Source organism: Kitasatospora sp. NPDC001664, from assembly GCF_053596675.1.
Map to the genome: position 1 here is coordinate 1 of NZ_JBSFGS010000004.1, position 225,217 is coordinate 225,217.

Consider the following 225,217-nt stretch of genomic DNA (forward strand, 5'->3'; position numbering starts at 1 on the left):
CCAACTGGAACAACTCCCACAGCTCGTCCGGCACCAGCCGCTCAACGATCAGCATGCCCGGAGTCTACTCAACCCACCCAAATGAGATGTCTTCTCAGGCGCACCTGTCGGTGCCGGATGAGACTGTGCGGGTACGTCGGGCCGTCGGGGCCCGGCGTCCGGTACGAGGGGGACGAACATGAAGCACGCGGGAACGGTCCTGGCGGCGGCACTCACGACGGTGGCGGCGGTCGCGGCGGTGGCCGTCCCGGCCGTGGCCGTGGCCTCGGCGGGCGACGGGGCCGGGCAGGCGCCGTCGGGGACGTACGAGCAGGGCACCCCGGGCACCGGCGAGATCCTGCCGTATCCGGGCGCGGAGGGGCTGATCTGGATCCCGGACTGGATCGGCGACGGGGGCGCCGTCACCGGCGGGGCGTACGCGGCGGGCCCGCCGGTGACCGTCACGGTCGGCTGCCGGGGCACCTCGGCCGGGAGCACGGTGGCGGTGACCTTCACGCCGTACTACGGCGATCTCACCCCGACCACCTTCACCGTGGACTGCCCGGTGGGCGGCACGGGCACCGGCTCCGCGCAGGTGACGGCCGAGCAGGGCCGGTCCTTCCACGTCGGGGTGGACGCCTCCGCGCCGGACGTGCACTGGGGTCTGACGGTCACTCAGCCGGACGCGTGAGCCGGCCGGACGCCTGAGCGGGTGGGGCGGGGCCGAGGCCCCGCCCCGGCTCAGCGCAGGTGCGAGGTGTCGTTCAGCAGGCGAAGCGAGGCGTTGCCGTCCGCGTAGTACTGGACGGCGCAGAGCGAGGCGGCCGAGAGCTCCATCCGGTAGAGCGCGTCCGGCGGGGCGCCCAGGGCCAGCCGGACCAGGGTCTTGATCGGGCTGACGTGGGAGACGACCAGGACGGTCTTGCCGGAGTAGCGGGCCAGGATCTTGTCCCGGGCCGTGCCCACCCGGTGGGTGAGGGTGGTGAAGCTCTCGGTGGAGCCGGTCGGCTTGGCCTTGGCGGAGCCGAGCCAGGCGGTCAGGTCGTCCGGGTACTGCTCCTGGGCCTCGGCGAAGGTGAGGCCCTCCCAGGCGCCGAAGTCCAGTTCGCGCAGGCCGTCCTCGATCCGCACGTCCAGCCCGAGCCGGGAGGCGACGGCCTCGGCGGTCTGCCGGGTGCGCAGCATCGGGGAGCTGACGACGGCCTGGACGGTGCCGCGCGCGGCCAGCGCCTCGGCGGCCCGCTCGGCCTGCCAGCGGCCCTTCTCGGAGAGCGCCGGGTCGCTGCCGCCGCTGCCGGAGAAGCGCTTCTCCGGGGTGAGCGGGGTCTCGCCGTGCCGGAGCAGGACGAAGGTGGTCGGCGTGCCGAGGTCGGCGGGGGCGGCCCAGCCGGCCCGGGGCGCGGCGGGCTCGGGCAGCGGCTCGTCCGCCGGGGCGGTGCCGGTGACCGGGGCGGCGGCGGACGGGCGGGCCTTGGGCTCCCACTGGCGGCCGGCCTTGCCCGCGTCCATCGCCTCGTTGGCCAGCCGGTCCGCGTCCTTGTTGCGCTCGCGCGGGATCCAGCTGTAGTTGACCTGGGCCCGGGGCAGCACGGTGGCGGCCTCGGCGGCCAGCGGCCGCATGTCGGGGTGCTTGATCTTCCAGCGGCCGGACATCTGCTCGACCACCAGCTTGGAGTCCATCCGGACGTCCACCCTGGCCTCCGGGTCGAGCTCGGCGGCGGCCCGCAGGCCGGCGATCAGGCCCTTGTACTCGGCCACGTTGTTGGTGGCGTGCCCGATGTACTCGGCGGCCTCGGCGATGATCTGGCCGGTGTCGCCGTCCCGGACCACCGCGCCGTACCCGGCGGGGCCCGGGTTGCCCCGGGAGCCGCCGTCCGCCTCGACGATGAACCTGCGCCCCGTCCCCGTCACCGGATCAGATGCCCGACTCGCTGGTGCGGACCAGGATCCGGCCGCAGTTCTCGCAGCGGACCACGGCGTCGGCGGCCTCGGCCTTGATGGCGTTCAGGTCGGCCGCGGCGAACTCGACCCGGCAGCCCTCGCAGCGGCGCTGGAACAGGCGGGCCGCACCGACGCCGCCCTGCTGCTCGCGCAGGCGGGTGTAGAGCTTGATCAGGTCGGCCGGGATGACCTGGGCGACGGCCTCGCGGTCCCGCTTGACCTTCTCGGCCTCGCCGTCGATCTCGGCGAAGGAGGCGTCCCGGCGGCCCTCGGCCTCGGTGAGCACCACGGTGGAGTGGTCCAGACGGGCCGTCAGCTCGGTGACCCGGGTCTGCGCCGAGTCGAGGCGCTCCATCACCTCGAGGACGACGTCCTCCAGGTCGGCCTGACGCTTCGCCAGCGACTCGTTCTCGTGCTGGAGGTTCTCCAGGTCGCGCGGGGAGCCGGTGCCGGAGTCCAGGCGCTGCTGGTTGCGGGCGGAGCGGGCGCGGACCTGCTCGACGTCCTGCTCGGCCTTGGTCTGCTCGCGCTCGGTGTCGCCGAGCTGGGCCTGGGCGGCGATCACCAGGTCCTTGAGGGCGGTGTGGTCGGCGGCGGCCCGGTCGATCTCGGCGTGCTCGGGCAGGCTGCGGCGGCGGTGGGCCAGCTGGTCGAGCTTGGAGTCGATGGCCTGGAGGTCGAGCAGGCGGATCTGGTCGGCGGGCGCGGCGTTCACTGCGGGGGCTCCTGTGGGTCTGTCAGCTGGCGGCCGTCGGTGCGGCCAAGGTCTTCGGTGCGGCGCCGGGTCCGGCGGGTGCCGTTACGGGGTCGGCGAGGTCAACGAGGTCGGCGGGTTCATCGGGGCGTGCGCGGTCCACGGGTCGGTGACCAGGTGCGAGACCTTGGTCTCCACGGTCCAGCCGCGGCCGGCCGCCGCCTCGGCGAGGCCGCGCTCGGCCAGCCGCAGCCAGGGCCACTCGGTGGCCCAGTGCGCGGCGTCCACCAGCGCGACCGGGGCGGCCTCGACCGCCTCGGAGGCGGGGTGGTGCCGCAGGTCGGCGGTGACGTAGGCGTCCACCCCGGCGGCCCGGACCTCGGCGAAGAAGCTGTCACCCGACCCGCCGCAGACCGCGACCCGGGTGATCACCCGGTCGCCGTCCCCGGCGACCCGGACCCCGGCGGCGGTGGCCGGCAGCCCGGCCGCCACCCGTGCGCCGAACTCGGTGAGGGTGAGCGGGGGCTCCAGCACGCCGATCCGTCCGGTGCCGCGGCGGCCCTTCGGATCGGTCGGGTCCGGGATCAGCGGGCCGAGCACCCGCAGGCCGACGGCCTCGGCGAGTGCGTCGGAGACGCCCGGGTCGGCGTGGTCGGCGTTGGTGTGCGCGACGTGCAGGGCGATCCCGGCGCGGATCAGCGAGTGCACCACCCGGCCCTTGAAGCCGGTGGCGGCGACGCTGGTGGTGCCGCGCAGATAGAGGGGATGGTGGGTGACCACCAGGTCCGCGCCCCACTCCGCGGCCTCGTCCACCACGGCCTGGACCGGGTCGACGGCGAACAGCACCCGGCGGACCTCGGCCTCCGGGTCCCCGCAGACCAGCCCGACGGCGTCCCAGGACTCCGCCCAGCTCGGCGGGTACAGCTCTTCGAGCGCGTTGATGACCTCGGACAGTTTCGGCACCTGTCGAGACTACCGTGCGCGGGCGCATCCCCCGGCCCGGGGACCGGCGGGCCCGGGTCCGCGCCGGGCCCGCCGGATGCGGACCGGTGTGCGTCAACCGGCGTGCGGGGGCAGTCGGTGGTGAACGAAGGGGTGCGCGACCCCCCGGTGGCGCGACACCGCTGCTCACACCGCCCCGGTCGCGCGTATTCGAAAACGATTCGGGATCACCCTTACGAGTGAAGTGACCCGGTCGGCGTTGAGTCCGCCCGTTTCCGAAAGTAACTTCTGTGGTGCGAACGGGAGTTACCCCGACCGGGGGGTCTTCGGGGCGCACCGCCGAATTCACGGCGGCGCGGCCGGGGGTGATTTCCGAGGCACCCGGAATTACCGGCCGTGGCGATCAGAAGGGGTGTGGAGCAGATGGGGGCGGGCACACCGCTGCGCACGGCCGGGGGGCCGGAGCCGATCGAGGGCGGGCCGGTGGCACTCGGCCCGCTGACGGACGTGGCGCGGTCGGCCTTGGCCGGCACCGGGGCCCGGGGAGGCGGCGGTGACTGGCAGTTCACCGTCGAGGGCCTCTGGTGCACGGCCCGGCCGGCCGCGTCCACCACCCCCGAGCAGGGGTGGAAGCTGCACGTCAGTGCCGCCACCCCGGCCGCCTCCGAGGTGCTCGCCGCAGTGGCGGCAGTGCTGGCCGGGGACCCGTGCACGTTCAAGTTCACCGCCGACGTGGAGAAGCTCCACCAGGTGAATTCGCGGAACAGTGAGCGGGGTTCCGCCGGGAAATTCCTGACGGTCTATCCGGAGGACGAGGAGCAGTTCCTGCGGCTGGCCGGGGAATTGCACCGCGCCACCGCCGGATTCCCCGGTCCCGGGATCCTCTCGGACCGGGCGTACGCCCCCGGCAGCCGCGTGCACTACCGCTACGGGGTCTTCGCCCGCCGGGCCGAGTTGGGCAACGACGGCGCCTACCGCTCGCTGCTGCACGGGCCGGACGGCGGCGTCACCGAGGACGTCCGCGGCCCGAGCTACCGATGTCCGCCGTGGGCGGTCGACCCCGTCGAGGGGAAGGGGTCGACCGTACCCGCCGGTGGGGCGAAGAAGGGCGGAGGCGTCCTGCTGGGCGGCAGGTACGCACTGACGGCCGCCGTCCGGCACGGCACCAAGGGCGGCATCTTCCTGGGCCGGGACGTCACCACCGGGGCCGAGGTGATCGTCAAGCAGGCCCGCGCCTTCATCGAGGTGGACCGGGCCGGCACCGATGCCAGGGCCGCGCTGCGGCACGAGGCCGCGGTGCTGGAGCGGCTGGCCGGTACGGGGCTGACGCCGCGTCCGCTGGAGCTGGTGGAGCAGGGGGACGCGCTCTACCTGGCCGAGGAGCGGATCGACGGTGTGCCACTGGGTGCCTGGGTGGCCGGGAGGCTGACGGACGACGGGGCGCCGGACGTGCCCTGGGCCGAGGCGCGCGGGGTCGCGCTCGGGCTGGTCGAGCTGGTCGGGCGGGTGCACCACGAGGGGTTGGTGCTGCGCGACCTCTCACCGGGGAACGTCCTGGTGCTGCCGGACGGCACGCTGCGCCTGGTCGACCTCGAACTCGCCGCCGAGGCGGGCGCGGTGGTCGGCACGGCCGGCACGCCCGGGTACCGCGCACCCGAGCACGGGCCCGCGCTGACCGAGGCCGTGGCCGCGTTCGCGGTGGACGCGTACGCCCTGGGCGGCCTGCTCTTCCTGCTCGCCACCGGGCACGACCCGCTGCTGCCGCCCGGCGAGGGCGGCCTGGACGCCTGGCTCGCGGCCGCCGCCGGAGCCGGGGTGACGGCCCGTCGGCTGGCACCCGCCGTGCTCGGCCTGCGCGCCGAGGACCCGGCGGAGCGCTGGCCGCTCGACCGGGTGACGCGCTCACTGGACGAGGAGGCAGCACCACCGCTCCCCCGCCCGGCGGCCCTCGCGCTCGACCGGCCCGTGGCCCACCCGCTCGACCGCGTGCTGGCCGACGGCCTGCGCCGGATCGTCGACACCGCCGAGCACGGCCGCCCGGACCGGCTCTGGGAGACCGTCCCCGGCGGCCAGTTGACCGACCCGTGCAACGTGCAGCACGGCGCCGCCGGGGTGCTCGCCCTGCTGGCCCGCGCCACCACCCCGGAGGGCGACCTGACGGCCGTCCGCCGGGCCGCCGACTGGATCGAACGCCGGGCGGCCGCCGAGCCCACCGTGCTGCCCGGCCTGCACTTCGGCCGCTCCGGCACCGCCTGGGCCCTGCTCGACGCGGCCGAGGCCCTGGGCGATCCCGCCCTGGGCGCCCGCGCCGCCGGGCTGGCCCGCCGGGTCCCGCTGAGCTGGCCCAACCCCGACGTCTGCCACGGCGCGGCCGGTGCCGGGATGCTCCAGCTCCGGCTGTACCGGGCGACCGGCGACACCGGCTTCCTGGACCGGGCCGCCGCCTGCGCCACCGGCCTGCTCGCGGCCGCCGCGCGCGAGCCGTACGGGACGGTCTGGCCGGTGCCCAAGACCTTCGACTCCAGCCTGGCCGGGATCGTCCACCTCGGCTACGCCCACGGCGTGGCCGGAGTCGGCGCCTTCCTGCTCGCCACGGCCGAGGCCACCGGTGACCGGGCCGCGCTGGCCGGGGCCACCGAGGCCTTCGAGACGCTGACCGTGACGGCCCGTCAGGGCGGGGACGGCTCGGTCTGGTGGCCGCAGAGCGCGGGCGACCCACCACACGTGAGGCTCGCCCACTGGTGCCACGGCTCCTCCGGGGTCGGCAGCTTCCTGGTCCGCTACTGGCGCACCACCGGGGACGAGACCGCGCGCCGGCTGGCCCTCGCCGCCGGGCAGGCGGTGCTGGACGCCCGCTGGCACAGCGGGACGAGCGCCTGCCACGGCCTGGCCGGGAACGGCGAGTACCTGCTCGACCTGGCCGACGCCACCGGCGAGGAGCGGTTCCGTACCGGCGCCGAGGAGTTGGCCGCGCTGATCGCCGCCCGCGCGGTGCGGCGCGAGGGCCTGCTCGTCCTGCCGGACGAGACCGGCCTCGGCTCGGCACCCGCCTACGGCACCGGCACCTCGGGGCCGCTCGCCTTCCTGCACCGCCTGCTGCACGGCGGCCCCCGCCTCTGGCTGGACCCGCTCGCGGACACCCCCGCCACCCTGACCGCCCGCACCTGACCCTCTGTCACCAACCGCCCCCGAAGGAGGTGAGCCCGGATGAACACCGCCACCCGCACCACCGCCCAGGCGCTGCGTCGCCTGAGCTTCACCTTCGCCCTCGACGGCTCGCACGCGGCCTGTCTGGCCGCCGGAGCCGACGGCGGCTGGTACACCGAGGGCTGGCGCCTGCCCGGCACCGGGCCGGCCGTGCCGACCGCGCTGCCGCTGCCCGGCGGCCGCTCGGAGAGCCTGCACTCGCAGCTGATCGCGCTGCCCGACGGCCGGGTGCTGGTCTGCCGCCACGACGCCGACCGGCACGCCCTGCTGCTGCTCACCCCCGGCCCGGCCGGACAGCCCGTCACCGAGACCGAGCTGGCCACCCTGCGCCGCCCCGGCCTGCGCCTGCTGCCGATGCCCGGCGGCACGGCCGACGGACGGCTCCCGGGAGCACCGGTCGCGGTGGCGCTCGGCACCGACACCCGGCCGGCCACCACGGTCTGGCTGGTCCCCGCCGACGGCACGCCGCCGATCGAGGTGGCCGAGCTGCCGGGGCTGCACGGCGGCGGCGTCTGGCTGGACCGCACCGGACGGCTGCTGGCGCTCGACCGGGTACAGGGCGGCCTGGTCCGCACCGTGGTGCTGGACCTCGAACTCGGCCAGGTCACCCCGCTGTTGGAGATCGGCGAGCGGAGCAACGACCGGCTGGCGCTGTACGACCCGGACACCCGCTTCGCCATGGTGCGCAGCGACGCCCCCGGCACCGACCGGCTCGGCTGGGGCGAGCTCGGCGGCCGGCAGCCGCTGCGCTTCCCGGAGAGCCTGCACCTGCCCGGACTGTTCCTGCGCCCGATCGCCCTGGACACCGAGGCCGGCCCGGACGGGCGGCGGGTGGTGCTCCAGATCGACCACGGCACCACCTCGGCGCTGACCCTCTGGCAGCCCGAGCTCAACCGCCTCACCCCGCTCCCCGTGCCGCCCGGCCGCCTCGGCGCCGTCGGCCACTGGTCGGCGGCGGGGCTGCGGATGCCGTACTCGGCCCCCGACCACCCGGCCGCGCTCACCACCATGGACGTGGACGCGCTGCTCGCCCTCGGGCGTCCCGGTGCCCCGGCCGCCGCCCCGCTCCCGCTGCGGCTCGCCCCGCTCGGCACCGAGCGCCCGGCCGCCACCCCCTGGCAGCACAACCACGGCTCCACGCCCGCCGGTTGGCGCCTCGACGGCTCCACCGGCCCGGGCGACGGCGGGCGCTGGCACCCGGCCCAGAGCCTCGAACTGGCCGGTCCCGCCGGCCCGGTGGAGGCCGTGGTCTACGGCGGCGACGCCTGGCTGAGCGCCCCGCACCTGGTGCTCGCCCTGCACGGCGGCCCGGCTGACGCCTGGCGGCTGGAGTTCGACCCGGCCCTGCAGCGGATGGCCGCCGAGGGCCTGGCCGTGCTCGCGCCCAACCAGCGCGGCTCCACCGGCTACGGCACCGAGCACGCGATGGCCATCCGCAGTGCCTGGGGCGGCCCCGACCTGGCCGACGTCCTGCACCTGCTGGACGGCATCGCCGGGCAGCGCGCCGCACTCGGCCTGGAGCCGCCCGCCCTCTTCGGGGTCAGCTACGGCGCCTTCCTGGCGCTGCTGGCCGCCGCCCACGCGCCGGACGGGCAGGTGGCCCGCTGCGCGGTGGTCGCCCCGTTCCTGTCCGGCGCCCGCCTGCTGGCCGAGGCCTCCGCCCCGGTCCGGGCACTCACCACCCGCCTCGGCGGTGGCGATCCGGTCGACGACCGGCTCGGCCCCCGGGACGTGCTCCAGCTGGCGCACCGCCTGACGGCACCGCTGCTGATCGTGCACGGCGACCGGGACGAGGTGGTGCCGGTCGGTCAGTCCCGCACCCTGCGGCACGAGTTGCTGCGGATCGGACGGACCGAGGGGGCCGACTTCCGCTACGTGGAGGCGGCGGGGGCCGGGCACGAGGTGCTGGTGGAGGAGGGCGCGGCCGTGCTGCACGAACTGCTGGCCGGCTTCCTGCGCACCGGCCGGCCCACCTAGGACTTCCCGGGCCCGACGGGTCCGGGGGAGCGTCGTCCGCACGGTGCGGACGGCGATCGTGACAAGGGGAGGAACCCATCATGGAGAACTTCGAGACCGACCTGGCCGCCCTGCAGGAGCTGCCGGAGACCGAGGCCGTCGAGCTCGGCGGGCACGGCGGCGGCTGCCAGTTCACCTGTCTGATCCTGACCTGCCTGATCTTCACCGTCAGCTAGTAGGTCACCGACCGGGGCCGTGCCGCACCCACCCGGGGGGAGCGGCACGGCCCCGATGCATTGGTTACACCGGGGGCGCGGGGAACTGCGCGAATCGGAAGGCGGACCAGCGCTGGATCGGGGCATGCGAGCCAGTTGCAGCACGTGCCGTTCCCCCTGCGCGCAGTTCCTCGCGCCCCCGGAGGCATCACCACATTCGTAGGAGGTTGTTCCGTGCGTGGTTGGGCCGTAGCCCTGGTGGTGGCGGTGCCGGTGGAGGCTGCGGCCGTGCTGGCGCTGCCCGGGGTGGTGGGGCGGGCGATCGACGGGGGGCCGGCCTGGGTGCCCGGGGTGGTGCTGGGGGTCGGAGCGGTGGCCGGGGTGGTGGCGACGGCGGCCGGGCCGGCGGTGGCCGCCGGGGCCACGGTGGAGCTGCGCAAGCGGCTGCTGCACCGCGTCCTGGCCAGGGGCCCCGTCCCCGACGGCCACCCCGCCGGTGACCTGACGGCCCGTCTGGTCGGCGCCGCCGCCGATGCGGGCGGCGCCCTGCCGTCCCGCGTCACGGCCGTCACGGCCCTGCTCACCTCCCTCGGCGCGATCCTCGGTCTCGGCCTGCTCTCGCCCTGGCTCGCGGCGGCGTTCTTCGCCGGCGTCGTCCCCGGCGTCGTGGTGATCCGCCTGTTCCTGCGCGATGCCACCGAGGCGTTCACCCGCTACCAGCAGGTGCAGTCCGAGCTGGCCGCCCGGATGACGGGCGCCCTCGCCGGGCTGCGCTCGATCCACGCCGCCGGAGCCCGCCGCACCGAGACCGAACGCGTCCTCGGGCCGCTCCCCCGTCTCGCCGACGCCGGCCACGCGCTCTGGGAGGCACAGCGCCGGACGGTCTGGCAGGCCACCCTGCTGGTCGCCCTGGTGGAGCTCTCGGTGCTCGGCGCGGCCGGTCTGCTGCTCTCCCGCGGCGGCCTCGCCCCGGGCGATCTGGCCGCGGCGGCCGGCTGGGCGGCCCTCGGCCTCGGCCTGTTCGAGCAGGTGGAGGCACTGGCCGGGATCGCCCACGCCAAGTCCGGCCGGGACCGGCTCTCGGAGCTCCTCGACCTGCCCGCCCCACCCTCCGGCACCCGTGAACTCCCGCCCGGCCCCGGCGAGTTGACCTTGATCGGCGTCACCGTCAACGACGCCGACGGCTTTCCCCTGCTCGGACCGCTCGACCTCACCGTGCCGGGCGGCCGGACGGTGGCGCTGGTCGGCCGCTCCGGCTCCGGCAAGACGCTGCTGGCCGCCCTGGCCGGCGGGCTGCGCTCCCCGGACTCCGGACTGGTACTGGTGGACGGCGTGCCGCTGGCCGAGCTCACCACCGAGCAGCGCCGCCTCGCCGTCGGCTACGCCTTCGAGCGCCCCGTCCTGGTCGGCGCCACCGTCGGCGAGGCCCTGGAGGGCGCGGGGGCCCGGGAGACCGGAGCGGCCCGGGCGGACGGCTTCCTCGCCCGCCTCCCGCAGGGCGCCGCCACCCCGCTCGCCGAACTCCGGCTCTCCGGCGGAGAGTTGCAGCGCCTGGGGCTGGCCCGACTGCTCGCCCAGCGGCCCCGGGCGGTGATCCTGGACGACGCCACCTCCAGCCTGGACCTGGCCACCGAGCACCAGGTGACCACCGCCCTGGCCGAGGCCACCCGCGGCCACACCCGGCTGGTGGTGGCCCACCGCCCGCAGGCCGCCGCCCGGGCCGACCTGGTCGCCTGGCTGGACAACGGCCGGCTGCGCGCCCTGGCCCCGCACAGCACCCTGATCACCGACCCCGACTACCGCTCCACCCTGGCCGGCTCCTCCACCACGGCCACCCCCGCCACCACCCCTGCCACCACCCCCGCCCCCGCCCCGATACCGGGAGATCCCCGATGACCCCGCGCCCCGGCGTCGCCCTGCTCCGGGCCCACCTGGCCACCTGCCGCCCCGCCCTGGTCCGGGTGCTGGCCTGGTCGGCCGGCGAGGCACTGCCCGCGCTGCTCTCCGGGCTGCTGCTGGCCGCCGCCCTCGACCGGGGCTTCCTCGCCGGACGGCCCGGGGTGGGCTGCGCCTGGCTGGCCGGCTTCGGCGCGGCCGTCGCCGTCCGGGCGTACGCGGCCCGGGCAGCGCTGCCGTACGTGGCCGCCGTGGTGGAGCCGCTGCGGGACGTGCTGGTGCGCCGGGTGGTGGGCGGCGCCCTGAGCCGCACCGAGCCCTCCGGGGGCGGGCCCGCCGAGGTGGCCCGGCTGACCGAACAGGTGGAGTCCGCACGGCAGTTGACCGCCACCCTGCTGCGCACCCTGCGGGGGGTCGGGATCACCGTGCCGGCCGCGCTGGTCGGCCTGGCGGTGCTGGCCCCGGCCACGCTGCCGCTGGTGCTGCCGCCGCTGCTGGTCGGCGGACTGCTCTTCACCCGGCTGCTGGGGCCGCTGGTGGCCCGTCAGCGGGCGGTGGTACTGGCCGACGAGCGGGTGGCGGCCGAGGCCGGTGCGGCGTTCGCCGCCGTGCGGGACATCACCGCGAGCGGGGCCCGGCCCCGGGTGGAGCGTTCGGTCGGCGAGGCGGTGGACGCCCAGGGCGCGGCGGTCCGCGCGCTCGGCCGGGCGGCCGCGCTGCGCACGCTGAGCGTGGCGCTGGCCGGGCGGGCCCCCGTCCTGCTGGTGGTGCTGGCCGCCCCCTGGCTGCTGCGCAGTGGACATCTGACGCTCGGTCAGCTCATCGGCGCGGCCGCCTACCTGCTCCAGCAGTTGGAGCCGGCGGTGCGCAGCCTGGCCGGGATGGTGGGCAGTTGGCTGCTCGAACTCGCCGTCGTCCTCGACCGCCTGGCCGGCCTGCCCGCCGCCCTGCCCGCCGCCCTCCCCGCCGCACCGCCCGCCGCTCCCGGCCGGTCCGCCGGCGCCGCGCACGCCGACCCCGGCCCCGTCCCGCTGGCCGTCCGCTCCCTCCACCACACCCAGGGAGCCGCCGCCGAGCCCCTGTTCACCGCCCTGGACCTGGACCTCGGCCCGGAGGAGCACCTGGCGGTGGTCGGCCCCAGCGGCGCGGGCAAGTCCACCCTGGCCGCCCTGCTCGCCGGACTGCTTCCGCCGCAGCACGGCACCGTCACCCTCGGCCCCGTCACCGCCCCGCACGCCCTCCCCGGCCCCGAACGGGCCCGCCTGGTGGCCCTGTTGCCCCAGGAGGCCTACCTCTTCACCGGGACCGTCGGGGAGAACCTGCGCTGGCTGCGCCCGGACGCCACCGATGAGCAGCTCACCCGCGCCGCGGCCGAGGTGGGCGCCGCCGAGCTGCTGCACCGGCTCGGCGGGCCGACCGCGGCGCTGCCCGATCCGGCCGCGCTGTCCGCCGGAGAGCGCCAACTGCTGGCCCTGGTAAGGACGTACCTCTCCCCGGCACCCCTGGTGGTGCTGGACGAGGCGACCTGTCACCTGGACGCGACGGCCGAGGCGGTGGCCGAGGCGGCCTTCGTCCGGCGGCCGGGCGCCCTGGTGGTGATCGCGCACCGGATCGGGTCCGCGCTGCGGGCCGACCGGGTGCTCCTGCTGGACTCCGGGCGGGCCCTGACGGCCCGCCACGGTGACCTGCAGGTGTTGTCCCCGCTCTACCGGGAGTTGGTCGGGCACTGGCTCGGGTCCACCGCGGAGCCCTCCCTGAGTGGGGCAATCGTGCCCGGCCCGTGATCGTCCCGGCGGGTCCCCGTCGGATCCGCTGGATAGGGTGGCCCTCGTAGTCCGGCTCGGGCAGAGCCGGGACCCTCGCACGGAAGAACGAACGCATGTCCGAGAACCGCACCGACACCAGCGACCACGAGAGCACCGGGCCCGGCGCCGACAAGGCCCCGGCCGAGGCCGCGCACGGCCGTCACCGGGGCGGCACCGCCGCCGACGACCACGCCGACGCCAGCCCGCACGGCCGCCACCGCCGCTGACCTGCGGTCAGGCCCGCACCACCGGACGGCCCGTCCTCCGCACCCCGGAGGGCGGGCCGTCCGCGTGCTCACTGCAGCGGCGCGCCGCCGGTCTTGACCTTGGTGCAGCCGGTCTCGTCCGCCTGATGGACCTTCACCTCGGTGGGCACCGCCGTCGGCACCGGTGCGGCGGACGGCGCGGCCCCGCCCGCCCGGAAGTCGGCCCCGAGCAGGACCACCACCCCGCTGCCGGTGCCGCCCGCCGCCACCGCCGACTCGGGCAGGCCGAGTGCCGCCGCCACCGCCCGGGCCGCGTCCCGCTGGTCGGCGCGCGCGTACGTGACGCTGCTGGTGGCCACGTTCTTCGGCGCTCCGGTGCCGGGCACCGCCTTGTACTTGAGCTTGGCCAGGGTCTCGGCCGTGGCGGTGGCGAGGCCGGCCGCCCCGGTGCCGTTGAGCACGGTGACGTTGACGGTCGCCGGGTTCACCGAAGGCGCGGGCGGCGCGGTGCTCGCGGCCGCCGCTGGCGAGGCCGCGGCGGAGGCCTGCGGGGAGGCCCCGTGGTCCTCGCCGCCGCTGAGCGGCTTGTCGGCCCGGATCAGCGCGAAGAGCTGGTTGGAACCGGGCTGGTCCAGCCGGTTCTTCGACCGGAAGTCCGGGTTGGGGTGGTCCCGGGTGAAGGAGGTCGGGGGCTGGACGAAGTCCACCTCGGCGGGCTTGACCTCCTTGAGCTCGGTGGCGAGCGCGACCAGCTTGGTGGTGCCCGCGATGTTGTCCGAGACGGTCAGTGCCTTGGTCGCGGCCTCGACCACCCCGAAGGCGGTGGCGGGGTTGAGCAGGGTGCCCTTGTCGGTGAGCTTGCGCAGCAGCGAGGAGAGGTAGGCGCGCTGCATCGAGAACCGGCCGATCGCGGTGCCGTCCCCGACGGCGTAGCGGGTGCGGACGAACTGCAGGCCCTGCTCGCCGGAGAGCTTGTAGGGCCCGGCCGGAATGTTCAGGTGCGATTCCTCGTCCTTCACCGGACTGCACAGGTTGACCTCGACGCCGTCCACCGCGTCGGTGAGGTCCTTGACGCCCTGGAAGTTGACGATCAGCCAGGAGTCCACCCGCAGACCGGTGATCGCCTCGACGGTGTCCTTCACGCACCCCGGCCCACCCCGGCCCATCGCGGCGTTGAGCGGCCAACCGGTCTTCGCCGAGGCCACCTTCCCGTCCTTGCCGGTGCACGCGGGCTGGTCGACCAGCGAGTCCCGGGGCAGGTCCAGCGCGACGGCCGCCTTCCGGTCCGGGTAGACGTGCAGCAGGATGTTGACGTCGTTGTTGCCCAGGCCGGTGTTCTCCCGGTCACCGTAGGCACCGCCCAGGCCCTTGCGGCTGTCGGTGCCGATCACCAGGACGTTCATCGCCACCCGGCCCTGCGCGTCGGCCTGGCCGGCCGGCGGCGGGGCGTTGCCCGCGCCGAGCCGGTCGGACTGGATGTTGGAGTCCAGGTGCCGCAGGTAGAGGAAGGCTCCTCCGCCCGCGGCCACCACCAGCGCACCGGTGGTGACCAGCACGGGCACCAGGACCCGGCGGCGGCCCTTCTTCTTCCTGCGGCGCCCGCTGCTCGCGGCCGCCCGTCGTGCGGCGGCCCGGCCCTCCGGCTTCGGCTCGGCAATGGTCATGGGAACAGACACGCACCGGCGGCCGGATCGGTAACGCCACTGGCCGAAAAAACTTGCCGGAGTGACGAAGGCCACGTGCGGACGCCGCCGGTGCGGGCGGCTCCGCCGGTGCGGGCGGGGTGGGTTCAGTCGAGGGTGATGACCGTCCGCAGGGCCTCGCCGCTGCGCATCTGGCGGATCGCCTCGTTCACCCCGTCCAGGCCGACCCGGTGGGTGATCATCCCGGCCAGGTCCAGGCGGCCGGCCCGCCAGAGGTCGACGGCTCGGGCGGCGGTGCGCCGCACGTCGCCGCCGCCGTACATCGAGGGGAGCAGACGCTTCTCGTTGAAGAACAGTTCACCCATGCTGAACTGCACCAGGTCGTCCCGGGCCCCCGCCCCGATCACCACGACCGCGCCGCCCCGCCGGGTGGCGTCGTACGCCGCCCGCACCGTGGCCCCGCGGCCGACCGCCTCGAAGACGTAGTCGAAACCGCCCGCCTCCTGCCCCTTGGCCGCCGCCTTCAGCCCCTCGGGGGCGATCGCCTCGGTGGCGCCGAAGGCGAGCGCCCGCTCGCGCCGGGACTCCACCGGGTCGACCACGGTGATCCGGGCCGCTCCGCAGATCCGGGCGCCCTGGACGGCGGCCACGCCGACCCCGCCCGCACCGATCACCGCGACCGAACTGCCGGGCTCCACCCGGGCGGTGTTCACCGCCGCGCCGAGGCCGGTGGTCACCCCGCAGCCGATCAGCGCGGCCTGCTCGTACGGCATGTCGGCGGGCACCGGGATCACCGAGTCGGCGGTGACCACCAGCTCCTGGGCGAAGGTGCCGGTGCCGTAGAAGCCGGAGACCTCGGTGCCGTCGGCCAGCGCGAAACCGGGGGTGCCGAGCCGCCGCAGGCTGGTGACGCACAGGTGGCCCTGGCCCCGACGGCAGTGCGGGCAGCTGCCGCAGGGCGGCATCCAGCAGAGCACCACCCGGTCGCCGACCGCGACGCCCGTCACGCCCTCCCCGACCTCGACCACGTCGCCCGCACCCTCGTGCCCGGGCACGAACGGGGCCGGCTGCGGCAGCACGCCGCTCATCGCGGAGAGGTCCGAGTGGCACAGGCTGGTGGCCCGCAGCCGGACCCGGACCTTGCCGGGGCCGAAGCCGACCACCTCGACGTCCTCGCGGACCTCCAGCTTGTCCTGGCCGGTCTCGTGCAGGATCGCTGCGCGCATGGGGCTCGCTCCCGGGGTCGCCTGTGGGTGATGGACAGCAGCGTACGACTGCCGTGATCTAGAACAAGTTCCAGAAATCGGCTCCCAGATATACCCCATCCCCCGGCACCCCGGTAGCCCCCGACTACCGTCGAGTAGGGTTCGCACCGGCAGACCCGCACCGCACCACAGGGAGCAGCACCATGACGGACCTCCGCCCGGCCCCCGAGGTGCTCGCCTCCTTCGAGGCCGCGACCGGTTTCATGCCGGTGGACGAGGGCCTCGCGCTGTACGCCGCCGCCGTCGGGGCGGCCCGGGCCACCGGGCGGCCGGTGCTGGAGATCGGCACCTACTGCGGCCGCTCCGCGATCCTGCTGGCCGACGCCGCCCGGGCCACCGGCACGGTCGCGCTCACCGTGGACCACCACCGGGGCTCGGAGGAGCAGCAGCCCGGTTGGGAGTACCACGACACCTCGCTGGTCGACCCCGAGGTCGGCCGGATGGACACCCTGCCGAACTTCCGCCGCACCCTCTTCCACGCGGGCCTGGAGGAGCACGTGGTCGCCCTGGTCGGCCGCTCGCCGCAGATCGCCGCGCTCTGGTCCACCCCGCTGGCCCTGGTCTTCATCGACGGCGGCCACACCGACGAGCACGCGACCGCCGACTACCTGGGCTGGGCCCCGCACCTGGCCGACGGCGGCCTGCTCGCCGTCCACGACGTCTTCCCGGACCCCGCGGACGGCGGACAGGCCCCCTACCGGGTCTATCTGCGCGCCTTGGAGGACGGTTTCGAGGAGCTCTCCGTCACCGGCTCGCTCCGCATCCTCCGCCGCCGCACCGCCTGACGGACCGTCGGTCTCGCCGGCTGACGGACCGTCGGCCGGCCCGCCGTCAGGCCGCGGTTCCGGCGGCGGCCGCCCGCAGCACCTCCGCCGCCCCGCCGACCAGTGGGTCGCCGTGGCCGAACAGCACGGCCTCGCTCCCCAGTGCGGCCAGCCGGTGGAAGGACTCCACCGCGCGGGCCCGGTCGGTGTTGAAGACCCCCAGCATGGTGAGCCCGTTGACGTTGGCCACCGCGTCCCCGGTGAACAGCACCTTGGGCTCCGGCAGCCAGAGCGCCAACGAACCGTCGGTGTGCCCGGGCGCGGCCACCACCACGGCACCGCCCGCGAAGTCGAGCGCGTCCCCGTCCGCCACCTCGCGGTCCACCCGGCAGGGCGGGGCCGGCGGCAGCTTCGGCAGCGACTCCCAGATCGGCACCTCGAACTCCTCCAGCACCGGCGGCGGCCCCGGCACCTCGCCCCGGATCACGGGCGCCTCCAGCCGGTGCGCCACCACCTCCGCCCCGTGCCGCGCGGCCAGCTCGGCGGCCGAACCGCTGTGGTCCTCGTGGAAGTGCGTCAGCACGATCCTGCGCAGCCGCCCCCCGTCCAGCGCCTCCTCTATCTCCCCGGCCCGGTCCGCCGACCCGGTGTCCACCAGCGTCAACTCCCCACCGTCGTCCCACAGATACGCGGCCCCGACCTCGAACCTCAGCATCCGCAGCCGCGGCACCACCTCGATGATCTCCATGCCAGGCCCGACGCCCGGCCGCCGCACCGCGTTCCCGCGTTCGCCCTGGGCTCAGCGCGCGTGCACTCCCCCGTGCGTCCTCGTGGGCCAGTCGGGGACGGTCGCACGGGTGAACGAGCCCCGAAGATCGTTGTCATCCTGCGGGCACGATCGGCGATGCTCTAACGTCATCCCGAATGCCGGGTGGACCGGGTGCCCGCGTTGGTGCGCCCGAGAACTGCCGGTACCGTGTCGCCGAACGAACGGACGATGCGAACCCAGGACGCACCACTTCCACAGCGGGGGCGAGGCCAGGAATGACCGAGCAGGACAGCACCGCGCCGGCGGTCTGGGACCCGACCGCCCGGAACGGCGCCGGCGGGTGGATCCGTCCCTCGCCCGCCCAGGCTGCCCCACCGGCCGCACAGCCCCCGCAGGCGCAGCAGCCCGCACCCCCGCAGGTGCCCTTCGGCAAGCCCGGCGCTCCCGCCTCCCCGCTCCCGCCCGGGCAGCAGCCGCTGGACGACGGGCCCAGCACGGCGATCTTCCAGCTGGCCGCCCCGGCCCCGGCACCGCCGGGCGGTCAGCCCGGACCGGGGCAGCAGCCGCTGACACCTCCTCAGCCGGGCCACCCCCAGCCGCCCGCCGCGCCGGGCAGCTACGGCTACCCGGCGCAGACCCCGCCCGGCGCGGTCGGCGACCAGGGCCCCCCGATCGGCGGCCGCCCCTACCTCCCGCAGTCCGGGGCGGTGCCCGGCGCACCCGGCGGCTACGGCTTCCCGCAGGCCGCGGCCCAGCCGCAGCCCGGCGCCGTCCCTCCGGCCGCCCAGCCCCAGCAGCCCGGTTTCCCGCAGGCCGCACAGCAACCCCAACCCGCACCCACCGCACCGCAGTTCGGCCCCCCGCAACCCCCGGCCCAGTCGCAGCCCGGCGGCTACGGCTTCCCGCAGGCCGCAGCCCCCGGCGCCTTCCCCCCGGCCGCCCAGCCCCACCCGCAGCAGGCGCACGCCCAGCAGCAGCCCGGCGCCTTCCCCGGCCCGGCCCCGGCCGGAGGTTTCCCGGCCGCCGCCGGTGCCGCCCAGGGCGCCGCCCCGGGCCAGTTCCCGGCGTTCCCCCAGCAGCCGCACCAGCAGCCGCAGTTCCCGCCCCGCTACCCGGAGTACGACTACGAGGACCTCCCCGAGGAGAGCCCGCGCCGCCGCGTGCCGCTGCTCGCGGCGATCGGCGTGGTGCTGGTCGTCGTGATCGGCGTCGGCGTGGCCTGGGCGGTCCGCAACTCCGGCGACGAGGGCGGCGGCACCGCCAAGTCCCCCTCGAAGAGCGCCACCGCGCCGCAGCCCGCCCCGGCGCAGAGCGCGGACGGCTCCGCGGCGAGCCCGACCGCCCCCGCCGCCACCGACCCGGGCCCCTCTCCGAGCCCCTCGGCCGGCGGCGGCCCGCAGGCCGCCGCCCAGGCCAAGGCGCTGAACGACCTGCTGGGCCGGGGCGAGGGGGCCAAGGCGCCGATCGGCAACGCGGTGGCCAAGGTCAACAGCTGCCCGGGCAAGCCGGAGATCGACGCGGCGGTGCAGGTCTTCGAGACCGGCGCCGCCCAGCGCGACCAGTTGGTGGCCGATCTGGCCAAGCTCCAGTTCACCGACCTGCCCGGTGGGCCCGAGGCGGCCGCGCAGCTGAAGACCGCCTGGCAGACCTCCGGCGACATCGACCGGGCCTACGCGGCCTGGGCCAAGACCGTCGGCGCCCAGGGCTGCGTCAACAACGCCGCTCCCAACACCGCCGACCGCAAGCGGGCCAACGAGCTCAATCCTCAGGCGACCCAGGCGAAGAAGGACTTCGTGGCGAAGTGGAACGGCTTCGCCAACACCTTCGGCCTGACGCCGCGCACCTGGGACAGGATCTGAACCACCCGTGACCCGCACCACCATCCCCCACGCCTCCCCCACCACCGGCCGGGGCCGGGCCGCCGCGCTGGCCGTCCTCGCCTGCGCCACCGCCCTCGCCCTGACCGCCTGTCAGGGCGCCGAGGCGGAGAGCTCCCGGAAGGCCGCCCAGGCCGCCCCGCCCGTCTCGGACCCGGAGGCGCCGATGCCGAGCAGCTGGCCGACCGAGCTCCCGCCCTCCGCGACCCCGGCCCCCGGCACCGGCACGCCCACCCCGGCCCCGCCCGCCGGGGCGGCCGGGATCCCCACCGGCGCGGGCGTCCTGACGGGCCGTACGGTGCTGCTGGACGCCGGACACAACCCCGGCAACGTCAAGCACACCTCCCAGATCAACCGCCAGGTGGACATCGGCAACGCCCGCAAGGAGTGCGACACCACCGGCACCAGCACCGACGCCGGCTACTCCGAGGCCGCGTACAGCCTGGACGTCTCGCGCCGGGCCCGGGAGATCCTCACCGCCCGGGGCGCCAAGGTGGTCTTCACCCAGGACGACGACCGCGACTGGGGCCCGTGCATCGACGAGCGCGCCCGGATCGGCAACGAGGCCAAGGCGGACGCAGCGGTCTCGGTGCACGGCGACGGGGCCCAGGCCTCCCGCAGCGGCTTCCACGTGATCATGCCCGCCAAGGTGAAGGCCGGAAAGGCCGACACCTCCGCGATCGTCGAATCCTCCCGCCGCCTCGGCACCCTGCTGCGCGACCGGTTCAAGGCCGCCACCGACGAGCCCTACGCCGACTACATCGGCGAGCAGGGCCTGGACACCCGCAACGACCTCGGCGGGCTCAACCTCTCCAAGGTCCCCAAGGTCTTCATCGAGTGCGGCAACATGCGCAACGAGGGCGACGCCCGGCGGATGACGGACCCCCAGTGGCGCCAGCGCGCCGCCCAGGGCATCGCCGACGCGGTCACCGCCTTCCTCACCACGCCCGCCTCCGCCGCTACCAAGAGCTGACCCGGCAGGCAGGCGTCTTGGGCGTTTTGCCACGACACCGGCCGTTTTCCGGCACCCGCCGTGCAGCGCGGAACGGCTTGGCCCTAGGCTTTTGCACCGTCCAGAACCACACAGCCGTCCACGACACACACCGACGAGGGGAACGTTAGTGAATCTGCGCGCTCTCACCAGGGGAGACGCCGCCGTCGCAGGTGCGGCCGTCCTGCTCTTCATCTCCTCCTTCCTGCCCTACGTGACCGTCGAGTACTGCCTCGGCAACAGGGCCTGCAGCTCCTCCTCCCAGAGCGCCTGGTCGACCGCGCTCTTCCCGGTGCTGCCCTCGGTCTTCCTGCTCGGCCTCATCGGCGCGGCCCTGATCCTGGTGCAGCGCTTCCAGGGCGAGGCCGCCAACGGCCGCCAGATCCTCGGCCTGCGCCTGGACCAGTGGGGCACCGCGCTCTCCTTCGCCGCCCTCTGGTCCGGCCTGTGGGCCCTGGCCGGCGGCGGCGACAGCAGCGCGGTCGGCCACGGCTTCGGCGCCTGGCTCAGCGTGCTCGCCCTGCTGGTGCTCGCCGGGGCCGCCGCGGCCGCCCCGCTGGTGCCCGCCCTCCAGGCCCCGCTGCTGACGGACAAGCCGGCCACCCCCGCCACCCCCGGATCCCCGTTCGCCCCCGGCGGTGCCTTCCAGCCGGGCCAGCCCGGTCAGGTCGGCCAGCCCGCTCCGGGCGCCCCCTTCGGCTACGACCAGGCCCAGGGCCAGGGGGGCCAGCCGGTCCCGGGCGGTGGCCTCCCCGGCTACACCGCCCAGCCGCAGCCCGGCGGTTACGGCTACCCGACCCCGAGCGGCGCCGGCACCACCGCCCCGCTGCCCAACCCGGCCTCCCACCAGGAGCCGACCCAGGTCCAGCCCGCCGTCCCGGCCGCCGCGACCGCCCCGCTGCCGAACCCGGCCGCCCCGGTCGCCGACTTCGCGCCGTTCTGGTTCGCCGTCCCGGCCCCCCGCCAGCTCTCGCCCAAGGAGAACCCCGCCGGCCCGCCGGTCGGCGAGCTCCTCCCGGGCACCTGGTACCTGGCCGTCGAACAGCGCGGAACCGCCCTGGTCGCCCAGCTCCAGGACGGCTCACACGGCCTCCTGAACGACGTCACCGGCATCCAGCGCGGCTGACCTCCGCAGGGGTCCCCTCGCACGCGGCGCCCGGAAGGGCAGCGGCCAGGGGCGCGAGGAACTGCGCGAAGGGGAACGGCAGCACCTGCAACTGACTGATGGTGGCTCAGTTGCACGTGCTGCCGTTCCCCTTCGCGCCCCGCGGCGGAGCCGCAGATCAGCAGAGCCTCGCGCCCCTGCGGGGCGCAACCGTCCTCGCCCCGGGTGATCAGCCCCCGCCTCAGCAGCAGTCCTCGACGACCAGCCCCGCGGGGAGCTGGTCCCCGCCGAAGACGGCGACCGTCGCGTGGTCCCCGCCCAGCGCCGCCACCGCGAGCAGCAGTGCGCCCGCCGTCCAGGTGGTCCGCTCCTCGGGCCAGATCGCGTCGTCCTCGAAGACGTACCCGGTCCAGTAGGACCCGTCCTCGTGCCGCAGGTGCTGGATCCACCGCAGGATCTCCACCGCGCGGTCGGACTCGCCCACCGCCCAGAGCGCGAGCGCCAGTTCGGCGCTCTCGCCGCCCGTCACCCAGGGCCGGTCGCTGACGCACCGCACCCCCAGCCCGGGCACCACGAACTTCTCCCAGTCCTTCTCGATCCTGGCCACCGCCTCGGCACCGCGCAGCGCGGTCCCGAGCACCGGGTAGTACCAGTCCATCGAGTAGCGGTCCTTGTCGAGGAACCGCTCCGGGTGGTGGGCGACGGCGTGCCGCAGCCGCCCCGCCGCCAACTCCCAGTCCGGCTGCGGCTCCTCGAGGTAGTCCGCGATGGCGAGCCCGCACCGCAGCGCGTGCAGGATGCTGGAGGACCCGGTCAGCAGCGCCTCCTCCGGCGCGGTGCCGTCCTCGTCCTGCCGCCAGGCGATCGGCCCGCCGGGCAGCCGCAGCCCGACCGTGAAGTCCAGCGCCCGCCGGACGACCGGCCAGATCCACTCCAGGAAACCGTCGTCTCCCGTCGAGAGGTGGTGGTGCCAGACCCCGACCGCCACGTAGGCGCAGAAGTTGGTCTCCTTCGCCCGGCTGGTCACCTCGCCGTCCACGTAGGCGGCGTACCAGGAGCCGTCCGGGTTCTGACGCCCCGCCAGCCAGCGGTACGCGGCCTCGGCGGCGGCGTGCTCGCCGGCCGTGTCGAGGGCCATCGCGGCCTCGGTGTGGTCCCAGGGGTCCAGGTGCCCGCCGCCGAACCACGGGATGGCGCCGTCGGGCAGCTGGTCGGCCAGGATGGAGCGGACGGTGTCGGCGGCCTGCCGGGCGTCCAGCACCCCGTCGAGCAGCAGCGCCTCGGGGATCGCGGCCGTCATGCGCCGGCCTTCCGCGGCTTGCTCGCGTACACCACGAAGCTCTTGCCGATCACCGGGTTGAGCGCCTTCTCGGCGGCCTTGGTGATCTTCGAGATCACCGGCGTCCCGACGATGTCCCAGACCAGCAGCTGGTGGTAGGCCTTGACCGGCAGGGCCTTGTCGTTGTTGACGCCGACCGCGCACTTGATCCACCAGTACGGCGAGTGCAGCGCGTGTGCGTGGTGCTGGCCGTACGGCTCCAGGCCGGCCTCCCGCACCCGCTCCACCAGCTCGTCGCCCTTGTAGATCCGGATGTGCCCGCCCTCGACCTCGTGGTACTCGTCGGAGAGCGCCCAGCAGATCTTCTCGGGCAGGTAGCGCGGCACGGTGACGGCCAGCAGGCCGCCGGGCTTGAGCACCCGGACCATCTCGGCGAGCACGCCCTTGTCGTCCGGGATGTGCTCCATCACCTCGGAGATGATGATCTTGTCGAAGGTGTCGTCGTCGAACGGCAGGTTGAGCGCGTCGCCCTCCATGGCCACCGCCGAGGCGCCGGCCGGCGCCTCGCCGGCCTGCTCCATGGCGGCGAACCACTTGCGCACCTCGGCGATCTCCTCGGCGTTCTGGTCCAGGGCGACCACGTTCGCGCCGCGCCGGTAACACTCGAAGGCGTGCCGGCCCCCACCACAGCCCAGGTCGAGCACCCGGTCGCCGGGGGCGAGCGGGAAGCGGGAGAAATCGACGGTCAGCACTGCGGGGCTCCCATTCGTTGGTGCGGTGGTACGACGAGAAAGTGATCGGCCGTCAGCTCACGGCCGCGCCGGGGCTGCTCAGGCGACGTAGCGCCACCCGGCGCCGGCCCGGGCCCGCTGCCCGACCCCGGTGGCGATCGCCGCGCGGTACTGCTCGGCGGTGAGCTCGGCGGCCCGCTGCCAGGTGAAACGGGCCAGCACCCGCTCCCGCCCGGCCGCGCCGAGGCGGGCCCGCAGCGCGGGGTCGTCCAGCAGGCGCCCCAGCGCGGCGGCCAGCGCCCCCGCGTCGCCGGGCGGCACCGCGAGGCAGGTCTCGCCGTCCGGCCCGGCCACCTCGGGGATGGCACCGCCGGTGGTGGCGACCAGCGGGGTGCCGGTGGCCATCGCCTCGGCGGCGGGCAGCGAGAAGCCCTCGTACAGGGACGGCACGCAGGCCACCTCGGCCGAGCGGTAGAGGTCGACCAGCTCACGGTCCGTCAGCCCGGTGCGGAACTCGACGTGCGCCTCCAGGCCGAAGCGGCGGACGGCCTCGGTGACCGGCCCCTCGCCCTTCTGCGGCTTGCCGACCACCACCAGGTGCGCCGGGCGCTCGGTCCGCACCTTGGCCAGGGCCTCCACCAGGTGGACCAGGCCCTTCAACGGGACGTCCGCACTGGAGGTGGTGACGATCCGTCCGGGCACCACGGCGACCTCCTCGGAGGGCGACCAGAGCCGGGTGTCGGCGCCGATCGGCACCACCGCGATCCGGCCGGGCGGGGTGCCCAGGTGCTCGGCGATCTCGGTCTTGGAGCTGCCGGAGACGGTGATCACGTGGTCCAGCCGGGCGGCCACCCGGCGCTGCATCCGGACGAAGCCGTACCAGCGGCGCTTGCCGAGCCGCTCCAGCCGGGTGGCGGCCGCGTCGATCTCCAGCTGCCGGTCCACGGTGATCGGGTGGTGCACGGTGGTGACCAGCGGGAAGCCGTGCCGGGCCAGGCCGAGCAGGCCGTAGCCGAGGGTCTGGTTGTCGTGCACCACGTCGTAGCGGCCCTTGTGGGCGGCCAGGTACTGCCGGGCCCGGAGCGAGAAGGTGAGCGGCTCGGGGAAGCCGCCGGTGCGCATGCCGGCCACCTCCAGCACGTCCACCAGGCTCCGGTACTCGCGCAGCGCGGGGGTGCGGAAGGGGTCGTCGGCCCGGTACAGGTCCAGACTGGGCAGCTCCACGAGCCGCACGCTGCCCGGGCCCTCGACCTCGTCCAGCACGGGGTAGGGCTGGGCGCCGATCACGTCCACGTGGTGGCCGAGGCGGGCCAGCTCGCGGGAGAGGTGGCGCACGTACACGCCCTGGCCGCCGCAGTACGGGTCGCCCCGGTAGGAGAGCAGGGCGATGCGCAGCGGTCGCGGCGGCAGCGCGGTCATCCGGGGCTCCTGTCCCCTACTCTCCGTCCGCGCGGGCGGCGGGAAGTAGATCACGTTTCATGCTTGTTCGGGCCTCGAAGATACCCGGCCCCGGACCCGGGAGCGGCCGGGCGGCCCCCGCCCGGGGAGACGCCGGCTACTGACGGGTACGTCAGCACCGGAGAGCTCCATTCTGACTGCTCCACGGGGCGCGCCGACCCGGCGTTCACTGTGACATAGCTCTCCCGACGCCTCCCCGCCGACGTGTCCTCACCTGCCGCCCCATGGTTCAATCACCCCCGTCCGGAACTACCGCGCACCCGTCCGGGGAGGCCCGCCTTGACCACCACCGCCGCCCCCGGCGCCGGGCTCACGCCCCGTCAGGCCGAGCGCCGCCGCCGCATCCTGCGGGCCTCCACCGCGCTGGCCGCCCGGGGCGGGTACGAGGCGGTGCAGATGCGCGAGGTGGCGGAGACGGCGGAGGTCGCACTCGGCACCCTCTACCGCTACTTCCCCTCCAAGGTGCACCTGTTGGTCGCGGTGATGCAGGAGCAGCTCCAGCACCTCCACGAACAGGTCCGCCGCCACCCACCGACCGGGGACGACCCGGCGGCCAGGGTCGCCGAGACCCTGACCCAGGCCTTCCACGCGCTCCAGCGCGAGCCCCGGCTCGCGGAGGCCATGGTGCGCGCCCTCTCCTTCGCCGACCGCTCGGTGAGCGCCGAGGTGGACGCCGTCTCCGCCGTCACCTCCGCCATCGTCCTGGACGCCGCCCAGCTCGGCCCCACCCCCACCCCGGCCCAGCAGGCCGCCCTCCGCGTGGTCGCCCACACCTGGCACGCCACCCTGCTCGCCTGGCTCTCCGGCCGCACCTCGCTGGCGGAGGTCCGCGCCGACCTCCACACCGCGGCCCGCCTGCTGACCCTCTGAGACCCTGACCGCCCGTCAGGGCGCGGTGTACCCCTTGGGCAGGACGATGCTCTTGGTCTCCAGGTACTCGGCGAAGCCCTCGGGGCCGAACTCGCGGCCGACGCCGGACTGCTTGTAGCCGCCGAAGGGGACGCCGCAGTCGAGGGTGAAGGTGTTGACCGCGTAGGTGCCGGTGCGGATCCGGCGGGCCACGTCCAGGCCGCGTTCGACGTCGGCGGTCCAGACGCTGCCGGAGAGGCCGAACTCGGAGTCGTTCGCCAGCCGGACGGCCTGCTCCTCGTCCTGGTAGGGCGTCAGGCAGACCACCGGGCCGAAGACCTCCTCCTGGGCGATCCGGCTGGAGTTGTCGACGTCGCCGAAGAGCGTCGGCTCGACGTACCAGCCGCGCTCCAGTCCGGCCGGCACCCCGCCACCGGTGAGCAGCTTGGCGCCCTCCTCCTGGGCCAGCGCGATGCAGTCCAGGCTGCGCTGCCGCTGACGCGCCGTCACCAGCGGGCCGACGGCCGTGCCCGGGTCGAGCGGGTCCCCGACCGGGAGGGCGGCGACGGCGGCCGTGAGGCGCTCGGCCAGCTCCTCGTAGTGGGAGGCGGGGGCGAGGATCCGGGTCTGGGCGATGCAGGCCTGGCCGTTGTTGAGGTAGGCGGCGGTGGTCAGGGAGCGGACGGTGCGGTCCAGGTCGGCGTCGGGGAGCACGATCGCGGCGGACTTGCCGCCGAGCTCCAGGGTGACCTTCTTGAGGGTGCGGGCGGCACTGGCCATCACCAGCCGCCCGGCGGCGACCGAGCCGGTGAAGGAGACCTTGTCCACGCCGGGGTGGCCGACCAGGTACGCCCCGGTCCCCCGGTCGGCGGGCAGGATGCTCAGCACGCCCTCGGGCAGCCCGGCCTCGCGGACCACCTCGGCCAGCACGTAGGCGTCCAGCGGGGTCTCCGGCGACGGCTTGAGCACCACGGTGCAGCCCGCCAGCAGGGCGGGCGCCAGCTTGGAGGCGGCGGCGAACTGCGGGACGTTCCACGGCACCACCGCCGCCACCACCCCGGCCGGCTCGCTGCGCACCAGGGCCCGGCCGAAGGCCCCGTCCCGCAGCTCCTCGAAGGGGTGCGCCTCGGCCACCCGGATGTACGCGTCCCAGATCGCCACCGGTCCGTACGCCTGGGCGGGCACGCTCCAGGAGATCGGCGAGCCGTTCTGAGAGGTGATCAGCTCGGCCAGCTCCCGGGCCCGGGCGGCCAGGCCGTCCTTGATCCGGCGCACCACCGCGATCCGCTCGGCCGGCGAGGTCCGGGGCCAGGGGCCCTCGTCGAAGGCCCGGCGGGCGGCGGCCACCGCGCGGTCCACGTCCGCCTCGGCGGCGTGCGGCACCCGGCCGATCACCTGCTCGGTGTGCGGGGAGACCACCTCGATCACCGCGTCCCCGGCCGGGGCGCTCCACGCGCCTCCGATGAACAGCTCGCCGTGCTCCACTACCCCGGTCATCCCCGACTCCTCCGCCCGACGGACCGAAAAACTGGTACCAGTTCTAGTCCGTGGGGAGGGGTGGCGTCCAGACCGTGTCGGTACGGAGCGCGACGGCCGGAAGGTTAGAGTCTTGAACCGCTGGTACAACTTCATCCGCTCCTCGTCGGGGGAAGCCGGTGGTACTCCGGCACTGACCCGCAGCCGTGAAAGTCGGAATGCCCGTCCGGGAGCGAGCGGCCACGTCGAGGTCTACGGGCGGTTCCCCCACCGCCGCACCACCGCTCAGCGAAAGGTCCACCCACCGCCATGCTCACCACTGCCCGCGCGGGCGCCGCCCTGGCCACCACCGCCTTGGCCACCGCCGCCCTGCTGGCCGGCACCGCCGCCCCCGCCCTCGCGGACACCCCGTCAGCCTCCCCCTCCCCGGTCGCCGCCCCCGCCGAGGTCTACGGCAAGGGCGACCCGACGTACGACGGCGTGTGGCGCCAGTCGCTGGCCCTCACCGCGCTCGCCGCCACCGGCGTGGTGCCCGCCGACGCCGCGGTGAACTGGCTGACCGGCCAGCAGTGCGCGGACGGCGGCTGGCCCTCGTTCCGCGCCGACACCTCCTCCGCCGCCGCGACCACCGGCGCCTGCGACCCCAAGGCCGAGGACACCAACGCCACCGCCATGGCCGTCCAGGCGCTGAGCAAGCTGGACGGACACCAGAACTCCGTCAGCCGGGGCGTCGAGTGGCTGAAGAAGGTCCAGAACGCGGACGGCAGTTGGGCCTACAACCCCGGCAACCCCGGCGACGCCAACTCCACCGGACTGGCCGTCAGCGCCCTGCTCACCGTCGGCACCGACCCGGCCACCGTGGCCAAGGACGGCAAGACCGCCTACGACGGCCTGGCCCTCTTCCAGCTCGGCTGCGCCGCCCCGGTCGGCGAGCGCGGCGCCTTCGGCTACCAGCCGCTCCCGGACGGCTCGCTCGCCCCGAACGGGCTGGCCAGCGCCCAGGCCGCGCTCGCCGCGGCCGGCGGCAAGCTGCCGGTCACCAACACCAACCGGGCGGACGCCGCGCCCAAGCCGCTCGACTGCTCCACCACCACCTCGGGCCCGGTGCCGCGCGCGGCCTCCGCCGAGGCCGTCTCCGCCCACCTGGTCGCGCAGCTGGCGGCCAACGGCCAGCACTTGATGCTCAACACCCCCGGCGCCGCGCCCACCCCCGACTACAACGCCACCGCCTGGGCCGCGCTCAGCCTGATCCAGGCCGGCCACCCCACCGAGGCCGCCGGTGCCGCCGACTGGCTGGCCGGCAACGGCTACGCCTGGGCCGCCAAGGGCGCCTCCGGCACCGACGCCTCGGCCGCCGCCATCCTGGTGCTGACCGCCCAGGCGTCCGGGCGCGACCCGCTCAACTACGGCGGCAGCAACATCCTCCAGCTGCTCATCGACGCCGGCCCGGCGCCCAAGTCCGTCCCGCCCGCCGCGAGCGCCGCCGCCTCGGAGTACCCCAAGGGCACCAAGGCCCCCGGCTCCTCCATCACCGAGGCCGACGACAACGGCGGCTTCTCCCCGTTCTGGCTGATCGGCGTCGGCCTGCTGATCGGCATCGGCGGCGGCCTGCTGCTCAGCCTCCAGCGCAAGCGCGGCGCCCACGCCCCGGGCGGCGGCAAGCCGGCCGCCGAGCCCGCGGAGAAGCCCGCCTCCGAGCCCTCCTCCGAGCCCTCCGCGAAGGACCGGCCGGACACCGACGAGGGCGACGGGCAGAAGTGACGCCCCGTCGACCCGGCGCGGCGGTGACGGCCCCGGCCCTCACCGCCGCGCTCGCCCTCCTGCTGGCCAGCCTGCTCACCGTCCTGCTCCCCTCCCCCGCGCACGCCACCGGCTACCGCTACTGGTCGTTCTGGAAGGCGACCGGCTCCGGCTGGACCTACCAGCAGCAGGGCCCCGCCGTGTACGTGCCGCCGGACGGTGCCGTGGACGGCTGGCGCTTCGCGGTCAGCCCCGACGGCGGCCAGGACGCCGCGCGGCCCACCGGCTCCGGCGACTTCGCCGCGCTCTGCGCCGCCACCCCCGCCCAGCCCGGCAAGAAGCGGGTCGCCGTGGTGCTCGACTTCGGCACCGCCGCCGACGCCCCGTCCGGCGAGACCCCGCCCACCCCCTCGCCGCGCACCGGCTGCGCCGCCGTACCGGCCGCCGCCACCTCGGCCGAGGTGCTGGCCACCCTGGCCCCACCGCTGCGGTACGACTCGGCCGGCATCCTGTGCGCCATCTCCGGCTACCCGAAGGCCGGTTGCGGCGACGTGGTGAACGCCGCCGGGTCCGCGACCGCCTCCGGCGACACGGACTCCGGCGACAGGGGATCCGGCGGCTCCGGCCCGGCGCTGGGCGTGGTCGCGGGCGCCGCACTGGTGGCGGCCCTGGCCGGGGCGGCCGTCTGGCAGGCCCGCCGCCGCCGTTCCTGACCCACCGTCACTCCCTCCCCCTCCCCTCCTCGCGTCCCGAAGGTCCTCCCCGTGTCCCGAGCCACCACCCGCTCCGCGATCGGCCCGCGCCGTCTGCACCCCGGCGCGTGGTGGCTCTGGGCGCTCGGCCTCGGGGCGGCCGCCTCCCGGACCACGAACCCGCTGCTGCTCCTGCTGATCGTCGCCGTCGCCGGGTACGTGGTCGCCGCCCGCCGCTCCACCGAGCCGTGGGCCCGCTCCTACGGAACCTTCCTGCGGCTCGCCCTGGTGGTGCTGGGGATCCGGCTGGTCTTCACCGTGCTGCTCGGCTCGGCCGTCGGCGGCACCCACGTCGTCCTCACCCTGCCCCAACTCCCGCTCCCCGACTGGGCGCAGGGGGTGCGCATCGGCGGCCGGGTGACGCTCGAGGCGCTGCTCTTCTCGCTCTACCAGAGCCTGCGACTGGCCACCCTGCTGATCTGCGTGGGCGCGGCCAACTCCCTCGCCAGCCCCTCCCGCCTGCTGCGCACCCTGCCCGGCGCGCTCTACGAGGCGGGGGTGGCCGCCGTGGTGGCGATGACCTTCGCGCCGAACCTGGTCGCCGACGTCCAACGGGTGCGCACCGCGCGGCGGTTGCGCGGCCGCTCGGACAAGGGGGTCAACGCGCTGCTCAGCGTCGGGCTGCCGGTGCTGGAGAGTGCGCTCGAACGGTCCGTCGCCCTGGCCGCCGCGATGGACAGCCGGGGCTTCGGCCGGACCGCCGACGTACCGCCGAGGATCGCCCGGACCACCGCGGCGCTGACCCTGCTCGGCCTGATCGGCGTCTGCGCCGCCTGCTACGGGCTGCTCAGCGCGGACGGCGGCGGCTGGGCGCTCCCGGTCCTGGTGCTCGGCCTGCTGGCCGCCGGGGCCGGGCTGGCGCTCGGCGGCCGCCGTTCGGTGCGCACCCGCTACCGGCCGGACCCGTGGGCCTGGCGCGAGTGGGCGGTGGCCGGCTCGGGCGCCGCCGTGGCCGGGCTGCTGGTGCTGCTCTCGCTCCACGATCCCACCGGCTTCAACCCGACCGTGGTGCCGCCGAGTTGGCCCACCCTGCCGCTGCTCCCCGCGCTGGCCGTCCTGCTCGGCCTGCTCCCCGCCTTCGTCGCCCCCACTCCCACCCCGAGGCAGCCGTGATCACCTTCGACCAGGTCTCCGTCCGGTACCAGGACGCCGCCGCCCCGGTGCTGCGCGAGGTGAGCCTGAGCGTCCCGGAGGGCGAACTCTGCCTGGTGGTCGGCCCGTCCGGGGTCGGCAAGTCCACCCTGCTGGGCACCGTGAGCGGCCTGGTCCCGCACTTCACCGGCGGCGTGCTGACCGGCCGGGTCACCGTGGCCGGCCGGGACACCCGGGAGCACCGCCCGCGCGAACTCGCCGACGTGGTCGGCACGGTGGGCCAGGACCCGCTGGCACACTTCGTCACCGACACCGTCGAGGACGAACTCGCCTACGGCATGGAGTCCCTGGGCCTGGCCCCCGAGGTGATGCGCCGCCGGGTGGAGGAGACCCTCGACCTGCTGGGCCTGGCCGAGCTGCGCGACCGCCCGCTCACCGCCCTCTCCGGCGGCCAGCAGCAGCGCGTCGCCATCGGCTCCGTGCTCACGGCCCACCCCCGGGTCCTGGTGCTGGACGAGCCGACCTCCGCCCTCGACCCCGGCGCGGCCGAGGAGGTGCTCGCGGTGCTGCAGCGCCTGGTGCACGACCTCGGCACCACCGTGCTGCTCACCGAACACCGCCTGGAGCGGGTGGTCCAGTACGCCGACCAGGTGCTGCTGCTCTCCCCCGACTCCCCTCCCCTGCTGGACGATCCGGCCGCCGTGATGGCCGTCTCGCCGGTCCACCCGCCGGTGGTCGGCCTCGGCCGGGCGGCCGGCTGGAGCCCGCTGCCGCTGACCGTCCGGGACGCCCGCCGCAAGGCCGCCCCGCTGCGCGCCGCCCTGGACGGCCGGACGCCGCCCGCCGCCTCGGCCACTCCCGGCCCCACCCTGGCCGAGGTCGGCCGCCTGGTGGTCAGGCGCGGCCCGAACCCGGTCCTACGAGGCGTCCAACTCTCGCTCTCCGCAGGGGAGATCACCGCCCTGATGGGCCGCAACGGCGCGGGCAAGTCCACCCTGCTCGCCACCCTCACCGGCCTGCACCGCCCCGACTCCGGAACCGTCCGGCTCGGCGAGCTGGCCACCGCCCCGCACAAGGCCAAGCCCCGCGAGCTGATCCGCCACGTCGGCCTCGTCCCGCAGGACCCGCGCGACCTGCTCTACGCCGAGACGGTGGCCGCCGAGTGCGCCGGGGCCGACGCCGACTCCGGCGCGGAGCCCGGCAGTTGCCGCGCCCTGGTGGCCCGGCTGCTCCCCGGCATCGACGACGCCCTGCACCCCCGCGACCTCTCCGAGGGCCAACGGCTCACCCTCGCCCTCGCCGTCGTCCTCACCGCCCGCCCGCCGCTGCTCCTGCTGGACGAGCCCACCCGCGGCCTGGACTACGCCGCCAAGGCCCGCCTGGTCACCGTCCTGCGCGAACTCGCCGCCGACGGCCACGCCGTCCTGCTCGCCACCCACGACGTGGAGCTGGCCGCCGAACTCGCCCACCGCACCGTCATCCTGGCCGACGGCGAGATCGTCGCGGACGGCCCGAGCGCCGAGATCGTGGTCTCCTCCCCGGCCTTCGCCCCCCAGGTCGCCAAGGTCCTCGCCCCGCTCCCCTGGCTGACGGTCCCCCAGGTCACCGCCGCCCTCGCGGAGTCCGCCTCGTGACCGCCCCCGCGACCTCCCTCGACCGCCCCGTCCCCCTCGGCCGCCGCTCCGTCGCCCTGCTCCTGCTCATCACCGTCATCGGCGTGATCGCCTTCGGCTGGCCACTGCTCGCCGACCCCTCCTCCACCCTGGCCTACCACTCCGCCGACGCCCCGTGGCTGTTCGCGCTGCTGATGCCCCTGCTCATCGGCGTCGTCATCGCCCAGATCTCCGAAGGCGGCGACGGACAGGCCGGGTTGGACGCCAAGTCGGTCGCCCTGCTCGGCGTGCTGGCCGCGGTCGGCGCGGCGCTGCGCCCGCTCGGCGCGGGCACCGCCGGGCTGGAGCCGATGTTCTTCCTGATCGTGCTCTCCGGCCGGGTGCTCGGCCCGGGCTTCGGCTTCGTCCTCGGCGCGCTCACCATGTTCGCCTCCGCCCTGCTCACCGCCGGCGTCGGCCCCTGGCTCCCGTTCCAGATGCTCAGCATGGGCTGGGTCTGCCTCGGCGCCGGCCTCCTCCCCGGCCCCGCCACCCTCCGCGGCCGCCGCGAACTCGCCCTGCTCGCCACCTACGGCGCCCTCTCCGCCCTCGCCTACGGCACCGTCATGAACCTCCAGGGCTGGCCCTACCTCGGCGCCGGCCTCCCCCCGGCCCTCTCCTACTCCCCCGACGCCCCCCTCACCACCAACCTCGCCCACTTCCTCGCCTACTGCCTCACCACCTCCCTCGGCTGGGACCTCCCCCGCGCCGCCCTCACCGCCACCCTCTGCCTCACCATCGGCGCCCCCGTCCTCCGCACCCTCCGCCGAGCCACCCGCCGCGCCGCCTTCTCCACCCCGGCCACCTTCGAGCCCACCGACACGCACCTTGGGCGCCCGTAATACGCGTCATACAATGGCGTGCATGGCCAAGACCAGGATCAGCATCAGCCTCGACGAGGAGCACGCCGAGCGGATAAGGCAGCACGCCGAACGCGCCGGCATGGACGTCTCCGCCTACCTCGTCAACGCGGCCACCCGCCAGATGGCCGAAGTGGAGGCCGCCGAGGCCCAGTTCGCACACATCGACTCCGCGATCGCGGCCGCCAGTGCGGCCGCCGCCGACTCGCTTCCCCCTCTGCCCGAGGTCACGGCCGAGGACCTCACGGAAGAGGAGCGGCGCGAGGTCGAGGCAGCCATGGCACTGGTCTACGGCACCGACCCGCAAGCCGCCCGTCCGGGCCACGCAGCGTGACCGCACGGGTCCCGGTCTACGACACCGGGATGCTGATCGCCCTCGCGGACCGCAAGCCGAAGGCGGTCGCGCTGCACGCGCGACTCAAGGACACGCCCCACCGTGCGGTGGTGCTCGGGCCGGTCCTGGCCCAGGTCTGGAGGCCGACCCCCGGGCTCGTGCACGGCCTCGCCGTCATGCTCCGGGACTGCACCGTGCCCCAGGCGCGCAGTTCGTCACCTGCCATGCGTCCCACTTCAGCCGGCCAGACCTCCTGCATCACCTGCGCCACCGGGCCCGATCTGACGGACTGGCAGCGCATCGGCACCGTCCTCGGCTCGGCCGACCTCCCGGCCAAGAAGCGCCCCGACGCGGTCGAGGGTCTGGTGGCCCTGACCGCCGCCCGCCACGGCAGCGCCGCCGTCTTCACCAGCGACCCCGCGGACATCACCGCCTACCTCACCGCGCTCAACGCCCATGACGTTCACGTCATCCCCGTGTGACCCGGCGCCGTCCCGACGCACGGAGGCCCCGGCGCGCCGTAGGGGCGGGCCGGGGCCGGTGGGGGCAACTCGCCTGGCGTCAGGCCTGCTTCGGGCCCGCCGACTGGACGACCTCGAAGGACCAGAGCTCGGCGCCGGTGGCGGCCGGGCGGGGCTGCTCGCCGTCCTTCGGGGCACCGCCGCCGTGGGCGGCGCGGGCCGGGCCGTCGGCCCAGGCCTGGTAGTGCTCCTCGCTGGCCCAGCGGGTGTAGACGAGGTAGCGGTCGCTGCCCTCGACCGGGCGGAGCAGCTCGAACCACTCGAAGCCGTCCGAGCCCTCGACCGAGCCGGCCCGGGAGGCGAACCGCTGCTCCAGCGTCTCCCGCATCTCGGCGGGCACCGTCAACACGTTGATCTTCACGACAGACATGCCACCCACCTTACGGGGCCGAGCCCGCCGCCTCCGCGTACCCTCCCGCGCACCAGTCGACGAGCAGCAGGTCGAACTCCGCCATCAGCCCGGCCAGCCACGGGACGTCCTGCGGTGCCACCGCCGCGCCGAGCCCGACCGCCAGGACCTGCTCGCCGTCGCAGCGCCCGTAGACCACCACCGGCCCGGCCTCGACCGCGAAGGAGCTGGTCACCCGGCCCTGGCCGTCCCGCAGGGAGACGCCGGTGTACGTACGCGTCACGGGGAGCAGCTCGTACAGCCGGCCCAGCGTCAGGGAGCCGGCCAGCGGCTCCGCCGGGCCCCGCCGCAGGTGCAGCTCGGTGAAGCCCCAGAAGGCCGACTCCCCCTCGCCGACCCGGGAGGAGCACTCGTCCCAGATCCGCCGGACCGCCCGCAGCTCCGCCTCCACCCCGGCCAGGAGGCGGCGTTCGACCAGTTCGGTCTGCCGCCAGTCGTCCTCGTGGATCACCAGATCGTCGTCGCCGCCCGGCGCCGGGGAGAGCGGCGGCAGCTCCGCGCAGAGGGTCGGGAGGGTGTAGCCGACCTGCTGCGGGTCGGCCGTCTCGATCCGACGGACCGTCAGCACCGCCCGCCCCTCGGCCAGGACCTCCGCCCGCGCGGCCGGCTGCGCCCGGACGACCTCCCAGTGGGCCCCGCCGATGCCGAGCCGGACGCCCGGCTCGAAGGATTCCGGGAGCTCCTGCACCGCGTACTCGGCGGATCCCAGCGGCAGGCCGTCGGCCTCGTCGACCGCCACGACCTCGATCAGCTCACTACGTGCCATGGCCGGATGCTAACAAGCGCCGGCCGGACGGCCGTTCGGCTTTCCGGTCAGGAGGCGAGCGCGAGCGCCAGGGCCGCCGCGGAGAGCAGGGTGAAGAGCACCGAGCCGGGCGCGCCCTTGGTGTCGCCGACCCGCAGGTGGGCGACCACCGCGCCGAGGAAGTAGAGCACCAGGCCGACGGCGGCGGCGATGCCGAGCGGGCGGAAGGCGATGCCCGCGAGCAGGCCGAGCGCGCCCGCCGCCTTGGCGGCGGCCAGCAGCGGGAGACGGCTCTCGGGGACGCCGAGGGCGGGGAGGCCGCCGACGATCTTGGGGTCCTTCGTCAGGAAGGCGCGGGCCGAGAAGCTCAGGCCGACCGCGAGCAGGACGGCCAGCACGACGTACGCGATGAACACGGGGACTCCAGGGGGATCATTCATAGATGGACGGCAATCATTGAACACCATCAACGATATAAGTCAACCAATGATTCTCGCCCGGCTACGATGGGCCCATGGAGAACGCCGAGGGACCGGCCGACGGGCCGATGGACCGACTCGGGTTCGTGCTGGCCTGGCACGGCGCGGCCACCGACACCCGCATCCGCCGCGCCCTCAGCACCAGCGGCCTCGGCCCGCGGCACACCATGACCCTGATGCACCTCGGCTCCGCCCCGGTCGGCCAGCGGCAGCTCGCCGAGCGGCTCGGCGTCGACCCGAGCGTGCTGGTCGCCCTGCTCAACGACCTGGAGGGCGCCGGTCTGGTCGAGCGCCGCCGCGACCCGGCCGACCGCCGCCGCCACATCGTCGAGATCACCCCGGCCGGGACCACCACCCTCGACCACCTCGACCGCACCCTCACCGAGGTCGAGTCCACCCTCTTCGGCGACCTCTCCGAACGCGAACGGGCCACCCTGCGGAAGCTCTTGGGCCGGATCAACACCTCCCCGGGCGACCACGCCTGCGAGGCCTGACGCCCACCCGGTAATTCACTGCCCATCGGCGGGCCCCGCTCCTAGGGTGGCCCGATGACCGACTATCAGGCAGCAAGCGACCGAACCGTCTGGCAGGCCGACTTCGAGCGGCGGACGCTGGCCGCCTACCAGGAGGCCGGGTGCTCACCCGCCCTCGCCCGGGCCCTCTTCGACCGCGGCACCAAGCGCCTCCCCGACTGGACCGTCCTCACCGACGGCACCCACTGGCTCGCCCTCTCCGTCGTCGACGGCTTCGGCGGCGTCCACGACCTCACCGACCCGGCCGCGCTCCCCTTCGCCGAACGCTGGTGCGCCGAACGGGGCGCCACCCGGATCGAGACCCGCCGCACCGGCGGCCCCGGCCCGTTCGCCGACTACCCGGTCATCGGCCAGAACCGGATGCGCACCTTCTCCACCACCGAACCCCCGCAGCCACCGCCCGGCCTGACGGTCCGTCCGCTCACCGAGGCCGAGTTCCCCGCCTGGCGCGCCTCGGAGGAGGCCGCGTACATCTTCGACATCCTCCGGGCCGGCGCTCTCACCCCCGAGGAGGCCAAGGCCAAGTCCGACCGCGACTTCGCCGAGGAGCTCCCCCAGGGCCGGCACACCCCCGGCCACGGCTTCTACGCCTTCGAAGCCGCCGGCGAGGTGGTCGGCACCGGCTGGGTCCAGCACTCCTTCCTCCCCGGCACCACCTTCGGCTTCTCCCTGGAGATCCACGAGCAGCACCGCGGCAAGGGCCACGGCCGCGCCGCCATGGCCGCCGGCGAGTGGATCACCCGCCAGGGCGGCGACGACTCCCTGATGTTCAACGTCTTCGGCGGCAACGAGGTCGCCATGAACCTCTACGACGCCACCGGCTTCACCGTCATCGACGAGACCCGCTCCCGCCCGGTCAACTGACTCAGGGATTCCGGGAGTTCATGCTGCCGCGTCCCGCAGCAGGTCGTGCAGGGTCTGGGCGTGGGCCAGGTACTCGTCCCCGTCCCGGGCCGCGAAGTGCAGGTCGATCAGCGGCTCGGCGCCCAACTGCCGTACGGCGGAGGAGAGGTAGGCCGCGAGCTGGTGCGGGGTGCCGCGGCCGGGGGTGCGGTCGTCCTCGGTCGGGGTGAGGACGGGGTTGACGCGCAGGACGAGGCGGAGGGCGTCGGGGTCGCGGCCGGCCGCCTCGGCGTGGCCGCGGACGGTGGTCCAGAGGGAGGTGAGGGCCGGGAGGGGGAGGCCGACGCCGAGCCAGCCGTCGGCGCGGCGGCCGGCCCGCTCCAGGGCGCCGGGGCTGGTGCCGCCCAACAGCAGGGGAGGGCGCGGGCGTTGGACGGGCTTGGCCTGGATGGCGGAGGGCGGGACGGTCCACAGGTCGCCGGTGTGGGAGACCTCCTCGCCGTCGGCCCAGATCCGTTCCAGGACGTCCAGCGTCTCCTCCAGCCGGGCCGCCTGGCCGCGCCAGGGGACACCCACCGCCTGGTACTCGTCCTTGGACCAGCCCAGCCCGAGCCCCACGTCCAGGCGGCCGTCGCTGACCACGTCGAGGGTGGTGAGGGTACGGGCCAGCAGGACCGGCGGGTACCAGAGCGCGTTGAGGGTGCTGGTGCCCAGGCGGGCGCGGCGGGTGGCGCCGGCCGCGACGGTGAGCAGGGTCAGCGGGTCCAGGAAGGTGCGGTGCTCGTCGGGTGCCACGCCCGTCCCGCCGGGGTAGCGGTTCTGCGGCTCGCGCGGGACCAGGATGCGGTCGCCGACCCAGAGGCTGTCGTAGCCGATCTGCTCCGCGTCGGCCGCGAGGCGGGCCGACAGCCCGGGGCCGGCGAACCGGCCGTACTGGGGAATGGACAGTCCGATGCGCATGACGGGTGAGGCCCTCCGGATCAGTGGCGGCGGGAACAGACCCTATCGACGGAGTGCGTACCCACCTCCGCCAGTTGACGTACTCCCGGGCAGTGTCCGTCGGTCACCGGGGGCAGTCCGGCCGTCCCCCGCGGGCACCTGCGGCGGCCGCCTCAGTACGTCCGGCCCTCGCCGCGCTGCGGCGGCTGCGGGGCCCGGTCGGGCCGGTCGCCGCCGAGCTGGGAGCTGAGCTTGGTGAGCAGGTCGGCGAGTTCGGTGAACTGCTGCTCGTCGTAGTCGCCGAGGAGCTTGGCGAGTTGGGAGCGGCGGGCGGCGACCAGCCGGTCCGCGACCTCGGCCCCGGCCTCGGTGAGGCGCAGCGGCAGCCCGTTGCGGACCGCCAGGCCGCGGCCCTCCACCTCGCGGGCGGCCTCCTCGATGACGGCCACCGGCACGGTCTTGTGCTCGGCCAGTTCGGCCGGTTCGGCGTAGCCGTGGCGGTGCATCTGGAGGATGAGCCAGCTGGAGGCGGGCTTGAGGTCGAGCCCGGCCTCGGCGGTGATCCGGCGGAACAGGTCGCGGCGGGCGTCCCGGGTGCCGAGCACCGACAGGGCCCGGGCGATCTCGTCCAGCGAGGAGCGCTCCACCGGGTTGACCCCGATCGACTCGCTGAGGTCGGGGGCGGTGACGGTGGTGCGCAGCGGCTGCTCCCGCAGGAAGAGCGCGAGCACGAAGGCGAGCACCGCGACCGGCACCGCGTAGAGGAAGACCTGGGTGATCGACTCGGCGTAGGCGTGGTAGATCCCGGCCTGGGCGGGCGCGGGCAGGGTGGCGATCGAGCGCGGGTCGGAGGAGATCGCCTCCGGGCTGAAGCCGGGCGGCAGCTGAACGCCGGTCAGGTCCTCGACCAGGCGCCGGTTGAGCCCGCTGGCGAAGATCGTGCCGAAGATCGAGACGCCGAAGGAGGCACCGATCGAGCGGAAGAAGGTGGCGCCGGCGGTGGCCACGCCGAGGTCCTCGTAGCCGACCGAGTTCTGCACGATCAGCACCAGCACCTGCATCACCAGGCCGAGCCCGAGGCCGAAGACCAGGAAGTAGAGGCTCATCTCGGTGGTGGAGCTGTGCTCGGTGAGCCGGGAGAGCAGCCAGAGGCCGACCGCCGTCACGGCGGTGCCGGCGATCGGGAAGACCCGGTAGCGGCCGGTGCGGGAGACGATCTGGCCGGAGCCGATCGAGGTGAGCAGCATGCCGAGCACCATCGGCAGCATGTGGATGCCGGACATGGTCGGCGAGACCTGCATGACCACCTGGAGGAAGGTCGGCAGGTAGGTCAGCGCCCCGAACATCGCGAAGCCGACCACGAAGGAGATCACCGCGACCAGGCTGAAGGTCGACGAGCGGAACAGCCGCAGCGGCAGCACCGGCTCCACCGCCCGGCGCTCCACCTGGACGAAGACCGCGAGCAGCAGCAGTCCGAGCACCCCGAGGCCGATGATCTGCCAGGAGCCCCACTCCCAGGTGGTGCCGCCGAGCGAGGTCATCAGCACCAGGCAGGTGGCGACCGCGGCGATCAGGACGGTGCCGAGGTAGTCGATGGTGTGCTGCCGCTTCACCTCGCTGCCGTGCAGCACGGCGGCGATCACCAGCAGCGCCACGATGCCGATCGGCAGGTTGACGTAGAACACCCAGCGCCAGCTGAGGTTGTCGACGAAGACGCCGCCGAGCAGCGGCCCGAGCACGCTGGTGACGCCGAAGACCGCCCCGAACAGGCCCTGGTACTTGCCGCGGTCGCGCGGCGGGACCAGGTCGCCGACGATCGCCTGCGAGAGCACCATCAGACCGCCGCCGCCCAGGCCCTGGAGCGCGCGGAAGGCGATCAGCTCGCCCATGTTCTGGGCCAGTCCGCAGAGGCCGGAGCCGATCAGGAAGAGCACGATCGACGCCTGGAAGAAGCGCTTGCGGCCGTACATGTCGCCGAGCTTGCCCCAGAGCGGGGTGGCGGCCGTGGAGGCCAGCATGTACGCGGTGACCACCCAGGAGAGGTGCTCCAGGCCTCCCAGGTCGCTGACGATGGTGGGCAGCGCGGTGGAGACGATGGTCTGGTCGAGCGCCGCCAGCAGCATCGCCAGCAGCAGGGCGCCGATCGGCACCCACAGCTTGTGGACCGTCTCCCCCGGGGGCTCCGGCTCCCCGGACCGCACCGGCGTGGCCGCCTCCGCCATGCCCGCTCCTCGCTGCTCGGGGCCCGCACGGTACCCGCACCGCACCCGGGATGATGATCAGACAGATTCCCCCATGATGTCAGAAATGTCTGATTCGGCATCAGGTCGCTGCGCCATCCGTACCGCTGACGGCCACCGATCCTTCACCTGTCCGGATTCGGCACCAACCCGGACAAGCTCCCCTGCGTCCCTGTCCACCCACCGGAACCTCCTGCATAATCAGCCCCGTTCGAGCGCCACCACCACCGAGGAGGCCGGCCCATGCCGGGAGAGCACCACGAGGGGCCGCTGGTCCGGCCGTACGTGCCCGCCCCGGCCGCCCCGGCGGACGACCCGTTCGCCACCCAGGTCATGCCGCCCGTCCCGCCGGACGGCTTCGCCACCCAGCTGATGCCGCCCGCGCCGCCGATGGCCGCGCCGCCGCAGGACGCCGCCGCCACCCAGCTGCTCCCCCCGGTTCCGCCCGCACCGCCCGGGTACCCGGTGCCGCCCGCGCCCACCCAGCAACCGATCCCGGTCCAGCAGATCGCGGACCTCCAGCTGGTGCCCGGCCCGCCCCCGCCGCCGCCCACCGCCGAGGCCGACCTCGGCGTCTTCGGCTTCCGCAACGTGCCCCAGGGCGCTCCCGGCGGCCGGGCCGAGCGGCGCCAGCAGGAGCAGGAGTCGGCCGGGCGCAGACGCACCGTCATCATCGGCGCGGGCGTGGGCATCGCGGCGGTCGGCGCCGGCCTGGCCTTCCTGCTCGCCCCCACCGAAGCGAAGGACTCGAACGACAACGCCCTGCCCGTCCCGGTCGGCTCCTACCAGCCCAGCCCCACCCCCACCCCCGAGTCGGCCGCCGAGACCCCCTCGGCCACCGGCTCCCCGAGCGCCACCCGCACCACCGCCAAGCCCAAGCCGACCCCGGCCCGCACCACCGCCGCTCCCACCACCACGGCCCCGGTCGCCCCGGCCCCCGTCACCTCGGCAGCGCCGACCAGCGCGGCGCCGAGCACCACCACTCCCGCACCGCCGCCGACCCCCCGGGTGCTGGAGCTCCACATGGAGGGCCCCGACGTGGCCGAGCTCCAGCAGCGCCTGCTCACCGCCCTCCCCTGGATCGCCTGGGACGTCGACTTCACCGAGGGCGTGTACGACGAGGAGACCGTGCGGGCGGTCAAGTACTTCCAGGACAACGTCCCGCGCGAGGTCAAGGGCGACCCCAGGGGTGTCTACGGTCCCAAGACCCGCGCGGCGCTGGAGAAGCGGAGCTGACCGTCAGCCGGTGGCCGCCTTGAAGAGGCTGAAGGCGGACATCGCCAGCATGATGCAGGCCGCCACCCGGATGATCACCTTCATCGGGACGTACTGGAGCAGCTTCTGCCCGCCCAGGATGGCGATGGCGCTGACCGAGCACAGCGCCAGCCAGGCGCCGATGCCGACGGAGAGCGGATCGGCGTACTTGGCGGCCAGGTTGGCGGTCATGATCTGGGTGAGGTCGCCGAACTCGGCCACCGCGACCAGCAGGAAGCTCGCGCCGGCCACCTTCCAGAAGGAGCCGGAGGAGGGCTGCTTGGCCTCGTGGCCCTCGTCCTCCTCCTCGCCCTTGGGCCAGAGCAGCATCACCGCGCCGGCCAGGAAGAGCAGACCGGTGACGCCCTCCACCCAGCGCTGCGGCAGCAGCGAGAGCAGGTGGCCGGCCACCAGGGCGATGCCCACCTGGAGGGCGAAGGCGGCGGCGATGCCCGCGAAGACGTAGCTCGCGCGGTACTTGGTGCCGAGCACCAGGGAGGCCAGCGCGGTCTTGTCGGGGAGTTCGGCGAGGAAGACGATGCCGAAGGTGATCGCGGCGACGGTGATACTCATCGGAGCGTGTGGCCCTTCATCGGGTCGGGGCTGCCCGCCGCGATGACCCGTGGAAGGGGACGCCTCGGCACGGCAGCACTGGTCAATGTTCACAGCACTGCGGCCGAAGGTCTCGCCGACACCCGCGAACGGGTGTCCCGGGCACCGGGCTCCCGTACGGGCGAGCCAGTATGTCGACGCTCCGGTGGAGGGCTACTCCCCTTCAACAACCCGGCAAGCCTACCTGCTGACCGCGGCCCGGCCAACCAGCTCCAGCACCACCACGACCGCCACCGCCTCCACCACCAGCAGAGCGACCAGCACGAAGAGCTGGACCGCCCCGGCCTCCAGCGCGCTGGCCCCGCCCAGCAGCATCCCGACGAAGGCCCCGGGCAGCGTGACGAGCCCCACCGTCCTGGTCTGGTCGAGCGCCGGGACCAGCGAGGTGGCCGCGGCCGTGCGGCAGATCTCCAGCCGGGCGTCGCGCTCCTCGAAACCGAGCGCCAGGGCGGCCTCCACCTCTCCCCGACGCTGCGTCAGCTCGTCCAGCGCACGGCGCCCGGCCAAGGAGGTGGCGGTCAGCGCGCCGCCGGTCAGGATGCCCGCGACCGGGATCACCGAGAGGCCCTGGAAGGGCAGCAGCCCGGAGCCGAGCAGGAGCAGCAGCACCGGGAACACCCCCGCCCCGATCGGCACCGCGGCCCACCCCCACCCACGGCCGGCCGGGACCATCCGCCGCCCGGCGGTGCGCACCGCCACCGAGAACATCAGCAGCACGAAGGCGGCCGAGGTCCACATCGACCCGGCCACCCAGGTGATCACCAACGCCACCGCGGCCAGCTGGAGCACCGCCCGCAGCCCGGCCCGCAGCACCGCCGCCCCGTGCCCGAGCCGGCCCAGCCCGGCCACCGCGACGCTGGCCGCGAGCAGCAGCGCCGTCGCCACCCCCAGCGCGGGTCCGACGGGCAGCAGTTGAGCGGCCATCAGATCCAGGTGGTGAACCACATCCGGTCCTGCCAGTCCGACATCGGGATCACCTCCGCCGTGTAGAGCGGCAGGAAGAACGCGAAGCACCCCATCACCGCCAGCACGATCGCGCCCGCACCCACCGCGCCCCAGCGCCGCCGCTCCGCCGAGCACCCCTCGGGCCCCAGCAGGGCGCCGAGCATCTGGGCCACCGCCAGGCAGAGGAAGGGCACCAACACCACCATGTAGAAGGAGAAGGTGGTGCGCTCCTGGTAGCCGAACCAGGGCAGGAGGATCCCGGCCACCGCGCAGAGCACCGCACCGGAGCGCCAGTCCCGCCGGAAGAACCAGCGCCAGAACACGTACAGCAGGGCGAAGCAGCCCGCCCACCAGAGCAGCGGGGTGCCGAGGGCGAGGATCTGCGAGGCGCAGCCGCCGGAGCTGGTGCAGCCCTGCTGGCCGTCGGGCACCTGCTGCCAGTACATGGAGACCGGACGGCCCTGGACCAGCCAGCTCCAGGCGTTGGACTGGTAGGTGTGCGGGGTGGAGAGTCCGGTGTTGAAGTCGTACATCTGCTGCTGGTAGTGCCACCAGCTCCGCAGCGCCGCGGGCACCCAGGACGACCCCTGGGCCCACTGCCGGTCGTAGCCGCCGTCGGTGACGAACCATCCGGTCCAGGAGAGCGGGTAGACCAGAGCCGCGACGCCGACCGTGGAGAGGAAGGCGGGCACCGCGTCGCGGCGCAGCATCGAGGGCCAGGGCCGGCGGGCCCCGGCCCGGCGGCGGGCGGCCTGGTCCCAGAGCACGGTCAGCAGGCCGAGGGCGGCCAGCACGGGAAGGCCGCTCCACTTCACCGAGCAGGCGCAGCCGAGCAGCACCCCGGCGGCCAGCCGCCAGGGCCGCAACCCGAGCCGGGCCCGGTCCCCGTCCGCCGCGCCCGACGGGCCGCCGGTCCGGTACGCGGGCAGCCGCTCGCGCGTCCGGTCGCGGTCGACCAGCAGGCAGCCGAAGGCGGCCAGCACGAAGAACATCAGCACGCCGTCCAGCAGGCCGACCCGGCTCATCACGAACTGGAGGCCGTCCACCGACATCAGCAGCGCCGCGGTGCAGCCCAGCAGGGTGGAGCCGAACAGCCGGCGCCCGATCCGGGCCAGCATCAGCACCGTGACGGTGCCGAGCAGGGCGACCGCGAACCGCCAGCCGAACGGGTGAAGGCCGTAGGCCCACTCGCCGAGCGAGATGACCCACTTGCCCAGCGGCGGGTGGGCGATGAACTCGGGGGCGCCGGTCAGCGGGATCTGCTGCGGGACGCCGAGGATCAGCGCGTTGGCGTCGTCCGGCCAGACGCCCTCGTAGCCCTGCCGGAGCAGGGACCAGGCGTCCTTGGGGTAGTACGTCTCGTCGAAGACGAAGGCGTTGGGGTACCCGAGGTTCCAGAACCGCAGCAGCCCGGCGAAGAGCGCCACCGCGACCGGCCCGAGCCAGCCCGAGTGCCGGGCCGGCCAGGACTGCTGCACCCTCTCGACGACGGTCCTGCCCACGTCCGCTTGCGTCGTCGCCGTCATGCCCTCGCCGATTCGTCGCCTGGCCCTGCGCCCTGACCGTCCGACAGTTTTGTCGGCTTTGCCGGGAATCCTAGCCGTGACGGCGGGTCAGGCGAGGACGATCACCTCAGGCCGGGACGATGTTGTGGTTCAGGTGGAAGACGTTCTCCGGGTCGTAGGCCGACTTCACGGCCGCCAGCCGACGGGCGTTGCCGGTGCCGAGCCCGGCGGCGACCCGGTCCGGGCCCTCGTCGCCGATGAAGTTGAGGTAGACGGCGCCGATCGACCAGGGCTTCATGTCGTCCCGCACCGCGTGCACCCAGGCCGCGCCCCGCGCGTCGTCGGCCGGGTCCTCCCAGACCCCGAACGGGTGGACCGCCCAGGGGGCCACCCGCCAGGGCACCGGGTGGTCGCCCGCGCCGCGGGCCACCGCGCCGCCCATCGGGAACACCACGTGGATCGAGGCGGAGGGGCAGATCATCTCCGGCGCCCGGGCGCAGAACAGGTCGGCGGCCTGCCCGGGGAACTCGCTCAGGTACTCGGCCGACCAGTAGTTCCGCTCCCCGGGCGGGTCGTCCAGCATGCACTGGACGTCCGCGTACGGGAGCTCGGCGATCATCTCCCCGGCGTGGCCGTCGGCCAGCATCGGGGCGAACACCTCGCGGGCCGCCGCCTCGCCGCCGGTGTAGGTGAGCAGCACGGCGACGGTCAGCTTGCCGACCAGCTGCTCGGGGACGAAGGGCTCGGGCGGGCCGGTGAGGTAGACGAAGCCGCCGCCGACCTCGTCGGGCGCGGCCGCCATGTACTCGGTGTAGCGGCGCAGGACGGTGGGGCCGGCCTCCGGCGGCCAGAGCAGCATGGCCATCGTGAAGTTGGGCAACTCGTGGAGCTTGAAGGTCAGTTGGGTGGCAACGCCGAAGTTCCCGCCGCCACCGTGCAGGGCCCAGAACAGCTCGGGGTGACGGTCCTCGTCGGCGGTGACCAGTTCGCCCTCGGCCGTCACCAGGGTGACCGCGAGCAGGTTGTCGCAGGCCAGGCCGTACTTGCGCTCCAGCCAGCCGGAGCCGCCGCCGAGGGTGAGCCCGGCCACGCCGGTGGAGGAGTCCCGGCCGCCGGTGGTGGCCAGGCCGTAGGGCTGGGTGGCCCGGTCCAGGTCGGCCATCACCGCTCCGCCGCCGACCCGTACGGTGCCCTCCTCCGGGTCGACCACCACGGAGTTCATCCGGCGCAGGTCGACCACCAGGCCGTCGTTGACGGAGGCTCCGGTGACGGCGTGGCCGCCGGCCCGGACGGCGATCTCCAGGCCGTTCTCCCGGCCGAAGGCGATCGCGGCGGCCACGTCGGCCGGTCCTTCGCACTGGGCGATCACCCGGGGGTGACGGTCGATCATCGAGTTGAAGACCGTGCGGGCCTCGTCGTACCCGGCTCCGTCGGGGGTGATCACCTCACCGGCGAAGCCGGCGCGCAGATCGGCCAGCAGTTTGGGGTGGAGTTCGGCGGCCATGGCACTCGCCCTCTCAGGAGGGGCGCCCCTGCTGCTGGTCCGGCGTGCCGCCCTCCCCCGGCGCCGGGACGGCGGGACACCCCGCACGGCCGCACCGACGCGCTCCACGTCCCTCAAACGTAGACCCGGCCGTCACCCGACGCATTCTCGGGTGACGGCCGGGCCGTGGGGCTCGCGAGGGGCCGGATCAGGCCGCGGTGCCGAGCTTCTCGACGGTGATCCGGGCGTTGTCCTGAGCCGGCGTCAGCTCGACCCGCAGGCGCAGTGCCAGCACCACGATCAGCACGGTGCAGAGCGTCATCGCGGCCAGGTAGACCGGCCAGGTGCCGGAGCCGACCAGCAGCACGCCGACGGCGGGGCCGACCGCGATGGCGATCTGCTTCACCAGCGCGTAGCCCGAGTTGTAGGTGCCGAGCAGCCGGGCCGGGGCCAGGTCGGCGACGATCGGGCCCAGGGTCGGGGCCAGCAGCGACTCGCCGACGCCGAACAGCGCGTAGACCGCGATGATCGCGACGGTGGCGGCCACCGCCTCGCCCCGGACCAGTCCGGCCACCAGGGCCATCAGCCAGGCGCCCAGCCAGACCACACCGGCGGCGGCCATCGCCGTGGTGCGGCGGCGGCGCTCGGTGATCTTCACGACGAACATCTGCAGCACCACGATGGTCAGCGCGTTGGCGCCGATCGCCAGGCCCAGGGTGGACGGGGCGGTGCCGACGGTGTCGGTGGCGAAGGCCGCGACGCCGGACTCGAACTGGCCGTAGCAGGTGAAGAAGATCAGACCGGCCAGCAGGCAGAGCCGCAGCATCGCCTTGTCCCTGACCAGCGCGGTGAGCCCCTGCGGGCCCTTGGAGCCACCGGCGGGGGTGAGCACCGGCTCGGCGGCCGGGATCCGGGCGGTACCGGTCACCAGGGCCAGGCCCAGGAAGGTGAGCGCCTCGATGGTGAACAGGCGGGTCAGGCTGGCCGGCTCGGCCACGTCCACGATCTGGCCGCCGACCAGGGCGCCGATGCCCATGCCGAGGTTGATCAGGGTGAACTGGAGCGCGAAGGCCCGCGAGCGGCTCGCCTTGGTCGAGCAGCGCACGATCATCGTGGCCAGCGCGGGCTGACAGGTCGTCACACCGGCGCCGAACAGGAAGGAGGAGACCATCAGCGCGGCCGTGCCGGTGGCGTGCCCGAAGGCGAACGCGCCGGTGGCGGCCATCGCGGCACCGGCCAGCAGCACCGGCCGCGGCCCGTACCGGTCGATGCCCCGGCCGGTGAACGGCAGCACGGCGAGCGCGGCCAGCGCGAAGACGGTGAACACCATCCCGGCGGCCAGCGAGCCCAGCCCGCGCACCTGGTCCACGTAGACGAACATGTACGGCATCGTGAACCCGCTGCCGAACGCGCTGAGCGCGTTTCCGATCTGGACGCGGCGCAGCGGACCGCCCGCCCCGAGACGCCTGCCCTGCTGCTTCACCGTGCCGGCCACCGTGCACACCCTTTCAAGAGATACTCTTAAGCCCAGAAGATTTCAGACCTAAACTCTAAGGACTGGAAGCCTTGCTTGTCAAAGTCTTAACAGGTGCACCGAGCCGTGGGAGGATGGAGCCATGAGCGCACCCAGACCCGCTACGCCGAACCCCGGCGAGCTGGCCATCGCCGAGCAGGTGGCCGTCTACCAGCGGGAGTTCCCCACTGTGGACCCTCAGGTGGAGACCATCGTGTCCACCCTCTCCCGGGTCGCCCGGCGGATGAGCGTCGCCTACGGCCGCCAGCTCACCGTGCTCGGGATCACACCCGCCGAGTGGGAGGTGCTCAAGGCACTGGTGGTGGCCGGCAGCCCCTACCAGCTGGGGCCCGGCGACCTGGCCAAGCGGCTGGGGCTGACCCCGGCCGCGATGACCCACCGGATCGACCGGATGGTGGCCGAGGACCTGGTCACCCGGGAGCGGGACGAGGCCAACCGGGTCCGGGTGATCATCGAGCTGACCGCGAACGGGCGGGCCAAGTGGCTGGAGTCCATGCGGATGGCGGCGGTCTTCGAGGAGGAGCTGCTCCAGGACATCACCGCCGACGAGCGCCCGGCGCTCTCCGAGATGCTCGGCCGGATGCTGCGCCGGATCGAGGAGAGCCAACCGGACGCCCTCGGCCGCACCGAGGACCTCTGACCCCGTCCCCTGATCCCGTCCCCGCCCCGAACGCCGGAAGGCCCCGGACTCCAGTGGAGTCCGGGGCCTTCCTGACGAGTGCTCAGATCACGGGGTCGCGACCACGACGCAGGCGCCGTTGTCGGTCCAGACGCCCCACTGACCGCTCAGCGAGGGGTCCTCGTTGGTGGTCCACCACTTGTTGGTGTAGTTGTGACCCTTCCAGGAGACCTTGGTCGGGGTGGCGTACACCGCACCGGCGCTCCACGACTGGGCGCAGGCGTTGGCCGGCGGAGTCGGGTAAGTCACCGTGGAGGACGGGGAGCTGGTCACGCTCGGGCTGGCCGACGGCGAGGCCGAGGTGCTCGGGGAAGCGCTGGCCGACGGGCTGGCCGACTGGCTCGGGGACGGCGAGGCGGTCGGCGCGGCCGGGCAGTCGGCGGCGGAGCCGTTGGTGGCCGACACCATCTTGTCGAACAGGGCGGTCTTGGTGCCCAGGTCGTAGAGGGAGAAGGCGAAGGAGCCGCCCAGGCCGTTGCAGTGCGCGTAGTCGACCTTGGCCTGGATCGAGCGGGCGTCCTCACCGGACCAGAAGGTGGAGCCGTCGTAGAAGTACGTGGTCTTCGCCTGGTCGTCCCAGAAGGTCTTCGCCGGGTTGTCGACGAAGCCCGCGAGCTCCTTGTACATCTGGATGCCGGGCACGTTGCCGCTCATCGCGGCACCGGCGGCCGGGCCGGTCGCGGTCTGGAACAGGCCGTTCTTGCCGTTGTTCGGCACGCCGGTCCAACCGCGGTAGTAGAACGGGATGCCCATGTTGATCTTCTTGGCCGGGAAGCCGCCGGGGATGCCGTACTCGGCGTCACCCACGGTCCACGCCTTGATGGCCGCGTCGATCGAGTACTTGCCGGTGCCCGGCTTGACCGGGGTCATCGGGTCGTTCGGGCCCGAGTACAGCGGCGCCTGGTGGTTCGTCGGGCCCTTGGCGTCCCAACCACCGTGCATGTCGTAGGTCATGACGTCCAGGAAGGTCAGGTACTGGCCGACCTTGTCCGTCTCGATGTTCTTGATCTTGTCCTGGCCGGCGCCGACCGCGGCGGCGAGGCCGTAGGTCTTCTTGTCCGCCGTGCCCTGGGCGTCCAGCTGCTCGCGGAACTCCTTGAGCAGCAGGGTGAAGTTCTGCTTGTCGGCCGCCGACTCGTGGTTGCCGGTGTGGCCGCCGCCGCCCGGGTACTCCCAGTCGATGTCGATGCCGTCGAAGATCCCGGCCGCCGTGCCCGCGCCGCCGTAGCCGGCGTCGACGGGCAGGTTGCCCTTGATGAACATGTCGATGCAGGAGGAGACCAGCTTCTTCCGGGAGGCGTCCGTGGCGGCCGCGTCCGAGAAGTACTTCGAGTAGGTCCAACCACCGATGGAGATCAGGATCTTGAGGTTCGGGTTCTTCGCCTTCAGCTTCTTCAGCTGGTTGAAGTTGCCCGCGATCGGCTGGCCCCAGGCGTCGGCGACGCCGTCCACCGCGGTGTTGGCGTCGAAGGTCTTCTGGTAGTCGGCGAACGCGTCGCCCGCACCGTCACCCGCGCTGCCGTTGTTCTCGTCCTGGGACGCGGCCTTGGTGGCCTCGAAACAGGTGAGGTTGGTGGGGTGGATGTTGGCGAACGAGTAGATCATGTAGTCCAGGTTCTTGGCGACGCCGGTGTCCTGGATGGTCTTCGGGTAGTACGCGTTCGCGTAGATCGACCACTGGTCGAAGTAGGCGACCTTGATGCCGCCGCTGGTCGCCGGGGCACCGGTGCTGTTGCCGGCCGCCGCCTGGGCGGTGGTGCCCGCGGTCAGCGCGAGGCCCGCGCCCAGCAGCAGCGAGGCCGCCGTGCCGACCGCCAGCGCGGCCAGGCCCTTCGGGCGCCGACGGGTCGCCGGCTCCTGGATAACTCGGTTCATGTGCTCGTGAACCTCCGGGTCGTGGGGGAACTGCCGCGCCGCCCGTGGGTTCCTCCCGCGCGGGGTGGGGCCGCGAGGGCTGGCGGGCACGCCAGTGGAGGTGGAACGGGAACAGGGGCGCCGAACCGGCACCGGAGGTCTGGACCACCGGCGCCGGATCAGGGGCTCCCTGCACCTGGGCACCAAAAATGGACTAGACCAACTCCCCCGTCAAGACCCGAAGTTCCCCGTTGAGCTCCCCTTAAGGTTCTTCCTGCCCGTGAACAGCCAAAAGCCGGTCCCACCTGGGTGGGACCGGCTTCAAACGCCTCACATCCGCTCGATCTCCGTCAAATCGATCTCCACCCCGAACGGCACCTCCACCTTGAACCGCCCCCGGTGGATCCCCGTCCCCACGTACCGCCGCGTGGCCGGCTCCAGCCAGGCGGTTCCGGTGCGGGTTCGCCCGTTCGGGTCAGTAGCGGAGGGCGCTGCCCAGCTTCGCGGTGACGGTGCCGGAGAGGGCGCGGTTGGACTTGGCGGTGGCCTGGGTGGTGGCGCCGGCGGCGGTTTCGGGGACGGTGAGGACGGCCGCGTCGAGGAGGTTTCCGGACGAGTCCTGGAAGTTGACGGTGAGGGTGTACTTGTAGGGCTGGGAGCCGGAGTTGGTGACGGTGACCGGGACGCTGGACTTGCCGTCGGGGTCGGTGGTGACGTCGCCGAGCTTGACGTCGTCCTTGGCGTCCAGTCCGCCCTTGACGCTGGCCAGCGCCGAGGAGGCGGCCGCCTGGGCCGAGGCCACCGCGGAGGAGGCCGAGGAGGCGAAGCCGCTCGCGGCACTGTTCGCCGCCGAGGCCAGCGCCGAGGCCCCCGACTGCACCGCCGCCGAGGGCGACTTGTCACCGTCCGACGAACACCCCGTCAGCAGCAGCCCACCCGCGAGCACCACACCCAGCACGACACGACGACCCACGACGGCCTCCAGAGCAGTCAACGGAACCTGCCCTCACCCTTGGCCGCCCCGCCACCGGCGGCCAGCAGGACGGTCCGGACGGGTGACTACGATGGGCGCCATGGTGGTGCGCAGCCTCGGGGACCTGGAAGCCGAGATCATGGACCGGCTCTGGCGGTGGGGCCGGCCGGCGACCGTGCGCGAGGTGGTGGACGACCTCAACGCGACGCGGCCGGTGGCGTACACGACCGTGATGACGGTGGCCGGGATCCTGCACACCAAGGGGCTGCTGCACCGTCACAAGCAGGGCCGCACCTGGGTCTACGAACCGGCCCGCAGCCGGGAGGCGTACACCGCCTCGCTGATGCAGGAGGCGCTCGGCTCCACCCCGGACACCCCGGCCGCGCTGGCGCGCTTCGTGGAGCGGATCAGCCCGGACGAGGTGGCCGCGCTGCGGGCGGCGCTGGCCGCCCTGGACGGGCCGGGGGGCCGGGAGTGACGGCCGCCGCGCTGCTGGCGCTCTGGGCGGTACTGGTGACCGCGGTGCTGCCGCCGCTGCTGGCCGGTGCGCGGTGGACCAGGCGCAGCCCGGTGCTGGGGGTGGTGACCTGGCAGACCCTCGGGCTGTCGGCGGTGCTCTCGGTCGCGATGGCGATCCGTCAGCTGGTGGACCCTTCGCCGCACCACCACGGTGGTCTGCTGCACCTGTGCGGGTTCTCCCCCGAGGCGGTCTCGGGCACAGCCCTGGCGGTGGCCGCGCTGACCGCCGCCCGCCCGCTGGCACTGCTGCTGGCCGCCCTGCACACCTCCCACCGGGAGCGCCGCCGCCACCGCGAGCTGCTGGACCTGGCGGCCCACCGCGGCCGGGTGCCGGGCGGGGCGCTGCTGCTGGACCACCCGACGCCCGCCGTCTACTGCCTGCCCGGCCGCCGCTCGCGGATCGTGGTCAGCCGGGGCGCCCTGGCGGCGCTCAGCCCCGAACAGCTGGCCGCCGCGCTGGCCCACGAGCGCGCCCACCTGACCGGCCGTCACCACCTGGCGGTCTGCGCGGCGCAGGCACTGGCCGGCACCTTCGGCCGGCTGCCGCTGGGCCGGCTGGTCCACGCCGAGGTGCGCACCCTGCTGGAGATGGCCGCCGACGACCGGGCGCTGCGCCGCCACTCGACGAGGGCGCTGGCCACCGCGATGGGCGTGGTGGCCGGGGCGGGCGCTCCCGCCACGGCCCTCACCGCCGGGCACCAGGCGCTGGCCCGGATCGAGCGGCTGGCGACCCGCCGCCACGCCTCCGGCCCCGCGCTGGCCCTGACCGCCGCCGCCCCGGCCGCGCTGCTGCTGCTCCCCCTGCTGCTGGTCTGCCTGCCCCACCTGGCCTGACCGCCACCCGGGTGACGCTCCGTCCCCGCCTCCCGGCCCGGCACCCGGGCGGTCGATAGCCTCCGCCCGACGTCCGTACACGGAAGGGCAGTTCATGAGCGTTCGACCCACCATCGTGCTGGTCCACGGCTTCTGGGGCGGGGCCGCCCACTGGGCCAAGACCATCGTCGAGCTGGACCGCCTCGGCCACACCGGCATCCGGGCGGTGGAGAACCCGCTGACCTCGCTGGCCGACGACGCGGAGCGCACCCGGAAGATGGTCCGTCAGGTGGGCGGTCCCGTCCTGCTGGTGGGCCACTCGTACGGCGGCGCGGTGATCACCGAGGCGGGCGACCTGCCGAACGTGGTCGGCCTGGTCTACATCGCCGCCTTCGCGCCGGACGCCGGGGAGAGCCCGGGCGGCCTCACCCAGGAGCACCCCCCGGCCGCGGCCGCCAACCTGGAGCCGGACGGCGACGGCTACCTCTGGGTGAAGGCCGACAAGTTCCACGAGTCCTTCGCCCAGGACCTCACCGAGGCCGAGGGCCTGGTGATGGCGGTGACCCAGAAGGCCCCGCTGGCCTCCACCTTCGGCGACGCGATCACCGCCCCCGCCTGGCGCACCAAGCCGAGCTGGTACCAGGTGTCCGCCCAGGACCACATGATCCACCCGGACAACCAGCGCCGGATGGCCGCCCGGATCGACCCCCGCAAGACCATCGAACTCCCCACCAGCCACGCCTCCCTGGCCTCCGACCCGGTGTCGGTCGCGGCCCTGATCGACGAGGCCGCGTCCTCCTTCTGACCGGCCCTCCGGAACGACCGCCCGCCGCTACCGGCTCCCGGCCGGTGCCCGGACCGCCTCCGCCTCGACCTCGAACAGGACGTCGGGCGCGGCCAGGGCCGCGACGCCGACCAGCGTCTGCACCGGCGGGCGGTCGCCCCACCCCTCCTTCACCGCACCGGAGACCGCCCCGAGCCGGGCGAAGTCGTGGTCGACCACGTAGGTCCGGATCCGGACCACGTCACCGAGGCCGAGCCCGTGGGCGGCGAGGGCGGTGGCCAGGTTGCGGAAGGCCTGCCGCACCTGCTCCTCGAAGCCGCCGGGGACCACGGCACCGTCCGGTCCGGAGCCGTACTGCCCCGCGACCAGGACCAGTTCCGCACCGGCCGGGACGGCGGCGGTGTGGCTGTAGCCGAACGGGACCGGGTCGTGCAGGCCGGCCGGGTTGACGAAGGTGAGCTGTGCCATGCGGGTTCGCCTCTTCCTGGGAGTGGTGGCTCCGCGCGGTGCCGGGAACGAGCCTCGCAAGCAATCACGACACCCTCTGTCGGGTATCCCCGACGGGATTCCGGACTGACCTTCCGGCGGGTCCCCGGTAGGTTCGGCGGATGCGCGCCGATCGGCTGGTCTCCCTGGTACTGCTGCTGCGGCAGCACGGCCGCCTCTCCGCGACCGCCCTGGCACGGGAGTTGGAGGTCTCCACCCGCACGGTGCTGCGCGACGTCGAGGCGCTCTCCGCCTCGGGCGTCCCGGTCTACGCCGAGCGCGGCCGGCACGGCGGCTTCGCGCTGCTGCCCGGCTTCCGGACCGAACTCACCGGGTTGAACCACGACGAGGCCCTCGCCCTGCTGGTGGCCGGATCGCGGCGCGGGGCGCAGGCGTTCGGCCTCGGCGCGGCGCTCGCCTCGGCGATGCTCAAGGTGGTCGACGCCCTCCCCGCGGGCCAGCGGGACACGGCGGCCGGCGTCGCGCAGCGCCTGCTGGTCGACCCGGAGACCGACCTGTTGGAGCGCCGGCTGGTCACCGAGGAGGCGCCCGACGCGGTGGTCGCCGAGGTGCTGCGCGCGGTCTTCGCCGGGCGGCGGCTGCGCATCCGGTACGCGGCCCCGGACCAGGAGGCCCGGTGGCGGACGGTGGACCCGATCGGCCTGGTGTCGGTCCGCGGCCAGGGCTACCTGCTGGCCACCCGGGCCGGCTCCGGCGAGGAACGCACCTACCGGCTCGCCCGGACGCTGGCCGCCGAGGGTCTGGCGGAGGCCGCCGAACGCGACAGGCAGGTCGACCTGGAACGGGCCTGGCGGGAGCGCGGCAGCCGGTTCCGGACGGGCGGCGAACAGGTCACCGCGGAGCTGCGGCTGGCCCCGGCGCGGCGGGCCGAACTGGTGGGCACCGCACTGGCCGTGCTCGCGGAGACGGCCGAGCCGGACGGACGGCTGCGGCTGGAACTGACCTTCCAGGACGCCCGCCACGCCGAGTGGGCCCTCTGGCAGGCCGGCCCGGACGCGGAGGCGCTGGCCCCGCAGTGGCTGCGCGAGTCACTGCGGGGCCGCGCCGCGGCACTCCTCGCCCGCTACGGCGGGACGACCTGACGGAGCCCCGCACGGCGTCGGCCGGAACCGGACGGTCCGACCAGGGCTCGGGGTTCGGGGCTCGGGGTTCGGGGCCCGGGGCCCGGGGCCCGGGGCCCGGGGCCCGGGCACGGCAGCCGAACGGGGCGGAGGCCCCGGCCGTCTGACGCCCCGTCCGGTGGGCCCGCCCCGGAGGGTGCCGGGCGGGCCCGGTGGACTGTGGTCCCGAGCGGTGCCGTCGGCCGGGGGATCCGGCCCGGACCGGCGGAGGCGTCAGGCCAGGCCGACGCCGGCCTCGTCGTCGGCGGCGCGGGCCTCGCGGCGGCGGACCACGTCCTGGCGGCGGGAGACCACCGCGGCCGCGCCGACGGCGGAGGCGGCGAAGGCGAGCAGGCCCAGGCCCGCGCCGTCGAACCGGTGCCGGGTGAGGTGGTCGAGGGAGTAGCAGCCGGCTCCGGACAGGCCCAGGGCCAGACCGCAGGCGCCGAGCAGGGCCGGGTACTCGTAGCCGCCGCCCATCGCGAAGAAGCCGCTGGGGGCGTGCACGGAGATGGCGCCGGCCATGGTGCCGGCCACGATGGAGCCGGCCGCCGGGGTGGCGAGGCCGGCCACCAGCAGGGCGCCGCCGCCCGCCTCGCCGAGGCCGGAGGCCAGGGCGCTCTGGTGACCCGGTTCGAAGCCCATGTGCTCCATGGCCTTGGCGGTGCCCTCCAGGCCACCGCCGCCGAACCAGCCGAACAGCTTCTGGGTGCCGTGCGCGATGAGCACACCGCCGACCGCCGCGCGCAGCGCCAGCAGTCCTAGGTCCTTACGGTTCAGACACGCCATGATGGGGCCTCAGTTCTCGCTCAACAGCAAAGCGGGACAGCAAGGCCATCCCACACCGGGCCCGGCGCCCCCTCACCCGGGGGACGCCATCCGAGCGAAGGACAGTCATGCCGACGAACCCGACCTTTCACCTCAGCAGCGCCGCCATCACCGACGAACCGTCCTTCTGGACCGCCCTCGCCGACGCCCTGGACGCCCCCGACGGCTACTACGGCCGCAACCTCGACGCCCTCACCGACTGCCTGCGCGGCGGCTACGGCCCCGAGGCCCCCTTCACCCTCGTCTGGCACGACGCCCCCCGCGCCCGCAAGGCCCTCACCCGCCCCCTCCCGCACTCCGGCGAGCCCTACTTCGACGCCGTCCTCGACGTCCTGCGCGCCGGCGGCGTCACCGTCACGCTGGCGTAGCCCCGGCCGCGGTCCCGGCCGCGGTCTCGGCCGCGGTCTCGGCCGGCCAGCTCCCCTGGATCCACGACCGCAGCAGCGCGGCGTGCGAGAGCGGGGTGCGCGGGTCGGCCACGTCGCCGTTGACGGTGTAGTCGAGCAGCACCACCTCTCCCGCCCCGTCCGCCCGGCGCAGCCGCTCGACCAGGTCGGCCACCCGGTGCTCCAGCACCCAGCGGTACGAGGGCAGGTAGACCAGCCGCCGGGCGGCCTCGTACGGCAGCAGCTCCGTACCGGTGAGGCCGGTGCGGTGGCCGAGCACCGGGCCGTGCCGGCGGACGGTGCGCTTGATGCCGCGCATGCCGGTGACGGCCAGCTTGGCCGGGTCGACGTCGGCGGTCCCGAAGACCTTGAGGGCCTGCCAGATGCCCTCCACCGACTGGCCGGTGACGCCCTCGGAGTACGGCACGGGGATCCCGCCGTGCGGGTAGAAGGGGCTCAGCCGCACCCACGGCTCGGCCGCCCGCGAGGTCACGTCCACCACCTCCGCCCCGGGGAAGGCCGCCGCGAGGGAGGCGGCGGTACGGCGACGGCTGGCGACGTGGATCGGCATCGGGCTGCTCCGGCCTGTGCGGTGACGGGCCGTCGAGTCTGCTTCACGCCACTGACAGCCCGAGGGCCTTCCGGTGGGCGGCGAGCGCGGCGGGCTCGTCCGCGAGGGGGAAGCGGGCGGCGAGGTGGCCGTCGGGGCGGATCAGGACGTGGCCGGGGCGTCCGCGCAGGACGTCGAGCAGGCGCAGCGGGTAGGCGGCGAGCGGCGTGGTGAGCCCCATCCGGTCCCAGAGCTCCAGGGTGCGGGGCTGGATGCCGACCGCCTTGGCGTACGGCAGGCGCCCGACCAGGCGCTCGACCGGCCGGCACTCCACGCCGTGCCGCCTCGGCTCGGCCGCCGCGTGACCCCGGGGTCAATCCTGGCCCCGGGGTCAGGCGGCGGCCATCGCGGGGAGCGGGTGCCAGTCGGCGGGGACCTGACGCATCAGCAGGGCGCAGTCCAGCTCGGCGGTGCCGGGCGGGAAGCGGTCGGCGGCGTCGAAGTAGCTGGAGGCGGCGGAGCGGACGGTGCAGGCCTCGATCCGCCAGCGGTCGGTGCGCAGCTCCATGCCGTCGAGGCGGTCGCCGGCTCCGGCGGGCGACCAGCCCTCGGCGCCCTGGCGGAAGAAGCGGGAGGCCTCGGCGAGGTCGGCGAAGAGGGCGCTGCCGTGCAGGTCCTCGGCCGGTTCGACGGTGACGTCCACCCGGAGCTCGCCGTCCCGGGTGGCGAGGGCGACCCGGATCTCGTCCTCGGTCTCGCGCACCCGGAAGTCGGCCCGGCCGTGCTCGCCGGGGAAGATCCGGCCGCCGGCCCAGGCGTTGAGCGCCGAGCCGGTGTCGCGGCGCGGGATGTAGACGCCGGTCCGTACGCCGTCCGGGCCGTCCCACTCGACCGCGATGCGGTGGGCGGCGTTCTCGCTGCGCAGCCCGATCGCCCGGGGCAGGCCGAGCGGTCGCACCTCACCCAGGCGGAGCAGGCAGATCCCGGCGACGGCGTGGCCGTTCACCAGCTGCGGGCGGAGTGCGGCGGGCAGCAGCGCGGCGGCGGCCTCCGGGTCGACCCGGTAGTTGACCAGCAGGCGGCGCTCGATGGTGCTGGCGAGGCGGGGTGCCCTCATGACGTCTCCTCAGGAGCGTTGGCGGGCCGCCACTTGGTGTGGCGGAGCACGATCTGCTCGGGGCAGACGGCGCTGAGGAAGCGGCCCACGCAGGTGGCCAGCCGCTCCTCGGCCAGGGAGTAGAGGATCCGGTTGCCGTCCCGGCGTTCGGTGACCAGCCCGGCGCCCTTGAGGATGCCGAGGTGGCGCGAGATGGACGGCCCGCTGATGGCGAACCGGCCGGCGATCTCGCCGGCCGCCAGCTCTCCGCCGCGCAGGTCCTCCAGGATCTGACGCCTGGTCGGGTCGGCGAGGGCGCGGAAGGCTCCGGCCTCGTCCTGGGCTTCTGTCATGGTTAGATATTTAGCACCATAGCTAAATATCTGGCAAGGCGCGGGCGACCGCACTGGCCGATGCTGGGGTGGTGATCGCGTTCAACCTGAGCAGTGCGTTCGTCGCCCTCTTCGCCGTGGTCGGGCCGCCCAAGGTGCTGCTCACCTTCGCGCAGCTGGCACGCAGCCGGACGCACCGGGAGCTGGTGCGGCTGACCTTGGTGGCCACCGCGCTGGCGGCGGTGGTCGGGGCGGCGATGGCCTACTCCGCCGACTTCCTGACCGACTTCTTCCACGTGGACGACTGGTCGATCCAGCTGGCCGGCGGGCTGATCTTCTCGATCTACGCGGTGGCCCTGGTGCTCGGGGTGCACCTCGGCGGCGGGGACGACGGGGAGCACCTGGAGAACCAACTCGCCGAGGGCATCCGGGAGTTGCTGGTGCCGTACATCGCCAGTCCGCTGGGCATGACGGCGGTGCTGGTCAGCTCGCTGGAGGAGGACAGCTGGGGCTGGCACTCCACCATCGCCGGGGCCTACCTGGCGGTGGTGGCGATCAACTGCTTCTGCGTGCTGGTGCTCTCCAAACCGCTGCGCCGGGCGCACCGGACCTCGCTGGAGGTGCTCTCCCGGCTACTCGGGCTGCTGCTGGCGGCGGTCGGGGTCGAGCTGTTCGTCACCGGGCTGGAGAGCCTGCGGAAGCTGTACTGACGGCCGGTCAGGGGCGGGGCCGGGGCCGCGGTCACCACCGCGGTCAGGGCAGCTGGACGGGGCGCCAGGGCACCGGGCTGGAGAGCACCATCGAGCTGGACGGCTGGCCGTACCCGGCGAGCCGGTCGATCAGCCGCTCGAACTCGGCCATCCCGGCGACCGCCACCAGCAGCGCACAGCAGGCCCCGCCGGTGACGCGGTGCAGCTGGAGCACCTCGGGCCACTCGGCCACCGCCGGATCGCGGAGCACGCAGCGCGGGCCGTAGCACTGGATCTGCACCAGCGCGGTGACCTTGAGCCCGGCCCGGTCGAGGTCGACGTGGGCGTGGTAGCCGCTGATCACCCCGTCGGCCTCCAGCCGGCGGACCCGTTCGGCGACGGCCGGTGAGGAGAGGTTCACCCTGCGGGAGAGCTCGTTGTAGGAGAGCCTGGCATCGGCCTGGAGTTCGGCGAGCAGCAGGCGGTCCACGGCGTCCAAGGGGTGCTCCTTTGCGTTCGGCAGGCCGGGGCCGCCCAAGACCTTCCGTCCGGAAGGCGGCGGGGCCGATCCGGCATCCGTCGCCCATTCAATCCGGTGCCGCGCCGACCGCACAATGGGGGCCGTCCGCAGGCGGGCAGGAGCAGCAGTACGGAGCAGCAGGAGGAGCCATGGCGGCAGATCCCCAGGTCAGTACCCCGAAACTCGCCTTCGGCGACGCCGAGGAGCCCGAGGCCACCACCCCGTACGCGCAGTACGCCAAGCTGGACGTGCTGCACAGCCTCCAGCAGCCGCGCAGCAAGGTGGACGCCGAGCTGTCGTTCATCATCACCACCCAGGTGATGGAGCTGCTCTTCGACCTGCTGCGGCACGAGTGGACCACCGCGCGGCACGCGCTGCGCGAGGACGACCTGACGGCGGCTCACGCGGCGCTCAAGCGCGGCCACCACGTGCAGGACGTGCTGGCCAACTCCTGGGACCTGCTGGCCACCATGACGCCGATGGAGTTCGCCGCCTTCCGCCCGGTGTTCGGCGAGGCCAGCGGCTTCCAGTCCTCGGCCTTCCTCCGCCTGGAGTTCATGATCGGCAACAAGAGCTCCCGGCTGCTGACGATGTACCAGGGCATGCCCTCGGTGCACGCCGAGCTGACCGCCGCTCTGCACGCGCCCGGCCTGTACGACGAGGCGCTGGCCCTGCTGGCCCGGCGCGGGCTGGACGTCGACGTGGCGCCCGGCCCGGAGCGGCACCGGGAGAGCGAGCAGGTCACCGCCGCCTGGCACCGCGTCTACACCGACCCGGCGCTGGCCGACCTGGCCCTGCTGGGCGAGGCGCTGCTGGACACCGCCGAGCGGGTCACCCGCTGGCGGCAGCGGCACTACTCGGCGGTCAAGCGCTCGATGGGGGCCAAGCCAGGCAGCGGCGGCTCCAGCGGGCTGAGCTGGCTCAAGCAGTCGGCCGACCAGGACGTCTTCCCCGAGCTGTGGAACGTGAGGAACGAGCTGTGACCACCACCGGCCTGACCACCCGTGAGCAGTGCGCCGCGCTGGACGCCGCCGACCCGCTGGCCGCCTTCCGCTCCGAGTTCGTCCTCCCCGAGGGCGTGGTCTACCTGGACGGCAACTCGCTCGGCGTGCTGCCCGCCCGCACCTCGGGCCGGGTCCGCGAGCTGGTCGAGGTCGAGTGGGGCGAGCGGCTGATCCGCAGCTGGAACGAGGCCGGCTGGTTCGAGCAGCCGCACCGCCTGGGCGCCCGGGTCGCGCCGCTGGTCGGAGCCGCCCCGGGCCAGGTCGTGGTCTGCGACACCACCTCGGTCAACCTCTTCAAGGTACTGGCCGCCGCCCTGCGGCTGCGCCCGGGCCGCTCCACCGTGCTGGCCGAGCGGGCCGCCTTCCCGACCGACCTCTACATCGCCGAGGGCGTCACCTCGCTGGCCGGCGGCGGAGCGCACACCGTGCTGCTGGACTCCGCCGAGCAGCTGGAGACCGCGCTCGGCGAGGACACCGCCGTGGTGGTGCTCTCCCTGGTGGACTACCGCACCGGCGAGCTGCTGGACATCGCCTCGATCACCCGCCGGGTCCAGGCGGCCGGTGCCCTGATGGTCTGGGACGTCTGCCACGCGGTCGGCGCCCTGCCGGTCGAACTCGACGCCTGCGGCGTGGACTTCGCGGTCGGCTGCACCTACAAGTACCTCAACGGCGGCCCCGGCTCGCCCGCCTTCCTGTACGTGGCCGAGCGTCACCTGGGCGTCGCGGAGCAGCCGCTGAGCGGCTGGTTCGGCCACGCCAAGCCCTTCGACTTCACCCCGGGGTACGAGCCGGTGGCGGGCATCGGCCGCTTCCTGACCAGCTCCCCCTCGCTGCTCGGGCAGGCCGCGCTGGGCGCCTCGCTGGACGTCTGGGAGAAGGCCGACCTGGCGGCGGTGCGGGCGAAGAGCCTGGCGCTGACGGACCTGTTCATCGAACTGGTGGAGCCGCTGGCGGCGTACGGCGTCGAGGTGGTGACGCCGCGGGAGCACGCCCGGCGCGGCAGCCAGGTCGCGCTGCGGCACCCGGACGGGTACCCGGTGGTGCAGGCGCTGATCGAGCGCGGGGTGATCGGTGACTTCCGGGCGCCGGACCTGATGCGGTTCGGCTTCACGCCGCTGTACCTGTCGTACACCGAGGTGTGGGACGCGGCGCGGCACCTGACCGAGGTCCTGGAGGGCGGCGAGTGGCGCGAGGAGCGCTTCTCCCGCCGCGGCGCGGTCACCTGACACGACCACAGGTGGGCCCCGTAGGGGCGCGAGGAACTGCGCGAATCGGAAGGCGGCCCACCTGCAACTGAACCGCCGTCAGCCAGTTGCAGGTGCTGCCGTTCCCCCGCGCGCAGTTCCTCACACCCCCAGCGGCGTGACCACTAGCCGCGGGACGGCCGGTCGGCGAGGTAGACGATCCTCTCGGCGATGCGGTGGACGGCCAGTTCGTAGGAGGTGCGGTCGAGCGCGCGGAGGCCCTGGTCCGCGTAGCGGGCTCCGAAAGCGCGGTCGCGGTAGTCGAACTGGCCGGCCAGGGGCGGGAGTTCGCGGTGGTCCAGCGGGTCCCAGAAGACCGGGACGGTGGCGCGGCGGTGGCCGCCGAAGGCGGACCATTCGCGGGTGGCCCGGAGCCCGCGGAAGCAGCCGTGCCCGTAGAGCGGGACGAACACCTCACAGTGCCGCACGGCGTCCGGCTGGCCGGCCACACCGGCCAGGTCGGAGAGCTGCCAGACCTCCTCGCAGAGGTCCTCGAAGAAGCGGTCGGCCCGCGGGTCGGGGTCGGTGTCGCGGGCCAGGTAGAAGTGGCGGCGCCCGGCCGCCGGGTTCCGCATGAAGACCAACTCCTGCTGACTCCCGAGGAGTTCGGTGCCCTCGTCGGCCCGGGCCGCCGCCTCGGCGAGCAGCTCGCCGAGGGTCAGCTCGGGCGGGCCGCCGGGCCAGCCGAAGCGGAACACCTCGTTGCAGAGCGAGGCCAGCGAGCGGGCCCCCCGGGGCCGGTCGAACCAGACCTGGGCCGAGACCCCGGCGTCCCGCTCGGCCAGGACCAAGGTCCGGGCCGGGCTCTTCACCAGGGCCCGAGCGGCCAGTTCGGCGCCGGGGTCGAACCCGGGTGCGGCGGCCAGCAGCACCAGCAGGGTGTCCTCCGCGCTGCGGGCGGCCGTCCGCAGCGCGGCCCGGAGGCCTTCCGGGTCGCTGCCCGCCCAGACCTGGCCGCGCGGCAGGCCGACCAGCTCGCGGTCGGTCAGGTGGGCCGCCAACTGGTCGATCTCCTCCGCCTCTTCGGAGTACAGCACCGCCCAGGACCGGGCCGGGTCGATCCGGGCCGCCTCGCGCGGCACCTCGACCCCGACGATGCCCAGCGCCGCCGGGCTGACCAGGGCGAACGGGCGCCGCTCGGCGGTCAGCGGGGCCCCCTCGGTGTCGGTGGCCGCGATGGCCGCGATCTCGTCCGGCACCCGCCCGGCCCGGGCCGCCACCTCCTCCCCCACGCGCACCAGCAGGCCGACCGCCTGGTGGGTGACCGAGCGCGGCAGCGTGTGCACCAGCAACTCCCGCACCCCCGGCCGGAAGTCGAAGCGCTCCGGGTGGCCGGGCCGCGCCACCAGCAGGCCGCTCACCACCAGTTCGGCCAGCTGCTGCGGCCGGGGGCGCGGGATCGCGGCGTGCTGCAGCAGCCGCAGCACCGGCAGCGCCGGGGTGGTCAGCGCGGCCAGCCCCGCCAGGGTGTACGCCTCGCGGGAGGCGGTGGCCCGGAAGCGGCGCACCGCCTCGGTGGGCGTCAACTCCCCCGGGGCCGGGCCGCCGTGACGGACGGGGGCCGGGGCGGCGCCCAGGCGGACCGCCGCGCCGACCACCTCCGAACCGCCCGGGCTTCCCACCAGCTGCGCCCAGTTGGCCAGCCAGGCCGGGTCCGCCTCCAGCACCGGGAGGACCAGACCCGGCTCCCCCTGCCGCTGCGGCCGGCAGTCGGGGAGGTCCGGGGGCTCCAGCGGGGTGAAGCCGTACGCCGGGTTGGCCGCGCCGGCCTCCGGGGCGGTGAGCAGGCCGGCGGCGGCCGGGAGCGCGGTGAGCGGCCAGAGGCGCTCCGGGAGCGGCTGGACCAGGGCGACCGGGCCGAGGCGGGCCAGGCCGGCGAGCGTCCGGTGCCACCGCTCCCCCGGCCGGCCGGGGCGCCACTGCGGGCCCATCGCGTCGCTGAGGACCAGGGTGGCGGTCCGCGGGCCCGGCTGCCCCCCGGTCAGGGTGCCGTCGGGGGCCAGCCAGGCACGGGTGACCTGGCGGAAGGCGCCGGTCTGCCGCAGCAGGGCCCGCAGTTCGCGGGCCAGCGGGCGCCAGAGCGCCATGGTCGGACCGGTGTCCAGCACCAGACGGAGCGTCAGCCAGCGTTCGCTGCCCGGGCGCAGCACCGGGAGCCAGTGCACCGGCCCGGGGCCGCGGAGCGCCTCGGCCAGGCGGTTGGCCGTGGCGGTCTCGTCCAGCACCGTCCGGTGCGGGTCCGGGACGTGCCGCTTCAGCGGGCGCAGCGCGCGCTGGAGGTCCAGCGGGCGGGCCAGCATCGGGGCGCTCGGCGCCGCGACGGTGCTGCCGCCGGGCAGCCCGCCGGACGGCTCGGCGGCCGGCAGGTGGAGCGCCAACAGCGAACCTGCGGGGCCGGCCTCCTGACGGACCGTCTCCGGCCGCTCGGGCACCTCCTCGACCACGGGATCGGCGGCCTTCCCCGGCAGGACGGTCCGCCCGCTGACAGGTGCCGAGCGGGCGGCCAGCCAGAGGAGCTCGGCCAGCTCCACCGCGTCCGCCCCGGGCCGCCCGAGCCCGCCGAGCACCTCCGCCAGGCGGTCCACCTGCGCACCTCCGAGCAACGAGGCTTGCCCTGCGGGCGGCTGGGCAGGGAACGGAGCCGACCGCCCTGCGGGCGGCCGACTCGACGACGGACCGTCAGCCCCCACGGGCAGCGCCGACCCCGGCTCCGGCTCAGGTGGCACCAGGGGGCCCGAGGGGTCCGGGGCCGGGGGTTCAGAGGTCATCGTCGTCCCGGCCTCTGCTGAGGTAGGCCATGACGCGGGCGGCGAGGGCGGCACGGTCGGCCCGGTCGGTGAGTTCGGGGCGGGTGGTGAGGTAGATGGCGTTGAGGAGCTGGTCGGTGGCCAGTTCGCCTTCGCCGCGGCGGTCCAGGAAGACCTGGAGGATCTCGGCGACCACGGCACGGTCGGCCTCCGGCAGGTGGGAGCGGACGATCTCGGCCAGCTCGCTGCCCTCGGGCCGCTTGAGCTCCAGGACGACACAGCGCCGCAGGAAGGCCGCCGGGAACTCCCGCTCGGCGTTGCTGGTGAGCACCGTGAACGGGAAGGCCCGGCACCGCACCCGCCCCCCGGTCACCGGCGCCCGCCCGTGCCCGTCGGCGGTGAGCACCTGCGCGACGGGCTGCTGCGGAGCCGCCCGCACCAGTTCGTCGATCTCGTACTGCCCGTCCTCCAGGACGTGCAGCAGATCGTTGGGCAGGTCGAGGTCACCCTTGTCGATCTCGTCGATCAGCAGCGCCCGCGGCCGCGCGTACGGGAGCAGGGCGGTGCCCAGCGGCCCGAGCCGCAGGTGTTCGTCGAGCCCGGCGCCGGTGGCCTCGGGGCCGGCCTGGTTGGCGGCGTAGAGGCGGGAGAGCGGGTCGTACTGGTAGAGGCCGTCGCGCAGGGTGGCCCGGCTGGTGATGTTCCAGCGCAGCACCGGTCCGAGGCCCAACTCCCGTGCCACCGCGTACGGGAGGCTGGACTTGCCGCTGCCGGGCGGGCCGGTGACCAGCAGCGGGCGCCGCAGGTGGAGCGCGGCGTTGACCAGCTCGACGGTCTCCGGGGTGGGCCGGAAGGTGGAGGCCCGGTGACCGGCCGAGGCGGCGGAGGGGTCGGCCTCGGGGGCGGGGGTGTCCAGCGGCGGGCCGCCGTCGAAGGCGCGCCAGGGCGGCGGGGCGGGCAGGGCGGCGAGGCCGTCGTGGGGCTGCTCGGCACCCCGGTAGATCCGCTGCAACGGCATGGGACTCTCCTGCGGCTGGCCCCGCCGCGCGGGCGGGAGGTGACGGACGGTCGGGGAACGGGAGTCAGACCTCGGACGGCGGGTCGGTGGGCGGGAGCGGGTACGGCCGGTGCGGGCTGGGGAGAAGTAACGGGTCCTCCCAGAGCAGCACCAGGCCGGCCGCCCAGTGCCCGGCCGGGTCGCCGCCCTCCTCCGCCTGGTGGCGCAACTGCTTGATCCGCTCCGGTAGTTCGGACGGCGGGGTGCCGGCCAGCTCGACCGCCAGTCTGGCAGTGAAGGACCTCCCCCGGCACGCGCGGCCGGGCTGGTGCCGCTCCGAACAGGTCCACTCCGGCCAGATCACCGCGTGCACCCCGGCGCCGAGCGCGGCGTCCAGCAGCGGGGCGTAGCGGCGGGCCTTGGGCGAGCCGGGCAGCACCGGCAGTTGGGGGCGCTCGACCGGGCGGAGCAGGTGGTAGAGGGTGCGGGCCTCGCCGGGCTCGGCGCAGTCCAGCACGTGGGCCAGGGTGCGGCGTTCGTCGCGCCGCAGCGCCCAGTTGAGCTCCAGGGTGCGGCGGTCGGCGGCCGAGTCGCGGCGCTGGCGGTCGACCACCACCACCGGGTGGTCGGCGCCGAGCGGGCCGAAGGAGTGCTTGCCGGTCCAGGCGTGCACCGGCACGGTGAGCAGCTTGCGGGGCAGCACGAAGACGACCAGCTCGGCACCGTCGGACTCCAGCCGGCCGAGCTGCTGCTCGATCTCGCGGAGCACCTCGGCCTGGAGGTCACCGCCGGAGAGGGTGCGCGGCACGGCCGGCCCCGGCTCGCCGTCGCGCACCGTGCGGACCGCCACCGTGTACCGGCCGCGCCCGGCCCCGCTGTGGCCGATCTCGACCAGGATCGGCCGCCAGCGCCGGGCGGCGGCCCGGCCGGGGTGGACGAGCCGGATGCCGCCGTCGGCGAGCCGGAGCAGCCTGGTCCGGCGCTCGCGCTGCTCAGGGGTGGCGTCCCCGGCCGACTCGGCGAGCAGTGCGGCGAACTCGCGCACGGGGTGACGGCTGGTCAGCGGGCCGGTCACCTCGGAGAGCAGGTACCAGCAGGTCTCCCAGAGGCTGCCCGGCCTGGTCGGCGGGTCCAGCAGCCCCTGGGCGGCGGTGGCGGTCCGGTAGAGCTCCAGCGGGTCGCAGGCCCCCGGCCCGGCTGTGGCGCCGACCCCGGCCACCAGCTCGCGCAACTCCCTTACCTGGTCCGGCGGGAGGGCCGCGCCGGGGATCAGGTCGGCCAGTTCGGGGACGTAGCGGGCCAACGCCCCGGCGGGCAGCATCTGGCCGATCCGCAGCGCCGGCGGGGTCCGGCCGTCCGGGCCGGGCGGCAGCTGCCGCCCGAGGGTGTCCTGGGCGGCCGTCACGATGCCGACCAGCTCGCCGGTGTCGGAGTCCACCACCGGGCCGCCGCTGAAGCCGGGCGAGAGCGGCATGCCCTGGCCGTCGTGCTCCAACTGCACCAGTTCGCCGCCGATCAGCAGCCCGGCCCGGGTCGGCCGGATCTCGCTGCTGCGCCCGGCGTCGTGGCCGAACGGGAAGCCGTGCGCGGTCAGCCCCGGGTAGGGCGGGCGGTCCCAGTGGTGCAGCGGGGCGAACGGCGCGGGCCTGGCCACCCGGTCGGGCACCGGCTCCGCCAGCTCCAGCACGGCCACGTCCCCGGTGCCGTCCCGGCCGTGCCGCCCGCTGGGCCAGGGCCCCCGGCGCAGCACGGTGGCGGGCAGGGCCGGATGGTCCGGCCGGTGGGCGAGGCGGACGGTGACGGCCGCGTGCCCGTGCACCACGTGGGCGCAGGTCAGCACGTGCCGGTCGGTGACCAGCACCCCGGCGCCCACCGTGGGCTCCGGGCCGCCGGTGTCGATCCGGGCCAGCCAGTACGGGTACGCCATCGCGGCTGCTCCGGCCCGTCGTCCGCCGGCCCGCTCAGGCCGAACGGCCGGGCGTCCAGCTGAGCCTGACGGTCAGATGGGCCTCGGCGGCGGTCTTGGCGATCAGCGCCCCGGCCTCGGCGGTGAGCTTCACGCCGAACTCCAGCTCCACCTCGTCCGGCGCCAGGCTGCCGCCCCGGAAGACCGCCAGCGCCGACTCGGCGGCGGACCGCACGCCCGCCAGCGCCTGCTCGAAGGTCTCCCCGGCCCGCTCCACGGCCTGGGCCGCACCCCGGCCGACCGGCTGCATGCCGTACGGGTCGGCAGCGGCGGCACTGGCGGCCTGCTCGACCCGGACCACGGCCCCGTCGGCCGTCACGAACTCCGCGTACTGCGCCAAGACTTCCCCTCCCGGGCACAGGTCCGGCTTCTCCCGGACCGAACGCTCCGCGATCGTCGCACAGCACGGCCCGCCGCGCACCGGGTTCCGTCCGGTCGGGATCGAACCGGTAGGCGAACGAGTTCCGTCATTCTCCGTACATGACGTGTCATCAGACCGTAGGGTCTGGTTCATGGACATCGGACCTTTGGAGCCGAGCAAGGCTCAACTCCTGGTCGGACTCCTCGCGTTCTTCCTGATATTCGTCACGCTCGGCCGTCTCCTGCTTCCGCGCGCGGAGCGGGTGCTGGCCGAGCGGTACGAGGCCACCGAAGGGAAGCTGGAGAAGGCCGAGGCCCTGCGGGCCGAGGCCGAGCAGGTGTACGCGGAGTACCGGCACGTGATCACCGAGGCCCACCACGAAGCAGCCCGGTTGCGTCAGCAGGCGGCCGAGGAGGGCGCCGCGGCGGTCGCAGCAGCACGGGCCGAGGGACAGCGCGAACGAGAACGGCTGGTGGGGTCCGCCCGGGCGTCCATCTCGATGGACGCCGACCTGGCCGCGCTCGAACTGCGGGTGCACGTCGGCGTGCTGGCGATCGACCTGGCCGGGCGGGTGGTCGGCGAGCCGCTGGAGGGCTTCTCCGACCGGGCGGGCGTGGTGGAACGGTTCTTCGCGGAACCGCGCTGACGCCTCCCCTCTGACAGTACGACGGTGCCCCGGACCCTGGGTGGGTCCGGGGCACCACTGCGTTCAGGGGACGGGTCAGCCGTGGCGGCCGCGGCGACGGCGCGACAACCAGAAGGTCAGACCGCCGGTGCCCAGCAGGGCGCCCGCCCCCAGGGCGGCCGGGAAGACGACATCGGCACCGGTGATCGGCAGTTGGCCGTCGTCACCGCCACCGCCGCCACCGCTCCCGGTCGGGACCGCCCCCGATCCGGTCGGGCCCGGAGTGGTGGGCACCGGGGTCGAGCCGGACGGGTTGGGGCTCGGCGTCGGCGTCGGCGTAGGCGTGGGGGTCGGCGTCGGCGTCGGCGTCGGCGTCGGCGTCGGCGTCGGCGTCGGCGTCGGAGTCGGAGTCGGCGTGGGGGTCGGAGTCGGCGTCGGAGTCGGCGTCGGCGTCGGAGTCGGCGTGGGGGTCGGAGTCGGCGTGGGGGTCGGAGTCGGCGTCGGCGTCGGAGTCGGAGTCGGAGTCGGCGTGGGGGTCGGCGTCGGCGTCGGAGTCGGAGTCGGAGTCGGCGTCGGAGTCGGCGTCGGCGTCGGAGTCGGAGTCGGCGTCGGAGTCGGAGTCGGCGTCGGAGTCGTGCACTCCGGCATGTCGCCGTCGAACGGGTAGTTGTGGATCTCGCTACCGCTGCTGCCCGTCTGGACCAGGTTCCCCGCGACGTACACCCGGCCGTTGAAGCCCGGGGTCTGGATGGTGGTCGTGCCCGTCTTGCTGGCGCTCATCAGGGAGCCCTGGAACTGGGCGCCGCCCATGATGGTCGTGGTGGCGGCGTTCGGGAAGTTCCACAGCAGGTTCGGGCGCAGCTCGGTGAACGGGTCGCCGTCGAGCCCGGTGCCGGTGTTGGTGTTGATCACCGGGTTGGTGCCCAGCATGTTGATGATGACCGTGGCCCCGGCCGGGATGCCGGTGATGACGAAGTCGGCCGCGCTGGTGGTCGAGCCCAGGTTGCCCGGCACGTTGAAGATCTGCCGGGCGCTGGTGCCGTCGCCGGTGAAGGTGACCTGGTTCCCGCTGGTGGTCACGGTGCCGGTGGCGGTCTGGGTGGAGGCGCAGGTGGAGAGCCCGGCCAGCTGGTCCGGGATGCCGGAGTACTGGTCCCCCGCCGTCGCGTCCTGGATCGCCTGGCCGGTCGGCACCACGTTGACCGTGCCGCTCAGCGTGCTGCCGTAGCGGAAGTTGCCGTAGGCCAGGGCGCCGAAGGTGTCCGAGGTCCCGCCGACCTCGACCGTGTTGCCGGAGGCCACCGTGACGGTCCCGCCGACGGTCACGAAGTCGGTGCCGTTGGAGGGCACCACCCGGGAGCCGACGCCGGCCACCGCCATGTTGAAGAGGCCGCCGCCGTTCTTGTTCACCGAGAAGTCCCCGAGCGTGACGACCTTGCCCTCGGCCTCGGCGGCCCGGCCGGCCACCGAGTAGTTCCCGCCGACGAAGACGTTGATGGTGTCGTCGCGGCCGACCACGTTGCCGTTGTTCGGCGGGGGCCAGGTCGCCGGGCAGTCGGGCCCGCTGCAGGGGCCGAGCGGCGGCGACAGCGGGGCGGCCGAGACCAGCACGCTGACCAGCACCACCGGCAGCACTGCCGCCGCGGCCGCCAGGCCGAGCCTGCGGGCCGTCGGCCGCGGGCCGCTCCGCTCCTGACGTTCGGTCACTCGCACGGGGAACCCCTCTGTTCGGCTACGGTCACCCACCAGCAGCGGCATGACCGACCCATTGAACGCTTCCAAATCAGGACAAGACGGATGCCACGCTCTATTTCATGACAGATGTCAACAGATGTGCGATCGGTGACCGCCCGTCAGAGGACACCCCGACCGGTCGGCGTGGGCCACTCGGGTGTTAGCGTGCTGGCGTCCCGCCCCGTCGCCGCTAAGGAACCGCCCCATGACCAAGCTGCTGCTGAGCCTGCACGTCCTGGCCGCGGTGCTCTTCATCGGGCCGGTGGCGGTGACGGTGAGCATGTTCCCGCGCCGGGCGAAGGCCGCGCTGGCGGGCGGGGAGGACCGGCCGCAGGCCGAGGCCTCGGTGCGGCTGCTGCACCGGATCACCCAGGTCTACGCGCTGCTCGGCCTCGCGGTGCCGCTGCTGGGGATCGGCACCGCCCAGGTGATGGGCGTGATGGGCGACGTCTGGCTGATCACCTCGATGGTGCTCACCGGCCTGGCCGCGGCCCTGATGCTGCTCTTCGTCGTGCCCGGCCAGCAGGCCACCGTCGACGCCCTCGACGCGCCGCAGGACCAGGCCGAGCAGGACCGCGCCGTCAAGGGCCTGCGCCTGCTCCCGATGACCGCCGGCCTCTTCAACCTCCTCTGGGCGGTGGTCACCGTGCTGATGGTGATCCGCCCCGGCTCCACCACCGGCGCCTGATCCGTTCGCACTCGGCTTCACATCTGCGGGTTCGCGTTCCGCTCGATCACGGTACCTCTCTGTGCAGTGACCGTGACCGGAGGGAGCGCAAGGCATGAAGGAGTGTTCTATACCCGAAGTGGCCGCCGCAGTGCGGGCGGTCGGTGAGTTCCTGACGGAGCGCCAGTCGGCCCGGCCCTGGCCGGGCCGGACGACGGCCGAGGCCCTGGCCGCCCTGGCATGGGTGGAGGAGCCCGCCACGGCGCAGCTGCGGGAGCGTCTCGGGGCGCTGCGCCCCGGGGCCGGCTGGCTGGACGGGGAGTCCGCCACCGCCGTGCCCGAGGACGGCGAGTGGTGGTCCTGCGACACCACCGACGGGGGTGTGCAGTACCTGAACGCGCTGCCGCACTGGGCCGTCACCGCCACCCTGCTGCGGGACGGCGAGCCGGTGCTCGCGGTGGTGCACGCCCCGTCCCTGCACGCCACCTACACCGCCGAACTCGGCGGCGGCGCACGCCTCAACGGCCGGGCGATCGCCCCGCCCGAACGGGACCCGGACACCTGCGTGATCGGCACCGGCCGGCCGCCGGCGGCCGGCCGGGAGGAGCTGCGCCGGGCCGGGGAGTCGCTGACCGCCGTCGCGGCCCGGGTGCTGGCCGTGTGCGACCTCGGCCCGGTGGCCCTCCAGCTGGCCCAGGTCGGCTCGGGCCAGCTGAACGGCTTCTGGGAGTACGGCCCGGATCCGGTCGGCCTGCTGCCCGGAGCCCTGATCGCCCGCGAGGCGGGCGCCCTGGTGACGGACACCGAGGGAAAGCGCTGGACCCCGGATGCGGACGGGCTGCTGGCCGCGCATCCCCTGCTGCACCCGAGGCTGCTGGACGCGCTCGCCCTGGCCGGGCAGCTCGGTCCCTAGGGGCGGTCTGACGGACCGTCCGGGCCGGGCCGGGGCCGAGGGTGTCGCCACACCCCCGGTCCGGTCCGGGCGGCACACCGTGCGGACCCCGGTCGGCTTCGGCACGGGAGTGGCTCGCCCGTAGGACGCTGCGCCGGATCGCCGGGTTCTACGGCGATCACCGCGCCTGGGCGTCCGAGCACCCGGACGCGGCCGACTTGCTCGGGCCCGCTCCGACCGTCGGCCGGGCCCTCCCGCGGCGGGGATGGGTCCGCCTGGTGGGGCGGAGCGACGCGTGACGCCGCCGCGCCCCACCGCGGTCAGCTCCGAACCCCCGGCGGCAGGCCGAACAGGCGGGCGCCGTTGTCGTGGCAGACCGCCCGGAGCCAGTCGTCGCCCAGCCCGAGGTCCGCGAGGGCGCGGAGCTGGGCGAGGTACGGGTAGGGGATGTTCGGGAAGTCGCTGCCGAGCAGCACCCGGTCACCCAGGTCGGCCAGCCGGGGCAGCAAGTCCCGGGGGAAGGGCGCGAGTTCCTCGCTGAACTCGGTGAAGGCCATGGTGGTGTCCAGGTGCACGCCGGGGTGGCGCTCGGCCAGCTCCAGGAACTCCCGGTACTCCGGCAGGCCCAGGTGGGCGACCACCAGCCGCAGGCCGGGGTGTCTGGCCAGCACCGCGGCGATCGGGCCGGGTCCGGTGTGCTTGCCGGGCGTCGGCCCGGAGCCGCAGTGCGTCACCACCGGCACGCCGGCCTCGGCCAGTTGGCCCCAGACCGGGTCGAGCAGCGGGTCGGTGGGGTCGTAGTCGCCCACCTGGACGTGGCACTTGAAGACCCGGGCGCCGTCGGCCAGGGCCTTCGCCACGTACTCGGCCGCCTCCGGCTCGGGGTAGCAGGTGGCGGTGTGCAGGCAGTCCGGGGTGCGGGCGGCGAACTCCGCCGACCAGGAGTTCAGCCAGGCGGCCATCCCCGGCTTGTGCGGGTAGAGCATCGAGGTGAACGCGCGGACCCCGAACTCCCGCAGCCGGGCGACCCGTTGGTCCTCCTCCTCGCGGTAGGTGATGGGCCACGGCCGCCCGGTCAGCGGACCGACCTGGTCGAAGTAGGCCCACACCTTGGCCAGCACCCGCTCCGGCATGAAGTGCGTGTGCACGTCGACGAGGCCGGGCAGGCCCAGACCCCGCCAGAACGCCCGGACCTCCTCGGTCTCGCTCATGCGGGCCGGGCCGTGGCCCGGGCCAGCACGGCAGCCGTGTCCACACCGGTCGGCAGGGTGCCGAAGGCGCCGCCGTGCTCGCCGCCCAGCCGGGAGGCGCAGAACGCGTCGGCCACCGCCGGGTCGCCGTACCGGACCAGCAGTGAGCCCTGGAAGGCCAGCGCGATCGACTCCACCAACCGGCGCGTGCGGTACTCGAGTTCGGAGGTCTCGCCGAGCTGCTTGCGCAGGCCGGCCACCGCCGCGTCCAGCCGCCGGTCCGCCCCGGCGGCCGCGTCCAGCTCGCCGAGCAGCGCCTCCACCGTCTCCGGGCGCCGGGCCATCGCGCGCAGCGCGTCCAGCGCGGCCACGTTCCCCGAGCCCTCCCAGATGGAGACCAGCGGGGCCTCCCGGTAGAGCCGCGGCATGCCGGACTCCTCGGCGTAGCCGTTGCCGCCGAAGCACTCCAGCGCCTCGGCGGCGTGCATCGGACCGCGCTTGCAGACCCAGTACTTGGCCGCAGCCAGCCCCAACCGCCGCACCAGCGCCTCCTGCTGGTCCCCCGCCAGCGCCCGGTCGGTGGCCTCGGCCAGCCGCAGGGCGACGGCGGTGGCGGCCTCGGACTCCACCACCAGGTCGGCCAGCACGTTGCGCATCAGCGGCTGGTCCACCAGCGCGGCGCCGAACGCCCGCCGGTGGGTGGTGTGGTGGAGCGCCCGGACGGCGCCGAGCCGCATCCCGGAGGCGGCGCCCAAGGTGCAGTCCAGCCGGGTCATGTTCACCATCTCGATGATGGTGGGCACGCCCCGGCCCTCCTCGCCGACCAGCCAGCCGACCGCGCCGTCGTACTCCAGCTCGGCGGAGGCGTTGGAGCGGTTGCCCAGCTTGTCCTTGAGCCGCTGGATCCGCAGCCGGTTCCGCTCGCCGTCCGGCAGCACCCGGGGCAGCACGAAGCAGCTGAGCCCGCCCGGGGCCTGGGCCAGCGTCAGGAACAGGTCGGACATCGGGGCGGAGGTGAACCACTTGTGGCCGGTGATCCGGTAGGTGCCGTCGGCCTGCGGCTCGGCGGTGGTGGTGTTGGCCCGGACGTCCGAGCCGCCCTGCTTCTCGGTCATCGACATGCCGGCGATCAGGCCGCTCTTGCCGTGCGGCTCGCGCAGCCCGAAGTCGTAGGAGCGGGCGGCCAGCAGGGGTTCGTACTGCTCGGCCAGCGCCGGGGTGGCCCGCAGCGCGGGCACCGAGGCGTAGGTCATCGAGATCGGGCAGCTGTGCCCGGCCTCGACCTGCCCCCAGACGTAGAACTTGGCCGCCCGGGCGGTGTGCGCGCCGCGGCGCCCGTCGCGCCAGGGGGCGGCGTGCAGGCCGTGCTCCACCGCGACGGTCATCAGCTCGTGCCAGGCGGGGTGGAACTCCACCTCGTCGATCCGGTGGCCGTAGCGGTCGTGGGTGCGCAGCACCGGCTCGTACTCGTTGGCCAACCGGCCCCACTCGGCAGCCCGTTCGGTGCCCGCCAGCCGGCCGAGGGCGTGCAGCTGCTCCTCGGCCCAGCCGGCCCCGGCCCGGTGCAGGGCGGCCAGCAGGGTCGGGTCGGCGGCCACGTCGTGGCCGTACAGGTCGGGCACCTGGTTGGTGACCTCGTGCGTGTCAGGCATCGTGCTGCCCCCCAAGGGCGCGTCGGGTGAAGGAGATGAGCGCCGGGATCACGTCGTCCCGGCCCAGGCCCGCGGCGAGCGGGCCGACCAGGGCCTCGCCGATCGCACCGACCAGCGCGGCGGCGGTCAGCTCGGCGTCCTGCTCGGGCAGCCGGCCGTCGGCGACGGCCGGGGCTATCTGAACGGCCATCAGGTCGCGGAAGGCCCGGCGGAACACCAGCCGCTCGGCGTCCACCACCTGGTCGGCCGGCTCGGCGAGCAGCGCGTAGGCGAGCCGGGGTGCGGCCAGCGCACGGGCGGCGAAGGTCTCCACCACGGCGGCGACCAGCCGGTGCGGCCCGGCCCCGTCGGCGGCCGCCTTGCCCACCGCCGCCCCCACGGCCGCGAGCTCACCGGTCACCACCGTGCGGAACAGCTCCACCGACAGCTCGGCCTTCCCGGCGAAGTGCCGGTACATCGACCCGGTCGCGATCCCGGCCCGCTCCGCCACCGCCGCCATCGAGCAGCCCGCGTACCCCCGCTCGGCCAGCAGCGCCACGGCCGCGGCCAGCACCGTCTCCCGCTGGGCGTCGAGGCGGGCTTGGACGGCGGGGGTGCGACGGTAGGCCATGCCAAGGATTGAAGCACCGATTCACTGCTTCGAAAAGACCCGCGGGCACGGTGCGCCGGGCTAGTGTGGGGCGATGATCGTATGGCTGAACGGAACGCACGGGGCGGGCAAGAGCACCACCGCGCCGCTGGTGCAGGAACTGGTTCCCGACTCCCGGGTGTTCGACGCCGAGAAGGTCGGCGAGACCTTGATGGACATCTCCCCCGGCCTGCCCGCGACCGACAACTTCCAGCACTGGCCGCCGTGGCGGCCCCTGGTGGTGGAGACCGCGCGGCGGGTGCTGGAGTACACCGGGGGCACGCTGGTGGTGCCGATGACCGTGCTGGTGGAGCAGTACTGGCGGGAGATCAGCGCGGGCCTCGCCGAACACTCCATCCCGGTACGGCACTTCGTGCTCCACGCCGACCAGGACACCCTGCGCGCCCGGATCGAGAACGACCGCGTCCTCGGCCCCGGCCCGTCCCCGTTCCGCCTGCGTCACCTGGAGCCGTACGCCGAGGCGGCCGCGGGCTGGCTGCACGCCGAGGCCGAAGTGATCGACACCACCGAGCTGACGCCCCTCCACGCCGCCCGCCGGATCGCCTACGCGGTCACCAACTGAGCCCGCTCAGGAACCGAGCCCGCTCAGCCCTCGGCCGACGGCAGCCGCAGCTCCGCGAGGGCACCGCCCTCCGGGTGGTTGGCCAGCGTCAGCGCGATGCCGAGGGCCTCGGCATGGCCCTGGGCGATGGTGAGGCCGAGCCCGTGGCCGTGGCCGCGTTCGCGGGCGCCGGTGCGGAAGCGCTGCGGCCCCTCGGTGAGGACGTCCTCCGGGTAGCCGGGGCCGTGGTCACGGACCGTCAGCACCGGGCCCTCGACCCGGACCAGGACCGGGCCGCGGCCGTGCCGGTGGGCGTTGGCCACCAGGTTGGAGAGCACCCGGTCGAGCCGGCGGACATCGGTGGTGACCAGCGCGTCGGACTCGATCCGCAGCTCGGTGGGGGCCGTCGCGGCCGCCACCACCCGGGCGGCCACCGGGCCGAGCTGAACGGCCGTCAGCTCCGGCCGGTCGGCCCCCGCGTCCAGCCGGGAGACCTCCAGCAGGTCCTCGGTCAGGCTGCGCAGCACCCGCACCCGGTCCTGCACCAGCTCGGTCGGCCGCCCCGGCGGCAGCAGCTCCGCCGCCGTGAGCAGCCCGGTCAGCGGGGTTCGCAGCTCGTGCGCCACATCGGCGGTGAAGCGCTGTTCGTTGGCCAGCTTGCTGCTGAGCACGCCCGCCATCGAGTCCACCGCCGAGGCGAGTTCGGTCACCTCGTCGCGGGGGCCGCCGATCGGTCCGATCCGGGCCGTCAGGTCGCCCTTGGCGATGGTGCGGGCGGTGCGGGCGGCGGTGCGCAGCCGTCCGCTGATCCGGTCGGCGGCGAAGACCCCGGCCAGCACGGTGACGGCCACCGAGAGCGCGGCCGAGACCTGGATGGACCGGTCGAGCTGGGCGATGGCCCGCTCGTCGTCGGCGTAGTCGATCCGGACCGAGAGCACCTGCGCCGCCGCGCCGTCGTTGCCGGTGCCGGGGCCGAGGCCGAGCGGGGCGGCCGCCCACATCACGGTGCCGTTCGGCCCGGCGCCGAGCACCGAGCCGTGCCGGCCGCGCTCGGCCAGCCGGCGCAGCTCCTCGGGGAGGGCGGGGTCGCTGGTCGACGCGCCCCAGGCGAGGCCGAGGTCGCCGCCGCGCGCGTAGCCGTCGAGCACCGACTCCAGCGCGTTCTCGGCGGCCTTCCTGGCCTGCCCGGTGTGCTGTGCGACGGACGCCCGGTGCACCAGCAGGCCGACCGTGATGGCGACCAGCACGGAGACCAGGGCGACGGTCGCGGCGATCTGACCGCGCAGGTTCACCCGGACCGCCGCAGCTTGTAGCCGAAGCCACGGATGGTCTCGATCCGGCCCGCGCCGATCTTGGCGCGCAGGCGCTGCACGTGCACGTCGACCACCCGGCTGTCGGCGTCCCAGGAGTAGTCCCAGACCCGCTCCAGCAGGGTCTGGCGCTCCAGCACCACGCCCGGCGCGGCGGTGAACTCCAGCAGCAGCCGCAACTCGGTCGGGGTGAGCGGCACCTGACGGCCCGCCACCCGGACCTCCATCGCCTCGGTGTCCAGCTCCAGGTCGTCGATCACCCGCACCGCGCGCGACGGCTCCGGCTCGGGCGGCGGCCCGGCGGCGGGCACCGGTTCGGCGACCGCCCTGGTGCGACGCAGCACGGTGCGGATCCGGGCCACCAGCACGGCGCTCTCGAAGGGCTTGGTGATGTAGTCGTCGGCGCCCGCCTCCAGACCGGAGATGACGTCGATCGGCTCGGTGCGGGCCGACATCATCAGGATCGGCAGCTGGCTCTCCTCGCGGATCCGGCGGCACAGGCCGACCCCGTCGAGCAGCGGCAGCATCACGTCGAGCAGCAGCAGGTCGGGCCGCCGCGCGCGGAACCGCTCCAGGCCGTCCAACCCGTCCACGGCGGTGTCCACCGGGAAGCCGTAGCGCTCCAGCGCCATCCGGGTGGCCTCGCGGATCACCTCGTCGTCCTCCACCAGCAGGATGCGCGGGGCGGCGGGGGCGGTCTCGGGCACGGGGACGCTCCGGGGTGCGGGGCCGCTCACGCGGCCGACCTGGACGGGACGGGGCTGGGGAGCACCGGCTTGGGCGCGGGCTTCTGCGGGGCCGGGGTGGGGGCCGTCGAGACCTTCGGCTCGGAGCCCTTCTCGATCTTGGCGGTGGGCGCCGCGGTCGGATCGCAGTACGCGCCGTCGGCCCCGGGGCCGGTGATCTGCCGGTCCTCCACCAGCAGCCGGTCCTCGTCCCAGGCGTAGGTGGTCCTGGTGCGGTCGGGCTCGCGCACCACCAGCTTCGGCCCGACGGTCTCGGCCGTGAAGCCGCTCTCCACCTGCTGGGTGAGCACCGGGTAGAGGCGGCCGCCGCGCAGCTCGTAGACGTGGAGGTAGGAGGAGCCGGAGCCCGAGCCGAACTGCACGGCGGTGAGCAGCTCCGGACGGCCGTCCCCGTTCAGGTCGCGGAGCTGGGCGGGGCGGACGGCGCAGCCCTGACAGCCCGTCAGGGCCTTGCTCTCCTCCGGCCGCAGCTCGGGGTCCTTGGTCAGCAGCGCGCGCAGGTCGACGGAGCGGAGGTCCTCGTTCGCGACCGTGATCCCGGGCACCGGGGAGAGCGGCGGCCGCGAGCCGGAGGGCGAGGGGGAGGGCTCGGCGGAGGCCACGTCCTCGGGCCAGAGCGGTTCGGAGACGGGGTGCAGCGCCACCGCGCGGGCCGGGCCGGCGTCGTGCAGCTGCCCGGCGCCGCCGCAGCCGGAGAGCGCGGCGACCACCACGAGCAGGACGGCGCCCCAGCCCGGGGCGGTACGGCGGGGCCATCGGCTCACGGTGCTGGTCGCCTTCCGGTGGGGTCGGTGCTCGGTGATCGGTGATCGGTGATCGGTGGTCAAGTCTGCCCGACGGCACGTCCGCACCGTCCGCCCAGGTCGGACGGACGGCGCGGACGCGCCGACGGTGCGGAGGTGCGGACGGGTCAGGCCTGGAGGTCGGCGAGCACGATGATGTTGTCCTTGTAGTGCCCGTCGCCGCCGAGCGCACCGCCACAGGTGATCAGCCTGAGCTGCGCGGTGCTGGTGTTCCCGTAGACCAGCTCGGTCGGGAACCCGTCCTTCGGGTACTGCTTCAGCTCGCGCACCCGGAACGCGACGGTGCTGCCGTCCTCCCGGCGCAGCTCGATCCGGTCGCCCGGGGCGAGCTGCGGCAGCCGGTGGAAGACCGCCGGGCCCTTGCGGGTGTCCAGGTGACCGAGCAGCACGGCCGGGCCGGTCTGGCCCGGGGCCGGTCCGTTGCGGTACCAGCCGACCTGCTCGGGGCGGTCCATCGGCGGCACCTCGACCGTGCCGTCCGGGTTGAGGCCGGTCGCCCCGACGGGCGCGTCCACCCCGATCCGGGGGATCACCAGCCTGCTGGGCGGGGCCACCGCGCCCTGCGGCGCCGTGTCCTGACGCTTCGTCGGGGTGGTGGCGGACTGCGCCGCTCCCCCGCCCGCCGGTCCGGACTGGACCGACTGCCCGGACTGGACCGACTGCCCGGCGGCCGCGATCCGCACCGGTGGCTGCTCGGCCGAACAGCCACCGATCAGGACCGCACCGGCGCCCAGCGCCAGCGCCCCCGCCACTGCGGCCGGTGCCCAGCGCGGGCGGCGGCGACGGCGGTGCCGCGGCTGCCGGATCACGTCGGCCCGGTCCTCGTGCGGCTCCGCCGCGTCGGCGGGCGTCTGCGGGCCGCGCGCCCGGTCGCGCGCCGCCCGGCGTGATCCGGCGCTCACGCCTTAGCCCCGGGCGCCGGCACGGCGACGCAGCACCGCGAAGCCGATGCCGGCCGCACCGGCGGCGGCCAGGCCCGAGCCGAGGACCAGGGTGGCGGTGGAGTCCTTGCTCTCGCCCTCACCGGTCTGGGCGCCGCCCTTGGGGACCACCTTGACCTGCGGGTCGGCGCTGCCCTTGCCGGCCGGCAGGCTCGCGGAGGCGGTGGGCTTCTCGACGGCCGGGGCCGGGGAGCTGGGGACGGCGGTGGGCTTCGCGGCCGGCGAGGAGACGGACGCCGAGGGCTGCGGGGCCGGGGTGCTGCCGTCGGCGTGGGCGGCCGCGCCGGAGAGGGCCACCGCACCGGCGACGCCTGCGGAGACCAGGGCGAAGCGCAGCGCGCGGCGGATGTTCGTGGTGCCTGCCATGGGGGTTCCTCCCGATTGCTCGCCACCCCCGGCCCGGTGGCCGGGAGTTGGTACGGCAGACGTTAGGAACCGCACCTCACGGTGGTCGGCCGGTCGTGTAACAGCCACCGCGAGGCTCTGTAACAGTCCGTCCGGCCCTGCGGCGGGCGGCGTCTTCCGCCCGGCGGATCCGGCGGCTACTCTCCGGTAACAGTCGCGGCGCCGTTCCGGTGCCGCCCGCCCGGCCCGGGAGGCCACGTGTCGTCCACGCGTTCCGCCAAGCTGCTGAGCGGCCTGCTGCTCGGGGCCGGCGTCGCCCATTTCGTGGTGCCGCGCCAGTTCGACGCCATCGTGCCGCGCTCGCTGCCGGGCACCCCCCGGCTCTGGACCCAGGTCAGCGGGGTGGCCGAGCTGGCGGTCGGCGCGGCGGTGGCGCTGCCCAGGACCAGGCGGGCGGGGGCGCTGGCCGCAGCCGGGCTGTTCGTCGCCGTGCTGCCCGCCAACGTCAAGATGGCGTACGACTGGCGGCACCGCCCGGCCGCGCTGCGGGGCGCCGCGCTCGCCCGGGTGCCCGCCCAACTTCCCTTGGTGCTCTGGGCATTGCGGGTGCGGCGGAACGCCTGACGGCGTGGCCCCGGGCAGCGGGGCCACGCCGTCGGCCAGGAGACGGCCGCTGGAGGAGGGTCGGTCAGGGCTTGGGCAGGGCGCAGCCGGCGAGCGAGAGGTTGAGCACGTTGCCCGGGCCGAAGCAGCCGGGGATCAGGTAGGTCTGCTGGGCGTAGTTGATGCCCTGGCGGACCGTGACGTTGCCGGCCTGGTCGACCTCGCACGGGTTGTTCACCGTGCAGCGCTGGCCGTCCTCGTTCCCGGTGTTGTTGACCGCGACCACCTGGCCGGTGTTGGCGTCCACCACCGGGGAGCCGGAGGTGCCGCCGATGGTGTTGCAGCTGGAGGTGTAGCGGACCGAGTCCTTGAAGGTCCAACTCCCCTCCTTCAGACGGTAGACGAAGCCGTCGACGTTGCAGGAGTAGATCCGCTTCCAGTAGCCGGAGACCACCTTGATCGCGGTGCCCGCGGTCGGGTGGCTCGCCGAGACGGTGAGCGGGCTGATGTTGTACGAGCTCTTGATGGCGGCGTAGGTGGTGTTCAGCTGGTAGATCGACACGTCGGTGTCGGTCATGGTGCCGTAGACCATCTTGGTGGCGCGCAGCGTGGCGACCTTGGTGCCGGCCGAGTTGAGCAGCGAGAAGGTGCGGCTGGAGGAGCGGTTCACCAGCACCTGGCCCGCGGTCGGCATGCCGGTGTCCAGGCAGTGGCCGTTGGAGAGGATCAGGGCCGGGTCGCCCGCCTGGGAGTTGGGCAGGCGCACCAGCGAGCCGGAGCAGTTGCTGAGCGCCACGGTGCCCGCGAAGTCCACGGCCGCGAGCGGAGCGGAGGGGGCGGCCGAGGCCGGGGTGGCGGCCAGGACCGGAGCACCGGCGAGCACGAGCGCGCAGGCGGCGCCGAGGAGCGGCTTCTTCATGAGAACTGCCTCTCGAGTGTGGGGGTGGGACCAACTTGGCGTGCACATGACTCAAAAGTCAAGAGCACTGCATCACTTGACAGTTGGCCCCACCCGTCGCACCCGCCGCGCCTCAGGCCGGCAGCGTCCAGCGCTGGTTGGCCCCCGCGAAGCAAGTCCAGAGCTGGACCGGCGTCCCGTTGGCGGAGGTGTTGCCGGTCACGTCCAGGCACTTGCCGAGCGCCCGCAGGGTGCCGTCCCCGGTCGGCGTCCAGCGCTGGGCGTCCGAGCCGTTGCAGTCCCAGAGCTGCACCTTGGTGCCGTCCGCGCTCGAAGCCCCGTTCACGTCCAGGCACTTGCCCAGCGCCCGGACCGTTCCGTCGGTGGCGACCGTCCAGCTCTGCGCGGCGGTGGAGTTGCAGTCGTAGAGCTGCACGGCGGTGCCGTTGGCCGTACCGGCCGCCGCCACGTCCAGGCATTTCCCGGCCAGGCCGGTCACCTGACCGGTGCGCCCGCCACCGCCGCCCGGCGTGCCGGCCCAGGTGAAGGTGGCCGAGGTCTTCGCCGGGAGCTGGTACCCGAAGCTCTGGCCGCCCCAGTTGACCCGGACGGTCTGCGCGGTGCCGCTGTCGTTGTACGCGATCAGCGCCTTGGAGCCGTCGGGGTTGCGCCACGCCACGTTCGGCACGGCCGAGTTGGCGGTGGAGGCGATCCGGTAGGCGCCCGGCTTCACGAACTTGGTCAGGTGGCCCATGGTGTAGTACTCCACCGTGTAGTCCACCTGCCCGGCCCGCGAGCCGCCGTTCTGCACCGTGACCAGCCCGGTGCAGGTGCCGCAGCCGCCGAAGTGCGGGCCGCCGTTCTGGTCCACCGCGAGGCTCCACTTGACCACCGACTTACCCCAGTTGCGGGTGTAGTCGATGATGTTGCGCATGTCCTCGCGCTGCTGGTCGGCGATCCAGGTGCCGCCGGAGTGCTCGGTGCCGAAGGCGTCCACCCCCGGGTACTGGTCGTGCACCGCGGTCTGGGTCGCGACGTCGCCGCCGTAGCCGTGCCAGGCGATGCCGCCGAAGTTGGGGTGGCTGCGGATCGCCGGGTCGTCCACCACGGGTGCGCCGTAGCCGGCGTACTGGTCCCAGTTCCAGTCCAGCGCGAGCACCTTGCTGCTCAGCCCGGCTCCGGCCAGGGCGGGCAGCAGGTTGTTCTTGGTGAAGTAGGCCAGGCCGGAGCCGTTCCAGCTCATCGACGGGTAACCGCCGCAGCAGGTCGGCTCGTTCTGCACGGTGAGGTAGTCCACCGGGACGCCCTGGGCCTGGTACGCCTGCACGTACTTCACGAAGTACTGGGCGTAGGAGCCGTAGTGCTCGGCCTTCAGCCAGCCGCCGTTCAGCGAGCCGCTGTCCTTCATCCAGGCGGGCGCGGTCCACGGGCTGGCCATCGTGGTGAGCGCGGGGTTGAGCTGCTTGGCCTGCTTCGTCAGCGGCAGCACGTCCACCAGGTCGTGGGCGACGGAGAAGTTGGCGAGGCCCGGGTCGGTCTGGCCGGCCGGCCGGTCGTCGTAGGTGTAGCCGTAGCGCGCCAGGTCGGAGGCGCCCATCGGGTTGCGGATCATCGACAGCCCGATGCCCTCGGTGGGCGAGAACAGCTTGCGCATGGTGGCGTCCCGGGTCGCTGCGGGGACGCCGCTGCTGTTCAGCAGCCAGGCGGCGGTGTCGGTGAACGAGGCGCCGCCACCGGTGAACTGCTGGTACCGGACCGACTCGTCCACGGTGATCTGCTGGCCGGCGCCGGAGCCGGCCGCGAAGGCGGTGGCGGCCTGCGGCTGCAGGCCTCGGGTGACGTGCCGGCCGCCCGCGTCGTCGGTGGTGGTGAGCCAGACCGACACGGTCTCTCCGGCGGCGGAGGCGGTGGGCGCGGCGGCCAGCAGACCGCCGGCCGCGAGCACACCGGAGAGCAGCGCCGCGGCGGCGCGACTGGTTCGGAGCATGGGGGACTCCTCGGGGGTGGGGGGATGGCCGCAGATTCAACTCCTGTACGCAGCAAGGCGTCAAGGCCTAGACCAATGCCTGATTTACCGTCAACTCGTGAATGATGTGGACGATGCAGGTCAAGCGGACTCTTCGGCTTCCGATCTGTTGCCTTTCCTTCCAGACCTCTTGACGCTCCGTGGTCTACTCCAGTTGACTCCGTGCTGCTCTCCGGAGAGCGCTCCCCCACACGTCCCCTGGAGTCCCCCATGCTTCGTCGCGCCCTCGTCACGGGAGCGGTGCTGGCCACCGCCCTCGGCGCCCTGCCCGGCACCGCCCACGCCGCCGCCAACCCCGGCCCCGGCTTCCCCGCCCAGTACGCCGCCCCCTACGTGGAGACCTGGAAGTCGCCCAACGCCCTGGCCGACGCCCGCAACGCCACCGGTCTCAAGTACTTCACCCTGGCCTTCGTGATCAGCGACGGCAGCTGCAACGCCACCTTCAACGGCAACACCCCGATCGGGGACGCCGGTTGGACCTCGGCGGTGAACTCGCTGCGGGCCGCCGGCGGCGACGTGATCGCCTCCTTCGGCGGCGCGGCCGGCACCGAGCTCGGCCAGGCCTGCACCTCCGTCAGCTCGCTCAAGGCCCAGTACAAGCGGGTGGTGGACACCCTCAACCTGACCAAGATCGACCTCGACATCGAGGGCGGCGCCCTCAACGACACCACCGCCAACGACCGGCGCAACCAGGCGCTGGCCCAGCTCCAGCAGGAGTACGCGGCGGCCGGGCGCAGCCTCGCCGTGCACTACACCCTCCCGGTCAACCCGACCGGCCTGGAGGGCAATTCGATCAGCCTGCTGAACAACGCCAAGAGCCGCGGGCTGAACGTCGGCGTGGTCAACATCATGACCATGGACTACGGCCCGGCCATGGACATGGGCAAGGCCGCCACCGACGCCGCCACCGCGCTGCACGGCCAGCTCGGCTCGATCTGGACCGGCAAGACCTCCCAGCAGCTCTGGGCGATGGAGGGCAACACCCCGATGATCGGGGTCAACGACACCCAGGCCGAGGTCTTCACCACCGCCAACGCCACCACCCTCACCGACTTCGCCCGGGCCCGCGGCATCCAGCTGCTCGCCTTCTGGGCCCTCGGCCGGGACAAGGCCTGCGCCAGCAACGGCACCCTGTCGGACTCCTGCAGCGGCACCTCGCAGAGCCCGTACCAGTTCGCCCGCACCTTCAACGGCGTTACCGGCGGCGGGAGTTCGCCCCGCCCGACCGGCCGGATCACCGGCTACGGCGGCAAGTGCGTGGACGTCGCGGCCGCGGCCACCGCCAACGGCACCGCGATCCAGCTCTACGACTGCAACGGCACCGCCGCGCAGAACTGGACGGTGGCCGCCGACGGCTCGCTCCAGGCGCTCGGCAAGTGCCTGGACGTCACCAGCGCCGCCACCGCCAACGGCAGCAAGCTCCAGCTCTGGGACTGCAACGGCTCCGGCGCGCAGAAGTGGCAGCCCGGCTCCGGCTCCACCCTGGTCAACCCGGCCTCCGGCCGCTGCCTGGACGCCACCGGGCCCAGCTCCGCCAACGGCACCCGGCTGCAGATCTGGGACTGCTTCGGCGCCGCCAACCAGCAGTGGCTGCTGCCCGCCTGACGCACCGAGAGGACCCCGCCATGCTCCGTCGCGCCCTCGCCGGGGCGGCCGTGCTCGCCACCGCCCTCGGCCTGCTCCCCGCCGCCTCCACCGCCGCGCACGCCGCCCCCGCCACCTTCACGCACCCCGGAGTCCTGGTCTCCGCCGGGCAGTTGGACTTCGTCCGGGCCAAGGTCCAGGCCGGGGCCCAGCCCTGGAAGGCGGCCTACGACCAGATGCACGCCTCCAAGTACGCCTCGCTGAGCCGCACGCCCAAGCCGCGCGCCGTCGTGGAGTGCGGCTCCTACTCCAACCCCAACATCGGCTGCACCGACGAGCGGGAGGACGCCATCGCGGCGTACACCCTCGCCCTGGAGTGGTACCTCACCCGGGACGCCCGCTACGCCGAGAGGGCGATCCAGATCATGGACGCCTGGTCGGGCACGATCACCGACCACACCAACAGCAACGCCCCGCTGCAGGCCGCCTGGTCCGCCTCGGTCTGGCCCCGGGCCGCCGAGCTCGTCCGCTACACCTACGGCAAGTGGGCCCCGGACCGGGTCACCCGCTTCGGAACCATGCTGCGCACCGTCTACCTGCCCGAGGTCGCGAACGGCTCGCGCTCCAACGGGAACTGGGAGCTCAGTATGGTCGAGGCCTCGATCGGCATCGCGGTCTTCCTGAACGACCGCGCCGCCTACGACAAGGCCGTCTCCCTGTACCGCAACCGCGTCCCCGCCTACGTCTACCTCGCCTCCGACGGCCCGCTCCCCCGCACCGTCCCCGGCAGCGGCCTGGACACCCGGGACGAGATCGTCGGCTACTGGCAGGGCCAGTCCACCTTCGTCGACGGCCTCACCCAGGAGACCTGCCGCGACCTCACCCACACCGGCTACGGCCTCTCCGCGATCTCGCACGTCGCCGAGACCTCCCGGATCCAGGGCCAGGACCTCTACCCCGAGGTGGCCGACCGCCTGCGGCACGCCCTGGGCCTGCAGTCCAAGTACCAGCTGGGCACCGCCGTCCCGTCCTGGCTCTGCGGCGGCACCCTGGAGCAGTCCCTCGGCCCGGTCACCGAGGTCGGCTACAACGCCCTGCACGACCGCCTCGGCTACGGCATGACCAACACCCAGCTGCTGACCGAACGTCAGCGCCCGGCGGGCACCAACAACCTCTTCACCGCCTGGGAGACCCTCACCCACGCCGGCAACCCGGCCTGAGACGCACCGCTGCCCGGCACCGTAGTGGGCGGTGCCGGGCAGCGGTGTGCTGATGGCGGATCAGACCTGGAGGGCCTTGATCGCGGTCGGGGCGTGGCCGGGCTCGGTGGCGAGCTCCTCGAACTCGGTCACGTTCGACATGTCGACGGTCTTGCTCATCGAGATGTTGGTGACCCGCTCCAGGATGGCCTCGACGACGACCGGGACGCGGTACTCGGCGGCCAGCTTCTTGGCCTCCTCGAAGGCGGCGCCCAGCTCGTTCGGGTCGGTGACGCGGATCGCCTTGACGCCCAGGCCCTCGGCGACCTTGACGTGGTCGACGCCGTAGACGCCGAGCTCGGGGGCGTTGATGTTCTCGAACTCCAGGTTGACCTGGAAGTTGATGTCCAGGTTGACCTGGGCCTGGCGGATCAGGCCGAGGTAGGCGTTGTTCACCAGGACGTGGACGTAGGGGACCTTGTGCTGGGCGGCGACCGCCAGCTCCTCGATCATGAACTGGAAGTCGTAGTCGCCGGAGAGCGCGACGATCGGGGTCTCCGGGTCGGCGACCGCCGCGCCGATCGCGGCCGGGATGGTCCAGCCGAGCGGGCCGGCCTGGCCGCAGTTGATCCAGTTCCGCTTGTTGTAGACGTGCAGGAACTGGGCGGCGGCGATCTGCGAGAGGCCGATGGTGGTGACGTAGCGGGTCTCCGGGCCGAAGGCCTTGTTCATCTCCTCGTAGACGCGCTGCGGCTTGATCGGCACGTTGTCGAAGTGGGTGCGGCGCTGCAGGGTGGCCTTGCGCTCCTGCGCGGAGGCGGCCCAGGCGGTGAAGTCGGGCAGCTTGCCCTCCGCCTTCAGCTCCTTGGCGACCTCGATGAAGAGCTCCAGCGCGGCCTTGGCGTCGGAGACGACACCGTAGTCCGGCGGGAAGATCCGGCCGATCTGGGTCGGCTCGATGTCGACGTGGACGAACTTGCGGTCACCGCGGTAGGCGTCCAGGTTGTAGCCGGTGTGGCGGTTGGCCCAGCGGTTGCCGATGCCGAGGACGAAGTCGGACTCCAGGAAGGTCGCGTTGCCGTAGCGGTGCGAGGTCTGGACGCCGACCATGCCGGCGGCCAGCTCGTGGTCGTCCGGGATGGTGCCCCAGCCCATCAGGGTGGAGATGACCGGAACGCCCGTCAGCTCGGCGAACTCGACCAGCAGCTCGGTGGCGTCGGCGTTGATGACGCCGCCGCCCGCGACGATCAGCGGGCGCTCGGAGGCCAGCAGGAAGGAGATGGCCTTCTCGATCTGGGCCTTGGAGGCGGCCGGCTTGTAGACCGGCAGCGGCTGGTAGGTCGCCGGGTCGAACTCGATCTCGGTCAGCTGGACGTCGATCGGCAGGTCGATCAGGACCGGGCCCGGACGGCCGGAGCGCATCAGGTGGAAGGCCTGCTGGAAGACGCCGGGGACCTGGGCCGCCTCCAGGACGGTGGTGGCCGCCTTGGTGACCGGCTTGGCGATCGAGGCGATGTCGACCGCCTGGAAGTCCTCCTTGTGCAGCTTGGAGACCGGCGCCTGGCCGGTGATGCACAGGATCGGGATCGAGTCGGCGATGGCCGAGTAGAGCCCGGTGATCATGTCGGTGCCGGCCGGGCCGGAGGTGCCGATGCAGACACCGATGTTCCCGGCCTTGGCCCGGGTGTAGCCCTCGGCCATGTGCGAGGCGCCCTCGACGTGGCGGGCCAGCGTGTGGCCGATGCCACCGACCAGCTTCAGCGCCTTGTAGAAGGGGTTGATCGCGGCGCCCGGCACGCCGAACGCGACCTCGACGCCCTCGAGCTTGAGGATCTCAACTGCGGCTGCGGCTGCTGTCATACGAGGCATCGGTTCACTCCTGCGTCCGTCGGGCTCCAGCAACTTCCACGATGCGGAAGCATTGTTCTGGGATACGAAAGACAAGCTAGGGCGGCTTCAACAAAACGTCAAGAGTGGGTCCGAAGGACGAACCACGACGCGGGCATGCGAAAGGCCCCCGGGGCATCCCGGGGGCCTTCGGATCAGCTGTCGGTACGGCTCCTGCGACCGGTACGGCCGGTACGGGCCGGAGCGGCCTAGAGGGCGGCGGCCAGCCTGGTGCCCTGGTCGATCGCGCGCTTGGCGTCCAGCTCGGCGGCCACGTCCGCGCCGCCGATCAGGTGCACCGAGGCGCCGCCCGCCACCAGGGCGTCGTGGAGCTCGCGGCGAGGCTCCTGCCCGGCGCAGAGCACCACGGTGTCCACCGCGAGCACCCGCTCCTCGCCGTCCACCACCAGGTGCAGGCCCTCGTCGTCGATCTTCCGGTACTCGGCGCCGGAGACGGTCACCACGCCCCGCTTGGCGATCTCCTGCCGGTGGATCCAGCCGGTGGTCTTGCCGAGGCCCGCGCCGACCTTGCCGGCCTTGCGCTGGATCAGGTGCACCTGACGGGGCGGCAGCTCCTTCTCCGGGGCGCGCAGCCCGCCGCGCTCCCGGTGCTCGGTGTCGATGCCCCAGCTGGCGTAGAAGTCGGCCCCCGAGTCCGTCAGGTACTCGGCCACGTCGAAGCCGATGCCGCCCGCGCCGATGATGGCCACCCGCTCGCCGACCTCGGCACCGCCGCGCAGCACGTCCAGGTAGCCGAGCACGCTCGGGTGGTCCACGCCGGGGATGTCGGGCGTGCGCGGGGTGACACCGGTGGCCAGCACCACCTCGTCGTAGCCCTCGGCCAGCAGCTGCTCGGCATTCGCCAACTCGCCGAGCCGCAGCTCGACCTGACGCTCCGCCAGCTGGTGGCGGAAGTACCGCAGGGTCTCGTCGAACTCCTGCTTGCCGGGCACCCGGCGCGCCACGTTCAGCTGCCCGCCGATCCGGTCGTCCGCGTCGAAGAGCGTGACGGCGTGGCCGCACTCGGCGGCCGCGACCGCGAAACCGAGCCCGGCCGGGCCGGCCCCGACCACGCCGATCCGCTTCTTCCGCTGGGTCGGCCCGAGCACCAGCTCGGTCTCGTGGCAGGCCCGGGGGTTGACCAGGCAGGAGGTGATCCGGCCGCTGAAGGTGTGGTCCAGGCAGGCCTGGTTGCAGCCGATGCAGGTGTTGATCGCCTCCGGCGCCCCGGCCGCGGCCTTGGCCACGAACTCCGGGTCGGCCAGCAGCGGACGGGCCAGCGAGACCAGGTCGGCGTGTCCGTCGGCGAGCAGCTGCTCGGCCAGCTCGGGGGTGTTGATCCGGTTGCTGGTCACCAGCGGGACGGAGACCTCGCCCATCAGCTGCTTGGTCACCCAGGCCCAGGCGCCGCGCGGCACCGAGGTGGCGATGGTCGGGATGCGGGCCTCGTGCCAGCCGATGCCGGTGTTGATGATGGTCGCCCCGGCCGCCTCGACCGCCTTGGCCAGCTGCACCACCTCGGGCAGCGTGGAGCCGCCGGGGACCAGGTCCAGCATGGAGAGCCGGTAGATCAGGATGAACTCCGGCCTGACCCGCTCGCGCACCCGCCGCACGATCTCCACCGGGAAGCGCATCCGGTTCTCGTACGAGCCGCCCCAGCGGTCCTCGCGGTGGTTGGTGTGGGAGGCGATGAACTCGTTGATCAGGTAGCCCTCGGACCCCATGATCTCCACGCCGTCGTACCCGGCCGACTGCGCCAGGGCCGCCGCGTCCGCGAAGTCCTCGATGGTCCGCTCGACCTCCTCGTCGGTGAGCGCACGGGGCGGGAAGGGGCTGATCGGGGCCTGTACGGCGCTCGGCGCGACCAGGGCGGGGTGGTAGGCGTAGCGGCCGAAGTGCAGCAGCTGCAGGGCGATCCGGCCACCGGCTCCGTGCACCGCCTCGGTGATCACGCGGTGCTCGGCTGCCTCCTCGGCGGTGGTCAGCTTGGCCCCGCCGTCCCAGGGGCGGCCGGCCTCGTTCGGCGCGATGCCGCCGGTGACGATCAGGCCGACGCCGGCCCGGGCCCGGGTGGCGTAGAACTCCGCCATACGCTCGAAGCCGTGCTCGGCCTCCTCCAGGCCGACGTGCATCGAGCCCATGATCACCCGGTTCGGGAGGGTGGTGAAGCCCAGGTCCAGCGGGCGCAGCAGGTGCGGGTACGAGGTCATGCCAGCACGGTAGGGGCGTGGCACCTGCTATGCAACTAGTTGCACATGGACCATGGCGCAGATCACCCCGCCCGGCATTGGGCCTACCAACGGACAAGCAGGTGATCCAACGTCACCCTGATGGCCCGTTTCCGCAGGTGCCCGTTCTGGTGACACTCAGGGGGATGGGTTGAAGGGTGGTAGGGCGCACGAAACAGCGGGAGGACCGTCCGGTGGACGGTCCTCCCGCTGTCGTCTGTCCTGCCGCGCGTCAGACCCGCGCGGCCTCCTGCTCGTCCTCGGGGACGGTGATCACCCAGCGGGTCTCCTGCCGGGGGCGGAGGTAGAGCAGCCAGTAGAGGGCGGCGACGACGGTGATGCCGCCGGTCCAGAGCAGCGCCTTGACGTCGAGCTGGGTCAGCACGTAGCCGAGCACCAGGATCAGGATCACCGGCAGCGCGGGCCAGAGCGGCTGGCGCCAGGCCGGGACGTGCTTGTGCTGGCCCTTGCGGGCGAACAGCGCGGCCACCGCGACCAGCAGGTAGAGCGCGGCGACGGCGACACCGGTGATGTTGGTGAGCAGGTCCTGCGGGACGAAGCAGAGCGCCGCGCCGGGCAGGCCGACCGCGAGGGTGGAGATCCACGGGGCGCTGAAGCGGTTGAGGGTGCCGAAGGCGTTGTTCACCGGCTGCGGCCAGGCGCGGTCACGGCCGGAGGCGAAGAGCACCCGGGAGTTCTGGATGACCATCACGATGCCGGCGTTGACGATGGCCAGCGCGATGCAGAGGCTGACGAAGGTGCCGACCGAGGAGCCGGCCCAGCCGTCCACCAGAGCGGAGACGTTGCCCTCGCTCAGCGCCGCCAGGTCCGGGGCGCCGACGGTGATGGCGATGACCGGCACCAGGATGATCACGGCGGAGAGGCCGAGGGTCCACAGCACGGTGCGGGCGACGTTGCGGCGCGGGTTCTCCAGCTCCTCGGAGAGGTAGATGGCGGTGGAGAAGCCCTGGGTGACGAAGAGCGCGGTGCCCATCGCGGCCAGGATCAGCGAGAGGCCGACCGGGCTGGTGGCGCCGTCGGTGACCACCTGACCGTGGGTCAGGCTGGAGAGGCCGCGCTCGCTGTTGGAGAAGCCGAGGAAGGAGACCACCGCGCAGGCGATCACCTCCAGCACCAGGAAGATGCCGGTCAGCCAGGCGTTGGCCCGCAGGTCGAGCAGGCCGGCCACGGTGGCCGCGATCATCACGGCGGCGCCCGCGATCGCGGGGTCGATGTGGATGATCGGTTCGAGGTAGTCCGCGGTGCCCATCGCGATCAGCGAGGGCACGATCATCACCACGATCAGCGACTGGATGAAGACCAGCCAGCCCGCGAAGCGGCCCGCCAGGGTGCCGACCATCGCGTACTCGCCGCCCGCGCTGGGGATCAGGGTGCCGAGCTCGGAGTAGCAGAACGCCACCGCGATGCAGAGCAGGGTGCCGATGCCGATCGCCAGCGCGGTGTAGGTGCCGAGCGAGCTGAACAGGTCCGGGACGATCACGAAGAGCGAGGAGGCCGGGGTCACGCAGGAGAGCGTGAGCAGCGTGCCGCCGACCACACCGAGCGACCTGGCCAGCTTCTTGGGGGAGCCGGCGCTCTGATCGGTGGCCACCGCCGTGGAGGCGGACGGCGGGTCGAGGATGTCGGTCATGGCGGCTTCCGATCGGCTCGGCGCTGGGGGACGCGCTTCGTGGGTGGTGCTGGTGCGGGAGCGGATATCTCCTCCAGGCAGGTCTGCCGGTGCTTCGTGGTTTCGGTCGCTCCCGGCGGCCATGGAAGCGGGCGAAAGGGGCGCAGTCAACGACGGAAGTGCTGCGGAATCCGTTGTCATAAGAGGCCGTGCGCGGCGCGCATGCCCCGAGGCCTCCCCTCCCACTCCTGCCGATCGAAGGAGTGTGACCAGCCCCACATGACCCTGCATCACTTCAACACTTAGTTGACCTTGGAATCAATGATCGCGGCACGGTCCAGGGCAAAGAGTGCCCCAAACGGCGGCCTCCCCGGGCCGCGACGATAACCGCAGCCGGGGTGGGGGAATTGATCCATAACATTTCGGCCACCCCGGCCGCGGTCTCAGTACTCGGCCGAACGGCCGTCCTCCCAGGTCAGCGGGGTGCGGCGGCCACCGCCACCGGCGAGGAGGCACCCGGCACCGTCAGCCGCGGCTCCCCGCTCCCGTCCGCCGGCACCGCCCAGACGTCGCTGCCCTTGCCGTCCTTGCCCGGCAGCGCGTACCCGACCGTCGCCCCGTCCAGCCAGGCCGCCTGGTCGTCCACGCTGTGTGTCTCCGCGAGCGCGTGCTCCTTCATCCCGTCCAGCTCCAGCACGTACAGCCGCCAGGGCGCGACCGGGTCGGCGGACACCTTCTTCTTGAAGGCGATCCGGGTGCCGTCCGGCGAGAGCGAGGGGCACTCGACGTTCTCCCGCAGGGTCCGGGCCGACCAGGCGTGCAGGTCGCCCTCGACCAGGTGGGTCTTCCCGGCGGAGGAGACGGTGGCGTAGAAGCGGTTGTCGTCGGCCGCGAAGTTGACGCCCCAGTAGTTCACGTCGGCCGCGTGGTAGCGGACGCCGTCCACGGTCAGCGGGATCGACTCGACCGACTTGATCAGGTAGCCGGTGCGCAGGTCCAGGACCGAGGTCCGGGTGGAGAAACCGCTGGCGGCGTACGAGTCCCCCACCGCGAAGGAGGTCCAGGAGAGCACCTGGCCCGACGGTGAGACCCGGGCCCGGTTCGGGATGCCCGGCACGATCACGGTCCGCAGCTCGGAGAACCGGCGGTCGTACACCACCGCCTGGGTCCGGGCCGGCACCCCCGGCATCGCCCGCAGGCAGAGCGCGCGGTCCCCCGAGGCGTAGAACCGCTCGCAGGACGGCCCGTCCGGCGGCCCGCCCCGCCGCCCGACCCGCCCGGTGGCGGTGTCGCGGTAGTAGAGGCCCGCCTCGTCCAGGGTGAACGTGCTCGCGGCGGCCAGGACTTGGTGGCCGCCGTCCCGCTGACGGGCGTGCAGCACGTACCCCAGCGAGCCGCCCAGCAGCACCAGGACGGCGACGGTCAGCACGATCAGACGCGCCTTCATGCACCCAACTCCTCTCCACCGGTGCCCGGTTCGGGCAGGATCCGCCAGGCGGCGGCCACCGCGGCGGCCAGCAGCACCGCCGCCACGGCCAGCGCCGGACGCGGCCCCCACCACGTCCAGGCCGCACCGAAACCCGCCGCACCGCAGAGCCGGGCCAGCGCCTGGCCGGTCTGCAGCACCGCGAGACCGCCGGCCCGTCCCTCCCTCGGCAGGGCCGGCCCGGCCAGTGCCATCAGCACGCCGTCGGTGGCGGCGTAGAAGACGCCGAGCAGGGCCAGGGTGAGCACCACGGTCGGCCACCCCATCGGCAGCAGCAGCACCAAGTAGGCCGCCAGCAGCGCCCCGTGGCCGTAGAGCAGCGGCGTCCGACGGCCGATCCGGTCCGCCAGCCGGCCGGCCGGGACGGCCAGCAGCAGGTAGCCCGCCGCCGCGCCGAGCGGCAGCAGCGGGAAGAGCGCGGGGGTGAGGTCCAGGCCGCGCTGGAGCAGCAGGTAGAGGAAGGAGTCGCCGATGGTCGCGGCCCCGAGCAGCGCGGCGGCGTACACCACCCGGCGGAAGGCGGGGTCGGCGAGCACCTTCGGCCTGGCGCTCGTCCGGGGCTTCGGCGCGGGCGCGGGAGCGGGAGCGGGCATCGAGGCGTCCGGCAGCCCGGCCGGGACGAAGAGCACCAGCAGCAGCACCCCGAGCAGCCCGGTGGCGAAGCTCACCACGAACACCGCGTCATAGGCATCCGCCGTCACCCAGAGCACCGCGAAGGCGACCAGCGGCCCGAGCAGCGCCCCCGTGGTGTCCATCGCCCGGTGCACCCCGAAGGCCCGGCCGAGGGCCTGCGGCGGTGCGCTGAGGGTGATCAGCGCGTCCCGGGGAGCGGTGCGGACTCCCTTGCCCAGCCGGTCCGTTGCCATGGCCGCGGCGATCCCGCCGGCCGCCCCGCCGGCCAGCAGCAGGCCCAGCCGGGAGAGCGCCGAGAGCAGGTAGCCGGCTCCGGCGACGGCCTTGTGCCGCCCGCCGCCGCGGTCCGCGAGGCGGCCGCCGAGCAGCCGCACCAGCGCCGTGGCCCCGTTGAACAGGCCGTCCAGGAAACCGAATTGGAGCGGCGAGAGGCCGAGCCCCAGCACCAGGTAGAGCGGCAGCACGGCGGTGACCATCTCCGAGGAGACGTCGGTGACCAGGCTGACCGCCCCGAGCGCGACGACCGTGCCGGGGACGCGCAGCCCCGCCCCGGCGGGGCGGGGCTGCGCGTCCGTGCTCCGGCCGGTGGTGGCCAGGTACATCATCAGTGGCAGCTGTACTTCGGGCTGGTGTCCTTGACCTTGTTGTCGGTCCCGACGTAGGTCCAGCTGTAGCCGGAGTCGGTGAAGTCCAGCTTCAGCACGCCGTAGTCACCGCTGATCCGCTTCTCGCTGTTCGGCTGGATCTGCTCGATCGGGTACGGCTCGGCGCCGCCCATCCCGCCGACGATCTCGACGATGCCGTCCGCCACCGCCTTGCCGTCCGGGTCCTGCGGGGCGAAGCGCTCGTAGTGGTGGTCGTGGCCGTTCAGGATCAGGTCGGCCTTCGCACCGTAGAGGATCTTCCACACCGGCTTGGAGACCGGGTCGTTGCCGTGGCCGCCCGAGGAGTACAGCGGGTGGTGGAAGTAGGCGGCGATGCACTTCTTGCTGTTGGCCGCCAGATCCGCCTTCAGCCAGTCGATCTGGGCGCTCTGGTCGAAGGCGTTGGAGTCCAGCGCCAGGAAGTGCCAGTTGCCCTCGTCGAAGCTGTAGTAGCTCTTGCCCTGCGGGTAGGCGATGGCGCCGAAGTACGACTTGTAGCCGGAGAGCGAACCGGCCGGGTCGTAGGTCTCGTGGTTGCCCGGGACGGGGTGGGTCTTGGCCTTGAAGGCGCCCCAGGTCTTGTCGTAGTAGTTCTTGAAGTCCTGCAACCGGGCGTCGTCGTACTGGTTGTCACCCATCGTCAGGTAGAACTTCGGGTTGATCTGCTGCGCCAGCTTGGCGGTCTTCGGGTGCGCGCAGTTGCTGTCGCTCGCGGTGCACTGCGCCGCGATGTCACCCGCCGCGACCACCGTGAACCCGCCGGCCGGCTGGCTGGTGGAGGGGCTGGGCGACGGGCTCGGGGTCGGCGTGCCGCCGCCGTCCGGGGTCCCGTACACCTCCATCTCGAACAGCGAGTAGCCGTAGCTCGTGCCGCGCGCCGTCCCGTACATCCGGACGTAGCGACCCTTGCCGGACAGCCCCGTCCAGTCGTCGGTGCCGCCGTTGCCGGCCGTCTCCGTCGCGACGGAGGTCCAGGTGGACCCGTCCGCCGACACCTCCAGCCGGTACGCCTTCGCGTACGCGGCCTCCCAACTCAGCTTCACCCGCGAGACGTTGGAGCTCGCCCCGAGGTCCACCCGCAGCCACTGCGGGTCCTTGCCCTCCTCGCTCGCCCACCGGCTCGACGTACTGCCGTCGAACGCCTTCCCCGCCGCGTACGAGGATCCCTCGGTGGAGGACGCCGTGGCGGCCTTCCCCTTGGAGATCACCGGATCGGCCGCCGCACCGGCACTGCCGGGCAGACCGAACAACAGACCGCCGAGCAGCGCCGACACCGCGGCGAACACCCCGACGTGAGCAGGCCTTACCGAGCCACCCAGTCTCATCGCTGGACTCCCTGACCTTCGGAAACGTAGGAGAGCTGGTCGACCGGCACCCCGGGTCGCGGGCCGGCAAGGAGCGGTGTCCGCACACATCACCGCAGCGGCCGGGTCAGAGCTCTCCCACTGAGCACGTCACGCCCCGTCGGTCACGGGCGCCGCGCCGGGCCGCCGTTCGGCAGACTAGTAGAAAGGAAACTTTCCTACCAGTACTCCGACGGCACGCCGTGGTTGCACTTTCTGACACTCCGTCACTGCCCTCCAACACCCGGGGGCACCCTCCGTTCCTCCCCTGCCGCGCCGCTCCCATGCACACCTTCGACGAACTCCTGACAGCGGGCGGAGCCGTCACCACCGCGTCCCGCGGCCCGCGCCCCGGCGGCGGCCACCACCCTCGCTGCCCGACCCCGGCCCGACGCCGTCGCCGACGTCGGGCCGGGGCCGCCGCATCAGCCCGCGCTGCGCCCGGTGGTCGAGCCGAAGCCCAGCCAGGTGTGGCGGTTGCCCCACCAGCACCAGCCCACCTTGGGCGCGTCGCGCCGCTCGCGGCCGTCCCGGCCGGTGCCGTTGCTGACCCAGATCGCCGGGGTCCGGGCGTCGAAGGTGCCCTTCGGCTTGCGCAGGCGCGAGCCGATCGTCATGAAGCACCGGTTGCGCTCCAGCACCTCCGGCTGCTGGAGCAGCCAGTGGATGCCCTCGGTCAGCAGCAGCGGGGTGCGGTCCTCGGCCGCGAGGGCCGGAAGTGCCTCCTCCGGGCTCCAGTTGGCCAGGTGGTCACCCCGGTCCGGAGCGGCCACCAGGTAGAGCGGCCCCTCCGGCAGCTCCACCCCCGTCGGCGCGAACTCGTCCACGTCGGTCATGTCGACCACGACGAAGCCCGGCTTCCCCTCGTGCCGCAGCAGCGGCGCCAGCGCCGAGGCCGGCGCCCGCCCGGGGTGGACGGCGAGCAGCACCTCCCCCTCCACGCCGTGCGCCGCGGCGGCGAACGTCCTCACCTCCTCCGCGGACAGCCCCGCGAGGTCGTGCACCCCGAGCTCGATCAGGCGTTCCGCCTGGGCGAGGAGCGAGGGAAGAGCGGTCACGGCGAAACGGGTCGAAAGGTCGGGCAAGACACTCCCCAGGAAGTCCGGATCAGCTGACTGGGTACCCAACGGAGCACCGCCCCGCCCTGTTCCCGATCCCCGCGGGATTCTTCCCGCCCCGACCTGACGCACCGTCGCCATCGCCCGCCCCGTGCCGTTCAGCCCGTCTGCATCCCGGCACGCGGGACGGTGCGGGTGGTGCCGTCCACGAGGGTGAGGACGGCGGAGTCGACGGAGCCGCCGCGGTTGTTCTCCGCGCCCGGCCACCAGGCCGTCCAGCGGCCGTTCTCCACGGTGACCTCGAAGGTCCGGCCCTGAGCCGTCATCGTGACGGCCTTGACGTCCGAACCGACGAAGCCCGCAGCGTAGTTGAAGATCTGGTCGCCGTCGCCGTGGGAGCCACCCGTGTCGTAGGCGATGGCGTTCGGCGCCAGGGCGGGCACCTGGCCGACCAGCTCCCAGAAGCCGCCCTCGCCGTCCGGGGCGACGTAGCAGAGCGCGACGGTGCTGCCCCGGGTGACGACCATGGACGTCACCTTGCCCCGCAGGTCGGCGTTGGTCACCTTGTCCGCCCCGCCCGGCCCCTCCATCGCCTTCAGGCACCACTTCAGCGTCTTGGCGCCCTGGCCCGTGCTGGTGTCCACCTGGGCCGGCTTGGCCGTCCAGCTGACGATCTCGGCGGAGCCCAGCGGGCCACCGCTTCCGGTGCCGGGGCTGGCCACCAGGTCGTAGAGCGTCACCCCGCCCACCACCGCCCCGAGGGCGACGGCCCCGGCCAGGGTGAAGGCCAGACGGCGGCGCAGCCCCGGCCGGGGCCGGGCGGCGGGGGTGGCGGGGGTGACAGGGGTGTCGGCGTCGATCTTGCTCATCAAGAGCTCCCGGTGGAGTGCATGACGTCCCGGCGGGAGATCACGCTCGGCCGGCGCGGGCAGCCGCCCGAGCAGTCCGTCGCGCTCGACCGGTTCCGGCCGCTGATCGGCGTTCACTGGTGTGCCTCCTCGGTGGACAGGCCCGCGGTCGCGGTCCCACTCTTCATCTGGTGCCGGGCGTAAGGGAGTTCCACCTTTTTTCGCCGCTCCTTCCGCTCCGCCGCCTCCGCGAGCCGCTGCAGCTTCGCCCGGGCCCGCGACAGCCGCGACCGCACCGTCCCCACCGGCACCCCGAGCGCCTCCGCCGCCTCCTGGTACTCCAGCCCCGCCCACACGCACAGCGCCAGCACCTCCCGCTCCGGCCGCCGCAGCTTCGCCAACGCCTCCCGCACCGCGGCGATCCGCACCGCGTCGTCCATCCGCCCGGCCGACTCCTCCGCGAAGTCCGGCACCCCCTCCGGCGCCGGCGGCACCTGCGCCAACACCTCCCGGTGCCGCCGCGCCGCCCGCCGCTGATTGCTCACCAGATTGGTGGCGATCCCCAGCAGCCACGGCCGTAGCGAGCCCCCCTCCTCACTCACCCTCCCGTGCTGCCGCCACGCCTCCAGGAAGGTCAGCGACATCACGTCCTCCGCCACCGACCAGTCCCCGGTGAGCCGGTACGCGTGGTTGTACACCGCGCGCGCGTACGCGTCGAAGAGCCGCCCGAACGCGTCCCGGTCACCGGCCCGCACCCGCGCTCGCATCTCAGGATCCGAATAGTCCACACCCATCCCTCTGGTACCCGGCCCCCACGAGTTCCCGTGACCCCCGTCACACACCCGCGGGCGGACGGGTCGTCACGTGCTCGCGGGACCACGAGCCTAGGACGTGGGAAGCCCCGGACCGCACGCGGTCCGGGGCTCGGTTCACAGGTCGTACCGGCGCGCGCCGTCGCGCGCCGGGGTCACCCGACGGTCGGCAGGCTCGCGGTGAGCGCGGCCGGGACCGCGACCACCGCGTCGAAGCTGTGGCCCCCCTGACCGAACTCGGAGGCGCTCATCGCGCGCTTGCCGCCACCGTTGACGACCATCCACACCGTGACGCCGTCGGGCGAGAGCAGCATGGTCCCGTCGGCCGGGGCGGTCCTGGCGACGGCGACGGCCTCCCAGGTCCCGGGGACGCCGCGCAGCGGCCGCTGGTCGTAGCCGAGCCCCGTGTAGTTCGCGCTGTCGAGCAGGACGGCCTTGCCGCCGGCCATCACGTAGACGGACGGGTCACCGCCGGAGGCGTTCTTGATCACCGTGCCGTCCGCCAGCGGCTTGGCGGCGCTCTCGGCGATCCACTGCTCGGGTGCGCCCACGGCCGGCCCGCCGCTCCAGACGCCGTAGTACTCGTCGGCGGTCACCGGAAGGGCCGACCCGTTGACCATCACGTACACCGCGGCACTGCCCTCGCCCTGGCCCGTGACCAGGGTGCCGTCCGGCGCCGGCCGGGAGGCCGCGGCCTTCAGCCACTCGCCGGGCGCGCCCATCAGCGGCCAGTTGTTGTAGCCGTCCGCGTACCACTCGTCGGCCGTGATGTGTGCGGCGGCCCCGTTGACCATCGTGTACCGGGCGGGGTCGTCGCCGGACTGGTCCATCAGCACGGTGCCGGTCGGCAGGGTCTTGGCGGCCGCGGCCTTCAGCCAGTCGCCGGGCACCCCCATCAGGGTGCGGGTGTTGTAGCCGTCGGCGTACCACTCCCCCGCCGCGATGGGCAGCGCCGAGCCGCTCACCATGACGTAGCGGGACGGGTCACCGCCGGACTCGTCCATCAGGACCAGCCCAGTGGCGAGCGTGCCCTGCCGGGCGGAGTTCAGCCAGGAGCTCGGAACGCCCATCAGCGACCGGGAGTTGTAGCCGCCCGTGGTCCAGTCGTTGCCACTGATCGGCAGCGCCGTGCCGTCCACGACCACGTACCGGGAGGGGTCGCCGCCCGCCTGGTCCATCACGACGGTGCCGGACGGGGGAACCGCAGGGAGGGAGTTGAAGGCGCCGTCCTCGACCGTGACGATCCGGCTGAGGTCGTAGTGGTCGGGGGCGACGTCCGAACCGGCGACCGGAAGCCCGGCCCCGTTGACGATCACCTTGACGGTCGATCCCGCCGGGGACTTCACCAGGGTGCCGCTCGGCAGGGCGGAGGGATTGGTGTTGGTGGAGAAGACCGGTGAGATGAAGCCGCTGATCCGCTGCCCGCCGACCACCGTGCCGACCCCGGCTCCGTTGACGTTGTACCCGGTCACCCGACCGTTGCCGCCTCCCTGGTTTCCGCCGACCACGCTGATGTAGCCGTTGCCGACGGCCGTGACCAGGTTGACGTGGCTGGCCCAGTCGCTGCTGCTGTTGAAGTCGTACACGATGGCGTCGCCGACCTGCGGGTAGCTGTGCAGCGTCCCGTAGCGCCGACCGTAGTCGTAGAAGCTCGCCGCGCCGCTGGACAGGTCCCTGGTGTGGGTGGCTCCGGCACGCTCCCAGACCCAGCCCGCGAAGTCGGCGCACCAGGACTCCGCCTTCTGGCCCCCGGCGCCGCAGGAGTCCGACGCGTGGTTGCCGGCGACGTAGCCGTCGTGGGCGCACGGGCCGTTGCCCAGCTCGCCGTTGGCGACGGAGGCGATGGTGGCGGTGTCCGCGTGGGCCTGAGCCGCCGTCAGGCCGGTGAAGGACGCGGCGACCGCGAGGGCGGCGAGGCCGGCCTGGCTGATCTTGCGGACATTGGTGATGTTTCGGACATTCGACATGAGACGGGTTCTCCGTATCGGTGTGGTGTGAGGATGAGCGCTCCGCCGGGGCGATCCCGCGCGGCGGAGTGGGCGTACTGCCTGGGTGCGGACTGCTTGGGTGAGGACTCGCCTCAGCGGCCGATGGCGAGGATCTGGGTGGAGCCGTCGGGCAGGGCGGTGATCGCGGCCCGGGGGCCGTTGAAGGTCGGCGCACCGTCGTAACCGGCGATGGCCCGGAACCCGCTCCAGGTGGCGTCGGTCCGCCGGACCTGGTGGTAGACGTTGCCGTCGTTGCCGACCGCCAGGACCTGGGAACTGCCGTCCGGCAGACCGGCGACGGCGACATCGCTCGCCTGCATGGTCGGCGTACCGGCACCGTCGAGCGGCGCGAAGCCCGTCCAACGTCCGTCGGAGAGACGGGACTCGTGGTAGACGTTGCCGTCGCCACCGACCGCGAGCACCTGCGAACTCCCGTCCGGGAGCCCCGCGATGGCCACATCGCTCGCCTGCATGGTCGGCGCACCGGCACCGTCGAGCGGCGCGAAGCCCGTCCACGCACCACCGGCCAGCCGCGACTCGTGGTAGACGTTCCCGTCGTTGCCGACCGCCAGCACCTGCGCGGTGCCGTCCGGGAGCCCCGCGATGGCCACGTCACTCGCCTGCATCATCGGCGCCCCGACACCGTCGAGCGGCGCGAAGCCCGTCCAACGTCCGTCGGAGAGGCGGGACTCGTGATACACGTTCCCGTCACTGCCGACCGCGAGCACCTGCGAACTCCCGTCCGGCAGAGCGGCGATGGCGACCTTGCGCGCCGGCATCGCCGCAGTCCCGACACCACCGAGCGGCGCGAAGCCGGTCCAACGTCCGTTCGCCAGACGGACCTCGTGGTAGACGTTGCCGTCGTTGCCGATGCCCACCACCTGCGCGCTGCCGTCCGGCATCCCCGCGATCGCCGCCTCGGAGCCGCTGAAGAACGGGGCGCCACCCACGCCGTTCAGCGCGCCGAGCCCCGACCAGGCGCCGCCGGGCTGCCGGCCGGCGTGGAAGAACGCGCCGGAACCGGGCGCCGGGGGGTAGGGGTCCGCGTGGTCGGTGGCCAGTCCGGTGCCGGCGAGGCAGGACAGCCAGGCGCGGGGGCCCTGGTCGGCGAGGATCTTCTCCGCGATGAGGATCTGCTGCTTCTTGGTGGCGAGGTCCGGCCGCGGAGCGTAGTCGGTGCCCTTGTAGTGGCTCCAGTTGGCGAGGGTGATCTGCAGCCCGCCGTAGTAGACGCGCGTGCTGTTGACGATGCTCCAGTTGCCCCCGCTCTCGCAGGCGGCCACCTTGTCCCAGGTCGCCACCGAGGCGGCCTGGGCGCTGCCGCCGGCGCCCGCAACGGCGGCGGCCGAGAGGGCCAGGGCCACCGCCCAGCGGGGCGGCCTGATGGTGCGTGAACTCATCTGATGTCTCCTGGACATGGCGGACGCCGACCCGCCGCCACAACGGTGGCGGGCCGGCGTCCTGGGGAAGCGGTACCGAAGGGCCGGTGGTTCAGCGGCCGATGGCGAGGATCTGGGTGGAGCCGTCGGGCAGGGCGGTGATCGCGGCCCGGGGCCCGTTGAAGGTCGGCGCACCGCCGTAACCGGCGATGGGGTGGAAGCCGCTCCAACCGGCGTCGGCACGGCGGGCCTCGTGGTAGACGTTGCCGTCGTTGCCGACCGCCACCACCTGCGAACTCCCGTCCGGCAGACCGGCGATGGAGACGGAGCTCGCCTGCATCGTCGGGGTGCCGACACCTTCGAGCGCGACGAACCCCGTCCAGTCACCGCTGCTCATGCGCTGCTCGTGGTAGACGTTGCCGTCACTGCCGACCACCAGCACCTGCGAGGTGCCGTCCGACAGACCGGTGATGGCCACGTCGCGCGCCTGCATCGCCACCGTGCCGGCACCGGCCAAGGGCGCGAAGCCCGTCCAACTGCCACCGGCCAGCCGGGACTCGTGGTAGACGTTCCCGTCGTTGCCGACCGCCAACACCTGCGCGGTGCCGTCCGGCAGGCCCGCGATGGCCACCCTGCTCGCCTGCATGGACCAGGTCCCGACACCGGCCAGCGGCGCGAAGCCCGTCCACCTGCCGTCCGGCGAGCGGGACTCGTGGTAGACGTTGCCGTCGCTGCCGACCGCCACCACCTGCGAACTCCCGTCCGGCAGACCGGCGATGGCGACCGAACTCGCCTGCATCGACGCCGAACCGACGCCCGCGAGCGGCGCGAAACCGGTCCAGATGCCGTCCGCCAGCCGCGTCCGGTGGTAGACACTGCCGTCGTTGCCGATGCCCACCACCTGGGCACTGCCGTCCGGCATCCCCGCGATCGCCGCCTCGGAGCCCACGAAGAACGGAGCGTCACCCACCCCGTTCAGGGCACCGAGGCCCGCCCAACGACCGTCAGCCAGCCGGGTGCCGTGGAAGAACGAACTGCCGGAGGGCACCGGTGGGACCGTGGGGGTGGTGGGAGCGGTGGGGGCCACCTGTACGTCGAGGTAGTCGCGGTCGATGTTGATGCTGATGCCGTGCCAGGTCTCGGTCACGTTGCCCGCGTACTGGTGGACCCGCTGGTGGTTGCTCCAGTAACCGGCGGGGAGCACCGAGTCGTTGGTGTCCGCGGCGTTGTTCCACTTCGCGGCGAACACGGCGTCGGGCATGGCGTAGCCGTTGACGTTGGCGACCAGGTCGGCGATGCCGGTGGAGGAACTGCTGTAGACGGCCGAGGTGTAGCCGCGCGCGTGCAGCTGGTTCGTCCAGGCGGACAGGAAGGTGAGCACCCTGGTCGAGTAGGTCTCGCGCGAGTAGCTCTCCATGTCGTAGTAGAGCAGGCTGCCGGGCGCGAACCCGAGGCTCGCCGCCTGGTTGGCGGCGTCGTCGGCGGCGGCCGCGCCCTGCGCGGCGGGCGAGCTGAGCTCGGTCGCCTGCGGGCCGACGTACAGCGGCATGAAGCGCCAACCGGCCGAGGCCTGCTGCTGAACCCAGGCGGCCGTCAGGTTCGGCTGGGGGCAGGCCCGGCGGTTTCCACCGATGTAGATGCCGACCGCACCGTACGGGGAGTCGGCCATCCACCCGTTCATGGTGGTGCCGCTCGGGGCTGCGCAGGCGTCGAAGCCCTTGCCGGTGTAGTTGGTGCTGGCGGCCGGGACGGCGGCCACGGCCTGCGGCGCCGCCACCGTCCCCACCTCCTCCGGCGCGGCCGACTCGGCGGTGGCTCCGCGCCGCGCGGTGGTTCGCTGCGGAGTGGGGGCCGCCGTCCCGGCCGCCCCGGCCGACTCGACCGTCTCGGTGGGCAGGTCGGCGCCGGCCAGGATCCGGCTGACCAGGGCATGGTCGGAACCGTAGGCGGCGGTGACCCGGACCCCGCCGCCGACCGCGTGGATCTCCTGACCGGTGGTGTTGACCGTGGTCCGGGCGGTGCCCGTGGCGGCGTCCCGGTCGGGCTGGACGAGCAGCGCCTCGGTACGGCCCACGACGCGCGTGCCGCAGTCCTGGGAGTCGCTGGGGTCGCCGAGGTAGAGGGCGGAGCGTCCGAAGTGCACGCAGGCGTGCGGGTCGGCGGTGAGGTCGATGACCTCCCAGTCGGCCGGGACGCGGAAGGTGTGCCCCAGGTAGCTCACGCTCCGCTCCGGGGCCCGGTGCGCGTCCGGGCCGGAACCGGCGGAGGTCAGGGCGGAGGCGGTGGCGGGCGAGAGGACTGCGGCGGAGAGTGCCAGGGCGGCACCGGCCGCGCCCAGGCTCAGTCTGTTCAGGTTCACGTGGTTGCTCCTGTGCGTGCGGGCCCCCGGTGCGGAGGCCGACGTGCCGACGGCGGGTGCCGGCCGACAGCGGATGCGAGTCGGCGGCGGGTACGCGGCGGCAGTGGATGCGAGTCGGAGGTCGGGCGCGAGTCGGGGGTCGGGCGCGATTCGTCAGGCGGGCGCGGGTCAGCGGGCGGTGACGACCATGTGGCTGGAGCCGTCGGGCATTCCGGTGATGGCGACCCGGGTGGCGGGGAGGTCGGGCGCGAGGGCGAAGCCCTGGACCGGCGCGAAGCCGGCCCACGTGCCGTCGGTGAAGCGGACCTGGTGGTACGCCTTGCCGTCGTTGCCGACCACCAGCACCTGCGAGGTGCCGTCCGGCAGGCCGGCGATCGCGATGGAGTCGGCCCACATCCTGGAGGCGCCGCGGTAGCCGCCGAGCGGGGCGAAGCCGGTCCAGCTGCCGTCGGTCAGCCGGGTCTGGTGGTAGACGTTTCCGTCGCTCCCGGTCGCGACCACCTGGGCGGTGCCGTTCGGCAGGCCGGCGATCGCGATCCGGCCGGCCTGCATCCTCGGAGTACCGACGCCTTCGAGCGGGGCGAAGCCGGTCCAGCTGCCGTCGGTCAGCCGGGTCTGGTGGTGGACGTCGCCGTCACTGCCGATCACCAGGACCTGCGACGTACCGTCCGGCATGGCCGCGATGGCGACCTCGCGGGCCTGCATCCTCGGAGTACCGACCCCTTCGAGCGGGGCGAAGCCGGTCCAGCTGCCGTCGGTCAGCCGGTGCTCGTGGTAGACGTTGCCGTCGTTCCCGACCGCCAGGACCTGCGACGTGCCGTCCGGCAGACCCGCGATGGCGACCTTGCTCGCCTGCATCCTGGCGGCCCCGACTCCCGCGAGCGGGGCGAATCCGCTCCACGCTCCCGCGGTGCCGCGGATCTGGTGGTAGACGTTGCCGTCGTTGCCGATGCCCACGACCTGGGCGCTGCCGTCCGGCAGGCCGGCGACGGCGGCCTCCGGACCGCTGAAGGTCGGGGCACTCCCGATGCCCCGCAGCTGCAGGTACGGGGTCCAGCTTCCGTTCGCCAGACGGATGTTGTGGACGAACTCGTCCGGGTTGAGGCTCGGGGCGACCGATCCGACCACCCAGTTGGCCCGTACCGGACGGAAGGTCCCCCTGCCGGACTCGTACGGATAGCGGATGGTGCGCTGCTGGACGCCCGCAGGGGTGAACTCGTAGCCGACGTAGGCGAACCGCGAGGAGTCGACCCAGTAGTCGAAGAGCACCACGTGCCCGTCCGCGCCGGCGGAGTCGTTGAGCAGGGCGTCACCGGGCAGGAGCTGGTCCTTGTCGATGGCCGTGGCGATGCCGAACGGGACGAAGGTGGTGGTGTCGAGGGAGGTCGCCAGGCCCCAGGCCATCGACACGAAGCCGGAGCAGTCGGTCCGGTACCGGCCGTAGGTGCCGGCGGACGAGTAGACCAGGCCCTTGCCGACCCAGGACTCCGCGCGGGCGATGACGTCGGCGCGCTCGTCGATCTGATTGACCAGCGGCAGGCTGCCCCAGATTCCGACACCGCCCTGGTCCCCGAAGGCGCCGGGGCCGATCGGCACCTTGGCCAGGGCCGGAGGTGCGGTGACCAGGGCGACGGTCAGGCCGGCGCCCAGGCGGAGGGCACTGCGGCGGGTGGTACGGGTGTTGAGCATCGTTCTCCCCCGAGCTGTACGACCGGGGCCGCTCCTGACGCGGGCGACCTCCGACGGGAAAAGAATGCGGGCGGCCGATAATCGGGAGATAACATCCCGTCAGAACAGGCGTTATCCGGTCGCTGACCAGGTCAGATCAAGCTAGCGGGGGCCCTAGAACATGCGCTTCGGACTGCTCGGCGGTCTGCTCGCCCAGGACGCGGACCGGGACTGTCCGGTCCGGGGACTCAAGGCCCGTACCCTGCTGGCGGTCCTGCTCCTGAACGCCGGTCAGCCGGTCTCCCTGGACCGGCTGACGATCGCCCTCTGGGCCGAGAACGCGCCGAGCACCGCCGAGCAGTCACTGCGCAACCTGGTCGCCAGGCTGCGCAAGGCCCTGGGCGACGAGGAGGGCGAGCGGCTGCGGGCCGTCCGCGCCGGTTACCTGCTCCGGGTCGCTGACGAGGAGCTGGACACCAGGCTGTTCGAGGAGGCCGTCCGACGGGCCCGGGCCGCGCACGCGGCGGACGACCCCGTACGGGTCCTGGCCGAGACCGCCACCGCCCTCGGCCAGTGGCGCGGCACGCCGCTCCTCGACCTGCCCGAGCTGGCCGCGGACTTCCAGCCGCAGTGCGAGCAGTGGGAGGAGGACCGGCTCCAGATGCTGGAGTGGCGCTTCGGGGCCGAGCTCCAGCTGGACCGTCCGCAGGCGGTGGTGGCCGAACTGACCGGCCTGGTCGGCGAGCACCCGCTGCGGGAGGCGTTCCACGGACAGCTGATGCTCGCCCTGCACCGCAGCGACCAGCGGGCCAAGGCCCTGGCGGTCTACCAGCGGCTGCGCCGCACCCTGATCGAGGAGCTCGGCATCGAGCCGGGCCCGGCCCTGCGCGAACTGCACCAGCTGGTGCTGAGCGAGGAGCCCTCCGCCCCCGAGCCCTCCCGCCCCACCACCCCTCCCTCAACTCCCTCCGCTCCCACCCCCCGCGCCGTCCTCGACCAACTCCCCTCCGCGCCAATGCACTTCGTCGGCCGCGCCGAACCCCTCACCGCCCTGCGAGACGCCCTGCTGCGCGACACCGGACGCGCGCGGTACGCGGTGGTCAGCGGCATGGCCGGGGTCGGCAAGTCGGCACTCGCGGTGCACTGCGCCCACGCGCTGGCCGAGCACTTCCCCGACGGCCGGCTCTTCCTCAACCTGCGCGGCGCGACCTCCGGCCTGACACCGCTGACCACCCATCAGGCCGCCACCGCCCTGCTGGGCGGCCTCGGCGTCGACCCCGGCACCGTCCCCGCCGACCCGGAGGCCGCCGCCGCCCTGCTGCGCGGCACCCTCGCCCCCACCAGGACCCTGCTGGTGCTGGACGACGCCGCCGGGCTCGCCCAGGTCCGCCCGCTGCTTCCGGCCGGCCCCGACTGCGCGGTCCTGCTGACCAGCCGCTCGCCGATGCTCACCCTCGAAGGCGCGGCACACCTCCGCCTCGCCCCGCTGAGCGAGGCGGAGAGCGTCGCCCTGGTGGCCGTCGCCTCCGGCCGCACCTCCGCCGACCGCGAGGTGGTGACCCTCGAGCAGGGCGACCTGGCCCGCCTGGTGGGCCTCTGCGGCCGGCTCCCGCTCGCCCTGCGCATCGTCGCCGCCCGCCTCGCCGCCCGCGACGCGCTGCCCGTCCGCAGCCTGGTCGCCCAACTCACCGACCACGAGGACCGGCTCGACCAGCTGGAGCTCGACGACCTGAGCATCCGTCAGTCCCTCGCACTGGCCCACCGCGTCCTGCTCGACTCCGAGCGCCGGCTCGACCGGCGCGCGGCCGACGCCCTGCTCGCGGTCGGCTCCCTCAACCTGCCCGAGTACTCGGCCGCCCAACTGGCCGGGACCCTGGGCACCAGCCGGGCCCAGGCCGCAGCCGCCCTCGACCGCCTGGTGGACGTCGCCCTGCTGGACGAGATCCGGCTCGACCGCTTCGCCCCGCACGACCTGGTCCGCGACTTCGCCCGCGAACTGGCCGAGGAGAGCGGACGCCGCCCCGAACTGGCCTCCGCCGCACTCCGCTGGTACGCCGCCGAGGCGGGCCGTTCGGCCCTCGCCCTCGCCCCGGAGCTCCACCACCACCGCCGGCTCCCCGGCGGGGACGGCTCCCCCGACGAGGAGACCGCACTCCTGTGGGGCGACGTCGAATGCGTCAACCTGGTCCCCCTGGTCGAACAGGCCGACCGCGAGCAACGGGACTCCTCGTCCCTGCTCACCCTGGTCCAGGCCCTGCTCCCCTACCTCCGCGCCCGCGGCCGGACCGCCGAACTCTCCCAGCTCAACCGCACCGCCCTGACCGTCGCCCGCCGCGAGGGCAACCTGCTCGCCCAGGCACACGCCCTCGGCGACCTGGCCGGCTCCCACTTCGACGCCGGCCGCTTCGCCGACGCCCTCGACCTCATCGACCAGGCCGTCCCGCTCTGGCGAGAGCTCGGCGACGTGGTCCGCGAACAGCTCAACCTGAACAACCGCGGCATGCTCCTCCAAGCCCTCGGCCGCGACCGGGAAGCCGTCACCGCCCTCGAAGAGGCCCTCGCCCTGGCCGTCGAACGCGGCGACGCCCACAACGAGGCCCTCGCCCTGAGCGGCCTCGGCAACGTCGCCGAGAAGACCGACCCCCGCCTCGCCATCCGCCACCACAGCCGCAGCATCGAAGCGGGCCGCCGCTCCGGCACCCCCGGCGTCCAGATGGCCGGCCTCTGCAACATCGGCTGCGCCCACCTCCGCCTCGACGAACCCGCCGAGGCCCTCCAGCACTTCCGCGAAGCCCTCGCCCTCCCCGCCGGCTCCGCCCACTGGACCACCGAACGCCAGACCCGCCTCGGCCTGGTCGACGCCCTCCACCGCCTCCACCACCTCGACGAGGCCGCCACCGCCGCCCGCGACCTCCTCGACCGCACCACCACCCGCGCCGACCCCTACGGCGAGGGCCTCGCCCGCCACGCCTACGGCCTCGTCCTCCGCGACCAGGGCAACCCCACCCACGCCCTCACCCAGTGGCGCACCGCCCTCGACCTCCTGACCCCCCTCGACCCCGAGACCACCGCCGAACTCCGCACCCTCATCACCACGGCCGAGGCCGCCTGACACGCGTCAGGGCCCCTCCGCACCGTGCACGAAGGGGCCCTGACCTACATCTTCACCGTGGGCGCAGACGGTTTCGAACCGCCGACATCCGCCTTGTAAGGGCGGCGCTCTACCGCTGAGCTATGCGCCCGTGTCGCGTGCTGCCACCGTGGGGCGGCGTACGACGAGGGACAAGAGTACCTGGTCCGGGGCGTGGTCCGCCGCAGGGTTCCGGGGTATGGGACCGGAGGGGGTGCCTGGATCGTGGGGTGATCGGCGAGAATGGGGCGGAGTGCAGTGGACGGGGTAGCAGGGAGCGTGGCGTGAGCGTGGCCGGTGGCGGCTGGTGGCGGCGGGGAGACGGCCGGCGGGACGCCGCCCGGGCGGCTCGGGACGCGGCGCAGCAGGCGTTCTACGAGCTGGACTCGACCCAGCGGGAGGCCGAGCTGGCGGTGGAGACGGTGAAGGCCGCGGGGGGTGAGCAGACGGCCCGTCAGGCGGTCGCGGACTTCCAGCAGCTCGGCGCCCGAGTGAACGAGGTCACCGTCGCCTACCTGGGGGCGCTGGACGCGCAGGACCTGGACGACGAGGAGTTGGACGGCGGCGTCGCCGAGCAGGCGCGGCAGCGGCTGGGCGAGGCCGAGCGGCGGCTGACGGCGACGAAGGGGGAGCTCACCGCGTTCATGGCGCGGCTGCAGCCCGTGATCGACCAGGCCGAGAGCCGGCTGATGCGGGTGACGCCGGCGGTGGCGCAGGCGAAGCAGGCGCTGTTGGGGGCGACCACCGCCTTGGAGGAGGTGCGGGCGGCGGGGTTGAAGGCGGACGATCTGGCGGCCCGACTGGCGCAGTTGGCGCCGGAGTTGACGAAGCTGAACGAGGGCGCGGGCCGGCACGGCGTGGAGCCGACGCTGCAGCGGGCCGAGGACGTGCGGCTGCGGGCGGACGCGGTGCGGATCGCGGCGGAGCAGCTGCCGGAGAAGGCGCGGGAGATCGACCGCCGGGTGGGCAGCCTGCGGACCAGGATCCAGGCGCTGGAGACCAAGGCCGAGACGGTCGCGCCCGCCCTGAGCGAGCTGCGGCGCGGGTTCAGCGCGGCGTGCTGGCAGGACCTGCAGCAGGTGCCGGAGCAGGCGTCGGAGGCGGTGCGCACCGCGCGGGCCAAGCTCACCGAGGCGACGACCGCGCGGGACGAGCAGCGCTGGCCGGACGCGACGGCGGCGATCGGTACGGTCCGGGCGGTGCTGGACGAGGCGGACGGGCGGATCGCGGCGGTGCACGGGCGGGTGCGGCAGTTGAAGGAGGTCGCGCACGACCCGCACCGGGAGATCGAGCAGGCCCGGTTCGCGATCCGGGACGCGCAGCGGCTGGCGATGGCGGGGCGGCAGACGCCGGACCCGCGGCACGCGGCGCCGTTGGACGCGGCGGTGGCGCGGCTGGACCGGGCGGTGGCGGAGCTGGAGGAGTCCGGGCGGCACCCGGACTACTGGCACTTCCTGACCGAGCTGGCCGCGGTGAAGGAGAGCGCCGCCGGGGTGGTGGCGATGATCCGGGGCACCCACGCGTAGCCCCCCAGCAGGGTGACGGCCGTCACATTACTGGCAAGTAACTTCCTTGCTAGAGTCGCCCCATGGCACGTAAGCGCGGCAACGTCACCGCCACCACCTTCCGACGCGGCATCAACTTCTGGCCGCCGTTCCTGTTCGCCGGCATCCGGGTCCTGGCGGTCTCCGACGACTACCGCTCCGCCAAGGTCCGCCTGCGGCTGCGCTGGTTCAACCGGAACTGGGTCGGCACCCACTTCGGCGGCTCGATCTTCGCGATGACCGACCCGTTCTGGATGCTGCTGGTGATGCAGAACCTGGGCCGTGAGTACGTGGTCTGGGACGCGGCCGCCACCATCGACTTCGTCTCGCCGGGGCGCGGCGACGTCTTCGCCGAGTTCGTCCTGACCGAGGACCGGATCGCCGAGATCAAGGAGCTGACGGCGGAGGGGAAGAAGGCGCTGGTCTGGTTCGACACCGAGGTGCTGGCGGCCGACGGCACGGTGGTGGCCCGGGTGCGCAAGCAGGTCTACGTCCGGGAGAAGCGCCGCGAGGCCTGAGCCGGCGCGGAGCCCGACTTCGACGACCACGTCCGCCCTGGCGATATTGCGCGCGAACCGACAGGGGGATGACGCAGACTCGGACGCAGAGATCTTGTGATCGCGGACCGAGCATCGAAGGACGTTTCCCATGACCAACCGGCCGTTGACCCTGATGGCTGTGCACGCCCACCCCGACGACGAGGCCACCGGGACGGGTGGTGTGCTGGCGCGGTACGCGGCGGAGGGCATCCGCACCGTGCTCGTCACCTGTACCGACGGCGGCTGCGGCGACGGCCCCGGCGGTGTGAAGCCGGGCGAGCCCGGGCACGACCCGGCGGCGGTGGCGGCCATCCGGGAGGAGGAACTCCGGGCCAGCTGCGAGGTGTTGAACATCAGCCACCTGGAGCTGCTGCGCTACGCCGACTCCGGAATGATGGGCTGGCCGAACAACGAGGCTCCCGGCGCGTTCTGGCAGACGCCGGTGGCGGAGGCCGCGGGCCGGCTCGCCGAGCTGATGGAGAAGTACCGCCCGAACGTGGTGGTGACGTACGACGAGAACGGCTTCTACGGCCACCCCGACCACATCCAGGCGCACCGGATCACCATGGCGGCGGTGGAGCTGACCGGCATCCCGGCGAAGGTCTACTGGACCACCATGCCGCGCTCCGGGATGCAGAAGTTCGGCGAGGTCATGCGCGAGCTCGGCTCGGACTGGGAGGAGCCGACCCTGGACGAGGCGGTGGAGGAGGGCGCGGTGCAGTCCGACTCCCCCGAGATGCCGGAGATCGGGCTGCCCGACGAGGAGATCAAGACCTGGGTGGACACCCGGGAGTACGGCGGCCAGAAGTTCGACTCGCTGGCCGCCCACGCCAGCCAGGGCGAGAACATCTTCTTCCTCAAGATGGGTAAGGAGCGGTTCACCGAGCTGATGGGCATCGAGACCTTCGTCCGCGTGCAGGACACCACCGGGGCGCCTCTTCCCGAGGACGACCTCTTCGCCGGCCTGCGCTGACGCGGACCTCGGACACCCAAGCGGACCGCACCGTTCCTTCATCAACGTGACGCTTCCGTGAGGCAGTTGTGACCTGACCCCTTGTCAGGTGCACCATTCGTACCTACCTTCGTGGATCAGGAGCCGGCCCCACCCGGCCGGCCGCCGCGACGGTCGCGACCAGCGCCGTCGCCGGACGCGCGACAAGACCTGGAGGCGTCATGTCCACTGCCGTGATCACCGAAATCCGCGACGCGGGCCCGCTGTCGGTCGACGACGAGTTCCTCGCCTTCGAGGACGACGACCGCAGCGACCACGAGGCCACCGCCTGCCTCGCGGAGCCGTGGGTGACTGCCACCACGCGCGTGGCGTGCGACTGGAACTCCTGATCGTGGCCGGGTCCACCGCCGGCCGCCGCAGGTCCTCGGACGACACCTGGTCGTATCTGACGGACCGGCGGATGCCGGCGGTGGACCACGGCTGGAAACTGCACGTCTCGGCCCGGCCCGGCGAGCTCGACCTCGTCACGGAGCTGATCCTGCCGGTGCTGCTGCGCCACGTCTGCCACGCGAAGTGGGCCAAGGACCAGGAGACCCTGCGCAACCTCAACTCCGGTGTGCTGAGCGCGGGTTCGGTCGGCAAGGCGGTCACCGTCTACCCCGCGCCGGGGACGGTGCTCCAGCTGGCGGACGAGCTCGTCGCCGTACTGCGCGGCCGGGAGGGCCCGCAGATCGTCAGCGACCGGCGGGTCGACCCGCACTCCCCCGTCTACTACCGCTACGGCCCCTTCACCGGCGAGTACCGCACCGGCCGCAACGGCCGGCTGGAGTCCGTGATGACCGGCCCCGACGGCCGGGTCTTCGACGGGCTGGCCACCGCGGCCTACCGCTGCCCGCCCTGGGCCGAGGACCCCTTCGAGCAGCGGGCCGGGCGACGTCAACCGGCCGAGGGGAACGGCGGGTTCGGCGGCGGACGGTACCGCGTCACCGGCGGGATCGCGCGCAGGCCGCAGGGGAACGTCTACCGCGCCGAGGACCTCACCACCGGGCAGGCCGTGGTGGTCAAACAGGCGCGGGCGTACGTGGCCGAGGACGAGTCCGGCGCGGACGCCCGGGACCGGCTGCGGAACGAGCACGCGGTGCTCACCGCCCTCGACGGCGTGGCGGGCGTGCCCCGCGCGCTCGACTACTTCCGGCACCGCACCGACGAGTACCTGGTGACCACCAGTTGCGGCGACCGCGACCTGCGGCGGGAGGTCCTGCGGCACGGGCCCCGGCACGGGCGCGGGGTGGCCGAGTGGGCGGCGGAGCTGCTGCGGATCCTGGACGAGGTGCACCGGCGGGGTGTGGTGGTCCGCGACCTCAAGCCGGACAACGTGGTGCTCGACGCCGAAGGCCGGTGCCACGTGGTCGACTTCGGGATCAGCAGCCGGGACGGCGCGGGACCGGAGGGTGGCACGCCCGGCTACGGCGCGCCCACCGGGCCCGGCCAGGGGCCGGACGACGACTACTACGCACTGGGCATGACCATCGGCTTCGCCGCCACCGGACTGGATCCGGTGATCGTCGACCCGGCCCCTGCCGTGCGGCGGGAGCGGACGCTCGAAGGGCTGGCCTGGGCGCTGCCCGAGACTGAGCACCGCTGGATCCGGTCGGTGATCGGCGAGTTGACGAGCCCCGACCCGGCGGAGCGCGCCGCGGGGGCCGCACGGCTGCGGAAGGGGCCGCACCGCACGACCGGGCCGCGCCGCACGACCGGGCCGCTGCGGACGGTGGCCCGGCGGCGGGTCGAGGGCGGGCTCCTGGAGGAGATCGTCGAGCACACCGCCGCCTACTGCACCGAGGAGGCCCTGCGGATCGCGGACCCGGTGCTCTCCGCCCGCGCGAGCGTCCCGACGCCGGTCGACGTCTACGGCGGGAGCGCGGGGCTGGGGCTGGAACTGCTCCGGCACCTGCACCGGCCCGGTGTGCGGGAGGCCGTGGGCGCCTTGGCCGAGTGGACGGCGCGTCAGGCCGAGCAGCGGGAGCTGTCGCCGTCCTTCTACTCCGGCCGGGCCGGCGTCGAGCTCTTCCTCGCCGAGGCGCGCCAGGGGCGCGGGGAACTGCGCGCGGGGGAACGGCAGCACCTGCGACTGACTGACGGAGCCTCGGTTGCAGGTGAGCCGCCTTCCGATTCGCGTCCCCGGCACGACCGGTCGGTCCTGCCGGCCCACGGGGTGGACGGCGGGCCGCCGGAGGCCGATCTGATCGAGGGCGTCGCCGGCATCGGCCTCGCCCACCTGCTGCTCGACCGCCTCTCCCCCGCCACCGGCCACCGGGCCGTGGCCGCCGCCTGTGTGCGGATGCTCGCCACCGGCGAGGCCCGGCTGACGCCGGCGGCCAAGCCCCGCCCCGGGGACGCCGCGCTGCGCCAGGGCCTGGCCCACGGGGACGCGGGCGTCGCGCTCCTCCTCCTGGAGTTCGCGCACGCGACCGGCGACGAGGAGGCCACCGAGCTCGCCCGCCGGGCCTGCGCGGAGCTGGCCGCCGTCACGCCCGCCGTGATCGCGGCGGCGACGGCCCCGGGGGCGACCCGCCGCTACGGCTCCTGGTGCCGGGGGCTGGCCGGGATCGGGACGGTGCTCCTCCGGGCCGCCGACCGCCTCGGCGAACCGGAGCACCTGACACCCGCCCGCCGGGCCGCCCGCACCGCCGCCGCCCTGGCACCGCGCATGCCGCTGGTCAACCAGTGCTGCGGGCTGGCCGGGGTGGGCGAGCTCCTGGTGGACGTCGCCGTGGCCGCGCAGGATCAGGAGTACTGGGACGCGGCCGAGACCGTCGCCGCGATCATCCTGAGCCGCAGCGGGGGGCCCGCGGAGCGCCCGGTCTTCCCGGATGCCGGGCTGACGCGGCCGAGCGCCACCTGGGCCGGTGGCTCCGCCGGGGTGCTCGGCTTCTTCCGGCGCCTGCACGAGCGGGGCGGCCTCCGCCTCGGCCTGCCCGGTTGACGCCGGGACAGCGGAACTGATGCCGGGGCAGCGGAACGGAGAGACGGGCGCGGCCGTGCGGCAGCGAGTGGGTACGCTGCCGTCATGCCTCGTTACGACTTCCGCTGCCGCTCCTGCGGCGACACCTTCGAACTCAGCCGCCCGATGGCGCAGGCCGGCGACCCGGCGGTCTGCCCGCAGGGTCACCAGGACACCGTGAAGCTGCTCTCCGCCGTCGCCGTCACCGGCGCTTCGGGCGGCGGCGCCCCGCAGCAGTCCGCCGGCGGTGGCGGAGGCTGCTGCGGGGGCGGCGGCTGCGGCTGACCGGAGGTCGGCCCGCGGGGCTCAGGCGAGCGCCTGGGCCCCGGCCCGCACCTTGGCCAGGAACTGACGGACGATCTCCTCGCCCGCCGCCACGCCGATCTGGGTGAGCGCCGTGACGCCCGGCGCGGTCCAGTCGCTGTCGGCCAGTTCCCCGTGGCCGGGCCGCCAGCCGTGCTCGGCGGCCAGCAGCAGGTCGGCGTCGAGCAGGGAGTCACCGGCGGAGAGCACGGTGGCGGCGCCGACCCGGCGCTCCACCTCCGCCAGGGCGGCGCTCTTGCTCAGCGGGGCCGGCACCGCGTAGACCTTGCGGCCCTGGAGCGAGACCGACCAGCCGCGCTCGGCGCACCATCCGGTGAGCTCGGCCAGCCAGCCCTCCGGCAGCTGGGCCCGCTCGACCACCAGGTAGGCGAACAGGCCGTCGGCGACCCGCCGCTTGTGGGTCCACTCCGGATCGGCCACCAGCGCGAGGTGCTCGACCACCTCGTCCAGCGGCGAACTCCCCTCCACCAGACGGGACTTCACCTCGGCCTGCCAGTCCTTGTCCGGTACGCCGCCCACCAGCAGCTGCCCGCCGTTGGCGCAGATCGCGTACGGGGGGACCCAACCGGGCGTCGGGCCGGGCAGGTTGACCCGCTCGTACTGGGCCCGGGTGCGGGTGGTGGCGGGCACGAAGACCGCCTCCTGCACCAGCTCGACCAGCAGCCCGGCGGCCTGCTCCGTCATGAAGGAGAGCGCCTTGCCGTCGTGCACCTCCACCGAGAGCAGGCGGGGGGCGAGCCGGTCCGGCACGTCCAGGGCCAGGGCCCGGTTGGAGTAGATCAGGGTGCGGTCCAGGTCGCTGGCGACCAGGAACGGACGGTTCATCAGTGCTCCAGTCATCGGTGCGCGGCCCTTACCGCGCTGCCTGGACGGCCGTCGGGCCGTCCGTCCGTACTGCCGTGCCGTCGGCGCCGGTCGCGCCTCGGGTGTACCGGGGGTGGATCAGGCCCACGCAGGAGTACGGCAGGTCGTCCACCTCGTCGACGGGGACGCCCCGCTGCTCCGCCAGCAGGCGGACGTGCTCCAGGTCGGCGCCGGCGCCCTTGCGGGCGAGGATCCGCCAGGGCACCCGGCGCAGCAGGACCCGGGTGGTCTCACCGACGCCGGGCTTGACCAGGTTGACGCTGCCGATGCCGTACTCCTCGCTGATCCGCTCCATCCCGGCCCAGCCGGCCCAGTCCGGGGTGCGGTCCGCCGCCCCGGGCCCGGCGACCAGGTCGAGGGCGGCCGCCTCGGCGGCGGGGCGGACGGCGTCGAAGCGGGCGGCGACCGCGTCCACGAATTCGGCCGAGACGTCGGCTCCGGCCAGCTCGCGGTAGTACTTGGCGCCGTGGAAGTCGTCCGGGCCGATCAGGTCGTCCCGCAGCACGGTGCGCGAGATCAGGCCGGAGACGGTGGAGTTGAGGCAGGCGGAGGGGATCAGGAAGTCGTCCCGGGTGCCGTAGGTGCGCACGCAGCGGCCGGGGTCGGCGAGCACCGCGAGCTCGGGGTTGAAGCCGCTGCCGGCCACGGCGGCGGCGAGTTCGCGGGTGATCGCGCCCTTGCCCGTCCAGCCGTCCACGAAGACCACCTGTGCCGGGTCGTGGTGGGCGGCCAGATAGCGCAGGGCGGTCCGGTCGATCCCCTTGCCCCGGACGATCGAGACCGCGTAGTGCGGGGTGTCCAGCCCGTGCGAGGCGGCGAACCAGCGGCGCAGCAGGATGCCCACCGGCGTGCCGGCCCTGGCCAGCGAGGCGAAGACCAACTCGCGCCCGTCACCGAGCCGTTCGGCCCGCAGCAGCTCGGCGACGGTGCCGACGGCCAGGGCCATCCGGTCCACCGAGGCGGCCAGCGCCTGCCGGTAGAGCTCCTGGTACTCGGCGCTCGGCTGGTACTCGACCGGCAGCGACTCGGCGTAGTGCGCGCCGCCGGACTGCACCGCCTCCTCGCGCTCCTCGGTGGGGGCCTCCAGGGCCACCTCGGAGAGGTCCTTGAGCAGCCAGCGGACGTCCGAGGCGGGGTAGGAGGAGAAGCCGGGGCCGTGCAGCGGGGCGGGGAGGTGCATGGGAGAGCCTTCGGAGGACGGAGCGTTGACCGGCAGGACGGCGAGCACCACCCGGTCGGTGACCAGGCGGAGTTGGGGCAGCAGGCCCCGGTGCAGCTCGGCGGTGTCGGCGGGGCCGTCCACCACCAGGACGATGGCGTCGAAGCGGCCCGAACCGTCCGCGCCCGGCGCCACGTTGTAGGCGTAGCGCTCGCCGGGGCCGTCGGCCGGGTCGTCGTGGGCGGGGAAGGCCAGCCGGGTGCGGATCGCGTAGCCGGGGTGGTCCACGGCCAGCACCGGGGAGCGGGTGGTGGTGGAGAACCGGACCTCGGCCTCCAGCACGTCGTCCAGCGCACCGGCGATCCGCAGCGGCGCGTACATCAGCTCCTCGAAGCCGAGCACCAGAACCCGCTCGGCCCCGTCCAGCGAGGGGGCCAGTGCGGCGGCCAACTCCGGCAGAGCAGCGGACAGTCGACTGGCATGAGCGGGCGAGAATCCATGCCGCCCGCCCTCCGGCAGCCCGGCCGGCCAGGGCAGCGCGACCCGGCTCACGGGCGCGGGGGAGCCGGCCGGCGGCGCGGCCGGGGCGGCGGCCGCGATCAGCTCCGCCGCCCGCCCCAGCACGTCGTCCGGCAGCTCGACGCCGCCCGAGGCGGTGGCCACCACGTCCAGCCGGGCGCCCAGTTCGGCCGCGGCGGCGGCCAGCACGGCGCGGTCCGCCTCGGTGCGCAGGTCCACCAGCGCGACCACCACGTAGTGGCTCCGCGGGTGCCGGGCGTGCAGGGCGCGGACGGTGTTGAGGACCGTGCGCCCGGTGGAGAACTCGTCGTCCACCAGGACCAGCGGACCGTCCCCGCGCAGGAAGTCCGGGTCGGCCGGGAGCAGCAGGTGGGAGGTGGCGTGCGAGTGCTCCTCCTCGAAGCCGCCGACCGGGGCGACGCCCGCCACCGGCCGCCGGGTGGAGTGCAGGTACGGGGCGCCGAGGCCGTCGGCCACGCTGTGGCCGAGCGCCGTCGCGGTCTCCGCGTAGCCGAGCACCACCGCCCGCGAGGCGGCCTCGTCCCCCAGCAACTCCCGCACCCGCAGGCCGAGTTCGAGCCCGGCTCCGTGCACCACGGCGGGCCGCTGCGGCACGTGCTTGCCGAGCACCCGGGAGACCAGCAGGTGGGCCCGCTTGGGGTTCTCCCGCAGCGCCAGGCCGATCAGCCCGGGCAGCTCGGGCGAGCCGGTGAGCCGCAGCCCGAGCCGCTCGGTGACCCACTCGCCGGACCACACGGCCGCCTCACCGGACCACGCGCCGGCCTGTGCCTGATTTCCCTGCTGAACTGCCAAGACTCCTGCTTCCGTTGTGCATGTGACGCGAGACCGCGAGCTCAGGGGCAGAGGCTCGCCCCGAGCAGCTCGGCGAAGCTGACCTCCGGCCGGGCCACCCCGAAGACCTGGGCCCGCAGCAGCACCCGCTCGGCCCAGGCCCGGTGCGGCTTGGCCTCGTTCATCTTGTTGGTGTACGCCGAGCGCAGCACCCCTCCCCCGCCCAGGCTCTGCTGGAGGATGTCCTGCGCGTCGGAGTACTCCTCGTGGGTGACCACCGAGAGCGCGTGCACCGCCGGGACGTGGCTGGGGTGGATGCAGGTCTTGCCCAACAGGCCGTTGGCGCGGTCGAGTTCGATCTCGCGGAGCAGCCCGTCCAGGTCGTGCTCGATGATCCGCTGCCGCAGCGCCTCGGCCGGCGGCTGGGCCTCCACGAAGGGGGTGCGGCGCAGCTGCGGCTTGAACATCCGCTCCTGCACCGGGAAGTACTCCCAGACCGGCCCGGTGACGGTGTACCCGGTGCCGTCGGCGCGGCCGAGCACGTTCACCACGTCCCCGATCACCCCGGCCACCAAGGCGACGTCGTAGGCGGTCAGGTCGGGCGAGCGGCGCAGCCCGTACGCCGAGCAGAGGTCGGTGACGCCGAGCCGGACGGCCAGCACCCGCTCGCGGTGCTTCTCCAGCAGCCGGGATATGCCGAACAGCTGGTCCCGGCGGCTCTCCAGGTGGGCCAGCTCGGGGGACTCCAGCACGGGCATCGCGAAGAGCCGCTGCCCCGAGCTCTCCGAGGCGGCCGCCAGCGCCTCCAGGAAGGGCCCGCCGCTCTCCTCGGTGAACTTGGGCAGCACGTACCCGGAGACCAGCGCGGCGGCCGGGCCGAGGCGCGCGGTGAGGTCGGTGACCTGCTCGGGGGTGCGGACCCGGACGAACAGCAGCGGCAGACCGGCCCCGCCGTCGGCGTGCAGCTGCGCCAACTGGGTGACGAGGTTGGCCTCCGCCGCGACCACCTCGTGGTCGGCTATCGCGTCCTCCAGGCAGAGCACCATCGAGACCACGCCCTTGGCCGCCTGCTTGCGCACGTCGGCCGCCAGCGCGGGCCGGGTGGCGGGGCTGTAGAGGGTCGCGCCGAGCGCGGTGGAGAGCAGCTCGGCGGGGCTGTCGCGGTGGAACTCCCCGGGCTGTTCCAGGAAGAGCCGGCCGCGGTCGGCTGCGGCGAGATGGCCGAAGTGGCGCATGGTGCTCTCCCGTGGGGCGCTGAGGTGGGTGGCGTGGGCTTCTCTGGATAGACGGACGGGCCGTCCCGATGGTTCGCAGGACGGCTCGGGGCCGCCCGTGGGAGGGCGGACCGGAACGGTGGGAGGTCGGGGAAGGCCGGGCGCCGATGCGACGGTGGGTCGGCGTGCCGTAGGCGGCCCATGGTACGGGTGATTCCGATCTTCCTGACCACCTGAAACGTCGAATTCTCGGAAGATTACCGTCCGCGTCACATCTCGCCACCGTCCCGGAACGGGCCCGGGTTGACAGCCGCGTTGTCCACAACGGTCGGGAAGCGGCAGGATGGTCCGTCATGACGCACCTGATGGCCAAGGGGGCCAACATCTCACTGGCGGCCGCCGGCGTCCGCGCGGTGCTCCGCTGGACCACCGGTCCGGGCGCGCCGGACGTGGACGCCTCGGCGCTGCTGGTCGGCGCGGACGGGCTCGTCCGCACCGACGCCGACTTCGTCTTCTACAACCAGCCCCGGCACCCCAGCGGTCTGGTCCGCCACCTGCGCAAGCAGAGCAGCGGGGAGGAGGTGGCCGACACCGTCGAGGTCGAGCTGTCCCAACTCCCGGCGGACGTCCACCGGGTGGTGCTGGCCGGCTCCGCCGAGGGCGGCCCGGTCTCGGTCCTCGACGACCTCCGGATCCAGCTGCACGACATGGAGGCGCCGGCCGGCACCCCGCCGATCGCCGAGTTCGTGCTCACCGACGTCGAGGAGGTCACCGCCCTGGTGGCCGCCGAGCTCTACCGCCGCGGCGGCGGCTGGAAGTTCCGCGCGATCGGCCAGGGCTACGCCAGCGGCCTGGTCGGGCTGGCCACCGACTACGGCATCACCGTGGAGGACGGGGCCGCCCACGCCCCCGCGGTGCCGCCGACCGTGCACACCCTGGAGACGCCCGCCACCGCCCCGGAGCCGGGCACCTACACCCTGATCCCGGCGGCGCCCCAGCAGCCCCAGCAGCAGGTCGCGCAGCAGCCGCAGCAGCCCGTGACCCCGCCCCCGCCGCCGTCCTACCGCCCGGACTACGGCTACCCGCCGCCGTTCGCGCTCCCGCCGCAGGGGCCGCAGTTCCAGCCGCGGCCCTGAAGCCCCGCCCCTGAAGCCTCAGCCCTGCGGGGTGTCCGCCTTGTAGCCGCGCTGCCACTGCATCCCGAACCCGTACAGCCGGTCCAGGTCGGACTGGAAGCCGTGCACGTACCGGACCTCCCGACGGACCGTCAACTGGCCGTCCCCGGTGTTCTCGATCAGCACCACCGCGCACGAACGGGCCGCCGCCGCCCGCTCGTCCAGCTTGATCTCCAGCCGGGGGCCGGTCTGCGGCACGATCGTCACGGTCGCGTGCGTCCGGTCGAAGGCCGGGGTGTCGTCGTAGATGTAGACGAAGATGAGCAGCCGCCGGAACTGGTCCTTCTTCTCCAGGTTGATGTACATCGTCTCGCCGGACGGCGCCCCGTAGACGTCGTCCCCGCTGAGCTTGATGAACGGCGGCTTCTGCAGGTCGCCGAAGTACTTGCCGAGCGGCTGCACCACCCCCCGCGTCCCGTCGGTGAGTTCGTACATGCAGGCCAGGTCGAGGTCGACGTTCAGCTGCGGCCGGGAGTGGCTGTCCGGCTCCATCGGGCGCAGGATGCTGGGGCTGAACAGCCGCCGCAGGGTGGAGCCGCCCGCGCCGGCCGCCTCCGCGGTCCGGGTGGTCCAGTGCAGGTTGACGTACAGGTACCCCGTGGTCGCGGCCGGGCCGGTGAGGGCGTGCTGCGGCTGCGCCTTGGTCAGGGTGATCTTGTACTGGTTCCCGGTGTCGAAGCCGGTACGGTCCTTGCGCAGGTAATCCCAGAACGAGACCATCCGTGTGTCCCTCCCCCAAGCGGCCAGCCAAACCTACCGGACCAGTACCCCGATCGGGGGCGGAAGACCCCGCGTGTCACTGTCGCCGACGGATAGTCACCTCCCGTACCATGCACGACTTCTGGGCACGGTATCGTTCCCCCGCACACGTGTACCTGCCGTCCGTACCCCTCCGTACCCGGACGGCTGACCCGACCTGCGGAAGCCGAGGCCCACGCCCCCGATGAACCTCTCCTCCATACAACTGGTCTGGGCCGTAGTCGGCGGCGCGGCCCTGCTGTTCACCGCACTGCTGGTCGCAGCGCTGCGGTTCAAGAACAACTCCGTCAAGACCGACGAGACCTCCGACTCCTGGGAGCGCAGCGAGGAGCGGCGCCGCCGCAAGGAGATGGTCTACGGGATCTCCTCCTACGTGCTGCTGTTCTGCTGCGCGGGCGTGGCGGCGGCCCTCTCCTTCCACGGCCTGGTCGGCTTCGGCAAGGAGAACCTCGGCCTCTCCGGCGGCTGGGAGTACCTGGTGCCGTTCGGTCTGGACGGCGCCGCGATGTTCTGCTCGGTGCTCGCCGTCCGCGAGGCCAGCCACGGTGACGCCGCGCTCGGCTCCCGCCTGCTGGTCTGGGTCTTCGCCATCGCCTCCGCCTGGTTCAACTGGGTGCACGCGCCGCGCGGCGGCGGCCACGACGGCGCCCCGGAGTTCTTCTCGGGCATGTCGATCTCGGCCGCGATCCTCTTCGACCGCGCGCTGAAGCAGACCCGCAAGGCCGCCCTGCGCGAGCAGGGCCTGGTGCCCCGCCCGCTGCCGCAGATCCGCATCGTGCGCTGGCTGCGCGCCCCCCGCGAGACCTACGCCGCCTGGTCGCTGATGCTGCTGGAGAACGTCCGCAGCCTGGACGAGGCGGTCGACGAGGTGCGCGAGGAGCGCCAGGCCAAGATGGACGCCAAGCTGCGCGCCCGCAGCGCGGACCGGCGCGAGCGCGCCGAGCTGAAGGCGATCTCCCGCTCCTCCGGCGGCGTGCTGGGCCGCGGCCGGGGCGGCCGCCAGGTGCCCGCGCTCACCTCGGGGGCCGGCGACGGCCAGGCCGCTACGGAGCCTGCGCTAGACGATGACCCCATGACGAAGGTCGGCCCCTCCGCCCTGGAGCCGGCCGCGCTGAACCCGGGCCGCCGCCCGCGCGCCGCGGTGGAGTCCTACTCCTCCTCCGTCGACCTGACCACCGAGGACGACACCCTGTCGATGCCGAAGCTGGACACCTTCGACACCCTGGAGCGCAAGCTCCGGGCGATCGAGCAGCGCCTCGGCTGACGCACCACCAGCAGGTACGCCGAAGGCCCCCGGTCCGCACGGACCGGGGGCCTTCGGCGTACTGACGGCGGATCAGGAGGACGGGGCGTCCTGCAGCTCCGCCTCCTTCTTGTTCCGGTACACCGAGGAGGCGAACGCCGCCGCGATGAAGGCGACGCCGATCAGGCCTGTGACGATCTCCGGGATGTGGTACTCGATCCCGACCAGCAGGATCACCGCCAGCACGCCGATCGCGTAGTGCGCGCCGTGCTCCAGGTAGACGTAGTCGTCCAGGGTGCCCTTGCGGACCAGGTAGACGGTGAGCGAGCGGATGTACATCGCGCCGATGCCCAGGCCCAGCATGATCATGAAGATGTTCTGGGTGATGGCGAAGGCGCCGACCACGCCGTCGAAGGAGAACGACGCGTCGAGGACCTCGAGGTAGAGGAAGAGGAAGAACGCGGCCCGGCCGCCGACCTGGACGATCGACTTGCCGGACTTCTCGGCCTCCTCCTCGGCCTCGGCGTCCTCCTCCAGGCGGTTCTCGAAGACGCTGGAGAGGCCGTTCACGGCCAGGTAGGTGGCCAGGCCCAGGATGCCCGCGAGCAGCACCGTCTCGGCGTTGTCACCGGCGAACAGGTTGGCCGCCACCGCGATGGTGATCAGGGCGATCAGCGAGGAGAACGCGTCCAGCTTGCCGATCTTCTCCAGCGGGCGCTCCAGCCAGCCCAGCCAGTTGAAGTCCTTCTCCTCCAGGATGAAGTCGAGGAAGATCATCAGCAGGAAGATGCCACCGAAGGCGGCGATGGCCGGGTTGGCCATCTCCAGGTACTCGCCGTAGGTGTGACCGTCGAAGGTCTTGCCCTCGTTGAGCGCGAGGTCGATCACGGTCATCGGGCCGAGGTGGGCGGTCAGGCCGACCACCAGCAGCGGGAAGACCAGCCGCATGCCGAAGACCGCGATCAGGATGCCGACCGTCAGGAAGATCTTCTGCCAGTACGGGTTCATCCGCTTCAACACGGTGGCGTTGACCACCGCGTTGTCGAAGGAGAGGGAGATCTCCAGGATCGAGAGGATCAGCACGATGCCGAAGCCCTCCCACCCCCAGAGCAGGCCGGCGGCGACCAGGCCGGCGGCGGTGATGCCGAACGACCAGCCGAATGTACGGAGGACCACGGAAGTTGACTGCCTTTCGAAACGGGTTGGGTGCGGGCTGCCGCTACTGGACGTTGACGCCGAAGTCGAGCGCGATGCCCCGCAGGCCGGAGGCGTACCCCTGGCCGACGGCGCGGAACTTCCACTCGCCCTGGTAGCGGTAGAGCTCACCGAAGATCATCGCCGTCTCGGTGGAGGCGTCCTCGGAGAGGTCGTAGCGGGCGATCTCCTGACCGTCCGCGGTGTTCACCACCCGGATGTAGGCGTTGGAGACCTGGCCGAAGTTCTGCAGCCGGGTCTCGGCGTCGTAGATCGAGACCGCGAAGACGACCTTGTCGATGGTGGCGGGCACCAGCTCCAGGTTGACCACCACGACCTCGTCGTCACCGTCGCCGTCACCGGTCAGGTTGTCGCCCTGGTGCTCGACCGAGCCGTCCGGGCTGCGCAGGTTGTTGTAGAAGACGAAGTGCGCGTCGTCCGGCACCCGGCCGCCGGCGCAGAGCAGCGCACTGGCGTCGAGGTCGAAGGCGGCACCCGTGGTCGAGCGCGCGTCCCAGCCCAGGCCGATGTGGACCTGCGTCAGGTTCGGCGCGGCCTTGGTCAGCGAGACGTTGCCGCCCTTGGCCAGCGAGACACTCATGTACTTCCTCCCAGTCCCCCGTCACCGGGGCTACTGCCACGGCCGGCGCCCCACCTCAGGGGTCGTGAACCCCCCAGGTGTACGCCCCCGCAGCCCGTTCCGGGCCGTTGCGGCCCGCTGAACTTGCTGAACTCTCGTCAGCCCCCGCCGCCCACAACGGCGAAGGCCGGGGTCGGACGGAGCAGTGCAGCTCCGTCCGACCCCGGCCTCCCAGCCTATTCACCCCGCGGGGGCGTCACACAGGCACCCCGAGAACCCGGGCGGAGCGTCAGACGTTGACCCCGAAGTCCTGGGCGATGCCGCGCAGGCCCGAGGCGTAGCCCTGGCCCACGGCACGGAACTTCCACTCCGCGCCGTTGCGGTACAGCTCGCCGAAGACCATGGCGGTCTCGGTCGAGGCGTCCTCGGAGAGGTCGTAGCGGGCGATCTCGGCGCCGCCGGCCTGGTTCACCACGCGGATGAAGGCGTTGCGGACCTGGCCGAAGTTCTGCTGGCGGTTCTCGGCGTCGTAGATCGAGACCGGGAAGTTGATCCGCTGCACGTCGGCCGGGACGCCGGCCAGGTTGACCTTGATCTGCTCGTCGTCGCCCTCGCCCTCGCCGGTGGTGTTGTCACCGGTGTGCTCGACGGAGCCGTCGGCGCTCTTGAGGTTGTTGAAGAAGACGAAGTTGCCGTCCGAACCGACCTTGCCCTGGTCGTTCAGGAGCAGCGCGCTGGCGTCCAGGTCGAAGTCCGTGCCGGTGGTGGTGCGGACGTCCCAGCCGAGGCCGATGATGACGGCGGTCAGACCGGGCGCCTCCTTGGTGAGCGAGACGTTGCCGCCCTTGCTGAGGCTGACACCCACGAGGTCCTCCAAATGCGCTGATGGTGTTTCACTTCTCCCAACGGCCCGATCGTAGTGCCGGGTTCCCCTCGTCGGGCAGTGACGGGACCGGCCCGGCCGACTTTCGTCGGACCGGGCCGGTGCCTCAGCGCTGGCGGGGCGTCAGAGCGCGTCCACCGCGGCCAGGTACGCCTGCTCGTCGCGGGCGTCCGGGAGGCCGTTGACGACCGACCAGCGGACCACGCCCTCCTTGTCGATGACGAAGGTGCCGCGCACCGCGCAGCCCTTCTCCTCGTCGAAGACGCCGTAGGCCCGGGAGACCTCGCCGTGCGGCCAGAAGTCCGAGAGCAGCGGGTACTCCAGGTTCTCCTGCTCGGCGAAGACCCGGAGGGTGAACGGCGAGTCGTTGGAGACCGCGAGCACCTGGACCGCGTCGTTCTGCAGGCGCGGCAGCTCCTTCTGGATCGCGCAGACCTCGCCGGTGCAGACACCGGTGAACGCGAACGGGTAGAAGACCAGGACCACGTTCTTCTCGCCGCGGAAGTCGGAGAGCTTCACGAGCTCGCCGTGCTGGTTCTTCAGCTCGAAGTCCGGAGCCTGGGTGCCTACCTCGATGGCCATCCGGCCCTCCCTCTGGTTCGAAATCCACGGCCGCCGCACCGACCGGGGCGGCCACACCGGCATCCTCGCATCCGATCGGGCCGGTTCCGCCGTACGAGTGAGCCGAGTTCGCCGAACCCACCCCGATTTCGCCCTGGGTGAACACGGGGCTGGACGGCCGGCACAAGCCTGGGCCGGAAACGGACGGGCCCCGCTGGAGCTTCCTCCAGCGGGGCCCGTCACGGGTGCTTCCCGGGTCAGCGCTTGCCCTGCTTCGCGGCCTTCGGGGTGGCCAGGCGAGTGCCCGCCCAGTCCTTGGCGATCGCCACCGAGCTGGTCTGCGAGAGGCCGGCGGTCCGCGCCGCGTCGGCGATCTCGTCCGGCTTCACGTAGCCGTCACGGCCGGTCTTGGGCGTCAGCAGCCAGATCAGGCCGCCCTCGGCCAGGTACTCCAAGGCGTCGACGAGGGCGTCCGTCAGGTCCCCGTCCTCCTCGCGGTGCCACAGCAGGATGCCGTCGGCGACATCGTCGTAGTCCTCGTCGACGAGCTCCGTACCGGTGATGTCCTCGATGCCCTCGCGGAGATCCTGGTCAGTGTCTTCGTCGTACCCGAGCTCCTGGACGATCTGGCCCTCTTCGAAGCCGAGTCGCTGCGCCGGGTTGGACTTGTCCGCGGGGTCCGCGGTCGCGCTCACGGGAATAACCTCCAGTATTCGGCTCGGCGTCCATGCCGAGGCTTGGCCGTAGTCCACACGGGAGTGGCGGTTAGCGCAAGTACCCGCTCGCCCATCCCACCCAAAGGTTGACGCCTACGAGCGGAACACGCCCGGCGAGAGTGTCAGGAATCACACCGATTTGCCCTTTTCTGTAGCGGTCGAGGATGCTGCGGGGCGACAGGCGCGCGAACCGCGAAGATGACCGAGATACGAACGTCATTCGGGGTACGCACCCGTGCGGGCGTAAAGTCTCCTGTTGGCCCTCACCCCGGACGGCCGCCATCGGTCGACCGGGTGCCTGGAAGAGATTTCAGGACAAGGTCGGACCACCTCTTCGTACCACCCGATGGCGCGCACCAGGGGCAAGGAAGCCTCGCGAGCCATCCGGCCGGCCCGCTGACCAGGCGGAACGGTTACCCATCGGTAGATATGACGGATCTCCCGGACGCGGTACACGATGGAGGCGGCGCGACACACCTCAGTTTCGACCGACAGTGAAGGAACAGCGTGGCTTCCGGATCAGATCGCAACCCGATCATCATTGGCGGCCTTCCGAGTCAGGTCCCGGACTTCGACCCCGAGGAGACCTCGGAGTGGCTCGAGTCCCTTGACGCGGCCATCGACGAGCGGGGACGCGAGCGCGCCCGCTACCTGATGCTCCGTCTGATCGAGCGCGCCCGCGAGAAGCGTGTCGCCGTGCCCGAGATGCGCAGCACGGACTACGTCAACACCATCGCCACCAAGGACGAGCCGTTCTTCCCCGGCAACGAGGAGATCGAGCGCAAGGTCCTGAACGCGACCCGTTGGAACGCGGCGGTGATGGTCTCCCGGGCCCAGCGCCCGGGCATCGGGGTCGGTGGCCACATCGCCACCTTCGCCTCCTCCGCGTCGCTCTACGACGTCGGCTTCAACTACTTCTTCCGGGGCAAGGACGCCGACGGCGAGTCCGGCGACCAGATCTTCTTCCAGGGTCACGCCTCCCCCGGCATCTACGCCCGGGCCTTCCTGCTGGACCGACTGTCCGAGCAGCAGCTGGACTCCTTCCGCCAGGAGAAGTCCAAGGCGCCGTACGGCCTCTCCAGCTACCCGCACCCGCGGCTGATGCCGGACTTCTGGGAGTTCCCCACCGTCTCGATGGGCCTCGGCCCGCTCGGTGCGATCTACCAGGCCCGGATGAACCGCTACCTGGAGCACCGCGGCATCAAGGACACCTCCTCCTCGCACGTCTACGCCTTCCTCGGCGACGGCGAGATGGACGAGCCCGAGTCGCTCGGCCAGCTCTCGCTGGCCGCCCGCGAGGGCCTGGACAACCTGACCTTCGTGGTCAACTGCAACCTGCAGCGCCTCGACGGCCCGGTCCGCGGCAACGGCAAGATCATCCAGGAGCTGGAGTCGCAGTTCCGCGGCGCCGGCTGGAACGTCATCAAGCTGATCTGGGACCGCAGCTGGGACCCGCTGCTGGCCCAGGACCGCGACGGCGTCCTGGTGAACAAGCTGAACACCACGGTGGACGGCCAGTTCCAGACCTACGCCACCGAGACCGGTGCGTACATCCGCGAGCACTTCTTCGGCGGTGACCTGCGGCTGCGCCAGATGGTCGAGAACATGTCCGACCAGCAGATCCAGCACCTGGGTCGCGGCGGCCACGACCACGCCAAGGTCTACGCGGCGTTCAAGGCGGCCCGCGAGCACGTCGGCCAGCCGACCGTGATCCTGGCCCAGACCGTCAAGGGCTGGACCCTCGGCCCGAACTTCGAGGGCCGCAACGCGACCCACCAGATGAAGAAGCTGACGGTCGAGGACCTCAAGCGCTTCCGTGACCGCCTGCACATCCCGATCACGGACAAGCAGCTCGAGGAGGGCTACCCGCCCTACTACCACCCGGGCAAGGACTCCGAAGAGATCCAGTACATGCACGACCGGCGCAAGGAGCTGGGCGGCTACGTGCCGACCCGCAAGGTGCGCCCGCGTCAGCTGGAGCTCCCGGGCGACGACGCCTACAAGGCGGTCAAGAAGGGTTCGGGCAACCAGACCATCGCGACCACGATGGCCTTCGTCCGCGTCCTCAAGGACCTGATGCGGGACAAGGGCATCGGCAACCGCTTCGTGCCGATCGCGCCGGACGAGTACCGCACCTTCGGCATGGACTCGCTCTTCCCGTCCGCCAAGATCTACAACCCGCTCGGCCAGACCTACGAGTCGGTCGACCGCGAGCTGCTGCTGGCGTACAAGGAGTCCCCGACCGGCCAGATGCTGCACGACGGCATCTCCGAGGCCGGCTGCACCGCCTCGCTGATCGCCGCCGGTTCGTCCTACGCGACGCACGGCGAGCCGCTGATCCCGGTCTACGTCTTCTACTCGATGTTCGGGTTCCAGCGCACGGGTGACCAGTTCTGGCAGATGGCCGACCAGCTGTCCCGCGGCTTCGTGATCGGCGCCACCGCGGGCCGCACCACGCTGACCGGTGAGGGCCTCCAGCACGCGGACGGCCACTCGCACCTGCTGGCCTCGACCAACCCCGGCGTGGTGGCCTACGACCCGGCCTACGGGTACGAGATCGCGCACATCATGCAGGACGGCATCAAGCGGATGTACGGCTCCTCGGCCGAGCACCCGCACGGCGAGGACGTGTTCTACTACGTCACCGTCTACAACGAGCCGATCAAGATGCCGGCCGAGCCGGAGAACGTCGACGTCGACGGCATCCTCAAGGGCATCTACAAGCTCAACAAGGGCGAGGCCGGCCAGATCCCGGCGCAGATCCTCGCCTCCGGCGTGGCCGTGCCGTGGGCCCTGGAGGCCCAGCGGATCCTGGCCGAGCAGTGGAACGTCAAGGCCGCGGTGTGGTCGGCGACCTCCTGGAACGAGCTGCGCCGCGACGCGGTGGAGACCGAGGAGTTCAACCTGCTGCACCCGGAGGAGCCGCAGCGCGTCCCGTACGTGACGCAGAAGCTCCAGGGCGCCGAGGGCCCGTTCGTCGCCGTCTCCGACTGGATGCGCGCGGTGCCGGACCAGATCTCGCGCTGGGTGCCGGGCGTCTACCAGTCGCTGGGTGCCGACGGCTTCGGCTTCGCCGACACCCGTGGTGCGGCCCGCCGCTTCTTCCACATCGACGCCGAGTCGATCGTGCTGGGCGTGCTGACCGAGCTGGCCAAGCAGGGCAAGATCGACCGCTCCGCCCTGAAGGACGCGATCGACCGCTACCAGCTGCTCGACGTCACCGCGGCCGACCCGGGCCACGCGGGCGGCGACGCCTGACCGCTCCGGTGAGCTGAAGCGACCGAAGGGCCGGACACTCCTGACGGAGCGTCCGGCCCTTCGGCGTGCCGACGGGGCGTCAGGAGCCGGCCGTGACCAGGTCCCCGCGGTCGCGTGCCCCGGCCTCCTCCCGCGCCGGCGCGGGCGGGGCGGGCTCGGCGGGGGCGGCCAGCACCGCCGCCGCGGCCAGCACGAAGGCCAGGCCGGTGGCGAAGATGCCGAAGATCAGGTGCTTGGTGTTCTCGATCGCCTCGCCGTACATGGCGGTGACGAACTGGGTCGCGGTGGCCCCGGCCAGGCAGATCATCATGGCGAGGAAGGCCTGACGGCGCGGGTTGCCCCGGCTGCGGCGCAGCCACCCGGCACCGGCCAGCGCGAGCGCTGCCTGCAGGCCGAGCACCCAGCCGCCCCCGAGGGTGCGGAGGAAGCCGGTGTAGAGGGCCAGGCGGTGCTCCTGGGCCCCGGCCGGCTTCCCGGCCGACACGGGGTAGGAGCCGAGGTTGTCCGGACGGGCGGCGGCGAAGTCGTCCAGGCCGCCGCGGGCGATCCGCAGGGCGACGCCCGGGTGCTCGGCCAGGTAGCCGGCGATGTTGGCGTAGGTGATGCGGTCCCGGACCTCGGGCCAGCGCGGGTCCTTCTGGGCCGCCTTCTCCCCCCACCAGTTCAGGCCGGCGTACTGGCCGAAGTCGGCCGGCAGGCCCAGCTCGACCGCGTCCTTGGCCGGATCGGGGCTCTTGCCCATGATGCCGACGAAGATCACCTCGGTGCGGTTGATCTCCTTGAACGCCTCCATCTGGTACATCAGCGTGTGCGTACCGGCCGCGCCGATCAGCAGGGCCGCGGCCAGCGGGAGCACCCGGGCCGAGAACCGGCCGGTCAGGCGGGCCACCGGTACCTTGCAGAACAGCAGCAGGGCCAGCAAGGGCACGGCCATGGTCAGCGCCTGCATCTTGGAGGCCACCAGGACGACCGATCCGGCGGTGAAGACCAGCAGCCCCAGCAGCCGGGCCCGACCCGAACCGCCGAGGTGGACGGCTCCGGCCGTGGCGAACAGCAGCCCCGTCAGCCCGGCCAGCTCGCTGTACGGCGTGGCCGCGTAGCCCGCCACCACCGAGTCGCCGACCACCAGGAACAGGGCCGCGCAGACCAGCAGGCGCAGCACCAGGCGACCGCGCAGCGCCACCGCGAAGACCGCGAAGGCCAGGCCGACCAGGGCGCACCAGAGCAGCGCCTGGGCCCTCAGGTCGATCTCCCCCGGGTAGCCCAGCAGGTGGCTGAGCGGACGGGCCAGCATGGGCATCAGCTTGCCGCTGCCCGGGTAGGTGTTCTCCGGCGTGCAGGCCTCCGGCTTGGCCTGGTCGTAGCGGAAGTTGGCCCACTTGAACCACCACCAGGAGCCCTCGTCCAGGTGCACGCTGGTGTCGACGGCGCACATCCGGTACGGCCCGTCGCCGTTGTCGGCCATCCCGATCGGCCCGCCGTGGAAGATCCGGAAGACCATCGCCGCGGTCGCGGCCAGACCCACCAGGGGACCGAACACCCACCACCGGCCGAACAGGGCCGCCGCGCGCCCCGTGGCCGCCGCACCCCGACGGCGCCGCGCCCCCGGGGATCGAACACTTCTTCTCTGGTCACTCACGCGGGCAGATTATTGCACCGGTCATACGAATCCTGACGGGGCGTCGGACGCGGGCGGACGCCCCCGGTAGAGTGCGCTGAATTTCGCACGTACGCACGGGGGACCCGCCTTGCCGAGATACGTATCCGCACACGACGTCACGCTGTACTGGGCCGGGCTGACCGGCTGCTGCACCGCGATGGCCACGGTCTACTTCTGGCGGGGCAGCGCCGCCGAGCCCTGGACCGAGGGGATCGGGTGGGTGCTCGGGCTGGGGTGGCTGATGGTCGTGATGACCCTGGTCGCCCTGGTCGTGACGCTGGCCCGCGGCCTGCACGGGGACGGGCCCAAGGGTTGGTTGGTGGCGGCGGTCTGCGCCGTGCTGGGCGTCGTCCCGGCGTACTTCATCGCCGGGTGGATGCTCACCCCGCCCCCGCCGGGCGACCCGGCCAGCCCGGAGCTGCGGCCGGCCTGGACCGCCTCCGACCCGACCGGCGGGGGCAAGGCGGTGGCGATCTGGCAGCAGGGCGAGACGGTGGTCCGGGTCCGCGAGGACGGGCTGACCGCCTACCGGGCCGGCGACGGCACCCCGCTCTGGACCCTGGCCACGCCCGCCCGGGAGACGGTCTGCGCCGCGGGCACCGACCCGGCCGGGACGGTGGCGGCGGTCGCGCTGAGCCGCTCGCTGGGCGAGTGCGAGAGCGTCCGGGCGGTGGACCTGGGCTCCGGCACCTGGGCCTGGGGCGAGCGGGTCGTCAAGATCACCGACGCGGTGGACCGCGAGCGGCGCGGGCACCAACTGGCCGTCACCGGCGGCACGGTGCTGATCGCCGAGGAGGAGCGGCTGCGCGCCGTGAAGGCCTCCGACGGCACCGAGCTGTGGAGCGGCCCGGCCGCCAAGAACTGCGACAACCTGGCGGTGGCCGCCACCGGGGCGAAGGTCGCGCTGGTCGAGTACTGCCCGGGCACCTACCCGCAGGGCACCGCCGCGCTGCGGATGCTCGGCGCGGCCGACGGCAAGGAGGCGTGGCGGACCTCGCTGGGCACCGAGACCCGCCTCACCGCGCTGCAGCTGCTGAGCGTCCAGCCGCCGGTGGTCCGGGTCCAGGAGCAGGACGGCGCCGGGGTGCACGGCGTGCTCTCCCTCAGCGAGAAGGGTGCGGTGCGGGCCGTGGTCAAGGACGGGGCCGGACCGGACCTGCGCCTGGTCCTGGAGCCCAACAACCAGTCCATCAGCGCACCGGGCCTGCGGGCGGTGGTGACGGGCGATCAGCTGGTCGCCGCCGTCAAGGTCCGGGGCCTCGGCGAGGCGGTCGCCGCCTTCTCGCTGGCCGACGGCGCACAGCGCTGGCTGGTCGACGCGGGCAGCGGGGCGTATGGCCTGGCGGCCGGGACGGACGGGGTGCTGGCGCTGACCGACTACGGGTACGACAACCAGCTGCTGCGGATCGACCCGCAGAACGGGTCGGTGCGCTCGCGGCAGGTCCTGCCGACCGGGCAGAGCTCCGCCACGGCCTGGCTCGGCGGGACGGCGAGCCGGACCCTGATCGGCTACGGGCTGTACGACCCGTCCGTCCCGGTGCTGCGCGGCCTGCCGCGCTGAGGCCGGAGGAGGCCGGAGGAGGCACCGTGCGGGGCGCCCGACGGCACCTGACGGCACCGGACGGGTGCCTGACGGTGCCTCAGCCGGCCGGGACGCCGAGGTCGGACGGCTCGATCTTCGGCTCGACCACCACGAAGCGGCGCTCGCGCTCGTCGTAGTACGTCCGACCGGTCGGCTCCAGCAGGCTGCGGGCCAGCACCCGGGTGACCACTCCGTCCCGCTCCCCGGTGGCGGGCGCGGCCAGCGCGGCCGCCACCGTCCGGTGCATGGCCGTGAGTTCGGCCGGCGGGCTCGCCGGGTCGTAGCTGTCGGTGGACACGTGGTAGACCGGGTGCGGCCGGGCGACGAAGTCGGTGCCCACCTCGAGCGGGAGGAGCACCCGGACGTCGGCGGCCACCGACGGGCGGGCGGCCACCCAGTCCGCGCAGGCGGTGATCAGCCCGGCGTAGGGGGCGGCCAGGGCGGGCGGGAGCAGTCCGTCGAAGCGGCGCACCATGACGCGCGGGGAGCCGGGCGCGGACGGCACGAAGTAGAGCGTCCCGAGCGGGCTGAACAGGAACTTCCGCAGGCCGAGGGCGTCGCTCAGTTCGGAGAAGGTGCGCATCGTCCCGTCCTTGGGCCAGGCTCTCACTGCATGTCGATGACCAGGATCCTGCCACTGTTGGGGGACCAGTGGAGGTTGGCGGAGTTGTCGCGCAGCTTGTCGGCGAGCAGGCGCATGGTCGGGTCGGTGGCCCCCTCCAGGGCCGCGATGGCCTGCCGCCGGGCGGCGGCCACCTCGGGGTCGGCCAGGGCGTTGCGCAGCGGTACCGAGTCCGGGTCGAAGCCGCGCAGCACCCAGTCGTCGGCGACCCGGGTCACCTCGACCACCTCCAGCACCGCGCGCAGCCGGGGGTCGGCCTCGACGCCGGCCCGGGCCCCGCGGAGCAGCCGGACGGAATCGGCCATGTCGCCGAGCCTGACCCGGAACCAGCGCTTGAGGGCCTGGAACCGCTCGGCGCCCAGGAAGAGTTGGCCCTCACCGCCCCGCAGACCGGGGTTCGGCTCCAGGTCCTCGGTGCCCCGGAACCTGCGCAGCTCGGCCTCGAACCCCTCGTGGAAGCGGTCGTCGAACTCCGCCCAGGAGGAGGGGAACCGGGGCACGGCCGCCCGGACGTCCGCGTTCAGCCGCTGCAACTCCCCCTGCGCCACGTCCCGTTCGGCCTTCAGCCGGAGCACCTCGGCAGGGTCGGCGGTCCGCTCGGCCGCCCCGTTCAGCCGCTCCAGGGTCTCCTCCAGCGCTCTCAGCCTGGCTTCCAGGCCCGGTCGTGCGCCCGGCCGTCGGACGTCGGCGAGCAGGGCGCGGATCCGGGCCGCGATGGTGCGGGACCCGGCGATGTCCGCCAACAGCCTTGCCTTGCCGGGCACTTCGGCGGGCACCGTGCGGTTGTCGTCCGGCTCCGGTACCGGCTCACCCTCCCGGGCCCGGCGGACTCCCCGGGCGAAGCGGTCGAGCACCTCGGCCACCGAGTCGGGCACCAGCCGGCGGAGCACTCCGGCGGCCGCCGAGGCCAGCCGGCCGCCGAGCCAGCCGACCGCCACCAGGACCAGCGTGATGCCCAGCGCCAGCGAGCTGTCCGCCATGGCGCCGAAGTCCCGGAGCTTCTCCGCACGGGTCTGACGCGTGGTCAGCAGATCGCCCAGGGCCTTGACGAGGGCGACCGCCTCACCGGCCGCGAAGGAGGCCAGGAAGGCCTCCCCGAGGCCGATCGCCACACCGAACCCGATCCCGGCACCCGCCGCACCGCCCACCCCGAAGCCCCCTGCGGCGCCGGGGGCGGCACCGATGCCGAGCCCCGCCAACGCGCCTCCGATCGCCCCCAGTACCGTGCCGGCCACCGAGCCGCCGCAGGCTCCGACCACGGTGAGCGCGATGGTCACCGGGCCCATCAGGAGCAGCGCGATGTTGTTCAACCGCCGCCACAGGGCGAGCGGGACGTCCAGCAGGTGGTTCTGGTCGGTCCACAGGTCGTGCAGCGCGCCGAGCGGATCGGCCAGGAGGTTCCGGGGGGCGAACAGCGAGGACACCGCCGTCCGGACGTCGCCGCCGATCCCGGTGAGCTCCTCGCCGATCTTCGGCCAGGGCCATACGATGCCGATCAGCGTGTCCAACGCCAGGCGGCGCAGGTCGAGTTGGGCCCACTTCTCGGCCCAGGCCGCGCGCAGACCGGCCCAGACCTCGGCGAGCCCGGTGGTGCTCCGCGGGTCACCGTGCGCGCCGGCGGCGGCCTGCCGCTGTACGGCCGGCCCGGGACCGGCCGACGGACCGTCAGCGGCCTGCACCTGCTCCCGTGACTGCTGCGGTGCCTGTGCCAGGTGCTCGGCCGCCGCCCGCTCGGCGGCGGCGGGCATGCCCTGGCCCACGGTGCCGGCCAGCCGGTCGGCGTACGGCTCCACCGTCGCGGTGGGATCGGCGACCGCCTCCCGGACGGACGCGAGCGGGGCGGCGTACCGGCGCAGGCCGCCTACCAGGCCGCCGATCGGGAACCCCCGGATCCGACGGGTCAGCGAGCGGACGCCGCCGCCGAGCAGGTCGATGCCGTGGACGGCCGCCGTCCGCGCCCCGTCCCAGGCGCCCCGGACCCCCTCGTACGCCGAGACCGCCAGGCGGCGGGCCCCGTTCCAGGCCGCCTCGGCGCGGGCGGTCACCGCCTCGGCCAGACCGCCTGCCCTGGACCGGAGTTCGTCCCACCGGCCGGCCAGTCCGTTCCACAGGCCCTGCCCGGCCGAGAGCACCCGGCCGACGACGCCCCCGAGCAGGCCTCCGCCGCCACCGGTCAGCCCCTCCGCCGTGCGGGTCAGGTCCTGCCACGTCCCGGTGAGCCGCCCGAGCACCGCACCGGCCGCGCCGCGCACCTCACCCACCAGCGCACCGGCCCGGCCGCCCGCCGCGGCGAGGCCCGCCTCGAAGCGGCCGCGCAGCCCGGCCCAGACCCCGGCGATCCGCCCGGTCGCCGCCTGCCCGGCGTCCCGGGCCCCCTGCCCGGCCGTCTCCGCGGCGGTGGCGACGGCGCCCCAGGCGGCCTGGGTGCCGTCCGGATCCAGCTCCAGGACGGAGCCCCGCAGACGGGCGGCGGCGGTGTGCACGCCACCGACCAGCTGTCCGATCCGCCGGCGGACGGCGGCCGCCAGCTCGGCGAGTGCGCCGCGCCCGCTGTCCCAAGCCGTGTCGAGACCCCCGGCCAGGGCCGCGCCGGCGGCGGCGAGCGTCTCCCCGGCCGTGCCCGCGCGGGCGCGCACGGCGGTGAAGGCCTCGCCGGCCGTGGCGCTCAGCGCGCTCCACCCGGACCGCAGCCGGTCGACCACGCCCGCGACGCGGCGACGGGCGGAGGCGAGCAACCCGCCCTCGTCCTCGGCGCGTTGGACCGGTACCCGGGCCCAGGACAGTGGCTCGGCCAGGGACAGTGGCTCGGCCCGGGACAGTGGCTCGGCCCGGGCCACCGGAGCGAGAGGGACCGCAGGGGTGGTGGTGGCGGCAGCGGGCCGGGCGCTCAGCCAGGCTGCGGCTGCGCGGTTTCCGGCGGCCTTCTGCAGGGCGAGCAGCGCGTGCGGCCCGGCCGGGGCTCCACCGGGCACGGGGGTCGGCGGGGCGGCGGCGGGCGCCTGGGCGAGCGGTCTACGGGCGGGTGACCGCTCGGGGTCGGCGGCCCCGGGGCCACGGGGCGCTGGTGTCGGCATCCGCCCTCCCGTGTCCGCAGACCCTCACGGACAGGGTCGCGTCCGCCCGGACCCCCGACCAACGCGGTCGGGGGCAGCCGGACGGGAAGGCCGCGTCGCCCGATCGGGCAGCGGAGGGGGGAACGGGAGCGGCTCCGTTCCCCCCTGACCGTGGGTCGGACGACCGTGCGTCAGATGTGCACGGCCGGACCGGCGTCGTTCGCGCCCTTCTTGGTGAGCAGGCCGAGCAGGGCCGCCGCGAAGGCGACCGCCGCGGCGGCGGCGAAGGCCAGCGACATGCCGCTGACGAAGGACTCGTGGACGGCGCTGGCCATGCCCTGGACCACCTGGTCCGGGGTGCCGGCCGGGGACGGCGGGACGATGCCGAGCTGGGCGGCCTGGTCGAGGCCGGCCTGCTGCTCGGGGCCGAGCGGCGGCAGGCCCGCCTTCGCCCAGTTGCCCGGCAGCACGTCGGTGACCTTCGCGGCCATCACCGCGCCGAGCACGGCGGTGCCCAGGCTGCCGCCGACCTGCATGGCGGCCTGCTGGAGTCCGCCCGCGACGCCGGAGAGCTCCAGCGGGGCGTTGCCGACGATCACCTCGGTGGCACCGACCATGACGGGGCTGATGCCCAGGCCCATCAGCACGAACCAGAGCGACATCACGCCGTTGCCCGAGTCGGTGGTGAGGGTGGACATCCCGTACATGGCCACGGTGGTGAGCGTCATGCCGACCACGATCGGGATCCGCGGGCCGACCTTGCCGATCGCGGCACCGGCCGCCGGAGCACCGATGATCATCATGCCGGTCATCGGCAGCAGGTGGACCCCCGCGTCGACCGGGGCCATCCCGTGGACGTTCTGGAGGTAGAAGGTCACGAAGAAGATGGCGCCGAAGAAGGCGAAGGCCATCAGGACCATCAGCAGCACACCGGCCGAGAGCGGCACCGAACGGAACAGGCTGAGCGGGATCAGCGGCTCCTTCGCCCGGGTCTGCCAGAGCGCGAAGAGCACCAGGGCGAGCACCGCGCCGCCGAGGAAGAGCAGGGTGGAGACGTCGCCCCAGCCCCAGCTCGGGGCCTTGATGATGCCCCAGACCAGGGCGAACATGGCCACCGAGAGCAGGGCGATGCCGGGCAGGTCGAAGGACTTCACCGCGTTCTCGGAGCGGACGTCACGCAGGATCAGCAGGCCGAGCAGGACGGCCGCGATGCCGACCGGCACGTTGATCCAGAACACCGACTGCCAGCTCACGTGCTCGACCAGCAGGCCGCCGACGATCGGGCCGGCCGCGGTGGAGGCGCCGATGACGCCGGCCCAGATGCCGATCGCCATGTTGAGCTTCTCGGCCGGGAAGGCGCCGCGCAGCAGGCCGAGCGCGGCCGGCTGGAGCAGCGCGCCGAACAGGCCCTGCAACACCCGGAAGGCGATGACCAGTTGGATGTTGGTGGCGAAGCCGATGGCGGCCGAGGTGACCGCGAAGCCGGCCGCGCCGACCAGGAAGGTGCCCTTGTGGCCGAACCGGTCACCGATCTTGCCGGCGGTGATCAGGAAGACCGCGAGCGCCAGCAGGTAGCCGCTGGTCACCCACTGGATGTCGGCCGGCGAGGCCCCCAGGTCGGTCTGGATGGCCGGGTTGGCGATCGCCACCACGGTGCCGTCGAGGGCCACCATCATCACGCCGACGGCGACGGTGAGCAGGGTCAGCCAGGGATGGCCCTGGAAGCGGGCGAGGCCGCCACCACCGCCCGGGGCGCTGCTCGGCCGGGACGGACCGGCCGCCTCGGCGCTCTTGGTCAGGGACTGGCTCATGTCTGACGGACCCTCCGGGCTCGCTGCGGGATGACTCTGCCGATGGCGGTGACGCCCCGGCCCACCCGTCCCCACGAGTCGTCCGGCCTGGCGGGCGTCACCGCCGTGCGAGATTATGTCAGCCTCTGACATTCGGCAAACACTGCCTTGTGCTGATGCCTGACTTGTGCAGGGAGCTGCCATTTGTCAGCGCGCTATCGTTGTCAGCACCGATCCACCAGTCCCGGAGGCCCCGCCGCATGGCCGTGCAGCCCACCTCGCCCGCCACCGCCACGGACGGTTGCCGGATCCTCGGCCTGCGCGAGCGGAAGAAGCAGCGCACCCGGGACGCCCTGGTCTCCGCCGCCCACCGGCTCTTCCTGGAGCACGGCTACGCCCGCACCACCATCGACGAGATCGCCACCGCGGTGGACGTCTCGCAGCGCACCTTCTTCCGCTACTTCGCCAACAAGGAGGAGGTCGCCCTCGCCGTCCTGGCCGACGCCGAGGACCACTTCATCACGACCCTCAGGGCCCGCCCCGCCGAGGAGAACCCCCTTCAGGCGCTGCGCAGTTCGATCGTCCTGACCTGGCGCGACCTCTCCACCTCCGACGGCGACCAGGGCATCACCGCCGCCCTCGAACTCATCCAGCTGATCGAGGAGACCCCGACGCTGCTCGCCGCCCACCTGCGTCGGATCACCGACCAGGAGCGGCTGGTGGCCCAGCTGATCGCCACCCGCGAGGGCCTCGACCCCGCCGTCGACCTGCGGCCGCGGGTGCTCGCCGCCGTCTTCGGCGGGGTGCTGCGCAGCGCCCATCTGGCCTGGAGCGGGGGCGAGTCCGGGCCCGGCCCCGAGGGCATGATCGCCGTCATCGAGTCCCACTTCGACCAGCTCGGCCCGGCCCTGGCCGGCGACTGGCGCTGACCCTCACTGACGGCGCGTCACCGCCGGTCGCGCGCCCCTCAGCGGGCGGTGGCGCGGGTGGCCGCCTCCGTGCGCGGTGGAGCCGGGCGAGGTGCGGCCGCGCTCGGCGCCGCCGGGTTCGGCGCCGCCGGGCCACGGAGCGGGAGGGGGTGGCTGAGCACCAGGCTGGTGGTGGTGCTGCCGAGCCGGGCCAGCTCGTCCACCAGCTCCTCCAGGTGGGCCGTGGAGGTGGCCGCGACCTTGAGGACGTAGCAGTCGTCGCCGGTGGTGCGCAGGCACTCCAGGATCTCCGGACGCTCCGCCAGCAGGCGCCGCAGCGGCTCGTGCCGGCTCCCCGGTCCCGGGTACTTGAGCCGCACCACGGCCGGCACCGGGTACCCCGCGCGCGCCAGGTCCACCTCGGCCCGGTAGCCGGTCACCACCCCGGACGCCTCCAGCCTCCGCACCCGCTCGGTGGTCGCCGAGGCGCTCAGGTTCACCCGCCGGGCCAGCTCGGTGAAGGCGATCCGGCCGTCCCGCTGGAGCTCGGTGAGGATCGCCCAGTCGGTCGGGTCGAGGATCTCGGTCATCCGGTGAATCTACCGGGGAATCCCCGGCCGATCGGCGATCATGCCGGGAGGAAGCCCTTCTGACGGACCGTCCGGACTGCGTAGTTTTGACGGCGTGAAGATCGGTGTGAACGTCCCCAACTTCGGCCCGGGCACCGACCCGGGCATGCTCCGCGCCTGGGCCTCGACCGTGGAGGACCTCGGCTTCGACCTGCTGATGGTCTCCGACCACGTCGCCGTCACCCCCGACGTGGCCGAGCGCTACCCCGACCCCTTCTACGAACCCTTCACCACCCTCTCCTGGCTGGCCGGACTGACCGGCCGGGTGCGGTTGGGCACGACCGTGCTGGTCGCCCCGTACCGGCACCCGCTGCTCACCGCCCGGATGGCCACGAATCTGCGCGACCTGAGCGGCGGGCGGCTGGTGCTGGGGGTGGGGGTGGGCTGGGCCCGGCAGGAGTTCGAGGCGCTGGGCGTCCCGTTCGAGCGGAGGGGGCGGCTGACGGACGAGGTCCTGCGGGTGTTGCGCTCCGAGGCACCGGACGTCCCCCTGTGGGTCGGCGGCAACAGCGAGGCGGGGACGCGGCGGGCGGTGCGGTACGGCGACGCCTGGCATCCGATGCGCTGCACCCTGCCGTGGCTGCGCGAGGCCGCCGGCCGGCTGGCGGCCACGGCCGCCGAACAGGACCGGCCGCGGCCCGCGCTGGCACCTCGGATCAAGCTGAAGATCACTACCGCCCCCGACCCGGCCCCGGAGCGCCTGGCCGGGGTCGGCAGCCTCGACCAGGTGCTCGACGATCTCACCCAACTCCGGCTGCTGGGCTGCGAGTCCGTCCTCCTCGACACCTACGGGGGCGACCCGGCGGAGACCCTCTCCCCCGAGAGCGCCTGGCGCGACCTGGCCACCGTGGCCGCCCATCTGCTCCCCCGAGAGGAGAACCCGTGACCACCCCCGATGACCTCCCCCTGCTGCGCCGCGCGATCGCCCTCGCCGCCGAGGCCTCCGACGGCGGGAACCCGCCGTTCGGCTCCCTGCTGGCCTCGCCGGAGGGCGTGGTGCTGGCCGAGGAGCGGAACACCACGCTGACGGACCGGGACATCACCGCCCACCCCGAGCTCAAGCTGGCCCGTTGGGCCGCACGGGAGTTGACGCCGGAGGCGGCGGCTGCGACGACGATGTACACCAGCTGCGAACCGTGCGGCATGTGCGCGGCCGCCATCCAGGTGGCCGGCCTGCGGCGGGTCGTCTTCGCCCTCTCCGGCGAGCAGCTCCTCACCATCCGCCCCGGCAGCGGACGGCAGCCCGTCCCGCAGGACGGCCCCGCCCTGTGGGAGGAGGTCCGGGCGGCGGTCGAGCCGTACTACCACCGCTGACCGGGCGTCAGTCGCCGCGCTCCCGGAAGACCCGGGGCGGCAGCGGCTCGACGGGTACGCGGCGGACGCCGTCGACGTGGTCGTAGCGGTAGAAGCGGGCCGTCTCGGTGGAGACGCCGGCCCGTTCGGCGATCTCGTGCCAGAACGCTCCGGTGGCGTAGGCGGCGCGGGCCGCGAGGCGTAACTCGTGGTTGACGGCGACGAGTCGGCTCCTGAGCTCGGCCTTGCGGACCGCGACCGCCGCCACCTCGGCGAGGGCCTCCTCACGGCGGGCGCGTTCGCGCTGCTGACGGGAATTCAACCGGCTTCCTCCTCGGTGTCCGGAACGGCCACGAGGCAGTCCGGATCGGTCTCCCACTCGCAACCGCCACCCACGGGGCGGAGGTAGGCCGCCTTCCCGAGGGTGTCCCGGTACTCCCCCACCCGCCCCGACCTGGTGTCGGTCACCAGTTCGCCGACCTGTGGGCGGCCGTCGGCCCTGCTGCGCTTGGTCACGGGATGACTCCTCTGTGTGGTCGTTCGGCCTCCACGATGGCGGTCCGCCGGCTACGCTCGGAAGGATTTCAACTGGACAGTGGGGGCTGTTGATGAATCTCCGCGACCTGGACCCGTCGGCGTCGCCCTTGGCCGCGTTCGGCATGCAGCTACGGCGCAGCCGGAAGGCGAGGGGCCTGTCGCAGGCCGACCTGGGACGCAGGCTCAGCTGCTCCGACTCGTACGTCTCGTACATCGAGCGCGCGGAGCGGCAGCCCCCGCCGTGGTTCGCCCCGAAGGCGGACGAGGTCCTGGAGACCGGCGGGACGCTGGAGTTGATGTGGTGGCAGCTCCAGCACTCGATGCTGATCGAGGGCTTCCCGGAGTACGCGCGCGAGGAGGCGAAGGCCGCGGAGATCCGGGTCTTCGAACTCGGCGTCATCCCGGGGCTGCTCCAGACCGAGGGTTACGCCAACGCCTACGGCCTCGCCCCGGTCGGGTGGGGCGACGTCACGCGGGAACAGGCCGAGGAACGGATCGGCTTCCTGCTCGCCCGGCAGACCCTGCTCACCCGGAAGGACGGCCCGCTCGTCTACGCCGTCCTGGACGAGAGCTGCCTGCACCGCCCGATCGGCGGCCCCACCGTGATGACCCAGCAGCTCGCACACCTCGAACGGCTGGCGGAACGGCCCGACTTGGTGCTCCAGATCGCGCCGCACCGGCTCGCGGAACGACGGCCGCTCAGTGACACGCTGTGGCTTCTCACGATGCCGGACCGCACCGTACTCGGCTATACCGAGACTTTCCAACGCGGGTACCTGGAACGGGAGAAATCCACCGTTGCCAAGTGGGAGCGGCTCTATGCTCGGCTCCAGATCGAGGCACTGTCGCGGACGGACTCGCTGGCCCTCATCCGCGAGGTACGAGAGGACATGGAACATGCGCGCTAACCCGGATCACCTCGTCTGGCGCAAGAGCTCGTACAGCGGACAGGGCGGCGAGTGCGTCGAGGTGGCCGACCACGTCCCCGGGCTCGTCCCCGTCCGGGACTCCAAGGACCCCGACGGGCCCGCCCTGCTGTTTCCCGCCGTTTCGTTCTCCGCCTTCGTCCGAGCCGTGAAGGCCGGGCAGTTCGGCTGACCCAGTTCGGTGGAATCCGCTCCGGCGGTGGGGTCGCGTCGGCACAATCGTCTGCGTGTCCGACTATCTCGAGTTCACCTTTGACGATGGTTCAGCCGTGCTGTTGCGGACCTTCCCGGTCACGTCCGCCGCGCCAGCCGAGCCCGCCCCCGCCAACCTGCCGCCCGGCCTGGGTGGTGGGACGCCCGTGGGGCGGCGGGCGGAGGAGCTGGGCGAGCGGCTGACCGCGCTCGGGGAGGGGGCGCTGCGGACGGCGTTGAGTCCGCTGGTGCCGCTGCTGCAGCAGGTGCACGACACGGTGGCGTCGGTGCCGAGCCGGCCGCACGAGGTGTCGGTGGAGTTCGGGGTACAGCTCGGGGCGGACCTGAAGCTGGGCGTGGTGGGCGGTAGTGCGGAGGCGAGCCTGACGGTCTCGGCGACCTGGCAGCTCGCGCCGCGTGCTGCAGCTGCGGAGCCCGGCGCGGCCGGCTGACCGGGCGTGGGGTGGTTCGACGGATCCGATGCGGCCGAGACGGGAATCCGTGCGGCGTTCGTGTCGGTGATGGGCCCCGACGGGCAGCCGGTGGGCGGTGGGGTGTACCTGCACGGCCGGCTGCTGCTGACCTGTGCCCACGTGGTGAACGCCGCGCTGGGAAGGGGCCTGTTCGAGGTCTCCGACCCCACCGCGACGGCGGCGCTGCGGGTCGCCTTCCGCGCAGGGGCCGCGGCCGCGGCCCCGCCCGGGAGTGCCCGTGTCGAGGCCTGGCTCGCTCCCCGCGCGGCCGACGGCGGCCCCGCGCCCGAGGGTGCCGTGGAGTGGCTGGGCGACCTGGCGGTGCTGCGGCTGGACGCGGACCCGCCCCCGGACGCCTTCCCGCAGTCCTGGGCCGCGATGACGGTGGGTCAGCAGCTCCGTGCCTGGTACGGCACCGGCCAGGCGGTCTCGGCGACCTCGACCACCGTCCAGGTCTGCGAACCGGACCGCAGCTACGTGGACGCGGCGGCCTCCGGGCCGGCCATCGGCCCCGGGTACAGCGGCGGGCCGCTCTGGTCGGCGGCGGACCAGGCCGTGGTCGGGCTGGTGGCGGGGCAGCTGCGCGGTACCGGCGGCTTCGGTGACCGCAGTCTGGTGCTCTCCTGGCAGACCGTCAGGGGCGAGCTGGAGCGGGCCCTCGGCCCCGCCCGGGCCGTCGCGCTGCTGCTGCCCGCTCACCCGGCGCCGGCCGCTGCACTCCAGGACGGTCTCCCGGAACTCTCGGACCTCCTGGGCGAATTGTTCCCCGGAACCACCGAACGGGCCGACGGCGCCGCCCACCTGGCCGCGCTGTTCGAGCTCGGCCAGGGCCCGGCCGGCACCGCACCGTCCGTCGAACGGATGGCGGCCCTGCTGCTCACCGAACCGCGTGCGCTGGCCGCCCTGGCGGAGTACCGCCGCCACAGCCGCCCCGACCAGGCGTCCCGGCTACTGGGCCTGGGACACGAGTTGGCGGTACCCGGCCTGCTGTCACCGGAGCAGTACGGCCGACTGGTGGCCATGCTGGAGAAGGCCCTGGAGCCGCCCGCCCCCGGGCTGCCCTCATTGGCCAGACTGGTGGCCGCCGCGCTGCCCTGGGTGGACCTCCCGCCCGCACTGCTCACCGGCCCCGTGCCGGAGGGGTGCGGCAGCCGGACGGCTGCCCTGGTCCGGCACCTGGAGACCTATCGGCCCGGGAAGCTGCTGCGCTTCGTGGAGTACGTGGCCGCCGCACTCGGCACCCGGGGCGAGACCGCCCTGGCCCGCCGGCTCCACACCTGGAACGAGAACACCGCTGACCGTCTCGGCGTCTCCCTCGATGCGCTGCGGGACTACCGTGCGGACGCCGGGGACTGGCCGGGCGCCGCGGCCGAGGAAGGTACTGAGCGCGGCACGCCCCGGTTGGTGGTCCGGCTGACCAGGTACCAGCACTCCGGTGCCGGACGGTTCCGCTGCGCGCTCTGGGCGGACCACGGCGACGGGGAGCTGCACCCGGTGGACGGTCCGGGCGGGCGCCCGGGCACTCCGGAGGAGGTGGCCCGGGACCTCCGTGCGGTGATGGCGGAGTGGGAGGACGGGGGCGAAGACCCGTACCCGACCGTCGAGTTCGTGCTGGACAAGGAGGAGCTCGGGCTGGCGGTCGAGGAGTGGGACACCGCCCACCCGGAGGAGCTGGCCGACGGGGACGAGCCGCGCCCGCTGGGCACCGTCCACCCGGTGGTGGTCCGGCTGGCGCTGGACCTCGACCCGGTCCGCAGCCGCGAGCGGGCCAAGGCCCTGGCCTTCCGGTGGCGTTGGCGGACGGTCAGCCCGCCGCTGCACCTGGACGGCGAGCACCAGGAGCCCCGGCAGGTGGCCAGCGCACTGCTCAGCCACCGGGCGGCCAGCTGCGTGGTCCTGGGCGGACCGGACCGGGAGCGCCGGGTGCTGCTCGCGGTGAAGTGCCTGCGGATGGGGGTGCCGGTGGTGATCTGGGACCGCGTCGCCGACGGGTCGCTGCCGGCCGGGCACTTCGCGCCGATCGACCCCGGCGGCCCCGAACACTCGCTCCCCGAACGGGTCCGGAGCTACCGGGCCGGTGCCTTCGGGTACGCGGAACGCTTCCCGCTGCGCCCGGTGCTGGCCCGCGAGGACCCGACCAGGCCACTGCCGCAGACCCTCGCCCTGACCGACCCGGAGGAGAGACCGTGAACGCTGGACCGCCCGAGCCGGCCGACCCCGCCGACGCGGCCGACCCCGCCCCCGACGAGGACGCGGCCGACACCTGGAGGATCTTCCGCGGGGACGGGCGTCCGCGCTCCCCCGCCCTACCGCCGGTACCGCCCTGGCGCCGGCTCGGCGGCCCGGCCGCCGCGGGCGGCGGGCCGCGCCCGTACCGGATCGACCCGGCGCACGTGGACGTGGTCAACGCCGCGTTGCAGCTGCGCCGTCCGCTGCTGGTCACCGGCCGCCCCGGCACCGGGAAGACCTCCCTGGCGCACGCCCTGGCCCACGAGCTGAGCCTGGGTCAGGTGCTGCACTGGCCGGTCAACAGCCGCTCCAACCTGCCCGAGGCGCTCTACCGGTACGACGCCATCGGCCGGCTGCGGGAGGCCACCCTGGCCCGGGAGACCGGCCGGGCCCGGTCCGAGCCGGACATCGGCGCGTTCCTGCGGCTCGGGCCGGTCGGCACCGCGCTGGTCGCGGCCGGGCGTCCCCGGGTGCTGCTGGTGGACGAGCTGGACAAGGGCGACGTCGACCTGCCCAACGACCTGCTGACGGTCTTCGAGGAGGGCAGCTTCGAGATCCCGGAGCTGGCCCGGCTGCCCGAGGACCAGTCCGAGGTCCGGGTGCTGACCGCCGATCCGGGCCGGGCGACCGTGCCGGTGACCCGGGGCCAGGTGCACTGCACCGAGTTCCCGGTCGTGGTGATCACCAGCAACGGCGAGCGGGACTTCCCGCCCGCCTTCCTGCGCCGCTGCCTCCGGCTCGAACTGCCGGACCCCGACGCGGCGGCCCTGCGCGAGATCGTCGAGGCCCATCTGGGCGTCGGGGCGATGGCGGGGGCGGAGGACGTGCTGGCCGAGTTCCTGGAGCGGCGCACGCACCGGGAGTTGGCCACCGACCAACTGCTGAACGCGGTCTTCCTCCGCAAGGGTGGGGTGGACCTGGACGCGCACCGGCTGCTGGAGTCGGTCCTGCACAACCTGGGCGGCACGGTTTGATCCGCCGGGGCACCGACGGCGGGAGGGGGCGAGAAACCTGAGCGCGGAACTGGACCGGGCCCGCGAGGTGCTCCGCGCCTCCGGGGCCGACCTCGACCTGTACGAACTGCTGGACGTCCTGTGGCTGGCACGCGCCCTGCCTCCGGGCGTCGACCTCCCCCTGAGCCGCCACTCTCCGACCGGGGACCGCGCCGTCACCGGGCCGGACGACGGCACGGCGAAGGACGGCGCCGACCCCTCCTCCGAGAGCACCACCGGGCCGGGCCGGGACAGGCCCCCGGCCCGTCGGCTCTTCACGGGGGTGGCAGCCGGCACCGGACGCAGCGGGACCAGGGAGACCTCGCTGCCGGAGCCCCGGGCCCTGCCGGATGCCCGCATCCTGGCGAGGGCACTGCGCCCGCTGAACCGCCGCCGGACCGTGCCGGGCGGTGGGGAGCTGGACGAGTCCGCGACCGCGACCCGGTGGGCCGAGACCGGTCTTCCGGAGCTCGTGCTCCGGCCCGGCCGGGAGCCCTGGCTGCGCTGCGTCCTGGTGGTGGACGACGGCGTGCCGATGCTGATCTGGCGGAAGTTGGTCGCCGAACTGGACGTACTGCTCGGCCGGTTGGGCGGCTTCCGGCAGGTCACCGTGGTCGGCCTGCGCAACCGCGGCCCCGGCCCGGTCCGCCTGCGGGCCCGCCCGTTCGGCGCGGACGGGCCGGACCGCTCCCCCGCCACCATCGTCGACACCACCGGCCGGACCCTGGTCCTGGTGGTCACCGACGGCGCCGGCGCCGCCTGGCGGGACGGCCGGATGCGGGCGGTGTTGGACGGCTGGGGCCGCCGTGGCCCCACCGCCGTGCTGCACACCCTGCCCCGACGGATGTGGCCCGGTTCCGGGGTGGCCGGGGACCCGTACCCGGTGTCCGGCTCCGGGGCGGGCGTGCCCAACTCCGTTTGGCAGTTGCCGCCCTGGGCCTCGCAGGGCCTCCGAAGCGGGGTGGACACCCGTGTACCGCTACCGGTCCTGGAGCTCTCCCCCTCCTCCTTGCAGCCATGGGCCGGACTCGTCGCCACCGGGGGAACGACTCGGCTGACACTGTGGGAGGACGGACCGACACCCGCGGCCACGGCCCAACCGGTTCTGGCAGAGCGCGAATTGGAGACATTCCTGCGCTCCGCCTCACCGCCCGCCCGACGACTGGCGGCGTACATCGCCCACCTGGCGCCACTGAGCGTGCCCGCGATGCGGCTGGTCGGACTGACCGCCCCGGCCACCACCGGACGGCCGGGCCCGGGCAGTGTGGAACTGGCCGAGGTACTGTTGGGCGGACTGCTCCGGCCGGTACCGCATCCGACCCGAGCCTGGGACGAACAGCCCTTCCAACACCGTCAGTTCGACCTTCTTGCGGAGACCAAGGAACAGCTCGCCGAGTTGGTGCCCACCGCCGAGCTGCGCGCCCTGCGACGGGAGGTCACCGGTCGGCTGGAACAACTGGCCGGTGCCGCGCCCGACTTCCCGGCCTGGATGTCCACCGACAGCCCGGGCCCGGAGGGCCGGGGCGAACTCGCGCTCGCCCGTGGCCGCCTGCTGAGCCGCCTGGAGCCGACCGCGCCCGCGGCCCCCAGCACGGAGACCACATCCACGTCCCCCGCAGAGCCACCCGCCATGGCTCCGCCGCCGCCCGTGCCCTCCTTCTCCGGCCATCGGCAGGACGACCACGAACGCCCCTACTTCTTCCTGAGCTACGCCCACGTACCACGCGCCAGGACCCACGGCGCCGGTGACCCGAACCACTGGGTCAGCCAGCTCTACGAGGACCTCTGCGAGGCGGTCCTGGCCCTGACCAGCTACCGCTCCGGCCTCCCGGTCGGCTTCATGGACCAGTCCATGCACCAGGGCGAGCTCTGGGCCGGCCGGATCTCCCAGGAGCTGGCCACCTGCCGGGTGTTCGTGCCGCTCTACTCGCCCCGCTACTTCTCCAGCCTGGCCTGCGGCCAGGAGTGGCACTCCTTCACCCAGCGTCCGGTCTTCCCGGCCCGGCAGACCTCCGAGCGCACCAGCGGCATCGTGCCGGTGCTCTGGGTGCCGATGAGCGACCGCCAGCTCCCCGAGGTGGCCCGCCAACTCCAGTTCAACCACCGGGTGTTCGGCCGTGAGTACGAGGACGAGGGCCTGTACGCACTGATGAAACTCGGGTACTTCCGCAAGGCCTACGAGCTGGCCGTCTTCCGGCTGGCCCGGCGGATCGTCGAGGTGGCCGAGAACACCGTCATTCCCACGGCACAGCCGGTGGACTTCACCGCGCAGCCGAGCGCCTTCACCACCCCGCGCGCCAGGGCGGTGCGGATCTCCGTCATCGCCCGCGACCACCACGGGGCTCCCTTCCCGTCCACCTCCGACCGCACGCTGGCCGAGCACGCGGCCAGGGTGGCACGACAGCTGGGCTTCGAGCCGACCGTGCACGAGTTCGAGGAGGAGCTGGTAGCGACGGCATCCGGCCCCCCGGAGGCCCCGACCGTGGTCCTGGTGGACCGTCGGACGGCGCAGGACGGGGACCGGTCGGAGCAGGTCGCACGGCTGGACAGGTCGCGGCCTCCATGGACGAGCGTGGTGACGGTGAGCGGCCAGCACGAGTTCGAAGAGGAGCTCCCCCGAGCGCTGATGCGGGCCAGGCACGGCTTCGAGAGCCGGTCCGATCAGCTTCCGTAGGGTGCCGGCCCGGTGTCATACCCCGGTACTACCCGGAAGACCGGCCCTGGGTACGAGCCGTTCCGCGGGGTGCGGCGCCTAGGCTGACGGGGATGAAGCTCCAGGTTCCTTCTCCGGTGAACGAGGCCGCCCAGTGGGTCGGCGATCAGCTCGGCGATCTCGGGCGGGCGTTGCTGACGCCCGCCGAGGGCCATGTGCCGCTGTTGGCGGGGGCGCAGCGGGCGTGGGTGCGGGCGTTGCCGTACCTGCTGGCGCTGGCGGCGACGATCACGCTGCTGTCGACCGGCACGGTGGTGCTGGCCAACGACTACGGGCTGCCGGTGGCGGTGGCCGGGGCGCTGGCGCTGGCGCAGTCGGTGCCGTTGATCGTCGCGGTGACCAGGCCGTTGGCGGCGTGGTGGGTGATGTCCGCCGGTGTGGTGCTGGGGGCCATGGCGACGGCGTGGACGCCGAAGAGCGCCGGGCCGTGGCCGTGGCCGGTGCCGACCCTGCTCGGGTACGTGTTCCTGATGGCGGCCCTGGCGCTGCGCGAGCGCGGGCGGACGCTGCTGGCGGTGTGGCTGGTGACGCTGGCGGCCAGTGTGGTGGCCAGTGACCTGCACCAGCCCCGGGCCGGGCAGACCGCGACCATCACCGTGGCGATCTCGGGCGCGGTGCTGCTGCTGGGCTGGACGGTGCGGGGCCGCGGGGAGGCGCAGCGCAAGCTGGCGGAGCAGGAGCGGATCAGCGAGGCGGAGCGGGAGCGTTCGACCCTGCTGGAGGAACGGGCGCGGATCGCGCGGGAGTTGCACGACGTGGTGGCCCACCACATGTCGGTGATCACGGTGCAGGCCGACTCCGCGCCGTACCGGATCAGCGGGCTCCCGCCGGAGGCAGTGGAGGAGTTCGGGACCATCGCGGCGGCGGCGCGCGGTTCGCTGGCGGAGATGCGGCGGCTGCTGGGGGTGCTGCGCAGTGACGGCAGTGCGCCGGACCGGGCACCGCAGCCGGGGGTGGAGCAGTTGGAGCGGCTGGTGGAGACGGTCCGTCAGGCGGGGGTGCGGGCCTCGCTGCGCGGCGAGCACCTCGGTGAACTCCCGCAGGGCGTCAGCCTGTCGGCGTACCGGATCGTGCAGGAGGCGCTGGCCAACGTGGTGCGGCACGCGCCCGGGGCGGTCACGGAGGTGGAGCTCTCGGCGAGCGCCGGCACGCTCCGGGTGACGGTGGTGAACGGCCCGGGCGGGACGCCGGGGGTGGAGGCCGGGGAGGGCACCGGGCACGGGCTGGTGGGAATGCGCGAGCGGGTCCGGCTACTGTCGGGCAGGCTGGAGACCGGCCCGACCGCCGAGGGCGGCTTCCGGGTCTCCGCCGAACTGCCCGTCACCACCGCTGGAGAGAGCCCCCGATGACCATCCGCGTAATCATCGTCGACGACCAGGCGATGGTCCGGGCCGGCTTCGCCGCGCTGCTCAACGCGCAGAGCGACATCGACGTGGTCGGTGACGCCGCCGACGGGAAGCAGGCGTTGGAGGTCAGCGGGCGGACCCATCCGGACGTGGTGCTGATGGACGTCCGGATGCCGGAGATGGACGGGCTGGAGGCGGCCCGCCGGCTGCTGGACCCCCCGCCGGGGGTGGTGCACCGGCCGAAGGTGCTGATGCTGACCACCTTCGACGTGGACGACTACGTCTACGAGGCGCTGCGCGCCGGGGCCTCCGGCTTCCTGCTCAAGGACGCCCCGCCGGCCGACCTGATCGCCGCCGTCCGGGTGGTGGCGGCCGGGGAGGCGCTGCTGGCGCCCTCGGTGACGCGCCGTCTGATCGAGGACTTCGCGCGGAACAGGCCCGCCCCGCGGAGGGACCGCAAGCTCCAGCTGAACGGGCTGACCCCGCGCGAGACCGAGGTGCTGGAGCTGATCGCCCGGGGCCTGTCCAACCAGGAGATCGCCGAGCGGCTGGTGGTCGCCGAGCAGACCGTGAAGACCCACATCGGCCGGATCCTGGCCAAGCTGGACCTGCGCGACCGGGCCCAGGCGGTGGTGCTGGCGTACGAGTCCGGTCTGGTGACGCCGGGTCAGTAGGACCTGGGGGGCAGTTGGTCGAGGTGCTCGCGCGCCCAGGCGCAGGCGACGTCCAGCTGGCCGAGCAGGGAGCGCCCGAAGTCGGTGAGGGCGTACTCGACCCTGGGCGGGTTCTCCTCGTACGCGGTGCGGCTGATCCAGCCGTCGCGCTCCATCGCCCGCAGCGTCTCGGTCAGCACCTTCGGGGTGACGGTGCCCAGCGGCACCCTCAACTCGCCGAACCGGCGCGGGCCCCCCTCCAGGCAGCGCAGCACCATCCCGCTCCACTTGTCACCGACCCGGATGGGCATCCGGCGGCTGCAGTCCGGGTCGAACCTGTCGGCTTCCAGGGGTGTGGTCATACCGAGACCATAGGGCCGGTTCCGTTGAAGTAACCGGGGCCCCTCCTCGTACGGTCGTCCCGCATCCGGCCCGGAGGGGCCGTCGAGAGGGGACCGGCATGAAGAGGATCGTGGTTTTCGGGGCGGGCGGACGCGTGGGCGGCGCGGCCGTGGCCGAGGCGGTGCGGCGCGGGCACGCCGTGACGGCGGTGGTGCGGGAGCCGGGCAGGTACCCGGAGCTGGGCGCCTCGGGCGCGGTGACGGTGGTGCGCGGCGACGCCACGGACGCCGGGTCGGTGGCGTCGGCCGCGGCGGGGCACGACGCGGCGGTGAACGCCTCGGTGCGGCTGGACCTGCCGGCCGAGGAGTACTTCACGGCGGCGGCCCGGGCGATGGCCGAGGGGCTCGGCCGGGCCGGGGTGGGGCGGCTCCTGACGCTGGGCATCGCCACCACCCTGGAGGTCTCGCCGGGGGTGCGGGTGATGGACGACCCGCGGTTCCCGGAGGAGTACCGCCTGTTCTCCCAGGGGCACGTCGCGGAGTTCGAGCTGCTGACGGACACCGCCGGGGCGCTCGACTGGCTGATGGTGGTCCCGCCGATGGACCTGGACGCGGAGGCCGCGGTGACCGGGAGCTACCGGAGCGCGGTCGGCGCGGTGGTGGGAGAGGGCCGGATCTCGCACGCCGACCTGGCGGTGGCCCTGCTGGACGAGATCGAGGAGCCCCGGCACCACCGGGTGCAGCTGGCCGTCTCGCACTGATCCCCCTGCACGGCAAGCACGTTGGAGCCCGTTCCGGACAGCCGTCCGGGGCGGGCTCCGTCGTGCCGGGGGCGCCGTCCCCCGTGGTCCCCGTAGTACCCCGGTATGACCTCCGGGTTGGCGCTGCGGGGTGACGCCCCGTCAGGCGTCCGCTTCCTACCTTCCTCTCCGTCGAGATCGGTACGAGGAGAGGCGGAGCGGGATGAAGGCGCGATTCCGGCGGGCACTGGCCGCAGGGCTGCTGACGGTGCTGGCGGTCGGCGGGGCCGGCGGCTGGGCGGCGGCGGACGGGCAGCGGGCGGTCACCGGGCCGCCGCCCGGGACGGCCGCCTGGGTGGCCGACACCACCCTCGGGGTGCGGCTGCCGGAGCCGGGCCGCGCCTCGGCCGCCGAGGTGGCGGGGTTCTTCGACGGGCTGCCCCCGGCGCAGCAGCGGGCGCTGGCGGTGCGCCACCCGCTGGTGGTGGGGAACCTGGACGGCGCCCCGTACCGGCTGCGCTACCTCGCCAACTCCCTGGCACTGCAGGAGGAGCGGCAGCACGAGCTGGCCCGGGCCGCCGATCCGGCGCTGCCCGAGCGGGACCGGAAGGCGGCCGCCGCCCGGGCCGCGCGGTACGCGGAGCTGGGCAGCGGGCGGCAGATCCTGGCCTTCGACCCGCGCGGGCGGGGCCAGTACGCCCAGGTGTTCGGCGAGTTGGAGCAGGCCGAGCGGACGGTCGTGGTGGTGCCGGGCTCGGACATCGACCTGATGACCGGCGACCGGGCCTCCGCGCACTACGGCACCCCGGGCGGCGCGGCCGAGGCACTGCGCGCGGCCTCCGGCGAGCGCCTCGCGGTGGTCGCCTGGACCGGCTACACCACGCCCGTCAAGGTCGGCCTGGACGCGGCGGGTTCACGCCTGGCGGAGGCCGGCGCGGCGCGGCTGTCGGCCTTCCTGGACGGGCTGACGCCGGTGACCGGCCCGGTCACCCTGGTCTGCCACAGCTACGGCACGGCGGTCTGCGGGCTCGCCGACCCGAAGCCGGAGCAGGTGCGCGGGGTGGTCGCGCTCGGCTCGCCCGGCATGGACGTGGCCGGGGCGGACGCGCTGCGGGTGCCGCTCTGGGTGGTCAAGCGCAACGCCGAGGACTGGATCGACAAGGTCCCGAACGTCTCGCTGTTCGGCCTCGGCCACGGCGCCGACCCCGACCAACCCTCTTACGGGGCACGGCTGGTGAGCTCCACCGGCTCGCACGGCCACAGCGGCTACCTGGTGCCCGGCACCGCCTCGCTCGCCAACACCACCGCCATCGCGCTGGGCGAGGACGCCCGGGTCGACTGCGCCGCCGACAGCCCGGCCTGCCGCTCCGCCGCCGCCACCGCCACCGCCTGAACCACCGCCCGAACCTCCTCGAAGGGACCCGTGACCCCGTGAACGCCCTCGCCCGCCTCCGCCGCAGCGCCGTCGCCGTGGACGCCAGGACCCCCGCCACCCGCGACCGCGCCCTGGACGGGCTGCGCGCCCTCGCGCTGCTCGCCGTGCCGCTCGGCCACTGGATGCTCGGCGGCTTCACCACCACGCCGGACGGCGTGCTGCACAACGAGAGCCCGCTCTCCACGCTGGGCTTCTTCGCCCCGCTGAGCTGGGTGCTGCAGATGCTCGGCGTCTTCTTCCTGGTCGGCGGGTACTCCTCGGCGAAGTCGCTGGCGCGGGCCCAGGCCCGCGGGGCCTCCACGGTGGACTGGTTCCGGCAGCGGGCGGTGCGGCTGCTGCGACCGGTGCTGGGGGTGGCGGCCGTCTGGGCGCTGCTGGTCCCGGTGCTCGGCGCGCTCGGGGTGCCGCAGGGCACGGTGCGGACCGGCACCGTGCTGGTGGTCCAACCGCTCTGGTACATCGGCATCTACCTGGCGCTCACCGCGCTCACCCCGCTCTGCCTGCGGCTCGGCCGCCGGCTCGGCGGCTGGGCCGCCGCCCCGCTGCTGGCCGTGGTGGCCGTGGTGGACACGCTCCGGTACGGACCGTGGGCAGACTCGGTGCCCTCCTGGCTCTCGCTGGTGAACCTGCTGCCCGGCTGGCTGTTCGGCTACCAGCTCGGCGTCTCCTGGGCGCAGGGGCGGATCAAGCGGGCGGGCGCCTGGCTGCTCGCGCTGGGCGGCGCCGCGCTGTTCACCGTGCTGCTCACGGTCTTCCACTACCCGGCCAGCATGGTCGGCGTCCCCGGTGCGGCCCGCACCAACTCGCACCCGCCGTCCCTGCTGGTGCTGGCGCTGGCCTCGGCGCAGTGCGGCGCGGCGATGCTGCTGCGGGAGCGGATCGGGCGGGCCCTGCGGCGGCCGCTGCTCTGGCTTCCGGTCGTGGTGGTCAACCTCTCGGCGATGACGATCTTCTGCTGGCACCAGACCGCGATGTTCTCGGTCGGCGCCCTCGCCTCCGCGCTCGACACCGCCGTCCCCGGCCTCACCACCGCCCCCGACTCCCTCGCCTGGATCCTCGCCCGCCTCGCCTGGCTCCCCGTCTTCGCCCTGGTCCTCGCCGCCGTCGCCAGGTACGCCCGCCGCTTCGACGCCCCGTGGCGGCTCCCCCGGCTCTGGAAGGCCGCCCTGGCCACCGCCGCCGCCCTCTTCGCCGTCCAGGCCCTCGGCGCCCTCTGACGCTCCGTCGGCCGCCGACACGCCGGGAGCCGGAGCGCGAAAGGCTTAGGGTGGCCCGATGGTGACGTTCGATCAGTTCCTGGCGATGGGGCTGGCCTTGCCGGAGGCGGGCGAGCGGGTGACGTGGGAGACCACGGTGACCCTGCGGGTCGCGGAGAAGATCTTCGCGATGGGGACGCCGGGCTCGGGGGAGGTGACGGTGAAGGCGTCGAAGGAGGACCAGGCGGAGCTGCTGGCGGCGGAGCCGGAGGTGTTCTCCTCGGCGCCGTACGTGGGGCGGCACGGATGGGTGCTGGTGCGGCTGGCCGGGGTGGACGGCGGGGAGCTGCGGGAACTGATGGCGGAGGCCTGGCGGAGCGTCGCACCGAAACGGCTGGTCAGGGAGTTCGACGCGAGCGGCGGAACCGGCGGAACCCTGTGAGCCATCACACAGTTTAGCCGGGCACGGTGTCCGGTCGGAGCACCTTACGCTGGCTGACGAAGAGCCGGCGGTGGTACCACCACGAGCCCGAGGATGGTGACCAGTTGCCGCAGCGCACCCCGCGTGAGCGCACCCCCCGTGAGGTGCAGCGCAGGCGCCGGATGAAGCGCGCCGCCATGGGCCTGTTCGCCACCGTCGCGGTGCTCGCGGACACCGGTGCGGCGGCCGCCCAGGCCGCGGCGGGCAGCGAGCAGATCGCGATCACCACGCCTCCGGCCGGCAGCGCCCAGTGGGTGGCGGACCGTTCGCTGGGCCGGGTGCTGCCGGATCCGGCGACCGCCGCCCCGCGCGACGTGGCCGCGTTCTTCGCCTCCCTCTCCCCCGCGGAGACCGACCGGCTGATCGGCGAGTACCCGCTGGTGGTCGGGAACCTGGACGGCGCCCCGCCCGCCCTGCGCTACCGGGCCAACCGGCTGGCCATAGCGGCCGAGCGCGACCGCGCCCGCACCCAGGCCGCCGACCCGAAGCTCTCCGTGGGCGCCCGCGCGCTGGCCGAGGCCCGGGCCAACGACAGCGAGCACCTGCTGGAGCCGGGCCGCCAGGTGCTGGCCTTCGACCCGCGCGGCCGCGGCCTGGTCAGCGAGGTGTACGGGGACCTGGCGAGCGCCCAGCGGGTCTCGGTGCTGGTGCCCGGCTCGGAGTCGGACCTCGGCCACTTCGACCAGGCGGCGGAGCCGCTGCGCTCCCCGGCCGGGATGGGCCGGGCGCTGTACGAGGAGGAGAAGCGCCGCGCCTCCGGCACCCGCACGGCGGTGATCGCCTGGACGGGGTACGTCAGCCCGGTCGGCCTGGGCCCGGACGCCGTCACCTCCCGGCTGGCCGACGCCGCCGCACCCCGGCTGGAGCGACTGCTGGACGGCCTCGCGGTGACCGGACGGACGGACGCGCCGCCCACCCTGTTCTGCCACTCCTACGGCTCGGTGGTCTGCGGCACGGCCGCGCCGGCCATCCACGACGGCACCGACCTGGTGGTCTTCGGCAGCCCCGGGATGGGGGTGTCGGACGCGGCCGCGCTCGGCACCGGCGTCCGGGTCTGGGCCACCCGCAACCCCAGCGACTGGATCGGCAACGTGCCCTACCTGGAGGTCGGCGGCCTCGGCCACGGCGCCGACCCGACCTCCCCCGACTTCGGCTCCGTGGTGATCTCCTCCACCGGGGCGTCCGGGCACAACGGCTACCTCGCCCCCGACACGGCCAGCCTGCGCAACTTCGCCGAGCTCGGCCTCGGCCACTACGACGAGGTCCGCACCGCCGCCCGCCGCGGCGCGGCGGACCCGAGCTGACGCCTCCTCGGCTGACGGACCCCCGCCGTACGGTGGGGCCATGACGGTGATCCGGGAAGGCCTCCACCACCTGCGCAGCGCGGCCGACGGCCGGCTGCTGACGGTGGCCGACGAACGGCGGCGCAGCGGCGCCAGGTTGTGCACGGCCGAGCCGGACGGCTCCCCCGGCCAGCTCTGGCGGATCTCCGCCGTGCACCCGGGCGGCGGGCTGTACCACCTCACCAGCGAGGGCAGCGGCCGCCGCCTGGACGTCGCGGGCGCCCGCACCGAGGACGGCGTCCCCGTCCAGCTCTGGACCCCGAACGGCTTCGGCGCCCAGGACTGGCTGCTGGAGCGGCACGTCGACGCCCCCGACACCTTCAACCTGGTCGCCCTGATCAGCGGCCGCTCCCTGGAGATCGGCCCCGACGGCACCGCCCGCCAGTGGGAGGACCGCGACGACCCGTCCCAGTGGTGGCACCTGGACCCGGCCTGACGCCCCGCCAGCAGATGACCCCTAGGCCTTCGTCCAGGCGCCGATGCCGAGGCGGCCGGTGGTGCCGAGGTCGAGTTCCGGGGTGACCGTCACGGGGGCCGTGCCGGGGACGGCGCGGACGCGCAGGTAGGGGGCCAGGACCGGGGTGGATTCGGTGCCGGTGGTGTTGCGCCAGGTGATCACGGAGCGGGCGGACTCGCCGGGGGCGAGGTCGAACTCCCGGGCGGTGTCCTCGGCTCCGGTGCCGGTGGCGATGGCGGAGCCGCCCCGCAGCACCGCGACCCCGTCGACGGGGCGGTGGTCGAGGCCCAGCGGCTCGGCCGCCGGGAAGCCGTTCAGGCGCAGCGGCGCGGCCCCGCAGTTCTCCAGCAGCAGGCCGACCGCCCGCAGGCCCATCGCCGCGCTGCCCTGATCGGCCGTCAGCCGCAGCCCGGAGGGCGGGCAGATCCCGGGGACGGGCGGCGCCTCGGCCACCGGGACGCTGCGGACCAGGAGCACCTTCGGCGCACCTCCGCGCGTACCGCCCAGGGGCCGCACCGGGCTTCCCGTCGGGCCGCCGGACAGCCGCACGGCGTCGTGCACGGTGCGCCCGCCCCCGACGTACGGCAGGGTGCGCACGGTGTTGCCCGGGCCGGGGGCGCCCAGGTCGAGGGTGACGGTGTAGGCGTACGCCTCGGGCTCGGGGTTGGTGACCTCGAACTCGACGCACGAGGGGTCGGCGGCGGTGATCCGGACCCCGTCCCGGGCGGAGGCGGTGGGGCTCGGGGCGGCCCGCCCGCTCGCGGCGACCGCGCAGTCGGCACCGTCGGCGGGCGGCAGCGCCGGGCCGCCCGGCGAGGCGGCCACCCGGGAGCCGCAGGCGGTCAGCGGGAGCAGCCCGGCCAGGGCCAGGGCCGTCGGGAGGATCGCGCGCGAACGGTGCATCCCCCGATCGAAGCAGACGCCACCGGGCCGGGCAGTGACCGGCCCCACAGCGGGCGTAACGGTCCTGTCCCGGACTGCCGCGCGGGCAGCCCGAGTTGCCTGTTCGGGCAGTACCCCCGAGTAGCCGCCCATCGGCCCGGGCGGAGGTTGACACCGCAAGTTGGTCTAGTCCATTTTGGAAATCAAGGGCCAGGTGCCGTGAACGATCCCGGCCTTGGGGGAAGGCACATGACGAAACATCAGACGGAGCGGCCGGACCCGGCGGCCCTGTCGGCCGCCCTGGCCGCAGCCGAGCAGGACGTCCTGCTCTTCGACCTGGCCGGGATAGCCGCCCAGTACGACGCGCTGCGGCGCGAACTCCCTGGCGTGGACGTCCGGTTCGCGCTCAAGGCCTGCCCGGTGGACGAGGTGCTGGCCACCCTGGCCGCCCGCGGGGCGGGCTTCGACGCGGCCGGCCCGGGCGAGATCCTCCAGGCCCTGCGGACCGGCGTCCCGGTGGAGCGGGTGCACTTCGGCAACACGGTGAAGTCCGACCGCTGCATCGCCGAGGCGTACGCGCTGGGCGTGCGCGACTTCGCCACCGACAGCCTGGCCGACGTGACCGCGATCGCCCGGCACGCGCCCGGGGCCCGGGTGTTCTGCCGGCTGGCCACCGACGGGGCCGGGGCGCTCTGGGGCCTCAGCCAGAAGTTCGGCTGCTCCGCCGCGGACGCCGTCGAGGTGATGGCGGTGGCCCGCGCCTCCGGGCTGGTCCCGTCCGGCCTCTCGGTGCACGTGGGCTCGCAGCAGATGACCACCGAGGCCTGGCGCGACGCCTTCGACGCGCTGGCCGACGTGCTGCGGGCGCTCGGCCGCCGGGGCATCCACCCCGACCATGTGAACCTGGGCGGCGGCCTGCCCGCGCTCGGGTACCTGGACCGCCGGGGCGAGCGGCTGGAGCCGCCGCTGGACAAGATGTTCACGGTGATCCGGGAGGGGATGCAGCAGCTCACCGAGGCCGCCGACGCCCCGCTCGGCTTCCGGCTGGAGCCCGGCCGCCACCTGGTCGCCGACCACGGCGCGATCCGGGCGCACGTGGCCCGGCTGTCGGTCCGTCAGCAGCTCGACGGCGAGCGGCAGGCCTGGCTCTACCTGAGCTGCGGCAAGTTCAACGGCCTGTACGAGATGGACCAGCTGCAGTACCGCCTGGAGTTCCCCGGCCACTCCCGGGGCCCGCGCCTGCCCGCGGTGGTGGCCGGCCCGACCTGCGACAGCGACGACGCCTACGCGCACCGGGAGGGCCCGGTCTCGGTCCCGGCCGCGCTGGCCTCCGGCGATCCGGTCTGGATCCGCTCCTGCGGCGCCTACGCCACCAGCTACACCACCCTGGGGTTCAACGGATTCCCACCGCTGCCGGTCGCCTTCGTGGGCGCGGACGGCACCTAGGACCGCCGAACGGCCCCGCCCGTGGGGGGACGGGGCCGTTCGGCAGCGGCACCGGCGGACGGACGGCCGTCAGCGGACGACGTCGAAGACCTGCTTCTGGACGCCGTTCCCGTACGCCGCGTACTCCACCAGCTTCAGCTTCTGCACGTCCTTGTCGGCGTCGCTGAACAGCCGCTTGCCGGCGCCGAGCAGCAGCGGGAAGACCAGCAGGTGGTAGCGGTCGATCAGACCGGCGTCGGAGAGCGCCCGGCCCAGCGAGGCGCTGCCGTGCACGATGATCGGGCCGCCCTCGGTCTCCTTCAGCGCGGCCACCTCGTCCAGCGAGCGCAGGATGGTGGTCTCGCCCCAGGTGTCCACCAGGTCGTCCGCGCCGAGCGTCGTGGAGACCACGTACTTGGGCATCGCCTTGTAACCGGTGAACTCCGCCATGCCGGGCCAGACCGGGCTGAACGCCTGGTAGCTCACCCGGCCGAGCAGCAGCGCAGCGGATTCCTCCTGCTCGCGGCCCTTGATCTCGTAGGCCTCGGGCAGGAACTCGACGTCCTTGAACGTCCAGCCGGAGTTGCGGTAGCCGGGCTCGCCGCCGGGGGCCTCGACGACGCCGTCGAGGGAGACGAAGGCGGTGCTGATCAGGGTGCGCATCGGGACCTCGGAATCTGACGGACGATCACAGGCTGCCCAGCGTAGCCGCGGTGACCGACAGGAGCCCGGTGCCGCCGCCGTCAGCAGGTCGTTCCGGCGGCGACCGGCCGCAGCTCGACCAGGTAGGCGTCCACCGCGTCGGTGACGCACCGGTTGCTGCGCCCGTAGGCGGTGTGGCCCAGGCCCCGGTAGGTGAGCAGCATGCCGCCGGGCAGCTGGGCCGCCAGGCTGTGCGCCTGCTCGTAGGGGGTCGCGGCGTCGCCGGTGGTGCCCACTACCAGGACGGGCGCGAGGCCCTCGGCCGCCACCCGGTGGGGCTTCAGCGAACCGGCGGGCCAGTTGCGGCAGTTGAGGTAGGCCAGCACGGTGGAGGTGCCGTAGGTGCCGGAGTCCCGGTACGCCTCCTCCAGCAGGCCCCAGTACGCCTGGGGGTCGGCGGGGTGGGGCGTGTCGAGGCAGTTGACCGCGGTCAGGACGTCCCCCGAGTTGTCCCGGGGACGCTCCTCCCCGGGCTGCGCGGTGCCCGGGTCCTCGTCCCCGGCCGGGCCGTTCCCCGCGAGCTCGGCGAGCTTGGTGCCGTCGCCCCGGCGCGCCGCCGCGAGCCCTTCGGAGAGGTCCTTCCACTGGGCCTCCGGCGTGTACATCGCCGCCGTGACGGCGCCGAGCACGGCCGACTCGTCGAGCCGCTCGGTGCTGCCCTTGATCCGCAGCCCGTGGGCGGCCGCCTTGGCGTAGGTCTCCTCGACGGTGCGCCGGATCCCGTCCGGGGTGGTGGCGGGGCAGGCGCCCGCGACGATCCGGGCGCAGTTCTCGGCGTAGTCGTCGACCGCCTTCCTGAACCCCCGCGCCTGGCTCAGGATCCGCTGCCGCCAGTCGAGGTCGGGGTCGACGGCGCCGTCCAGGACCAAGGCGCGGACCCGGCGCGGGAACTGCTCGGCGTAGAGCGTGCCGAGGTGGGTGCCGTAGGACCAGCCGAGGTAGGTGAGCTTCTCGTCGCCGAGCGCCGCGCGGAGCACGTCCAGGTCCCGGGCGGCGTCCGGGGTGCCGACGTGGGGCAGGATCGCGCCGCTGCGGGCGACGCAGGCGGCGGTGGTGCGCTCGGCGTCGGCGAGCGCGGCCGCGCGTTCGGCGTCGGTGCGCGGGTACAGGGGGACGGCGGTCTCCTCCGTGCCCCGGCCGTCCGGCTCGGTGCAGTCCACGGCGGGCCTGCTGCCGGCCACGCCGCGCGGGTCGAAGCCGACCACGTCGAAGTGCGCCCGGGCCGCCGTGCCGAAGGAGTCCGCGCCGCCCGACCTCATCAGCTGCACGCCGGAGCCGCCGGGGCCGCCCGGGTCCAGGACCAGCGAACCCTTCCGCCGGCCCGGGTCGGTGGCGGCGGCCCGGGCCAGCGGAAGGGTGAAGGTCCGGCCGTCCTGCGGCCGCTCGTAGTCCATCGGGACGGTGAGGGTCGCGCACTGCAGGTCGCCGCAGGCGGTCCAGCCCAACTTCTGCCCGTAGAAGGCCTTCAGGGCCGGCCGCTCGGCCGGTTCGGTACCGGCCCGGCGGACCACCAGCGGCCCGTTCGCCCCGCCGGGCGCCGATCCGTCGCAGCCGGTCAGCGCGGTGGCGGCCGTCGCGGCCAGGGCCAGGGCGGCGGCGCCGAGGCGGACGGCGGTGCGGCGGCGGGCCGCCGCCCGGGGGCGGTGCGGGGGGCGGACGGTGGGGTGCACGGGTCGTTCCGATCGGTCGCGAGGTCCGGGTACGTCACGGAAGCCTGGCCGAGGTGACCTGAGGTTTCGCTGAGGACGGCCAGCGCCGGGCGGTGACGCCCCGTCAGGGCTGTCCGGTCAGGGCTGCCTGCGCACCGGCACGCGCAGGACGAAGCGGGCGCCGCCCCGGGCGCTGGGCACCACGGTGAGCGAGCCGCCGTGGGCGTGCGCGACCCAGGCGGCGATCGACAGCCCGAGTCCGCTCGACCCGGCACCGCTGTGGAAGCGCTCGAACAGCGACCGGGCCCGCTCGGGCGGGATGCCGGGCCCCGCGTCGTCCACGGCCACCGTGCCGTCCGCCCCGACGGTGATCTCGACCTCGGCCGGGCGGCCCGGCGCGTGGCCGTGCAGCAGCGCGTTGCCCAGCAGGTTGGCGACGGCCCGGCGCAGCAGGCCCGCGTCGCCCCGCACCACCACCGGCACGGACCGGACGGTGACCAGGTGCCCGTCCGCCGCCGGGGTGTCGGCGACCACCGCGTCGACCAGCTGGTCGAGCCGCAGCGGCTCCCGCTCCAAGGGGACGGCGCCGGTCGTCAGCCGGGCGCGGACGAGCAGGGCGTCGACCAGCTCGCCCATCCTGGTGGCCTGACGCAGCGTCCGGCGCATCACCTCCGTCCCGTCGGCCTCGCCCCGCAGGCCGGTCTCGGCGAGCAGCCGCACGGAGGCGACCGGGGTGCGCAGGTCGTGGGCGGCGTCCGCGAAGAACGCCTCCTGCTGCTCGATCGCCGTCAGGGCCGGCCGGACGGCCCGCCCCGCCAGCCGGCTCCCGGCCAGGGCCGAGAGGGTCACCAGCACCGCGCAGGCGCCGGCGAGCAGCAGGACCAGGCGGTCCTGGTCGTCCAGCTGGCCGGAGACGTCGACGGCGGCGACCAGCACGCCGTCCAGGTTCTCCTCCTCCGGGCCGACGAACGGCAGGGCACAGAGCCGGAGCCGGTGGCCGTTCGACGCGGTGGCGGTGCCGTGGACCTGCTCCCCCGACCGGCCGGCCTCGGCCGCCACCGCCCGCAGCGCCTCGGCCGGGACGGCCAGGCAGGGCCGGTGCGCGGCGGCCAGCGGCGTCACCTCGCCGCCGGTGCCGGTGAACAGCGTCACCGGCGGGCAGTCGTAGGCGCCCTCCTGGGGGTCGGGGTAGGCGAAGGTCCCCTCTTCGACGTAGCGCAGGTCTGCGTAGACCTCGTTGACCCGCAAGGTGAGGTCGGCGTCGACCTGGGCCCGCCAGGAGGAGTCGGCCGCCCGCACCGCGACGACCGCCATGCCGACCAGCCCGAGGGCGCTGACCAGGGCGAAGAGCAGCGCCGTCCGCCGCCGCAGGCGGTGGATCCGGCCGGCCGGGGTCAGGGCGGCCGCGCGGCGGCGTCTCACGCCTCCAGCTCCAGCCGGTAGCCGACCCCGCGCACGGTGTGGATCAGCGGCGGATCGCCGAGCTTGCGGCGCAGCTGGGAGACCAGCACCTCGACCACGTTGGAGTTCGGCTCGGTCAGCTCGTCCCAGCAGCGCTCGATCAGCTCGCTGCGCCGCACCGCCTCGGCCGGGCGGGCGGCGAGGGTCTCCAGGACGGCGAACTCCTTGGTGGTGAGGGAGAGCAGCACGCCGTCGCGGTGCACCGTGCGGCGGGCGGTGTCGATCTCCAGCCCGCCGATCCGCACCACCGGCGGCCGGGGGACGGCGGTGCGGCGGCACAGGTTCCGCACCCGGGCGACCAGTTCGGGCACGGCGAAGGGCTTGACCAGGTAGTCGTCGCCACCGGTCGCGAAGCCCTCGACCCGGTCGGCCACGGTGTCGCGGGCGGTGAGGAAGAGGACGGGGGTGGTCCGGCCGTCCTCCCGCATCCGCCGCACGTACTCCGCCGAGTCGCCCGCGGGCAGCATCCGGTCGAACACCGCGCAGTCGTACGCGGTGACGAAGAGCGCCTGGTCGGCCTCGGGGAGGTCCGCCGCCTCGTCGACGGCCAGGCCGCTGCCGCGCAGCGCGGCGGACACCGCGAACCGCAGGTCCTCGTCGTCCTCGACCACCAGTACGCGCATGCCGGTCACCCTACGGTCTGTCTCCTCGACGGGGTCGGTGGTGGCGCCGCGCGGCGGTGCGCGCGGGCGGGCACCGCCGGAGGCCCCGTCCGGTCCGTCGGGAGGGCGCACCTCGACGGCGTCCGCCAGGTCCCGCCGAGGACGCGCCCCCGATCACCCGGACGGGTGCCCGGGAGGCCGAGGCGGCGCTCTTCCCGGGCAGGGGGGATGCCGGGGAGGCGCCCGCCTCGACGTGGCCGAGGGTGCCAGGGCGAACCTGAGGATTTCGTGAGCCGCCGGGGCGGGAGGCCGCCTGACGCGTGGTCAGGCGGCCTCCGGCCGGGGTGCGGTCACTCGCGGGCCGCCGAGGTGGAGCTCATGTCGGCGTAGCGGTCGCCGGTGACCTGCCCCGAGATCGGCTCCAGCAGGGCGAGTTCGGCCCCGGTCAGCCCCACCGTGGCGGCCGCGGTGTTCTCGGCCAGCCGGGTGCGCTTGCGGGTGCCCGGGATCGGCACCACGGTCAGGCCGTGCACCGCCGCCCGCTGGTGCACCCAGGCCAGCGCGACCTGGGCCGGGGTCAGGCCGCGCTCGGCGGCGATCGCGCGGATCGGCTCCACCAGCGCCGCGTTGGCCGCCGCGTTGGCGCCGCTGAACTGCGGGTGGTAGCGCCGGTAGTCGCCCTCGCTGAGCGTCTCGGCGGCCGCGAAGGAGCCGGTCAGGAAGCCCCGGCCGAGCGGCGAGTACGGCACGAAGGTGACGCCCAGTTCGGCGGCGGCCGGTACGGCGGTGCGCTCCACGTCGCGGGAGAAGACCGACCACTCGGACTGCAGCGCGGCGATCGGGTGGACCGCGTACGCCTCGCGCAGCTCCGCCCCGGTCACCTCGGACAGGCCCAACTCCCGTACCTTGCCCGCCTGGACGAGCTCGGCCATGGCGCCGACCGACTCGGCCAGCGGCACGGCGGGGTCGCGGCGGTGCATGTAGTAGAGGTCGATCTCGTCCACGCCCAGGCGCTTGAGCGAGGCGTCGACGGCGGAGCGGATGTACTCCGGGTCGTTGCGCACGGCCCGGTAGCGCGGGTCCTCGGCGCGGCGCTCGATGGCGAACTTGGTGGCCAGCACGACGCGGTCGCGGTTGGCCCGGACGAAGGGGCCGATCAGCTCCTCGTTGGCGCCGGAGCCGTAGATGTCGGCGGTGTCGAAGAGGGTGACGCCCGCCTCCAGCGCGGCGTCCAGGGTGGCCAGCGCCTCGGCGGTGTCGGTCGGGCCGTAGAACTCGGACATGCCCATGCAGCCGAGGCCCTGGGCGCCGATCAGCCGGCCGCCGCGACCGAGGGGGACGGTGGGGAGGAGGTGCTGCTGCACTGCTTGCTCCTGGTCTGTTCGTCGTCGAGGGCGCCCGAGTAGAGCTCGATCTTGTGGTCCAGCACCGCCAAGGTGGCGTGCAGGTCGCTGAGTTGGCGCCGGATGTCCTCGCGGTGCTCCACCAGCAGCTCCCGGCGGTCGCCGAGGGTGTGGTCGCCCGCGCGGAGCAGCTCCACGTAGCGGAGCATGTCGGCCACCGGCATCCCGGTCAGCCGCAGCCGGTTGAGGAACTCCAGCCGGCGCAGGTCCCGGTCGCTGTACCGGCGCTGCCCGGAGTGCGAGCGGTCGACCCGGTCCAGCAGGCCGATCCGCTCGTACCAGCGCAGCGTGTGCGCGGTCAGGCCGGTGGCCTCGGCGACCTCGCCGATGCCGTGCCGGGGCGTCGGATCCGCCTCGGTGGTCTGCTGCCCGCGGGCCTCGCAGCGCTTCAGGACTGTCTGGATCGTCGTCACGCGGTGCCCCCTGTGGAAGTGACGCTCACGAAGCTACTGACTTGGAGTGCACTCTAGGCAAGCACCGCGCCCCGGCCCGCCGCGGCGAGTCGTTAGAGTTCGGGGCATGGAGAGCTTGCGGATGATCGAGGACTGGCCGGTGCCGAACGCGGCGGCCGCGGTGGTACGGGCCGACGGGACGGTGCTCGGCGCGGCCGGGCCGCAGCAGCACCTCTTCCCGCTGGCCTCCGTCACCAAGCTGCTGACCTCCTACGCGGCGCTGGTCGCGGTCGAGGAGGGCGTCTTCGAGCTGGACGACCCGGCCGGGCCCGAGGGCTCCACCGTCCGCCACCTGCTGGCCCACACCTCCGGCCTGGCCTTCGACGAGCACCGCGTGATGGCCCCGCCCGGGGACCGCCGCCTCTACTCCAACGCGGGCTTCGACGTCCTCGCCGACACCCTGGCCAAGGCCTCCGGCATCGCCTTCGCCGACTACGCCGCCGAGGCCGTCTTCGCCCCGCTCGGCATGACCTCCACCCTGATCAACACCGCCCACCGCGCCCCCGCCGGGGCCGGCGGCCTCTCCACCGCCGCCGACCTCGCCCTCTTCGCCGCCGAGCTCCAGGCCCCCCGCCTGCTCGACCCCTCCACCGTGGCGGCCGCCACCCGCGAGGTCGCCTTCCCCGGCCTGAGCGGCGTCCTCCCCGGCTTCGGCCACCGCCGCCCCAACGACTGGGGCCTCGGCTTCGAGATCCGCTCCGACAAGTCCCCGCACTGGACCGGCACCGCCAACTCCCCCGCCACCTTCGGCCACTTCGGCCAGTCCGGCACCTTCCTCTGGGTCGACCCGACGGCCGGCCTGGCCTGCCTCGCCCTCACCGACCGGGACTTCGGCCCCTGGGCGGCGGAGGTCTGGCCGCAGCTCTCCGACGCGGTGCTGGCCGAGCAGGACGCCCGGAAGGCCTGCTGACCGGACGTCAGCCGAGGGTGCCCGGGACGACCAGGCCGGATTCGTAGGCGATCACCACCGCGTGGGTGCGGTTCTGGGCGCCGAGTTTGGTGAGCACGTTGCCGACGTGGGTCTTCACCGTCTCCTGGCTGACCCGGAGGGTCTCGGCGATCTCCGGGTTGGACAGGCCGGTGGCCATCTCCCGGAGCACCTCCTCCTCACGGGCCGTCAGGGCGGCCCGGGGCAGCGCCTCGGCGGAGGAGAGCGGGCGGGGCGCGACCATCCGCCGCAGGGCGGCGGGGAAGAGGATCGCCTCTCCCGCCGCCGCCACCCGGACCGCCTCGGCGATCTCCCGGACCGGGCGCCGCTTGAGCACGAAACCACTGGCCCCGGCGCTGAGCGCGGCGGTCACGTAGCCGTCGTTCTCGAAGGTGGTGATCACCACGACCTTCGGCGGGGCCGGTTCGGCGAGCAGCTCCCTGGTCGCCTCGATGCCGTTGCGGCGCGGCATCCGGACGTCCATCAGGACCACACCCGGCCGCAGCTCCCGGGCCCGTCCGACCGCCTCGACCCCGTCCGCCGCCTCGCCGGCCACGGTGAGGCCGGGCTGCGCGGAGAGCAGGGTGCGCAGCCCGCTCCGGGTCACCGCGTCGTCGTCCGCGATCAGCAGCGAGATCGGCTCGCTCACGCCGGCACCCGCGCGGGCAGACTGACCGTCAGCCGCCAGACCCGCGCCCCGTCCGGACCGGCCGTCAGCCCGCCGTGCAGCAGCGCCACCCGCTCGGCCAGGCCGCGCAGGCCGCGCCCGTACGGCGGGAAGGAGGCCGGGCCGGTGCCGGTCGCGTTCACCACGGTCAGCTCCAGCCCCTCCGCCCCGGCCACCACCCGGAGCTCGACCGGGCCGCCCGCGCCGTGCCGCAGCGCGTTGGTCAGCCCCTCCTGGACGATCCGGTAGGCCGCCCGGGAGAGCGCGCCCGGCAGCTGCCCGAAGTCGCCGGACAGCTCCGGCGCCACCTGCACGCCCGCGTGCCGCAACCGCTCCAGCAGCTCCGGCAGGTCGGCCAGCGTCCGCGTCGGCGTGGTGCCCGCCTCCTCCTCCCGGAGCACCCCGAGCACGTGGTCCAGGTCCTCCAGCGCCGCCCTGGCCGACTCCTCGATGGAGCGCAGCGCGGCCCGCGCCGCCGTCGGGTCGGCCTCCAGCACCTCACCCGCCACCGCCGCCTGGATGGTGGCCGCGGTCAGCGTGTGCCCGATCGAGTCGTGCAGCTCCGTCGCCAGCCGGTTCCGTTCGGCCAGCGCCCGCTCCCGCTCGGTCGAGGCCGCCAGCCGCTCCGCAGCCGAGGGGCCCAACAGCCGTGGCGCGGACCACCGCAGAGCGCCCGTCACCAGCGCGCAGAGCGCGGCCGTCAGCAGCAGGCAGAGCACCCCGGCCGGCCAGGTCCACCACCCGTTCACCGGCGGCGTCCAGCCGTAGAGGTCGACCTCCGCCTCCCCGCCGAGCCAGGCCCCGGGCAGCGCCACCCCCATGAGCAGCAGCAGCCCACCGAGCAGGGCCACCACCCAGCCGAGCGCCACGAGCAGCAGCAGCCACAGCGGGGTGCGCCAACGCCCGCTCCCGGCAGCCGACTTGACCGGCACCGGCACCGCCGCCCCCAACACCCGCCGGGCCAGCGAGGCCAGCACCCGCCGCACCCCCGGCAGCAGGCCGCCGACCGCGACCAGCCCCGCCCACAGCACCAGGGTCATCCCCCAGAGCACGGCCTCCGGCGCCGACTTCCAGGCCAGCCCCGGTACCAACGCGAACATCAACGGCAGCACGCTGAACCCGGCCGTGAAGGCCGCCAGCAGAGCACCCGTGTACGTGGAGCCGCGCAGCAGCGGCCCGATTCCCCTGATCATGGACGCCAGTATCCCGAGGCCGTCCGTGGACGACCTCCCCCGATCGGGGGAGCGCCCGGAGCCGGGCCGGAACGGAAACCGCTTGATCCTCGGATCGGAAGCGCTGTAGGAACCGGACCATGACCGGTCCGATCATGCTGAACGAGAACGAGCTCCCCGCCCTCTGGCGCTTCCGGCTCGGGGTGCTGATGACCGTCGCCGGAGTGGCGAGCGGCGCCGTCTGGGGTGCGGTGCTCGAGTTCCTGGTCTACGGGCCGACGTACCCGGTCCTCGGGGCCCTGGCCGGCGCCGTCCTCCTGGTGCCCGTCTTCCTGCTCACCCTCGGGGTGCTCTGCGCGCTGCCGCGAAGGATCGCGCTGGACGGCCGCACCGGGCCGGCGCTGGCCTTCCTGACGACCGTCCTTGGCGAGTACCTGGTGCTCGGTCAACTGCTCCGCGACGCTGGCGCCTTCGAGCATCCGCTGGTGGCCGCGACCGCGCTGTCCGCCGCGGGAGCCGCCGCCGTCGGGGCGCTGATCGCGGTCCGCGGCACCCGCCGCACGCTCGGGACCCTCCCCGGTCAGCCGTAGCGGAGCGGGGAGTGCATCTCCCAGAGCAGCAGCTCCGCGCCGTCCTCCCCCGCCGTGGGGTCGGCGAAGGCGGTGCCGGTGGCGCGGACGCTGTCGCCGGGGGCCATGGTGCGGCCGCCGCCCTGGGGGCCGGGGACGGTGCGGTAGCCGAGGGAACCCTTCGTCAGGTGGGCGTAGCGGTAAGGGGCTTCGGGGAGTTCGGGCAGCGGCTCCCAGGGGCCGGCCGTGACCAGCCAGAGGGCGGCGTCGGAGCGGAGCAGGCGCGGGGCGTCCGTGGCGGCGTCGCGCGCGAGGCCGGAGGCGAGCAGCGTCAACCCTGCGCCGGAGGGGGTCACCCGGGCGAGGCCGTAGGCAGGGGTGGCGTCGAAGGTGTCGGGCTGGAGCCACATCTGGACGAAGCGGACCGGCCCGTCGGCGCCGCCGACGTTGCGTTCGGTGTGGGTGATGCCGGAGCCGGCGCTCTGCACCTGGACCATGCCCGGCCGGACCACGCCCGCGTGGCCGTGGCCGTCGCGGTGGGCGAGGGCGCCGTCCAGGACCCAGGTGACGATCTCGGTGTCGCGGTGCTTGTGCTCGGCGTAGCCCGCGCCGGGCGCGATCGACTCCTCGTTGACGGCGAGCAGTGCGCCGAAGGAGGTGTTCTTCGGGTCGTAGTGCCCGGAGAAGGAGAAGGCGTGGAGGGTGGAGATCCCCGGCTCGGGCGCGGAGGCGTAGCGCTCGGCGGCGCGGCGGTGGTCGGCCCGGGGGCGGGAGGAGGCTGCGTCGGTCACCCGGCCCACGGTAGCCGGTGTGACCGGGGCCACCGCGTCGATCCGGCGGGGGCGGGTACGAGCCGCCCCGAAGGTGAGGCAGTCTTGTCCCTGTGCCATCCGCTTCAGCGAATTCCGACAAGAAGTCAGCCCCCACGACCGAACAGCCCGAGCAGCCGAGACCGCGCCGGGGCGGGCGGCTGACCGCTCAGGAGCGCAGGCTCGCCACCGAGCGGGCCGAGCTGCGGGCCGCCACCCTCAAGCGGCTGGAGAAGTCCTCCGGCAAGCTGGCCACCGCCGCCATCGCGCGGATGGACGACCAACTCGGCTGGTACCGGCGGATGCCGCCGGAGCACCGGTCCTGGATCGGCCTGGTGGCCCAGGCCGGCATCGCCGCCTTCACCGAGTGGTACCGGCACCCGGACGCCCCGCAGGCGATCTCCACCGACGTGTTCGGCACCGCCCCGCGCGAGCTGACCAGGGCCATCACGCTCCGTCAGACCGTGGAGCTGATCCGCACCACCATCGAGGTGATGGAGGAGGCGATCGAGGAGGTGGCCGCCCCGGGCGACGAGGCCGGGATGCGCGAGTCGGTGCTGGTCTACGCCCGCGAGATCGCCTTCGCCACCGCCCAGGTGTACGCCCAGGCGGCCGAGGCGCGCGGCGCCTGGGACGCCCGGCTGGAGGCCCTGGTGGTGAACTCGCTGCTCTCCGGCGACGCCGACGAGGGCGTGCTGTCCCGGGCGGCGGCGCTCGGCTGGGGCCAGCCGAGCCAGGTGCGGGTGGTGATGGGCTCCGCCCCGGACGGGGACAGCGAGTTGGTGGTGGAGGCGATCCGACGGGCCGCCAGGTACGCCAAACTCCAGGTGCTGACCGGTGTGTTGGGCAAGCGGCTGGTGGTGGTGGTCGGCGGCGACAAGGAGCCGGTGCACGCCGCCCGGGCGCTGATCGGCCAGTTCGCCCCCGGCCCGGTGGTGGTCGGCCCGACCGTCGGCGACCTGCTCTCGGCGACCCGCTCCGCGCACGCCGCCGCGGCCGGCCTGAAGGCCTGCGCGGCCTGGCCGGACGCTCCGCGCCCGGTGCTGGCCGACGACCTGCTGCCCGAGCGCGCGCTCGCGGGGGACCAGGCGGCCCGGCGCCAACTGGTGGAGGAGATCTACACACCGCTCGACGAGGCGGGCTCGGCACTGCTGGAGACGCTGAGCGTCTACCTGGAGCAGGCCTCCTCGCTGGAGGGCGCCGCCCGGATGCTCTTCGTCCACCCGAACACCGTGCGCTACCGGCTCCGTCGTGTGACCGACGTCACCGGCTATGCTCCCTCGGACGTGCGATCGGCCTTCACCCTGCGGATCGCGCTTGCCCTGGGCCGACTCGGCTCGGCAGCCGAACAGGATTGACGCCGCTGTAGGGACCCCACAATCCGGCGTCCTTTTATTCGTTACCGTCGCCTACCCGTCCCCGGGTGCCTGGCGAGAGAGGGTTGAACCGTGCTCGTAATCGTCGCCCCTGGGCAGGGTGCCCAGACCCCCGGATTCCTCACCCCCTGGCTCGAACTGGACGGCGCCGCCGACCGGTTGCGGGCCTGGTCCGACGTGGCCGGGCTCGACCTGGTCCGCTACGGGACCGAGGGCTCCGAGGAGGAGATCAAGGACACCGCCGTGGCCCAGCCGCTGCTGGTGGCCGCGGGCCTGCTCACCGCCACCGAGCTGTTCGGCGCCGTCACGGGCGGCCCGTACGCGGCCGTGGCCGGACACAGCGTCGGCGAGATCACCGCGGCCGCGCTGGCCGGGGTGCTGAGCGCCGACGAGGCGCTGGTCTTCGTCCGCGAGCGCAGCCTGGCGATGGCCGAGGCCGCCGCCGCGACCCCGACCGGCATGACCGCGCTGCTCGGCGGCGACGCCGAGGTGGTCGCCGCGAAGCTGGCCGAGCACGGCCTGACCGCGGCCAACAACAACGGCGGCGGCCAGCTGGTCGCGGCCGGCACGCTGGCCCAGCTGGAGGCCCTCAAGGCCGACCCGCCGGCCGGTTCGCGGGTGATCCCGCTGAAGGTGGCCGGTGCCTTCCACACCGAGCACATGGCCCCGGGCGTGGAGCGGCTCGCCAAGCTGGCCCCCACCCTGACCACCGCCGACCCGGCGGTCGCGTACCTGTCCAACAAGGACGGCGAGGTCGTGCAGGACGGCACCGAGGTGCTCGCCCGGCTGGTCTCGCAGGTGTCCAACCCGGTCCGCTGGGACCTCTGCATGGAGACCCTGCAGCAGCTCGGTGCCACCGCCGTCATCGAGCTCTCCCCGGCCGGCACCCTCACCAACCTGGTCAAGCGCAACGTCAAGGGTGTCGCGACGCTTGCCCTCAAGACTCCGGCCGACCTCGACAAGGCGCGCGCGCTGGTCGAGGAACACGGCGGGCAGGAGCTGGACGCATGACGACCCCTCAGATCCGCCCCGCCACCGGTGCGGCGCACTCCCGCATCCACGGCGTCGGCGGCTACCGCCCCGTCCGGGTCATCCCGAACGCCGAGGTGCTCAACTGGATCGAGTCCTCGGACGAGTGGATCCGCAGCCGCAGCGGCATCACCGAGCGCCGCTGGGCCGGCCCGGAGGAGACCGTCGCCGAGATGTCGGTGCAGGCGGCCGGCAAGGCGATCGCCCAGGCCGGGATCGCCCCGGAGCAGATCGGCGGCGTGATCGTGGCCACCGTCTCGCACCTCAAGCAGACCCCGGCCATCGCCACCGAGATCGCCGAGCGGCTCGGCTGCGGCACCGCCCCGGCCTTCGACATCTCGGCCGCCTGCGCCGGCTTCGGCTACGGCCTGAGCCTGGCCGACGGCATGGTGCGCGGCGGCAGCGCCGAGTACGTGCTGGTGATCGGCGTGGAGCGGCTCAGCGACCTCACCGACACCTCCGACCGCTCGACCGCCTTCATCTTCGGCGACGGCGCCGGCGCCGCGATCGTCGGCCCGTCCGACACCCCCGGCATCGGCAAGGTGATCTGGGGCTCGGACGGCTCGCAGAAGGACGTCATCTCGCAGACCCAGGCCTGGGACACCGCCTTCGCCAAGGAGGACGCCGTCAACGGCGCCGGCGAGGAGGTCAAGTGGCCGGCCCTGCGGATGGAGGGCCAGACCGTCTTCCGCTGGGCCGTCTGGGAGATGGCCAAGGTGGCCCAGCAGGCGCTGGACGCCGCCGGGGTCACCGCCGACCAGCTCGGCGCGTTCATCCCGCACCAGGCCAACATGCGGATCACCGACGCGATGATCAAGGCCCTGAAGCTCCCCGAGGGCGTCCCGGTGGCCCGCGACATCGCGGAGACCGGCAACACCTCGGCGGCCTCCATCCCGCTGGCGATGGAGCGGATGCTGGAGAGCGGGGAGGCCCGCAGCGGCGACCTCGCCCTGATCATCGGCTTCGGGGCCGGTCTCGTGTACGCCGCCGCAGTCGTTACCCTCCCCTAGGCGCGGTCTTCCGACCCGCCATCAGAAATCGTGCGACGGCCCGCCGGGCGGTCGTGTTCAACACCGAAGAGGAGCAGCCAGAATGGCTACCAAGGACGAGGTTCTGTCCGGTCTCGCCGAGATCGTCAACGAGATCGCGGGCATCCCGGCCGAGGACGTCGAGCTCGACAAGAGCTTCACCGACGACCTGGACGTCGACTCGCTCTCCATGGTCGAGGTCGTCGTGGCCGCCGAGGAGCGCTTCGACGTCAAGATCCCGGACGACGAGGTCAAGAACCTGAAGACCGTCGGCGACGCGGTGGACTACATCCTCGCCAACGCCGCCTGATCTTCCGTCAGCGCCAGCTGACCGCCCGGGCGGCCGGGGTCCCCACCCCGGCCGCCCGGTCACCCCACCCCCCGGCAACGCCGCCACCTGCCACACGTGAGAGAAGAAGAACCAGTGACCGCTGAAAACCGCACCGTGGTCGTCACGGGTATCGGCGCCTTCACGCCGCTGGGCGGCGACGCCGCCTCGTTCTGGGAGGGCCTCACCTCCGGCCGCTCCGGCGTGGCCGCGCTGACCGAGGAGTGGGCCGCCGAGCTGCCGGTCCGGATCGCCGCTCGCACCGCGATCGAGCCGGGCGAGATCCTCCCCCGGCCGCTGGCCCGCAAGCTGGACCGCTCGGCGCAGTTCGCGCTGATCGCGGCCCGCGAGGCCTGGGCCGACGCCGGCTTCACCGCCTCCGCCACCGCCGAGGGCTCGGAGCTCGCTCCCGAGCGCCTGGGCGCGGTGATCGCCTCCGGCATCGGCGGCGTCACCACCCTGCTCGACCAGTACGACGTGCTCAAGGAGCAGGGCGTCCGCAAGGTCTCCCCGCACACCGTGCCGATGCTGATGCCCAACTCCCCGGCCGCCAACGTCGGCCTGGAGGTCGGCGCCCGCGCGGGCGTGCACACCCCCGTCTCCGCCTGCGCCTCCGGCGCCGAGGCGATCGGCTACGCGATCGAGATGATCCGCTCCGGCCGTGCCGACGTCGTGGTGGCCGGCGGCACCGAGGCGGCGATCCACCCGCTGCCGATCGTCGCCTTCTCCAACATGATGGCGATGTCCAAGAACAACGACGCCCCGCAGCACGCCTCCCGCCCGTACGACAAGGGCCGGGACGGCTTCGTGCTCGGCGAGGGCGCCGGCGTGGTCGTGCTGGAGTCGGCCGAGCACGCGGCCCGCCGCGGCGCCCGGGTCTACTGCGAGGCCGTCGGCCAGGGCCTGTCCTCGGACGCCCACCACATCGCCCAGCCCGAGCCGACCGGTGCCGGCGTGGCCCGAGCCATCGCCGACCTGTTCGAGCACAACGAGCTGGACAAGGCCGAGGTCGTGCACGTCAACGCGCACGCCACCTCGACCCCGCAGGGCGACACCGCCGAGATCAAGGCGCTCCGCAAGGAGCTCGGCGAGCACCTCGACCACGTGGCCATCTCCGCCACCAAGTCGATGACCGGCCACCTGCTCGGCGGCGCCGGCGGCATCGAGACCGTCGCCACCGTGCTGGCCCTGCACCACCGTCTGGCCCCGCCGACCGTCAACGTCGACAACCTCGACGACGACATCGATGCCGACATCGTCCGCGGCGAGCCCCGCACCCTCCCCGAGGGCCGGATCGCCGCGCTGAACAACTCCTTCGGCTTCGGCGGCCACAACGTGGTGCTGGCCTTCCGCACCGTCTGAGCCCGAGCCTGACGGCCCGTCGCACGAATCCCCTTCGTGCGGCGGGCCTCCGGCGTTCTAGGGTGCACGAATGATCGAGATTCCCGTCGCCGTACCGTCCTGGCTGCACCCGCTGGAGACCGAGTCGGTGGTGACGGACGCCGGGCTGACGCTGCACGGGCTGCTGCTGGAGCGCCAGGACGCCGACCGGGCCTGGCGGCACTTCCTGGACCGGCACCCGGAGACCGGCTGGTACCCGTTCCTCCGCGGCGGCGGGCCCCGGCTGCTCCGCCGGCACCCCGCGCCCGACCGGGTCCGGCAGCACCTGGAGTACGCCGAGCGGGGCGACGCCACCGCACTGCTGGAGTCGTACGTGGCGCTGGCCGCGGCCGAGCCGATCGAGCTGCCCTGGCCTCCGGTGGAGCGGCCGCCGCACAGCCGGGTGCCGGACCGGCCGCTCTGGCTGCTGCTGGCCCCGGCGGCGGCCGGGCACGAACTCCCGATCCTGCTCGACCCCTTGGTGACCGGCTTCACGGACTTCGACGACTGGTCGATACCGGCGCACGCCCACGCGGCGGTGCTCCGCGACTGGCACCGGCGGTTCGGCGCCGAGGTCCACTACGCGGCCGGCTCCACCCTGGAGCTCGAGGTCGCCCGGCCCCCGGCCGACCGCACCGCCGCACTGCGCGCGGCCCACGAGCTGCAGGCCTACTGCCCGGACGTGGACCAGGAGTGCGAGGGCACGGTCACCGGGCGGCGCTGGGCCCTGTGGTGGGACTGACCCGTCGTCAGACCACCTGGTGGAGCCAGCGGACCGGGGCGCCCTCGCCGGCGTAGCGGAAGGGCTCCAGCTCGTCGTCCCAGGGCTTGCCGAGCAGGCGGGCGAGCTCGGCCTCCAGGTCGGTGCCCTCGGTCTTGGCCCGCAGCAGCACGGCGCGCAGCCGGTCCTCCGGGATCAGGATGTCGCCGTGGATGCCGGTCACGGCGTGGAAGATGCCGAGCGCCGGGGTGGAGCTGTAGCGCTCGCCCTCGGCGGTGGAGCAGGGCTCGCTGGTGACCTCGTAGCGGAGCAACTGCCAACCGCGCAGGGCGGACGCCAGCTTCGAGGCGACGCCGGGCTCCCCCTGCCAGGAGAGCTCGGCCCGCCAGTGGCCGGGCGCGGCGGGCTGGCGGATCCAGTCGAGGCTGATCCGCACTCCGAGCACGCCCGACACCGCCCATTCGACGTGCGGGCACAGCGCGCGGGGCGCGGAGTGGACGTACAGGACTCCACGTGTCGTCACCGGGACCTCCAGGCTGTGGACGAGGGTCGCCTTCCCCAGCTACCTCGTGCCCGTCGCCGGTCTGCGCTGCTCTGGTCTGATGCGTAACTGTCTCGGTCGTACTGCCCCCGCCGTGCGCAACTTATTCGACATATAGGTAATTAAGTTGAGCAAAACGGACAGCTTTCAACCCAATGCTAGCCCGATCCGCACCGAGGTCTACCCTCGGCCCCGATCTCTCCCCCGAACGGCCCCATCCAAGAAGCCTCCACCGTAGCGCCGCTGACGCCGCCACAGTTGACGGCCCGTCGGATCGACGGTGGTGCGCCGAGCCGGACGCGCCCGTAGCCGAACCGCCCCCGACCCTGGTGCGGGTCGGGGGCGGTCCTCAACTGCCGTGTGCCTGTCGGCGCTTGAGTCGCGTCAGTGCTCCAGGCGGACGACCATCTTGCCGGTGTTGTCGCCGCGCAGCAGACCGAGGAAGGCCTCGGTGGTGTTCTCGACGCCGTCCACCACGGTCTCGTCGTACTTCAGCGTGCCGTCCTTGAGCCAGCCGCCCACCTCGGCCAGGAAGCGGGGCTGGAGCGAGTCGTGGTCGCGCACCAGCATGCCCTGCAGCCGCAGCCGCTTGCCGATCGCCAGCGCCAGGTTGCGCGGCCCGGCCGGGGCCGAGGTGTCGTTGTACTGGGCGATGGCGCCGCACAGGGTGACCCGGCCGTGCAGGTTGAGCGCGCCGATCGCGGCCTCCAGGTGGTCGCCGCCGACGTTGTCGAAGTACACGTCGATGCCGTCCGGGGCGGCCGCGGCCAGCTGCTCGCGGACCGGGGCGTCCTTGTAGTTGAAGGCGGCGTCGAAGCCGTAGCCGTCCAGCAGGGTGGCCACCTTGGCGGCCGAACCGGCCGAGCCGATGACCCGCTCGGCACCCTTCAGCTTGGCGATCTGACCGACCAGCGAGCCGACCGCGCCGGCCGCGCCGGAGACGAAGACGGTGTCGCCCGGCTTGAACGAGGCCACCTCCAGCAGGCCCGCGTACGCGGTCATGCCCGGCATGCCGAGCGCGCCCAGGTAGTAGGAGAGCGGCGCGAGCTCCGGGTCCACCTTCACCGCGTGCCGGGCGTCGAGGGTCGCGTACTCGCGCCAGCCCAGCCCGTGCAGCACCGCGTCGCCCACCTCGAAGCCCTCGGCGTTGGAGGCGACCACGTGGCCGACCGCACCGCCGTCCATGGCCCGGCCGAGCTGGAACGGCGGGACGTAGGACTTCACGTCGTTCATCCGGCCGCGCATGTACGGGTCGACCGAGAGGTAGGCGTTGCGGACCAGGATCTCGCCCTCGCCGGGCTGCCGGACCGGCGCCTCCACCAGCGCGAAGTCGGAGGGCACCGGCCAGCCGTCCGGACGGGACGCCAGGTGCCACTCCCGGCCGGTGGCGGGCGCGGTGGTGGGCACGGTGGTGGACGCGGCCTGCTCTGCCATGCTGCTGCTCCTCGGAGACTGAAAGGTTGAGTAGGTAAAGCAATCGTGGGCATGAAAGGTTCATGTTGTCAAATGTTCAGCTAGACTCATGGGCATGACCGAGCCCACTCACGGCACTCCGCCGCCCGCCGACGCGATCACCCGCGAGGTCGTGGACCTCATGGCCGGGCTGGTCGCGGTCTTCCACCGCGAGTACGAGGAGGCCGCCGCCGCCCGATCGCTGACCGGCGCCCAGGCCAAGGTGCTCGCGCTGCTGCGGCGCGGGCCGATGCCGATGCGCCACATCGCCCAGACCCTCAGCTGCGAGCCGTCCAACATCACCGGCATCGTGGACCGCCTGGAGGGCCGCGGATTCGTCACCCGCGAGGCCGACCCGCAGGACCGCCGGGTCAAGCTGGTCGCCGCCACCGAGTCCGGTGACGCCGCCACCGAGGAGCTGCGCGAATCCCTCAACTTCGCCCGGGAGCCGCTGGCCGCCCTGGACGAGGAGGAGCGCACCCAGCTGCGCGACCTGCTCCGGCGGATGCTGGCGCACGCCGACGTCAACCCGAGCTGACCCGGGCCTGGCCAGGCCCGGGCCGGGCCGGGCCGGGCCAGGCCAGGCAGACCGGGCTTGACCGGACCTGACCAGGTCGGCCCGGTTTCGAGCGAACGGTTCCCGGTTCCGCCCCCGCCCCGACCCCCGTCCCGACCGGGGGACGGGCCTGACCTGCGCGGACGCCCCTCCCCACCAGGGGGGCGATTGCTCCTGCACGAATCATCCTTGTTAGATTGCGCTCTCCGTGTAACCGACCGCCTCGCCAGACCGTCTATCCGGTGAGAGAACACCGACCATCCCGACGGTTCACCCGCCGAGCGGCCGCAGCAGAGAGCTCCTGACCCACCATGACCGACGCCCAGACCCGGCCCTCCTCTGCCCGCGCGCGCCGCGCACCCCGGGCGCCCCGCTCCCGCCGGGCCCGACTGGCCCGGGTCGCCGGAGTCACCGCCGCCGTCATGGTGCTCGGAGTGGTCGGCACCGGCGCGTGGTTCTACCACCGCCTGGACGACAACATCTCCACCTTCGACGCGGCCGGCATCGCCACCAGCCGGCCCCCGGTCGCCACCCCCGCCGAGGTCGGCGGCGGCGTCCCGGTCAACGTCCTGCTGCTCGGCTCCGACACCCGCAACGACGGCAACGGCGACCTCGGCGGCGGCGACGAGGGCGTCGGCCACTCCGACACCGCGATGCTGCTGCACGTCTACGGCGACCGCCGCCACGCCGTCGCGGTCTCGATACCGCGCGACACCCTGGTCACCGTCCCGCCGTGCCTGCTCCCGGACGGCAGGTGGACCACCAAGCGCACCAACCAGATGTTCAACTCGGCCTTCACCGTGGGCGGTTCGGAGAAGGGCAACCCCGCCTGCAGCCAGAACACCGTCGAGGCGCTCACCGGTCTGCGGGTCGACCACACCATCGTGGTGGACTTCAAGGGCTTCGCCGCGATGACCCAGGCCGTGAACGGGGTCGACGTCTGCGTCCCCAACGCGGTCAACTCCTACGGGATAAAGCTGGCCAAGGGCCGTCAGACCGTCTCCGGCCAGCTCGCCCTCGACTACGTCCGGGCCCGGCACGGCTTCGGCGACGGCTCCGACATCGGCCGCATCAAGCGGCAGCAGGCCTTCCTCTCCTCCCTCATCAAGAAGGTGCAGGAGCAGGGCTTCAACCTCACCACCCTGCTCCCGCTGGCCGACGCCGCCAGCCGCTCCCTCACCGTCGACCCCGGCCTCGGCACCCCGATGAAGCTGGTCGACTTCGCGCAGTCGCTGCGGGACATCAAGCTCTCCGACATAGAGTTCGTCACCGTCCCCTGGGAGTACAAGGGCGACCGGGTCGCCCTGGTCCAGCCCGACACCGGGCGGCTCTTCGACCTGCTCCGCCAGGACCACACCCTCGACGGCCACTCCACCGGCTCCGGCACCACCCCCACCGCCTCGCCCTCGGCCTCTGCCTCCCCCTCCGCCTCGGCCGTCGCCACCCCGCTGACGATCATCAACGCCAGCCGCTCCCCCGAGGCCGCCACCAAGGCCGAAGCCGAACTCAAGGCCGCCGGCTGGACCGCCCTCACCACCGGCCCCACCCCCACCACCTCGCGGCGCACCACCGTCATCGGCTACCCCGCCACCCCGGTCAGCCTCGCCGAGGCCGAACGGCTCGCCGCCCTCTACCCCGACGCCGAACTCCGCCCCGACCCCTCGCTCACCACCCTCACCCTCACCCTCGGCCGCGACGAGGCCCCCGACCCCTCCACCGCCGCCCCGTCGGCCACCGCCTCCGGGTCCCCCTCGGCCACCCCGACCGGCATCCCCTCCGGCATCACCGACAACACCCGCACCGCCGACGCCGACCTCTGCTCCAACCTCACCTACGGCGACGGCGGCTGACGGACCATCAGCGCACCCAGCTCTTCAGCGGCTCGGTGTCCAGCACGATCCCGACCGGCGCCGGCAGCTCCACCTCGGTGCCGAACGGGACCACGCTGAGCTGGGTGTAACGGCTGCCGTCGGGGCGGCTGTGCACGGTGACCTGGCAGGCGTCGCGGTCGATCAGCAGGTAGACCGGGATGCCGGTCTCGGCGTACGCCCGGGGCTTCTCCACCCGGTCGCGCTGATCGGTGTCGGAGTCGTAGGACGTCACCTCGACGGTCATCAACACGTCGCCGGCATCGGCCCAGTCTCCCTGGCCGACGAACGCGTCCGCTGCGGCGAACGCGCCGTCGGGCCTGGCACGGCCTGCCCGATAGCCCTGGACCTTCAGGCCTTGGTCGTGCAGCCAGAGCTCCGGCCTGCTCTGCAGGCAGATCCGCATGAGCCACTGGATGATGCGGCCGTGGTCCCCGTCAGGCGCCGGCTTGGCCCTCAGCTTTCCGTCGATCAGCTCCAGCCGCACGCCCTCCGCCGCCCGGGCGACCACGCGGGCCACCTCCTCGAACTCCTCGGGGAGCAGCTGCGGGCGGTCCGAGATCGCGGTCATGCCCTGCCTCCTCCGGGTGGGGCGGGTGGTGCTCTCTCCGACGATAGCCGAGCGTCCACCCCAGGATCCGGTGGACACAGGATGAACAGTGACGTCCGTTCCACGGACGAGGCGGACGGCGTCCCAGGCGAAGTACCTTCCACCACCGGCCTGTTCGGTGCCCTTGCGGTGGTCGGCGGCGTGGTCGCGCTCGGCCTGTCCGCCCGCCCCTCCGGCGGCGGACCGCCCGCGGTCGGCTACGGCCGGGCGCTGGGCTACGCGGGGCTGTCCGGCCTGACCATCGCCGCCTACACCCTCTGGGACCAGCACACCGTCGGACCGCTCGCCGTCTCCCCGCTCCTGCTCAACTGGATCGACGACCTCGGCCGGGCGGTCCTGCTCGGCCCCTCCGCCCTCCGCCGCCGGGAGGCCGTGCGGAGGCTCCGGCGGGAGTGCCGGCTGCTCGTCCTGGGGGCGGCCACCCTGATGCCGCTGCCCTACCTGCTCTTCCTGTTCGCCCTGCGGCTGGCCCCGGCCGCCCTGGTCTCCCCGGTCCGCGAGGCCAGTGTGCTGCTGGTGGTGCTGCTCGGCGGCACCCTGCTGGCCGAGGGCCGCCTGCGCGCCCGCCTGTTGGCGGCCGGGGTGATCGTGACCGGTCTGAGCCTGATCGCGTTCAGCTGACGTTACTCGGGGTCCGGCAGGCCGGTGACGACCACCGTCACCCGGGTACCCGCCACCAACTCGCCCGCCATCAGGCGCTGGTGGACGGCACGGAGGGTCTTGGCGACGTAGCGGAGCTCTGGCCTCAGGCCGTGCCGCTGCTCGAACTCGGCGGCGAAGGCGGTGAGTTGTGGTGAGACGCGGCCGTAGCCGCCGCCGTGGTGGGCGTGGTCGATCGACCAGGTGGTGAACTGGCGCCCGTAGGCGGCCTGGTGGAGGCTGCGGACCTCGTCCTCCAGGTAGCCCTCGCCGCGCAGGACGGCGACGCCGAGGGCACGGGCGCCACCGGTGAGGCCCGCCGCGACGCCCGCGAGCGTCCCCCCGGTGCCGACCGGGCAGACCAGCAGGTCATTCGGGCCCAGGTCGGGGAGCTCGGCCGGGATCGCGGCGGCGCCGCGTACCGCGAGCGCGTTGGAGCCCCCTTCGGGCAGCACCAACCAGCCCTCCCCCGGGGCCCGACGTTCGGTCAGCAGGCGGCGGTAGTCGGAGCGGGAGACGAAGCGCAGCTCCATCCCGTCCGCCTCCGCCGCCCGCAACGACCAGTTCCGCGGCGCCCGTTCCAGCTCCTCGCCCCGCACCACCCCGATGCTCGCCAGCCCCAGCGCCCCCGCCGCCGCGGCCACCGCCCGCAGATGGGTGGAGTACGCCCCGCCGTACGTCAGCAGTCCGACCGCTCCGGTCTCCACCGCGTGGGCGAGGTTCGGGGCGAGCTTGCGCCACTTGTTGCCGGGCACGGTCGGGTGCGCCAGGTCGTCGCGCTTGAGCCGCAGCTCGACCCCGGCCGCCGCGAAGTCCGGGTCGTCCAGCACCTGGAGCGGAGTCGGCAGGTCGGCGGGCAGCAGCATCCGCCCAGCGTACGCGGGCCCCGCCGGGCTCAGCGCCGGAGCAACCAGTGCGGCCCGGCCGACCAGCCGAGGAACCGCCGGGCCCGCCCGCGGTCGGCCGTGCCGTCCTCGCCGAAGCGGCCGCCGGCGGCGGTCAGGACCAGGCCGGCCACGGCCGGGGCGAGGCGGGTCGGGTGGTCGGCGGTGATCCGGTCGATCACCGCGTCGCGGGCCTGCGGGGTGCAGAGGGAGAGGTGGAAGACCAGCTGGCGCCAGGCGAAGGCTGCGTTCTTCACCGTGGCGAGCGGTCGCGGCTGGCGTTCGGCCAGCGCGACCAGCTGCCGGGCGGTGTCGTACGCGCGCCAGGCCAGCACGTCCGCGGCCTCGCCGAAGGTCACGCCGAGCGGGCCGGCCAGGGTGGCGAGGTTGTGGGTGGTGAGGATCTGGGCCTGCTCGATCACCGTGCCGTTGGCGGCGACCGAGCCCGTGCCACGCCAGGCCTGGCCGGCCCGGGCGGTGCAGAGCCGGGAGAAGCCGGAGGAGGCGACGGCGCGGCGGTGTCCGTCCTCCTGCTCGGGCAGGGCGCGCACGGCGGCGTAGTCGATGCCGAAGTACCGCTCGTAGAAGGTGCCTTGCAGCAACTCACCGGCGATCTTGGCGGCCGCCAGGAACTTCGGGGAGAACTTGCCCATGAAGATGTCGGCCGCCAGCTCCTCCACGAACGGGGTGCCCGGCGCGGCCCGCCGGGCCAGCGCGGCCAGCTCGCTCACCAACGGGTTCGGCAGGATGGTGCCGGGGAAGGTCGTGACCGCCAGGGCGGACAGACGCCGCAGCGTGGCGAGTTCGGCCGCGCCCTCCCCCGCCGTGCGGTACGGCTGGACCGCCCGGACCCAGGGGAGTTCACCGGCCCGCACCTGGTGCTGGAGGTCGAGCAGCAGCAGCGAGCGCCGCCCGGCGAAGGCCCGGTGGTGGGCGGCGGCCAGCGCGCCGAGCGCCTGGTCCGGGTAGGCGGTGGCCTGGGCCGCGGCGGCCAACTGCGGTGCCAGCTCGGCCAGCACCTCCGCCGAGGGCACCAGGCCGCGCTCGACCAGGGTCTCCACGGGGGCACTGAGGGCGGCCAGCACCACCTTGCGCAGCACCTGCGGCACGGCGGTGCCGGCCGGGATCCCGTCCGCCTCGCCGTCCGAGGCCGCGACCAGCACCGCCTCCGGGTCGGTCAGGCCGTCCTGCTGCGGCAGCGCGAAGAGCCGGCTCACCAACAGCCGGGCGAGCTGGTGGTGGGAGGGCAGCGCGGCCTGGCCGACCTGGATCCGGCGCAGTTCGGTGTGCCGCTCGGAGCCCGGCAGGCCGCGGCGCTCCACCATGGAGCGGACGGCGACCCGCAGCAGTCCCGCCTGACGGGGCGGCAACTCCATACCGGCGACGGCCAGTTCGAGGGAGATGCGGAGGATGCCGAGGTTCCCGCCCGGCTTGCGGTGCTTGCCGCAGAGCTGATGGACGGCGGCCAAGGTCCGGTAGCGGAGCAGGAGTTCGTCGCCGCGCGCGAGCCACTCCGGCCCCGGGGCGGCATGCAGGACGCCGTCCGGGCCGGTGGCCTCCAGCCAGTGCGAGAGCAGTTCGTCGGAGTACGGCAGCCAGACCGTCAGCGCCTCGCGCTGGGTCTCCACCGCACGGTTGGGGCCGCGGCGCTCCAGCGCCTCGACGGTGTCGGCCACCGTCTGCCGGTGAACGCAGTCCGGCCCGGCGCCCGGGGCGTCGCCGGACGGCGGGGTGAAGCGCAGCCGGCCCGCGAACGGGGCCAGCAGGGCGGTCAGTTCGAGTGCCGTCCGCTGCTCTCCGGCCCGGACCAGCCAGGCCACCGTGAGCAGCGCGGCCTCCTCCGGCACGGTCACCCGGTAGCGGCCGCTGTCGAGCAGCTCCCAGAGCCGGGCCAGCCCGGTCTCGGTGAGCGCGTGCGCGAAGAGTTCGGCGCGGTCCTGCGGGATGCCGGCCGCCCGGCAGGCCTCGGCCTCGTACGGCTGGAGCGGCCCCTCGGCGGCGGCCCGGCCGGTGGCGAAGCCGCCGCGCAGCACCTCGGGCGTGACCCAGGCGGGCAACCCGGCCACCGGGGTGCGGCTGCCGATCCGCAGGCTGCCGTCCTTCATCCCGGCCAGCGTGGCGCGCCAGCGGTCGAGACGGCCCTCGGCCCGTTCGCGGGTCGCGGCGTCCGGGTGCGAGAGCGCGGTGACGAAGGCCCGGGCCAGCTGCCCGTGCGCGTAGCCGGAGTTGACCGTGACGGTGGTGCGCTGCTGATCAGCGTTGTTGTCCATGGCCGACGTGGCGGGTCCCGCCCCCGCCCCCTCCGGATCCCGAGTCCGGTGCTCTGTCTCGCTGAGCTACACGCCGCTGGCCCGCCACCCTACGCACGAGGGCAGGGGCGGACAACGTGATTTGGTGCCGCCCGGAGTTCGCCCGCCGGGCCGTCGGCCGGGCATCCTCGACGGAGCGTGGCGCACGATGGGGCGAGGCCTCGGACGGGGCCGGAGCCGGGTGGAGGGGAGCTGCGCGGGTGGATGCCGATCGGGGGCGGTGGGTGGCGAGGAGCCTCCTGTCCTACGTCCTGACCTTCGCCGTCGGCTGGCCCGTTCTCGGTGGGGCCCTGTTCCTCACCCGGCCCGACCGGACCGACCCGGACGCGCTGCCGGGCGACTCCTTCGGAGTCCTGGGCACCGGAGTGATGATGTCCGTCATCGTCGGGATCCCGTCACTGGTCATCATCGCGCTGCTGTCCGGCAAGCGCCGGGACGCGCGACTCAGGCCGCTGGCGTCCGGCCTGCTGCTGGCCCCCGTCCTGATCGTCCTCGCCGGAGGTGGCGGACTCGGAGTACTGGCCCTGATCGCCATTCAGCTGCTCTTCGCCACGGTGGTCATGCCGCGCGGCCGACCGACCCCTCGTCCCCCATCAAACGGGTGAACTTCCGGCCCGGTGAGGCTCGGTGGGGGTGGAGCGGCCCTAGAGTTCTCCCAGGCTGTCCGTCGCGGGTGGTCCGGTGTGGTCACGGATCCGCGGCATGGAGGGGTGAGTGGGGCGGGTGGGACTCGAACCCACGACCAAGGGATTATGAGTCCCCTGCTCTAACCGGCTGAGCTACCGCCCCGGTTCGCCGTGCCGTCGGCCGAGGTGGCGGGGCAGCAGCAGACGGCCCGTCAGGGCCGTCATCCGCAGCATAGCCGGTCATTCCGGCGTGGTGCTCGCCGGGGGTGCATCCGGGTGGGCGGGTGCGCGAGACCCCGTCCGGGTGATCCGGCCTGGCAGGGGGTGCGGTGCCCGCGAAGACTGGAGGCCGGTGGTCGACGGGGCCGAGGTCCGAGGACGGTGGTGGCGGGTGCGCGGCGCACGGGTGGCCGGGTTGGTGGCGCTGGGGCTGGTGGCGGTCGGCTGCGGGAGCGGTTCGGGCGGCGGCGGAGGGCCGAGCCCGACGGGCGGTGGCACCACCGCGAGCGCGAGTGCGAGTCGGAGCCCGCTGACGGGGGCTCAGGCCAGTTCGGCGGCGGCCGGGCACGGCTGGTCCAAGGACCGGATCAAGGCCGCGATCGCCAAGCACGCCGGCACCACCAGGACCGCCAAGGCCACCCCGCTCAACGCCCTGGTCGGCGCGGTCTTCACGCACAACTCCGACGGCGACCACTTCTGCACCGCCAGCGTGGTGGACAGCGCCGGGCTGAACCTGATCGCGACCGCCGCGCACTGCGTCTACGACCCCAAGGTCGGCCAGCGCGGCGACCTGGTCTTCGTGCCGGGCTACCGGGACGGCGACACCCCGAGCGGGGTCTGGCAACTGGCCTCGATCACGGTGGACCAGGCCTGGGCGGACAGTGCCGACCCGGACGTGGACGTGGCCTTCGCCGTGGTGCTGCCGCAGAACGGGCAGCAGGTCCAACAGGTGCTCGGCGCCAACAAGTTGGGGGTCAACCGGGGCTACGCCCTGCCGGTCAAGGTGACCGGCTACCCGAGCAGCGGCGAGGTGCCGATCACCTGCGCCAACCAGACCTCCCAGCAGAGCCCCACCCAGCTGCGGATCGACTGCCCGGACTACACCGGCGGCACCAGCGGCAGCCCGTGGGTCACCGACTTCGACCCGCAGACCAGGACGGGCACCGTGGTCGGCGTGATCGGCGGCTACCAGGAGGGCGGGGACACCCCGGACACCTCCTACAGCAGCTACTTCGGCGACCGGGTCCAGGCGCTGTACGCCCGCGCGACCGGCTGACCGCCCCGGAGGCGGCGGCACCGGGGACGGCGGCACCGGGCGGGGCTGGCGCGACGGCGGGCCGGGCTGGTAGACCTGGCTGCAGTCGATCTTCACGACCCGCGTGGATCACCCCGCAGCCGAGGACGGACCCCATGGCGCGCGCATGGCGACCCGCTCCGTCGTCCGCTCCGGCCTCCGCCCCGACGCCCACCACCGGACGCGTGACGCTCCTCACCTCCACGGCCGCCACCGCCCTGCTCCTCGCGCTGGCCACCGCCTGCGTCCCGGACGTCCCCGCCCCGGCCCCCGACGACGGCACCCCGTCCGCCCATGCCGCCCCGGCGGGCGGGCCCGCGGACCGGATCGGCACGCTGTTCGCCGGCGGCCCGGACGGCGCCCGGGGCTGCACCGCCAGCGTGGTGAGCAGCCCGGGCCGGAGCCTGCTGGTCACGGCCGCGCACTGCGTGGCCAGTCCGCTGTTCGGCCGCCAGGACGACCTGGCGTTCGCCCCCGGCTACCGCAACGGGAACCTCCCGCACGGCAGTTGGCCGGTCGAGCGGGTGACGCTGGCCCCGGCCTGGTCGGAGCGGGCCGACCCGGAGTACGACGTGGCGTTCCTCACGGTCGGCGAGGTCGGCGGACGGCGGATCGAGGACGTGCTCGGCGGCTTCCGGCTCGGCACCGACCGCGGCTTCGGGCTCGCGGTCACCGTCACCGGCTACCCGGTGGACGCCGAGGAGCCGATCACCTGCAGCAACCGGACCGGCGAACAGAGCCCTACCCAGGAGAGCTTCGACTGCCACGGCTACACCGACGGCACCAGCGGCAGCCCCTGGCTGACCGAGGGCGGGGAGGTGGTCGGCGTGGTCGGCGGCTACCAGGAGGGCGGCGCCACCGAGCGGACCTCGTACAGCATCACCTTCGACCACCGGGTGACGGAGCTGTACCGGCAGGCCACCGGCACGGCCTGAGCAGACTCCGAGCGGACCCCGAGCAGAGGCTGCGCCCCGGGAAAACACGAAGGCCCCTCGGATGTCCGAAGGGCCCTCGCTCTGCGCATCTCACCTGAACTACCGGTGAAGCTCCCCCAATTGGACTCGAACCAATAACCTGCCGATTAACAGTCGGCTGCTCTGCCAATTGAGCTATGGGGGACTGCTGTTGGGTGCGGAACGGTCTGACGACCCTTCCGGGCTCCCCCAATTGGACTCGAACCAATAACCTGCCGATTAACAGTCGGCTGCTCTGCCAATTGAGCTATGGGGGACCGAGCTCCCGCCCCGCTCCGGAAGGATCTTCCGGTCCGCGGCGTCGGCTGCGGGTCATACATTAGCGCACTCAGGGGGGTGGTCCGCCAATCGCTTTCCCCGGGGAGGCCCCGGGGCCTCCCCGGGTGCCCGGATCGCCCTCCGTTCGGCGTGCCCGGTGGGCGGCGGCGGGGGCCTGCGGGGATGCTGGTCCCACGGTTCGCCGCGGGGCGGGGCGGGTAGGGCAACGCGGCAGGGTCCGCAAGGAAGGGTGGAGACCGGTCATGTGGAAGCTGACGTTCGTGGTGGGAGTCGGGGTCGGATACGTCCTCGGTTCGAAGGCCGGCCGGGAGCGCTACGAGCAGCTCGCCGGAGCGGCCCGTCAGGTCGCGCAGAACCCCAAGGTGCAGGACGTGGCGGGCAAGGCCCGGCAGCAGGCCGGAGCGGTGGCCGGGAAGGCCGCGGGCGCCGTGGCCGGCCGGGTCGGTGACCACCTGCCGAACGCCATCACCGACCGGGTGCCGTACCTGAGCGGCAGCCGGGCTGCCGGACAGGACGACAGCTGGGGCACCTACCGCCCCTGAGGCACCGGCGCCGGACGCACCGCACGCGTCGCACACGCCGCCTGCACCGCACGCAGCACGCGCAGCGCGCGCCGCGCACGTACGGCCGGCACCGCACGCACCAGGGGCCCCACGCGCACCGCGAGCGGTCGCGGACGCGTCCGCTCCGGGTGCCGAACGGGCAACACTTCGGGCGGGCGACGGTGCAAGGCAGCCGGGCTGAGGCATGATCTCGACATGGCCATCGTCGCGGGCATCGACAGCTCCACCACTCGCACCCGGATCGTCGCGTGCGACGCCGAGACCGGCGCCGTGCTGCGCGACGGCAAGGCGCCGCACCCGACCCCCGAGGGCACCGATCCCCGAGCCACCGAGGTCGACCCGCAGCTCTGGCTGCACTCGCTCGGCGAGGCGGCCACCGGGGGCCTGCTGGAGGGCGTCCGGGCGATCGGCGTCTCGGCCCAGCAGCACGGCCTGATCGGCCTGGACGCGGGCGGTGTGCTGGTGCGGCCCGCCCTGCTCTGGAACGACCCCAGGTCCGCCGGGGCCGCCGCGCAGCTGATCGACGCGCTCGGCGGCCCCGAGGCCTGGGTGCGGGCGATCGGCTCCGTCCCGGCGCCGACCTACACGGTGGCCAAGCTGCGCTGGCTGGCCGAGCACGAGCCGGCCTCGGCCAAGCGGATCGCCGAGGTGCTGCTCCCGCACGACTGGCTGGTCTGGCAGCTGCTCGGCCACCCCAAGCGCCGCACCACCGACCGGGGTGACGCCTCCGGCACCGGGTACTGGTCCCCCGTCACCGGCGAGTACCGGCAGGACCTGATCGAGCTGGCGCTCGGTCACCAGCTGCGCGTACCGGACGTGTTGGGCCCGGCCGAGCCCGCCGGGCACACCCCCGAGGGCCTGCTGATCTCGGCCGGCACCGGGGACAACATGGCCGCCGCGCTCGGCCTCGGCCTGCAGCCCGGCGACGCGGTGGTCTCGCTCGGCGGCAACGGGACCGTCTTCGCGGTGCACGACCACGCCGTGGTGGACGTCACGGGAGCGGTCTCCTCCTTCGCCGACGCCACCGGCCGCCACCTGCCGATGGTCGGCACCCTGAACGCGGCCCAGGTGCTCCGCTCCACCGCCGGCCTGCTCGGCACCGACCTCACCGGCCTCAGCGAGCTGGCGCTGCGCTCCACGGCCGGCTCCTACGGGCTGGTGCTGCTCCCCTACCTGGACGGCGAGCGCACCCCGAAGCTGCCCGCCGCGGCCGGCACCCTGACCGGCCTGCGGGCCGAGTCGATGGCCCCGCAGCACCTGGCCCGGGCCGCCGTCGAGGGCATGCTCTGCAACGTCGCCGACGCCCTGGACGTGCTGCGCGGGCACGGGGTGGAGCTGCGCCGGATCTTCCTGCTCGGCGCGGTCGGCCGCCTGCCCGCCGTGAAGGAGATCGCGCCCCTGCTCTTCGGCCTGCCCGTGGTGATACCGGCCGCCGGCGACCACGCCGCCCGGGGCGCGGCCCGCCAGGCCGCCTGGGCCCTGGCCGGCACCCCCGAGCCCCCGGAGTGGGAGCTCCCCGACGCCGTCACCCTGGTCGCCGACCACGAGCACGACCAGGCCATCGGCAACGCCGTCCGCCAGCAGTACCGCACCGTCCGCGACCAGATCCACCCGGAGCTGGCCGAGGACTGAGCGGCCGTCAGGGCCGCACCGCCCGTCGACCCGCCGTCAGGCCTCCACCGGGGCTCGGACCGCCTCCGGGGCTCGGACCTCCACCGGGGCTCAGACCTCCACCGGGGCGGAGACCTCGCCGGTGCGCCGGAGCTTCTGCCAGCGCAGGCGGCCGCCGGTCACCGCGGTGATCGCCGACTGCAGCAGGACGATGTACATCAGCTGCCGGTACACCAGCTGCTGGGTCGGCAGGCTGATCAGGTGCCAGGGCTTCTCGCGGTCGAGCTTGAAGGCGTACCAGGAGAGCACGGCCTGGATGCCCAGGAAGCCGGCGAAGCTGGTGATGGTCGTCGCCGCGTCCGCGAACAGCACGCCGTAGATCAGGAAGATGTCGACCAGCGGTGCCAGCAGCGGTGCGACCACGCCGAACAGCACGACCAGCGGCAGGCCCCGGCGGCCGAACCGCCCGCGCGGCCCCTTGGCGGTGACGGCCCGGCGGTGCTTCCACATCGCCTGCATCGAGCCGTAGCTCCAGCGGTACCGCTGGGACCAGAGCTGCTGGAGGCTCGCGGGGGCCTCGGTCCAGGCGCGGGCGCGCTCGGCGTAGACCACCCGCCAGCCCTCGCACAGCACCGCCATGGTGATGTCGGTGTCCTCGGCGAGGGTGTCCTCGCTCATCCCGCCGACCGCGTCCAGGGCCTCCTTGCGGAAGGCGCCGACCGCGCCGGGGATGGTCGGGATGATGCCGAGCATGTCGTACATCCGGCGGTCCAGGTTGTGGCCGAGGACGTACTCGATGTGCTGCCAGGAGCCGATCAGGGTGTCCCGGTTGCCGACCTTGGCGTTGCCCGAGACCGCGCCGATCGAGGGGTCCGCGAAGGGCTGGACAAGCTCGCGCACCGTGGAGGGCTCGAAGACGGTGTCGCCGTCCATCATCACGACGATGTCGTGCGAGGCGGCCGCGATGCCGGCGTTCAGCGCGCTGGGCTTGCCGCCGTTGACCTTGCGGATCAGGCGGACGAACGGCATCGCCATCTCCTCCACGATGTCCGCGGTGCCGTCCGAGGAACCGTCGTCGATGACGATGACCTCGATCGGGTAGTCGCTCGCGGCCAGCGAGTTGAGGGTGTGGGCGATGCACTCGCGCTCGTTGTACGCGGGCACCAGGACGGTGACCGGGCGGGTGACGGGCTCGCCCCAGAGGTCCTGCCGCTTGGAGCGGCGGGCGTGGATCGGGGCCAGCACCAGCATCAGGGCGAACCGGCCGAAGTTCAGGAAGCCGACCACGGCGAGCAGCCCGATCAGCGTCGGCAGGGTGTGCACGGCCAGCTGGGTGGCCCAGACGTAGCCCTTGCCCGCCCACAGTCGGAAGCCGGTCACCGGCGTGGTGGCGCTGGAGGCGCCGAGCGCCTCGGAGATGGTGGTGAAGCGGTAGCCGTCGGCCTTCAGCTTGTCGATCAGGATGCCGAGCGCCTCGACGGTCTGGGAGCGGTCACCGCCGGAGTCGTGCAGCAGGATCAGCTCGCCGGCGCCGGGCGTCGTGGGCATCGCCTCCTTGACGATGGCGTCCACCCCCGGCCGCTTCCAGTCGTCGGTGTCGTGGTCGATGAAGGCGGTGACGTAGCCCCGGGCGCCCAGGTACTTGATCACCGGGTAGGTCCAGTCGTCCAGCGCCGCCGAGTTGGACGAGTACGGCGGGCGGAACAGCGAGCTGTGCACCCCCGCCGCCCCGGCCAGGGCCAGCTGGGTCTGGGCCATCTCCCAGGTGATCCGGGCGTGCGACTGGAAGGCGAAGTCCGGGTGGGTGAAGCTGTGCAGCCCGATCTCGTGCCCCTCGTCCACGATCCGGCGGATCAGCTCCGGATGACGGGCCGTCATGCCGCCGGTCACGAAGAAGTCCGCGCGCACGCCGCGGGACTCCAGCACGTCCAGGACCTTCGGGGTCCACTCCTCGTCCGGGCCGTCGTCGAAGCTCAGCACCACGGTGCGGTCCGGGATGCGGTAGCTCACCGGGTCGTCGTTGTGCTCACCGCGCGCGTCGATGACCGGGCCGCCCTTGAGCAGCGACTCCGGAACGCTCTCCTTGTCGGCCGAGTCGGCGACCCGGGCGTCGTGGAACACCTCGTTGGTGGCCAGGCCGCGCAGCACGAGCAGCGCGAGCAGACATGCCAGCAGGGAGAGCGGCATGAAGAAGCGCAGGGGTGGCGCGGCCAGTCGGCGCGGCCTGCGCGAAGACTGCCGGCGGCGCTGGTGGCGGGACAATGGTGCTCCTGGAGATGGGCGGTGCTGCGGTTCAGGGGTGCTTCGTGGACCGGGCGGACGGTGTGGCGCCGTGCGGTGCACCGGTGGTGCCGGTCATGGTGGTGGTGCCGGTCGTGCCGGTCGTGCCGGTGGTGCCGGTCGTCTTCGCCGTCGGCTTGCCCGCAGGGGTCGCGGAGCGCGAGGGCGCCTTGGAGGTCGACGTCGACGGCTTCGGCGACGGGGTGGGTGACGGCGCGGGGGTGGGCGTCGTCACGGGTTCGGCCGGCTGGGCCGTCGGCTGAGGGGGTATGCCCATCGCCGGGGCGTCGGCCTGGACGCCGACCATGGTCCCGGCCATGACGACCGCGAGGATCGCGCCGACCACCGAGACGGGCCAGCCGAGACCGCGCAGCAGCCGGCCGCGCCGACCCGACTGGGAGACGAACACCGGTGCGGGGTCGACCTCTTCGAGGTTCGACGCGGGTACGTCGGACTGTGACGGCCGGACTGATCCGCCTTCGACGGGGGTGACGACTGGGCGCACCTTGCCACGCCTTTCAGTGCAGGGTACGTAGACCACCGGAGCCTAAGGCGAACGCTAGTGCAACCCTCAGAGCGAATTGGCCGCGATGGGTGGATTTGGCCCGTTCCGAGAGAGGGCTGTGACCGGATCGCAATGCCCGCCGACGTGTTCGAGCGGGCCCTTCGTACCCCGTTAGGATGTGCCTCCCACCCGATCGGCACGCATGTGCGACCGGTACCCCGAGGAGCCCGCGTGAGTCAGCCCCGCCGCCCCCGCCGTCACCGCGGGTGGAGCCTCCTGGCCCTCCCGGTCCTGCTGGGCACGCTCGCCGCCTGCTCCGGCGGCCCGGTCTCCGGCGCCTCCGGCGGCGGCCCCGCCGGGACGGCGAAGGGCGGCTCCCCGGCCGCCGCCACGCCGACGCCGACCGGCCCTCCGGGGACCCTCTTCGACAGCTTCCGCTACACCGGCCCCACCGATCCCGCGCTCACCGCGCACGGCTGGGAGGTCCGCACCGGCGAGGGCGGCCCCGGGATCAAGGACACCTGGTCCGACGCCGGCGCGAGCTTCCCCGCCGACACCACCGCCCAGGGCGGCCGGACCCTCCAGCTGCGGGCCACCACCGACGGCACAGCGAAGGGCACCAAGCAGGTCGAGATCCAGACCACCGGCACCAAGCTCCTCAACGGCACCTTCGCCGCCAGGATCCACCTCAGCGACAAGCCGGTCAGCGGAAAGAACGGCGACCACGTCGTCCAGTCCTACTTCCCGATCTCCACCTCCGACGACTCGCCGAACTACAGCGAGCTCGACTTCGAGTACATGCCGAACGGCGGCTGGGGCAACCCCGGCCCCCAACTGGACACCACCAGCTGGTTCAAGGCGGACCCGGCGGACCGCGTCACCAAGCCGCACAAGCAGCGCCTCGAGGGCTGGCACGTCATGATGGTCACCGCCGTCGACGGGAAGGCCACCTACTCGATGGACGGCAAGGAGCTGTTCACCAGCACCGGGAACTACGTGCCGCGCGAGAAGATGAACGTCCACTTCAGCAACTGGTTCGTCGACCTGCTGCCCTCGCTCGGCGGGCAGCGCGCCTGGGACCTGAAGGTCAACTGGTTCTACTACAAGGACGCCACGGCCGTCTCCTACGCGGACGTCCAGAAGACGGTGGACGGCTTCTACGCCGCCGGCACCGACTTCGTGGACACCCTGCCCAAGTCCTGAGGCCGCCGGGGCAGTCGGAGCGTCATCCCTCGAAGGCGGCGGCCACCGCGAGGCTGTCCTCGTAGACGTGGTGACGGACGATCAGGCCCGCCTCCACGGTGAGGTGGAGGGCGAAACGGGCCCGGTACGGGCGGCCGGTGGGGCGGGCGGTCTGGCGGATCTCGCCGAGGACCACGGCCTCCGGGCCGTCGACCAGGATCCGCTCGACGGTGGTGGCCGCGACCTCCGGGACGTGGTGGGCGGCCAACTCCCGGAAGTGGTCGGCCGCTTCGGCCCGGGTGGCACGGCTCCGGATCCACGGGGTGGCGGGGCGGCCGTGCTCCGCGGCGGGCCAGGAGAGCTTCCAGTCGCCGTGCTCGGCGTAGAGCTCCGCGATCCGCTCGGGGTCACCCGCGCCGATCCGGCGCAGCAGTTCCTCGACCACGACTCGGGTTCCGGTGAAGGAAGTTGACGACATGGCGGGCCTCCCCTGCCTCGGTGCCGCGACCGGGGGCGGTGCGGCGTTGCCGTCATCATCGCCAACGGCGGACGCCCGGCGCGATTACCTCCGGGGTAAGGCTCAGTCCAGGTAGGCGCGGAGCTGGGCGGTGAAGGCGTGGGCGCGCAGGCGGGAGAGCGTCTTGGCCTCGATCTGGCGGATCCGCTCGCGGGTGACGCCGAAGAGGTGGCCGATCTCCTCCAGGGTGCGGGGGTGCCCGTCGTCCAGGCCGTAGCGGAGCTGGACGACCTGGCGCTCGCGCTCCCCGAGGGTGTCCAGGACGGCGCCGAGGTGCTGGCGCAGCAGCAGGAAGGCGGCGGTCTCGACGGGCGAGGCGGCGTCGGCGTCCTCGATCAGGTCGCCGAGGGCGACCTCGTCCTCGTCGCCCACGGGGGTGTGCAGCGAGACCGGCTCCTGGGCCAGCCGCAGGATCTCCAGCACCCGGGCCTCGGTCAGCTCCAGCGCCTCGCCGACCTCGGCCGCGCTGGGCACGGTGCCGCGCTCCTGGAGCATGGTGCGCTGGACCCGGATCACCCGGTTGATCAGCTCGACCACGTGCACCGGCACCCGGATGGTGCGGGCCTGGTCGGCCAGCGCCCGGCTCATCGCCTGCCGGATCCACCAGGTCGCGTAGGTGGAGAACTTGTAGCCGCGCGCGTAGTCGAACTTCTCCACCGCGCGGATCAGCCCGAGGTTCCCCTCCTGGACCAGGTCGAGCAGGGTGAGGCCGCGGCCGACGTAGCGCTTGGCGACGGAGACCACCAGGCGGAGGTTGGCCTCGATCAGGCGGCGCTTGGCCCGGTGGCCGAGCCGGACCAGGACGGCCAGCTCGACCGTCAGCCGTTCGTCCAACCCGCCCTGCTGGAGGGCCTGTTCGGCGAAGAGACCGGCCTCGATCTGCCGGGCCAGCTCGACCTCCTCGACGGCGGTGAGCAACCGGATCCGGCCGATCTCGCGCAGGTACTGACGCAGCAGGTCGGCGGCCGGGCCGGCCGTCTCGTCCGGCGCCGGGGCCTCGTCCGGCTCGCCCGGCGCGACGGCCTCGACCGCCTCGACCACCTCGGCGGGGCCGGTCGCGTCCGGCTCGGACTCCGCCGGTTCGACGGCGGTTTGCACGGCGGAGAGCTCCACGGGCATCCTCCCTCGGCGGTGCACGGCCGTGGGGGAGGCCGCGCCACAAGGGTTGGGATACCCAGCTCGGCGCCCGGGGATTCGGGTGACTGTGACTCAGGTCACTCCGGGGCCCGCGCAGTGCCGTCAGAGCCCGGCGGCGCCCCTGCTGCGGAGGTTCTGGGCGTACTGCTGGAGGGCCCACAGCTCGCCCTGGACGGCGTTCAGCTCCTCGGGGGTGCCGCGCCGGTCGAGCCGCTGCAGGTGGCCGCGGACCTCGGCGATCCGGCGGTCCACCGCCTGGAGGCGGAGCTTGACCAGGAACTCCCCCGCGTAGATGGTGTCGGCGGCCCGCCGGGTGCGGATCGGCTCCACCGTCAACTCGGTGACCAGGGAGCGCACTTGGTCGTCCGGGCAGGCCTCCCGGACGACTGCGGTGAAGTCCGGCAGGGTCGCGCCGTAGGCCGCGCCGCCGGCCGCCCGGATCGCCTGGCGGACGGCGGTGTAGGGCGGGGTGGGGAACTCGTCGTCGCCGTAGTTGTCGAAGGCCGGGCTGACCAGGTCCGGGTGCTGGAGGGCCAGCTTGAGCAGCTCGCGCTCCACGAACTGGGCCGGGTCCCGCGGGTCCAGGCGGTAGGCGGGACGGACGGGCTGGGCGGGAACGGCGGCCGCGGGGCCGCCGGGGCGGCGGAGCTGACGGTTCCCGTTCTGCTGGTTCTCCCGCTGCCAGCGGGCGAGTTGGGAGATCCGCCGGACCACGAACTGCTCGTCCAGGATGCCCAGCAGGCCGGCCAGCCGGACGGCGTACTCGTGCTGGATCGAGCGGTCCTTGATCTTGACGATGATCGCCGAGGCCTCCTCCAGCGCCGCGGCCCGCCCCTCGGGGGTGTCCACCCGGTGGCGGTCCACGGCGGAGCGCAGCGCGAACTCGAAGAGCGGCACCGGGTTGTCGATCAGCTCGCGGACCGCCTCGTCGCCCTTGGCCAGCCGGAGCTCGCACGGGTCCATGCCGCCCGGGGTGATGGCGATCGAGGTGCGGGCGGCGAACTTCTGGTCGTCCTCGAACGCGCGCAGTGCGGCCTTCTGCCCGGCGGCGTCGCCGTCGAAGGTGAAGACCGTCTCGCCTCGGTAGGTGGAGGTGTCCATCAGCAGCCGACGGATGATCTTGATGTGGTCCTCGGCGAAGGCGGTGCCGCAGGTGGCCACCGCCGAGGTGACGCCGGCCAGGTGACAGGCCATCACGTCGGTGTAGCCCTCGACCACCACCGCCCGGCCGGACTTGGCGATCTCCTTCTTCGCCAGGTCGAGGCCGTAGAGCACGTGGGACTTCTTGTAGATCGGCGTCTCGGGGGTGTTCAGGTACTTCGGCCCGTTGTCGTCCTCGCGCAGCCGCCGGGCACCGAAGCCGATCACCTCGCCGCCGCTGTCCCGGATCGGCCAGACCAGCCGGCCCCGGAAGCGGTCGATCAGGCCGCCGCGCTGCCCCTGCGAGGCCAGGCCGCCGAGCAGGATCTCCTTGTCGGAGAAGCCCTTGCCGCGCAGGTAGCGGACCAGGTGCTCCCAGCCCGCCGGGGCGTAGCCGACCCCGAAGTGCTTGGCCGCCTCGGCGTCGAAGCCGCGCTCGGCCAGGAAGCGGCGGCCGATCTCGGCCTCCGCGGACTCCAGCTGCTCCTGGTAGAAGGCCGCGGCCACCTTGTGCGCCTCGACCAGCCGGGTGCGCTCGCCCTGCTGCTGGCGGGGCGAGTAGCCGCCCTCCTCGTACCGCAGGGTGATCCCGGCCTGGGCGGCCATCCGCTCGACGGCCTCGGCGAACGAGAAGTGCTCGATCTTCATCAGGAAGGTGATCGTGTCGCCGCTCTCGCCGCAGCCGAAGCAGTGGAACACGCCCTTGCCGGGATGGACGTAGAAGGAGGCGGACTTCTCGTCGTGGAACGGGCAGACGCCCTTGAGCTGGCTGCCGCCCCCGTTGGTCAGCTGGACGTAGTCGTTGACGACCGCGTCGATGGGCAGCGCGTCGCGCACCCGCTGTACGTCTTCATCCTTGATCCGGCCTGCCACCCCGGAAGTCTACGTCGCCTTCGACTCGACCAAGCGGGAATGCAGGGCGAGGGCGGAGGCATCGGTGAGGGTGGCGATCTGGTCGATCACCGCGCGCAGGGCGGCCCGGTCGTCCTCGGCCTCCTCGTACAGGGCGGCGAAGACCGGGTCCAGCCCGTACGGGGCGGTGCGGGCCAGCACGTCGGCCAGCTCGGCGATCACGATCCGCTGGCGGGCGCGGAGCTGTGCCTGCTCGTCGCGCTGCATCACGTACCGGACGGCGACGGCCTTGAGCACCGCGACCTCGACCCGGACCTCCTGCGGCACCACCAGCTCGGCGGCGTAGCGGGTCAGCCGGCCCGGGCCGTAGCGGGCCCGGGTGGCCTGCTCGGCGGCCAGGCAGAAGCGGCCGATCAGCTGGCTGGTCAGGTCCTTGAGCCCGGCCCGGGCTCGGGCCGAACCGTCGTAGCCGCGCGGCCACCACTCCTCGCCCTGCAGCCTGTCCAGCGCGGCGCCGAACTCCTCGGGCTCCGCCGCGGCGTACCGGTCCGCGATCTTGAACAGCTCGGACCGCTCCTCGGCCGAGCGCAGCGCCGCCGGGTCGACGTGCCCGGCCTGGATGCCGTCCTCCACGTCGTGGGTGGAGTACGCCACGTCGTCGGACCAGTCCATCACGGTGGCCTCGAAGCACTTGCGCAGCTCCGGCGCACCGGTGCGCAGCCAGCGGAAGACCGGAAGGTCGTCGGCGTAGACGCCGAACTTGGTGGAGGCCGGGTCGGTGGGGTGGGCGCCGTGCGGCCAGGGGTACTTGGTGGCGGCGTCCAGCGCGGCGCGGGTGAGGTTGAGGCCGACGCCGTGGCCCGGACGCGGGGCCAGCGCGGCGGCGGGCTCGCCGGGCGGCGCGAAGCGCTTGGGCTCCAGGCGGGTCAGGATGCGGAGCGACTGCGCGTTCCCCTCGAAGCCGCCGCAGCTGCGGGCGGCCTGGTCGAGCGCCTCCTCGCCGGTGTGGCCGAACGGCGGGTGGCCGATGTCGTGGGCCAGGCAGCCCGTCTCCACCAGATCCGGGTCGCAGCCCAGGGCCGCTCCCAACTCCCGCCCCACCTGCGCGCATTCGAGCGAGTGCGTGAGCCTGGTCCGCGGGAAGTCACTGCGCATCGGGGCCACCACCTGGGTGGTGCCGGCCAGGCGGCGCAGGGCTGCCGAGTGCAGCACCCGCGCGCGGTCACGCTGGAACGCCGTCCGGCCCGGCCGCTTGTCCGGCTCGGGCACCCATCGGGCTTCGGCTGCGGGGTCGTACGCGGTGTCGTCCATATGGAAGTACCGTACGCCGGACAGCCGACATTCCATCAGCACCACACACGAACGCGCACCGTACGACGGACGAACGCCACCGGAGCCACCCCGGCCGGCCGGCTCCCGCTACGCCGCCACCACCGCCGGGCGGACCGCCGACTGGTACCGCGACAGCACCAGCTCGGCCATGCCCGGATGGGCCCCCAGCGGGGCCGCGGTGATCCACGGCGCCGCGGCGGCCGCCAGCCGGGCGAAGTCCCCCGGGGCGGTGAAGTACGAGGCGACCGCGATCCGGCGGTGGCCTTCCGCCGTGAGGCCGGCGACCGCCTCCGTCACGCTCGGCCCGCCCGCCGCGACGGTGCCGACCCGGACCGGGACGCCGAGGCGCGCGGCCAGCAGGGCCGCCTGGGCCTCGGTGTCGGTGGCGGCGTCCGGATCGCGGGAACCGGCCGAGGCGAGCACCACCGCGTCGCCCTCCGGCCCCCAACCCGCCTCCACCAGACGTTCGGTGAGCAGCTCGGCGAGCAGCCGGTCGGGCCCGAGCGGGGCCGTCACCACCCCGGTCACCTGCGGCGCGGCCGCCACCAGCGCGGGCAGGTCCACCTTGACGTGGTACCCCCGGCTGAGCAGCAGCGGCACCAGGACGGCCGGGCCGCGCAGCTCGTCCAGCACCTCGGGCAGCAGCGGTGCGTTCAGCCCCAAGTGGGCGATCCGGACGTCGAGTTCGGGCCGTCGGACGCGCAGCAGCGCGGCCAGCCGGCCGATCTCGACCGCCGTCTCCGGATCCCGAGAGCCGTGCGCCACCAGCACCAGGGCCGGACGGCGGGCCGCGTGCAGCACCCGGACGGGCGGGAGCACCCGGCGCACCGGGCCGGCGGTGGTGGTGGAGGTCGTCGTCATGCCCCCAGCATGCCCGGCCCCTGTTTCACCCCGGGCCCGTCCAGATCAACCCCCCGTTAACCGGAGCTCACAGCGGGACGTGCGCGCCGAACATCGGCTCGTCCTCGTCGACCACCAGGGACTCGCGGTGGTGCTCCACCATCCGGCGGGTCTCCTCGTCGGTCTCGGTCAGCCAGGCCCGTTCGAGGGCCGCCGCGTGGTGCGGCGCTCCGCAGTCGATGGCGTAGAGCAACTCCCAGCCCGCCCGCCGCACCGCCGGCTCGGGGCGCTCCAGCATCGCGTAGTAGACCGGACGCCCCGTCAGCAGCAGGCCCCGGACGCGCTCCAGCATCCCGGTGTTCCCCGCCGCCTCCTCCGAGTCGTCGGGCTCGGCGAAGGCCAGGTCGTAGAGCACGCCGGCGGCCTCGACGGCCGCCTCGGCGGTGGGAGAGGCGCAGAGCGCCGTGAGGAACGGCACCAGGTGCTCGGCCGCCTCGGAGTAGCGGTTGGAGGCGATGTCGTAGCACTCGTGCGCGGCGTCCGCCGCGGCCCCCCAGATGTCGGTGGTGCCCTCCTCCCCCGTCTCCATCGCCCGGAGGGCGACCGGGATGTTCCCGGCGTCGCGGCCGGGCCCCGGCACCCGCATGCCCGCCCACGGGAGGTCGTCCAGTCCGTCCAGCAGTGTCGTCATACCGCGAAGGCTAGGACCGGGGTCCGACGGAGAGCACGATCTTGCCGGAGGTGCGGCCGGTCTGGCTGAGCTCGTGGGCCTCGGCGACGCGCTCCAGCGGGAGTTCGGCGCTCACCTCGGGCCGCAGCAGCCCCTGCTCGGCGAGGGCGGCCAGCTCCCGCAGGCCCGCCTGGTCGGCCTCGACGGCCATGAAGCCGGCCCGCAGGCCGAGCGCGGCGGCCTGCTCGGCGAGGTACTGCTCGGCCGGGGAGGCCAGCGAGACCAGGACGCCGCCCGGCCGCAGCACCCGGAGCGAGCGCGGGCCGTACTCACCGCCGACCGGGTCGACCACCACGTCCACCGGCTCGACCACCTCCTCGAAGTCCACGGCCGTGTAGTCCACCACCTCGTCCGCGCCGAGGGCGCGCAGGAAGTCGTGCTTCGCGGACCGGGCGGTGCCGATCACGTACGCGCCGCGGGCCTTGGCGATCTGCACCGCGAGGTGGCCGACACCTCCTGCCGCCGCGTGCACCAGCACCCGCTGACCGGGCCGCACGTCGGCGGTGTCCACCAGGGCCTGCCAGGCCGTCATGCCGACCAGCGGCACGGCAGCCGCCTGAACGTGCGTCAGCGCGTCCGGCTTGCGCACCAGGTGGCGGGCCGGGACGGTGACGTACTCGGCGTAGGTCCCGGCCGGGGCGGGGTGGCGCGGCATGCCGAAGACCTCGTCGCCGACGGCCAGGGTGGTGACGCCGATGCCGACCGCCTCGACCACGCCGGAGACGTCCCAGCCCAGCGGCACGATCCGGCCGGCCAGACCGCCGCTGCTCCGGTGCCAGACGTCGGTCGGGTTGACCGAGGTGGCCAGGACCCGCACCAGCACCTCCGCCACGCCGGGCTCCGACCGCTCCACCTCCACGACCTCCAGGACCTCGGGGCCGCCGAACTCGTTCTGGCTGATCGCACGCATCGTCATCTCTCCTGCTCGGAAGGGGTTTCCGGCGGACCGTCCGGCCGCCTGACACCAAGATCCCGCAGCTGGCCGCCCCGAACGAGTGGCAAGATTGCCGATATCTGAAAGGATCTCGCCATGCACCGTGTGGTCACCCTCGCCCTGGACGGCGTCTACCCCTTCGAGCTCTCCATCCCCAACCGCATCTTCGGCGTGGCCGCCGCCCCCGACGGCACCCCGCTGTACGAGGTGGTGACCTGCTCGCTGGACGGCGGCCCGGTCCGCACCGAGGCCGACTTCACGGTGCAGGTGCCGCACGGGGCCGAGGTGATCGCGACCGCCGACACCCTGGTGATCCCGCCGTTCACCTGCGAATCGGCGGACCAACAGGACTGGCTCCCGGCCGAGTTGGCGAGGGCCCTGAAGCTGCTGCGCCCCGGGGCGCGGATCGTCTCGATCTGCACCGCCTCCTACGTGCTGGCCGCCGCCGGCCTGCTGGACGGCCGGCCGGCCACCACCCACTGGACCGACGCCGGCGACTTCCAGCGGGCCTACCCCCTGGTGCGGGTGGACGCGGACGTGCTCTTCGTCGACAACGGCGAGGTCCTCACCGCCGCCGGCTCGGCGGCCGGGATCGACCTCTGCCTGCACCTGATCCGGCGCGACCACGGCTCCGAGGTGGCCAACCGGGTGGCCCGGCTCTGCGTGGTGCCGCCGTGGCGGGAGGGCGGACAGGCCCAGTACATCGAGCGGCCGGTGCCCGAACCGGAGGAGGCGAGCACGGCGGCCACCCGGGCCTGGGCCCTGGCCAACCTCCACCAGCCGCTCCCGCTGGCCGAGTTGGCGGCGCACGCCCGGATGAGCGTGCGCACCTTCTGCCGCCGCTTCAAGGACGAGACCGGCCTGCCGCCGGGCCAGTGGCTGATCCACCGGCGGGTGGACCACGCCCGCCGGCTGCTGGAGACCACCGACCTCCCGGTGGACGAGGTCGCCCACCGCTCCGGCTTCGGCACCGCCGTCTCGCTGCGCCAGCACCTCTCCGGCACCATCGGCGTCGCCCCGCTCGCCTACCGCCAGTCCTTCCGCACCCCGGCCTGACCCGGGCTGCCCGCCCCGGACCGCCCCGCCTACCGCTCGCCCGCCGCCAGGGAGTCCAGCGCGCGTCCGAGCCGCTCCAGCACCTCCGCCACGGCCGCGAACTCCGCCTCTCCGCCCAGCCGTTCGGCCAGTGCCGCGGCGGTCACGGCGTGCCCCGGGGTGATCCGGGCGACGGCCGCGTAGCCCTCCTCGGTGGGCGCGAGCAGCTTGGCCCGGCGGTGCGCCGGGTTGGGCCGGTACTCGGCCAGCCCCTTCTCCACCAGCAGGTCGGCGATCCGCTGGACGCTCTGCCGGGTGATGCCCATCGCGCGGGCGATGCCGGCCACCGGCAGCGGCTCGGACAGCACCGCGCCGAGCACCTGCCACCAGGCCGCCGTCAGCCCGGCCGGAGCGGCCAACTCCTCGGCCACGCCGAGGAACTGGCCGTTGAGCCGGAAGACCGCCAGCGCCGAGCGGCTCAACGAGGAGGCTGCCGTGGGGAGTTGGCTCACCGCTGGGCCGCCGCTTCCAGCACCGGGTAGGCGCTCGCGTCGGAGTGGCGGAACAGCCGGTACCAGGCGTCCAGCACCGCCGGCTCCATCACGTCCAGGCGGCCCAGCACCTCCCGGGCGAAGGCCACCGGCTCGGTCGGCCCGGCGGTGACCAGCAGCCCGTCCGCGGAGGTGACGGCCTCCGTCTCCCGGTAGTCCGCGGCCCCCTGGTAGCCCGGCTGGAAGCCCAGGTACTCCGCCGCCGCCGAGGTGTGCGCCCGCCCGTCCAGCAGTCCCTCGCGGGCCAGCCCGGCCGTCGCCCCGCAGATCGCCGCCACCGGCACCCCGGCCGCCACGAACTCCGCCGCCTTCTTCGCGAACGGCGCCAACTCCTCGCCCGCGTCCCAGAGCCCGGCTCCCGGCAGGATCAGCATCGCGCTCTCCTCCGGCGCCAGCGCGTCCAGCGGGAGGTCGGGCAGCACCCGCAGCCCGCCCATGGTGGTGACCGCGCCCGAGGCGCCCCCGAGCCCGACGGTGCGGATCTCGAAGGCCGGGCCGGACGCCCGGTGGGCCATCCCGTTGCGCAGGTGGGCGACGGCGTGGCCGTACTCCCAGTCGGCGAGCGTGTCGTAGACGGCAAGGTGAACGGTGCGCTGCTGCATGGCTCCTCCTCGAATCCCCCTGTCGACAGCATCCTGTCACATTGACAGCATGCTGTCCATTGCGGTCTCACATCGGCGCCCCGCCCCCGCTGAGGCCGAAGTTCCGGCCGCGAAACAGCCCTGCTCCCACCGGTTAACACCCACGAATCAAGCTCGGACCGAGAGCTCGCAGGGCACGAACCACGGAGGGACCCACCGATGACCACCACCAAGCCGGCCGTCGTCCTGGTCGGATACGGCATGGTCGGCCACCGCTTCCTGGAAGCCCTGGCCGACACCGGCGCCGCCGACCGCTTCCGGGTGGTCGTGCTCGCCGAGGAGCCCCGCCCCGCCTACGACCGGGTCGCCCTGACCTCGTACTTCGCCGGGAAGACCCCGGAGGACCTGCTGCTCGGCGAGCCCGGCTTCGTCGACGCCCACGGCTTCGAGGTCCACCTGGACTCCCCCGTCACCGCGGTCGACCGCGCCGGACGGACCGTCACCACCGCCGCCGGGCACACCGTCGCCTACGACACCCTGGTGCTGGCCACCGGCTCCTACCCCTTCGTCCCGCCGGTCGAGGGCAAGGACGCCGACGGCTGCTTCGTCTACCGCACCATCGAGGACCTGCACGCCATCGAGGCCTACGCGGCCGGCTCCAGGGTCGGTGCGGTGGTCGGCGGCGGGCTGCTCGGCCTGGAGGCGGCCGGGGCGCTCAAGGGCCTGGGCCTGGAGACCCACGTGGTCGAGTTCGCCCCGCGCCTGATGCCCGTCCAGGTGGACGAGGGCGGCGGCGAGGCACTGCGCCGCACCATCGAGGAGATGGGCGTGGTGGTGCACACCGGCGTCGGCACCAGCGCCATCCTGGCCACCGACGGCGCCGCCAGCGGCATGACCTTCACCGACGGCTCGTCCATCGCCACCGACCTGGTGGTCTTCTCGGCCGGCATCCGCCCCCGCGACCAGCTGGCGCGGGACTGCGGCCTCGACGTCGGCGAGCGCGGCGGCATCGCGGTGGACGCCCTCTGCCGCACCTCCGACGAGCACGTCTACGCGATCGGCGAGTGCGCCCTCGCGGTGGACGGCCGGGTCTACGGCCTGGTCGCCCCCGGCTACGAGATGGCCGCCAGCGTGGCGCACCAGCTGGCCGGGCAGGCCGCCAAGGAGTTCACCGGCGCCGACCTCTCCACCAAGCTCAAGCTGCTCGGGGTGGACGTGGCCAGCTTCGGCGACGCCTTCGGCACCACCCCCGGCGCACTGGACGTGGTCTACTCCGACTCCCGCTCCGGCATCTACAAGAAGCTGGTGGTCACCCCCGAGGGCGCCCTGCTCGGCGGCATCCTGGTCGGCGACGCCGAGGCGTACTCCTCGCTCCGCCCGCTGGCCGGCACCGGCAACCCGCTGCCCGTCCCGGCCGAGTCGCTGGTCCTCCCGGCCGGCCTCGGCGCCCCGGTCTCGCTCGGCAGTTCGGCACTGCCGGACGACGCGGTGGTCTGCAGCTGCCACAACGTCACCAAGGGCACCGTCCGGGGCGCGGTGACGGACCACCAGTGCACCACCGTCCCCGAGGTGAAGAAGTGCACCAAGGCGGGCACCGGCTGCGGGTCCTGCATCAAGCTGCTCGGCACCATCGTCAACGAGGAGCTGGAGGCCTCGGGCGTGGTGGTCGACAAGGGCCTGTGCCCCTGCTTCGCCCACACCCGCGCCGAGCTGTACGAGATCGTCCGGGTCAAGCGCATCCCGACCCACCGTCAGCTGCTCGCCGAGCACGGCCGCCTGACGGACGCCGAGGGCTGTGAGGTCTGCAAGCCCACGGTGGCCTCGATCATCGCCACCCTGGCCCCCGAGCTGGCCGCCTCCGGCTACGTGCTGGACGGCGAGCAGGCGGCCCTCCAGGACACCAACGACCACTTCCTGGCCAACCTCCAGAAGAACGGCTCCTACTCGATCGTCCCGCGCATCCCCGGCGGCGAGATCACCCCCGAGAAGCTGATCGTGATCGGCGAGGTGGCCCGGGACTTCGGGCTCTACACCAAGATCACCGGAGGCCAGCGGATCGACATGTTCGGCGCCCGGGTGGACCAGCTGCCGGAGATCTGGCACCGGCTGGTGGCGGCCGGCTTCGAGTCCGGCCACGCGTACGGGAAGTCCCTGCGCACCGTGAAGTCCTGCGTGGGCTCCACCTGGTGCCGCTACGGCGTGCAGGACTCGGTGGGCATGGCGATCCAGCTGGAGCTGCGCTACCGGGGGCTCCGCTCCCCGCACAAGTTCAAGTCCGGCGTCTCCGGCTGCGCCCGCGAGTGCGCCGAGGCCCAGGCCAAGGACTTCGGCGTGATCGCCACCGCCAACGGCTGGAACCTCTACGTCGGCGGCAACGGCGGCGCGATCCCCCGGCACGCCGACCTGCTGGCCCAGGACCTCGACGACGAGACCCTGATCCGCTACGTCGACCGCTTCCTGATGTTCTACATCCGCACCGCCGACCGGCTGGAGCGCACCTCCACCTGGCTGGACCGGATCGAGGGCGGCCTCGACCACGTCCGCGACGTGGTGGTGCACGACTCGCTCGGCATCGCAGCCGACCTGGAGGCGCTGATGGCCCATCACGTCGCCGACTACCAGGACGAGTGGGCCGCCACCCTGGCCGATCCGGAGCGGCTCTCCCGCTTCGTCTCCTTCGTCAACGCCCCCGGCGTGCCCGACCCGAGCGTCCGGTTCACCGCCGAGCGCGACCAGGTCAAGCCCGACCTGGAGATCCTCGCCACCCCGGAGCAGCTGCTCGCCAAGCTCTCCGCCGACCTGCTGGAGGTCCGATGACCACCGCCCTCGCCACCGCGACCGCCACCGACCTCGCCAGGGTCGAACTGCGCACCTCCGACGGCTGGGTCCCGGTCTGCGACCGCGACCGCCTCGTCCCCGGCCGCGGCGTCGCCGTCCTGCTCCCCGACGGCAGCCAGGCAGCCGTCTTCACGGACCGTCAGGGCCGGGTCTACGCCATCGCCAACCGCGACCCGTTCACCGGCGCCTACGTCCTCTCCCGGGGCCTGCTGGGCTCCACCCCGGACGGCCGGGTGTACGTCGCCTCGCCGCTCCTCAAGCAGCGCTTCGACCTCGCCACCGGCGAGTGCCTGGACGACGAGGCCGTCACCGTCGCCGTCCACCCCGCCCGGGTCGTCTGACCCGCCCTCAGGACCCCGGTGGCCGCAGTCAAAAGCCCTGATCTGCGGCCACCGGCCCCCGCCCGTCCGGACCCGCGCGCGTCCGAGCCCGCGCCTCCTCCGAGCCCGTGCCCCGTCCGACGGAGCGCGGGCTCAGCGCACGGCAGCCAGCACGGCGTCGGCCATGCCCCGCTCGCCCGCCGCGTTCGGGTGCAGCGGGGAGAGCCCGCCGGCCGCGTCCAGCGGCTCGACCCAGCGGGCCGCCGGCCCCGCGCACATGTCGCGGCCCGGCACCAAGGTGGGAACGTAGGCGGCCCCGGCGGCCTCGGTGCGGCGGCGCAGCTCGGCCGCCAGCTCCCGCTGCTTCTCCGTGAGGTACGCCACGTCGGCGGCCGCCACGCCCGGGAGGGCCTGCGCGCAGCCGGCCGGATCGGCCGGGAACAGCTCGGGGTAGCCGACCACCAGCACCCGGGCCTGCGGCGCCCGCCGCTTCAGCTCGGCCAGCGCCGCGCCGACCTTCTCCCCGGCCGCCGCGATCCGCCCGGACACCTCGTCCGCACCGCCCTCGGCGGCGAACTCGGCCCGGCAGCCCCGGCCGCCGAGGGCGGCCATGCCGCAGCGGGTGAGCACCTCCATGAAGCCGGCGTCGTTGGCCCCGATCCCCAGGGTGACCAGCCGGGTGGCGGGCGAGAGCGCGTCGAACTGCGCCGGATTGACCCCGCCCCTCACCTTCTGGGGTGCCGTCAGGTCCGGTGTCCGGGCCGAGCTGCAGCTGACGTCGGCGAACTCGGCCGCCTTCAGCCCCTCCGCCACCAGCGCCGGGTAGTTCACCCCGGAGCGGAAGCACCCGGCCGGGTCACCGCCCTGCGGCGGCACGCCCAGGCCGGAGGTGTACGAGTCCCCCATCGCCACGTACCGCCCCACCGGGGCCGCCGCCGGGGGCGGGGCCGTGCTCCCCTCCGCGGAGGGGGCGCCGCCACCCGCGGCCGTGCAGCCGGCCAGCAGCACCGGCGCGATCAGCAGCCCCGACCACCTGCCCCGCAAGCCCTACTCCCCGCCGCGCTCGTGCTCGGCGAGGAACTCCTCGAACCGGCGGCCGAGTTCGTCCGCCGACGGCAGGTCGGCCGGCTCGGCGAGCAGGCTGTCCCGGCCCTCCGCCCCGGCCACCGCGTCGTACTGGCTCTCCATCCCCCGGATGGCCGCGGCGAGCTCGCCGTCCCCCTGGGAGAGCTGCTCCTCGATGTCGGCGTAGACCTCGCCCACCCTGTCCCGCAGCTCGGTGCCGGGCAGCACCAGGCCGGTGGCGGACTGCACCGCCTCCAGGATCAGCACGGCCGCCGCCGGGTAGGGCGAGCGGGCCACGTAGTGCGGCACGTGCACGGCGAAGCCGAGCACCTCCTGCCCGGACTCGGCCAGCCGGTACTCCACCAGGGCCTGGGCGCTGCCCGGGACCTGGGCCTGGTCGAACCACTTGGGGTACCCGGCGGCCAGGTCCAGCCTGTTCCCGTGCGGGGTGAGGCCGACCGGGCGGGTGTGCGGCACGCCCATCGGGATGCCGTGGAAGTCGACCGCCAGGCGCACCTCGAAGCGGGCCGCCAACTCCCGGACGGCGGCCGCGAAGAGCTCCCACTCGGTGTCCGGCTCCGGGCCGGTGAGCAGCAGGAAGGGGGTGCCGACCGAGTCGTGGACCAGCTGGAGCAGCAGCTCCGGCGGGTCGTAGTCGGTCCACTTCTCGCGGTCGAAGGTCATCGCGGGGCGGCGCGCCCGGTAGTCGACCAGGCGGTCGTGGTCGAAGCGGGCCACCACCTGCGGGGAGCCCTGCTCCAGCAGGTGGGTGACCACCTGGCCGCCGGCCTCGCCGGCGTCCATGAAGCCCTCGAAGTGGTACAGCAGCACCAGCCCGACGCCGTCCGGGCCGGCGGCGGCACCGGCGGCGGCCAGCGCGTCCACGCCCTGCTGCTCCAGCGTGTACAGCTCCTTGGGATCCCGCACCGCGCACCCAACCCCGATCGTGTCGTCTGCCTACGTCTACTCGCTCAGTCCAGCACACCCGGCGGCCCCGGCATTCCCACTCTGCCGACCCCCCGGCCGCCGTGCGGGGCGAACGCGCCAGAATCATCGCATCCGGGTACGAAAGCGCAGGTGGGGGGCGTGCCGGAGCGCTCGCCGGATGGAGTACGGCGGGCGACCTGACAGCACGCGCCACGGATGACGCGCCGTGAAGTGACGCATTGGCTCCGGGCGGGTATCGTCCTCTCGCTGCCTCGCATCGCCGCGTCGTCGCCACGGTCGTCTGTCACGCCGTCGGTCCGGCCCGGATACGCTGCGGGCAGACACCCCCACTGCACCTTGCCTTCACTTGGCCGCCTGTTTCTCTTCGCGCACTCTCAACCCTCTCGGCCACCTCGCGGACGCACACTGTCCCCTCGCTCATCCCCGCCGGACCGGTCCGTTGATCCGAGTCCGTTCCGGCACCGCGCTGCCCGGATGCGGGCCGTCGCCACCCCTGCACGCACCACCGCCGGCGTTCCCGGCTACGCAGATGTGGCCGACGGGCCCGGAGTTCCGGGGCGAAACGTCCCGCCCGAGTGCCGTACCACGGCGTTCGGGCCCCTCCGACAGCCGAAGGACCGAAGGTTCCGTGCCCGTACCCGTCACCCTCATCGGCCGCACCGTGCGGCTGGAGCCCCTCGCCATGCACCACGCCGAGGCACTCGCCGAAGCCGGCGCTGAGGACCGTACGACCTACGCCTTCACTCCTGTCCCGCACGGCCTCGAAGCCGCCCGGGAGTACATCGCGCGCGCCCTGGCCGACCAGGCGGCCGGCCGCTCGGTGCCGTTCGCCACGGTCGCGGTGGCGGACAACCGGGTGGTGGGCTCGACCCGGTTCCAGGAGCTCGACTACTGGCAGGGTCCGGTCGTCTGGCCGCCCACCCCGGGCGTGCCGGTCGGCGATCCGCTGCACGCCGTGCCGGACGCCGCCGAGATCGGCGCCACCTGGCTCTCCGCCAAGGCCCAGGGCACCGGGATCAACACCGAGGCCAAGCTGCTGATGCTCCGTCACGCCTTCGAGCACTGGGGCGTCCAGCGGATCTCGCTCCGGGCCGACGCCCGGAACCTGCGCTCGCGCGCGGCGATCGAACGCCTCGGCGCCACCTGCGAGGGCGTGCGGCGCGCGCACTCGCGCGGGCTGGACGGCGTGGTCCGCTCGACCGCCTTCTACTCGATCCTGGACGAGGAGTGGCCCGCCGTGCGGGACATCATCGAACTGCGGATCGCCGCCGCCACCTCCCCGAGCGCGCCGGACCGGACGCTCCCGCAGGAGTGCCTCGGCGCCGGCACGACGCTGCTCTCGGCCTGACGGCCCGTCGGCCCGGCCCGCGCGGGGATCAGCCCTTCGCGAGCCGGGCGCGGACGCGTTCGCGGGTCTCGGCGGGGAGCTCCTCGACGTCCACCAGCCGGGGCAGCAGGGCCGGTTCGGTGGTCAGCGCGCGGAAGGTCTCGGCCACGGTCAGGTCGTGCGCCGGGCGGTGCTCCACCGTGACGGCGTCCCCGGCCCGGATCTCGCCGGGCTCCAGCACCCGCAGGTAGGCCCCGGGCAGCGCGCGCTGGGTGAAGCGCTTCACCCAGCGCTGCTCCTCCAGCCAGTCGGCGAAGGTGGAGCACGGCACCCGGGGCACCGTCACCTCCAGCAGCAGCCGCTCGCCGACCCGCCAGCGCTCGCCGATCAGGGCGCCGTCGACGTCCAGTCCACTGGTCGTCAGGTTCTCGCCGAAGGAGCCGTCGGAGAGCTCCCGCCCGAGCTCGGCGGCCCAGGCGTCCAGCGTCTCCCCGGCATAGGCGTAGACGGCCTGGACGGCGCCGCCGTGGTGGGCGGTGTCGAAGATCACGTCCCCGGCCAGGCCGGAGCCGCCCTCACCGGGGGCGGTGACCAGGACGGGGAGGTCGGTGGGGCGCTTGTCGATGCCGGTCCCCGCAGTCTCCGGCTTGGCCGGATTGGGGCGCGGGCGGGCGAGGTTGACGGAGCGTAGATGAGCCATGTGGCGCAGCGTACGACTCCCCCGCGCGCACCCGCACCCAGGTTTCAGAGCGCCCGGAGCAGCCCCGCCAGCTCCCCCGCCGGATCGGCCGGGACCGCCCGGCCCGGGTCCGTCTCCACCACCGCCGCCACCGGCCGGAAGCGGCCGCGCACCGCCCGCACCAGGACCGCGAAGACCTCGTCCCCGTCCCGCCCCAGGTGCAGCACGCCCTCGCGGGTGTAGCGGTACCACGCACCCGGCTCCCGGTCGCGGGTCCTGACGCGCTGCCAGTCCTCGGACGTCCACTCCACCTCGGGGAACGCGACCGGCTCCGGCCGCAGGACCGCCCGCCCGCGCGGGCCCGCCACGCCGCCCGGCTCGGGGAAGGCCCAGTCCGGCAGCGGTTCGGCGGCGGCCAGCCAGGCGTCCGGGATGCCCGCCGCCCCGGTGTGCGCGGCCACCACGCCGCCGACGATCGCGGCGGTGGTGTCGACGTCGCCGCCGGCCGAGACGGTCTCCCAGAGGGCTGACGGGTAGTCACCGAGGTTGCGGGCGGCGGCCCAGAGGGCGAACGGGACGGTGTCCGCCGCGCTCACCAGCCTGCCGTTGCCGAGCAGCTGAGCCGCCGTCCGGTGATCGGCCTCCCCGAGCAGCGTCACGGCCTCGGCGATCCCGCGCCGCACCGCACCGTCCGGGGTGAGCGCCAGCACCGCGCCCAGGAAACCCTCCGGCGTGGTCGGCTCGGTCCTGGCCCGGACGGCGTACGCGGCCGCCACCGCGACGGCCACCGCCCCGGCCACCGCCTGCGGGTGGGTGTGGGTGATCACGGCGGTCGCGGTGGCGGGCCCCACCGCCCGCGCCGGGTCGTCCGCGTACGCGGCGCCCAGCGGCGCGACCCGCATCGCGGCGCCGTTGCCGTAGGAGCCCTGGCCGTCGAAGAGGGCGGCGGCCAGGGCCGGGGCGTCACCGCCCTCGCGGACGAGGCGGAGCAGGCGGTTGGCGGCGGGGCCGTAGCCGCGGTCGAAGTCGTGGTGGTTCGCGAAGGCGTGGGTGAGGTCGAAGACGTCGACCTCACCCCGTTCGGTCAGGGCCGCGTGCACCGAGCAGGCCATCTCGGTGTCGTCCGTCCACGGCCAGGGGCCGGGCGGGAGTTGACGGGCGGTCAGGTGCTCGCGGTTGTCGGGGACGAAGAACTGGGCGCCGAAGGAGTCACCCGTGCTGAGGCCCAGCAGGGCGTCGTAGGAGGGGGTCATTGCCCCCGATTCTGCCGCTCCCCGGGCTCAGCGGTCCAGGAATTCGCGGACGGCGGCCACGAACGGGGCCGGCTCGCCGATCCACGGGAAGTGGCCGACGCCGGGCAGCACGACGTGCTCGCCCTTCGGGAAGGCGGCGGCGATCTCGGCGGCCCGGGCCGGCGTCGGCCCGCCGTCGAACTCGCCCGCCACCACCAGCACCGGCGCCTCCAGCCGCGCCAGGGCGGCCCGGGTGGCGGCCGGCTCGAAGGCCTCCTCCTGGTAGTAGTACTGCGCCGCCTCCGGGTGGACCTGGTCGGCCCGCTCCACGACGTGCTGCTGCTCGGCCGCACCCCACCGGCCGTAGATCAGCGGGGCGAAGCCGTCGAAGTCGAAGACGCCGCGCTTGGTGGCCTCCAGCGCGGCGGCCGCCTTCGGGTACCAGGGCTCGTCCGCCAGCTGCGCGGCCGCCTTGGTGCGGTCCTCCACCGTGAACGGCACGTCGATCGCGGCGGCGGCCGGGGTGACCAGCACCAGCCGGGCGATCCGCTCCGGGTGCGCGGCGGCGTAGAGCACGGCCAGGTCGGAGCCGGCCGAGTGGGCCAGCAGGTCCACCCGCTCCAGCCCGAGCGCGGCCCGGAAGGCCTCGACGTCCTCGACCTGGCGGTCGACCCGGTAGGTCTCCGGGTCGGCCGGAACGGCGGAGTCGCCGGTGCCGCGCAGGTCGAGGCGGTACAGGGTCCGGTGGGCGGCCAGGCCGCCGAGGTCACCGAGGCAGGCGGAGTCGCGCATCGGCCCGCCGGGCAGGCAGAGCAGCGGCTCGCCGGAGCCTTCGCGGTGGTGGGTCAGCAGGGTGCCGTCAGGGGCGGAGAAGGTAGCCATGGGCCGATCCTCCCCGCCCCGGACGGCCGGGGCAAAGCACGGACTGACCGAGTGTCAGACCCGGCACGTGGTGGTGTCGGCCTTCATCGCCTCGAAGTTGGCGACGAAGGCGTCGTGCACCATCGCGTTGCGGACCTTGAGCAGGGTCTCGTCGTTCGCCCGCAGGTTCGGGATCGTGTAGTTGTGGCTGCCGGTGAAGACGATCTTCTGGTTCGGGGCGTCGAGGTAGCGGCCCTCGATCAGCATGTACTTGGAGTGGATGCCGATCGGCCGCACCGCGCCCTTGGCGTCGGTCGCGGTGCCCGCGCACGCCGAGAAGCGGTCCAGGTGACCGTTCTTCAGCACCTCGCGGACGTCGGTGTCCAGGGTCCGCTTGCCCGTCTTGGCGTCCACCTCGTCGGTGGCCAGCACCTCGACCTTGCAGCCCTCCTGCTGCTTCTTCACCAGCGCCCCGGCGACCGCGTCCCGGGTGAAGGCGAACATCGCCACCCGGATCCTGCCCGCGTTGTCGGAGCAGTCCAGGTTGGAGATCAGCGAGATGACGGTGTCGGTGTCCGGGTCGTTGACCGGCTGCCCCGTCCGCTCCTTGCGCGGGAAGAAGTAGGTCTTGTACGGGCCGGTGGTGCTGTCGGCGGTCCGGTAGTAGTGGTCGAGCCCGTCACTGGTGGTGCCGCCGTGGAACTTCAGGTCCTCGAAGTACTCGGCGTAGTTCCTGTGGAGTCCGACGTCCGGGACGGTGACGGCGTTGTTGTAGTAGTTGACCCGCTGCGTGGTGGTCAGGTTGGCCGAGCTCTGGAACACCACGTTCGGCGTGAGGCCGACCCGGGAGAACAGGAAGAACTTGTTGTGGTTGATGGCGTGGCCGGCTCCGGTGCCGTCCAGGTCACGGCTCCCGACGCAGCCCCGGCCCTTCGGGCAGGTCATCACCCAGGAGTCGGCGGTGAAGACGTCCGAGCCGAGACCGGCCTTGACCACGTTCCCCGCAGCGTCCTTGATGCCGTCCCGCAGGTGCTCGAACTCCCCGCCGTCGGCGGTGTTGTCGGACTCCTCGTCGAGGATCAGCTTGACCTTCACACCGCGCGCCTTCGCGTCCAGCAGCGCGTTGCGCACCACGTCGTCGGTGAACAGGAAGACGCTGCCCTTGATCTCCTCCCCGGCCGGGGTGCGCTGGATCAGCGAGACCAGGTGGTCCCGGATGGCGTTCTGCGCGGCGGCGGAGCCGTTCGGGGTGTTGAAGGTGGCGGTGATCCCCACCTCGTCGTTGGCCGGCGGCACGGCGGCGCCGGCCAGGGTGCCCGGTGCTCCGAGCAGCGAGACGCCCAAGGCCAGGGCGGCGGTAGTGGTCATGGTGCGACGCAGTCGCATGTTTCCCCCTCGTTCATGCAAACGATCTTGCAAGGGGGACTTTAACCTGCCGCTCCGGCGGCCTCGGCGGCGGCCGCCAACTGCTGGAGGGCCGTCAGGTGGGCGGCCAGTGCGGCCCGTCCGTCCTTGGTGGCGGCCAGCCAGGTGCGCGGGCGCTTGCCGACGTAGCCCTTCTTGACCCGCACGTAGCCGGCCTCCTCCAGTGCGGAGGCGGTCTTGCTGAGCACCGAGTCGGAGACCTGTGCGTAGTCCCGGACGGCGCCGAACTCGGCCTCCTGGCAGCCGCTCAGGAAGGCCAGCACGGTCAGCCTGGTCGGGTTGTTCAGCTGGGGGTCGAGCCCGGTCACCGGGCGTCCTCCGGACCCGCACCGCGCATCTGACGGGTGACCCGGCGCATGGTGCGCCAGAACACCGCACCGGCGGCCGCACCGGCGACCGCACCCACCAGCAGCATCGGCAGCCCGGCCCACCACCCCAGCCCGCCGAGCCCGAGCTCGACCGCGGCGATGGTCAGCGCAGTGAGCACGGCCACCTTCGCGGCGGCCGGCGAGGGCCGGTTGACCACTCCCTGGAGACGGGTGACGGCCCCGGCCATCCCGCCGACCACCGGGCCGACCATGGCGCAGCCGACGATCATCAGCCACTCCAGGTCGAACTGCATCGCGGCGCCGACCACCAGCCCCTGCACCAGGAAGACCGAGCCGATCGCCGGCCCGTACCAGTCGGGCGGCGGCACCGGCCGGGCGGCCGCGGCGGTGGCGCGGCCGGCGAGTTCGAGCGCTTCGGCGGGCGTGAGCGAGTTGTCCATGGTGTTCCCCCTACGGATCGGCAACTGCTTCCATGGTGGCATCTACTTTCCTGATTGGAAAGTACTTTCGCTCAGCAGCGGGAGTCGATCTCGGAGAAGGTGTCGTAGTGGTCCGGCGTCCAGTACTGCTGCCCCGCCGAACCGGTGACGATCCGTCGGGCCCCACGGGTCGGCGCACCCGGGGTGACCACGGTGTACTCGTGGTAGTAGTCGCCCTTCTCCCTGGGCAGCCGCCCCTCCCGGTTCTCGAACACGATGCCGTCGCTCCGGTACGGGTACGGCCCGCCCCTGGCGATCAGCCCGAGGGTGTCGCGGGCCTGCTGCGGCAGCGCGGAGCGGCAGACGTCCGGGTACGCGGCGCTGGTCGGCACCCAACCGGTCGGACTCGCGGCGGCCGGGGCGCTCGCGGTCGGCGGAGGACTCGGGCGGGGGGCGGGGCTGCTCGGGCGCGCGGACCCGCTCGCGGCGGACGGACTGCTCGCGGCCTCCGGCTTGCTACCGCCGCCGCAGGCGGTGAGGGCGAGCAGCAGGGCGACGGCCAGCAGGTGGTGACGGTGCTTCATGGCCCCAGCTTGCCGGGGCACCCCACCCGGCACGCCGCAAAACGCCGCTGGGCCCGGTACGGACGCCATTGTCCGCACCGGGCCCAGCTGTTACACACGGCGGCTCTCCTGCGCCGAGCTCCGCCGTGCGCCCCTCCATAACTTGGTCGGAGTGGAGGGGTTGCGGTCAGCGATGGGACCGCGCTGCTTCGTGTCAGCGCGAATCGCTGCCCGCCGTCTCGAGGGCGGCGCGGCCTGCCTCCAGGCGCGCCACCGGGATCCGGAAGGGGCTGCAGGACACGTAGTCCAGGCCCACCTCGTGGAAGAAGTGCACCGACTCCGGGTCGCCGCCGTGCTCGCCGCAGACGCCGAGCTTGAGGTCGGGGCGGGTGGCCCGGCCGGCCTCGACGGCGCTCTTGACCAGCGAGCCGACGCCGTCGCGGTCGATGGTCTCGAACGGGCTGACGCCGAAGATGCCCTTCTCCAGGTACGCGGTGAAGAACGAGGCCTCCACGTCGTCCCGGGAGAAGCCCCAGACGGTCTGGGTCAGGTCGTTGGTGCCGAAGGAGAAGAACTCCGCGGCCTCGGCGATCTGACCGGCCGTCAGGGCGGCACGGGGCAGCTCGATCATGGTGCCCAGCTTGATGTCCAGCGCCACGCCGGTGGAGGAGGAGACCTCGGCGAGCACCCGCTCGCACTCGTCGCGAACCAGCTCCAGCTCCTGGACGGTGCCCACCAGCGGGATCATCACCTCGGGGCGCGGGTCCCCGCCGGCCAGCTTGCGCTCGGCGGCGGCCTCGGCGATCGCCCGGACCTGCATGCCGAACAGGCCGGGGATGACCAGGCCGAGGCGGACGCCGCGCAGACCCAGCATCGGGTTCTGCTCGTGCAGCTTGTGCACGGCCTGGAGCAGGCGCAGGTCGTTCTCGTTCGGGTCCTTGCGGGCCTCGGCGAGGGCGACGCGCACCGAGAGCTCGGTGATGTTCGGGAGGAACTCGTGCAGCGGCGGGTCCAGCAGACGGACCGTCACCGGGAGCCCGTCCATCGACTGGAAGAGCTCCAGGAAGTCGCCCTTCTGCAGCGGCAGCAGGGTGGAGAGCGCCTGCTCGCGGTCCTTGTCGTTGTCCGCCAGGATCAGGTGCTCGACCTCCTTGCGGCGCTCCTCGCCGAGGAACATGTGCTCGGTGCGGCACAGGCCGATGCCCTGGGCGCCGTAGCGGCGGGCGCGGTTCGCGTCCTCGGCGTTGTCGGCGTTGGCGCGCACGGCCAGCCGGCGGCGGACGTCGGCGTGCGACATCAGGCGGTGCACGGCCTGGACCAGACCGCCCTGGACGTCGGCGCCGGCGTGCAGGGTGCCCTCGAAGTACTCCACCACCGGGGAGGGGAGCACCGGGACCTCACCGAGGTAGACCCGGCCGTTGGCGCCGTCGATCGAGACCAGGTCGCCCTCCTCGATCACCAGACCGTCGGAGGTGACCATCCGGCGGCTCTTGGTGTCGACCTCGAGCTCCTCGGCGCCGCAGACGCAGGTCTTGCCCATGCCGCGGGCCACCACGGCCGCGTGCGAGGTCTTGCCGCCGCGCGAGGTGAGGATGCCCTCGGCCGCGATCATGCCCTCGAGGTCGTCCGGGTTGGTCTCCCGGCGGACCAGGATGACCTTCTCGCCGGAGCGGGACCACTTGACGGCGGTGTAGGAGTCGAAGACCACCTTGCCGACCGCGGCGCCGGGCGAGGCGGCGATGCCCCAGGCGACCTGCTTGGACTCGGCGTTGGGGGCGAAGCGCGGGAACATCAGCTGGGAGAGCTGGGCGCCGTTCACCCGGTGCAGCGCCTCGTCCAGGTCGATCAGGCCCTGGTCGACCAGCTGGACGGCGATCCGGAAGGCGGCGGCGGCGGTGCGCTTGCCGACCCGGGTCTGGAGCATCCAGAGCTTGCCGCGCTCGATGGTGAACTCGATGTCGCAGAGGTCGCGGTAGTGGTTCTCGAGCTTCTGCATGATCGCCATGAGCTCGTCGTACGACTTCTTGTCGAGCCCCTCCAGGTCGGAGAGCGGGAGGGTGTTGCGGATGCCCGCCACCACGTCCTCGCCCTGCGCGTTGGAGAGGTAGTCGCCGTAGACGCCGACCGCACCGGTGGAGGGGTCGCGGGTGAAGGCGACGCCGGTGCCGGAGTCCTCGCCGAGGTTGCCGAAGACCATCGAGCAGACGTTGACCGCGGTGCCCAGGTCGTTCGGGATGCGCTCCTGCCGGCGGTACAGGCGGGCGCGGTCGCCGTTCCAGGAGTGGAAGACGGCGTGGATCGCCAGGTCCATCTGCTCGCGCGGGTCCTGCGGGAAGGCGCGGCCGGTCTCCCGGAGCACGATGCCCTTGAAGGTCTCGACCAGGGCCTTGAGGTCCTCGGCGGTGAGGTCCAGGTCGTTCTGGGTGCCCTTGGCCTCCTTGACCTCGTCCAGGGCCTCCTCGAACAGCTCGCCCTCGACGCCCAGCACGGTCTTGCCGAACATCTGGACCAGGCGGCGGTAGGAGTCCCAGGCGAAGCGCTCGTTGCCGGACTGCGCGGCCAGGCCGAGTACGGAGACGTCGGAGAGGCCGATGTTCAGGACCGTGTCCATCATGCCGGGCATGGAGAACTTGGCACCGGAGCGGACCGAGACCAGGAGGGGGTGGTCGGCGGCGCCCAGCTTCTTGCCCATCTCGGCCTCGAGGGCCTCCAGGTGGGCGCTGATCTCCTCGTGCAGCGAGGTGGGCTCGCTGCCGGTCTCCAGGAAGACCTTGCAGGCCTCGGTGGTGATGGTGAAGCCGGGAGGTACGGGGAGGCCCAGGTTGGTCATCTCGGCGAGGTTTGCACCCTTGCCCCCGAGAAGGTCCTTGAGGTCCCGGTTTCCTTCGGTGAAGGAGTAAACGAACTTCTGCTGCGACGGCACGGGTCGGTCTCCTCGCACACGGTTGCCCTGACGCCGGAGAACATACCCATTTCGAAGGCGGTTTCGCGCCGTCGATAGGCCCTCTGATCCTGCCGAAGCCTGACGACCCGACAGATCGAATGCCCGGTCGGGCGTTCACCTCTGTTGCTGAAATCGTCCGGCTGACGCTAGCTTGCGTTCAAGTATTGAAGGCAACGAAACGCGAAGATCACCTGAACCGGACGGAGCGTAGCGGCGGATCGCCCACGATGTTGCCCCGGTTTGATTTCCTGTGGCCAGTCGGGCGGTTCCGGCGCCCGGGCCCTTCGGGAAGCGATCCACCCCCTCGGAGCCGGTCCGGCGGCCTGACTGACCGTCAGTGGCCACCGTATGTGGCCAGCGTCACGAGCGCATCTCAGCCAACGGGCGTACTCCGATCGGATACTCCGTCACCTTGCGTCCACCACTCCGTGCGCACCGTCACGGGAATCGGCCGCAAAGGAGCCCTCTTGGCCAGGATGTCCAAGAGGGCTCGGCCGGGTCGGCCTGTGCACCAGGGTGGCCAATTTGGCCACCCTGTAGTGCTCAGCCGCCCGAGGTGTCCGATTCGGCGTCCGCAGACGGCAGGGCGCAGTCGTACGGATCGTCCAACCAGCCCTCGGGCAGCACCACGCGGTTGTTGCCGCTGGTCCGTCCGCGCGGCCCGTCCGCACTCTCCGGCCAGAGCTGGCTCTGCTCCACCTGGGCGAGGGTCTCGGTGAGTTCGGCCAGTGAACTCGACATCGCGAGCTTCACCCGCAGCTCCGAACCGACCGAGAAGCCCTTGGTGTACCAGGCGACGTGCTTGCGGAAGTCGACCACGCCGCGCGCCTCGTCGCCCATCCACTCGCCCAGCAGCTCCGCGTGCCGGACCATCGCCCTCGCCACGTCGGCGAAGGCCGGACGGGCCCGGTCCACCTCGCCCTCGAAGATCGAGACCAGCTCCTTGAACAGCCACGGCCGGCCCAGGCAGCCGCGGCCGACCACCACGCCGTCGCAGCCGGTCTCGCGCATCATCCGCACGGCGTCCTCGGCCGACCAGATGTCGCCGTTCCCCAGCACCGGGACCTCGTCCGGGACGGACTCGCGCAGCCGGGCGATCGCCGACCAGTCGGCGGTGCCGCCGTAGTGCTGCGCGGCCGTGCGGCCGTGCAGCGCGATCGCCGCGACGCCCTCCTCCGCACCGATCCGGCCGGCGTCCAGGAAGGTGAGGTGGTCGTCGTCGATGCCCTTGCGCATCTTCATGGTGACCGGCAGGTCGCCCGCGTTGGCCACCGCCTGCTTGAGGATCTCGCGCAGCAGGTTCCGCTTGTACGGCAGCGCCGAGCCGCCGCCCTTGCGGGTCACCTTGGGCACCGGGCAGCCGAAGTTGAGGTCGATGTGGTCGGCCAGGCCCTCGGCCGAGATCATCTTGGCCGCCCGGCCCACCGTCTCCGGGTCCACCCCGTAGAGCTGGATCGAGCGCGGCTTCTCGCTCGGGTCGAAGTGGATCAGCTGCATGGTCTTGGCGTTCCGCTCGACCAGCGCCCGGGTGGTGATCATCTCGCTGACGTACAGGCCCTTGCCGCCGCTCTGCTCCCGGCACAGGGTGCGGAACGGGGCGTTGGTGATCCCCGCCATCGGCGCCAGCACCACGGGCGGCCAGACCTGCATCGGCCCGATGTCCAGGGGCTTGAACTCGGGAGCGGGAGTGGTGGTCATGGCGCGACGTTTCCTCGGGGCTCGGCGGACGGGACTTCCCATTGTCCCCCACTCGGCGCAGCCCCCGGCCGGACGGACGGGATCGCGTCCCTACCCCGCCGCCATCCGCCCCAGCTTCGCGGCCGTCTCCTCGTCCAGCGGGGTGTAGGTGACCATCCGGGTGCTCGGGCGCGGGCCCAGCCAGAGGCTGGTGTAGGTGAAGGAGAGCAGACCGTCCTCGGGGAGCAGGAAGCGCTTCTCCCCGTTGCCCGGCGCAGAGACCTCATGCCGCTGCCAGAGCTCCTCGAACTCCGGCGAAGCCGTGCGCAGCCGGTGCAGCAGCGCCTTCCAGGCCGGCTCGGCGGTGTGGTCGGCCATCGCCGCGCGGAACCGGGCGACCATCGAGCGGGCGTCGGTGCGGCGGTCCACCAGCCGCGAGCCGAACACGCTGTCGGTGAAGGCCAGCCACATCAGGTTCCGCTCCTCGAAGGGCAGCGCCTCCAGGTCACCCGCCAGCCAGGTGTACGCGCGGTTGTACGCCAGCACGTCGTAGCGGCTGTTCACCACGGCCGCCGGGTACGGGTCCACCCGGTCCAGCAGCAACTGCACGGCCGGCGTCACCATGTGGCAGACCGGCTGCGCCACCGGGTCCTCACCACCGGCCAGCGCGAACAGGTGGGCCCGCTCGCTGCGGTCCAGCATCAGCGCCCGGGCCACCGCGTCCAGCACCTGCCCGGAGACCTGGATGTCCCGCCCCTGCTCCAACCACGTGTACCAGGTGACCCCCACCGCGGAGAGCTGGGCGACCTCCTCCCGGCGCAGGCCCGGCGTGCGGCGGCGGCCGACGGCCGGGAGGCCGACCTGCTCGGGGGCGATCCGCTCCCGGCGGCTGCGCAGGAAGGCGGCCAGCTCGGTGCGGGCGGTTGCGGTGGTCGTGGTCATGGGTACCAGGATGGCGGCTCGGCGCTCCTGTTGCCAGGTAGTACCGGTACCAGGATAAGGAGCATCTGGTACCAGGTTGCGGCACCCGGCAACCTGATGGACGTGACCCAGCAACTGACCCACCCTCAGCAGCTCACCGCCGCCCGGCCCACCGGCCGCACCGGCCTCTCCACCGCCGGGCTGGCCACCGTCCTGCTCGGCGCCTTCCTCCCGATGCTCGACTTCTTCATCGTCAACGTCGCGCTCCCCACCATCGAGCACGACCTCTCGGCCGGCCCGGCCGTGCTGGAACTCATCGCCGCCGGGTACGGCATCGCCTTCGCCGTCCTGCTGGTGCTCGGCGGGCGGCTCGGCGACGCGCTCGGCCGGCGGCGGCTGTTCGTCGGCGGCTCGCTCGGCTTCGCGCTGGCCTCGCTGCTGTGCGGCATCGCCCCGTCGGCCTGGGCGCTGGTGGCGGGCCGGGTGCTCCAGGGCGCGGCGGCAGCCGTGCTGCTCCCCCAGGTGCTGGCCACCATCACCGCCGCCACCGACGGCGCCCGGCGGGCCAAGGCGCTCTCCGTCTACGGCGCGGTCGGCGGGATCTCGGTGGTGATCGGCCAGGTGCTCGGCGGCTTCCTGGTCTCGGCCGACGTGCTGGGCACCGGCTGGCGCTCGGTCTTCCTGCTGAACGTCCCGTTCGCCGTGGCCACCGCCTTCCTGGCGCTCCGTCACGTCCCGGAGAACCGCGCCGAGCGGGCCTCCCGGATCGACCTGCCCGGCACCGTCCTCCTCTCCCTCTCGCTGCTCGCCCTCTTCGTCCCGCTGATGGAGGGCCGCGCGCTCGGCTGGCCGCTCTGGTCCTGGCTGGCCCTCGCGGCCTTCCCCTTCCTGCTGCTGGCCTTCCTGCTCACCGAGCACCGGCTGGAGGCGCGGGGCGGCGATCCGCTGCTCCCGCTCTCCCTGCTGCGGATCCCCGAGATGCGGCGCGGGCTCGGCATCGCGCTCCCCTACTTCACCGGCTTCGGCGGCTTCATGTTCGTGGTCGCCGTCCTGCTCCAGCAATCCCTCCACCTCGACCCGGTGGCGGCGGGCTGGGCCCTGGTCCCGATGGCGGTCGGCTACTTCACCGCCTCGCTCGCCTCGCCCCGCCTGATCGGCCGGTACGGCTCCCGGGTCATCACCACCGGCGCCGCCCTCCAGGCCCTGGGCCTGAGCACCCTCCTCCTGACCGCCCTCACCCTCGGCCTCTCCCCCCTGCGCATGCTCCCCGGCGTCGCCCTCGCCGGCATCGGCCAGGGCCTGATCGGCACCCCCCTCTTCCGCGTCGTCCTCACCAAGGTCCCCGCCGCCCGGGCCGGCACCGGCAGCGGCGTCCTCGCCACCGCCCAGCAGTCCAGCCTCGCCCTCGGCGTCGCCACCCTCGGCACCCTCTACCTCTCCCTCGCCCCCACCCTCGGCGCCCTCCCCGCCCTCGCCGTCGTCCTGGCGATCCAGACCGCCGGCTCCGCCGCCATCCTGCTGCTCAGCCTGGGCCTCCCCCGCTCGATCGGGTGATCGTGCCGCACGGGCCTCGCGAACGACGCACGCAGCGTCCTACCGTGAGTCGTATGACAGCCAGAGTTCCGATCCGTCAGCTGCAGCAGCACGCCAGTGAACTGATGGACAGGGTCGCGGCCGGTGAGCGGATCGAGATCACCCGGAACGGACGGCTGATCGCGGTGCTCTCCCCACCCGATCCGGAGCAGCGGGTCCTGGAGGACCTGGTCCGTGACGGGACCGTCGATCCGGAGAACGCGGCCACCGCCACCGGCCTGGCCCACTGGGAACCCCCGGTGGCGCCGGAGGGTCTGGCCTCCCCCGGCTCCGCACTCGCCGCGATGCGGGAGGAGGAAAAGGAGAGGTGATCTATCTCGACTCGTGCGCACTGCTCAAACTGATCGTGCCGGAGGCCGAGTCCCCCGCCCTGCGGACCTTCCTGTCCGCCCGGGGCGCCGAGGGCCACGCCACCAGCACCCTGGCCCAGGTCGAGGTGCCGAGGGCGCTCCGGCGGGTGGATGCTCCCCCGTACCTCTTCGACGCGGCGGAGGACGCGCTCGACCGCCTGCTCCGGATCCGGCTCTCCGACCCCGTCCTCCGCGCGGCCCGCCTGCTCCCGGGGCAGCACCTGCGAAGCCTGGACGCGATCCACCTGGCCAGCGCCGAGCACCTGGAGCACGCGCTCACCGCCTTCGTCACCTACGACAAGCGCCTGGCCGCCGCTGCGGCCGACCGCGGACTTCCCGTGGTGAGTCCGGGCTGATGCCGGCAAAACCGCTGGTCGGGCGTGCCGGGTCGGTGCGAGGATCTGGTGCATGACGACGCCTCAGCTGCCCATCGACACCCGTGACCGCGAGGAGCTGGCCGCGTTGGTGGCCGCCGGTGCGCGGCCGAAGTACCTGTTCTTCTGGGGGCACCGGCCGGAGCGGGACGGGCGGATCGGGGCCGGGGCGCTGAGCCAGTGGTGGCCGGGGGCGTTCGAGGTGGACGGGGTCCGGTACGGGTCGGCGGAGCACTGGATGATGGCGGGGAAGGCGCGGCTGTTCGGGGACGAGGAGATGCTCGCCCGGGTGCTGGCGGCCAACTCGGCGGCGGAGGCGAAGAAGTTCGGCCGGATGGTCCGCGGCTTCGACGGCGACCGCTGGGACGCCGAGTGCTTCGAGCTCGTGGTCCGGGGCAACGTCGCCAAGTTCGGCCAGGACGAGGCCCTGCGCGGCTACCTCCTCGGCACCTCCGGCCGCGTCCTGGTCGAGGCCAGCCCGCTCGACCGGATCTGGGGCATCGGACTCCCCGCCGACGACGACCGCGCCACCCGCCCCGCCGACTGGCGCGGCCTCAACCTCCTCGGCTTCGCCCTGATGGAGGCCCGCGCCCGCCTCGCGGCCGGCTAGGGGGCGAGGATCAGCGCGACGGCCGCGTCCAGGGCGGCGATCTCCGCCGCGGAGAGCGTCGGGTTGGCCGCCCGGCGGGCCTTCGCGGCGTCCAGCAGCATGCCGTCGGTGCCGCCCAGCCCCCGGACCAGTGCGGTCAGGACGGCGCGGGCGACCGGGGCGACGGCGGGCATGGTGAGGGCGGCCTGAGCCAGGATCAGGGCGGACATCGCGGTGTCCAGGCCGGGCGGGCCCTCGGCCGCGGTGTCCCAGTCGATCACCACCGGGCCGTCGGGGGTGAGGAAGACGTTGTCGGGGTGCAGGTCGAGGTGGAGGACGCGGCCGGCGCCGGTCCGGGACGGGACGGCGTGCAGCCGCCGCAGCAGGTCGGCGAGGACCGTGCCGGCCTCCTCCGGACCGACCGTGCCCGCCCCGAGGGCCTGCAGCATGGTCGGCCCGTCCAGCCGCTGGAGCACCAGCTCCGTCGCGTCCGGGCCCGGCCACACCCGGGGCACGGGGT

General features: G+C 73.8%; 204 protein-coding genes, 5 tRNA genes, 1 pseudogene and 1 riboswitch (1 of these 211 cut by a window edge). Of the genes and pseudogenes, 92 read left to right on the forward strand and 118 right to left on the reverse strand.

The window, feature by feature from the left end:
• Positions 1–178 precede the first annotated feature (178 nt).
• Positions 179–670, forward strand: a complete 492-nt coding sequence (locus ACWCYY_RS07035) for a hypothetical protein (RefSeq protein WP_449795372.1) — start codon at positions 179–181, stop codon at positions 668–670.
• Between the two features lie 50 nt (positions 671–720).
• Here ACWCYY_RS07035 and ACWCYY_RS07040 read toward each other — a convergent pair whose 3' ends face one another.
• The 3 genes from ACWCYY_RS07040 to ACWCYY_RS07050 form a co-directional block, all read right to left on the reverse strand.
• Positions 721–1,890 (reverse strand): bifunctional RNase H/acid phosphatase, encoded by a 1,170-nt coding sequence (locus tag ACWCYY_RS07040; protein WP_449795373.1) that lies wholly within the window; start codon positions 1,888–1,890, stop codon positions 721–723.
• Positions 1,891–1,894: 4 nt separating this feature from the next.
• A complete protein-coding gene (locus ACWCYY_RS07045) occupies positions 1,895–2,635 on the reverse strand; it encodes a zinc ribbon domain-containing protein (RefSeq protein ID WP_449795374.1) in 741 nt (246 codons plus the stop codon).
• 84 nt (positions 2,636–2,719) lie between these two features.
• The gene (locus tag ACWCYY_RS07050) at positions 2,720–3,577 is read right to left on the reverse strand and encodes a Nif3-like dinuclear metal center hexameric protein (RefSeq protein WP_380150161.1); all 858 of its coding nucleotides are present in this window, start codon (positions 3,575–3,577) and stop codon (positions 2,720–2,722) included.
• Positions 3,578–3,952: 375 nt separating this feature from the next.
• On the opposite strand from ACWCYY_RS07050, the gene lanL (ACWCYY_RS07055) reads away from it, so the two are divergent.
• The 6 genes from lanL (ACWCYY_RS07055) (at position 3,953) to ACWCYY_RS07080 (ending at position 12,862) form a co-directional block, all read left to right on the forward strand.
• Entirely contained in the window at positions 3,953–6,724 is a 2,772-nt protein-coding gene (gene lanL, locus ACWCYY_RS07055) for a class IV lanthionine synthetase LanL (protein ID WP_449795375.1), read from the forward strand.
• Between the two features lie 39 nt (positions 6,725–6,763).
• Entirely contained in the window at positions 6,764–8,740 is a 1,977-nt protein-coding gene (locus ACWCYY_RS07060) for an alpha/beta hydrolase family protein (RefSeq protein ID WP_449795376.1), read from the forward strand.
• An 80-nt stretch (positions 8,741–8,820) separates the two neighbouring features.
• Positions 8,821–8,955, forward strand: coding sequence for a VenA family class IV lanthipeptide (locus ACWCYY_RS07065; RefSeq protein WP_345289080.1), 135 nt, complete (start codon positions 8,821–8,823; stop codon positions 8,953–8,955).
• 213 nt (positions 8,956–9,168) lie between these two features.
• The gene (locus tag ACWCYY_RS07070) at positions 9,169–10,830 is read left to right on the forward strand and encodes an ATP-binding cassette domain-containing protein (RefSeq protein WP_449795377.1); all 1,662 of its coding nucleotides are present in this window, start codon (positions 9,169–9,171) and stop codon (positions 10,828–10,830) included.
• On the forward strand, positions 10,827–12,614 hold the full coding sequence (locus ACWCYY_RS07075; RefSeq protein WP_449795378.1) for an ATP-binding cassette domain-containing protein: 1,788 nt from the start codon (positions 10,827–10,829) through the stop codon (positions 12,612–12,614). Before ACWCYY_RS07070 ends, ACWCYY_RS07075 begins: the two co-directional genes overlap by 4 nt.
• A gap of 95 nt (positions 12,615–12,709) precedes the next feature.
• The gene (locus ACWCYY_RS07080; RefSeq protein WP_449795379.1) at positions 12,710–12,862 is read left to right on the forward strand and encodes a hypothetical protein; all 153 of its coding nucleotides are present in this window, start codon (positions 12,710–12,712) and stop codon (positions 12,860–12,862) included.
• Between the two features lie 68 nt (positions 12,863–12,930).
• Here the strand turns inward: ACWCYY_RS07080 and ACWCYY_RS07085 are convergent, their stop codons facing one another.
• Both ACWCYY_RS07085 and ACWCYY_RS07090 read right to left on the reverse strand, forming a co-directional pair.
• Positions 12,931–14,505 carry an LCP family protein gene (locus tag ACWCYY_RS07085; RefSeq protein ID WP_449795380.1) on the reverse strand — a complete coding sequence of 525 codons (1,575 nt, stop codon included), beginning with the start codon at positions 14,503–14,505 and terminating at the stop codon, positions 12,931–12,933.
• A gap of 125 nt (positions 14,506–14,630) precedes the next feature.
• Complete coding sequence (locus ACWCYY_RS07090) at positions 14,631–15,710, reverse strand: alcohol dehydrogenase catalytic domain-containing protein (RefSeq protein WP_449795381.1); 1,080 nt, start codon at positions 15,708–15,710, stop codon at positions 14,631–14,633.
• A 182-nt stretch (positions 15,711–15,892) separates the two neighbouring features.
• On the opposite strand from ACWCYY_RS07090, the gene ACWCYY_RS07095 reads away from it, so the two are divergent.
• Positions 15,893–16,534 carry a class I SAM-dependent methyltransferase gene (locus ACWCYY_RS07095; protein ID WP_449795382.1) on the forward strand — a complete coding sequence of 214 codons (642 nt, stop codon included), beginning with the start codon at positions 15,893–15,895 and terminating at the stop codon, positions 16,532–16,534.
• A 46-nt stretch (positions 16,535–16,580) separates the two neighbouring features.
• On the opposite strand, the gene ACWCYY_RS07100 is transcribed toward ACWCYY_RS07095, so the two are convergent.
• A complete protein-coding gene (locus ACWCYY_RS07100; RefSeq protein ID WP_449795383.1) occupies positions 16,581–17,261 on the reverse strand; it encodes an MBL fold metallo-hydrolase in 681 nt (226 codons plus the stop codon).
• Between the two features lie 296 nt (positions 17,262–17,557).
• On the opposite strand from ACWCYY_RS07100, the gene ACWCYY_RS07105 reads away from it, so the two are divergent.
• The 3 genes from ACWCYY_RS07105 (at position 17,558) to ACWCYY_RS07115 (ending at position 21,276) form a co-directional block, all read left to right on the forward strand.
• On the forward strand, positions 17,558–19,141 hold the full coding sequence (locus tag ACWCYY_RS07105; protein WP_449795384.1) for a hypothetical protein: 1,584 nt from the start codon (positions 17,558–17,560) through the stop codon (positions 19,139–19,141).
• A 7-nt stretch (positions 19,142–19,148) separates the two neighbouring features.
• Positions 19,149–20,132 (forward strand): N-acetylmuramoyl-L-alanine amidase, encoded by a 984-nt coding sequence (locus ACWCYY_RS07110; protein WP_380150157.1) that lies wholly within the window; start codon positions 19,149–19,151, stop codon positions 20,130–20,132.
• 148 nt (positions 20,133–20,280) lie between these two features.
• Positions 20,281–21,276: a hypothetical protein gene (locus ACWCYY_RS07115; RefSeq protein ID WP_449795385.1), complete on the forward strand. Its 996-nt coding sequence runs from the start codon at positions 20,281–20,283 to the stop codon at positions 21,274–21,276.
• Positions 21,277–21,496: 220 nt separating this feature from the next.
• On the opposite strand, the gene ACWCYY_RS07120 is transcribed toward ACWCYY_RS07115, so the two are convergent.
• From ACWCYY_RS07120 to ACWCYY_RS07130, 3 genes are all read right to left on the reverse strand, one after another.
• On the reverse strand, positions 21,497–22,555 hold the full coding sequence (locus ACWCYY_RS07120; protein ID WP_380150155.1) for a prenyltransferase/squalene oxidase repeat-containing protein: 1,059 nt from the start codon (positions 22,553–22,555) through the stop codon (positions 21,497–21,499).
• Positions 22,552–23,286, reverse strand: a complete 735-nt coding sequence (locus ACWCYY_RS07125) for a class I SAM-dependent methyltransferase (protein ID WP_345285022.1) — start codon at positions 23,284–23,286, stop codon at positions 22,552–22,554. The genes ACWCYY_RS07120 and ACWCYY_RS07125 overlap by 4 nt, the downstream gene beginning before the upstream one ends.
• A 78-nt stretch (positions 23,287–23,364) precedes the next feature.
• A complete protein-coding gene (locus ACWCYY_RS07130) occupies positions 23,365–24,684 on the reverse strand; it encodes a glycosyltransferase family 4 protein (RefSeq protein WP_380150154.1) in 1,320 nt (439 codons plus the stop codon).
• A gap of 318 nt (positions 24,685–25,002) precedes the next feature.
• Here ACWCYY_RS07130 and ACWCYY_RS07135 point away from each other — a divergent pair, with 318 nt between their 5' ends.
• Positions 25,003–25,593, forward strand: a complete 591-nt coding sequence (locus ACWCYY_RS07135; protein WP_345285020.1) for a TetR family transcriptional regulator — start codon at positions 25,003–25,005, stop codon at positions 25,591–25,593.
• Between the two features lie 15 nt (positions 25,594–25,608).
• On the opposite strand, the gene ACWCYY_RS07140 is transcribed toward ACWCYY_RS07135, so the two are convergent.
• Positions 25,609–27,069, reverse strand: coding sequence for an aldehyde dehydrogenase (locus tag ACWCYY_RS07140; protein WP_449795386.1), 1,461 nt, complete (start codon positions 27,067–27,069; stop codon positions 25,609–25,611).
• A gap of 104 nt (positions 27,070–27,173) precedes the next feature.
• A riboswitch (cobalamin riboswitch) is annotated at positions 27,174–27,292 on the forward strand.
• 65 nt (positions 27,293–27,357) lie between these two features.
• On the opposite strand from ACWCYY_RS07140, the gene ACWCYY_RS07145 reads away from it, so the two are divergent.
• Genes ACWCYY_RS07145 through ACWCYY_RS07175 form a run of 7 tightly spaced genes read left to right on the forward strand, consistent with a single transcriptional unit; the run spans position 27,358 to position 33,960 of the window.
• Positions 27,358–28,809: a prenyltransferase/squalene oxidase repeat-containing protein gene (locus ACWCYY_RS07145; RefSeq protein WP_449795387.1), complete on the forward strand. Its 1,452-nt coding sequence runs from the start codon at positions 27,358–27,360 to the stop codon at positions 28,807–28,809.
• Positions 28,806–29,501, forward strand: a complete 696-nt coding sequence (locus ACWCYY_RS07150; protein ID WP_449795388.1) for an SCO2322 family protein — start codon at positions 28,806–28,808, stop codon at positions 29,499–29,501. Before ACWCYY_RS07145 ends, ACWCYY_RS07150 begins: the two co-directional genes overlap by 4 nt.
• 51 nt (positions 29,502–29,552) lie before the next feature.
• Positions 29,553–30,653, forward strand: a complete 1,101-nt coding sequence (locus tag ACWCYY_RS07155; RefSeq protein WP_449795389.1) for an energy-coupling factor transporter transmembrane component T — start codon at positions 29,553–29,555, stop codon at positions 30,651–30,653.
• Entirely contained in the window at positions 30,650–32,266 is a 1,617-nt protein-coding gene (locus ACWCYY_RS07160) for an ABC transporter ATP-binding protein (protein ID WP_449795390.1), read from the forward strand. The genes ACWCYY_RS07155 and ACWCYY_RS07160 overlap by 4 nt, the downstream gene beginning before the upstream one ends.
• A complete protein-coding gene (locus tag ACWCYY_RS07165) occupies positions 32,263–33,126 on the forward strand; it encodes an ECF transporter S component (protein ID WP_345285008.1) in 864 nt (287 codons plus the stop codon). Before ACWCYY_RS07160 ends, ACWCYY_RS07165 begins: the two co-directional genes overlap by 4 nt.
• 22 nt (positions 33,127–33,148) lie before the next feature.
• Positions 33,149–33,478 carry a plasmid mobilization protein gene (locus ACWCYY_RS07170; protein ID WP_449795391.1) on the forward strand — a complete coding sequence of 110 codons (330 nt, stop codon included), beginning with the start codon at positions 33,149–33,151 and terminating at the stop codon, positions 33,476–33,478.
• The gene (locus tag ACWCYY_RS07175) at positions 33,475–33,960 is read left to right on the forward strand and encodes a hypothetical protein (RefSeq protein ID WP_449795392.1); all 486 of its coding nucleotides are present in this window, start codon (positions 33,475–33,477) and stop codon (positions 33,958–33,960) included. Before ACWCYY_RS07170 ends, ACWCYY_RS07175 begins: the two co-directional genes overlap by 4 nt.
• A 79-nt stretch (positions 33,961–34,039) precedes the next feature.
• Here ACWCYY_RS07175 and ACWCYY_RS07180 read toward each other — a convergent pair whose 3' ends face one another.
• The 3 genes from ACWCYY_RS07180 to ACWCYY_RS07190 are packed head-to-tail and all read right to left on the reverse strand — an operon-like array spanning position 34,040 to position 35,569.
• Positions 34,040–34,369, reverse strand: coding sequence for an antibiotic biosynthesis monooxygenase family protein (locus ACWCYY_RS07180; RefSeq protein WP_345285002.1), 330 nt, complete (start codon positions 34,367–34,369; stop codon positions 34,040–34,042).
• Positions 34,370–34,379: 10 nt separating this feature from the next.
• The gene (locus ACWCYY_RS07185; RefSeq protein ID WP_345285000.1) at positions 34,380–35,174 is read right to left on the reverse strand and encodes a hypothetical protein; all 795 of its coding nucleotides are present in this window, start codon (positions 35,172–35,174) and stop codon (positions 34,380–34,382) included.
• A gap of 47 nt (positions 35,175–35,221) precedes the next feature.
• Positions 35,222–35,569, reverse strand: a complete 348-nt coding sequence (locus tag ACWCYY_RS07190) for a DoxX family protein (RefSeq protein ID WP_345284998.1) — start codon at positions 35,567–35,569, stop codon at positions 35,222–35,224.
• A 98-nt stretch (positions 35,570–35,667) separates the two neighbouring features.
• Here ACWCYY_RS07190 and ACWCYY_RS07195 point away from each other — a divergent pair, with 98 nt between their 5' ends.
• The gene (locus ACWCYY_RS07195; protein ID WP_345284996.1) at positions 35,668–36,126 is read left to right on the forward strand and encodes a MarR family winged helix-turn-helix transcriptional regulator; all 459 of its coding nucleotides are present in this window, start codon (positions 35,668–35,670) and stop codon (positions 36,124–36,126) included.
• 54 nt (positions 36,127–36,180) lie between these two features.
• Positions 36,181–37,029 (forward strand): N-acetyltransferase family protein, encoded by an 849-nt coding sequence (locus ACWCYY_RS07200; RefSeq protein WP_449795393.1) that lies wholly within the window; start codon positions 36,181–36,183, stop codon positions 37,027–37,029.
• Between the two features lie 18 nt (positions 37,030–37,047).
• Here the strand turns inward: ACWCYY_RS07200 and ACWCYY_RS07205 are convergent, their stop codons facing one another.
• Together ACWCYY_RS07205 and ACWCYY_RS07210 are read right to left on the reverse strand one after the other, a co-directional pair.
• The gene (locus ACWCYY_RS07205; protein WP_449795394.1) at positions 37,048–37,968 is read right to left on the reverse strand and encodes an LLM class flavin-dependent oxidoreductase; all 921 of its coding nucleotides are present in this window, start codon (positions 37,966–37,968) and stop codon (positions 37,048–37,050) included.
• Positions 37,969–38,120: 152 nt separating this feature from the next.
• Positions 38,121–40,169, reverse strand: a complete 2,049-nt coding sequence (locus ACWCYY_RS07210; protein ID WP_345284984.1) for an MFS transporter — start codon at positions 40,167–40,169, stop codon at positions 38,121–38,123.
• Positions 40,170–40,430: 261 nt separating this feature from the next.
• Here ACWCYY_RS07210 and ACWCYY_RS07215 point away from each other — a divergent pair, with 261 nt between their 5' ends.
• On the forward strand, positions 40,431–41,423 hold the full coding sequence (locus tag ACWCYY_RS07215) for a peptidoglycan-binding domain-containing protein (protein ID WP_345284982.1): 993 nt from the start codon (positions 40,431–40,433) through the stop codon (positions 41,421–41,423).
• Positions 41,424–41,426: 3 nt separating this feature from the next.
• On the opposite strand, the gene ACWCYY_RS07220 is transcribed toward ACWCYY_RS07215, so the two are convergent.
• The 5 genes from ACWCYY_RS07220 to ACWCYY_RS07240 form a co-directional block, all read right to left on the reverse strand.
• Positions 41,427–42,014 (reverse strand): TMEM165/GDT1 family protein, encoded by a 588-nt coding sequence (locus tag ACWCYY_RS07220; protein ID WP_345284980.1) that lies wholly within the window; start codon positions 42,012–42,014, stop codon positions 41,427–41,429.
• Positions 42,015–42,233: 219 nt separating this feature from the next.
• Complete coding sequence (locus ACWCYY_RS07225; protein WP_449795395.1) at positions 42,234–42,977, reverse strand: ABC transporter permease; 744 nt, start codon at positions 42,975–42,977, stop codon at positions 42,234–42,236.
• The gene (locus ACWCYY_RS07230; protein WP_449795396.1) at positions 42,977–44,500 is read right to left on the reverse strand and encodes a dolichyl-phosphate-mannose--protein mannosyltransferase; all 1,524 of its coding nucleotides are present in this window, start codon (positions 44,498–44,500) and stop codon (positions 42,977–42,979) included. The genes ACWCYY_RS07225 and ACWCYY_RS07230 overlap by 1 nt, the downstream gene beginning before the upstream one ends.
• Positions 44,501–44,630: 130 nt before the next feature.
• Positions 44,631–46,007 (reverse strand): FAD-binding oxidoreductase, encoded by a 1,377-nt coding sequence (locus ACWCYY_RS07235; protein ID WP_345284974.1) that lies wholly within the window; start codon positions 46,005–46,007, stop codon positions 44,631–44,633.
• Between the two features lie 187 nt (positions 46,008–46,194).
• Positions 46,195–47,481: an MFS transporter gene (locus tag ACWCYY_RS07240; RefSeq protein ID WP_345284972.1), complete on the reverse strand. Its 1,287-nt coding sequence runs from the start codon at positions 47,479–47,481 to the stop codon at positions 46,195–46,197.
• A gap of 121 nt (positions 47,482–47,602) precedes the next feature.
• Between ACWCYY_RS07240 and ACWCYY_RS07245 the strand changes: the two genes are divergently transcribed.
• Positions 47,603–48,160: a MarR family winged helix-turn-helix transcriptional regulator gene (locus ACWCYY_RS07245; RefSeq protein ID WP_345284970.1), complete on the forward strand. Its 558-nt coding sequence runs from the start codon at positions 47,603–47,605 to the stop codon at positions 48,158–48,160.
• A gap of 87 nt (positions 48,161–48,247) precedes the next feature.
• Here the strand turns inward: ACWCYY_RS07245 and ACWCYY_RS07250 are convergent, their stop codons facing one another.
• The gene (locus tag ACWCYY_RS07250; protein ID WP_345284968.1) at positions 48,248–50,074 is read right to left on the reverse strand and encodes a glycosyl hydrolase family 18 protein; all 1,827 of its coding nucleotides are present in this window, start codon (positions 50,072–50,074) and stop codon (positions 48,248–48,250) included.
• A gap of 454 nt (positions 50,075–50,528) precedes the next feature.
• The gene (locus ACWCYY_RS07255; protein ID WP_345284966.1) at positions 50,529–51,026 is read right to left on the reverse strand and encodes a hypothetical protein; all 498 of its coding nucleotides are present in this window, start codon (positions 51,024–51,026) and stop codon (positions 50,529–50,531) included.
• 106 nt (positions 51,027–51,132) lie between these two features.
• Between ACWCYY_RS07255 and ACWCYY_RS07260 the strand changes: the two genes are divergently transcribed.
• The 3 genes from ACWCYY_RS07260 (at position 51,133) to ACWCYY_RS07270 (ending at position 53,163) form a co-directional block, all read left to right on the forward strand.
• Positions 51,133–51,504 (forward strand): BlaI/MecI/CopY family transcriptional regulator, encoded by a 372-nt coding sequence (locus ACWCYY_RS07260; protein WP_449795543.1) that lies wholly within the window; start codon positions 51,133–51,135, stop codon positions 51,502–51,504.
• Entirely contained in the window at positions 51,501–52,379 is an 879-nt protein-coding gene (locus tag ACWCYY_RS07265; RefSeq protein WP_449795397.1) for a M56 family metallopeptidase, read from the forward strand. The genes ACWCYY_RS07260 and ACWCYY_RS07265 overlap by 4 nt, the downstream gene beginning before the upstream one ends.
• A gap of 94 nt (positions 52,380–52,473) precedes the next feature.
• Positions 52,474–53,163: an alpha/beta hydrolase gene (locus ACWCYY_RS07270; protein ID WP_345284962.1), complete on the forward strand. Its 690-nt coding sequence runs from the start codon at positions 52,474–52,476 to the stop codon at positions 53,161–53,163.
• A gap of 27 nt (positions 53,164–53,190) precedes the next feature.
• On the opposite strand, the gene ACWCYY_RS07275 is transcribed toward ACWCYY_RS07270, so the two are convergent.
• Entirely contained in the window at positions 53,191–53,610 is a 420-nt protein-coding gene (locus tag ACWCYY_RS07275; protein WP_345284960.1) for a RidA family protein, read from the reverse strand.
• 140 nt (positions 53,611–53,750) lie between these two features.
• Here ACWCYY_RS07275 and ACWCYY_RS07280 point away from each other — a divergent pair, with 140 nt between their 5' ends.
• A complete protein-coding gene (locus tag ACWCYY_RS07280; RefSeq protein ID WP_449795398.1) occupies positions 53,751–54,731 on the forward strand; it encodes a helix-turn-helix transcriptional regulator in 981 nt (326 codons plus the stop codon).
• A 252-nt stretch (positions 54,732–54,983) separates the two neighbouring features.
• Here the strand turns inward: ACWCYY_RS07280 and ACWCYY_RS07285 are convergent, their stop codons facing one another.
• On the reverse strand, positions 54,984–55,538 hold the full coding sequence (locus ACWCYY_RS07285) for a DoxX family protein (protein ID WP_345284956.1): 555 nt from the start codon (positions 55,536–55,538) through the stop codon (positions 54,984–54,986).
• Positions 55,539–55,645: 107 nt separating this feature from the next.
• On the opposite strand from ACWCYY_RS07285, the gene ACWCYY_RS07290 reads away from it, so the two are divergent.
• On the forward strand, positions 55,646–55,945 hold the full coding sequence (locus tag ACWCYY_RS07290) for a barstar family protein (protein ID WP_345284955.1): 300 nt from the start codon (positions 55,646–55,648) through the stop codon (positions 55,943–55,945).
• Here ACWCYY_RS07290 and ACWCYY_RS07295 read toward each other — a convergent pair.
• From ACWCYY_RS07295 to ACWCYY_RS07310, 4 genes and pseudogenes are all read right to left on the reverse strand, one after another.
• Entirely contained in the window at positions 55,932–56,534 is a 603-nt protein-coding gene (locus tag ACWCYY_RS07295; RefSeq protein ID WP_449795399.1) for a DUF6939 family protein, read from the reverse strand. The two genes, ACWCYY_RS07290 and ACWCYY_RS07295, sit on opposite strands and share 14 nt — an antisense overlap.
• Positions 56,535–56,715: 181 nt before the next feature.
• Positions 56,716–56,871: pseudogene (locus tag ACWCYY_RS07300) on the reverse strand (FAD-dependent monooxygenase); the annotation flags it as partial.
• A 33-nt stretch (positions 56,872–56,904) separates the two neighbouring features.
• Entirely contained in the window at positions 56,905–57,630 is a 726-nt protein-coding gene (locus tag ACWCYY_RS07305) for a DUF2071 domain-containing protein (RefSeq protein WP_345284952.1), read from the reverse strand.
• Positions 57,627–57,962, reverse strand: coding sequence for a metalloregulator ArsR/SmtB family transcription factor (locus tag ACWCYY_RS07310; RefSeq protein ID WP_345284951.1), 336 nt, complete (start codon positions 57,960–57,962; stop codon positions 57,627–57,629). Before ACWCYY_RS07310 ends, ACWCYY_RS07305 begins: the two co-directional genes overlap by 4 nt.
• Before the next feature lie 71 nt (positions 57,963–58,033).
• On the opposite strand from ACWCYY_RS07310, the gene ACWCYY_RS07315 reads away from it, so the two are divergent.
• Complete coding sequence (locus ACWCYY_RS07315; RefSeq protein WP_345284949.1) at positions 58,034–58,651, forward strand: MarC family protein; 618 nt, start codon at positions 58,034–58,036, stop codon at positions 58,649–58,651.
• A 43-nt stretch (positions 58,652–58,694) separates the two neighbouring features.
• Here the strand turns inward: ACWCYY_RS07315 and ACWCYY_RS07320 are convergent, their stop codons facing one another.
• Positions 58,695–59,120 (reverse strand): Lrp/AsnC family transcriptional regulator, encoded by a 426-nt coding sequence (locus ACWCYY_RS07320; RefSeq protein WP_345285028.1) that lies wholly within the window; start codon positions 59,118–59,120, stop codon positions 58,695–58,697.
• A 179-nt stretch (positions 59,121–59,299) separates the two neighbouring features.
• Between ACWCYY_RS07320 and ACWCYY_RS07325 the strand changes: the two genes are divergently transcribed.
• Together ACWCYY_RS07325 and kynU are read left to right on the forward strand one after the other, a co-directional pair.
• Positions 59,300–60,133, forward strand: a complete 834-nt coding sequence (locus tag ACWCYY_RS07325) for a tryptophan 2,3-dioxygenase (RefSeq protein WP_345284947.1) — start codon at positions 59,300–59,302, stop codon at positions 60,131–60,133.
• On the forward strand, positions 60,130–61,380 hold the full coding sequence (gene kynU / locus ACWCYY_RS07330) for a kynureninase (protein ID WP_449795400.1): 1,251 nt from the start codon (positions 60,130–60,132) through the stop codon (positions 61,378–61,380). Before ACWCYY_RS07325 ends, kynU begins: the two co-directional genes overlap by 4 nt.
• 143 nt (positions 61,381–61,523) lie before the next feature.
• Here kynU and ACWCYY_RS07335 read toward each other — a convergent pair whose 3' ends face one another.
• The 4 genes from ACWCYY_RS07335 to ACWCYY_RS07350 form a co-directional block, all read right to left on the reverse strand.
• Positions 61,524–63,983, reverse strand: a complete 2,460-nt coding sequence (locus ACWCYY_RS07335; RefSeq protein ID WP_449795401.1) for an SAV_2336 N-terminal domain-related protein — start codon at positions 63,981–63,983, stop codon at positions 61,524–61,526.
• 172 nt (positions 63,984–64,155) lie between these two features.
• Positions 64,156–65,163 (reverse strand): AAA family ATPase, encoded by a 1,008-nt coding sequence (locus tag ACWCYY_RS07340; protein WP_345284942.1) that lies wholly within the window; start codon positions 65,161–65,163, stop codon positions 64,156–64,158.
• Between the two features lie 64 nt (positions 65,164–65,227).
• On the reverse strand, positions 65,228–67,069 hold the full coding sequence (locus ACWCYY_RS07345; protein ID WP_380150483.1) for a VMAP-C domain-containing protein: 1,842 nt from the start codon (positions 67,067–67,069) through the stop codon (positions 65,228–65,230).
• Positions 67,070–67,103: 34 nt separating this feature from the next.
• Complete coding sequence (locus ACWCYY_RS07350; protein WP_449795402.1) at positions 67,104–67,448, reverse strand: CU044_2847 family protein; 345 nt, start codon at positions 67,446–67,448, stop codon at positions 67,104–67,106.
• Between the two features lie 172 nt (positions 67,449–67,620).
• Between ACWCYY_RS07350 and ACWCYY_RS07355 the strand changes: the two genes are divergently transcribed.
• Positions 67,621–68,115, forward strand: a complete 495-nt coding sequence (locus ACWCYY_RS07355) for a F0F1 ATP synthase subunit B family protein (protein WP_345284936.1) — start codon at positions 67,621–67,623, stop codon at positions 68,113–68,115.
• 75 nt (positions 68,116–68,190) lie between these two features.
• Here the strand turns inward: ACWCYY_RS07355 and ACWCYY_RS07360 are convergent, their stop codons facing one another.
• Positions 68,191–69,801 (reverse strand): choice-of-anchor A family protein, encoded by a 1,611-nt coding sequence (locus ACWCYY_RS07360; RefSeq protein WP_449795403.1) that lies wholly within the window; start codon positions 69,799–69,801, stop codon positions 68,191–68,193.
• 232 nt (positions 69,802–70,033) lie between these two features.
• On the opposite strand from ACWCYY_RS07360, the gene ACWCYY_RS07365 reads away from it, so the two are divergent.
• Together ACWCYY_RS07365 and ACWCYY_RS07370 are read left to right on the forward strand one after the other, a co-directional pair.
• Positions 70,034–70,516 (forward strand): DUF2269 family protein, encoded by a 483-nt coding sequence (locus ACWCYY_RS07365; RefSeq protein WP_345284928.1) that lies wholly within the window; start codon positions 70,034–70,036, stop codon positions 70,514–70,516.
• 94 nt (positions 70,517–70,610) lie between these two features.
• Positions 70,611–71,408 (forward strand): inositol monophosphatase family protein, encoded by a 798-nt coding sequence (locus ACWCYY_RS07370; protein ID WP_449795404.1) that lies wholly within the window; start codon positions 70,611–70,613, stop codon positions 71,406–71,408.
• A 299-nt stretch (positions 71,409–71,707) separates the two neighbouring features.
• Here ACWCYY_RS07370 and ACWCYY_RS07375 read toward each other — a convergent pair whose 3' ends face one another.
• The 3 genes from ACWCYY_RS07375 to ACWCYY_RS07385 are packed head-to-tail and all read right to left on the reverse strand — an operon-like array spanning position 71,708 to position 74,839.
• Positions 71,708–72,598 carry an amidohydrolase family protein gene (locus tag ACWCYY_RS07375; protein WP_449795405.1) on the reverse strand — a complete coding sequence of 297 codons (891 nt, stop codon included), beginning with the start codon at positions 72,596–72,598 and terminating at the stop codon, positions 71,708–71,710.
• Positions 72,595–74,229: an acyl-CoA dehydrogenase family protein gene (locus ACWCYY_RS07380; protein ID WP_345287503.1), complete on the reverse strand. Its 1,635-nt coding sequence runs from the start codon at positions 74,227–74,229 to the stop codon at positions 72,595–72,597. Before ACWCYY_RS07380 ends, ACWCYY_RS07375 begins: the two co-directional genes overlap by 4 nt.
• Positions 74,222–74,839: a TetR/AcrR family transcriptional regulator gene (locus ACWCYY_RS07385; RefSeq protein ID WP_449795406.1), complete on the reverse strand. Its 618-nt coding sequence runs from the start codon at positions 74,837–74,839 to the stop codon at positions 74,222–74,224. The genes ACWCYY_RS07380 and ACWCYY_RS07385 overlap by 8 nt, the downstream gene beginning before the upstream one ends.
• A 73-nt stretch (positions 74,840–74,912) precedes the next feature.
• Between ACWCYY_RS07385 and ACWCYY_RS07390 the strand changes: the two genes are divergently transcribed.
• Positions 74,913–75,440 carry an AAA family ATPase gene (locus ACWCYY_RS07390; protein ID WP_345287505.1) on the forward strand — a complete coding sequence of 176 codons (528 nt, stop codon included), beginning with the start codon at positions 74,913–74,915 and terminating at the stop codon, positions 75,438–75,440.
• A gap of 23 nt (positions 75,441–75,463) precedes the next feature.
• Here ACWCYY_RS07390 and ACWCYY_RS07395 read toward each other — a convergent pair whose 3' ends face one another.
• The 5 genes from ACWCYY_RS07395 to ACWCYY_RS07415 all read right to left on the reverse strand — a co-directional run bounded on the left by ACWCYY_RS07395 (position 75,464) and on the right by ACWCYY_RS07415 (position 79,585).
• Positions 75,464–76,711, reverse strand: a complete 1,248-nt coding sequence (locus ACWCYY_RS07395) for an ATP-binding protein (protein ID WP_449795407.1) — start codon at positions 76,709–76,711, stop codon at positions 75,464–75,466.
• Positions 76,708–77,361, reverse strand: coding sequence for a response regulator (locus ACWCYY_RS07400; RefSeq protein ID WP_380150486.1), 654 nt, complete (start codon positions 77,359–77,361; stop codon positions 76,708–76,710). Before ACWCYY_RS07400 ends, ACWCYY_RS07395 begins: the two co-directional genes overlap by 4 nt.
• 101 nt (positions 77,362–77,462) lie before the next feature.
• Entirely contained in the window at positions 77,463–78,239 is a 777-nt protein-coding gene (locus tag ACWCYY_RS07405) for an FG-GAP repeat protein (protein ID WP_345287509.1), read from the reverse strand.
• A 146-nt stretch (positions 78,240–78,385) separates the two neighbouring features.
• The gene (locus tag ACWCYY_RS07410) at positions 78,386–79,180 is read right to left on the reverse strand and encodes a class F sortase (protein WP_449795408.1); all 795 of its coding nucleotides are present in this window, start codon (positions 79,178–79,180) and stop codon (positions 78,386–78,388) included.
• A 3-nt stretch (positions 79,181–79,183) separates the two neighbouring features.
• Positions 79,184–79,585 carry a sortase-dependent protein gene (locus ACWCYY_RS07415; protein WP_345287512.1) on the reverse strand — a complete coding sequence of 134 codons (402 nt, stop codon included), beginning with the start codon at positions 79,583–79,585 and terminating at the stop codon, positions 79,184–79,186.
• Positions 79,586–79,822: 237 nt separating this feature from the next.
• Here ACWCYY_RS07415 and ACWCYY_RS07420 point away from each other — a divergent pair, with 237 nt between their 5' ends.
• On the forward strand, positions 79,823–80,188 hold the full coding sequence (locus ACWCYY_RS07420) for a DoxX family protein (RefSeq protein ID WP_345287514.1): 366 nt from the start codon (positions 79,823–79,825) through the stop codon (positions 80,186–80,188).
• A 64-nt stretch (positions 80,189–80,252) separates the two neighbouring features.
• On the opposite strand, the gene ACWCYY_RS07425 is transcribed toward ACWCYY_RS07420, so the two are convergent.
• Together ACWCYY_RS07425 and ACWCYY_RS07430 are read right to left on the reverse strand one after the other, a co-directional pair.
• A complete protein-coding gene (locus ACWCYY_RS07425; protein ID WP_345287515.1) occupies positions 80,253–81,086 on the reverse strand; it encodes a S1 family peptidase in 834 nt (277 codons plus the stop codon).
• A 112-nt stretch (positions 81,087–81,198) separates the two neighbouring features.
• Positions 81,199–83,052 (reverse strand): ricin-type beta-trefoil lectin domain protein, encoded by a 1,854-nt coding sequence (locus ACWCYY_RS07430; RefSeq protein WP_449795409.1) that lies wholly within the window; start codon positions 83,050–83,052, stop codon positions 81,199–81,201.
• Between the two features lie 249 nt (positions 83,053–83,301).
• Between ACWCYY_RS07430 and ACWCYY_RS07435 the strand changes: the two genes are divergently transcribed.
• Together ACWCYY_RS07435 and ACWCYY_RS07440 are read left to right on the forward strand one after the other, a co-directional pair.
• Positions 83,302–84,696, forward strand: a complete 1,395-nt coding sequence (locus tag ACWCYY_RS07435; RefSeq protein ID WP_449795410.1) for a ricin-type beta-trefoil lectin domain protein — start codon at positions 83,302–83,304, stop codon at positions 84,694–84,696.
• Between the two features lie 20 nt (positions 84,697–84,716).
• Positions 84,717–85,895, forward strand: coding sequence for an alginate lyase family protein (locus tag ACWCYY_RS07440; protein WP_345287518.1), 1,179 nt, complete (start codon positions 84,717–84,719; stop codon positions 85,893–85,895).
• Between the two features lie 60 nt (positions 85,896–85,955).
• Here the strand turns inward: ACWCYY_RS07440 and gcl are convergent, their stop codons facing one another.
• From gcl to ACWCYY_RS07505, 13 genes are all read right to left on the reverse strand, one after another.
• Positions 85,956–87,734, reverse strand: a complete 1,779-nt coding sequence (gene gcl / locus ACWCYY_RS07445; protein ID WP_449795411.1) for a glyoxylate carboligase — start codon at positions 87,732–87,734, stop codon at positions 85,956–85,958.
• Between the two features lie 236 nt (positions 87,735–87,970).
• A complete protein-coding gene (locus ACWCYY_RS07450; protein WP_449795412.1) occupies positions 87,971–89,971 on the reverse strand; it encodes an oxidoreductase in 2,001 nt (666 codons plus the stop codon).
• A gap of 250 nt (positions 89,972–90,221) precedes the next feature.
• A complete protein-coding gene (locus ACWCYY_RS07455; RefSeq protein WP_449795413.1) occupies positions 90,222–91,640 on the reverse strand; it encodes an APC family permease in 1,419 nt (472 codons plus the stop codon).
• A gap of 454 nt (positions 91,641–92,094) precedes the next feature.
• Entirely contained in the window at positions 92,095–93,066 is a 972-nt protein-coding gene (locus tag ACWCYY_RS07460) for a hypothetical protein (protein ID WP_449795414.1), read from the reverse strand.
• A complete protein-coding gene (locus tag ACWCYY_RS07465; protein WP_449795544.1) occupies positions 93,063–94,340 on the reverse strand; it encodes an MFS transporter in 1,278 nt (425 codons plus the stop codon). Before ACWCYY_RS07465 ends, ACWCYY_RS07460 begins: the two co-directional genes overlap by 4 nt.
• Positions 94,341–94,342: 2 nt before the next feature.
• Entirely contained in the window at positions 94,343–95,707 is a 1,365-nt protein-coding gene (locus ACWCYY_RS07470) for a discoidin domain-containing protein (RefSeq protein ID WP_345287526.1), read from the reverse strand.
• Between the two features lie 443 nt (positions 95,708–96,150).
• On the reverse strand, positions 96,151–96,810 hold the full coding sequence (locus tag ACWCYY_RS07475) for a DUF5701 family protein (RefSeq protein ID WP_449795415.1): 660 nt from the start codon (positions 96,808–96,810) through the stop codon (positions 96,151–96,153).
• Between the two features lie 131 nt (positions 96,811–96,941).
• Positions 96,942–97,652, reverse strand: coding sequence for a hypothetical protein (locus tag ACWCYY_RS07480; RefSeq protein ID WP_449795416.1), 711 nt, complete (start codon positions 97,650–97,652; stop codon positions 96,942–96,944).
• Between the two features lie 113 nt (positions 97,653–97,765).
• Positions 97,766–98,398: an RNA polymerase sigma factor gene (locus tag ACWCYY_RS07485; protein ID WP_345287530.1), complete on the reverse strand. Its 633-nt coding sequence runs from the start codon at positions 98,396–98,398 to the stop codon at positions 97,766–97,768.
• A 200-nt stretch (positions 98,399–98,598) separates the two neighbouring features.
• Entirely contained in the window at positions 98,599–100,410 is a 1,812-nt protein-coding gene (locus ACWCYY_RS07490) for a CHAP domain-containing protein (RefSeq protein WP_449795417.1), read from the reverse strand.
• Between the two features lie 113 nt (positions 100,411–100,523).
• On the reverse strand, positions 100,524–101,831 hold the full coding sequence (locus ACWCYY_RS07495; protein WP_449795418.1) for a transglycosylase family protein: 1,308 nt from the start codon (positions 101,829–101,831) through the stop codon (positions 100,524–100,526).
• Positions 101,832–101,922: 91 nt separating this feature from the next.
• A complete protein-coding gene (locus tag ACWCYY_RS07500; protein ID WP_345287533.1) occupies positions 101,923–104,169 on the reverse strand; it encodes a glycoside hydrolase domain-containing protein in 2,247 nt (748 codons plus the stop codon).
• Positions 104,170–104,337: 168 nt separating this feature from the next.
• Complete coding sequence (locus ACWCYY_RS07505; RefSeq protein ID WP_449795419.1) at positions 104,338–105,858, reverse strand: hypothetical protein; 1,521 nt, start codon at positions 105,856–105,858, stop codon at positions 104,338–104,340.
• 160 nt (positions 105,859–106,018) lie between these two features.
• Between ACWCYY_RS07505 and ACWCYY_RS07510 the strand changes: the two genes are divergently transcribed.
• Positions 106,019–108,949, forward strand: a complete 2,931-nt coding sequence (locus tag ACWCYY_RS07510) for an AfsR/SARP family transcriptional regulator (protein WP_449795420.1) — start codon at positions 106,019–106,021, stop codon at positions 108,947–108,949.
• A 58-nt stretch (positions 108,950–109,007) separates the two neighbouring features.
• Here the strand turns inward: ACWCYY_RS07510 and ACWCYY_RS07515 are convergent.
• A tRNA-Val gene (locus tag ACWCYY_RS07515) sits at positions 109,008–109,079 on the reverse strand.
• Positions 109,080–109,251: 172 nt separating this feature from the next.
• On the opposite strand from ACWCYY_RS07515, the gene ACWCYY_RS07520 reads away from it, so the two are divergent.
• From ACWCYY_RS07520 to ACWCYY_RS07545, 6 genes are all read left to right on the forward strand, one after another.
• On the forward strand, positions 109,252–110,493 hold the full coding sequence (locus ACWCYY_RS07520) for a hypothetical protein (RefSeq protein WP_449795421.1): 1,242 nt from the start codon (positions 109,252–109,254) through the stop codon (positions 110,491–110,493).
• A 62-nt stretch (positions 110,494–110,555) separates the two neighbouring features.
• Positions 110,556–111,029, forward strand: a complete 474-nt coding sequence (locus ACWCYY_RS07525) for a DUF4442 domain-containing protein (RefSeq protein WP_345287625.1) — start codon at positions 110,556–110,558, stop codon at positions 111,027–111,029.
• A 130-nt stretch (positions 111,030–111,159) separates the two neighbouring features.
• On the forward strand, positions 111,160–112,023 hold the full coding sequence (locus ACWCYY_RS07530; RefSeq protein ID WP_449795422.1) for a PIG-L family deacetylase: 864 nt from the start codon (positions 111,160–111,162) through the stop codon (positions 112,021–112,023).
• A gap of 200 nt (positions 112,024–112,223) precedes the next feature.
• Entirely contained in the window at positions 112,224–112,391 is a 168-nt protein-coding gene (locus ACWCYY_RS07535; RefSeq protein ID WP_345287628.1) for an SflA family class IV lanthipeptide, read from the forward strand.
• Positions 112,373–114,988 carry a class IV lanthionine synthetase LanL gene (gene lanL / locus ACWCYY_RS07540; protein ID WP_449795423.1) on the forward strand — a complete coding sequence of 872 codons (2,616 nt, stop codon included), beginning with the start codon at positions 112,373–112,375 and terminating at the stop codon, positions 114,986–114,988. Before ACWCYY_RS07535 ends, lanL (ACWCYY_RS07540) begins: the two co-directional genes overlap by 19 nt.
• A gap of 84 nt (positions 114,989–115,072) precedes the next feature.
• Positions 115,073–115,291 carry an FmdB family zinc ribbon protein gene (locus tag ACWCYY_RS07545; RefSeq protein WP_449795424.1) on the forward strand — a complete coding sequence of 73 codons (219 nt, stop codon included), beginning with the start codon at positions 115,073–115,075 and terminating at the stop codon, positions 115,289–115,291.
• 21 nt (positions 115,292–115,312) lie between these two features.
• On the opposite strand, the gene ACWCYY_RS07550 is transcribed toward ACWCYY_RS07545, so the two are convergent.
• Genes ACWCYY_RS07550 through ACWCYY_RS07560 form a run of 3 tightly spaced genes read right to left on the reverse strand, consistent with a single transcriptional unit; the run spans position 115,313 to position 119,899 of the window.
• Entirely contained in the window at positions 115,313–116,155 is an 843-nt protein-coding gene (locus ACWCYY_RS07550) for an HAD family hydrolase (protein WP_449795425.1), read from the reverse strand.
• 28 nt (positions 116,156–116,183) lie between these two features.
• Positions 116,184–118,685 (reverse strand): phosphoribosyltransferase, encoded by a 2,502-nt coding sequence (locus tag ACWCYY_RS07555; RefSeq protein WP_449795426.1) that lies wholly within the window; start codon positions 118,683–118,685, stop codon positions 116,184–116,186.
• A 41-nt stretch (positions 118,686–118,726) separates the two neighbouring features.
• A complete protein-coding gene (locus ACWCYY_RS07560) occupies positions 118,727–119,899 on the reverse strand; it encodes an HpcH/HpaI aldolase/citrate lyase family protein (RefSeq protein WP_345285085.1) in 1,173 nt (390 codons plus the stop codon).
• A gap of 332 nt (positions 119,900–120,231) precedes the next feature.
• Here ACWCYY_RS07560 and ACWCYY_RS07565 point away from each other — a divergent pair, with 332 nt between their 5' ends.
• Entirely contained in the window at positions 120,232–121,014 is a 783-nt protein-coding gene (locus ACWCYY_RS07565; RefSeq protein WP_345285083.1) for a TerD family protein, read from the forward strand.
• An 18-nt stretch (positions 121,015–121,032) separates the two neighbouring features.
• Here the strand turns inward: ACWCYY_RS07565 and ACWCYY_RS07570 are convergent, their stop codons facing one another.
• On the reverse strand, positions 121,033–121,773 hold the full coding sequence (locus ACWCYY_RS07570) for a TerD family protein (RefSeq protein WP_345285081.1): 741 nt from the start codon (positions 121,771–121,773) through the stop codon (positions 121,033–121,035).
• A gap of 223 nt (positions 121,774–121,996) precedes the next feature.
• On the opposite strand from ACWCYY_RS07570, the gene ACWCYY_RS07575 reads away from it, so the two are divergent.
• A complete protein-coding gene (locus ACWCYY_RS07575) occupies positions 121,997–123,076 on the forward strand; it encodes a DUF2637 domain-containing protein (protein WP_345285079.1) in 1,080 nt (359 codons plus the stop codon).
• A 72-nt stretch (positions 123,077–123,148) separates the two neighbouring features.
• Here the strand turns inward: ACWCYY_RS07575 and ACWCYY_RS07580 are convergent, their stop codons facing one another.
• From ACWCYY_RS07580 to ACWCYY_RS07600, 5 genes are all read right to left on the reverse strand, one after another.
• A complete protein-coding gene (locus tag ACWCYY_RS07580) occupies positions 123,149–124,231 on the reverse strand; it encodes a DUF475 domain-containing protein (RefSeq protein WP_345285077.1) in 1,083 nt (360 codons plus the stop codon).
• Positions 124,232–124,274: 43 nt separating this feature from the next.
• On the reverse strand, positions 124,275–124,850 hold the full coding sequence (locus ACWCYY_RS07585; protein ID WP_345285075.1) for a TerD family protein: 576 nt from the start codon (positions 124,848–124,850) through the stop codon (positions 124,275–124,277).
• A gap of 268 nt (positions 124,851–125,118) precedes the next feature.
• On the reverse strand, positions 125,119–125,694 hold the full coding sequence (locus ACWCYY_RS07590; protein WP_345285073.1) for a TerD family protein: 576 nt from the start codon (positions 125,692–125,694) through the stop codon (positions 125,119–125,121).
• Between the two features lie 141 nt (positions 125,695–125,835).
• Positions 125,836–126,294, reverse strand: coding sequence for a peroxiredoxin (locus ACWCYY_RS07595; RefSeq protein ID WP_345285071.1), 459 nt, complete (start codon positions 126,292–126,294; stop codon positions 125,836–125,838).
• Between the two features lie 236 nt (positions 126,295–126,530).
• Positions 126,531–126,968, reverse strand: a complete 438-nt coding sequence (locus tag ACWCYY_RS07600) for a DUF3052 domain-containing protein (protein WP_345285069.1) — start codon at positions 126,966–126,968, stop codon at positions 126,531–126,533.
• 528 nt (positions 126,969–127,496) lie between these two features.
• Here ACWCYY_RS07600 and aceE point away from each other — a divergent pair.
• On the forward strand, positions 127,497–130,247 hold the full coding sequence (gene aceE, locus ACWCYY_RS07605; protein ID WP_449795427.1) for a pyruvate dehydrogenase (acetyl-transferring), homodimeric type: 2,751 nt from the start codon (positions 127,497–127,499) through the stop codon (positions 130,245–130,247).
• A 79-nt stretch (positions 130,248–130,326) separates the two neighbouring features.
• Here aceE and wsfD read toward each other — a convergent pair whose 3' ends face one another.
• On the reverse strand, positions 130,327–131,772 hold the full coding sequence (gene wsfD, locus ACWCYY_RS07610; protein WP_449795428.1) for a glycan biosynthesis hexose transferase WsfD: 1,446 nt from the start codon (positions 131,770–131,772) through the stop codon (positions 130,327–130,329).
• 223 nt (positions 131,773–131,995) lie between these two features.
• On the opposite strand from wsfD, the gene ACWCYY_RS07615 reads away from it, so the two are divergent.
• Positions 131,996–133,468 (forward strand): outer membrane protein assembly factor BamB family protein, encoded by a 1,473-nt coding sequence (locus ACWCYY_RS07615; RefSeq protein WP_449795429.1) that lies wholly within the window; start codon positions 131,996–131,998, stop codon positions 133,466–133,468.
• A 79-nt stretch (positions 133,469–133,547) separates the two neighbouring features.
• On the opposite strand, the gene ACWCYY_RS07620 is transcribed toward ACWCYY_RS07615, so the two are convergent.
• The 3 genes from ACWCYY_RS07620 to ACWCYY_RS07630 all read right to left on the reverse strand — a co-directional run bounded on the left by ACWCYY_RS07620 (position 133,548) and on the right by ACWCYY_RS07630 (position 138,975).
• The gene (locus ACWCYY_RS07620; RefSeq protein WP_449795430.1) at positions 133,548–134,072 is read right to left on the reverse strand and encodes a hypothetical protein; all 525 of its coding nucleotides are present in this window, start codon (positions 134,070–134,072) and stop codon (positions 133,548–133,550) included.
• Positions 134,073–134,095: 23 nt separating this feature from the next.
• Entirely contained in the window at positions 134,096–137,185 is a 3,090-nt protein-coding gene (locus ACWCYY_RS07625) for a hypothetical protein (RefSeq protein ID WP_449795431.1), read from the reverse strand.
• A gap of 170 nt (positions 137,186–137,355) precedes the next feature.
• Positions 137,356–138,975, reverse strand: a complete 1,620-nt coding sequence (locus ACWCYY_RS07630) for an MFS transporter (protein ID WP_345285057.1) — start codon at positions 138,973–138,975, stop codon at positions 137,356–137,358.
• 239 nt (positions 138,976–139,214) lie between these two features.
• Here ACWCYY_RS07630 and ACWCYY_RS07635 point away from each other — a divergent pair, with 239 nt between their 5' ends.
• Complete coding sequence (locus ACWCYY_RS07635) at positions 139,215–139,883, forward strand: TetR/AcrR family transcriptional regulator (RefSeq protein ID WP_449795432.1); 669 nt, start codon at positions 139,215–139,217, stop codon at positions 139,881–139,883.
• Positions 139,884–139,921: 38 nt separating this feature from the next.
• On the opposite strand, the gene ACWCYY_RS07640 is transcribed toward ACWCYY_RS07635, so the two are convergent.
• Positions 139,922–140,452: an Lrp/AsnC family transcriptional regulator gene (locus ACWCYY_RS07640; protein WP_449795433.1), complete on the reverse strand. Its 531-nt coding sequence runs from the start codon at positions 140,450–140,452 to the stop codon at positions 139,922–139,924.
• 94 nt (positions 140,453–140,546) lie between these two features.
• Here ACWCYY_RS07640 and ACWCYY_RS07645 point away from each other — a divergent pair, with 94 nt between their 5' ends.
• Positions 140,547–141,377: an LLM class flavin-dependent oxidoreductase gene (locus ACWCYY_RS07645; RefSeq protein WP_449795434.1), complete on the forward strand. Its 831-nt coding sequence runs from the start codon at positions 140,547–140,549 to the stop codon at positions 141,375–141,377.
• Positions 141,374–141,805 (forward strand): nucleoside deaminase, encoded by a 432-nt coding sequence (locus ACWCYY_RS07650; protein WP_449795435.1) that lies wholly within the window; start codon positions 141,374–141,376, stop codon positions 141,803–141,805. Before ACWCYY_RS07645 ends, ACWCYY_RS07650 begins: the two co-directional genes overlap by 4 nt.
• A 7-nt stretch (positions 141,806–141,812) precedes the next feature.
• Here the strand turns inward: ACWCYY_RS07650 and ACWCYY_RS07655 are convergent, their stop codons facing one another.
• Positions 141,813–142,106, reverse strand: coding sequence for a hypothetical protein (locus tag ACWCYY_RS07655; protein ID WP_449795436.1), 294 nt, complete (start codon positions 142,104–142,106; stop codon positions 141,813–141,815).
• Positions 142,103–142,300, reverse strand: a complete 198-nt coding sequence (locus ACWCYY_RS07660) for a hypothetical protein (RefSeq protein WP_449795437.1) — start codon at positions 142,298–142,300, stop codon at positions 142,103–142,105. Before ACWCYY_RS07660 ends, ACWCYY_RS07655 begins: the two co-directional genes overlap by 4 nt.
• A 92-nt stretch (positions 142,301–142,392) precedes the next feature.
• Here ACWCYY_RS07660 and ACWCYY_RS07665 point away from each other — a divergent pair, with 92 nt between their 5' ends.
• From ACWCYY_RS07665 to ACWCYY_RS07700, 8 genes are all read left to right on the forward strand, one after another.
• On the forward strand, positions 142,393–143,229 hold the full coding sequence (locus tag ACWCYY_RS07665; RefSeq protein WP_449795438.1) for a helix-turn-helix domain-containing protein: 837 nt from the start codon (positions 142,393–142,395) through the stop codon (positions 143,227–143,229).
• Positions 143,219–143,419, forward strand: a complete 201-nt coding sequence (locus tag ACWCYY_RS07670) for a DUF397 domain-containing protein (RefSeq protein WP_345285041.1) — start codon at positions 143,219–143,221, stop codon at positions 143,417–143,419. Before ACWCYY_RS07665 ends, ACWCYY_RS07670 begins: the two co-directional genes overlap by 11 nt.
• A gap of 55 nt (positions 143,420–143,474) precedes the next feature.
• Positions 143,475–143,891 carry a CU044_2847 family protein gene (locus tag ACWCYY_RS07675; protein ID WP_449795439.1) on the forward strand — a complete coding sequence of 139 codons (417 nt, stop codon included), beginning with the start codon at positions 143,475–143,477 and terminating at the stop codon, positions 143,889–143,891.
• 69 nt (positions 143,892–143,960) lie between these two features.
• Positions 143,961–146,102 (forward strand): VMAP-C domain-containing protein, encoded by a 2,142-nt coding sequence (locus ACWCYY_RS07680; protein WP_449795440.1) that lies wholly within the window; start codon positions 143,961–143,963, stop codon positions 146,100–146,102.
• 80 nt (positions 146,103–146,182) lie between these two features.
• Positions 146,183–147,115 carry an AAA family ATPase gene (locus tag ACWCYY_RS07685; protein ID WP_449795545.1) on the forward strand — a complete coding sequence of 311 codons (933 nt, stop codon included), beginning with the start codon at positions 146,183–146,185 and terminating at the stop codon, positions 147,113–147,115.
• A gap of 67 nt (positions 147,116–147,182) precedes the next feature.
• Entirely contained in the window at positions 147,183–149,807 is a 2,625-nt protein-coding gene (locus tag ACWCYY_RS07690; protein ID WP_449795441.1) for a TIR-like protein FxsC, read from the forward strand.
• Positions 149,808–149,899: 92 nt separating this feature from the next.
• Positions 149,900–151,195 (forward strand): sensor histidine kinase, encoded by a 1,296-nt coding sequence (locus ACWCYY_RS07695; protein WP_345285033.1) that lies wholly within the window; start codon positions 149,900–149,902, stop codon positions 151,193–151,195.
• Positions 151,192–151,866: a response regulator transcription factor gene (locus tag ACWCYY_RS07700; protein ID WP_345288077.1), complete on the forward strand. Its 675-nt coding sequence runs from the start codon at positions 151,192–151,194 to the stop codon at positions 151,864–151,866. Before ACWCYY_RS07695 ends, ACWCYY_RS07700 begins: the two co-directional genes overlap by 4 nt.
• Here ACWCYY_RS07700 and ACWCYY_RS07705 read toward each other — a convergent pair.
• On the reverse strand, positions 151,860–152,207 hold the full coding sequence (locus tag ACWCYY_RS07705) for a winged helix-turn-helix transcriptional regulator (protein ID WP_345288078.1): 348 nt from the start codon (positions 152,205–152,207) through the stop codon (positions 151,860–151,862). The genes ACWCYY_RS07700 and ACWCYY_RS07705 overlap by 7 nt on opposite strands.
• Positions 152,208–152,305: 98 nt before the next feature.
• Between ACWCYY_RS07705 and ACWCYY_RS07710 the strand changes: the two genes are divergently transcribed.
• The 6 genes from ACWCYY_RS07710 to ACWCYY_RS07735 all read left to right on the forward strand — a co-directional run bounded on the left by ACWCYY_RS07710 (position 152,306) and on the right by ACWCYY_RS07735 (position 157,817).
• Positions 152,306–152,947: an NAD(P)-dependent oxidoreductase gene (locus tag ACWCYY_RS07710; protein WP_449795442.1), complete on the forward strand. Its 642-nt coding sequence runs from the start codon at positions 152,306–152,308 to the stop codon at positions 152,945–152,947.
• 202 nt (positions 152,948–153,149) lie between these two features.
• Complete coding sequence (locus ACWCYY_RS07715) at positions 153,150–154,319, forward strand: alpha/beta hydrolase (RefSeq protein ID WP_449795443.1); 1,170 nt, start codon at positions 153,150–153,152, stop codon at positions 154,317–154,319.
• Between the two features lie 38 nt (positions 154,320–154,357).
• Entirely contained in the window at positions 154,358–155,578 is a 1,221-nt protein-coding gene (locus ACWCYY_RS07720) for an acyltransferase family protein (protein ID WP_449795444.1), read from the forward strand.
• A gap of 58 nt (positions 155,579–155,636) precedes the next feature.
• A complete protein-coding gene (locus tag ACWCYY_RS07725) occupies positions 155,637–155,999 on the forward strand; it encodes an MmcQ/YjbR family DNA-binding protein (RefSeq protein WP_345288084.1) in 363 nt (120 codons plus the stop codon).
• A gap of 104 nt (positions 156,000–156,103) precedes the next feature.
• Positions 156,104–157,342 (forward strand): alpha/beta hydrolase, encoded by a 1,239-nt coding sequence (locus ACWCYY_RS07730; protein WP_345288086.1) that lies wholly within the window; start codon positions 156,104–156,106, stop codon positions 157,340–157,342.
• A gap of 40 nt (positions 157,343–157,382) precedes the next feature.
• Entirely contained in the window at positions 157,383–157,817 is a 435-nt protein-coding gene (locus ACWCYY_RS07735; RefSeq protein WP_345288088.1) for an RICIN domain-containing protein, read from the forward strand.
• A gap of 21 nt (positions 157,818–157,838) precedes the next feature.
• On the opposite strand, the gene ACWCYY_RS07740 is transcribed toward ACWCYY_RS07735, so the two are convergent.
• The gene (locus ACWCYY_RS07740; protein ID WP_449795445.1) at positions 157,839–158,741 is read right to left on the reverse strand and encodes a DUF4232 domain-containing protein; all 903 of its coding nucleotides are present in this window, start codon (positions 158,739–158,741) and stop codon (positions 157,839–157,841) included.
• 228 nt (positions 158,742–158,969) lie between these two features.
• On the opposite strand from ACWCYY_RS07740, the gene ACWCYY_RS07745 reads away from it, so the two are divergent.
• Positions 158,970–160,166, forward strand: a complete 1,197-nt coding sequence (locus tag ACWCYY_RS07745; protein ID WP_380149989.1) for a type III PLP-dependent enzyme — start codon at positions 158,970–158,972, stop codon at positions 160,164–160,166.
• A gap of 69 nt (positions 160,167–160,235) precedes the next feature.
• Here ACWCYY_RS07745 and ACWCYY_RS07750 read toward each other — a convergent pair whose 3' ends face one another.
• From ACWCYY_RS07750 to ACWCYY_RS07775, 6 genes are all read right to left on the reverse strand, one after another.
• A complete protein-coding gene (locus ACWCYY_RS07750; RefSeq protein ID WP_380149988.1) occupies positions 160,236–160,808 on the reverse strand; it encodes a dihydrofolate reductase family protein in 573 nt (190 codons plus the stop codon).
• A gap of 80 nt (positions 160,809–160,888) precedes the next feature.
• Positions 160,889–162,517 carry an alpha/beta hydrolase gene (locus ACWCYY_RS07755; RefSeq protein ID WP_380149987.1) on the reverse strand — a complete coding sequence of 543 codons (1,629 nt, stop codon included), beginning with the start codon at positions 162,515–162,517 and terminating at the stop codon, positions 160,889–160,891.
• A 117-nt stretch (positions 162,518–162,634) separates the two neighbouring features.
• A complete protein-coding gene (locus ACWCYY_RS07760) occupies positions 162,635–163,918 on the reverse strand; it encodes a sensor histidine kinase (RefSeq protein WP_345287779.1) in 1,284 nt (427 codons plus the stop codon).
• Complete coding sequence (locus tag ACWCYY_RS07765) at positions 163,915–164,580, reverse strand: response regulator transcription factor (RefSeq protein ID WP_345287777.1); 666 nt, start codon at positions 164,578–164,580, stop codon at positions 163,915–163,917. The genes ACWCYY_RS07760 and ACWCYY_RS07765 overlap by 4 nt, the downstream gene beginning before the upstream one ends.
• Before the next feature lie 329 nt (positions 164,581–164,909).
• Complete coding sequence (locus ACWCYY_RS07770; protein ID WP_449795446.1) at positions 164,910–165,923, reverse strand: aldo/keto reductase; 1,014 nt, start codon at positions 165,921–165,923, stop codon at positions 164,910–164,912.
• The gene (locus ACWCYY_RS07775; RefSeq protein WP_449795447.1) at positions 165,872–166,375 is read right to left on the reverse strand and encodes a MerR family transcriptional regulator; all 504 of its coding nucleotides are present in this window, start codon (positions 166,373–166,375) and stop codon (positions 165,872–165,874) included. The genes ACWCYY_RS07770 and ACWCYY_RS07775 overlap by 52 nt, the downstream gene beginning before the upstream one ends.
• Positions 166,376–166,481: 106 nt before the next feature.
• Between ACWCYY_RS07775 and ACWCYY_RS07780 the strand changes: the two genes are divergently transcribed.
• Complete coding sequence (locus ACWCYY_RS07780) at positions 166,482–167,324, forward strand: serine hydrolase domain-containing protein (RefSeq protein WP_449795448.1); 843 nt, start codon at positions 166,482–166,484, stop codon at positions 167,322–167,324.
• Between the two features lie 7 nt (positions 167,325–167,331).
• Here ACWCYY_RS07780 and ACWCYY_RS07785 read toward each other — a convergent pair whose 3' ends face one another.
• Together ACWCYY_RS07785 and ACWCYY_RS07790 are read right to left on the reverse strand one after the other, a co-directional pair.
• The gene (locus ACWCYY_RS07785; protein ID WP_449795449.1) at positions 167,332–167,991 is read right to left on the reverse strand and encodes a response regulator transcription factor; all 660 of its coding nucleotides are present in this window, start codon (positions 167,989–167,991) and stop codon (positions 167,332–167,334) included.
• The gene (locus ACWCYY_RS07790) at positions 167,988–169,202 is read right to left on the reverse strand and encodes a sensor histidine kinase (protein ID WP_449795450.1); all 1,215 of its coding nucleotides are present in this window, start codon (positions 169,200–169,202) and stop codon (positions 167,988–167,990) included. Before ACWCYY_RS07790 ends, ACWCYY_RS07785 begins: the two co-directional genes overlap by 4 nt.
• A 119-nt stretch (positions 169,203–169,321) precedes the next feature.
• Here ACWCYY_RS07790 and ACWCYY_RS07795 point away from each other — a divergent pair, with 119 nt between their 5' ends.
• Complete coding sequence (locus tag ACWCYY_RS07795) at positions 169,322–169,771, forward strand: hypothetical protein (RefSeq protein ID WP_449795451.1); 450 nt, start codon at positions 169,322–169,324, stop codon at positions 169,769–169,771.
• On the opposite strand, the gene ACWCYY_RS07800 is transcribed toward ACWCYY_RS07795, so the two are convergent.
• The gene (locus ACWCYY_RS07800; protein WP_449795452.1) at positions 169,762–170,541 is read right to left on the reverse strand and encodes a pirin family protein; all 780 of its coding nucleotides are present in this window, start codon (positions 170,539–170,541) and stop codon (positions 169,762–169,764) included. The genes ACWCYY_RS07795 and ACWCYY_RS07800 overlap by 10 nt on opposite strands.
• Before the next feature lie 179 nt (positions 170,542–170,720).
• On the opposite strand from ACWCYY_RS07800, the gene ACWCYY_RS07805 reads away from it, so the two are divergent.
• From ACWCYY_RS07805 to ACWCYY_RS07830, 6 genes are all read left to right on the forward strand, one after another.
• Positions 170,721–171,917 carry a PucR family transcriptional regulator gene (locus tag ACWCYY_RS07805; protein ID WP_345287785.1) on the forward strand — a complete coding sequence of 399 codons (1,197 nt, stop codon included), beginning with the start codon at positions 170,721–170,723 and terminating at the stop codon, positions 171,915–171,917.
• A 90-nt stretch (positions 171,918–172,007) separates the two neighbouring features.
• Positions 172,008–172,946 (forward strand): ACP S-malonyltransferase, encoded by a 939-nt coding sequence (locus ACWCYY_RS07810; protein WP_345287762.1) that lies wholly within the window; start codon positions 172,008–172,010, stop codon positions 172,944–172,946.
• Positions 172,943–173,974: a beta-ketoacyl-ACP synthase III gene (locus ACWCYY_RS07815; RefSeq protein WP_345287760.1), complete on the forward strand. Its 1,032-nt coding sequence runs from the start codon at positions 172,943–172,945 to the stop codon at positions 173,972–173,974. Before ACWCYY_RS07810 ends, ACWCYY_RS07815 begins: the two co-directional genes overlap by 4 nt.
• 82 nt (positions 173,975–174,056) lie before the next feature.
• Positions 174,057–174,302 carry an acyl carrier protein gene (locus ACWCYY_RS07820; RefSeq protein WP_345287758.1) on the forward strand — a complete coding sequence of 82 codons (246 nt, stop codon included), beginning with the start codon at positions 174,057–174,059 and terminating at the stop codon, positions 174,300–174,302.
• A 114-nt stretch (positions 174,303–174,416) separates the two neighbouring features.
• On the forward strand, positions 174,417–175,682 hold the full coding sequence (locus ACWCYY_RS07825; protein WP_345287756.1) for a beta-ketoacyl-[acyl-carrier-protein] synthase family protein: 1,266 nt from the start codon (positions 174,417–174,419) through the stop codon (positions 175,680–175,682).
• Positions 175,683–175,752: 70 nt separating this feature from the next.
• Positions 175,753–176,442 carry a DUF4253 domain-containing protein gene (locus ACWCYY_RS07830; RefSeq protein ID WP_449795453.1) on the forward strand — a complete coding sequence of 230 codons (690 nt, stop codon included), beginning with the start codon at positions 175,753–175,755 and terminating at the stop codon, positions 176,440–176,442.
• Positions 176,443–176,449: 7 nt separating this feature from the next.
• Here the strand turns inward: ACWCYY_RS07830 and ACWCYY_RS07835 are convergent, their stop codons facing one another.
• Together ACWCYY_RS07835 and ACWCYY_RS07840 are read right to left on the reverse strand one after the other, a co-directional pair.
• Entirely contained in the window at positions 176,450–176,944 is a 495-nt protein-coding gene (locus ACWCYY_RS07835) for a DUF3145 domain-containing protein (protein WP_345287752.1), read from the reverse strand.
• A 402-nt stretch (positions 176,945–177,346) separates the two neighbouring features.
• Positions 177,347–178,396: an NADP-dependent oxidoreductase gene (locus ACWCYY_RS07840; protein WP_449795454.1), complete on the reverse strand. Its 1,050-nt coding sequence runs from the start codon at positions 178,394–178,396 to the stop codon at positions 177,347–177,349.
• 88 nt (positions 178,397–178,484) lie between these two features.
• Between ACWCYY_RS07840 and ACWCYY_RS07845 the strand changes: the two genes are divergently transcribed.
• Complete coding sequence (locus tag ACWCYY_RS07845; RefSeq protein WP_380149985.1) at positions 178,485–178,952, forward strand: MarR family winged helix-turn-helix transcriptional regulator; 468 nt, start codon at positions 178,485–178,487, stop codon at positions 178,950–178,952.
• A 329-nt stretch (positions 178,953–179,281) separates the two neighbouring features.
• Positions 179,282–180,820 carry an LCP family protein gene (locus ACWCYY_RS07850; RefSeq protein WP_449795455.1) on the forward strand — a complete coding sequence of 513 codons (1,539 nt, stop codon included), beginning with the start codon at positions 179,282–179,284 and terminating at the stop codon, positions 180,818–180,820.
• A gap of 7 nt (positions 180,821–180,827) precedes the next feature.
• Here ACWCYY_RS07850 and ACWCYY_RS07855 read toward each other — a convergent pair whose 3' ends face one another.
• The gene (locus tag ACWCYY_RS07855; protein ID WP_449795456.1) at positions 180,828–181,409 is read right to left on the reverse strand and encodes a Uma2 family endonuclease; all 582 of its coding nucleotides are present in this window, start codon (positions 181,407–181,409) and stop codon (positions 180,828–180,830) included.
• A gap of 81 nt (positions 181,410–181,490) precedes the next feature.
• Here ACWCYY_RS07855 and ACWCYY_RS07860 point away from each other — a divergent pair, with 81 nt between their 5' ends.
• Entirely contained in the window at positions 181,491–182,069 is a 579-nt protein-coding gene (locus ACWCYY_RS07860) for an EamA family transporter (RefSeq protein ID WP_449795457.1), read from the forward strand.
• 2 nt (positions 182,070–182,071) lie between these two features.
• On the opposite strand, the gene ACWCYY_RS07865 is transcribed toward ACWCYY_RS07860, so the two are convergent.
• The 3 genes from ACWCYY_RS07865 to ACWCYY_RS07875 form a co-directional block, all read right to left on the reverse strand.
• Positions 182,072–182,953 carry a 1-aminocyclopropane-1-carboxylate deaminase/D-cysteine desulfhydrase gene (locus ACWCYY_RS07865; protein WP_449795458.1) on the reverse strand — a complete coding sequence of 294 codons (882 nt, stop codon included), beginning with the start codon at positions 182,951–182,953 and terminating at the stop codon, positions 182,072–182,074.
• Positions 182,954–182,982: 29 nt separating this feature from the next.
• Positions 182,983–185,241, reverse strand: a complete 2,259-nt coding sequence (locus ACWCYY_RS07870) for a hypothetical protein (protein WP_449795459.1) — start codon at positions 185,239–185,241, stop codon at positions 182,983–182,985.
• Positions 185,241–185,317 (reverse strand) — tRNA-Pro (locus ACWCYY_RS07875). The genes ACWCYY_RS07870 and ACWCYY_RS07875 overlap by 1 nt, the downstream gene beginning before the upstream one ends.
• Positions 185,318–185,504: 187 nt before the next feature.
• Here ACWCYY_RS07875 and ACWCYY_RS07880 point away from each other — a divergent pair.
• On the forward strand, positions 185,505–185,885 hold the full coding sequence (locus ACWCYY_RS07880; RefSeq protein ID WP_449795460.1) for a hypothetical protein: 381 nt from the start codon (positions 185,505–185,507) through the stop codon (positions 185,883–185,885).
• A gap of 110 nt (positions 185,886–185,995) precedes the next feature.
• Here the strand turns inward: ACWCYY_RS07880 and ACWCYY_RS07885 are convergent.
• Positions 185,996–186,069: transfer RNA gene (locus tag ACWCYY_RS07885), tRNA-Ile, on the reverse strand.
• A 228-nt stretch (positions 186,070–186,297) separates the two neighbouring features.
• Between ACWCYY_RS07885 and ACWCYY_RS07890 the strand changes: the two genes are divergently transcribed.
• On the forward strand, positions 186,298–187,182 hold the full coding sequence (locus tag ACWCYY_RS07890) for a trypsin-like serine peptidase (RefSeq protein ID WP_449795461.1): 885 nt from the start codon (positions 186,298–186,300) through the stop codon (positions 187,180–187,182).
• Between the two features lie 203 nt (positions 187,183–187,385).
• Entirely contained in the window at positions 187,386–188,135 is a 750-nt protein-coding gene (locus ACWCYY_RS07895) for a trypsin-like serine peptidase (protein ID WP_345287737.1), read from the forward strand.
• A gap of 111 nt (positions 188,136–188,246) precedes the next feature.
• Here the strand turns inward: ACWCYY_RS07895 and ACWCYY_RS07900 are convergent.
• Together ACWCYY_RS07900 and ACWCYY_RS07905 are read right to left on the reverse strand one after the other, a co-directional pair.
• A tRNA-Asn gene (locus tag ACWCYY_RS07900) sits at positions 188,247–188,319 on the reverse strand.
• Between the two features lie 39 nt (positions 188,320–188,358).
• A tRNA-Asn gene (locus ACWCYY_RS07905) sits at positions 188,359–188,431 on the reverse strand.
• Between the two features lie 264 nt (positions 188,432–188,695).
• Between ACWCYY_RS07905 and ACWCYY_RS07910 the strand changes: the two genes are divergently transcribed.
• Both ACWCYY_RS07910 and ACWCYY_RS07915 read left to right on the forward strand, forming a co-directional pair.
• Positions 188,696–188,995, forward strand: coding sequence for a hypothetical protein (locus tag ACWCYY_RS07910; protein ID WP_345287736.1), 300 nt, complete (start codon positions 188,696–188,698; stop codon positions 188,993–188,995).
• A gap of 216 nt (positions 188,996–189,211) precedes the next feature.
• On the forward strand, positions 189,212–190,648 hold the full coding sequence (locus ACWCYY_RS07915; RefSeq protein WP_449795462.1) for an FGGY family carbohydrate kinase: 1,437 nt from the start codon (positions 189,212–189,214) through the stop codon (positions 190,646–190,648).
• A gap of 90 nt (positions 190,649–190,738) precedes the next feature.
• Here ACWCYY_RS07915 and ACWCYY_RS07920 read toward each other — a convergent pair whose 3' ends face one another.
• Together ACWCYY_RS07920 and ACWCYY_RS07925 are read right to left on the reverse strand one after the other, a co-directional pair.
• Positions 190,739–192,826, reverse strand: coding sequence for a bifunctional polysaccharide deacetylase/glycosyltransferase family 2 protein (locus ACWCYY_RS07920; RefSeq protein WP_449795546.1), 2,088 nt, complete (start codon positions 192,824–192,826; stop codon positions 190,739–190,741).
• Between the two features lie 94 nt (positions 192,827–192,920).
• The gene (locus ACWCYY_RS07925) at positions 192,921–193,316 is read right to left on the reverse strand and encodes a hypothetical protein (protein ID WP_449795463.1); all 396 of its coding nucleotides are present in this window, start codon (positions 193,314–193,316) and stop codon (positions 192,921–192,923) included.
• Between the two features lie 327 nt (positions 193,317–193,643).
• Here ACWCYY_RS07925 and ACWCYY_RS07930 point away from each other — a divergent pair, with 327 nt between their 5' ends.
• Positions 193,644–194,615 carry a glycoside hydrolase family 16 protein gene (locus ACWCYY_RS07930; RefSeq protein WP_345287732.1) on the forward strand — a complete coding sequence of 324 codons (972 nt, stop codon included), beginning with the start codon at positions 193,644–193,646 and terminating at the stop codon, positions 194,613–194,615.
• A gap of 22 nt (positions 194,616–194,637) precedes the next feature.
• Here ACWCYY_RS07930 and ACWCYY_RS07935 read toward each other — a convergent pair whose 3' ends face one another.
• The 7 genes from ACWCYY_RS07935 to ACWCYY_RS07965 all read right to left on the reverse strand — a co-directional run bounded on the left by ACWCYY_RS07935 (position 194,638) and on the right by ACWCYY_RS07965 (position 202,052).
• Positions 194,638–195,072, reverse strand: a complete 435-nt coding sequence (locus ACWCYY_RS07935; RefSeq protein WP_449795464.1) for a nuclear transport factor 2 family protein — start codon at positions 195,070–195,072, stop codon at positions 194,638–194,640.
• Positions 195,073–195,174: 102 nt separating this feature from the next.
• On the reverse strand, positions 195,175–196,230 hold the full coding sequence (locus tag ACWCYY_RS07940) for an RNA polymerase sigma factor (RefSeq protein WP_345287728.1): 1,056 nt from the start codon (positions 196,228–196,230) through the stop codon (positions 195,175–195,177).
• A 120-nt stretch (positions 196,231–196,350) separates the two neighbouring features.
• Complete coding sequence (gene dnaG, locus ACWCYY_RS07945) at positions 196,351–198,261, reverse strand: DNA primase (RefSeq protein ID WP_449795465.1); 1,911 nt, start codon at positions 198,259–198,261, stop codon at positions 196,351–196,353.
• A gap of 9 nt (positions 198,262–198,270) precedes the next feature.
• Positions 198,271–199,551 carry a deoxyguanosinetriphosphate triphosphohydrolase gene (locus tag ACWCYY_RS07950; RefSeq protein WP_345287724.1) on the reverse strand — a complete coding sequence of 427 codons (1,281 nt, stop codon included), beginning with the start codon at positions 199,549–199,551 and terminating at the stop codon, positions 198,271–198,273.
• A 108-nt stretch (positions 199,552–199,659) separates the two neighbouring features.
• Positions 199,660–200,433: a sirohydrochlorin chelatase gene (locus ACWCYY_RS07955; protein WP_345287723.1), complete on the reverse strand. Its 774-nt coding sequence runs from the start codon at positions 200,431–200,433 to the stop codon at positions 199,660–199,662.
• A 67-nt stretch (positions 200,434–200,500) separates the two neighbouring features.
• Complete coding sequence (locus ACWCYY_RS07960; protein ID WP_345287721.1) at positions 200,501–201,103, reverse strand: hypothetical protein; 603 nt, start codon at positions 201,101–201,103, stop codon at positions 200,501–200,503.
• A 10-nt stretch (positions 201,104–201,113) separates the two neighbouring features.
• Entirely contained in the window at positions 201,114–202,052 is a 939-nt protein-coding gene (locus tag ACWCYY_RS07965; protein WP_449795466.1) for an NADP-dependent oxidoreductase, read from the reverse strand.
• Positions 202,053–202,172: 120 nt separating this feature from the next.
• Here ACWCYY_RS07965 and ACWCYY_RS07970 point away from each other — a divergent pair, with 120 nt between their 5' ends.
• Positions 202,173–203,132 (forward strand): GlxA family transcriptional regulator, encoded by a 960-nt coding sequence (locus tag ACWCYY_RS07970; RefSeq protein ID WP_449795467.1) that lies wholly within the window; start codon positions 202,173–202,175, stop codon positions 203,130–203,132.
• Between the two features lie 29 nt (positions 203,133–203,161).
• Here the strand turns inward: ACWCYY_RS07970 and ACWCYY_RS07975 are convergent, their stop codons facing one another.
• On the reverse strand, positions 203,162–203,623 hold the full coding sequence (locus tag ACWCYY_RS07975; protein ID WP_345287716.1) for a MarR family winged helix-turn-helix transcriptional regulator: 462 nt from the start codon (positions 203,621–203,623) through the stop codon (positions 203,162–203,164).
• Positions 203,620–204,264, reverse strand: a complete 645-nt coding sequence (locus ACWCYY_RS07980; protein WP_449795468.1) for a DJ-1/PfpI family protein — start codon at positions 204,262–204,264, stop codon at positions 203,620–203,622. Before ACWCYY_RS07980 ends, ACWCYY_RS07975 begins: the two co-directional genes overlap by 4 nt.
• A 198-nt stretch (positions 204,265–204,462) precedes the next feature.
• Here ACWCYY_RS07980 and nirB point away from each other — a divergent pair, with 198 nt between their 5' ends.
• Both nirB and nirD read left to right on the forward strand, forming a co-directional pair.
• Positions 204,463–207,060, forward strand: a complete 2,598-nt coding sequence (nirB, locus tag ACWCYY_RS07985) for a nitrite reductase large subunit NirB (protein WP_449795469.1) — start codon at positions 204,463–204,465, stop codon at positions 207,058–207,060.
• Positions 207,057–207,422, forward strand: coding sequence for a nitrite reductase small subunit NirD (nirD, locus tag ACWCYY_RS07990; protein ID WP_449795470.1), 366 nt, complete (start codon positions 207,057–207,059; stop codon positions 207,420–207,422). Before nirB ends, nirD begins: the two co-directional genes overlap by 4 nt.
• Before the next feature lie 132 nt (positions 207,423–207,554).
• Here nirD and ACWCYY_RS07995 read toward each other — a convergent pair whose 3' ends face one another.
• Positions 207,555–208,445: an SGNH/GDSL hydrolase family protein gene (locus ACWCYY_RS07995; RefSeq protein WP_449795471.1), complete on the reverse strand. Its 891-nt coding sequence runs from the start codon at positions 208,443–208,445 to the stop codon at positions 207,555–207,557.
• A gap of 3 nt (positions 208,446–208,448) precedes the next feature.
• Complete coding sequence (locus ACWCYY_RS08000) at positions 208,449–209,393, reverse strand: PAC2 family protein (protein ID WP_345287707.1); 945 nt, start codon at positions 209,391–209,393, stop codon at positions 208,449–208,451.
• Between the two features lie 649 nt (positions 209,394–210,042).
• Here ACWCYY_RS08000 and ACWCYY_RS08005 point away from each other — a divergent pair.
• Positions 210,043–210,762 (forward strand): GNAT family N-acetyltransferase, encoded by a 720-nt coding sequence (locus ACWCYY_RS08005; protein ID WP_345287705.1) that lies wholly within the window; start codon positions 210,043–210,045, stop codon positions 210,760–210,762.
• Between the two features lie 28 nt (positions 210,763–210,790).
• On the opposite strand, the gene ACWCYY_RS08010 is transcribed toward ACWCYY_RS08005, so the two are convergent.
• The 10 genes from ACWCYY_RS08010 to ACWCYY_RS08055 form a co-directional block, all read right to left on the reverse strand.
• Entirely contained in the window at positions 210,791–211,441 is a 651-nt protein-coding gene (locus ACWCYY_RS08010) for an MOSC domain-containing protein (protein ID WP_345287704.1), read from the reverse strand.
• 44 nt (positions 211,442–211,485) lie between these two features.
• Positions 211,486–212,673 (reverse strand): ADP-ribosylglycohydrolase family protein, encoded by a 1,188-nt coding sequence (locus ACWCYY_RS08015; protein WP_449795472.1) that lies wholly within the window; start codon positions 212,671–212,673, stop codon positions 211,486–211,488.
• A gap of 27 nt (positions 212,674–212,700) precedes the next feature.
• Positions 212,701–213,534, reverse strand: coding sequence for an alpha/beta fold hydrolase (locus ACWCYY_RS08020; protein WP_449795473.1), 834 nt, complete (start codon positions 213,532–213,534; stop codon positions 212,701–212,703).
• Positions 213,535–213,588: 54 nt separating this feature from the next.
• On the reverse strand, positions 213,589–214,899 hold the full coding sequence (locus ACWCYY_RS08025; protein WP_345287698.1) for a phospholipase D-like domain-containing protein: 1,311 nt from the start codon (positions 214,897–214,899) through the stop codon (positions 213,589–213,591).
• Between the two features lie 41 nt (positions 214,900–214,940).
• Positions 214,941–215,246 (reverse strand): transcriptional regulator, encoded by a 306-nt coding sequence (locus ACWCYY_RS08030; RefSeq protein WP_345287696.1) that lies wholly within the window; start codon positions 215,244–215,246, stop codon positions 214,941–214,943.
• Positions 215,243–215,707, reverse strand: a complete 465-nt coding sequence (locus ACWCYY_RS08035) for a hypothetical protein (RefSeq protein ID WP_345287694.1) — start codon at positions 215,705–215,707, stop codon at positions 215,243–215,245. The genes ACWCYY_RS08030 and ACWCYY_RS08035 overlap by 4 nt, the downstream gene beginning before the upstream one ends.
• A 71-nt stretch (positions 215,708–215,778) precedes the next feature.
• Complete coding sequence (locus ACWCYY_RS08040) at positions 215,779–216,270, reverse strand: ribonuclease domain-containing protein (protein WP_449795474.1); 492 nt, start codon at positions 216,268–216,270, stop codon at positions 215,779–215,781.
• A gap of 193 nt (positions 216,271–216,463) precedes the next feature.
• The gene (gene ppdK / locus ACWCYY_RS08045) at positions 216,464–219,172 is read right to left on the reverse strand and encodes a pyruvate, phosphate dikinase (protein WP_449795475.1); all 2,709 of its coding nucleotides are present in this window, start codon (positions 219,170–219,172) and stop codon (positions 216,464–216,466) included.
• A gap of 564 nt (positions 219,173–219,736) precedes the next feature.
• On the reverse strand, positions 219,737–220,891 hold the full coding sequence (dusB, locus tag ACWCYY_RS08050; RefSeq protein WP_345287688.1) for a tRNA dihydrouridine synthase DusB: 1,155 nt from the start codon (positions 220,889–220,891) through the stop codon (positions 219,737–219,739).
• A 90-nt stretch (positions 220,892–220,981) separates the two neighbouring features.
• On the reverse strand, positions 220,982–221,812 hold the full coding sequence (locus tag ACWCYY_RS08055; protein WP_449795476.1) for a helix-turn-helix transcriptional regulator: 831 nt from the start codon (positions 221,810–221,812) through the stop codon (positions 220,982–220,984).
• A gap of 96 nt (positions 221,813–221,908) precedes the next feature.
• Between ACWCYY_RS08055 and ACWCYY_RS08060 the strand changes: the two genes are divergently transcribed.
• The 4 genes from ACWCYY_RS08060 to ACWCYY_RS08075 are packed head-to-tail and all read left to right on the forward strand — an operon-like array spanning position 221,909 to position 224,718.
• A complete protein-coding gene (locus ACWCYY_RS08060) occupies positions 221,909–223,345 on the forward strand; it encodes an MFS transporter (RefSeq protein WP_449795477.1) in 1,437 nt (478 codons plus the stop codon).
• Positions 223,346–223,398: 53 nt separating this feature from the next.
• Positions 223,399–223,695, forward strand: a complete 297-nt coding sequence (locus tag ACWCYY_RS08065) for a type II toxin-antitoxin system Phd/YefM family antitoxin (protein WP_449795478.1) — start codon at positions 223,399–223,401, stop codon at positions 223,693–223,695.
• The gene (locus tag ACWCYY_RS08070) at positions 223,692–224,090 is read left to right on the forward strand and encodes a type II toxin-antitoxin system VapC family toxin (RefSeq protein ID WP_345287682.1); all 399 of its coding nucleotides are present in this window, start codon (positions 223,692–223,694) and stop codon (positions 224,088–224,090) included. Before ACWCYY_RS08065 ends, ACWCYY_RS08070 begins: the two co-directional genes overlap by 4 nt.
• A 52-nt stretch (positions 224,091–224,142) precedes the next feature.
• Positions 224,143–224,718 (forward strand): NADAR family protein, encoded by a 576-nt coding sequence (locus tag ACWCYY_RS08075; protein ID WP_449795479.1) that lies wholly within the window; start codon positions 224,143–224,145, stop codon positions 224,716–224,718.
• Here ACWCYY_RS08075 and ACWCYY_RS08080 read toward each other — a convergent pair.
• Positions 224,715–225,217, reverse strand: partial view of a phosphotransferase gene (locus ACWCYY_RS08080; protein WP_449795480.1) — the 3' portion only. The gene runs 142 nt beyond the window's last position; the window shows 503 of its 645 coding nt (coding positions 143–645); its start codon lies beyond the right edge, outside the window; the stop codon is at positions 224,715–224,717. The genes ACWCYY_RS08075 and ACWCYY_RS08080 overlap by 4 nt on opposite strands.

Coding starts and splice junctions, on each gene's coding strand:
- ACWCYY_RS07280 (WP_449795398.1), top strand. CDS start 53,751: ATGCGCGCCGATCGGCTGGTCTCCCTGGTACTGCTGCTGCGGCAGCAC.
- ACWCYY_RS07495 (WP_449795418.1), bottom strand. CDS start 101,831: ATGAGTTCACGCACCATCAGGCCGCCCCGCTGGGCGGTGGCCCTGGCC.
- ACWCYY_RS07090 (WP_449795381.1), bottom strand. CDS start 15,710: ATGCGCGCAGCGATCCTGCACGAGACCGGCCAGGACAAGCTGGAGGTC.
- ACWCYY_RS07120 (WP_380150155.1), bottom strand. CDS start 22,555: ATGACGGCCGCGATCCCCGAGGCGCTGCTGCTCGACGGGGTGCTGGAC.
- ACWCYY_RS07525 (WP_345287625.1), top strand. CDS start 110,556: ATGGCACGTAAGCGCGGCAACGTCACCGCCACCACCTTCCGACGCGGC.
- ACWCYY_RS07855 (WP_449795456.1), bottom strand. CDS start 181,409: ATGACCGCGATCTCGGACCGCCCGCAGCTGCTCCCCGAGGAGTTCGAG.
- ACWCYY_RS07430 (WP_449795409.1), bottom strand. CDS start 83,052: ATGCTCCGAACCAGTCGCGCCGCCGCGGCGCTGCTCTCCGGTGTGCTC.
- nirD (WP_449795470.1), top strand. CDS start 207,057: ATGACCACCGCCCTCGCCACCGCGACCGCCACCGACCTCGCCAGGGTC.
- ACWCYY_RS07830 (WP_449795453.1), top strand. CDS start 175,753: ATGATCGAGATTCCCGTCGCCGTACCGTCCTGGCTGCACCCGCTGGAG.
- ACWCYY_RS07860 (WP_449795457.1), top strand. CDS start 181,491: ATGAACAGTGACGTCCGTTCCACGGACGAGGCGGACGGCGTCCCAGGC.
- ACWCYY_RS07850 (WP_449795455.1), top strand. CDS start 179,282: ATGACCGACGCCCAGACCCGGCCCTCCTCTGCCCGCGCGCGCCGCGCA.
- ACWCYY_RS07505 (WP_449795419.1), bottom strand. CDS start 105,858: ATGCTCAACACCCGTACCACCCGCCGCAGTGCCCTCCGCCTGGGCGCC.
- ACWCYY_RS07465 (WP_449795544.1), bottom strand. CDS start 94,340: ATGTACCTGGCCACCACCGGCCGGAGCACGGACGCGCAGCCCCGCCCC.
- ACWCYY_RS07480 (WP_449795416.1), bottom strand. CDS start 97,652: ATGAGCAAGATCGACGCCGACACCCCTGTCACCCCCGCCACCCCCGCC.
- ACWCYY_RS07215 (WP_345284982.1), top strand. CDS start 40,431: ATGCCGGGAGAGCACCACGAGGGGCCGCTGGTCCGGCCGTACGTGCCC.
- ACWCYY_RS07235 (WP_345284974.1), bottom strand. CDS start 46,007: ATGGCCGCCGAACTCCACCCCAAACTGCTGGCCGATCTGCGCGCCGGC.
- ACWCYY_RS07535 (WP_345287628.1), top strand. CDS start 112,224: ATGTCCACTGCCGTGATCACCGAAATCCGCGACGCGGGCCCGCTGTCG.
- ACWCYY_RS07625 (WP_449795431.1), bottom strand. CDS start 137,185: ATGCCGACACCAGCGCCCCGTGGCCCCGGGGCCGCCGACCCCGAGCGG.
- ACWCYY_RS07960 (WP_345287721.1), bottom strand. CDS start 201,103: ATGACGACACTGCTGGACGGACTGGACGACCTCCCGTGGGCGGGCATG.
- ACWCYY_RS07935 (WP_449795464.1), bottom strand. CDS start 195,072: ATGTCGTCAACTTCCTTCACCGGAACCCGAGTCGTGGTCGAGGAACTG.
- ACWCYY_RS08055 (WP_449795476.1), bottom strand. CDS start 221,812: ATGACCACGACCACCGCAACCGCCCGCACCGAGCTGGCCGCCTTCCTG.
- ACWCYY_RS07595 (WP_345285071.1), bottom strand. CDS start 126,294: ATGGCCATCGAGGTAGGCACCCAGGCTCCGGACTTCGAGCTGAAGAAC.
- ACWCYY_RS07750 (WP_380149988.1), bottom strand. CDS start 160,808: ATGCGCACCCTGATCAGCACCGCCTTCGTCTCCCTCGACGGCGTCGTC.
- ACWCYY_RS07065 (WP_345289080.1), top strand. CDS start 8,821: ATGGAGAACTTCGAGACCGACCTGGCCGCCCTGCAGGAGCTGCCGGAG.
- ACWCYY_RS07455 (WP_449795413.1), bottom strand. CDS start 91,640: ATGACCGACATCCTCGACCCGCCGTCCGCCTCCACGGCGGTGGCCACC.
- ACWCYY_RS07710 (WP_449795442.1), top strand. CDS start 152,306: ATGAAGAGGATCGTGGTTTTCGGGGCGGGCGGACGCGTGGGCGGCGCG.
- ACWCYY_RS07295 (WP_449795399.1), bottom strand. CDS start 56,534: ATGCCGATCCACGTCGCCAGCCGTCGCCGTACCGCCGCCTCCCTCGCG.
- ACWCYY_RS07545 (WP_449795424.1), top strand. CDS start 115,073: ATGCCTCGTTACGACTTCCGCTGCCGCTCCTGCGGCGACACCTTCGAA.
- ACWCYY_RS07340 (WP_345284942.1), bottom strand. CDS start 65,163: ATGCCGTTGCAGCGGATCTACCGGGGTGCCGAGCAGCCCCACGACGGC.
- ACWCYY_RS07640 (WP_449795433.1), bottom strand. CDS start 140,452: ATGACCGAGATCCTCGACCCGACCGACTGGGCGATCCTCACCGAGCTC.
- gcl (WP_449795411.1), bottom strand. CDS start 87,734: ATGACAGCAGCCGCAGCCGCAGTTGAGATCCTCAAGCTCGAGGGCGTC.
- ACWCYY_RS07130 (WP_380150154.1), bottom strand. CDS start 24,684: ATGACCGCGCTGCCGCCGCGACCGCTGCGCATCGCCCTGCTCTCCTAC.
- ACWCYY_RS07915 (WP_449795462.1), top strand. CDS start 189,212: ATGGCCATCGTCGCGGGCATCGACAGCTCCACCACTCGCACCCGGATC.
- ACWCYY_RS07290 (WP_345284955.1), top strand. CDS start 55,646: ATGCCGACGAACCCGACCTTTCACCTCAGCAGCGCCGCCATCACCGAC.
- ACWCYY_RS07310 (WP_345284951.1), bottom strand. CDS start 57,962: ATGACAGAAGCCCAGGACGAGGCCGGAGCCTTCCGCGCCCTCGCCGAC.
- ACWCYY_RS07470 (WP_345287526.1), bottom strand. CDS start 95,707: ATGAGACTGGGTGGCTCGGTAAGGCCTGCTCACGTCGGGGTGTTCGCC.
- ACWCYY_RS07820 (WP_345287758.1), top strand. CDS start 174,057: ATGGCTACCAAGGACGAGGTTCTGTCCGGTCTCGCCGAGATCGTCAAC.
- ACWCYY_RS07035 (WP_449795372.1), top strand. CDS start 179: ATGAAGCACGCGGGAACGGTCCTGGCGGCGGCACTCACGACGGTGGCG.
- ACWCYY_RS07865 (WP_449795458.1), bottom strand. CDS start 182,953: ATGCTGCTGCCCGCCGACCTGCCGACTCCGCTCCAGGTGCTGGACGAC.
- ACWCYY_RS07565 (WP_345285083.1), top strand. CDS start 120,232: ATGACGCACCTGATGGCCAAGGGGGCCAACATCTCACTGGCGGCCGCC.
- ACWCYY_RS07490 (WP_449795417.1), bottom strand. CDS start 100,410: ATGTCGAATGTCCGAAACATCACCAATGTCCGCAAGATCAGCCAGGCC.
- ACWCYY_RS07305 (WP_345284952.1), bottom strand. CDS start 57,630: ATGAGGGCACCCCGCCTCGCCAGCACCATCGAGCGCCGCCTGCTGGTC.
- ACWCYY_RS07695 (WP_345285033.1), top strand. CDS start 149,900: ATGAAGCTCCAGGTTCCTTCTCCGGTGAACGAGGCCGCCCAGTGGGTC.
- ACWCYY_RS07225 (WP_449795395.1), bottom strand. CDS start 42,977: ATGGCCGCTCAACTGCTGCCCGTCGGACCCGCGCTGGGGGTGGCGACG.
- ACWCYY_RS07105 (WP_449795384.1), top strand. CDS start 17,558: ATGACCGAGCAGGACAGCACCGCGCCGGCGGTCTGGGACCCGACCGCC.
- ACWCYY_RS07380 (WP_345287503.1), bottom strand. CDS start 74,229: ATGCCTGACACGCACGAGGTCACCAACCAGGTGCCCGACCTGTACGGC.
- ACWCYY_RS07955 (WP_345287723.1), bottom strand. CDS start 200,433: ATGACGACGACCTCCACCACCACCGCCGGCCCGGTGCGCCGGGTGCTC.
- ACWCYY_RS07370 (WP_449795404.1), top strand. CDS start 70,611: ATGAAGGAGTGTTCTATACCCGAAGTGGCCGCCGCAGTGCGGGCGGTC.
- ACWCYY_RS07980 (WP_449795468.1), bottom strand. CDS start 204,264: ATGCAGCAGCGCACCGTTCACCTTGCCGTCTACGACACGCTCGCCGAC.
- ACWCYY_RS07245 (WP_345284970.1), top strand. CDS start 47,603: ATGAGCGCACCCAGACCCGCTACGCCGAACCCCGGCGAGCTGGCCATC.
- ACWCYY_RS07365 (WP_345284928.1), top strand. CDS start 70,034: ATGACCAAGCTGCTGCTGAGCCTGCACGTCCTGGCCGCGGTGCTCTTC.
- ACWCYY_RS07140 (WP_449795386.1), bottom strand. CDS start 27,069: ATGACCGGGGTAGTGGAGCACGGCGAGCTGTTCATCGGAGGCGCGTGG.
- ACWCYY_RS07530 (WP_449795422.1), top strand. CDS start 111,160: ATGACCAACCGGCCGTTGACCCTGATGGCTGTGCACGCCCACCCCGAC.
- ACWCYY_RS08035 (WP_345287694.1), bottom strand. CDS start 215,707: ATGGACAACTCGCTCACGCCCGCCGAAGCGCTCGAACTCGCCGGCCGC.
- ACWCYY_RS07840 (WP_449795454.1), bottom strand. CDS start 178,396: ATGGCAGAGCAGGCCGCGTCCACCACCGTGCCCACCACCGCGCCCGCC.
- ACWCYY_RS07705 (WP_345288078.1), bottom strand. CDS start 152,207: ATGACCACACCCCTGGAAGCCGACAGGTTCGACCCGGACTGCAGCCGC.
- ACWCYY_RS07765 (WP_345287777.1), bottom strand. CDS start 164,580: ATGCGCGTACTGGTGGTCGAGGACGACGAGGACCTGCGGTTCGCGGTG.
- ACWCYY_RS07185 (WP_345285000.1), bottom strand. CDS start 35,174: ATGGCACGTAGTGAGCTGATCGAGGTCGTGGCGGTCGACGAGGCCGAC.
- ACWCYY_RS07670 (WP_345285041.1), top strand. CDS start 143,219: ATGCGCGCTAACCCGGATCACCTCGTCTGGCGCAAGAGCTCGTACAGC.
- ACWCYY_RS07795 (WP_449795451.1), top strand. CDS start 169,322: ATGACCGGTCCGATCATGCTGAACGAGAACGAGCTCCCCGCCCTCTGG.
- ACWCYY_RS07680 (WP_449795440.1), top strand. CDS start 143,961: ATGGGCCCCGACGGGCAGCCGGTGGGCGGTGGGGTGTACCTGCACGGC.
- ACWCYY_RS07180 (WP_345285002.1), bottom strand. CDS start 34,369: ATGTCTGTCGTGAAGATCAACGTGTTGACGGTGCCCGCCGAGATGCGG.
- ACWCYY_RS07195 (WP_345284996.1), top strand. CDS start 35,668: ATGGAGAACGCCGAGGGACCGGCCGACGGGCCGATGGACCGACTCGGG.
- ACWCYY_RS08010 (WP_345287704.1), bottom strand. CDS start 211,441: ATGGCTCATCTACGCTCCGTCAACCTCGCCCGCCCGCGCCCCAATCCG.
- ACWCYY_RS07325 (WP_345284947.1), top strand. CDS start 59,300: ATGGCGGCAGATCCCCAGGTCAGTACCCCGAAACTCGCCTTCGGCGAC.
- ACWCYY_RS07815 (WP_345287760.1), top strand. CDS start 172,943: ATGACGACCCCTCAGATCCGCCCCGCCACCGGTGCGGCGCACTCCCGC.
- ACWCYY_RS07460 (WP_449795414.1), bottom strand. CDS start 93,066: ATGAAGGCGCGTCTGATCGTGCTGACCGTCGCCGTCCTGGTGCTGCTG.
- ACWCYY_RS07870 (WP_449795459.1), bottom strand. CDS start 185,241: ATGGACAACAACGCTGATCAGCAGCGCACCACCGTCACGGTCAACTCC.
- ACWCYY_RS07200 (WP_449795393.1), top strand. CDS start 36,181: ATGACCGACTATCAGGCAGCAAGCGACCGAACCGTCTGGCAGGCCGAC.
- ACWCYY_RS08065 (WP_449795478.1), top strand. CDS start 223,399: ATGACAGCCAGAGTTCCGATCCGTCAGCTGCAGCAGCACGCCAGTGAA.
- ACWCYY_RS07570 (WP_345285081.1), bottom strand. CDS start 121,773: ATGGTCTCGTTCTGGGATTACCTGCGCAAGGACCGTACCGGCTTCGAC.
- ACWCYY_RS07745 (WP_380149989.1), top strand. CDS start 158,970: ATGACGAAACATCAGACGGAGCGGCCGGACCCGGCGGCCCTGTCGGCC.
- ACWCYY_RS07100 (WP_449795383.1), bottom strand. CDS start 17,261: ATGGAGATCATCGAGGTGGTGCCGCGGCTGCGGATGCTGAGGTTCGAG.
- ACWCYY_RS07940 (WP_345287728.1), bottom strand. CDS start 196,230: ATGCCCGTGGAGCTCTCCGCCGTGCAAACCGCCGTCGAACCGGCGGAG.
- ACWCYY_RS08020 (WP_449795473.1), bottom strand. CDS start 213,534: ATGGCTACCTTCTCCGCCCCTGACGGCACCCTGCTGACCCACCACCGC.
- ACWCYY_RS07085 (WP_449795380.1), bottom strand. CDS start 14,505: ATGACCATTGCCGAGCCGAAGCCGGAGGGCCGGGCCGCCGCACGACGG.
- ACWCYY_RS07550 (WP_449795425.1), bottom strand. CDS start 116,155: ATGAACCGTCCGTTCCTGGTCGCCAGCGACCTGGACCGCACCCTGATC.
- ACWCYY_RS07285 (WP_345284956.1), bottom strand. CDS start 55,538: ATGGCGTGTCTGAACCGTAAGGACCTAGGACTGCTGGCGCTGCGCGCG.
- ACWCYY_RS07735 (WP_345288088.1), top strand. CDS start 157,383: ATGACGGTGATCCGGGAAGGCCTCCACCACCTGCGCAGCGCGGCCGAC.
- ACWCYY_RS07400 (WP_380150486.1), bottom strand. CDS start 77,361: ATGGCGCTGGAGCGCTACGGCTTCCCGGTGGACACCGCCGTGGACGGG.
- ACWCYY_RS07435 (WP_449795410.1), top strand. CDS start 83,302: ATGCTTCGTCGCGCCCTCGTCACGGGAGCGGTGCTGGCCACCGCCCTC.
- ACWCYY_RS07220 (WP_345284980.1), bottom strand. CDS start 42,014: ATGAGTATCACCGTCGCCGCGATCACCTTCGGCATCGTCTTCCTCGCC.
- ACWCYY_RS07485 (WP_345287530.1), bottom strand. CDS start 98,398: ATGCGAGCGCGGGTGCGGGCCGGTGACCGGGACGCGTTCGGGCGGCTC.
- ACWCYY_RS07790 (WP_449795450.1), bottom strand. CDS start 169,202: ATGATCAGGGGAATCGGGCCGCTGCTGCGCGGCTCCACGTACACGGGT.
- ACWCYY_RS07780 (WP_449795448.1), top strand. CDS start 166,482: ATGGAGAGCTTGCGGATGATCGAGGACTGGCCGGTGCCGAACGCGGCG.
- nirB (WP_449795469.1), top strand. CDS start 204,463: ATGACCACCACCAAGCCGGCCGTCGTCCTGGTCGGATACGGCATGGTC.
- ACWCYY_RS07635 (WP_449795432.1), top strand. CDS start 139,215: ATGGCCGTGCAGCCCACCTCGCCCGCCACCGCCACGGACGGTTGCCGG.
- ACWCYY_RS07075 (WP_449795378.1), top strand. CDS start 10,827: ATGACCCCGCGCCCCGGCGTCGCCCTGCTCCGGGCCCACCTGGCCACC.
- ACWCYY_RS07970 (WP_449795467.1), top strand. CDS start 202,173: ATGCACCGTGTGGTCACCCTCGCCCTGGACGGCGTCTACCCCTTCGAG.
- ACWCYY_RS07575 (WP_345285079.1), top strand. CDS start 121,997: ATGAACCTCTCCTCCATACAACTGGTCTGGGCCGTAGTCGGCGGCGCG.
- ACWCYY_RS07170 (WP_449795391.1), top strand. CDS start 33,149: ATGGCCAAGACCAGGATCAGCATCAGCCTCGACGAGGAGCACGCCGAG.
- ACWCYY_RS07725 (WP_345288084.1), top strand. CDS start 155,637: ATGGTGACGTTCGATCAGTTCCTGGCGATGGGGCTGGCCTTGCCGGAG.
- ACWCYY_RS07440 (WP_345287518.1), top strand. CDS start 84,717: ATGCTCCGTCGCGCCCTCGCCGGGGCGGCCGTGCTCGCCACCGCCCTC.
- ACWCYY_RS07585 (WP_345285075.1), bottom strand. CDS start 124,850: ATGAGTGTCTCGCTGGCCAAGGGCGGCAACGTCTCGCTGACCAAGGCC.
- ACWCYY_RS07665 (WP_449795438.1), top strand. CDS start 142,393: ATGAATCTCCGCGACCTGGACCCGTCGGCGTCGCCCTTGGCCGCGTTC.
- ACWCYY_RS07080 (WP_449795379.1), top strand. CDS start 12,710: ATGTCCGAGAACCGCACCGACACCAGCGACCACGAGAGCACCGGGCCC.
- ACWCYY_RS07700 (WP_345288077.1), top strand. CDS start 151,192: ATGACCATCCGCGTAATCATCGTCGACGACCAGGCGATGGTCCGGGCC.
- ACWCYY_RS07375 (WP_449795405.1), bottom strand. CDS start 72,598: ATGAGCGAGACCGAGGAGGTCCGGGCGTTCTGGCGGGGTCTGGGCCTG.
- ACWCYY_RS07145 (WP_449795387.1), top strand. CDS start 27,358: ATGCTCACCACTGCCCGCGCGGGCGCCGCCCTGGCCACCACCGCCTTG.
- ACWCYY_RS07510 (WP_449795420.1), top strand. CDS start 106,019: ATGCGCTTCGGACTGCTCGGCGGTCTGCTCGCCCAGGACGCGGACCGG.
- ACWCYY_RS08060 (WP_449795477.1), top strand. CDS start 221,909: ATGGACGTGACCCAGCAACTGACCCACCCTCAGCAGCTCACCGCCGCC.
- ACWCYY_RS07250 (WP_345284968.1), bottom strand. CDS start 50,074: ATGAACCGAGTTATCCAGGAGCCGGCGACCCGTCGGCGCCCGAAGGGC.
- ACWCYY_RS08015 (WP_449795472.1), bottom strand. CDS start 212,673: ATGACCCCCTCCTACGACGCCCTGCTGGGCCTCAGCACGGGTGACTCC.
- ACWCYY_RS07210 (WP_345284984.1), bottom strand. CDS start 40,169: ATGGCGGAGGCGGCCACGCCGGTGCGGTCCGGGGAGCCGGAGCCCCCG.
- ACWCYY_RS07060 (WP_449795376.1), top strand. CDS start 6,764: ATGAACACCGCCACCCGCACCACCGCCCAGGCGCTGCGTCGCCTGAGC.
- ACWCYY_RS07425 (WP_345287515.1), bottom strand. CDS start 81,086: ATGAAGAAGCCGCTCCTCGGCGCCGCCTGCGCGCTCGTGCTCGCCGGT.
- ACWCYY_RS07415 (WP_345287512.1), bottom strand. CDS start 79,585: ATGGCAGGCACCACGAACATCCGCCGCGCGCTGCGCTTCGCCCTGGTC.
- ACWCYY_RS07965 (WP_449795466.1), bottom strand. CDS start 202,052: ATGCGTGCGATCAGCCAGAACGAGTTCGGCGGCCCCGAGGTCCTGGAG.
- ACWCYY_RS07275 (WP_345284960.1), bottom strand. CDS start 53,610: ATGGCACAGCTCACCTTCGTCAACCCGGCCGGCCTGCACGACCCGGTC.
- ACWCYY_RS07355 (WP_345284936.1), top strand. CDS start 67,621: ATGGACATCGGACCTTTGGAGCCGAGCAAGGCTCAACTCCTGGTCGGA.
- ACWCYY_RS07270 (WP_345284962.1), top strand. CDS start 52,474: ATGAGCGTTCGACCCACCATCGTGCTGGTCCACGGCTTCTGGGGCGGG.
- ACWCYY_RS07390 (WP_345287505.1), top strand. CDS start 74,913: ATGATCGTATGGCTGAACGGAACGCACGGGGCGGGCAAGAGCACCACC.
- ACWCYY_RS07450 (WP_449795412.1), bottom strand. CDS start 89,971: ATGACCTCGTACCCGCACCTGCTGCGCCCGCTGGACCTGGGCTTCACC.
- ACWCYY_RS07950 (WP_345287724.1), bottom strand. CDS start 199,551: ATGGACGACACCGCGTACGACCCCGCAGCCGAAGCCCGATGGGTGCCC.
- ACWCYY_RS07715 (WP_449795443.1), top strand. CDS start 153,150: ATGAAGGCGCGATTCCGGCGGGCACTGGCCGCAGGGCTGCTGACGGTG.
- ACWCYY_RS07560 (WP_345285085.1), bottom strand. CDS start 119,899: ATGCGCCACTTCGGCCATCTCGCCGCAGCCGACCGCGGCCGGCTCTTC.
- ACWCYY_RS07630 (WP_345285057.1), bottom strand. CDS start 138,975: ATGAGCCAGTCCCTGACCAAGAGCGCCGAGGCGGCCGGTCCGTCCCGG.
- ACWCYY_RS07095 (WP_449795382.1), top strand. CDS start 15,893: ATGACGGACCTCCGCCCGGCCCCCGAGGTGCTCGCCTCCTTCGAGGCC.
- ACWCYY_RS07845 (WP_380149985.1), top strand. CDS start 178,485: ATGGGCATGACCGAGCCCACTCACGGCACTCCGCCGCCCGCCGACGCG.
- ACWCYY_RS08025 (WP_345287698.1), bottom strand. CDS start 214,899: ATGCGACTGCGTCGCACCATGACCACTACCGCCGCCCTGGCCTTGGGC.
- ACWCYY_RS07910 (WP_345287736.1), top strand. CDS start 188,696: ATGTGGAAGCTGACGTTCGTGGTGGGAGTCGGGGTCGGATACGTCCTC.
- ACWCYY_RS07740 (WP_449795445.1), bottom strand. CDS start 158,741: ATGCACCGTTCGCGCGCGATCCTCCCGACGGCCCTGGCCCTGGCCGGG.
- ACWCYY_RS07345 (WP_380150483.1), bottom strand. CDS start 67,069: ATGGCGTACCCGTACTGGCTGGCCCGGATCGACACCGGCGGCCCGGAG.
- dusB (WP_345287688.1), bottom strand. CDS start 220,891: ATGACCACCACTCCCGCTCCCGAGTTCAAGCCCCTGGACATCGGGCCG.
- ACWCYY_RS07620 (WP_449795430.1), bottom strand. CDS start 134,072: ATGCGCACCTTCTCCGAACTGAGCGACGCCCTCGGCCTGCGGAAGTTC.
- ACWCYY_RS08040 (WP_449795474.1), bottom strand. CDS start 216,270: ATGAAGCACCGTCACCACCTGCTGGCCGTCGCCCTGCTGCTCGCCCTC.
- ACWCYY_RS07385 (WP_449795406.1), bottom strand. CDS start 74,839: ATGGCCTACCGTCGCACCCCCGCCGTCCAAGCCCGCCTCGACGCCCAG.
- ACWCYY_RS07205 (WP_449795394.1), bottom strand. CDS start 37,968: ATGCGCATCGGACTGTCCATTCCCCAGTACGGCCGGTTCGCCGGCCCC.
- ACWCYY_RS08075 (WP_449795479.1), top strand. CDS start 224,143: ATGACGACGCCTCAGCTGCCCATCGACACCCGTGACCGCGAGGAGCTG.